The sequence below is a fragment of the Aeromonas sp. MTB genome (assembly GCF_056632455.1).
This window is the reverse complement of record NZ_CP147026.1, coordinates 3,351,657-3,582,342: the sequence shown is the minus strand read 5'-3', so window position 1 is coordinate 3,582,342 and position 230,686 is coordinate 3,351,657. Positions and strand designations below refer to the sequence as shown.

The window sequence follows — 230,686 nt, the reverse complement described above, 5'->3', positions numbered from 1 at the left end:
GGCGCGGGCCGCCTCGATGGCGGCGTTGAGGGCCAGCAGATTGGTCTGCTCCGTGATGCGCTCGATCAGGGCGAGGATGTCACCGATGCTGACGCTCAATGTCTGCACCTGCTCCACGCTGCGGCGCGACTCCGCCAACTCGTCAGCCAGTTGCTGCAGCCGTTGACCGGTCGCCGCCCCACGCAGGCTGGCGGCGTGGGCCGCCGCGGCTATGTTGCCGAGGGTCTGCTCGGTCTGGCCTATGCTGCCGGCGACCTCGCGCACCGAGTAGTCCATCTCCTCCATGGCGCTGCAGACCCCTGTGGTTTCGTTGCGCTGCTCGCCGATGGCAAGTTGGGCGTGATGCTGGGCGTGCTGGTTCTGGCCGGCCATGCGGCCGAGGGCATCGGCGGCCTGAACTATCTGACCGAGCATGCCGCTCATCTCGTCGGCCAGGGCGTTGATGCCGGTCGCAAGCTGGCCGAACTCGTCGTGACGCAGTAGCGGCACGCGTTGGCGCATATCTCCCTGACTCAGGGCCTTGAGGGTGGTGAGGATGTGGTGCAGTGGCTGGCGGATGGCGCGAACCAGGTGCCACAGCACCAGGGCGCCGAGACCGAGGGAGAGCAACAGGCCGGCGCACAGCCCGAGGCGCAGCCAGAGCAGGATGGCGCCGCTGCCGGCGGTGCTGTGGCGAAGCTGAGCGTCGATCGCGGCGTCAAGCTCGCTTAGATCGCCTAGCAGGCTGTCGATAAGGCGGCTGGCCTGCACACTCTGGTTGCGCAACATGATGCTCTGTTCGACCAGCGCCAGGTGGCGTGCCGGCAGGCTCTCGGGGCCGGCCAGCAGGGTGGCGAGGGTATCGAACCTGGCACCCGTGCCGCGTTCCAGGCTCAGGGGCACGCCGAAGGCATCCTCCTGGCCGGCGAGCTGGCGTGCCAGCTCCTGGCGCAGTGCCGCCGCCTGTTCGCTGGCGCGTGCATTGGCAGCCAGACGTGCGGCAACGGGGGCCGGATCCTGCTGCTTGAGGATCTCCTGTGTGGCGCTGACCTGTTGTTCCAGGTTTGCCAGCAGGCGGCTCTTGAGCAGCACGGCGGGGTGGCTGCCCAGAGGGGCGAGCAGCACATCGAGGGCGCTGGCAAGCTGGCGCGCCGTGTCGCCAAGGCGGGTGTCGGCCGCCAGCTTGCTCTGTTCGAGGCGGTTGTGGGCATAGTCATCGACCAGTTGCTGGGCCAGTTGCCAGTAGGCGGCCTGTTGCTCGCGCAGGCTCTCGACGCGCGCACTCTGTTGCGGCTCCCCCGCTATCTGTCGAGCCAAGGTGGCCAGACCCTGGTCGAAACGGGCCTGCCATTGCTGCATCTGCTCGCGGGCGGCGCCCAGCTCCTCCTCTCCGGTCTGCAGCAATGCGTTACCCAGATGTCGGTCGAGGGTGAAGAGATCGCGGGTCACGGCGCGGCTCTGCACCAGGGTCGGCGCGGTATGGCTGGCGAGCAGCCCCACCTGGTCGGCCAGCCGTTGGCCGGCGTAGAGAGAGAGGGCCACCGAGAGCAGCAGCAGCAACAGGATGACGGCAAAGCCCAGCGCCAGGCGCTGGATGATGGAAAGGTGACGAGTGCGCAAGTTCATGGTATCGGTTACATGTGGTTTTGAGTCAACCCAGCCTGATGATGCAAGTGATAAGTCATCTTTTATCAGTGCGTTATCTTGTTAAAAGATAAGGCTGCGATAATGGAGGGCACCTAATTCTGATTTTTAGTGTAACGTTTTCATTGTTTTGTGAATCTTTTACACTCTTTCTCGGCACCCTTGTACGGGATTTGTCCAGGGTTGAGAGCCCGCTCTCATTTTGTGTCCCGCGCCCGGGGATAAAAAAAGCCCCCGACTGGCGGGGGCAAAATGGATCGGGGCATGCAGTAGCCGCGTTCAGCGGCTGATCCTGAGCCCTTCGGCATTGAACACAAGGCAATTTTGCGGGGCAAAGAAGACATCCATCTTCTGGTACGGATGAAACTCCCCATCCCCTGCCAGCAGCAGCTTGAAGCCGTCGGTGCCGCAGCACTGACCGAACAGGTAGGTGCTGTTGCCAAGACGTTCCACCACCTCGCAGGTAAAGGCGAGGTGGATCCCCTCTGCGCCCGGCACCACATGCTCGGGACGCAGGCCAAGGGAGATCTCGCTGCCCGGCTCGAGTCGCTCGGTGAGGATGGGCAGGGTGAGCTCCTGCTGGCCGGCTACCTTGACCCGGATCTGCTCCGGGCTCCAGGCCAGTACGCGGGCCGGCAGGAAGTTCATCTTGGGTGAGCCGATGAAACCGGCCACGAAGCGGTTGCAGGGTTTGTAGTAGAGCTCCATCGGCGAGCCGACCTGTTCCACCTTGCCATAGTTCATCACCACTATCTTGTCGGCCAGGGTCATGGCCTCCACCTGATCGTGGGTCACGTAGATCATGGTGGTCTTGAGCTCCTGATGCAGCTTGGCGATGTGCAGGCGCATCTCGACACGCAGCTCGGCATCGAGGTTGGAGAGCGGCTCGTCAAACAGGAACACCTTGGGGTTGCGCACGATGGCACGGCCGATGGCTACCCGCTGGCGCTGGCCGCCGGAGAGTTGCTTGGGCTTGCGATCGAGCAGGTGGGAGAGCTGCAGCGTCTTGGCCACCATGCTGACCTGGTGGGTTATCTCCTCTTTCGGCACGCCATTGACACGCAGGCCATAGCCCATGTTCTCGGCCACCGTCATGTGGGGATAGAGGGCATAGGACTGGAACACCATGGCCACGCCGCGATGAGCCGGTGCGACATCGTTGACCACCTGCTCATCGATGGCAATCTGGCCTTCCGATATATCTTCCAGGCCGGCGATCATCCGCAGCAGGGTGGACTTGCCACAACCGGAAGGGCCGACGAAGACGGTGAACTCGCCGTCTTCCACGTCCAGGTTGACGTTATGCAAGGTCACGTTGCTGCCAAAACGCTTGACCACATTGTTCAATCTGATACTCGCCATGAGCTTTAACTCCTTGATAATGAATGCATTAGCTGCAGAACTCCGAGGTGGCCATACCCCTGCTGCGGCTTCTTTGCCCTGGGAGGGAGAAGGCGTTTCACACCGTTTCACTCTGTGGCTTTGGGAGGACTATATCAGTCAGGTGTAAGCGGTTGCACAAAATGCTGTTTCTTTTGTGCATGAGATCACAGCCTTGGTACGTGCTACTGGCAGGCTGGGCAAGCACCGCTTACCGTAGAGCCATTCGGTGTAATCGTTACCTTTTTTGCCGCATGAAAGCGCAGTGAAAGGCGTGGGTGGCAAGAAACAAGAGAGAGAGCGAATTGCTCCGGATCTGATGTATAGGATTAAACCAGTTATTTATCATGACATTAGGTGACGGTGAGTGCGCGTCATAGAGGCCAGACCAGTACAGTGTGCAATGTGGTTGTGCTCTGTTTTACACACTAATCGGTAACAAGCGTCATAAGTTACACCGGCTGGATGGCATCGTAACACCCACCTAACCGACGTGGTCGGCGAAGGCCTGTTTTTACCTGAGTTAGGGACAAGGAAATCATATGAAAATCAATAAATTGACCGCTGCAATGTTGTTTTCTCTTGGCGTGGTGGGGTTGGGGCAGGTAGCCCGGGCTGCCGACGGTGAACTGCTGGTGTGGGAAGACATCAAGAAATCAAACGGCATAGAGAAGGCCGTCAAGGCGTTCGAAGCCAAGCACAACGTCAAGGTGAAGATCCTCGAAACCCCCTATGCCCAGCAGATCGAGAAGCTGCGCCTGGATGGCCCGGCCGGCATAGGCCCGGATGTGTTGGTATTGCCCCATGATCAGGTGGGCACCGCCGTGGTGCAGGGGCTCATCAGCGAGATCAAGCCGGGTGCCGACTATCTGGCAGGCTTTACCAAGCCGGCGGTGGATGCCCAGACTTATGAAGGCAAGCTCTATGGCCTGCCCAAGGCGGTCGAGACCATCGTCATGGTCTACAACAAAGACCTGCTGCCCAAGGCGCCGGAGAGCTTCGACGAGCTGGTCAAGGCCTCCCAGACCCTGCGTGGGGAGAACAAATACGGCCTGCTCGCCAAGTTTGACGAGATCTATTACTCCTACGGCGTAGTGGCCGCCATGGGGGGCTACATCTTCGGCCAGAACCCCAACGGTTCGCTCAACGTCAAGGACGTGGGCCTGGCCAACCAGGGGGCGGTCGACGCGGTCAGCTTCCTCAAGCGCTTCTATAGCGAAGGGCTTTTCCCGGCCGGTATCGTCGGTGAGACCGGCGCCAACGCCATCGATTCCCTGTTCACCGAGAAGAAGGCCGCTGCCGTCATCACCGGGCCCTGGTCGTTCCAACCCTACAAGGATGCCGGTGTGAACTACGGTGTCGCCCCGCTGCCGACACTGCCCAATGGCGAACACATGCGCTCCTTCCTCGGCGTGAAGGGGTACAGCATCTCCACCTATTCCAAGCAGAAAGAGCTGGCGCAGCAGTTCATCGAGTTCATCAACCAGCCTGAGTACGCCAAGGTCCGCTTCCAGAAGACCGGCGAGATCCCGCCGCTCAAGGCGCTGATCGACGATCCGCTCATCAAGGACGACGAGAAATCCCGGGCCGTGGCCATTCAGGCTGGCTTCGCCACCCCGATGCCGAGCGTGCCCGAGATGCAAGAGGTGTGGACCCCTGCCAACAGTGCACTGCAGCTTGGCGTGACTGGCAAGCAGGGTGTGAAGGCGGCACTGGAAGGTGCAGTCAAGAACATCAACATGCAGATCGAAGTTAACCACGCGCAGCAATAACACAAGTTGGGCGCAGGCCCAATTCGGGCCGGGCGGCATTCGTGGCCGCCCGGGCTCTTAATGGAAAGGAGGTACATTGTGGTTGTCGATTCCGGATCGCTTACCCAGATCGGTACAAGAACCCATCATGCCAAGGTGGCCGCCCTGCTCTCGCTGATCCCGGGACTCGGTCAGTGGTATAACCGGCAATGGGTCAAGGGCACCCTGTTTTTCACCGTCATGGCCTGCTTCTTCGGCGTATTCCATGATTTTCTATCTCAAGGGTTCTGGGGGTTGTTTACCCTTGGCACCGAGTTGCCCCGGGACAACTCCGTCTTCCTCTTGGCCAAGGGGGTTATCAGCGTACTGGTGGCCATCTTTGGTTGTGCCATCTATTACTGGAGCGTCCGCGACGCCTATGTTAACGGCGATCGCCGGGATCGTGGCGTAGCGCTGACCAGTGTGCGCAAGCAATACCAGTTGCTGCTGAGCGAAGGTTTTCCGTACCTGATGATCACCCCGGGCTTCATCCTGCTGGTGTTCGTGGTGGTGTTCCCCATCATCTTTGGTTTCTCCATCGCCTTCACCAACTACGATCTCTACCACACGCCGCCGGCCAAGCTGGTGGACTGGGTGGGGATGAAGAACTTCATCAACATCTTCAAGCTCGATCTGTGGCGTTCGACCTTGCTCGACGTGCTGCAGTGGACCGTGATCTGGACGCTGATCGCCACCACGTTGCAATGCTCGGTCGGGGTGCTGCTGGCGATCCTGGTCAATCAGAAGGATCTGCGCTTCAAGCCGCTCATCCGCACCATCCTGATCCTGCCGTGGGCAGTGCCCGGTTTTGTCACCATTCTGGTGTTCGCCGGCATGTTCAACGAGACCTTTGGCGTCATCAACAACGGTATTCTGGCTTCTCTGGGTATCGACCCCAAGGCATGGATGACAGATCCCTTCTGGACCAAGACGGCCCTCATCCTGATGCAGACCTGGCTTGGCTTCCCATTCGTCTTCGCCATGACCACTGGGGTGTTGCAGGCTATCCCGGATGATCTCTACGAGGCGGCCACCATCGACGGTGCCAGCACATGGCACAAGCTGACCACCATTACGCTGCCCCTGGTGCTGTATTCGATCGCTCCGATCCTCATCACCCAGTACACCTTCAACTTCAACAACTTCAACATTATTTACCTGTTCAACAACGGGGGACCTGCGGTGGCTGGTTCCAATGCCGGCGGCACCGACATCCTGGTCTCCTGGATCTACAAGCTGACCATGTCGTCATCCCAGTATGCGATTGCAGCGAGCATCACCATTCTGCTCTCCATCTTCGTGGTCGGCATTGCCCTGTGGCAGTTCCGTGCGACCAATTCGTTCAAGCAAGACGACATGGTGTAAGGAGATCCAGCCATGAGTGCCAAACACAGTCTGAAAAAGAGTAATGCCATCCGCCTGACCCTAAGCTATTTGCTGCTGGCTATGGTTGCGGTGATCATCATCTACCCCCTCATCTGGACGGTGGGGGCATCCCTCAACCCGGGCAGCAGCCTGCTCAACACCTCGATCATCCCGGAAAACTTCTCCTTTATTCATTACCAGGAGCTGTTTGACGGGCGCATCGACTACGCCGCCTGGTACTGGAACTCGATGAAGATCAGTTTCCTGACCATGGTGTTGACCCTCATCAGCGTCAGCTTCACTGCCTATGCCTTCTCGCGCTTTCGTTTCCGTGGGCGGCAAAATGGCCTGATGTTGTTCCTGTTGTTGCAGATGGTGCCCCAGTTCTCGGCCCTCATCGCCATCTTCGTGTTGGCCCAGATGCTGGGTCTGGTCAACAGCCACCTGGCGCTGGTGCTGGTCTATGTGGGCGGCATGATCCCGATGAACACCTATCTGATGAAGGGTTATCTGGACGCCATCCCCAAGGATCTTGACGAGTCGGCGCGTATGGACGGAGCGGGCAACTTCCGCATCTTCATCGAGATCATCATGCCGCTCTCCAAGCCCATCATTGCGGTGGTTGCACTGTTCTCCTTCACCGGCCCGCTTGGCGACTTCATCCTGGCCAGCACCATATTGCGCACCCCGGATCAGTTCACCTTGCCCATTGGTCTCTACAACCTGGTCGCCCAGAAGATGGGGGCCAGCTACACCACCTATGCGGCGGGAGCTGTGCTCATCGCGGTGCCGGTGGCCATCTTGTACCTCTCCTTGCAGAAGTACTTCGTTTCCGGTCTTACCGCAGGTGGGACCAAGGGTTAATCCGTTAAACAGGACGTTCGACATGAAAATCAAGAAGACGCTGGTGATGGCGGCGCTGCTCGCCACCGGCATGTTGGGTATGCATGCCCCCGCCGTGGCTGCCGAAAATGTGGTGGTGCAACCAGTTGCGGTACCGCAGGAGTTCATCAAGGGGGCTGATGTCTCCATGCTGGCCGAAGTAGAGAAATTTGGTGGCAAGTTCTTTGATGCCAGTGGCAAGCAACAGGACGCCATGGCAATCCTCAAGGAGAACGGCTTTAACTACATTCGCCTGCGCCTGTGGGTAGACCCCAAGGATGCGGACGGCAAGCCTTACGGCGGTGGTAACAACGATCTGGCTGCAACGATAGCGCTTGCCAAGCGTGCCAAGGCCCTTGGTATGAAGTTCCTGCTCGATTTCCACTACAGCGACTTCTGGACCGATCCGGGCCGCCAGAACAAGCCCAAGGCGTGGCGTACGATGTCAGTCAAGCAGTTGGCGGATGCCGTTTACGCCCATACCAAGGAAAGCATGGATGCCCTGGCAAAGGCCGGTGTGATGCCTGACATGGTGCAGGTCGGCAACGAGATCAATGGTGGCATGTTATGGCCAGAGGGCAAGAGCTGGGGGCAAAACGGTGGGGAGTTTGATCGCCTGGCCACACTGCTCAAGGCTGGTGTACGTGCTGTGAAAGAGCACGGCAAAGATATCAAGGTGATGCTGCATCTGGCTGAGGGCACCAAAAACGACACCTTCGTCTGGTGGTTTGATGAAGTCGCCAAGCGCGAGGTGCCCTTCGATATCATCGGACTCTCCTTCTACACCTACTGGAATGGCCCCATCAATGCCCTCAAGGCCAACATGGATGACATCAGCAAGCGCTATGGCAAGGATGTGATCGTGGTCGAGGCCGCCTACGGCTACACCACGGAGAACTGCGACAACGCCGAGAACAACTTCACTGCCAAGGAGGCGAGCGACGGTGGTTACCCGGCCAGCGTACAGGGGCAGGCCGACTTCCTGCGCGATCTGATCAAGAGCGTGGTGGCGGTACCGGACGGGCGTGGCAAGGGAGTCTTCTACTGGGAGCCTGCGTGGCTGCCAACCCCTGGTGCCACTTGGGCTACCAAGGCTGGGATGAAGTACAACAACGACGACTGGAAAGAGGGCAATGCCCGGGAGAACCAGGCGCTGTTTGACTGCTCCGGCCATGTGCTTCCCTCGATCAAGGTATTCAACTGACCCAGTTCAACCGATAGGGCGACCGGCCATGGCCGGCGCCCCCTCGTTTTAGGAGATGTGTGATGTTCAAGTTTCCCCCGCTCAGTGAACGCGTGCCCGCCCTGCTGCATGGTGCTGATTACAACCCGGATCAGTGGCTGGATGATCCCCAGGTGTTCGAGCGCGATCTCGAGATGATGAAGCAAACCCGCTGCAACGTGATGTCGGTCGGCATCTTCAGTTGGTCTTCCCTGGAGCCACAAGAGGGGCACTATGAGTTCGGCTGGCTCGATACGGTGCTCGATCGCTTGCACGAAAACGGTGTGTCAGTTTTCCTCGCCACACCAAGTGGTGCTCGTCCGGCTTGGCTTTCCCAGCGTTATCCCGAGGTGCTGCGGGTCAGCAAGGAACGTGTGAAGGCACTGCACGGTGGCCGTCACAATCACTGTATGAGTTCGCCTGTCTATCGTGACAAGGTGCGCGCTATCAACGGTGCCCTGGCCGAACGCTACGGCCATCATCCCGGTGTCATCGCCTGGCACATCTCCAACGAGTACGGCGGCGAGTGCCACTGCGAGCTTTGTCAGGAGCGCTTTCGTGACTGGCTCAAGGCTCGTTATGGCAGCATAGAAGCGCTCAATCACGCCTGGTGGAGCAGCTTCTGGAGCCATACCTACACCGACTGGTCACAGATCGAATCTCCGTCTCCCATCGGCGAGAGCTCGATCCACGGCCTCAACCTAGACTGGAAGCGTTTCAATACCGCCCAGGTGAGCGATTTCTGTGCCGAGGAGATCAAGCCCTTGAAGGCGGCCAACCCGAGCCTGCCGGCCACCACCAACTTCATGGAGTACTTCTACGACTATGACTACTGGCAGTTGGCCAAGGAGATCGATTTCATCTCCTGGGACAGCTACCCCCTCTGGCACAACAGTGGCGATGACTCGACCCTGGCGGCGTACACCGCCATGTATCACGACCTGATGCGCACTCTCAAGGGAGGCAAACCTTTCTTCCTGATGGAGTCGACCCCGAGCCTGACCAACTGGCAGCCCATCAGCAAGCTCAAAAAGCCGGGAATGCATATCCTCTCCTCCTTGCAGGCGGTAGCCCACGGCTCCGACTCGGTGCAGTACTTCCAGTGGCGCAAGAGCCGTGGTTCGGTCGAGAAGTTCCACGGCGCCGTGGTCGATCACGTTGGTCACATCGATACCCGGGTGGGCCGCGAGGTGCAGGCGCTAGGCGAGATCCTGGCCAAGTTGCAAGAGGTCGCTGGCAGCCGCGTCGAGGCCAAAGTGGCCATCATTTTCGACTGGGAGAGCCGTTGGGCCATGGACAATGCCCAGGGGCCGCGCAATGCCGGCCTCTTCTACGAGAAGACGGTAGCCGAGCACTACCGCCCATTCTGGGAGGCCGGGGTGGCGGTGGATGTCATCAATGCCGACTGCGCGCTTGATGGCTATGACCTGGTTATCGCTCCGATGCTCTACATGGTGCGCGATGGCTTTGCCGAACGGGTTGACGCCTTTGTCAAACGAGGTGGGCAGTTTGTTACCACTTACTGGAGTGGCATCGTCAACGAGACCGATCTCTGTCACCTGGGGGGATTCCCAGGGCCGCTACGCCCGGTCCTTGGGATCTGGGCAGAGGAGATAGACGGTCTCTATGACGAGGAACGTAACGCCGTCTCGGGTCTTGCTGGCAACGAAGCCGGACTCTGCGGCCCTTACGAAGTCACTCACCTTTGCGATCTCATCCACCTAGAAGGCGCGAGGGCCCTGGCCAGCTATGACGGTGACTTTTATGCCGGACGTCCGGCGGTGACGGTCAACGAGCACGGGACAGGTCGCGCTTATTATGTCGCCTCGCGAAATGATCTGGCGTTCCAACACGACTTCTTTGGCCATCTCATCGAGACCCTGGCCCTGCCGCGTGCTTTGCCAGCCTTGCCGGAGGGGGTCACCGCCCAGTGCCGCAGCGATGGTAAGCAGGTGTTCGTGTTTGTGCAAAACTTCGCCAACGCCGAGCGCCTGGTCACTCTGCCGGGTGGTCACAGTGACATGGTGAGCGGTGAGGCGCTGAGCGATTCACTGGTGCTGCCTCCATTCGGCTGCCGGGTGCTGCGTCGCGCCCGTTGATTGCGGGGCGGAGCCAGTGGCTTCGCCCTCTTATTCACGTTTAGGAGGTTCAAATGGTCAAGATGCAGGACTTCAAGCGTCTGTTCGCCGCGGCCCTCGGCCACAAGGAGGAGAAATCGGCCGAGGCACCGCTCTCCAGGCTGGACGAAGCGGCCATCACCGCGCTCATCGCTGCCTTTGGCGGGCGCGACAACATCGTGGGCTTTGACGCCTGCCTGACCCGGCTGCGGGTCAGGGTCAATGCCTTGCAGCCGGTCGACAGCGAGGCGCTGCAGCGTCTCGGCGCCATAGGCGTCATCATCATCGGCGACGAGGTGCAGGCCATCTTCGGCAAGCGCTCGGACAACCTGCGTCGTGATCTCGGTCAGTGGTTCGAGCTGCACGAGCCGGAGCAGCACTAGGATGCGCCCCCCGCTGAGCTGGCCACTGTTGGTCATGCTGGGAGCCATCAGTGCAGGTGCTGGTGCCGCTCCTCATAACCTGGCTATCCGAGGGGCGGATGTCTCCACCCTAGCCGAACTCGAGCGCCTGGGCGTTCACTATCAAGACGGAACGCGGCAGGGGGATTTGCTAACCCTGATGCGCAAGCGTGGCCTCAACCTGGTACGCCTGCGGCTGTGGGTCGATCCCCGTTCGGCCAAGGGGGAACCCTTTGGTGGTGGCAACAATGACTTGGAAAAGGTGATTGCACTGGCGCAGCGAAGCCGGTCCCTCAACCTGCCCTGGTTGCTCGATCTTCATTACAGCGACTTCTGGGCCGACCCTGGCAAGCAGCACACGCCACGGACCTGGCGAGGCAAGTCGGATGCAGAGCTGGCGGCAATGCTGCACGATTACAGCGCCGCCGTGATACAACGCCTGCGCGAGGCCGGGGTGCAACCGCAAATGGTGCAGGTCGGCAACGAACTCAATAACGGCATGCTGTGGCCGCAGGGGCAACTACACCGGCAAGAAGAAGAGGAGGGGTTCGATCGATTAGCCCAGTTGCTCAAGGCGGCCATCGCCGGGATCCGTGCTGGCAGCGAGGGGGGTATCACCCCACGACTGATGCTACATCTTGCTGAAGGAGGGGATGAGGCTCAGTGCCTACGCTGGTTCAAGGCGATGCAGGTACGCGATGTGCCGTTCGATCTGGTGGGTATCTCCTTCTACCCATATTGGCACGGATCTCTGGGCGACCTCTCGCGCACCATGAACAGCCTTGCCACCCAAATCAGGCGTCCGCTGCTGGTCGTTGAGACCGCCTATGGGCATGACACCGTCAACCAGGACGAGGTTCGTAACGCCTTCGGTGAGCAGGAGGCCGTACGCGGCGGGTTTGCTGCGACGCCCGAGGGGCAACTAGCGTTTCTCGATGCACTGCGTGCTGCTATTGCCGCAGTGCCGGATCAGCTCGGGCTCGGGTTTGTCTATTGGGAGCCGGGCTGGATCCGGGTCCCCGGCGACAGTTGGGCCAGTCGCGCTGGCATGGCGTTCCTCGGGATAGATGAGCCCCTCGGCAATGGCTGGGAGAACCAGGCCCTGTTTGATCGGGAGGGCAGAGGACTGCCGGCGTTGGCCGCCTTTGTCCTGACCCGCTGACTATTTCATATTAAAGAGATGACAACAGCACCATGAAGATTGACATGAAAAAGACCAAAATTGTCTGCACCATCGGTCCGAAGACCGAATCCAAAGAAATGCTGGCCAAAATGCTGGACGCCGGCATGAACGTCATGCGCCTGAACTTCTCCCACGGTGACTACGCCGAGCACGGCAGCCGCATCAGCAACCTGCGCGCTGTGATGGCAGAGACCGGCAAGCACGCTGCTATCCTGCTGGACACCAAGGGTCCGGAAATCCGTACCATGAAGCTGGAAGGCGGCAACGACGTCGCGCTGGTCGCTGGCCAGACTTTCACCTTCACCACCGACCAGACCGTGGTTGGCAACAAAGACAAAGTGGCCGTGACCTATGCAGGTTTCGCCAACGATCTGCGCGTCGGCAACCGCATCCTGGTTGATGACGGCCTGATCGGTCTGGACGTTATCGAAATCACCGAGCGCGAAGTTATCTGTAAAGTGCTGAACAACGGTGACCTGGGCGAGAACAAAGGCGTTAACCTGCCGGGCGTCTCCATCAAGCTGCCGGCCCTGGCCGAGAAAGACAAGCGCGACCTGATCTTCGGTTGCGAGCAAGGCGTTGATTTCGTTGCTGCTTCTTTCATCCGTAAGAAAGAAGACGTTCTGGAAATCCGTGAGCACCTGAAAGCCCACGGTGGCGAGAACATCCAGATCATCTCCAAGATCGAAAACCAGGAAGGTCTGGACAACTTCGACGAGATCCTGGCTGTTTCCGACGGCATCATGGTTGCTCGTGGCGACATGGGTGTAGAGATCCCGGTTGAAGAGGTTATCTTCGCCCAGAAGATGATCATCGCCAAGTGCAACAAAGCCCGCAAAGTGGTTATCACTGCCACCCAGATGCTGGACTCCATGATCAAGAACCCGCGTCCGACCCGCGCCGAAGCTGGTGACGTGGCCAACGCCATCCTAGACGGTACCGACGCAGTGATGCTGTCCGGTGAATCCGCCAAGGGTAAGTACCCACTGGAAGCCGTGACCATCATGGCCACCATCTGCGAGCGTACCGATGCCGTGATGCCGTCCAACCTGTCTGCTGCCAACGACAGCAAGAAGCTGCGCATCACCGAAGCCGTATGTAAAGGCGCCGTAGAGACCTCCGAGAAGCTGGACGCCCCGCTGATCGTGGTTGCTACCGAAGGCGGCAAATCTGCCAGAACCATTCGCAAGTACTTCCCGAAAGCCTGGATCCTGGCTATCACCACCAACAAGAAAACTGCTGCCCAGCTGGTTCTGACCAAGGGTGTGGTTGCCCACGTGGTTGACAGCATCGCCTCTACCGACGATTTCTATCGCATCGGTAAAGAAGCCGCGCTGGAAATCGGCATGGGTCTGAAAGGTGACGTGGTTGTGATGGTCTCCGGTGCTCTGGTACCGAGCGGCACAACTAACACCGCCTCCGTGCATATACTCTGAGCGGGAGTCGAGTCTTTTTAGTCCCATACTAGACTTAAACATTCTTAGCTAACTTCTAACTACTCAGAACCCGTGATGCACCATATCACGGGTTCTGTATTTCAAGAGGGGGTACGCATATGTTATAAATATGCGCTATCTTACCGCCTTGATATCACTGCAGAAAACGTGGTTTACCACCTTTCCATCTTCTGCGGGGCACTTCCATTTTACCTATGCTTCTGAAGAGCTCATACATCACAGTCAGTAGCATTTCATCAAATTTGAGCAAATAGTTCAGCACATTATGCAATAGCAGATGACGTTCTTCTAAGTCATCGTGATACACCATGCTAATATCGTATATTCCCTACTCCTCAAACTTATTCCTATACGCATTACAGTTGTAATATGTTCTGGGTGCACTGCTCAGTGATTTCCAGCCTTGGCCTAATCGACGCCAAAGGTTAATATCAGTGACGGCGTATCGTTTGTGGGCACGGATGGCGCCAGATAACGGCAAGCATTAAACCTCAGGCCTAGGTTCCAATACGCCAGCGAAGGAGGCGATCCGGGTCGGTTTCGATTACTTCAAAGGCAACCTGAATCGGGTCAGCGCAACGGCCAAGTTCTCCGAGCATGAGTACCATTTGCATGTGGTCGAGCTACATAACTCCGGCCCCAGCACCAAAACCAGTCTGGCCGCGCTGGTGGCGTTTTGTTCCATTCTGATGGGCAAGGCGGTGCAGGAGCAGATGGTGGTGCTGGGTGACATGACGCTAGGCGGTGTGGTCAATCCGGTTGAGGATTTGGCTGGCAGTCTGCAACTGGCAATGGACAGTGGCGGAAAACGAGTATTACTGCCGATGGCGTCAGCCTCGGATATTCCAACCGTACCGGCGGAGATCTTCTCCAAGTTTCAAATCAGCTTTTATGCTGATCCGGTGGATGCCGTCTACAAGGCATTAGGGGTTCAGTAGTCAGCCAAAAAAAGAAGTCTCAGGTAGGGCGAGCTACATGCTCACCCTCTGCCTCAGATTTATCTTTTCGTGGCTTGAACATTACCGCATTCCTGCCGGTAGACATCCAGATAGAGATATCCGTAGCTGGCTTTGGGATTAGCCAGACATACCCATTCCCCTTGCTGCAACGTCACCAATTTATCTTGGTCACTCAGTAGTTCTCCTTGTTGAAAGAGCTTGCTAAGGCGCTCAATAAAACTCGGTATAACGGTATCAATGTCGGTGAGCCATTGCTCGTCAGCATCGCCATAGACGCCGCAGCGATCCCAAAGCAGGGAAACCCTGCTTCGTTCAACAATTGCACGTGCGCCAAAACGTGGTTGAACTTGGGTGTGTAATCCCCAACTCCCTATGGTTCCCATTTTCTGTGTACTCCTAATGATGGTAAGTCGTTGTAGAGCTCACTGCTGGCCATGCCTTCTTCCTCCATGGGCTACCTGACCGGCGTGGTAGTTACAAATTCCCTCGTTCTGCCAGCGACACCACACCCTCAGTACCGACGACCAGATGCTCCAAAATCCGGATATCCACCAGTGCCAGGGCATTCTGTAGGCGCAGGGTGATCTCGATATCTGCCCGGCTGGGTTCCGGGTATCCCGACGGGTGGTTATGCACCAGCATCAGGGCGGCAGCATTGTGGGGCAGTGCTCGCTTGACGACATCGCGGGGGTAGATGGTCGCAGCGGACAGGGTGCCAAGGAACAGTTCCTCGTAGGCCAGGATCCGGTGTTGGTTATCGAGGAACAGTGCCGCAAAAACTTCTCGATCCCGTGTTTGCAGCAGCCCTTGCAGGGCCTGATGGGCCAAGTGTTTATCGGTAATAGCTTCTCCCTTGGCCAGTTTCTGCCGGGCAACAGCTTGGGCGATGGTGAGCAGGTCATCGTCGGTGACAAGGTCAGTCACCCGGTAGGTGCCGGGTTGCTCCCCGGCGGTGAGTTTTTGATGCAACATGATTAGGCTCCATACGCCATCGCCCCACCGCATTGGACGCGGCAGGCTAGGCGAAGTAGTTGGTTAATGGGTTACTGAATGGGGTGTGACCGCAGGCTTGGCTGGCTGTGTTCAGGCCGCCAAGGTGTGCGGGGTGTAGTCGTGTAGCGGAATGTGGTAACTGGTGGCGAGCATGGTGCCTAACTGGGTTAGCCAGCGGTGATCCGGATGATCGCACAGCCATTGCGCCAGTCTGTCACCCCGTTCGTTTTCATAGCGTAGGTAGATAGCGTAACCGGCCACCGGCTGGCCTTGGTCATGCACTGCTTCAATCTGACCATTGTGCTCAAGATAAGCCTCCAGCTCGATGGCGATCACGGCGTTAATCATCTTCGCTCTCCTTGTCGGCGATGGGGTCACTCTCCAGGACATAGCCGCGATGGGTGCAGATGCGCTGCAGGTCAGCCAGGAAACTTGCCAGTACGCGAGGCCGCTCGGTGAGCGGCACGGGTCCAGCTTGGCAACGCCAGAAACAGCGACGTTTGGGGGCGATGCAGATCTCATCTCTCGGCTGGCTCATGGTGTGCCAGTCCTCGGCATTGCTGATGGTGAGCAGTTGCCACTGCACGCCTGACCAACGGACCTGCAGGGTGACTGTGCGGATGTGTGGACTATCCGGTGTCAGGTGCAGCAGCCATCGCTGACTACTGCGGGTGGGGGTTATCTTGGCGTTGGCGACAACTTGTCCCAACCACTGACGTGAGTAGTGGGAGAGCGCTAATTCTTGGCTCATCGTGTCCTCCTAATCTCCTGCGACCGTGACGCTGAAACACTCCAACCGGCAGTAGGCAATGAAGTTGCTCTGCCAGATATCGAACAGCTCCCGCGCTTCGGCCAGCCGCAGCGGTCCCCAGCCCAGCATGGTGTGTTCCCCATCAAGGAAGTTGAAATCGAGCTCCTTGCTGAGCTCGGCATCCGAGCCCAGCCCTTGATAACTGAAGTCGGTGACGTAATCGAACAGCCAGCCATCGAGCCCACGGATCAGCCGGATCTCGACTGGGTGCACGCCGCCTTGAGCGGCACTGTAGCCGGGGTTACGAAAGTTGAAGGTCAGTTGGGTTAAGCGCTCGATGTCGAGCTCGGTTTTAGCGACTTCTTGGTTGAGCAGAACCAGCAAAGCTTGGGCAACGGGCAGGGCAAAGCCCTCCCGGAAAAAGGGAATGGCCATGGTGTACTCCTTGTGGGGGTTAATCTTGGTCGAACAGCTCGCGCATTTTTTTGGCCACACGGGCACGGATCTGTTCATCAATAAAGGCGGCAATGCTGGCGAGAGCTGCACTCAGTACCGCTATGTCATCGGTGAGTCCCATCGGCAACACATCCGGGATCGCATCAATGGGCGATATAAAGTAGGCCAGCGCACTGTAAATCAGGAGCTTGGCCCAAAGCGGCAGATCATCCTTTTGGCTGGTGTAGTAGAGCAACAGGCAGGTCTCGATAAAGGGCCGACCGGCACGTTTGGCAAAGGCCCAGAGTTTGTGCCAAAAGCCTTGGTGATCGAACGGCTCGCATTCAGGGGGAATGCAGGGGGGCATAGTGCGTCTCCTTCAAGAGTGGGTGAATGGCAGAAATAAAAAGAGGAGGCAAATGCCTCCTCTTGGATGGGAATGGGTGTGACCTATTGGTCCCACATCAAGCAGTCAAACTCGGGGGTATTGGTGGCGGGCAGAACTGATGCCACCTCTTGGGTCGGCAGTGCGAGCTGCTTGCCGTCAGCCGTCAAAATTCTGATCGACTTGGCCTTGCGTAGTTTGCCCCACATGTCGAAGAAATTGTTCTCACCGACACGGGACTCGGTCTCATAGGGCGCATCGTATTGGCTGCCATCGACGACGATGGAGAAAGCCTGCCCAGCATAAGAGCCGTACTCCTTGCCTTGCACGGTGGCCGTCATGCTGACCTTGCGGGTGTCATTACAGGCGATATAGAGGTTGTTTTGCTCGTTGACCACCGCCGTGTATTCGCTGGTGCCCTGACCCCAGCCGCTGCTCCAGCGTCCGGCCTCGCCATACGCCATGGCGTTGCCGCACAGCAGCAGTGCTGTTGAGGTAATGAAGAGTTTTTTCATCCCTGTGACTCCTAAAGGCTCAAGGATTTAGATGAGCCATTAACGTGGTTATTTTTTGTAAAGCACGCTGAGTGAGTTATCCACCAAGTGCTTAACGATTTCATAGTCTGGATTGTAAGTGGCGAGATTATGTGCCGCGATGGTGACGGCAGATGCGATCCCGGCTAGACCGGTAATACCGCCAAAGACACTGGCCCCTGCTGCGGCGATCCGGCCCTTGGTATACACCCGGCATTTCAGCCCGGCAGGTTCGATGCTGTTTTCAAGTTTTGTCACAGCGGCGCTCATACGCCCAGATAGCCCCACGACTTCGAAAGATTTTCGTGCACGGATCAGTGAGGCCAGCTTGTCAGTACCTAGATCTTCATAAGTCAGTCTTTCCATGTTTTGTTTCCTTGGTCGTTTAGTAAAAGGGTCTTATGGAGCCCACCTGTTGCGAGTTGGTCACGCTGGTTTATTGGTTGAGGGCCTCGCATCTGTGTCAAATCAGCGCCAATTGCCGTTTGTGGACTCATTAAGTCTTTAGTCTACCTTTTGAGTCCTTGTCGTCAATGGGTCCATGGTCAACCATAGAGGTTGACTGGAGGACCCATGACAGATATCAACCTTGAGCTGTTAGCCAAGAGCGTTGGCAAGGCGATCAGCCACAAGCGTACTCAAGCCGGATTCACGCAAGAGCATGTGGCTGAACACCTCAATATCGGGATGGAAGCCGTCTCTCGAATGGAGCGGGGAATTGTGGTGCCGACCGTGGTGCGGCTGGCGGAGCTCGCTCAACTGTTTGGTTGTGAGCTAGCCGACTTTCTGCGTGAGACCAGTAACCGCCCGACCGAGCAGGGCATTGTGCTGAGCCAGCAACTGGCTCGGCTCGATGATGCTGACCGAACCCTGTTGCTGGAAACGGTAGAACGGTTGGTGGAGCGGTTGGCGCGTCCCCGCTGATCACCCGCCATTCACTGGGGAGGGGATGGGTTCCCTTTCCCCAATTTGTTGGTGAGTGGACTCCTTCTTGGTTGCGGCCTCTGCGGCGTTCTGGTTGCTTGGCTTTGCGGTGCGGCATGCGAAGTAGTCGCCTCCACACCAGCGTTACCATTCGCCGTCTCGTCGCTGTTGGTTTCGGGATAGAACTCCTCCAGCAGCATCGGTACCTCTTCATCAATATCCTCAAACTGGCCGTTACGCAGCAGCTCACGAGCGGCTTGCTCCATCTGGTCGATTGCAAGGCCTGCCTCCTGGTCACGCTGGGCCGCCTCCTGTGCGAGCCTGACAGCCTCGGTCAGGTTGGTTTCCTCCCGCAAGGTTAAATCCACGTAGTAGACCGGGGTGCGGTAGGACTGGGTGGTGCTCTTGGCCCGCAGCCGTAGAGTGAGCGGCAGATAGCGGGTATGGCCCCCGCTCACAGCCTCCAGGTACTTCAGTCGAGCCGCCAGAGTGCGCACCGAGTTGTAGCCGGTGGTGCGGAAGATAAAGCTACCCAGCTCATCCCCTTGCCCCTCCACAAACAGGTTCAGTCGACCGTACAGCTTGCAGCCCTGTTGCCCTGCAAAGGCGCAGCGCTCTGGTCCAGGGCAGCTGACTTCCTCCATGCCTTGCGCCCCCACTCGTCTCGCCACCTCCCCATTCCCGACACACAACGGCCTGCCGGTTTGACGGTCAAAGGCGCTATATTCCGCCCGCAGATTCAAGTCGCTATCGTTGAACAGCACCCGTACCGGAATGGCGCGGATCTTGGTCTGCTCCTGCCCTTGGCTACTTTTTTGCGATGAGTAGTGTTGATGCAGGGGATGGAGCAACCATCCCCCTTTTTGTTGTATCTGGGTGGTGAGGGTGAAACTGTCGTCCTTCTCCGGTACCCACTTATCTTGTTTTTGCACCAGCTTGCCGATGCAGACCCGCCCGATCACGGGCGGGGTTATCGCCAGTCCTTTGATCATGGTGTTTGCCTCAAGGGTTGAATGGTGAAACGGCGCACGCCGGGCACCGGTTTGACGTAACGGGTGAGCAGGTCGGGATGATCCTGACCGAGCTTATCGAGATCCGGCGCCAGCCGGTCTTTACTGCGTTTCCAGGTGATCTTGCCGTCGGCAAACAGCCCGGCTGTCGCTTCACCCAAAGTGGCTTGCAGCCGCTGTTTGAGTTGTGACTCCTGCAGCTCGACGGCTTCCTTTTGCTCGCGCAATCTCAATAGCTCGCCAAACAGCTGGTTGAACTCGGGGGAATCGGAGAGATCCACCGTCTGGCCATCGTCACGCGGAAACAGCCAGCTCAGGGCATTGGCGGCATCACTGGATCCATCAGGCTCAGGCTGTTGGTCTTGTTGCACCATTTGCCAGAACTGTGCTTCCCGCTCGGTGAGATCCTGGATCTTCTCCTCATCGCGCTCGATGCGGTAAATCCGGAAATCCTGGCCGCCGATGAGCACTGCCACCTCAGCCCAGGCATGGCCGGTGACGGCCAGTTGATGCAGCACCTGACACTGGTAAGCCACCGGCACCCCTTCCTCCCACTGTGGGGCGCTGTGATAGCTGGCGGTCTTGATCTCCAGAATGCCCGGCCCATCGGGATGGCCGATTACCTCCCGGTCGAGGTTGGCGAGCATGAAGGGTTGCTCGGGGTGCTGCAGTACCGCATTGACCCGGCGCACCTTATAGCCGGTGCGTTTGGCGTAGACCTGCGCCAGCACAGGTTCCAGTTCGATACCCCACAGCACAGCTTCCTTGTGAGAGATATCCTCCGGCTCCTTGCGGCCAGTCTTCTCCAACCACAGGCTGAGTGGACATTTGTAGGGGGAGAGCCCCACAGCCACGGCGGCATCGGAAGAACCAATGCCGAGCTTGCGGATAGCGAGCCACTGCTCGCGGGTTAATTGAGTAGTGGAGGCCAGTCGCAGGGCCTGGCCGTATTTGGCTTTTGCTTTCATGACGACTCCTGGTTGACGGCATAAATGGCTACGCCCGGATTGGCTTGCGCCAGTCCGGGTGAGGTCGTTATGCGGCTGAATTGGGAAAGAGGAATTACTGCAGCAGAGTGAGTGCCTGATTCAGGGCTTGGGATTTGAGTTGGGCGCCCTGACCAAACCAGGCGGAATCAAGCCGGTGATCCTGGCTGCGAGCACGGCGATGGTGATCCACGTATTCCGTTACCGCATTGACCAGCCCCCAGGCGGTATTGCGGGAGCTGACAAGTTCTGAGCCCATGCCTGCGCCCTGATAGAGCTCATGCAGCCGTTGTACCGGCTTGGTGAGGATGATGTTCTCCTCATCCAGCGGTTGCGCCAACAGGTCGCTGAAAAAGCGCAGTGCCTCTTCGGGGGCGACGGGCCGCTGTGCCAGCGCCTTGGTCTGTGCCTTGAACTCATCCCAATGGGAGAGCCCCAGCCCGAGCGACTCTTTGACGGTCGCAGCATCGAACTGAGTGGAGTGGGGCACCTTGATGGCTCCGGTAGCGCTGCGCAGTGCCATCTGCAGGGTGTTGTTGCAGACTACTCGCAGCGAGGTGAACTGCGCCGTAGTGCAGAGTGTGCCGTCGCAGCTGGTCGCCAGCAGCAGATAGGACTTTACCAAGTCATTGCCTTTGAGTTTTAGGTCCTGGCCGGTCTTAGCCAGTGCCCACAGCTTGCGGCCACCTTTGAGCGAGCCCGCGGTCTCCAGCTCAAAACCACCGGCTTCCACTAGGTCTTGATAGAAGTGCAGCACCTCGTGAGGCTGTACCACGTTATAGCGACGAGAGACGACGGATAGAGGCTCCAGATTATCAGAGCGGTACAAAACCTTGCTGTCTGAATAAGGGCGAATATGGAGTGCATCGGAGGCGACGTTAAACATTACGTCACTCTGCTCAATAGTCCAATTCATCCCGGCAGCCTGTAGCCATATATCGAGGGACTGTTGCGGGTGCAAAACATTGCCAAGGCCATGCCAAGGGGTTTGGCCGGTATAGGCCATGGTGTCGATCAGGTGAGCCATATCTCCTCCAAGAATTGCGAAATGCAGACATCAGCCTGCTAACTCATGGGGGTGATGTAGGTTTGAAAGATTATTGAATAGGATTCATTTGCCATTAAATGCTCATTATTTCAAGGGGCGTTACAGCATGATGATGTTGTGCAATGAACTGCGCTGGAGGGGTACGGAGAGGGGTACGAGGCCAAAAACGACCAAGGGGTTAGCACCATGATGATGCCAACCCCTTGTTTTATATGGCGCTCCCGACTGGAGTCGAACCAGTGGCCTGTCCCTTAGGAGGGGATGGTTATAAGAGCTTTTGAATAAAAAATATCGTTAAAAAACAATGGTTTAAGTGCATTTTTGGATTTGAATAGCGCTGAAATAGCGCAAAATAATACTTGCAACGCATGCGCAAATGCATTATTGGGGGTGAAATGAGGTTACGAGATGGCGTCCCAGGCAGGATTCGAACCTGCGACCTCGCCCTTAGGAGGGGCGCGCGCTATCCAGCTGTGCCACTGGGACGTGCGCGCATTATATAAAAATACTAATAAAAATAAACAGCTGAGTAGTTTTGCTGTCGGAAAGATTCTTTTTTAGCCTGATTGGGTGCTTGTTGTTCAGATTATTTGGTAGGGAGCCACTACACGGCTAAAAATGATTTTTAGTCCTCGATTGCTTACTCCAATCTGACCTCATCGAGACTTATCTATTGCCCTTTTTGCCATTCATGATATCGATAATTGGATCGCCAGCGGCCACCGAGACCGTTGTCAGCTAACAATCGTCGTCACTGGATGGGCGAGTTTCCATTTCACGATACCTGTAGCAGTTCCGGCCAGCGGGTTCTCTGGTGCAGATCAGCCCGTTGTCAGCCGACAATCGAGCTCGTTAGGGGCGGGATTCCATTTCACGCTACCTGTAGCAGTTGCGGCCAACGGGTTCTCTGGTGCAGATCACCCCTGTTGTCAGCCGACAATCGAGCTTGTTAGGGCGGGATTTCCATTTCACGATACCTGTAGCAGTTCCGGCCAGCGGGTTCTCTGGTGCAGTTCACCCCTGTTGTCAGCCGACAATCGAGCTTGTTAGGGCGGGATTTCCATTTCACGATACCTGTAGCAGTTCCGGCCAGCGGGTTCTCTGGTGCAGATACCCCGTTGTCAGCCGACAATCGAGCTTGTTAGGGCGGGATTTCCATTTCACGATACCTGTAGCAGTTCCGACCAACGGGTTCTCTGGTGCAGATCACCCCGTTGTCAGCCGACAATCGAGCTTGTTAGGGCGGGATTTCCATTTCACGATACCTGTAGCAGTTCCGGCCAGCGGGTTCTCTGGTGCAGTTCACCCCTGTTGTCAGCCGACAATCGAGCTTGTTAGGGCGGGATTTCCATTTCACGATACCTGTAGCAGTTCCGGCCAGCGGGTTCTCTGGTGCAGATACCCCGTTGTCAGCCGACAATCGAGCTTGTTAGGGCGGGATTTCCATTTCACGATACCTGTAGCAGTTCCGACCAACGGGTTCTCTGGTGCAGATCACCCCGTTGTCAGCCGACAATCGAGCTTGTTAGGGCGGGATTTCCATTTCACGATACCTGTAGCAGTTCCGGCCAGCGGGTTCTCTGGTGCAGTTCACCCCTGTTGTCAGCCGACAATCGAGCTTGTTAGGGCGGGATTTCCATTTCACGATACCTGTAGCAGTTCCGTCAGCGGGTTCTCTGGTGCAGTTCACCCCTGTTGTCAGCCGACAATCGAGCTTGTTAGGGCGGGATTTCCATTTCACGATACCTGTAGCAGTTCCGGCCAGCGGGTTCTCTGGTGCAGTTCACCCCTGTTGTCAGCCGACAATCACTGTTTGCCAGGGTCAAAATTCCATTTCACGATACCTGTAGCAGTTCCGAGCAACGGGTTCTCTGGTGCAGATCACCCCGTTGTCAGCCGACAATCGAGCTTGTTAGGGCGGGATTTCCATTTCACGATACCTGTAGCAGTTCCGGCCAGCGGGTTCTCTGGTGCAGTTCACCCCTGTTGTCAGCCGACAATCGAGCTTGTTAGGGCGGGATTTCCATTTCACGATACCTGTAGCAGTTCCGGCCAGCGGGTTCTCTGGTGCAGTTCACCCCTGTTGTCAGCCGACAATCACTGTTTGCCAGGGTCAAAATTCCATTTCACGATACCTGTAGCAGTTCCGAGCAACGGGTTCTCTGGTGCAGATCACCCCGTTGTCAGCCGACAATCGAGCTTGTTAGGGCGGGATTTCCATTTCACGATACCTGTAGCCGTTCCGACCAACGGGTTCTATGGTGCAGATATCCCGTTGTCAGCCGACAATCGCTGTTTGCCAGGGTCATAATTCCATTTCACGATACCTGTAGCAGTTCGGGCCAGCGGATGCTCTGGTGCAGATCACCCAGTTGTCAGCCGACAATCACTGTTTGCCAGGGTCAAAATTCCATTTCACGATACCTGTAGCAGTTCCGAGCAACGGGTTCTCTGGTGCAGATCACCCCGTTGTCAGCCGACAATCGAGCTTGTTAGGGCGGGATTTCCATTTCACGATACCTGTAGCAGTTCCGACCAACGGGTTCTCTGGTGCAGATCACCTCGTTGTCAGCCGACAATCGAGCTTGTTAGGGCGGGATTTCCATTTCACGATACCTGTAGCAGTTCCGGCCAGCGGGTTCTCTGGTGCAGATCAGCCCGTTGTCAGCCGACAATCGAGCTCGTTAGGGGCGGGATTCCATTTCACGCTACCTGTAGCAGTTGCGGCCTGCTGGCACTCCGGCGCAGATCACCTTGTTGTCAGCCGACAATCGAGCTTGTTGGGGCGGAATTTCCATTTCACGATACCTATAGCAGTTCGGGCCAACGGGTTCTCTGGTGCAGATCACCCCGTTGTCAGCCGACAATCGAGCTTGTTAGGGCGGGATTTCCATTTCACGATACCTGTAGCAGTTCCGACCAACGGGTTCTCTGGTGCAGATCACCTCGTTGTCAGCCGACAATCGAGCTTGTTGGGGCGGAATTTCCATTTCACGATACCTGTAGCAGTTCGGGCCAGCGGATGCTCTGGTGCAGATCACCCCGTTGTCAGCCGACAATCGAGCTTGTTGGGGCGGAATTTCTATTTCACGATACCTGTAGCAGTTCGGGCCAGCGGATGCTCTGGTGCAGATCACCTCGTTGTCAGCCGACAATCGAGCTTGTTAGGGCGGGATTTCCATTTCACGATACCTGTAGCAGTTCCGACCAACGGGTTCTCTGGTGCAGATCACCTCGTTGTCAGCCGACAATCGAGCTTGTTAGGGCGGGATTTCCATTTCACGATACCTGTAGCAGTTCCGGCCAGCGGGTTCTCTGGTGCAGATCAGCCCGTTGTCAGCCGACAATCGAGCTCGTTAGGGGCGGGATTCCATTTCACGATACCTATAGCAGTTCGGGCCAACGGGTTCTCTGGTGCAGATCACCCCGTTGTCAGCCGACAATCGAGCTTGTTAGGGCGGGATTTCCATTTCACGATACCTGTAGCAGTTCCGACCAACGGGTTCTCTGGTGCAGATCACCCCGTTGTCAGCCGACAATCGAGCTTGTTAGGGCGGGATTTCCATTTCACGATACCTGTAGCAGTTCCGAGCAACGGGTTCTCTGGTGCAGATCACCTCGTTGTCAGCCGACAATCGAGCTTGTTAGGGCGGGATTTCCATTTCACGATACCTGTAGCAGTTCGGGCCAGCGGATGCTCTGGTGCAGATCACCCAGTTGTCAGCCGACAATCACTGTTTGCCAGGGTCAAAATTCCATTTCACGATACCTGTAGCAGTTCCGGCCAGCGGATGCTCTGGTGCAGATCACCCCGTTGTCAGCCGACAATCGAGCTTGTTAGGGCGGAATTTCCATTTCACGATACCTGTAGCAGTTCGGGCCAGCGGATGCTCTGGTGCAGATCACCCCGTTGTCAGCTGACAATCGCCATCACTGGATGGGCTGGTTTCCATTTCACGATACCGATAATGCGAATTTGCTGGAAAGTGCTGACATCCGGCAGTAAATGAGCGACGTAATCTTGTCATTGAACACCTCAGGTCATGGTGGCGACTGTACCACCTAAAATGGTGTCCGGGATGATTAGACCACTACAAGGGCAAGGTTAAGCCTCTCGTCAACATTTAGCCCTTTTAGCCTATAGGTTTTCGGCACCCGCCAACGTAGTCGCAGTTGGCCAGGGTCAGAGTTCTATTTCACAATACCGATAATCTGATCCCTTGCTGCCACTGAGGTGAAGATCGACTCGTTGTCAGCTGACAATTGCTACGGTGTGCAGAGATGGATTTCTAGTTAAACGGCAAACGAGATCTGAGATCCGTTTGGCATTTCAACATTGAGCTGTAGTTTTCCCCCAGCAGCCTCGACCCAGCGTTTAAGATCCATCAGTGTAACGTCCTGTACTGATGGTGTTTGATCGCAAATCATGGGTTCGGTGCCAGCCTGGGTCAGCATTTCACGCAGTTGGGTGAGATTAATCTCCAGTCGCATTTGCTCTGCTTTTTCCCTGGCCTGAGTGACAACGTCGGGCATTTCTGTGGTCAATATTTCGTCAAGCGTGCGTGCCATGGCTACCTCAAAAGAACTTTCGATGGACTGGGTCCTGACAAAGTCATTTTGCGCTGAACGTAAGTGGCTAAGTTCCGAGCAATATGAATATGATCAGTATCACTTGTGTGGGCTGAGGTGTCTATGCACGGGCTCCAATGGAGCTTTTTTTGTGTTTGCTGCGGCTATGCCGCTAGCAGCTGTACCAGTAGTTGTGGGCTATGCATAAAACCGATAATTCGCTGCTTGATGGCGTGGGTCTGGGATTGTATGGCTACAGCGCTCCTGTTTTGCGAGCTCTATCTGACTATGGGTCAAATTTACTCTACTGCAAATGAGGTATGTGGCTGTTATTAATTACCAAATCCTATTGTGAGTTGCCTAGATACTTGGTATAGCATGACGTATTCACTAGGGTCTCTATGGGGTTGTTAAATGAACAATGTGAAAGATACCGAAGCCGAAAAGGAATGCGTAGATGGTCATGGCGCATTAATTCGAAGCGAAACATCTCTTCTATACAGTGAAAATATAAAGTTACAAGGTTCACAGGGGCATGGGTTTGCAGCAGAAAAAATAAATGACTTGGCTGACCATTTATTGATGAGGGATGCTCAGATTGTCGGTGATGATAACATGAAGGATGGGCCAGATCGGTTGGTTAATGGCACCTATTATCAAACTAAATACTACCAAACTCCCAGCGCAACGGTAAGTGCTGCTATCGAAAATAAACATTGGCGGTACAGAAATCCTGATGGGAAGCCAATGTCGATTGAAGTACCAAGTGATCAATACGATAAAGCCAAATTACTGCTTAATGAGCGAATTTTGAATGGTGAGATTGAGGGGATTCCTCCTGGCTATGATGCGGATAGTTTGATTAAAAAAGGCCACTTCAGCTATGAACAGGCCAAGAAGGTCGTGAAATTCGGCACATTGGAAAGTCTTGCCTTCGACTCGGTGAATGGAATTATTACTTCCAGTTCAACGATGGGTATATCGGCCACCATGGCGTTTGCCAAAGAAATATGGGATGGCAAAGATTACAAGGCGGCATTAAGTTCAGCCATTGACGTCAGTTTAAGCGTCGGCGCAGATACCTATGTGAATTCACTGCTTGTGTCCCAGTTACAAAAGGCTGGAGCTGATAAATTATTTAAAGCTGGTGCAAATGCGATCACCAAGCAACTTGGTTCTGAACTGTCAGCCAAACTAATTAATTCAGTCAGTGGCAGTAGCCTGAGCGGTGCGGCCGCCAAAAATGCTGCCAGTAAGTACCTCCGAGGGACTGCTCTTGGTATTGCGGTCGGCGTGGGTTGGTCATCTAGAAAGCATTTCTCAGACCTGTTCAATGACCGTATATCTGGTGGTCAATTCAGCAAAAAAATAATCACTTCAGCGGGCGAGGCTGTGGGTGGGACGGCTGGTTTTATGTCTGGTGCCTCTACTGGAGCATCATTAGGAAGCGTTATTCCAGTAGTTGGGACGGTAATAGGCGGCGTACTTGGCGGGGTTGTTGGCTCTAGCCTAGGTAGCGGCATTATGCGCTTCCTCGTTTCTGGTGCTATCGACGGAATTGTCGATGATGATTCCCTTGCGCTTAGGCACTACATTCATGATGCTTTCACAGAAATCTGTGATGAGCATGGTCTAACTGATAATGAGGCAGATCTTGTTTTTAAAAAATTCACTGAGTTAGATCAGAATATTGTGATCAAAGACCTCTATAAACGTCAGAAACAAAGTGAACGAGCGGCTATAAACTACGTCTATGAAATAATGCGGGTTAAAGTATTACAGCTGATACAGCAACGTGCTTTTATCCAAGATCCAATTTCTTTCGAACCCTCCGAATTGCCCACTTTGAATAATGAGCAGCCCTTATTAGTTAGCGGCAGCAAGGCTGTAGAAGAAAAAAACTATAATCAGCCCAAAAAAATCATCGACTTTGATGACATATTCTACCCCTATGTTGAATATCTCAGTGAAGGTAAGAGAATTGTCCATGGTATGGACCTCATCGGTACAAAACAAGGAGAAAAGATGGGTGACAAAACCGGTTACTATAACTGTCAGATGCTTTTTGATACCACTTTGTTCAAGAGTGGTAGCTCAGGTTTTGCTGTGCTAGATAATGGTCTTATCTCATATGGACATGCAGGAAGCGATACTGAGGTTTGCTTCCAAGAAATTAAAAAGATAGAGCTCTCCTCTGCAAACTATGTTGATGTAACAATTAACACAGGAGAGGTAATAAGCATGAAGTTTATTCATTCCGAATACCGGAGCAAAATGAAGGTTGTTGTCGATTGTGTTCAGCAATACATCGAGCAGCTTAAATAATGAAACGGACTAAGTGTGTGCTCTAATTGAGCTCAATCTTGCCGAGAGCCTAACTATATAGGACTTCCCGGTAATACCGTGGAAAATCATAGTGTCACTACGGTTGGCCTCAAGTGAGAGTCATTGCTTGGGGCTACCTTGTGGTTCAACATCTCTTTCGGTGCGTATTCCGGCGAAGTGGCACAGCCATTCTGGCCAACGTAAACGCCTTGCTCCTTATCGCACTCACCTCATCCCATTTCTAACATTACCGGGGAACGGGTTCGAGATGAGCTGCTGATACAGACCGTTGTCAGCTGACAATGACTGATGTTGGTCTGCTGAGTTTGATTTCATTTCACCGCAAATGCACTGTTCGAGACCTAGAGGATCTCGATTGTCGTGCCACAACAGCATCATACGAGGGATGATTAGATCGTGGTAGTATTACAGCAGTGTCTCTCGGCAAGCCAGATAATACGTGCTCCACAACTCGCTAGCGGGTCGTCCATGCATCTTGATGCCGATATCTAGCAACAACAGCTCCCACTGCCGTGTATCGCGAAAAGCCATTTCACGAGCCTGTTCGATGCTATGGGCAGAATAGGCACGGAGCAATTTGTCTGATGTCGTCGAAAACAACCTTTCAAAAAAAGCTAGATCTTTTGCAGCCATAACCTGTGAGCGCAGTGTTGTTAGATACATAGTGTCCATTTCTGAATACCGAACTGCATCATCAATAAATTCATCACAAACCTCATATGCAATCTCATGGGATCTCCCATGAGTACTGAGGGCAACGATTAGTAGAATGAGTTGAGTCATCACAAGATCTCTGCTGTCAGTATGAATAAACCAGTCTAGCAGTAACTAATGGAACCTGTGGGGTCTTAACTCAAGTTAGATCGATGTTGAGCGGTTACGCATAACCTCACTATGTGGCTATATAAAAATCAATTATTTTGATGATAAATATTGGCACCAAACTTCAGCTAGGTGATAATGCTAGGCGATAAACAAATAACTTTTTAGGCGTGATATCCATGAACGATTTTATCAAAACACTGTTGAACATTCGTAGTCTCCGGGCCGCTCTGCGTGAACTACCATTCGAACAACTGATCGAGATTAAGACAAAAATTGATGAGGTGTTTGCAGAGCGTGAAGCTGCTGAGCTTCGATATCAGGAAGAAAACGCCGAACGTCTGCGTAAGCTGGCAGAGTTCAGCGAGATGTTGAAAAACGCAGGGATTGACCCCAGCGAACTGGTTGGCAGTGCAGCTCCGTCGAAAGCTGAAGGAAAGGAAAAGGCCAAGCGTGCGCCGCGTCCCGCAAAGTACAAGTATCACGAAGATGGCCAGGAAAAAACCTGGACTGGCCAGGGCCGTATGCCGAAAGCCATCGCTGAGGGCGTTGCTAGCGGAAAGTCCTTAGAGGATTATCTGATCTAATCCACAATTATAGTGGTATTGAAAGCAGCCGTAAGGCTGCTTTTTTATTCATTCGACTATAATAAATTTTGTTTAGGGTGGCATGAGACATTTTTTTTCATGCTATCCGTCCATTACTCTACATGTATAGCGAGTTTTCGATGAAAATAATGACCACAAAAGAGGTTGAGGTTATAGCTGATATTCAGTGTGACGTATGCCATAAAAGCACAACCCCACATATGAACCCAAATTTGTATAATCCTCAGTTTGGAGCCCTGACTGCAAAATGGGGTTATGGTTCGAAACATGATGGTACGGCATATGAGGTGCATCTATGTGAGGAGTGCTTTTTTACTGTGCTGAGTCAGATAAAAAATATGCGTAGAAATGATCATGCGGGTTATGTTGATGATCAATCATTTGGTAGGCTTTTATCTCATAGCCCTGAGCTTATATGACATCATTGGTTCGACCAGTTCTAGAAAAGGTATGTCTGTCATAGGATGAGGGCATGCCTTTTTATATAACTTTAATCAGCCTATGTCATAGTTTTAATTTCACGGAAGAAAATTAAATTCACCATGTATGTCTAGTTAATTTCATATTTTAAATATTAACTTTCGCCAATGCCATTGATAACGTTAGTCGTTAAATTAATAATTTAGCTCAAAAAATTGTTGATATTATATTTAGTGTTTGCAATACTATAATTAGAGTGAGAATTAAATATCACCGAATAATTTAGCTCATTTCTGAATGTGACTTCGTATAAATTTATTGTATATTTTTTGAAAAAACGCTAAACCAGCTATGTTTTAATGTCTATTAAATAGGTTGGTTTGAAAAATAAAACGCATAACACTACTAATAATTATTATAAAGGTGCACGCAATGAACATAAAACCACGCTCAGGTAGACCCCAAAAATCAGCTGGCGAAAAACGCAGCTTAATACTCCGAATCTCATTTAATGAAGCTGAGCAACGTGTTTTAACTAAGCATAGTAAAACCTATGGCATTCCCAAAAAGTCTAGCCTGATTCGGTTTTTGGCTCTCAGGGAACCAGACAGTAATATCTCACCAGATTTTTCATATGATGATCGTGTGAGATTGCTCGAGGGGGTATACAATATATCATCGAATTTAAATCAAATCATTTTGTTGATTAGACAAGCTGAGGTCGGTAGTGACGTTTATAAATTTATTACTGACAGTAGTGATAACTCTCCAGTGATGCAGGCTTTCTCATCTATAAATTCTCTGTTTATAGGAATTGAAAAAGCTCTGATTGGAGTAAAGTTGAAATGAATTTTGAAAAACACAGGTTCGGCCAAAACTTCCAGTACAGACTGTCTTATATTTACCGAGCTATACATATTGGTAGGAAACGAAAATCCATGCCATCACAGGTTTATCATCTCGGTGGTGGTGTAATTAATAGACCAAATATTACATTGAATGAAAGAGGTGAGGTCTCTGATTATGACATCGGGCCACTACTCATGGAGTTGAATATGCAGGCATCATTGTATGCAGGCACAGGAAACCAACTATGTGCACATTATTCACTATCATTAAGCCCCGATGAATCATTAACGCCATATCAATGTCTAGTTGCAGCTAGGCTGCTAATGATTGAACTGGGATATGGTAGCGATACTCGATGGACATCTGTTATACACCGCGATACAAGGTCTCTACATGTACATGTTGTGGCATGTAGAGTAAAACTAGACAGAACCTTAGTTGATGATAGTAATGACTACGCTCGTGGAGTTGACGCTGCTCGAAAAATTGAAATGGAATTGGGATTGTCGATCTGTAAAAGCCCTGAAAAAAATTTCGGTCATGAGTATAGCATAGTAAATATTAAAAATGGCCGTGGTAGAGGGAGCTTTCATGCTATGCATGATCCCGCTTGTATTATCAGGGATGCAATGGACGTGGTTTTTAAAAAACAGCCGAACAACATGACTGAATTTGTCACTGGGTTGCGTGAGCATAATGTAATGGTCAGGGTGAGGAGAGCAGATAATTACGAGCCAAAAGGTATTTGTTATAGTATAGACGGTAAGAAATGGATATCAGGCTCTAAGGTTAAGAGATTGCGGGCTACCTGGTCTAAGCTGCTCGACCAGGGCATTGAATATTCACCTCGGCGAGATGATTTAAATTTGCAATTAGGTGAATCAAATCAATTAATCGAGCTTAAGGTTATACTATTTACTGCATGGATTCGTTGCACTAAAAAACAATATGCCAAGATTAAAAGAACAGTGCAGTCATTTGTGGATAAAAAAACATATGGTTCATCGTCATTCTTTTTCCGGCTTCTAAGATTGGATTTTGTTTTGCTATCAATCGAAGAACCATCGGATAGTTTTATATCAAATGCACGAGCACTGTTGGAAGGCGTTTTGGCTACAATTTTTAGGAAAGGGCTGGAGAGCGTTCATGTAGGATCAAACGCATTGATTCCTGATGGATATGTCCAGGATATCAACTCAGAAAAAGATACTATTGATAAGCCAAACATGTTTTTCTTAGACAGAGACAAACTAAAAAATGAAATTTTGACTAACAATGAATGGATTGCTGATTGGTATGGGGATCCCATATCACACGAACAAACCAAAGAAAAAAACATAAAATAACAATAATAATGAGAGGTGTGGCATGGCTAACATGAGGTTGAATGCAAATCTTAGAACAGTATCATTTAGCAAAACCGTGAGTGTACTGGAAGAGCTGGAGCTCAGTTCAGGTAAATGTGTTCGTAGGTATAGGGCTGTAAATGTTCACCTAGGTACAGTTGATGTGAATTCTGATTTTTCCCTTATAAAAGAGTTAACCGAGGCTGACGTAAAAAATGCAAGGCTTTGGGTCCAAGAGCAGCAACGACTGGTCCAGTATGCTTACATGGAAAATCAGAAAAAAGGACTAATTGGCGGGTGTCCTGTTATCAAACGTAATAAGAGCGACGATGATAAGTATCGAGATCATTATGGGTATATTCCAGATTGCAGGGTTGGTGAATTTATTGGTGTAATCATCAATCAAATCCCACTGTCGTCACCCATACAATCTGTTGAGTCTAACAACTCGTTATATGAAAATATTATTGAGTTGAGAAATAAAGGTCGTTTGTCTGACGTGTTTAAGGATATTTTTAATGCGCTAATTAAAATTCATAAAATAAATCCTTTCACAAAGAATGAATGGTTTTCTCTTTTCTTGGGGGAAAAAGATTGTTTTTACTTGATTACAGCGGCTTCTGGTTATAAACAAAGCATTTTTGAAAAAATGCTTCCACTTAATCATAGAGCAACAATATTGTCGCAGATAAATAAGGCTCTGAAAAATCGAGTTACCAGCAAAACGTGTTGATAGAGGCTGATCCAGGCTTTTACCTGCGGTAATGAAATCACGATAGATATGGGGTTCTATCTAATCTTGCTAGGTATTTATTGGCATTGGTTTGTCGTGTTTTCATTTCACTGGTAAAATGTATGGCCCGTTCTCATTATATTATAGATGATCGGGTTATCAACATCGCTCGCTGGCAGAGACAGCAATGTGTCGGTTCAAGCAGTTGATGGCGGGGAAAATCAGTCTGCGGAAATACAGCGATCAGGTAGGGGAAATGATGGCGTATGAGAGCGCGATAAACAAACTGAACAGCCTTGGTCTGACTGTCGGAAAGCCCCAAATGTAGCGACCATTTGGGGCTGGGGACGGCAGATTTGGGAAGCAACGGCCTCACCTCCTTGAAGGCGAGCACAGCAACATGTATTGCGGACACAGATTAGCCCTAACTGACAGAGACTTGCAGGGTGGGTTATTCAATAACCCACCCCTTAACCGAGCAACGATGCCTTTGCTGAACATCAAAAGCCGTTTCATGCCGCTTTATGTAATTGACATCAGAACGCCAGTGACACTCCGTCTTCCGGGATATCAACGCGGCTCTCGATACCATGCTTCTTGACGTAGGCCCGTAGTTCATCACGGGTCAAGGACATGTGATTAACTGCGTCCATGTGCACCGCAACAATTTTTGCATTCTTCGCAGCCAGTGATGCGCGAAGCACGTCTTCCTCACCCATGATGATTGCACCTTCGTACCCGATCAATTTTGCTTTCCCGGCATTGAGCACGATGACCTCGGGGTCATATGCCTCTATGGCCTTGTCTACTTCTTTGCGCCAGATGGTGTCACCGGCCAAATAGAGGGTCTTATAGCCTTTCGCTTGAAAAACGACGCCCATGGCTTCACCAAGCAGTTTTGCGGGAACGGGATCGGCATACATTTTGTCTGTGCCATGTTGACCACCAGTCTTGGAAATTTGAACGCCACCAAATTCAGCTTCGTCAGTCAGTACGCGAACGTTCTTGAAACCCTGAGCGCGGATCAGCTGTGCATCAGCCTCATGCTGCGCAAACAGCGGAATGTTTTTAGGCAATGCTCTTTGTGCTGCATCGTCCCAGTGGTCAAGGTGGGTATGAGTAACGATGACCGCATCCACTCCTGAGATGATGTTCTCTGCCGACTCGGGTAACTCCACAAGCGGATTGCGGAGGTTGCTGCGATAGGTACCTTCAAACCCAGGGTAAGCGCCCTTTTTAGCCAGCATAGGATCGATCAAGAAGGTAGTGCCTGCGTAAGTGATTTTCACTGTCGCATTACGAACCTGTTGCATTTCAACTTTATGAGTTGAAGTGGAAGCCTGAGTGTCGCTTTCTCCTGCAAACGCCGGGGCGGTGACTGCACCAAAAGCGATAGAGAGTACCAAAGGAAGTGCGTTGAATTTCATGTGATTGGTCCTGTTGATGTTTCGAGGAGGTGATTTTTGCTCAATCTCCATGCGCTAAAAAGTGGCCTAAATGACAACTTTCGATAGGATTGGGCCATCGATGTTCAACCACTGGCTTAATTAGCACTTTACTTAGCGGCTCTTAATGCTCATCGCTTGTGTCGTCGTGAGAGATTTCGGTGGAGGGCTCAAAAAGAGCATTCAGGACTTGCAACGAATTCCATGTCCGTCACCATTGTAATGGTGACTCATTTGACGTGGCATCATCCGGCAAAGAGTACCCCCACTTACCCATTGCCTCAAGAACTCGCAGGCCCTCACCAAGCGGTGTTAGTTCATACACGACCCTTGGAGGTGTCTCAGCATACGCTGTGCGTGTGACGATGCCATGCAGCTCGAACCTTTTGAGTCGGTGCGTTTGAATCGCCCCTGGTTTTCTAGACACTTTGTTGCTGAAAAATAAACTGCCTTTCAAACTCTACCGGCGACAGCCCATCATTGGAACCATGGCGCCTGATTGGGTTGTAAAATATCTCGATATAATCAAACACATCGCTGCGGGCTTCGTCTCTTGTCGCGTAAATCCTGCGCTTGATCCGCTCCCGTTTGAGCAACTGGAAGAAGCTCTCGGCGACCGCGTTGTCGTGACAGTTGCCACGTCGGCTCATGCTGCAACTCAGGTTGTGGGTCTTCAGAAAGTCCTGCCATTCACCACCGGTAAACTGGCTGCTCTGATCCGAATGCACCATTACCGGCTGCTTGGGCTTGCGTCGCCAGACGGCCATCAATAACGCATCAACCGCCAAGTCTGCCGTCATGCGTGACTTCATCGCCCAACCGACGTCTGGCGAGAGAACAGGTCGAGCACCACCGCCAGGTACAACCACCCTTCTTGAGTGCGGATGTAGGTAATGTCAGTCACCCAGGATATGTTGGGAGCTGGCATCTTAAACTGACGTGCCAGCGTGTTTGGGGCAACCTGTGGGCTTTTGCCTCCTCCATAATGCCCCTTGCGGCGTTGATAGCCCGTTTGCGAACGCAGCCCTTCCCGCCTCATTAATTTGGCCATACGGTGCTTGCCGCAGGCTTCCCCTGCGTCACGAAGGTCGCGATGGATTTTGCGATAACCGTAGACAGCACCACTTTCCAGCCAGGATTGCTTGACCAATCCGGTCAGTCGTTCGTCCTCCTGATGGCGTGGCGATGTGGGCTGTTTCAGCCACGCGTAAAAGCCACTTCGGTGAACCCCCAGGGTCTGGCACAGGGTAACGACGCTGTAGCGGTCGAGTCGGGAGGTTATGAATGCGTACCTTTCCTTGACTCGCTGGCAAAGTACGCGGCCTCCTTTAGGATATTGAGCTCCTCGGTGACCTGGCGCAGTTCGGCTTTCAGGCGGCGTATCTCGGCTTGCAAAGCAGACTCTTCGAGCTGCTGGTCAGCAGGCTTACCGTACTGCTTGAGCCAGGCATACAGACTGTGGCCGGATACCCCGAGGGCTCGTGCAACGTCAACCACCGGCCGTCCGCGCTCGGTGATTTGTTTAACGGCTTCGATTTTGAATGTTTCTGGATAACGCTGACGGGTCATAACACCTCCAATAGTTGCCTCATTTTAAGGCTGTGAGGTGTCTAGGGAACTGGGGGCGATTCAGTAGCACTATTGGGATCAGTTATTTAGGAAAGCCGCAAATCACAGGGGACAGAAAAAGCGGCAGCTCTAGAGCGTCCGGGGTTGGATGTGGGATGGCGAACATGGCGGCTCACTGGTTGCTGTTTTTATATACAGTATAGCCGTATTGCATAACGTGTGCATCCGGTGTCAGTTGACATACCGGGCCCATTAGCTATGTTCGGTTCACATGGTATCTGGCTTCATAGGACGCGTGATGGAATCAACAGTTTTTAAGTGTGGTCGTGGCCAGGGGGTTTACCTGCCCGAGGCCGTGGCCCTGCCAGATGAGGTCACGCATGTTGAGATCGTAGTGGTTGGTCGTACTCGCATAATCACACCTGTAGGTGAGTCCTGGGATAGGTGGTTTGATGAGCCTGGTATGAGCGCCGACGTCATGGCCGAACGTGAGCAGCCAACTGCCCAGGAGCGAGAGAAACTCTGAGGTCCAGCAGTGTAACTGAGTTGCATAGCTGAGAGGGATTGTTTTTATATATATAGATAAAGCGTATCCCTCTCACCTGAAAAGGTGAATAGCTATGGCTATCATTCTCGCGTAGCGAGGATTGTTCATAGATCTGTCGGTACTCGCCCCCCAGGCAGGATAGCTCAGTAGCCATTTTTTCTAGGTTGCACCACTGGTCGTGGTGCATGTGATCCAGTTCTGTATCTACAATGCTGGCGATTGGTCTCTCCTCTGTAGTGGTTTCAGCCGCTGCAATTTTGGACAGTATGCGACATGCCGAGAACTGCTCTAGCTGTGCGGCCATAACTACTGCGACGTTCGGAAATTTATCGATAACCTGGTAGTTTAAATAGCCATGTTTCGTCACTAGGAATTAGTGTTTATATATATTCGTTGTAATTCTAGGTGCAATTATTAGGCTTAATAAATAAATCCCACAAAATGTCAATTTATTTTTTTCGTCCTATTGATCTTTGATGGGAATAGTCATATCTTCATCGGCACATAGACAGGTTGGCCTATGTGGATATAACGTATTCTACTGGTTTTGTTGAAATGTTATCTCTGAATTCCTGTGCACTATACTCGTATGGTCGTTACAAGTGACATTGTACACGAAGCACAGTTTAAGCATGTCTGGTCTCATAGGAATAAACTAAAGGTAAAGCATCTTTTGATATTTCACACGCGATTTATAACAGGCTGATTTTGGTTATAATTAAAATTAAATCCAAGTGGTAATGCATATTATATATAAAAAACAGGCCTATAAGGCCGAGGATAATAACAATGAGACAAAGAAATGAAACAATATTTGAGTGTGAACTCCTGACGTACGACCAGCAAGATCAGAAAAATAATGAGCAGCAGGACAAAAATGTAGTTTTCGCGAAAGTCATGGACAAAAGCGAGCAATTGACGTTGCCGGACCTTTTGCCAAATAGCCGACCGATGAGGACCAGCCGTAATCTGCATGCTATTATTTTACACAATAACTGGATCCCGCGTTTCAACCAGATGACGGCTGAACCAGAGGTCGCTAATTCTGATAATCAGCGCCTAGGTCTCTCTGATGCAGGTCAGCGATCTGCGCTGGTTGATGCCTGCCAGCATGCACATCTGTCAGACAGGGCAATTGATGATCATTTGACCGCGATTTGTGAACAGCATAGTTATCATCCTGTACGTAGTTGGCTGGAGAACGGGATGCCGTGGGATGGTCAATTACGAGTGGATAAGGTGATAGCCACCCTAGGTGCGGTCAACCCAGGTTATGCCGCTCAGGTAATAAATCCATGGTTGATTGGATGTGTTGCTGCATTATATGAACCCAATTGGATATCAAAATTGGTTCCGGTCCTCGCGGGTGGCCAATCATTCAAAAAATCTGCATGGATACGCCATATTGCCACTGTGGTACCTGGGTCAACACTGGATTGCTCCATCAATCCCGATGTGCCTGATGATGTGAGACGCGCAGTTTCCGCGTGGGTGGTAGAATTGGCCGAACTTGAGAGTACCACCAGGCATGAGGCTGGCAGCCTGAAAGCGTTTTTAACGAGAGATCATGACCGTTTTCGAGTGCCGTATGGGCGTAATTTCACTGTTAAGCGGCGTCAAACTAGTTTTATTGGCACGGTTAACGGCACTGGTTTCCTGAAAGATGCTACTGGGAGTTCGCGGTTTGCGGTGATCGAGTTGGCGTCACCAGCAAATATGGATGTTCTTAATGAAATTCTTGGTTGGAGTTGGGATGAGGGGCGAGTGCGTCACACCGAACCCGAGAAATTACGTCAGTTTTGGTTGGAGGTAAAGGCAAAATATGATGATGGGGGCTCTTGGTATCTGGATGAAACGACAGTCATTCAAGCTGCGTCTGTAAACGATGCTCACACTGATAAGGGGGCTTGGTACGATATTATTTGCCATAATTATCTGTCAGGGGAATATAATGATACTAAATGGGTTGTTGCGAGTGAATTGTGCAAGCTACATGGAGAGAAGGTCAATATGGCAACATCTTGTGGTAAGGCACTCAGGATGCTTGCGAGCGAGGGGAAAATAAAGAGCAAGAAAGGCCGATCTAATCAAACTCTATACTGTTTGCCAGTGATTGGAACAAATAGGATAGATAAAGTAATAAAGTAATAAAGTAATAAAGTAATAAAGTAATAAAGTAATAAAGTAATAAAGTAATAAAGTAATAAAGTAATAAAGTAATAAAGTAATAAAGTAATAAAGTAAAAAAACACCCGCCACTGAGTCGGGTGTTTTTATCAAAAGATGCGACTAATGGTTAATGTATTATATTCTGGTTAAGTGAGCATTATGATGTTGCTAACCATCCGTAAGCCACATTATTACTGATTGAGTGATAGTTATGGTTAGGTGGTTAAGTAATTTCAATGAAAATAATATTGTGAGGTATGGATGAGTATAATTCAACGCTGTCAATATACTTATCGCTTTATAGCGAACCTAATTAACCATCTAACCATTAGCGAAAATAAACCTACGAATGTGGGGTTTAGGTTGATTAGGTGGCTTAAACAATGATTAACCAATTATTTTTAATTGCCGTTATTCAACGGCAAACGATCCACAGTCACACCGCTGGCATATTCTGGTTAACATGCAACACCTGAAGTGACAAGGCTCATCGACGATGTGTGCTCCATGTCACCTGTAGAAGCGGTACGAGTACAGTGATCTACTATTCGGAATAGCTATTTAGCCAGTTTAGTAGAAAAATTATTTTCCATGCATGAGTATGACCTTCTTACATATTCCTAATGCACCTTCCAGATCCAACCTAAGTGAGGAGAATGACTTACGCAAAATTCTATCAGGAAGTGCCCAATCCCACTTTTCTCGATTTAAGTTTCGGACTCCGTCCAGTAGGTCTGTCGATAGTACATGTGAGTCTTTAATGCTGACGATAACATTCAGCATTTTTTCTTTGCTGCAATTAATTAAGATATAAATGCCTTCATTAACAGCATCAATATCATTTTTTTGCATCAACAGAACAAACGCATCATGTGCAATATCACTGGACCACGGGAACAGCTGTACGGAATTATCGCCCAATTCAATCAATGTAGTCGAGTCAAGGTCAAAGCGTTTAAAGTTTTCTCTTGCTTCGGACAGTAGCTCTTTTGCTCTGGTATCAAGAAATGGAACATCAAAGCCACCAGCAAGCACATTGCGCATTTCAACCCTGACTATTTCGTGAACAGTGGCCAAGCAGTTATCGAAGACAGGAGGAGTCCCTCCTTTTGAGGGGGCCACAAGTATAAATTTCTTTTCTTCATTCACTTCGAGAACTTGCCAGCGGCGACCGGCAAAAATGATCTTCTGGCCTGTAATCAGAGGCCTGCTTATCGGGATCAACCCAACCTGAGTAGAGGCGCAGATCAGCCGGTATTCCTCATCACTGACAAATGATGCGTAGAATTCGTGATTGTTAACGAGTTTTTCGCCTACTTCACCGTGCAGCAGCAAACCTGATGAGTCCTGTTGTATCAATTTCAAGCGGCCCATCTGCTTGAGAAGCCCAATAAAGTCATCAGGTGTGAATCCTTCAAAAGGCGCACCAGGGGAGAGCAGACTATGCCAAAGGTCTCTGGCCATGATGCCGCCGCGCTCACTGATAACAGAAAGGATCTGTTGAACTAGAGTTGAGGCGTGCAAGCCACCAGCAAGGGGAGGCTCAAACCAACCACCGATCAGTAGCCTGACCATGGCGATAGTTTGGATCAGGTCCTCACGTAGTGAATCTGAGATACTTGTATTGGGGGAGAGTTCGCGCTCGATGATGTAGCCGCGAAGGATTGCGGACTCTCCCTTACGGCGTCCGGACCTACCAAGACGTTGCCGCAATGAAGACACCGCAGGTGGTCGACCGATTTGGCAAATACTTTTAACGGAGCCAATGTCGATCCCGAGCTCCAACGTACTGGTGCAAATCGCTGTCGCTGGCACATCACCCGACTTCAAAGCCTGTTCCGTTTCTTCACGATATGTTTTCGACAAACTGCCGTGGTGTGCCCAGAACTGGTTTGGGACCTTATCTTGTTCGCAAAGGCGACGTAAACGGTCTGTGTACTTTTCAACGTTCGATCTGGAGTTGGGAAATACCAGGTTGTTTGACCCGCGGAGTACACGATACAAGTCGTTACTGATGGCTACATAGGGAGATGTTGGGTCGTCTTCATCTCGTTCTTCGTCTGGTTCCGTTTTACCTTCGAGATAGCCTTTGATGAGGACCTTTAGCTCCTGGCCACCATCCTTTGACTCGATGAGCTGGACGCTATCAGGTAGGGAAGGGCGCAAGAATTTTGCCGCGAGCGACATATCCCCGAGAGTAGCAGAGAGCCCAACGCGGGGGACCTGACGACCGATGGCCAGCTCAACACGATGCATCAGGGATTGGATCTGTTTTCCTCGCTCAAAGCCGATGAAGGCATGCAGCTCATCAATCACGATGTACTTGATGTTGGCCATCATCCCAGGGATGGATGACCCCCGATTCACAAAGAGGGCCTCCAGGGATTCAGGGGTGATCAACAACACCCCATTGGGACTCTTCAAGAACTTCTGCTTCTTGCTGTAGGCGATATCACCATGCCAGCCAGTAACAGGGATCTCCAACGAGTCACAGAGCTCGTTGAGCCGTCCCCATTGATCATTGATCAGCGCTTTGAGAGGACTGATGTATAGAACCGTAGCGGGCTCGGGGCTGTTCAGTAGCACCGTGAATATCGGCAAGAAGGCAGCTTCAGTTTTACCCGCAGCAGTGGCAGCAGCGATGATCACGTCTGTATCTGCCCCCAATAATGCCGGTATCGCCCGCTCTTGCGCATCACGAAGAGAGGTCCACCCCTTTTGCCACACCCAGCGCCGGATCCGCTCATCCAGCCGTTCAAAATGTCGGGAGTCAGAGCTGGAACGAGGTGAATTCATCATCGGGCTCCACTGCCAATTCTAACTCCGCTCCCTGATCAGATTTGATGTCAGTAAAGCCAATGAGCTCTTTCCAGTTTGCATCAGGGTTCTGCTCTAGGACGGCCAGCAGGTTCACAAAGGCGGTGATCGTCGTTCTGGGGGTTCTGAAATAGCTTTCCCCCAACCGGCTCTCACAATGGGCCATAAATGCCGGTAACGCTTCGTCTGGCAATGTGTAACGGGTTTCATCACCACAGGCATAGACATGCCGCAACTTCTCAAGGAGAACGTAGAAATCCTCAGGGGTCAGGCTTGAGAGGCGCAGTACTGGCCCTGAGTAATCCACCAGCCCATCCTGAGCAAAGCTGTTCTCGGCCAAACGGGATTGCAGGGCTGAATAGCTGAAGAGGCCGCGTCGGGTGTCCATCAAAAACTCGGGAGTGCCGCCAAGGATGAACCCGAGCCCGACCGACGTCCCTTGCAAGGAGTCATTGAGGATCCGCAGGATTTGTTCGTAGTTGGAGTTGCGAGCCTGGGTGTTGGCAAGCTTATAGAGGTTCACCATCTCATCAAGGCATACCAGCAAGCCTGAATAGCCTGCCAGCTGAACGAAACGGGCCATCAGCTTGAGCTGATCATACATGGTGGCATCATCAACGATGGTCCGGACACCCAGCGCTATGCGGGCATCGGTCTTGGTTGAGAATTCGCCCCGAAGCCATCTGATGGCGTCATGCTTCAGCTGGTCATTTCCATCTTGGAACCCTTTGCAGTAGGCGGCAATCACCTCGGCAAAGTCATAGCCATTGACCATCTCGGCTAGATCTTCCAGCTTCTTCCGGATGACCGCTTCAGGTTGTGAGCCATTCGCCTTGGCTTCATTTTTCGCCTGAGCGATGAACTTCTCCACTACACCCGCAAGTGCACCGCCATCAGGTTTCGTGCGGGTGGACATATTCTTGGCGAGCTCAGAATAGAGGGAACGCGCTTGGCCGCCGCTGGCATGCAGTCGGCGATCGGGATTGAGATCGGCGTGAACGGTAACAAGCTGCTTCTCAAGCGCGATTGCTCGCACAAGGTTGAGAAGGAAGGTTTTACCGGCACCATACTCCCCGACAACGATCCTGAATGATGAACCTGTATCGGCAACGCGATTGATGTCTGTCATGAAGGCGTCAATTTCGTTTTTGCGGCCAACTTGGATGAGATGCTGACCCACCTTGGGCACGACACCCGCTCTTAAGGATTGGATGACGGCGTCACGCTCTTTTGGCCTGATTTTACTCATGAGGAATTTGCTCCAGAAGGTCAGTGTTCAATTCAATGGTGTCATCACCCTCGATCAGCATTTCATCAAAGTGATCGAGCATGGCTTCATTAATTTGTTCAAGTGCACCATCGAGCATCAGGCCCATGGTGTTGGCAAGTGCAGACAAATCATCACGAGCCCATTCCGGACGGGCAAGCAGAGCCCTGAGGAATTGGCTTAGGTCATCATCAAGGCCAAATAGAGAACGAGTGTCCCCAAGGGTTGTCGGCTCGTCCGCTTGATCTGATGACGCTTCTGTCTTGGCCTGTTGTGGCTGGTAGATATCATCATGTTCACCATCATTCTCTGTAAACACGGATGCAAGCATTGCAGTGACTTGAGAGGTCTCCTGTTTGAGCTGTGCCACCCGAGCCATATCCAAACTGGAGGCACTGCCAGTAGCCTTGGTCACGCTGCCAGATTTGCTCGTTGATACGATCCTGGCCTCATTTGAATGGAGGTCTGAGTAGACCTGTTTCACATCCAAAGAGATCAGCTTATACAGCTGCTCCAGTACCTTCACTTTGGCTGGGGTGATCGAGTTGTCAGCTTTCACAAAGGCGACGAGCAGCTTGCCGACTAATGCCTTTTGTTCACCATCCAAGGCATCGATGGCTTTCTTTACGATCGACAGGGTAGGAGGTGCCTGAGTGCCCAGTAGCGCTTTTGCGATCAGTCGAACTGATTGAGAGTGGGTCAGGAAGTTCATTGAACCGATCTGCTCCTTGAGGAAAGCGATCGTGACTTCCGATTTATCTTCGTCGGTATTCAGGACAACACAGGCCAGATCTACAAATGCGGACACAGTATCCACACTGCTCTGATTTTTGTTCAGCGTCTCTTGCGGATTTATCGGATAGATGACAACAGGCTCGTCTCCCTTCGGGCGCTTATTGCTTCCCTCTGGGTGAGGCTCGATGCTCATATGGTGGTGAGCCAAGATGTTAGCCAAACCTTCATACTGCGCTTTATTGAGGCCTCCCGTGCTGTTGATGTTGATACGCGCAGCAAGGTCAGACCAAGGCAGGAGCATGGCATCAACACCAACAACCTCTGCCAGCGTCACGAACGTTTGTTTCATGGCTGTTGGCCAATACTGATATGGCAGATGAAGCAAAGCTTCCAAGGTGTTTTCTGCCCCAACATTTCTCCCTAGATACCGGCTATATGGCTCAAGCAAGGAGGTGCAAAGGTCAACAACCTTACTCAGCTTTTTGATGTATGGCTGCGAGAAGGAGACATCAGATAGATTGGTGACGCAGCGCTCAATGAATTGGCTGACGGCATAAGAAGACGGCGCATAGGAAACCTCGACACGGGATTTGAGCTCTTTCAGTTTGATGCCATCGCCATACTCCCGTTTATAGGTGTCGATGAACATAGCCTTGAAGATATCAAAGCAGCGCTGCGCGGGGGTCCGTAAGGAAATTGTCGGGGTACAGGTCGCCCAGAGCAAAGCCCAATCGGCAGGAACCGGCTTGCCGTCTCTAACCAGTTGCCCGAGGCAGATTTTCAGCGAAATAGGGACGTGGTAGCTGAGCGGATCGGCCTCTTGTGCGGGGAAAAGGTAATATTCCTTGCTGATGTTCTTCGCCATCCCATATTCGAGAAAATTGGTGGCATATCTTGTGAAAGAGGGGTGCGCCGAATAGATGGTCACCAATCTGGCTATTTCGGCAAGAATAAATGGCATCTCTCTTTTGGCTAGCTCGTCTCTTTTGGCATCAATAAAATACCGGCGCTCAAGGCCATAGAAAAAGATGAAAACAAACCCAATTGCGACGTCGGGGTCTTTGCGCCCATTCGCAATCCATTGCAAATATCTTTTCTTGGCGTCGGCAGTGAGATTTTTATAGCTCGGATAATATCCATGCAGAGGAAGATCTGAGGGCGCATCTTTGATGGTAACAAGGGCTTGTGGATCGATAAGTGATGGCTCTTCAAAGAGGCCTCCATCCAGCCTGGTGTTGCCGACATAAAACATACCGCCGCTAATTTTGAGACCAGCAAGAGTGATCTCTTCACCTGGGGACATCCAGCGGCCAACCATGCAGGGCCCCGCAGGCATTAGCTCAGAAGAGGTGAAGAGTACGTTTTGCTCAGAAGGCACAACGGATGGGCTGCGTTCTCTGAATGAAAAAGATATGCTGAACTCGGGCGCGGGTAGTTCCGTATCGTTATCTGTCAGGGACAAAACAGTAAAAACATCGTCATCAAAATCAAGGGAGGCTGGTGGCGCATCAATAGCTGGATCTGGCTTTGTCTTGGCAAAAGAGTTTGCATCCAAGGTCGTGGGCTCAAAAGGGGTTGATACTCCAGAAATCATGAGGTCAGAGGCCGATACCTTGATCAGATCTTCAGTGTTTGGATTCGGTTGTTGGTGTGGTAACGCCTCTGGTTGCATCTTTGTATCCGCGTTGGCTATAGCTTTCGAATGACTGGGGGCATGTGATGGCGTGAAAGCTGCCCTCGGCGGCTCTCGATGCACTGGTGAAGTGTGCTTAGTTGGATGAGGTGTGGCTGTAACTGTTGGTTTTTCTGGTTTGTCGGTGGTTTTTTTGTAACGGTATGTGAAAAAAAGAAATAAAACGCAGAATGCACCCACCCAAAATTGCCAAGGAACCGCTTTAATAGCTTCAATTATCTTGATAGTAATAAAGATGACGATGGCAAGTATAATTAGATAAAAATCTCCAAGTTTCTTTGATGTCCGCCTTTTCCTTGCCATTTATTCTCTCCAAACAGTAATGCTTCAGCTAAGTAAAATCACTAAATTAAATAGCTACCTTAAAGTGTGATGTGCCTAATGATAAAGTTCACGTATACACGAGTAAAGGTTCTATCACCTGAAGATGTTCACTCTGTGAGGATAGATTAGTGATTTCTTACGGGACCCTTAGGATAGCTTGAACAGCAAAATGAGAAGTATTTTCATCATGTGCTCGAGTGATCTTGCAAAATAGAGCGAACTCTGCTTGCTCTTTCGGTGTGATGAATAAAGATGCGGGGCGTTCTTGCCCAAATCGATGCTTCGGGATGGAACTAACTGAGAAGGCGAGAATCCGATCGGCACTCCCCCCCTACAAGTTAGCATTCATGGACAAGGTGCAAGTGTCTGGCTCTATGGGGCAAATCCAGTAATCACCCACCTCATATTATAAATTGGCTTACTTTTCAGGTGTCAATTTGAGCCGATATCGTGTGTTTCTGCCTCCACCAGGCTCTTTTTCTAGGCAGTTTTTTTCCAGTAGATCAGTAAGATGGCGCGTGGCTGTAGATTTGCTCACCTGAGCAATAATTTGATACTGACTGGCACTAATGCTCTGCAAACAGCGATCATCATCACTGCCTATCAAATAGTTCAGGATCATTACCTGTTCAGGGCACAATTGGTCATTAGCGTGTTGCTGCCAGAAACGTTGCCGGGCCAGAGTTTGGGTGCATGATTGTTGTGCCTGTTCCAGCGTGACGTTGAGTGTGTCCAAAAACCAAACCAGCCAAGGGGTGATATCCAGACCACCTCTCTGGGTCTGCTCCAGAGCGCGATAGTAATCAGCTCGACGCTCAAAAATCACTGTCGAAATTGCATACAGACTGATGCTCTGGTTGTCGGCCTGAGAGAGTGCAAGATCGGTGAGGGCTCGGCTAATCCGTCCGTTACCGTCATCAAACGGATGTAACGTGACAAACCAGAGCTGACAGATGGCGGCTCGCAGTAATGGATCTAGGCAGGGATCATCGAAACTGGTATTGAACCAGTCGATGAAAGTGGCCAATGCCTGCCCTAGTCCCTCACGTGGTGGGGCTTCGAAATGCACGATGAGTCGATCACGTGCTCCGGATATCACCTGCATCGGCTCATCACCACGCAGCTGGCCAACGCGTATCTGATGCGATCTCCGGTCATCTGCGGGAAAAAGCCAGCGATGCCATTGCAGCAGGCGTTCAAGCGTCAACTGCTCATCGCTGCTAATTGCATCCACAATCATGGCGGCCAGCCCCTCGGATCTAACTGAGGTAGGGTAGGGTGACTGCTCCACTATCCCGAGGCGACATGCCAGAGATGCACGTAACGACTGCGCGTTCAGTTGCTGATTCTCGATGGCCGAGGACGCGACGATATTGGCCAGCAGCGTATCTAGGGCATGTGTCTGATGCGCCAGTGTTGTGCTGTGAGCTGACAAATGAAGGCCCTGGAGTAGTCCCAGATTGCGGTGTGCCAGACGTAGTCGTGGAAGTAATAGCCTCTCTTGCCAGCAAAAATGTGGCCAGTCCTCATGTTGCCAGATCCAGTCTACTGTCATCGATAATCTCGTTAATTCTGCGTCGCGGGCAAGCAGTGCAATGCCACAAATGAGCCGAATTGACACCTTATTCGGCTCACGGTATGAACCGATAATAGCCCTCATTCGGCTCATTCCACAACTCACAGCGCTGATTGACAACTGGCTGGGAACACTATTGATAGGCCAGGATTGCTTGACCAATTCCGTAAAACAGTTACCTCTGCGGTGACTGGTTTATGGCATCGGATCTCGGCTTGTAAAGACTTACTCTTCGTGCAGTTATTCAGCAGGGACAGCCTACTGCTTGATCCATGCATGCATGCAGGCTGTGGTTGGATACCCCGGTTTATCGTGCAACGGTAGTCACCGACCACACGTACTCTATGACTTGTTTAATCGCTTCGATTCTGATTGTTTCCGGATAAGGCTGGCAGATCATACATCACCAATAGTTGCCTCATTCAAGGCTGTGAGGTTTTTAAAGTACTGGGGGCGATTCAGGGATACCTCCACTGATACCGGTAAACTCCGCTAACATCGGTGCAATATGGTAGAGTGGTATCTCGAATTGCTAATGAAGTTTCTCGGATTTTCAATTAGATATGAATTATAGGTGAGAGTTTTTCCAGCCTTTACCAAGCTAGCTTTCTGTCTTCACTACCCACGGAAACTATGGCGTGACAAGAACGAACATCTGAGAACACAGCCAAGAGCGATTAGTTAACAGCAGGAGAAGATATGTCACTTAAGGCTATTGCTGCCGAACTCGGAATTTCTGTCACCACTGTCAGCCGAGCGCTTGGTGGGTTTTCTGATGTCTCGGCAGAGACCCGTATGCGTGTGGAGATGGAGGCACAACGTCGGGGTTACCGTCCAAACACCCAAGCAAGACGACTTAAAACTGGGAAAATTGATGCGGTTGGCTTTGTGTTTCCTGAACATGCCGTACCATTTAACAGCAGTGTGTTCATGGATATGGTCAGTTGTATAAGCCGTGAACTGGCCAAGCATGATATCGACTTACTGCTGATAGCTGATGATGAGGGGGCTGACAGTCACAGCTATATGCGTTTGGTCAAAAGCCGCCGGGTTGATGCTCTGATTGTGGCTCACACGTTGGACAACGATCCGCGCCTGATACACCTTCTTGAGGCTGGCATACCGTTTCTGGCTCTCGGAAAAGTGTTGTCCGGTCTTCCCTGTGCTTGGTTTGACTTTGATAACCATGCGGGCACGTGGCATGCCACGCAGCATCTCATTGCACTTGGGCATCAGCGAATTGCATTACTTAGTGAGGATAGTTCCCGGGCCTATGTCATGGCTCGACGCCAAGGTTGGCGAGATGCCCTAAGTCTACATAGCTTGCCTGAGACTTGGCTACGTTTAATTACCCCTACACGACGCGCTGGTTACCAAGCTGTGAACGAGCTAATGTCACTTCCACTTCCCCCTACCGCCATTATTACCGATAGCGACTTGAGTGGTGACGGTGCAGCCATATCGCTGTTGCTTTCTGACCATCTATATGGAGAGCATGCAGTCTCTCTAGTTGTCTACGACGGTTTGCCACAGGACAGTATCATAGAATTGGATGTGGCAGCCGTTCTTCAGTCAACAAGAGAGCGTGTCGGCCGTCAGGTTGCTGACATGATACGTAAACTCATCACAGATGTTTCTCCGGAAACGCTGCAAGTGCTCTGGCAGCCGGATTTTAATCCGGGTAAAACAGCCCTTCCCCCTTCGTCTTAGTTTTAACCAGATCACACATCCGAAACGTTTTGGTTGATGGCCGAAACGTTTCGGATCAACAGTAGGACATACTCGAAAACGGAGATGTCTTATGGAACCGACGTACCGCAGGCTGAGCAGCCCCCACTCAAACCTGATTATTAAAACTCACCCTTATGCCGAGATAGTTTGGTGGGGATCCGCTCTGCAACACTTTAATCCAGATGACTGTATTAGCCTCGAAAGACCGGTTGCGAATGGTCGTCTAGATATAGACACGCCGTTGACCTTAATGGCTGAGAACGGACTAGGACTTTTTGGCTCTCCAGGGCTGGAGGGACACCGAAATGGTCTCGATGCATCGCCAGTGTTCAGAACCGTCAGAGTCGAGCAGATCGGAGAAGTACTCACTCTGACGAGTGAGGATTCGGTGGCGGGCCTACGGATGGTGAGTGAGTTGATACTGACATCTTCAGGCGTACTGAAAATGCGGCATGCCCTAACGAACCTCCGTGAAGGGGATTGGCAGGTTAATCGTTTCGCGATCACTTTACCTGTGGCTGAGCGAGCGGGAGAAGTGATGGCCTTTCATGGACGCTGGACACGCGAGTTTCAACCGCACCGGGTCCGACTAACACATGATGGTTTTGTCTTAGAAAACCGCCGGGGCAGAACGTCCCATGAGCATTTTCCAGCGCTGATTGCAGGTACTCCTGGCTTTTCTGAACAGCAAGGTGAGGTGTGGGCTGCACATCTGGGCTGGAGCGGAAACCATCGCATGAAATGTGAGGTCAAAACTGACGGGCGACGTTACCTTCAGGCGGAAGCCTTATGGATGCCTGGAGAGAAAGCACTTAAGCAGGATGAAACCCTGTATACCCCTTGGTTGTACGCCTGCCATTCCCCTGATGGTCTCAACGGCATGAGCCAGCAATATCACCGTTTTTTGCGTGATGAAATCATTCACTTCCCTGATCAGAAACCTCGTCTGGTGCACCTCAACACTTGGGAAGGTATTTATTTTGACCACAACCCTGACTACATCGCGCAGATGGCTGAGCGCGCAGCAGCACTTGGTGTCGAGCGATTCATTATCGACGATGGCTGGTTCAAAGGGCGCAATGATGATCATGCAGCCCTAGGTGACTGGTATCTAGATGAACAGAAATATCCAGATGGGCTAATGCCAGTGATTAATCATGTGAAATCTCTTGGCATGGAGTTTGGAATTTGGCTAGAACCCGAAATGATCAATCCAGACTCTGACCTCTTTCGCCTGCATCCCGATTGGGTGCTATCAATGCCGGGCTATACACAACCAACCGGAAGACACCAGTACGTTCTCAACCTGAATATTCCCGAAGCTTTTACATACATTTATGAACGTTTTTTATGGCTACTGGGCGAACACCCTGTTGACTATGTGAAGTGGGACATGAACCGTGAACTTGTCCAAGCGGGGCATGAAGGTCGTGCAGCGGTGGACTCACAGACCAGACAGTTTTACCGGCTATTGGAGCTTTTGAGAAAACGTTTCCCTCGAGTTGAGTTTGAATCCTGTGCTTCTGGTGGCGGGCGTATCGACTTTGAGGTGCTTGCTCGCACACATCGTTTTTGGGCTTCTGATAACAATGATGCCTTAGAGAGATGCACCATACAGCGTGGGATGAGTTACTTCTTCCCTCCGGAGGTTATGGGAGCACACATTGGTAGCCATCGTTGCCATGCCACCTTCCGGCAACACAGCATTGCTTTTCGCGGCTTGACGGCTCTTTTTGGGCATATGGGCCTAGAGCTGGACCCGGTGACAGCAAGTGAAGACGAATCTGCTGGTTACTGTCGATATGCTGCGCTCTACAAAAAATGGCGTCAGCTTATTCACACCGGCACGTTGTGGCGGGTTGATATGCCAGACGTTGCAACTCAGGTTCAAGGCGTCGTGAGCTCAGATCAAACGCAGGCGCTTTTTCTCGTGAGTCAGCTCGCGATGCCTGATAACACCTTACCGGGAACCCTGCGTATCCCGGGGTTGGAAGCGCAGGCCCGTTATCGCCTCCACGTTGTTGATCATCCCGATCTTCAACTGGTTGGTGAGGGGGGGCATACCATGCGTAGGTTGCCAGAATGGATGTGCCAGAACACCGAGGTCTGCGGAGAATGGCTAGCACTGGCTGGTATTCAGCTTCCCATACTGGATCCGGAAAGCGCCATGCTAATAGCTCTTGAGCGTTTGGCATAATAAGACCTGGGCCGGTCTCGGCCCTTTCTATTCTATCCCGAGAGGATAAAAATAATGAATGCGCCTAGTACTCATAAGAAAAAGGATTTCTGGATTTTCGGCCTGTTCTTTTTTCTCTACTTTTTCATTATGGCAACCTGTTTTCCATTTCTACCTGTTTGGTTGTCTGACGTTGTTGGATTAAGTAAAACAGATACCGGAATTGTTTTTTCATGCTTGTCATTGTTTGCAATTAGTTTCCAGCCTCTGCTGGGGATTATCTCAGATCGTCTTGGCCTAAAAAAACATCTGATGTGGCTCATTAGCCTGCTTCTGGTACTGTTCGCCCCTTTCTTTCTGTACGTGTTTGCTCCGCTCTTGCGGTTTAGCATCTGGGCTGGAGCTCTGAGTGGTGGATTATATATCGGCTTTGTTTTTTCAGCTGGGGCCGGTGCCATTGAGGCGTATATTGAACGTGTCAGCCGCAGCAGCGGGTTTGAATACGGTAAGGCTAGGATGTTCGGTTGTCTAGGATGGGCTCTCTGTGCCACCACGGCAGGACTACTCTTCAACATTGATCCATCCCTGGTGTTCTGGATGGGTTCAGGCTGCGCGTTATTGCTGGTTCTTTTATTGGCGTTGGCGCGTCCAGGAACCAGTCAGACGGCGATGGTCATGAATGCGTTGGGCGCGAACTCCCCCGTGATTTCCGGAAAAATGGTATTTAGTTTATTTCGTATGCGTCAGATGTGGATGTTTATGCTCTACATGATTGGAGTTGCCTGCGTTTATGACGTTTTTGACCAGCAGTTTGCTACATTCTTCCGATCCTTTTTTGATACACCAGAGGAGGGGATTAGAGCATTTGGTTTTGCCACTACGGCTGGCGAGATTTGCAATGCCATCATTATGTTCTGTTCTCCTTGGGTGATTAACCGCATCGGTGCTAAAAACACGTTGATTGTTGCTGGACTGATTATGGCTATCCGCATCACTGGGTCGGCCTTTGCTACTACAGCAACTGAAGTAGTTATCCTGAAAATGCTACATGCTCTAGAAGTGCCATTCCTATTGGTCGGCGCGTTCAAGTATATCTCAGGTGTTTTTGATATCCGGCTATCAGCATCTATTTATCTGATCGGCTTTCAATTCTCAAAACAATTGGCAGCGATATTCCTCTCAATCTTTGCAGGTCACCTGTATGACAGTATTGGATTCCAGAGCACCTATCTGGTACTGGGTGGAATCGTCTTGGCTGTTACCGTCATATCTATATTCACCCTGAGTAATTCCCGCAAATCGGTAACTTCTTCAACAGAACCTACAATAGAACTTAAGGAGGTCCGCGTATGAAACAACGTATTGCGACTGCACACTCTGCACTTGATTCACTCCTTAGTCATCGCGGTGTTACTTGGTATCCATCATTTCATTTGGCTCCTCCAGCCGGGTGGATGAATGACCCGAACGGGCTTATATATTTTGGTGGACGCTATCATGCGTTTTATCAGCACCACCCTGCAAGCGAGCATCAAGGATCTATGCACTGGGGACATGCCACCAGTAAAGATATGCTGCACTGGCAACACGAACAGATTGCACTGGCTCCAAGTGAAGAATATGACAGAGATGGGTGTTTCTCTGGTTGTGCTGTGGACGATAATGGAGAGTTGTCGCTGGTCTACACTGGCCATGTCTGTCTGGAAGAGCGAGGGGATGACAGTCTTATCCGTGAGGTGCAGTGTTTAGCTACTAGTCGTGACGGAATTAATTTTGAAAAACAGGGATGTGTGCTGACCCCACCGGAAGGAATCATGCATTTTCGTGATCCGAAGGTCTGGCGGGAGAATGGATTTTGGTGGATGGTTATTGGCGCACGAGATGCTTCTGATACCGGTCAGGTACTTCTATATCGCGGTACGTCACTGCGGGACTGGCATCTGGAACGGGTACTAGCGCACTCGGCCTCTGGGTCAAGCTATATGTGGGAATGCCCGGACTTCTTCCACTGTGGCGACCACCACTGGCTAATGTTCTCTCCACAGGGGATGAAAGAGGAAAAATTCCGATTTCGCAACCGTTTTCAGAGTGGTGTGTTGCCTGGTCACTGGCAACCTGGAACTGCATTTGCCGTAACCGGTGAATTCGAAGAACTTGACCACGGGCATGATTTTTATGCTCCGCAATCTTTTGTCGCTGATGACGGCAGACGAATCATAATGGCTTGGATGAACATGTGGGAGTCCCCAATGCCTACCAAGCGCGAAGCGTGGGCGGGCTGTTTGACACTACCGAGAGAGCTTTATGAACGCAATGGGCGTTTGTGCCAGCGTCCTGTCAAAGAAGTTCAGTCTCTTCGTAAAGCCCGCCAGCCGCTACTATTTGAGAAGCTTAGCGGTACACATTTGCTCACTGAAGATGCGAATGCTGTAGAGCTTGAACTGACTTGGCATACCGGCGACAGTCAAGCAGAACACTATGGAATCCGTTTGGGGGAAGGGCTCCGGCTCTATGTAGATAACCAAGCTGGACGGTTGGTACTCTGGCGTTATTACCCGGATGAGGGACTGGATGGTTATCGCAGCATTGCTCTGCCTGATGGGGTTCATCTGACACTTCGTGTTTTCCTGGATCTCTCGTCTGTGGAGGTATTTGTTAACGATGGGGATGCGACCTTGTCCAGTCGTATTTACCCGCAGCCAGGAAAGCGCCAGTTGTCGCTGTATTCAGCGCATGGAGAAACTGTATTGATGGGCGGCTCTCTGTGGACGTTGGCTTGAAAAATGGTACTGCTGCTAAAAGCGGCAGTATATTTGGTTCAATAATGCTGAAATAGTTAGTTTGATGAGCCAAATATAAATGTCGTGAGCAGATTTATATCAAAATCGAGAGAAATATTCAGGTGCAGCAGTGGGTTACTGATTTGTGCCGTAGAGAGTGACTGTTTTTAAACATATAGATATGGCTCATTCCTTAAACCTAAAATGTAAACAATGGCCCATCATCTCATTCTCGTGGAGCAAGGACAGAATGATAGTTCTGTACAGGTCAACTATGTCTTATAGGTTGCACCACTGACTGTGGTGCATGTTTTCCATTTATCTATCAAGCATTTTTTATTAGGGAAGGTGCGAATAAGTCACCAAGTACAAAAATACGCCTTTGTAAGCATTTGAATTAAATCGACTAAAATTTTCAGTTTTGTTGTGGAGGGTACTTGTTCTCACCCTCCCTAGCCTAGGTTGGTGAGCTGACTCACCTTTGACGATGGTTATGGCTCGAGAATCGCTAAAGCGTGATTTTCTAGTGTACAACCTCCAGCATCTCAAGATACGAGATATATTTTATTATATGTCCCCCAGTTTTCCGGGGGATTATATTAGTAACTCCAACAATTACGGCCTTTTTCCTTGCTACGATATAGGGCTGCATCAGCAAGTGATATTGCCTCTATGTAATTACGTTGGCCTTTCGTTACACCAATACTAAGCGTAACGGTACAGTTTTTTTCTCGCCATTTTAGTTTACATACCTGCTTCTGAAGCCGATCTAAAAGTTTAGGAACTATCTCTGAATCAACCATTAGGATTGCTGCAAACTCATCACCTCCAATTCTGTACACATTTTCTAGACCAAGAACTGATACTAAAGTATCAACTACTCTGCATAAAACTAGATCACCAAGTTGATGGCCATAGTTGTCGTTTATTTTTTTAAAGTCATCAAGATCTATAAGTATGAGTGTATAATCTGATGAAGACATATCAATCGCTTCTAGGTCTTGGTTGAATGCTCTACGATTGAACACACCTGTAAGAGGATCTAATCGAAGTTCTTTTTGATGAATATGATACTTTTTCTCAAGAGCCTCTATCTCATCTAGATTTTTTCCAACAAACCAAGAGTAAAGTTTTTTATCATTCGATACTCTTTCAATTTCATTGTTGTCAATCTGCTGAATTCTATCTGATATCAATGTTTGTTCATGTTTGAATATACGAATTAATAGCATGATTCCAAACCCAGCCAACAGCGCAATAGCAGTTGTTGGGAAAAGTACTTTACTCATTTCTGATTTTAGTATGTCTGTAAAATGACTAGGTGGTAAATATAGCCCCAATTGCCATTCTGACCCGGGTAATTCATGTAAAATTAAATAGCCATTCCAAGTCTTTGCCAAAGAAAAATAATTTTTTGGTGATAAATTTGTATTTGCATCTAGCAAGTTAGGGTTTACAATTGAAATTAAGTTTTGTGATGGTTTATGTTCTAAATATAAAGATGCATTAAGCTCTCCGAGGGAATAACTAAGAGTTTGATGTAGTGATTCTAAAGGGGCATCAACTAATAATAAACCAACTGTTGTACCAGTGGAATCAATAACTTTCTTTCCAAAAATCAATACTGAGCTGTTATCTACTTTTTCATATATACCAACCCAAGATGGTTCATCAGTACTCTTATTAAGGAGGTCAGCCCATGGTCGATGCTGAGGCTTAAAGTAACCTATAGTTGTTTGTAGTGGATAACTTTCAATTGTATTTGAATTTAGATCGTAATAATGGATAGCGTGCTGATTTGGCATTTTAATACGATGTACAATTGGCCAGTATTGATTAATAGCAGATTCTCCACTTCTTAAAGCATCTAGATCTAAATGTGCAGACAGAACTTCCAGTTGAATCTTGTTGGTATTGAAAATCTTTTTTAAATACGATTTTTCAAGAACGGTTAACAGGTGATTGTAATTAACCAAGTGCAATCTAACAACATGCTTGTAATTAACTATAGCCATGTAAGTAGTCAGCATTAAAGTTAGCAGTATTATAAGTGACAACGCTTTGAAGAATAAATAATTTAATCTAGATTGAGATGCTCTCACTTTGTTTACCCCTCCTACGTTCAATTAGATGAACAAAGATAAATGATATTCCGCTAACGATAGCGATAAAATTTCCTGCGCTTTGTATACCATTATTCTTGGAATAAGGTGCGCCACTATTTCTACGTGTTTGATATGTTTTTATCTTAAAAAGACAAAAGTTATTTTTTAAAAAAATAGCGGCATTATATTCTATCCAAAAATTTTGCTAGTGGTTCTGGGCGGGAAATTTGATATCCCTGAATTCTTTTAACTCCGCAAGAAATAACAAAGTCTTTCTCCCATTCGGTTTCTACTCCTTCTGCGAGCACTTGGCATTTGGCCAGATTCCCTATCTGAACTAGTAGTTTATATAACTGCTGACCTTTATATGTAGAGCAATCTTTCAATAATGAACGGTCAAGCTTTACTTTATCAAATGGGTATTTCATTAAGTGTGGGAAAGACGCGAATCCAGCCCCAAAATCATCCATGGCAACATTAATCCCAAGCGACTGTAACTTCTTAATGGTATTAGATAATTCTACCGTGTTATCAAGTAAAGTTTCTTCAGTAATCTCAATCTCAATTTTATTCGGGTCAACCTCAAAAAATTCTATACGAGATGTTAAGTAGCAAACAAAATTACGTTGGCTAAATGTGGAAGCGGAAATGTTAAGCGCGACACGTTCTAATCTATTTAATGGCATTTTCTGCATGTCAGCTAATACTAGGTCAATAACAATATAATCGAGCATTGGCATAGCATCTAATTGTTGAAAATCAGATATAAAACTCGGACCACAGAGTTCTCCTGACTCATCAAGATAACGAATGAGAGCCTCTACACTTAACGGTGAGTTTGAGCTGGACTCTTGGCATTGGTAGTACATTAAGAATTTTCCTTTTTTTACCATACCTTCAACTCGTATTTGTGCTTTTGCTCGCTCTTGATTGTTACGTGCGGAGGACCTAATCTCTGCTAGCAGATGACCAAGAGTGATCCGTTTGATATCACAGCCATCATTCCGTTCATTTATACCCGTGCCTGCAAACGAAATATAAAATGGTTTATATATATATATGCCAATTGTTATTGTAAATAATTGCAATAGCGAACCATCGATACTATTACCCATCGCTATATACCCACTCAACAATGGTGGTGTCATCCAATCTATAGTTGTAATTATTGGGTTTACAAGGCCAATAGATATAGCAAAATAAGCAATGCCAAAACTAATTAATGGTACAAAAATAAATGGTATTATGAGTAGTGGGTTGAAAATTATAGGTAGCCCAAACAATAAGACTTCATTTATATTAAATACAACCATTGGCAAAGCTGCCAGAGCTAGCATTGTATGATTACGGTTCTGTGAAAATAATAGAATGCAGAATAGTAAACAAATGCTGTTGCCAGACCCCCCCATGGAGAGGAATGCATCGTAGAACCCTTGGCTAACAATATTTACAGGCACTATTCCAGCATGTGCATCAGCAAGGTTATGTTCTGTAGCTTGATAAAGCATTTGTTTTATTGGAAGTAGGAAGTTATGCCCATTAATACCAATTGAACCTAACAAGCCTAATATGGTCTGATATAGAAGTCCGCCTGACCAAGTTAATGGATTAAGTCTATATTCGCCGAAGTTCTCAACAGATAAATTAAATATATACTTACTAAGTGTAGATAGACCAAGTACTAGAATTGCAAAACAAGAAAACCGAGCAACATGCAAAGAGATGGCTAAGGGGAAATCGAGTGAATGTGGAACAAGATCTCGTAATGTAACCTTCTTGCAGTAGATTAAGGTTAAAATCGGGCTTACTAAAGCCAATATAGTGTTATTTGGGAGGTGAAAAACAGGGGAGTATAAGTTGTTTGCATGAGATAAACTATAGAATAGTATTATTGCGTATACAATAAAAGTACCACTATTTATAGATGTTTTGTGAGATAAATAGTAACTAGTTAACACACACAGTGCAAGAGGATAAAAATTAATTAAAGTGTGTGAAAGTTGAATTAGTAGATCTGATATAGTAGCATAATTTGCGTGAGCAAAGCCCTGCCCAAGCAAAACACACAATGAGTTTGTAAGTGTTAATGGTAATAGAAGTAGTGCAATTGCTGAAATGTCATATATATATGAGCTAAAAGCATGCTGAAGCTTATCTCTATTTTCTTTTAAACTGTTCTTAATAAACAATTTAACCTCTGCATTGAATTGTTTTATAATGTATTTAATCAGGTGAGAGTCGATGTGGCTTTTTAACAAGATTGGGTTGTTATAACTTTTGACTTTCCATTATGCAGTGTATAAGTCATTTACCCCTGACATTAATAGACATGGCTATATTTACGGTAACTACTATTGATTCATTGTTGTGTCTGGTTGAAATATAATAATAAGTTCAACCTGAAGTCATGCCAATCATGGACATTATAATAATAAATAGGACTGTATGAAGTACTGTCTTAATATAAGATGAGTTATTAGTTGTATGCATTTTATTGTTCAATTCTGTACATCTCTCTTGTTTTTTGTGTTTAATTGAGTATGAGTGGTCGGAAAGTATACATAGGAAATGCTGAACACCGACTGTATGAATGGGGGTTTACAGACTGTACAGATCTACTTATCACCTGAGACCAGCCTCAAACTGAGGTCTTGGTTACTAGATTGGCCCCTTAAAGATCCAGACACTTCGCCCCTCTTAACTTAAGAGGTAGTCTTGAAACTATGTGCAGTACTAGTCACAACGAGAAGATGGTCGAAGTATTAACAGGGGCAGAGCGCCGTCGACGCCGGACTCCGCAAGAGAAAATCGCTATCGTGCAGCAGACCTTTGAGCCTGGGATGACCGTCTCTCATGTCGCTCGCTTGCACGACGTCAACGCCAACCAGCTTTTCAAATGGCGCAAACAATTCCAAGAATGGTCGCTCACGGCGATCACCGCCGGTGAGGATGTTGTTCCTGCCTCCGAGTTGGCTGCTGCCATCAAGCAGGTCCGAGTGCTCCAGCGTCTGCTCGGGAAGAAGACCATGGAGAACGAGATCCTCAAAGAAGCCGTGGAGTATGGCCGAGCAAAAAATGGATTGCGCATGCGCCCTTGTTGCCGGGGGACGACGATTAAGTGGTGTGAGCCAAGCCCTTAATGTATCGCGTGCTCAGCTATCCGTTCGTGTTCATCGAAAACCAGGTTGGCAAGATGGTCGTCATCATCGCCTGCATGATGATGCTGCCTTACTTGGCCGGATCATGGAGGCGATGGCTGAGCTTCACTCCTATGGCTATCGTCGAGTCTGGGCGCTGTTACGGCGTCAGTCAGAGGCAACACGACAGCCTCTGGTAAACGCCAAACGGGTATATCGCGTCATACGCGATCATGGACTGCTGCTGGAAAGAATACCGGCTGCACCATTGACCCTGCGGGCACATAAGGGACGTGTTGCCGCCAAGGAGAGCAATCGACGTTGGTGCTCAGCGAGCTGTAGCTGACGCACAACTTTCTTATTGGTGGTCATGCGCTGATTCCAGATAACACGGTAAGGGTATGGTTTTATTATCCGGTGTGAAGTCGTATGACGACTCCCTTTGGTGGGCAACTGTCAGGTGAATACCGTATCCATACACGTTTCAGTCCATGCTATCCAATTGACCACCAAGCGCAATCAGTTTAGCTAATGATGGCTTAGTTTTAATAATTTGAGCTTATGGATAAGTTTATGCAATATACTGACTATTCAAAAACGTAAACCTCTCTGCAATCCTGTAGATAATAGATTGAGCATTCAAAATTTCATTACAGAAAAAATCAATGAATTGGAAGTGATTTACTCAAATCTTATTGATTTTAGTAATGCTAGGATGAGAATAATATGAGAGGATTGATGAAGATATGATAGATGGAGGCATTGCATGCCAGTTGCACCTTTGATTAGTCCAAAGATATTTGAGATTGCCCCTGGATTTCGCGCTATAAGTATTACGGTCTTGGCGTCAGAAATAATTGATTCTGATGTAGCGACTCAGGCACTTTTAGACTCATATAAGTGTGTGCATGAGGATAATCCTACTTGGGCCGAAGCACACCTTGCTGCATGGGGAGAGGTATTTAAGACGTTTGGTGCAAAACCGAAGAGAACGCCATGCTCTGCCGAGGCTTTACGTAATAGAGTCCTAAAGGATGGTGGGATCACAAGTGCAGATCCTATCGTTGATCTCTATAATGCCATCAGCATTAAATATGCAATTCCTGTCGGTGGTGAAAACTACGAAGCATATGTTGGGATACCACACCTAACAATTGCTGAAGGTACAGAAGCATTTGATACAGTCAAATCAGGCCAGCCAGCAAATGAACCACCAGAGAAAGGGGAAGTCATTTGGAGAGATGAAGCAGGAGTAACCTGCCGTAGATGGAATTGGCGTCAAGGTGTAAGAACTCGACTGGATGAGCATGCAAAAAAGATGTGGTTCATTTTAGAAAGTCTGCCAGAAATGCCGCGTGAGGCCCTACAGGCTGCTAGTGATGACCTTATTTCTGGTCTCAAGAAAATGATGCCAGAAGCGCAAATTGTATTTACATACGTTGAAGATAAAGAATAAATAAGTTTATTTATCGCGTTTCTCTATATCTCAACCTTCTTCTGCCAAAGAGAAGGTTGAATTTTGATTAATTTCATGGCTAGGGAACACAAGAGATGTTTTCAGGACTAAGTGCTTTTCCCCTGACGCCCGTCAACCATCACGGCATCGATGAAAGGGCCTATATCCACCTGATAGAGCGATTAGCTCTAGCCAATGTTGACTCGATTGGCGCACTGGGTTCTACAGGAAGCTATATCTACCTAAGCCGTGAGGAAAGGGCCAAAGCGGCGTCACTTGCTGTCAATCATGGGAAGGTGCGAACAAGTCCCTGATATGAGATCATGTTTGTCATCTGGAGCCATGGAACAGGGTTCATCATGAGTCATCAGCTCACCTTCGCCGACAGTGAATTCAGCAGTAAGCGCCGTCAGACCAGAAAAGAGATTTTCTTGTCCCGCATGGAGCAGATTCTACCATGGCAAAACATGGTGGAAGTCATCGAGCCGTTTTACCCCAAGGCTGGTAATGGCCGGCGACCTTATCCGCTGGAAACCATGCTACGCATTCACTGCATGCAGCATTGGTACAACCTGAGCGATGGCGCGATGGAAGATGCTCTGTACGAAATCGCCTCCATGCGTCTGTTTGCCCGGTTATCCCTGGATAGCGCCTTGCCGGACCGCACCACCATCATGAATTTCCGCCACCTGCTGGAGCAGCATCAACTGGCCCGCCAATTGTTCAAGACCATCAATCGCTGGCTGGCCGAAGCAGGCGTCATGATGACCCAAGGCACCTTGGTCGATGCCACCATCATTGAGGCACCCAGCTCGACCAAGAACAAAGAGCAGCAACGCGATCCGGAGATGCATCAGACCAAGAAAGGCAATCAGTGGCACTTTGGCATGAAGGCCCACATTGGTGTCGATGCCAAGAGTGGCATGACCCACAGCCTAGTCACCACCGCGGCCAACGAGCATGACCTCAATCAGCTGGGTAATCTGCTGCATGGAGAGGAGCAATTTGTCTCAGCCGATGCCGGCTACCAAGGGGCGCCACAGCGCAAGGAGCTGGCCGAGGTGGATGTGGACTGGCTGATCGCCGAGCGCCCCGGCAAGGTAAGAACCTTGAAACAGCATCCACGCAAGAACAAAACGGCCATCAACATCGAATACATGAAAGCCAGCATCCGGGCCAAGGTGGAGCACCCATTTCGCATCATCAAGCGACAGTTCGGCTTCGTGAAAGCCAGATACAAGGGGTTGCTGAAAAACGATAACCAACTGGCGATGTCATTCACGCTGGCCAACCTGTTTCGGGCGGACCAAATGATACGTCAGTGGGAGAGATCTCACTAAAAACTGGGAATAACGCCTTAAATGGCGAAGAAACGGTCTAAATAGGCTGATTCAAGGCATTTACGGGAGAAAAAATCGGCTCAAACATGAAGAAATGAAATGACTGCGTCAGCCGAGAAGAATTTCCCCGCTTATTCGCACCTTCCCTAACCCAAGACGCATGCGGGAAATCAATGACTATGTTTTCCACTGGGTTTTATCACTCATTACACCGACATCCTGTCTGAAAAAATCTGATGGGCTAACCATACCAGAAAGCTTTAAATGAGCCCATCATTGTGATCACCCTCCTCGAACCTGAACGAGCCCCCTCAGGACGACTTGCTCGATAACTACTTACTACCGTTCATACAATCTGAACGTTAAGGTTTGTCTACGATGAAGACGATGGCCTGAGCTTTAAAGCCATAAGTGTCTGAATATATTATATTTTCAATGGTATGTGTCACACTGCATCAAATTTATAGTAACAATAGCCAAAGCCCCGAACACATCTACAGAGACACCTTCAGGCACAGTGTTCAGATCTAATCGCCTGGCCTCCCCAAACAACCTAGTGGTGTGCTGTTCGAGAATCTCATCCAGCTCTAAAGATGAGATGGATCTTCTCCAGCGAGGGTGAGCCTTAAAGTCCTCTATAACGCAGTGTTGCAAGCATAAATGTGGGACTTCGACCCACCCGCCTGAATCAACGGAGGTATGTACCTTGGCTTGAAAAATGACTCTGACCATCGTGAAACATCCAGATGCAAAAACTGGGAGACTTGATGATATGAGGTTAGTTCATTAATGACAAACAAGTTAACTGCGGAATGGCTTTTTGCTAGGATGGTCGAATAAAACTAGGCTGTGTTCTCAAAATGCTGGTTTTCTGTCCACACATAACTCGCGCAAGTAGCGAAGGCAGAATGCCAGTTTGATAAAGGCTGCAAAACTCTTGGCTAGCTTTTCATATCTCGTTGAAAACCGGCGAAACTTCTTCAACCAACCGAAGCACCGCTCCACGACATTGCGCCTGCGGTAATGCACCTTGTCCAGTACCAATGGACGCCCCTTATGGCGCCGTTGCTGGTCGCTGCGTTGCGGAATGACCGCTTTTATCCTTCTCCGCCGTAGCTCGGCTCGAAAGGCTTTGCTGCTATAGGCCTTGTCTGCGGCAAGATGCGCTGGCCGTGTTCGGTAGCGACCTGATGACGTTGGTATCCTCGCCATGGCCAACGCGCTTGTTGCATAGCTGATTTCTGCTGATTGCCCCGGTGACAGGCAGAAGCTCAGTGGTAAGCCATGACCGTCCGTGACCAAGTGAATTTTGCTGCCGAAACCTCCCCGCGAACGGCCAAGGGCTTGATTCATTGAGGTGTTTTTTTACGTGCACCGGCAGCATCTTTGGATGCTCTGACATTGGAGCCGTCCAGGCACCACAGGTCGAAATCGATGAGCCCTTCTTCATTGAGCTTGAGTTGCAGCGCTTCCAGAATGGCATCAATCCGGCCTGCATCCTGCCAACGCCGGAAGGTGTTGTAGACCGAATTCCATGGTCCGAAACGTTCTGGAAGGTCTCGCCAAGGAGCTCCGGTGTGGAGTATCCAGAGAATGCCATCGAGCACTTGGCGCGTTTCACGGGTAGGGCGCCCGATCAGGCTTCGAGAAGGAAACAGGGCTCGATAAGCCCCCATTGTGCATCAGTCAGCTGATAACGGCGGGACACGGAATGGATCTTAAGCTGTTGAGAAGATGTGAGATTATATCTTCATCACTTTAAGAACACAGCCTAGGGGGATTCTAGGCGAGCTCTTGTTTGTCGAGCGAGCGACAACCACGCTACCAAGAGTGCAAACACTGCTCCTGTCATCAAAGATGAGATGGCTCGAAATCATAGGTCTACCTACTGTAATATACTGTCAGTACATCAGATCTACAGATGCACAGTATATGTTGGCAGCGTACAGTGCCCACACAACAAGGAGATGTTGATGCAAAGCCCTGTAGTACCGGATAACGAACGGCTTCGCTTAGACGCATTGCGCCGTTTAGCGATACTTGATAGCCCCGCAGAGGAGCGTTTTGACCGGATTACCAGGATGGCTCGCAACATGTTTGATGTGCCCATCGCATTGGTTTCATTGGTGGATGAAAACAGACAGTGGTTCAAGTCATGTTGTGGGTTGCCGGTATTGGAGACACCGCGAGACATTTCTTTTTGTGGTCATGCAATTCTCGGTGAAGAACTGTTTGTAGTTGAAGATGCGGCCCAAGATCCACGATTTTCTGACAACCCCTTAGTCACGGGGGAACCACACATTCGCTTCTATGCAGGCCATCCACTAGAAGTTGGGAACGGTTTGAAGCTGGGTACATTGTGCATCATAGACTCTAAACCCAGGGGTTTTAGCCCACGAGACCAAGCGCTGTTAGCTGATTTGGCATCCATGGTTGAGAGTGAGTTACAAGCCGTTCAGAGAGCAACCATAGATGAATTGACGGGGATAACTAACCGTAGAGGATTCATGCTGCTCGCCGAAAAAAGTTTGAAATATGCATTTCGTGTAAAACACACAGCGGCCTTACTTTTTTTAGATCTAAATCACTTCAAACTAATTAACGATAAGTTTGGTCATGACATTGGCGATGACGCGTTGCGACATATGGCCGAGTTGTTATGCCGAGTATTCCGCGATGCTGATATATTCGCTCGCCTTGGTGGGGATGAATTCGTTGTCCTTTTACCTGGCACTGGTAGTGAACATTGTCAGAGAATTAAAGAGCGGCTGAATCATGCAATAGATGACTTCAATAGTCATAGTGGTAAGCCATACCAGTTGTCATGCTCCTTAGGAATTGTGATTTACGATGCTAGTATGCCGCCTAATTTAGATCAACTACTGCGGCACGCAGATGAAGAGATGTATTCATGCAAAGTGAAACGATAAATAGCTGTCGCCAAAAATACAACTATCTGAGCATTTCTTAGAGAAATCATTTTTATACTGGTAAAGAAGTAATTGACCGTATGAAACAAGATACCCTAATCATGGGGATCTTGTTTATTTTATTCAGTGTCTGTGTATAATTTTAATTACTTGTCTATGAATATGCATTGATGGCTTGCTACTCGAATTCCTATACATTAGCTTTCAGCAGAGCAAACCATTTTGGAAGAAACACTATTTAAGTGGCGCGAGCCCATATCTCGTGAGAAATGTCACCAACAGTATTTTAATTTCATTTAGCATGGCGAATTTTTTAACGTGAGCTATATTAAAAGTGGGATGTGTCAATGTGGGGTATGTATGTTTTCACAATACAACATAAGAAACATATTGTTAATTTTCCTTGCGACACTTTCTTCATGCGCTATTGCTGTTGATACCAAAATTGTTCTAGTTAGTTCAGCGGACACTTATCATTCAAAGTATGGGTGCTGGTTATATAATATTTATAGCGAGGCATTTTCTAGATTGGGATATAAATTTCTATATCAGGGCGTTCCTGGTGGAAGAGCACCGATCCTCGCGGAGAATGGCAGTGTTGATGGTGAAATTCATCGGGCATTTGAATACCAACAGCAAACAACCAACTTGATCAGAGTGAATGAATCACATTTCAACGTGACTATTGAAGCTTATGTGTATGACAATAAATCAAAATATAATTCTTGGCATAGCCTAGATAAGGAAGGATTAAGAGTTGAATTCAGGCGAGGCTCAAAACGCGCCGAAGACGCACTTTCCAAGCTTATTACCTCCCCCCTGCCGACAGAGGTAAACACAACTGAGCAGGGATTGAAAAAACTGATAAAAGGACGCGTTGATGTATTTGTGGAGCAGACTCTGGTATTTGATAGGAGCAAGCAAGCATTGCTTGCGGAATCGACCGAGTATAATAAAATATATTCCGCAGGAATTGTTGATACCTTGGCAGGCTATGCGTATCTTAATAAAAAACACTCAAGGCTAGCGAAAGATTTGGCCTTAATGCTAAAAAAAATGAAAACCGAGGGTAGAGTAGAACAACTGCAAGAGCAGTTTTGCTATTATGATTAATTTAAAATCCAGTTCGTGCCATGGTGCTTTACAAGCGTCTGGGGTGCTCGATGATATCCTCGCCTTCATAGAACAACACGAATGAGTTTCGATTGCCCCCTAGTGATGGTCTCATTAGAAAACCAAATGTGTGTATTTTCGCATACCCGCGCTAAAAATCTGTCATCCGTAATCCAGCATTCTATTTAGTTATATCCAAATGAGTGTCATAATAGCATCGCTTCGGACACAACGTAAAAGGCCGCAAGGATGCAACCGTTCTCTGAAACCAGTGATCCCCACTTTCTTCGCTTAGATGCATTGCGCCGTCTCCAAGTGCTTGACTCCCCAACAGAGGAACGTTTCATTCGTATAACAAGAATGGCTCGCAACATGTTTGATGTGCCTATTGCCCTGATCTCATTCGAAGACAATGAACACGAGTGGGCCAAGCCTTGTTATGGCCTAAACATCCATGAACCTCTTCCTAATATCTCTTTTTGTAAAAATGGATTTCTCAAAGAACGCATGCTTGTTATTGAGGATGCAACCAAAGATCCTCTTTATTATAATAATCCAATGGTTCAAGGGGAGCCATACATCCGATTCTATGCTGGTCATTCATTAGTAATAACTGATGGATTGCATATCGGTTCGTTGTGCCTTATAGACCGTAAGGCTAGGGCTTTTGGAGAAAAGGATAGAGCTTTATTTACCGACTTGGCATTAACAGTTGAAAGCGAGTTACGTGCAGTTCAAATGGCGACAATAGATGAGTTGACGGGGATAACCAACAGGCGAGGTTTTATTCTTCTGGCTGAGAGGTACTTGCAACATGCATACAGAACGAAAAGGGGCCTTTCATTATTGTTTATAGATTTGAATCATTTCAAATCTATAAACGATCGATTTGGTCATGATGTTGGAGATGATGCATTGTGCCAAGCCGCCAGCTTGATCAACTTGATTTTTAGAAATGCTGATATCTGTGCTCGATTAGGTGGTGATGAATACGTGGTTTTACTCCCAGAAACAAACATTAACTATATTGAATCAATCAATAATCGAATAAATCAGATCTTTGATGAGTTCAATAAGCATAGCGGTAAGGTATATAACCTTTCTTGTTCTATAGGCTATGTGGAATATGATGCAACTACACCACCAGATCTAAACTTGTTACTCCGTTTGGCGGATGAGGCCATGTATCGTTGCAAGCAGAATTTATAAATCATATGCACCCTATGGGCATATGATTTAAGAGAGTCGTTAACTAGTATGGCAATAATCTGCAACAATAAAAATATCAAGTTAATTTTTATTTATGTACATTTTTAAATTATAGTTACTTAATAGTTCGGTTATGTGCCCATACAGTAACAGCAACTCTAGACTTTAATTTTAGTTTTCTTAGAATGTTTCTCACATGTATTTTTACCGTCCCATGAGATATATATAATAATTTTGAAATGACTTTGTTTGAGTGACCTTCAGCAAGAAGTTTTACTACATCAATTTCTCTATGGCTTAATGATTCAATAATGCCAACATTACTATCTGATAATGAGATTGACATTACTTTATTGTTTGACTGAGGACTTTCAATTGATGTATCAGCACATATGCTCTTAATGAAGCCAATTAAATCAAGCGGTTCAATATTTTTTGAAAGATATCCATTGGCTCCGAACCTAAACGCTTCTACAACATCAATTTCCAAATCTGACTCGGTGAAGATAACGACCTTGCTTTTTATTTTCTTTGCTCTGATTCTCTTCAGCGTTTCTAATCCATTAAGCACTGGCATTTGAAGGTCAAGCAATATTAAATCTGGTTCATATTCTACTGCCAGATCTAATCCTTCTTTACCATTGCCAGCCTCTGCAATCACCTTCATAAGGTGATCTGTTGAGAGTGTAGCTTTGACTCCTGCCCGCAATATAGCGTGGTCATCTACAAGCAATACTTTTAATGCTTGCATTTCTTCGATTGAAACTTTGTTATCCATAACTACATTCTCAATACCATGCTAGCGTCACATTACACCATACGTGCATAAAAAACACTATAAATCAACACGTTAACCAATATGCAGGATGCAACTCTATAATGGCCCATAGCTATGTATCTTTATCATTTTAACCCCAGTCGTTTGGCTAGGGAAGGTGCGAACAAGTCCCTGATATGAGATCATGTTTGTCATCTGGAGCCATGAAAAAGGGTTCATCATGAGTCATCAGCTCACCTTCGCCGACAGTGAATTCAGCAGTAAGCGCCGTCAGACCAGAAAAGAGATTTTCTTGTCCCGCATGGAGCAGATTCTGCCATGGCAAAACATGGTGGAAGTCATCGAGCCGTTTTACCCCAAGGCTGGTAATGGCCGGCGACCTTATCCGCTGGAAACCATGCTACGCATTCACTGCATGCAGCATTGGTACAACCTGAGCGATGGCGCGATGGAAGATGCTCTGTACGAAATCGCCTCCATGCGTCTGTTTGCCCGGTTATCCCTGGATAGCGCCTTGCCGGACCGCACCACCATCATGAATTTCCGCCACCTGCTGGAGCAGCATCAACTGGCCCGCCAATTGTTCAAGACCATCAATCGCTGTCTGGCCGAAGCAGGCGTCATGATGACTCAAGGCACCTTGGTCGATGCCACCATCATTGAGGCACCCAGCTCGACCAAGAACAAAGAGCAGCAACGCGATCCGGAGATGCATCAGACCAAGAAAGGCAATCAGTGGCACTTTGGCATGAAGGCCCACATTGGTGTCGATGCCAAGAGTGGCCTGACCCACAGCCTAGTCACCACCGCGGCCAACGCTTAATCATCCCCTCATATGAGCTAGGCGTGGCGCGGACTCCAAGAATGCCCTCTTCTTTTTGACCGGCAAATACAGTGAAGCGTAAAAAGAAAGGAAATCAGGTTTTATGCGGTCTGTAGCGTGGTTTGGCTTTTTCAGCAATGAGCAGATGTTTATATCTTCGATCAACGTGCCGCTATCATTCTAAAAAATGAGGGGATCTCTAAGCGGCCAACGAGCATGACCTCAATCAGCTGGGTAATCTGCTGCATGGAGAGGAGCAATTTGTCTCAGCCGATGCCGGCTACCAAGGGGCGCCACAGCGCAAGGAGCTGGCCGAGGTGGATGTGGACTGGCTGATCGCCGAGCGCCCCGGCAAGGTAAGAACCTTGAAACAGCATCCACGCAAGAACAAAACGGCCATCAACATCGAATACATGAAAGCCAGCATCCGGGCCAAGGTGGAGCACCCATTTCGCATCATCAAGCGACAGTTCGGCTTCGTGAAAGCCAGATACAAGGGGTTGCTGAAAAACGATAACCAACTGGCGATGTTATTCACGCTGGCCAACCTGTTTCGGGCGGACCAAATGATACGTCAGTGGGAGAGATCTCACTAAAAACTGGGAATAACGCCTTAAATGGCGAAGAAACGGTCTAAATAGGCTGATTCAAGGCATTTACGGGAGAAAAAATCGGCTCAAACATGAAGAAATGAAATGACTGCGTCAGCCGAGAAGAATTTCCCCGCTTATTCGCACCTTCCTTAACAACAACATAAGTCCCATCAAAACATTCATCTTCGCCCCAAATTGCAGACGAGATAATAAAAGGGTCATACGAGGTGGGCTCGTATGACCCGCATTTTCCGCAGGCAACAACATTGCACTATCCATTCTAATATCCATAACCTTTGCATGCTCAAAAATTGAGCGGCGAATATTCAATCACATGTAAGAACTATGGCAAACGTTTTTAACGTTACTTAATGTAAGCTATGGATATATCAGTTTCATATCAACAAGATAGAGATGTAATCGGATGTTTTTAGGACGGTGCGAATGGAGTAATGAAATTATAAACGTGAGTAGGCTGATTATGATGAAGGAGCAATCAACTTGTTCGCCTCTTCCTTAGTCGATAAGCATAAAAAATCCGAAACCAAATCAAAAGGTTTCGGATTTTTACACATCAGGGGAGCGGCCTCTGGAGCCTTAACTGAGTGGCATTTGGCATATACGCCCCCTTTACTCATACTCAAATGCGGAACATACCGACCTGATTACTCAGTTCATCCGAAATATTTTTAAGTTGTTCAGAGAGATGACGTGAACTGTCTGCATCCAACGCCAGTTCGTCCGAGACATCTTTGACCGCCTGAATGTTGCGGCTTACCTCGTCGGTGACGGCTCGTTGCTCTTCGGCTGCGCTGGAGATCTGGGTCGCCATGTCGGAGATCTGGTTGATCGAGGTGGTGATCTGCTCCAGCGCATGGGTGGCGTTGTTGGCGTCATCCACGCTGTTCTGGGCCAGCTGCTGGCCTTCGTGCATGGTGCTGACCGCTCCCTGGGTATTGCGTTGCAGGGTTTCGATCATGCTGCGGATCTCGACAGTCGAGCTGTGGGTACGCTGTGACAAAACGCGCACCTCGTCGGCCACTACCGCAAAGCCACGGCCCTGTTCACCGGCACGCGCCGCTTCAATGGCAGCGTTGAGCGCCAGCAGGTTGGTCTGCTCGGCGATGCCCTGAATGGTGGAGAGGATGGTGTTGATCTCCTGAGCGTTTTTCTCCAGTTCCTGAATGATGTTGGAGGCCTGTTCCACCTGGGTGGCCAGATCGGTGATGGAGCGCTGGTTGCGGGCGATCACCTGTTTGCCATGCTCGCAACTGCTGGAGGAGCTGCGGGCCGCTTCGGCAGTTTGCTCGGCGTTGCTGGCAACATCGACCGCAGTTGCCGACATCTCATGGACCGCAGTGGCGATCTGAGTGATCTCGTTTTGCTGGCGAGCCAGCCCCTCATTGGCCTTCTCCGCCATGCTGTGGGAGGACTTGGCCTGCTGGTTGAGTTGGCCGGAGGAGTTGGAAATGTCCTGCACCATAGCATGGAGCCGCTCAATGAAGGTATTGACGTGTTTGGCAACCGCGCTCACCTCATCTTCACGCTCGATCTTGAGGCGGCGGGTCAAATCGCCGTTGCCACGGGAGAGATCGGCAATTGCCTCGCCCAGGGTTTTCAGAGGCGCTAGCGAGCTGTTGATGGCGACATAGGAGAAGCCAGCCACGATCAATATGGTGATAAGTCCCTGAATAAGTGAGGAGGTGACCATGCGGCGTACCGACTGGTAAGCGGTTTCGTCATCCACCATCATGCCGTAATACCAATTGGTGTTGGGGATCGCGTTAAAGTCAAAGACCTCTTTCTTACCGCTGATCACCAGCTCGTTGATCGTACCGTCATGAGCGATCTGATTGATGTAAGACGCGGTCAACTCGGGGGCTAGCGTTGTGGCGGGTTTCAGACTCAGGGAGGCATCGGGGTGGGCGATGATGGTGCCGTTGCTGTCGACCAGAATGGCGTAAGTCCCCTCGGTAGTGACCGTCAGAATATCCGAGATAAGGGCGCTGATAGAGACATCTCCGGCGATAACCCCCTGGGTGTTGCCACGCTGGAATGGCTCGGCGATGGTGACGATCAAACTGCCGTTAGAGACATCGGCGTAGGGCGCAGTGATGACCAGTTTACCGGCGGCAACTGCATCCTTGTACCAGGTGCGTTGACGGGGGTCATAATCGGCTGGCAGGCCGGAGGGGGTACTCTCGAGCATCTTGCCGTCAGCAGTACCGGCATAGACCCCCTCAAAGCCACCGGCATTCATGGCTTGGGCCAGATGGCTGATGGGTTCATCTTCTTTGGTGAATGCTTCCTTGGTGGTACTGACCATGCTGATGCGGGCATCGACCCAGTTGGAGATACCCTTGACGTTGGCCATGGAGCTTTCGTCAATGATGCTCCAGACCAGTCTCTGGGTTTCAGTGCGCAGTTGTGAGGTGTTGTACCAGACTTGCAGGCCGGTGATCACCAGGATGATGATCCCGATAGCCAAGACCAGCTTGTTTTTAATGGATAAGTTCATAGTGACATCCCTGTGAGCGTTAGTCTGAGTGTAGGAAAAAATTTAATTATTGTGGAATTTTAGTGGGTTATTGACTAAATCCGAAATTTTCAGCGAATCCGGGGAGCTGATCCTCTGACTCAACCAACCTAGAGAGTCAGATGGGCAAGTCCCAACAGGAGATCCCCTGTCAGGCGACAAGTGAACTGAGCGGAGCTGTACAGATCTAGTTATCACCTGACACCGGCCTCAAACCGGTGTCTTGTTTACGCTACTTTAGTGCGCACTTCCTTCGGTATCAATTTCAGACCCTTTTTGAACATGCTGTAGGGAGTCTGTCCTTCCATCATCCTGCCCTGATGTGGCCGCTGGATGTTGTAGTGCTCCAGGTAGCTATCCAGGTCTGTCTGCATCTGCTCTACCGACTCATACCAGGTTGTCCTCCCCTTGATACGGAAGTGTTCATCCAGCAGGGTACGATGTAGCCGCTCGATAAAGCCGTTGCTCTGCGGTCTGCGTACCTTGGTGGTCCGGTGCTCAATCCCCTCCAGTTGCAGGAACAGCTCGTAGGGATGATGGTCAGGGCGCCCACAGAACTCGCGCCCGTTGTTCGACAAGATGGTATAGACCCGAGCCTCATGGGCTTCGAAGAACGGCAGGACCGTTTCGTTGAGCACATGAACCGAGGTCACCGGCAGCTTGCTGGTGTAGAGCCGTCCCCAGGCGTGGCGGCTGTAGCAGTCCAGCACGGTTTGCAGATACACCTTGCCAACCCCTTTGAGTGCGCCGACGAAGAAGGTGTCGACCGCCACCAGTTCCCCGGTGTAGTGAACCTCAATTTGGCGTTCGCGAAACTCGGGGCTGAAGCGCTCGAGCAGGCGGATCTGCTCGTCATTGAGCTCAATCGTCTGTTCCCTATGGGTTTTCTCGAGGCGCAACAAGCGGTCATGCTTGGAGAGCAAGTCGTGACGTTGCCACACGCCACGCACACCGCCCGCACTGACGTTGATGCCTTGCAGAGCCAGTTCTTGCGCGACCCGCAGCGGGCCATGGGTTGGTCTGGTGAGAGAGTAATCGAGGATGGCTTGCTCAATCTCGGGAGCGACCCGGTTGGGATGAGCGCCTTTACAGCCGGGGAGTTTGTCGAGCAAGCCCTCGGCGCCATAGGTCTGGTAGTTACGGCGAATCTCGTAGAACTGCTGGCGGCTGTAGCCGATGAGCTTGCAGGCTTTTCTGACGTTATTGAGCTCTTTGGCGAGCTCTAGCAGGCTGAGTTTATGACGTGCTACTTTCTCGTTGGTGGTCATATGGTGACTCCAGATAACACGGTAGGGGTACCGTTTTGTTATCCGGTTTGAAGCCGTATGACCACTCCCTTTTGTGGGCAACTGTCAGGTGAATACCATCTCCATACAGACTGTATTTAAAAAATTTTGAATTATCAAAGTTCAATAGGTTGCCTATACCAACCAACCAACCAACCAACCAACCAACCAACCAACCAACCAACCAACCAACCAACCATTCATTGACTGAAATTATATATAGTAAGTTATTGTGTAACCTGTTTTTAGGTTGTTGGAATTTGTAAAGTAATCACCAATGTTTCAATGGAGTAACATTATCTAAATGTAATAATCAGTTCAACCAGAGGTCGACCCAATAATAATCATTGCAAAAATATATAATGCTGTATGATATATGGTTATAGCTTTAGCGAATTTATTTGATACATGCGGATTTTTGTTCAAGTCTGTAGTTCTCACTGAGCTAACTATGTGGTACATCTAGTATAAAGTGGTCGGACATTTTATATCAAAATGCTGAACACGGACTGTATGAATGTATCTTACCCTACAATTGGGTAGATAATAATAGTTTATAGTGGTCATAGGCCATGTTATGCCCCAAGTGCTATCGTGGCCGCTGCGAGTTGTTCATCAAGGATGATGAGATGCTTTGGCGGTTTATGATCGATGACGATATTCCGCTGCTCAACAATGAGGCCGGGCGCTCGCTAGGCGTGGCTATGTGCTGAAGCACAAAGGGGGCTGCGGGGTATACTCACATCGTGGGGAGTTGTTTCGCCAGCGAATACTGTCATTGGTGGAGCTGGCCAAGCGAGTGGGGCGTTGTCCTCAGGAGATGCTGCGCGTTGTCGTCCGTGTCTGCATCGAGAAATGGATTACCCCATATCTGTCGAGTGTGTGCGTCAAGCCCCGGTCGGTGAACGATTAACATGAAGGTGGGTGTGGATTATACGAATGTTCAGCAAGACAAATAGTAGGAAGAGTAGTTCGGCATAAATAGGTAGTATGGACATCAGTGTTGTGTCCAAATAGCAGATTAATAATGAGTATTACACTTATGCATTGTGTTTGATGGCCACAGTTAATAAAAAAACCGCTCACCATAAGGGGGAGCGGTTCGGCTGGTACGATAGGCCTAATTATTTTAGGTTTTCAAATTGGCCGTTTGTCATGTCAATCTGGATATTCAGGTCTGGTACCGGATCATAGATAATCCCTTCACCGACGGTACCTAGTAGGCCATAAATTGGCGCCAGCATTTTATCGCCAAGGAGGTTGCTGAGATCCTTGCTAGGGTCCCACTCTTGGGAAAGCGTCAAAGTCTTGAGTTTGGTGACTTCGTCTGCCAATTCCTGTTTGCTAACATTATGTTTTTGGCCATATTCACGAGCCCAGTTTAAAACAAAGCGCATTTTATCATCGATTTGTTCTGAGTTCTCTTCATCACCATGGTAATGGGCTTTGAGCACCGCACCGATCAACTGGCTGAGGGTTGTCTTATACAGCTCATTCCAGGTAAGCCCTGAATCAGCTAACACATCTGCTTCAAACAGGGGTTGCCATTCCGAATCTTGACAGATAAATTTTTGGCAATTCTCACGCTTATAGACATCCAGCATGGTTTTGGCCACAGGTTTTTTTGTTAGTGAATTGTCAAGGATCTCCAGCAATGGTCCATCAATATCAACACCGAGTGCCGCGAAAATATTTTGGCTCAAACCATCGACCAAACCAACTAAATTTGCATCAGGAACTGATTCCATAACCGTTGTGTTGTCAACATCTGTGGTTATCAATTTGTTTTTAATATCGACCAATACCGAGCGATAAGGTGCGGGATAGCTCACTGAGGCACCTGTTTGAATATCATAGATCCAACTACCATCCTCATATTGACGTTTGGTAATATCATTAGCGTGGAAGTGACCAGTAAACACAATGTTCACACCTGCTTGCGCCAAGATTTTTGATATATACTCACTGGTGCTGGTATAGAGGGTTTTGCTCTTCTTACCAGTGTATGTGTTGGTAAATTCTTCTATATAGGTGGGTACATCGATACTATCATGAAATGAGGTTTTTTCACCATCGATGACATAACCAGGGATTAAAGCACTCTTGCTAGGGAAATGTTCAATAACACCAGCATGGTTCATTGCCAGCAATATCTTTCCTTGATCTTTGGCTTCCTGTGCCTGCTGTTTAATCCACTCCAGAGTGCTCAAACGCTCAGGCGTCAGCAGAGATCCGCCAGTTTTACTATAATCCGGACTATTAGCTTGCCAGTGCTGTTGCACATCTTTGATGGAGGAGGTAATGGAGTCTATTGCGAGGATTCGCACGCCCTCTGTTGGTTCGGCAACAAAGGAGAAAGAGTTAGGGTCTCGGGCAATGGCTTCATTAAAACCAAAATCTTGGTAGAAATTATCCCAGTTCTCCATAAACATAGGTTCGCCAGTGGTGTTAGTCATATGCGGCGCCATGCTGCCAGGGACAACATTCTGCTCATTTCCTTCCAGATAGACAGCTCCTTTGGCGGTCAGGGTTTGGGTCAGGGATTCTTTATAACCATAGGGGTTATTCATATCGTGGTTACCCGGCACCACATAGACTTTGATTCCTTGTTCTCTAGCACGCTGCAAGCTTGTACGTACTTTTTTATGGTTAATTCGTTCCCCATCCTTGGTCAAATCACCTGGTACTAAAATAACGTTGGTACCGTTTTTAATCATTTCTTGAATTGCATGATCAAGTAATTCTTGACTTTGCAAAAACGCCTTGCGGTCGCTACTAATAGCGGCTTGAAACATCTCGCCATTAATATCATCCCCCATACTACCATCATATAGATGTGTATCGGTAACAATCGAAATCTTTAATGTTTGAACATTTTCGCTGTCAATATATTGGTCAGTTTGACTGTGATTGTCATTACAGCCTGCTAATAAAATGGAGCTAACTACAACACTCAATGCTAGTTTTTTAAAATGCAACATAATTACTCATTGATGATTAATTTTGGTTTGGTGAGTGCGAGAATAAGACTGCAATCTTAAGTTTTTATTACACAGTGGAGTAGCGTGTTTATAACTGCCGATAAATATGAGTTACATTCAGCTCACAGTCAGCTTTGTAATTAGCGACGATGGAAAAAGTAACAATATTGGGAAGGCGGCGTATTCTGCTTGCAGATGGTCCCTCCCGTATTGCTTTCTGGCATGACCATAAAGCATCCGACACAGGCAGTTAACTCTCTGGCCCTCGAGCAGACCGACGAGTTCATAAATAAGCTGCCAGGCCGTATTACTGAGTTGGAGGATCGCTTCAACCAGCACAGCGGCAATTCTCCCGAGCCCCCTCCAGTGTCAGGACTGAAACTGCTCCGCCTGTTCGTGGTTTCTTACTATCCGCCTGTTGATTGCCCCTGCTGGGGTTGCAAGGAGTTGTCTCATGGTAAGCTTTAGCGGAGTGCATTAGGTGTTTGATACGCCCCAGCTTGCGCCGCCGCAGAGGGTTGAGCAAGGTGGGCAACACCTCGGCATCATGGACATTTTCCAACGAGACTTCCGCCGTCACGATATCGTGGGTCACCGGGTCTACTGCCAGATGCAACTTGCGCCAGACTCTCCACCATGTTTTCTGATCTTCTACTCGCCTTCACCAAACACCTTCAACCCGGTTGAGTCGATAACCAAGACGGTAATGCGGCTTGTCGATAAGCCACCGTCACCGTGCGTGCTAGCCTGCTGACATAGCTATACCCGTTGTGAACAGTGGCACATTCATCAGCTCTAACAGGGAGTCGTATAGTCCCTGAGTAGCCCGCATAGTGAGGTTGAAAATCCCCTTAACCATCAGGAAAGTGACGATGATCTGATCGGTGTAGAACTGGCTACGCCCGTAGTCCATGATTCTCTTGGACTGTTCTGTCAATTCGGATATGATTTGTCGCGGCTGACCAGCCAGACTTTCGCACGAGTCAAAATGGTTACTACTCTCAAGCCACATGATCTCAACCTCAAATCCTCACCTTGGATGGATTAAACGTGCGATGTATACCCCAGGGTAGGACTAGGAGATTGGATCATGACCATCAAAGCGTTCGTCCACACAACCCAACTTGAGCTCAAAGATGTACTAGGCATCTCCCTCAAACGTAGTCATATCTACGAGATGATTGCTGCGGCCTATGGCTACAGTACTTACGCGTCATTGCAAGCTGATGCGATTCTGCTCAGTAATACGAAATGGCAGGTTGCGTTGGATGTAAGTGCAATTGAGGCTAGAGCTAATATTCTGGGTATTAGTATTCCTGAGCTTATCGCTCAGAAGTTGGCCACATCGTTAGTGCAGGCGGGTATTATAAGCCTACGCGTAAAAGAGATTTTGAGGAATCGCCTAAACGACGATTACATTACTCAGCTTTATATTAAGAGTAATCAAATTCCTCCTAATTCGACTACTGCTAGCCGCTTTAGCTCCTCAGACCATTATGCTGGGGAATTAATGAGTATGTTTAAACAGAATGAATTTAACTCGCCATTAGTACACCAGGGGTTGGTCCAGTTAAGTGCATTTGCAGACCGAAATGCTTCATCGTTCCCACAATACGAGCTTCATCAAGAGTTTTATAAACTGGCTGGTGAGTTTAATGATACAGATGTAGGCGGATTAGTTGATAATGATAGAGAACGATACTCGCTTTGGCTCCAGCACTTGAAAAAATCAGCTATGAGATTTGACATAGAGGCTATAGAGTTATTGTCAACCTATCGGCTTGATGTTTCTTTATATGCAAATGAATTAAAAGACTACACGTATCATGAAAATGTAGCAGTCAAATGCGAAGATGCTGGGTATATGCAACATGCATATTACTGGTGGATTAGAGCTGCATTACAAGGGTCTATTAACGCAATGCACAAGTTGATTAGCAACTATGAAAAGGAAGACTTATATCGTTGTTGGATATGGGTACTTCTTGCAGAGAGTATTGGGTATGATCTCCTAAATGAGGTCGATACATCCACAACTTATGATATGCATGCGGGTAGTGACAAGCATACATTCACTATCCAAGGGCAGACTTTTCCTGCACTGACATTACCAGCTCTAGAGATGGTCTTGCATCACAAGGCTCAGCGAGTCGTAGATAAGCTATGTCAAGAACATTTTGATGATGGAATCGTATTTGAAGATCACGGCTCATATGACTAAGGCGGAATTAACTAGAAAAGATATTTTTTATCTTTTGTGTTGAGTTTTTATTTGTAATCGACAGCTGTCGACAGTGTGAGAGGCGTGTTAAAACGTGAAAATAATCATTGCCTCTCACGCACTACATTTAGATCTTGCTGAGTTAGGTGTGCTAATTACTTTAATAAAAGATAATTCACTCAAAAGATGAGTGTTGACACACTATATTCTAGTAATTTCTTATTGTAAGTGCAATTTTCTTCCTTTAAGGAAAGCTAGCTCGAAGGAATTAAAAATCTGGATTATCTTCGCTGCGAAGCAGCGGAATGTTGAAATTCTTAAATTTTTTAATTGTTCTCAATAATAGTAAATGGACAGTTTTTCGATTTTTTCAAGTGGGGTAAATGAAAAAAGTTCGAAAAAAGATGAGGTTGGTTATTTTTGAAGCGTTCTTAAGGGGGGGTTAGCCTATCAGCTACCTCGCTCTAGGTGCACACCCCATGTTGGATTCGTCCTACAAGTACTATTACTGCCTGAGCCCCTAAAGCTGTCGACAGCACCTCTGCTGGCCGTTTACCACCTAAGCCCCAAGCTGGGCGATGTAACCATGACAATGCTCTGGCGGTATTGTTTCTGTGGAGGAAGAGAACAGCTTCGAGCGCCTGTACAACGCCGTATACCCTGGCACCCTGCGAGATTGATAGGGGAGCCTCAATCCTCAGCTTGCGAGCAACAGTGCTCCGGCTAATGCCTGCTAAGCGGCATATCAAACCTGAGTCTGTGTTCATCAATTCAGCTAGTCGATGAATGATGCCAGGAGCTACGCCAGCTACGATCCAGAGATGTGCACTCAGTGGATCTTGAGGGATGTTGAGAGTCGTCATAAGGGTGTGGGCTGAACTAGCCTGCGTACTGGGTTGATAAACTGAAAGTGACATATTTTACTGTTCCAGTATTGACAATGATTTGTTCTCATCATCGTACTCCATGTTCAGATTTTCTGACAGTTACCTCACTGGTTATAATTGTTGATGTTGCTGATATGGAGGGCACCCGCCCCCTCCATTAGCAAATGAACGAACTGAATCATGTTCATGGCCTATACCTAGAAATATGGCCTCATTCAGCAAATCCATTTCAAGAAAGTAAAGGCTTTATATTCAAGCTACAGCATTTCTTTAAGCCAAAAAATTTGCTCTGCATTTAGTTGGTTTTGGTCACCCAAATCTTTCATTTCTTGTACGAAAGTAGAGAGTTCATCTTTTATATTCTTCTTTATACATCTCCTAACATAGCTTTCATATAAGCTATTAACAGATGGAGGGAAATTCGTTTCCTGTTGCACCTTTATAGCTGCATTAGAATTGGTTGCACTCCTTAACTTTTCTCTTGTAGCTTGGCTGATATTGTTGTCAATATAGTAATTCATCAACGTTTCGAGGCTGTGTCCAGTGATCTTAGATAAATCTTGAATAGGCACTCCGCTTTCTAGTGCTTTTTTGGCAAAAGTATGTCTGGCATCATATAGTCGGCCTATCTTAGGAAAATTAAACTCTTTTTTAACTGCCTGCCAAGTTTTCTGATAAAGGCTCGAAGTTACATGGGGGGCCTTTGCGTCGCGACAACAAGGAAACATTAACTCACCCTCTCGATCACTCAAGCTTTTTAGAATTTTGTATTTCGCTACATAATTCCAGTATGAGTCTGACTCAATAGCAACAATGCGTGCAGCCTTGTTTTTACTAATGTGCTCAGGAATACGTATGGTTCTATCATTAATATTAAAATTGTTGCTTGTGTTTCTATATATTTCAGAGTTTCTTGCCCCGCATAGGAACATGGTTGCAACTATGATCTTGGAATCCCCACCACCTGGAGTGTCTTCATTAAAAATAAATTCCACTACTTCATTTGTGGGGTCAGTATATGTTGTGACAGGCCTCTTAGGGTTTCTTGGGAACAGAAAAATATGCCTATCAATTTTATTCTTTGGTAAATAGGTGCACGTAACACACATATTAAACAAGCTGTTTAATAAGGAATAGTATTTCCTCATTGTTTCTGATGTTATTGGCGTTTCTTTGTTCTGCCAATACTTTTTGAATATTACTGGATGATCTTCATTAAATTCAGATAGCTTTAGGTCTAACCATGGTTCAAAGGCAGATGAGATTTCCCTTATTGTTTTGTCGGTAACAGGGCTTAATGAATTTCTCTTGTTTGATTTATTTTCACGGTCGTTTTTATAATGCTCTAAAAGATATGTTCTCAATGTAAAAGACTGATATTTCCACTTTTCTGGATTAATCTTTTCAGCATCACTAACTAATCTCTTAAACTCTTCCTTAGCCTGTGTAACGCTAAAAAAACCTTTTTGGTAATGTCCACTTTTAGTGCGAGGCGTCCAATTGCCAATTTTCTGCCTCCGATTTTTATCGTAAACAATATAGAATGTCTTAACACTGTTTCCGATTCTTAGTTTTAATCTTGGTTTGTTCTTTTCATTATATTTTTCATCGTCAGAACTATAGTGCGTTAATTCAACACATTTATTTTTATCATTAATAAATGGAAGACTATCTATGTACTGGTCTTTAAAGGTAAATGAGAATTTCCCTTTAATTATGGCCGCAGGGTGACCCTGGAGCAGCGTCTTAAGATCGAACTCTTCTTTGCGTATGGATGTAGCCGGATTTTTGGGAGCCATTGGGTACCACCGAAAAATGTTCTATTGAGACATTATAGCGGCAAAATAGCGCAAAAGTAGAGTTGAGTGGCGTGAATAGCTCTTAAATAGCGCAAAACAGGCATCGATTGCGCCGCTCACAAAACAAGCAGCTCGGTTGTTTATGAATGCTTTTTGAGCTATAAAGCTATGTTTTTAAAGGAAATATTTATAATTCCTAATATTTAAAAAATCTTATAACGGCCTGTTTAGATAGATTTTTAAGCAATAAAGATCCCTTAGGAGGGGACCGCTCTATCCTGCTGAGCTACGGGAGCTGTGTGGCGGGCATTATACAAGAAGCAACTCCCTTTTAAACCCTTGATTCTTATTCCAATACTGCCAAATCCCCGTTCTGGATGTTAAACGGCGAATATTTGTTCTGGCTGCTGATGATGGCGCCATCGTCGAATACCTGCACCACTTCGAACAGGCCGTCGGCCGGGTTGCGCATCATGCGCGATTTGCCGTAGGGGTCGATAAAGTCGGCGTTGTGCTGGATGCGGAACTGGTCGCCGAGCTTGACACCGTTGCGCCGTCCCAGATTGATGTAGGGGCCGCGTTCGTTCTGGCCGACCACTCTTGCGGTGACCGGGGCACAGGTGAGCTGGGCTACCAGATCCTGAGCCGCCTGTTGCAACTGGTAGTTGACCTCCTGGCCATAACTTGACTGCCAGAACTGGCCGCTGCTGCTGCCCACTTGCTCCCGCTTGCCAAAGGTCCAGGTGGCGCGCCCTTCGTAGACCTTGCGGTTGACCAGACTGCCGTTGATGCCATCGAACAGGTAGAGCTGCATGCGAAAGTTGCGTACGGGATCCTCATACCAGCTGGTCAGCTGGTTGCCCTGCGGCTCGATGGAGAGATCATCGATGCTGCCGAGCACCAGATACTGACTGTCGGTGCGCAGGCTGAGGGCCTTGATCTCTTCGAGGGTACTGCGATCTCCCTGTTGCAGATGGAGCGGATCGATGCGCAGGTTTTCATCCAGCCACTGGCGCACCGCGACCCCTTGCGGCGCGTTGGCGAGAGTCTCGAACAGTCGTCGCGAGAGGTTTTCCGGCATGTCGTCCATGGCGCCGTAGCTGGCTTGGTCCGGATAGCGCATCCGCAGCCTGACCAGTGTCAAATCCTTGGCGAAGTGCTGGGTCTGGCAGATCTGGCGCTCGGCCTGAATGTCGGCCACCAGGGTGATATACATGCGGCCGTTGCGCACCTCTTCCCGCTTGAGCCGATATTGGCGAATGTCGCCGCCGGAGCGGATCTGGATCTGCTCGGATCGCAGGCTGCCATTTTCCAGACGCTGGACGCTGGAAACGGCCGCGCCGCTGGCCAGCAGCGCCTGACGCAGGGCGTCGCGGGTCGCCTGCTCGCGGGCATAGACCTCATCGCCCCCCAGAATGGCGGCGCTGCCCTGCGCTTCGATAAGCTCGGCTCGGGCGCTCAGACTGGCCAGCAGCAGGGTCAACAGCAGCGGTAATTTCATAGCAGATACCTTGAGTTGGCGGGCAGCCGAGCCATGTTGAGGAAATGGCGCCTGCTGGCCGACATGGATCACAACACGTTCCAAGTGGCAGCGCACGTTGGCGCTGACGATGACCATTAAAAAGCAAGAATCATGCCTCATTCCCGGCTCAAGCTTTGTCCGGCGCGTCCGATAATAAGTCAGGTGCAGATACAGGAAAGGTATCCATGAACAAACTCATCACGGCGTTGGCGCTTGCTCTGGCATTGACCGGGTGTGGCTCCGACCCTATCAATCGGGATCAGGGCGACCCCCGCCAGGCGGCGCAGGGGATGGAGCTCAACTGGCTGGTGGCGCGTATGACCGACCAGCTGATGGAGCGCAAATCGCTGACCACCTTGACCGAACCCATCGCGGTGGCCTCTTTCGTCGATCTCGATACCCTGCAGGATACCAACTGGATGGGGCAACAGATTGAGGAGAGCTTTATCTACGAGCTCAACCGCCGCGGCGAGGTGGTGGTGGACTTCAAGCTGACCGGCAGTATCAAGGTAACGCCGCAGGGGGATTTTGTACTGAGCCGCAACTACAAGGAGCTCTCCTCCCGTTTGCCGATCTCCCGCATTCTGGTCGGCACCTTCAGCCGCAACAGCAAGGGGATCCTGGTCAACGCCCGCGTTATCGACATGCGCACCAAGATGGTGGAGACCACGGCCCAGAGCCTGATCCCGCAAAAATATCTGTTCGGTGCCAACAATTCGTTTGGTCGGGCATCGATCAATCGCGGTTATCTGATGCGTGACAGTCAGGCCCGGCCGGGCGGTCATCTGGTCAACCTGACCCCGTGAGGAGCGAGTCATGAAGATCCTGTTTGGTTGCCTGTTGGCACTCTTGCTCACCGGTTGCAGCTACAACCGGGTGGTGGATTACACCCAGGGTGGCAAGCCCGATGATTTTCCGGTGCTCAAGGCGGTGGGCTATGCGGTGATCGACATCCAGCCTGGCCCCTCCCAGTCGGAGAAGATGCTGCAAGCCATTCGCGCTTCCAAGATGGATGCTTATCGCGAGCTGGCAGAGCAGCTCAATGGTCAGCAGGTGCGCGGTCAGAGCAGCTATCGTGACCTGACCCAGACCTCCAACTCGCTGGATGTGTCGGTCGCCGGTGTGGTGCGTGGTGCCCGGGTGGTTGCCTCTTATCCGCGCGGCAATACCTATGCCACCGAGATGGAGCTCGATACCCGTGCCCTCTACAACATCAACCAGCTGATGGCCGGTCAGTTCTGAGTTGATGGGCTTGCCGTGAAAACCGGCATCAAAACAAAAGGCGAGCAGGGTGCTCGCCTTTTGTCGTTGTGGGCTGGTTAGCTCCCCATCAGCACCGGCGGCACTGCGGTGGGTTTCACATCCTCGCTCGGGTAGCAGCCAAGCACCTTGATATAGCGGGTGATCTTGGTCAGCTCCACCAGTGCGGCCTGCATCGCCGGGGTCTGCAGGTTGGCGGAGACATCGAGATAGAACATCTCTTCCCACGGGTTGCCCTGCACCGGACGGGACTCCAGTTTGGTCATGTTGATCTCGTGGCTGCGCAGTACCAGCAACGCCTCGACCAGCGAACCCGGCTTCTGGGAGGTGGACATTATGAGGGTGGTTTTGGCCGGGATCTGCGGTGCCACGTCGATTGGCTTGCGCGCCACCACGATGAAGCGGCTGTAGTTCTCTTTCTGGTTGGCAAGCTGCTCGGCCAGCACATCCAGACCATACAGTTCGCCACCGGCGGCGCTGCCGATGGCGGCGGCCTCCGGGCTGGCCAGTTCTTTCACCTTCATCATGGCACTGGAGGAGGAGTCGCAGATCTCGTGGCGCGCCCCTTCCAATTTGCTCAGATAGTGGGAGCACTGCTGGAACACCTGCGGGTGGGCATAGAAGGTTTTGATGCGACTCAGCTCGGTCGGCACGGCGGTGAGGATGCAGTGCTCGATGGGGTAGGTGAGCTCGCCGACGATGGAGAGGCTGGTGTGCTGCATCACATCATAGACTTCGTTGATGGAGCCAGAGCTGGTGTTCTCGATGGGCAGCACGCCGAAGGCGGCGCGGCCTGACTCCACCGCATCCAGCACTTCGCGGAAGTTCTGGCAGTTCACCTCGATCACCTGATCCTTGTAGCGCGCCAGATATTTGCGGGCGGCCAGGCTGGAATAGGAACCGCGCGGCCCAAGATAGGCGACGCTGGTCATCGGCTCCTGCTGCTCCGGGTTGAGCAGGCTCTGCAGATAGGCCTGCTGGGAGAGCACAGAGTCTTCGATGATGGTGTGATAGATGCGGGTGATGTACTGGGCATCCAGCCCAAGCACGCGCCCTTTCTGGATCAGGGCGACCAGCAGCTCCTGCTCCCGCTGGTGGTCACGGATGGGGCGCGGGTTGGCTTGCTTGGCACGGGCGACCTCTATGCTGAGGGTCTTGCGTTTTGCCAGCAGGGCAAGCAGCTCCTGATCCAACCGGGTGATGTCTTGTCTGATCTCGTCGAGCGTTGCCATGATTGTTCCCTATCCAAGTAATCGATTGATATTAATGCAAAAAAAAGCCTCCGCTAGGGGAGGCTCGATTCGTCTTTGCTTTCTGTTCACACGACGACAGGCCTTCCCTCAAGCGGGCCGGATAAACGAGAAAGCAAAGAAGAATGGTGCGTGCATAGGTGTGTCCTTGAAGTAACGTCATAACCATTAAGGGATTTGCCGGTCTGATGCAAGTAAAACTTGCCCGCGGGCGGGGATGGGGGCAGGGTATCCGGTTAAGAAAATGGCGTATGAATGATGTTCTATTGACTCTGTTTTTATGACTGAAACCCAGTGGGGAGGTAAAGACGATGGCGATTATTTTCGATCTGGGACGGGTGGTGGTGAGCTGGGATCCGGTAGGCATAGTGCGTTCCGTGCGTGGTCCGCAAGGGGCCGAACAGTTGGCCGAGCAGCTCTTTAACCACCCGGATTGGCTGGAGGTAGACAGAGGCACCATGTCGCTCCACACCATGGCCCGGGAAGCGCAAGCGCGCACTGGCCTTTCGGCGGCACAGAATCTGGCCATTTTACAGGCAGTTCCCGCCTCCCTGCAGCCAGATCCCGCTATGCTAACCCTGATAGCCGAGCTTCACGGGGCGGGGTACACCCTGTATGCCCTCTCCAACATGGGTCATGCCAGCATCGACTGGCTGGAGCAGCATCAGGATTTTTGGCGCTTCTTTAGCGGCAAGGTGGTCTCGGCGCGGGTGCGGATGATGAAGCCGGAGCCGGATATCTATCGCTATCTGCTGGTGTCGTTCGATCTGAAACCGGCAGAGTGTCTCTTCATCGATGACAGTCCCGCCAACATTGCGGCCGCCGAGGCCCTCGGTATCAGGGGGATCGTCTTTACCGACGCGGCGAGTTGCCGCCAGCAACTGGGTGAGCTGGGCTGTTTGCCCGCCACCGGCAGGGGGTGATGCCCCTCTAGGAGCACTATGGAGCATGGCCGGTTTCGCAATTGGCTCAGTCATTATCCCGAGGCGACCCTGATCATCGCCTGCAAGGATGGCAGCGGTTATCAGCTCTGTGTTGAGGCAGAAGGGGAGTGCCTCTGCCTGACCGACAGCGAGGGAGGGCGCCTGACTTTCACCTCGCTGGATCAGGCGCAGGGTTTCTTGCGAGCCCATCGGGTTCACCAAGCAAGATTACGAATTTATGACGCCCAAAATGAAGATTTAGCAGCAGAATCACAGGAAATAATCATCAAGTTTTAATTTTAACCAGACTCTTTAAGGGTCTATTCAGTTTGTTTGCCGCACAATACTGCACCTGTTCATCATCCGGAGCTGTTTAATGGGTGCCAATGTAGTTGTACTGAATCAGGGATATGATCACTCTTTTCAAGCCAGGGAACAGCTGCTGATTGAGCGACTGGCAAGTTTTGACGAGCTGGTTGTCTCTTTTTCGGGACGGTTGGAATCCTGCTACAGCATCGAGCTGTGCCGCGCTGCCGGTGTGAAAATCCATGCAATTACCCTCGATAATCCGACCCGCAGCCGCAGTGAAGTGGCCCGAGCCCGCCGTTATTGCCAGCGTTATGGCATCGATCACTGGGTCATCAAGAGTGACGAGATCGTCTTTTGCGATCGCCTGCCAAATATTGAAGGGCTGATCGACCCGGTTCGCCGCATTGGTGAGTATGTGCAGACTCGTTCTGAGTGGGCTCATCTGCCGTTGCTGGTTCCGGCAGCGGTGGAGGAGCGTGATGATTATCTTGCCCAGTTCGGGTCTCTGCCTGCCAACTCAATCTGGTTTTTTGCCGACAACGGATTGATGCGCCGCGATTATCGTTACGGCTTCAACAAGCGTCAGCTCGGTCGCTGGGGAAAGGGGAGCAACGGTTGCCTTAGCAATCGCTTCACCAATCCACGGCAGCTTGAGCAGCGTTATTTGCGAATGGTGGATCAGGCCGAGCAGATGCTGGCCGACATGGGGCTGGACGAGGCACAGGTCTTTTTCCATACCCTGTGTGACTGCTCCACCACCCTAGCCCGGGTGCGTCTGCCAGAACATCAGCGTGCGCAGGCATTTGATATGCAATCGGATATTTTGTCTGCCCTCAAGGGGAGTAAGTTCGATCTGGTGACCCTGGATATGGCACAGAAAGAGCGGCACGATCTCGCCATCTAGCCTGCGGGCAAGCGATGCGGGTGCCAGAACGTGAGTGCCGTCATAGGCAAGGGGCGACGGGACTGTTTATACTGTCGCCCTTTCACCCGTTACCGAGCTTCGCCCAATGAAACCCTTCTCCCGTCTGCTGATTGCCCTGTGCCTCTCCCCCGTATTGGCGCAGGCTGCCCCTCTTTCTCAGGTGACGTTGCCCGATGGTCGGCAGGTTCAGCTCAACGACGACTTCACCTGGGAGTATCTGGTGGTTAAACCGGCCGAGTCCGTACAGGGCATGGCTGCTGATGGGAAGGCTGGGGCCGTGGTAGCCGTCGCTGCTCCGGTGCTGACCGATCAGGCCAAGGCCAATCCGGAACTGCTTGCCCAGATGGCGCGTGACGGTGTGGTGGTCAAGCTGGACAAGATCGAGGGATCTGACCCGCTGGTGCTGACCTTTATGGTGAGCAATACCGGCACCCGCAATGTAGTCGGGGTGCGTGGCATGGTGACCCTGTTCAGTGCTGACGGGGTGCAGCTGAGCCGTCAGGAGGCCCGCTTCTGGGTTGCCGAGAATCGCCTGCCGGAGACCTATCTGCGCAAGGGGCAAGCCCGTCCGTCACTGGCACTCGAGATCCCCCGTCCTGCCGGATTGACTGGTCAGCCGCTGGTGCGGGTCGAAATTGACGAGGTGGTCTTCCGCTGATTTGGCGTTGTTCCGGCCCATGCAAACCGTGTGGGCCGGCAACTTGTTGCCGCTGACACCCCCTGCAATATCTGCTTACATCTGACATGGTTCTGCAATAGCTTGCAGCTCGGCAAGCCGGGAACCTGATCGCACAATGACTCCATACCAGCTCGCTAGCAACGGGCCCAATCACATGGAGTTATCATCATGAAAAAAGCAACTGTCTCTCTTCTGGTTCTGGCCGGGTTTGCCTCTACTTCCGTCATGGCGCAGGATGCCTTCAGCTACGCCAAGGGTTCCGCCACCTGGGCGCACACCAAATCCGACTATCTCAACGGTACCTTCAGCAATGACAGCAAAGGAACCCGTGATTTTGGCGGTCTGAGCCTGGATCTCTCCAAGAGCTTTGGCTCCAATTTCTATGGTCGCGGCAGCACTGAATACACCTCTCGCAGCAACGGCAACGACAGCATGTCGATCTCCAGCATCGGTGTCGGTGTATTTACCCCGCTCAGCACAGGTCTGAACCTCTACGGTGAAACCGGTTTGACCGGCTACATGCTGGAGCGTGAACTTGCCAGCGATATCGCTAACAAAGGGTGGGATGCTGTTGCTCGCAAAGATAGCGGTAGCATGTACGGTGAAGTGGGTCTGCGCTATGACATCGGTAATGTCGAGCTCTCCACTGCCTACCGCTACGCCAACATGACCGACGATATGCACGACTTCAAGGTGGGCGGTGCCTACAAGCTCAACCAGAACTGGGCGCTGACTGCCGATTACACCTATCGCAACTGGGATCTGCAAAAAGGTTCCATCTCCAGCCTGGGTGTGAAGTACAGCTTCTAATCCCCCTTCCCGTAGTCCGTAGTGTCTTGATTTTTACCCATGGCGTTCGCCATGGGTTTTTTCTTTTTCCGGTGATCCCTTTTTTCTCCTTGTGTCGTATCAGTCGCAAATAGTTATACAACTTTCATTTTTTTGTATAACTGCTATAACTGAATCAATGCTTATACAAGGAGCGTCATCATGTACAAGATTAAAGTCGGTATCAGTGCCTGCCTGCTGGGACAAGAGGTACGTTTCGATGGGGGCCACAAGCGCTCCAGCTTCTGCGAACGGGATCTTGGCGCTCACTTTGACTATCACCCCGTCTGTCCCGAGATGGCTATTGGTCTGGGGGCGCCTCGCGCCGCCATCCGGCTGGTCAAGCGCAACGGCGAGATCCGTGCCGAGGCGAGCAACGGTAGTTTCGATGTCACCGAAAAGCTGATTGCCTTCAGCGAGCAGAAGGCACGCCAGCTCGACTTCATCTCCGGTTATATCCTCTGTGCCAAATCACCCAGCTGCGGTATGGAGCGGGTCAAGGTCTATGGCGCCAACAACGAGGGGAGCGCCAAGGAGGGGATCGGCCTCTTTGCCAAGGCGTTGATGGAGGCCAACCCCCTGCTGCCGGTTGAAGAGGATGGCCGCCTGTGCGACCCCATCCTGCGGGAGAACTTCGTGCTGCGGGTCTTCGCCTACCATGACTGGCAGCAACTCTGCGCCCGCGGCATTACCGCCTCTGCGCTAATCCGCTTCCACTCCCGCTACAAGTATCTGGTGCTCTCCCACGCCACCACCCACTACCGGGCGCTTGGCAAGCTGCTCGGCAATCTGGGCAAGTCCACCAATTTGCAGGAGGTGGCCGACAACTACATCAAGGGATTGATGACGGCGCTGACCCTGCGGGCCAACCGTCGCAGCCACACCAATGTGCTGATGCACCTGCAGGGCTACTTCAAGCGGGTGCTGACCCCGGCCCAGAAGCAGGAGCTTGCCGATACCATCGACAAGTACCGCACCGGTATCTTCCCCTTGCTGGTGCCGCTCACCCTGATCCGTCACTACCTGCGCGAGTACCCCAATCCCTATCTCGCCGAGCAGGTTTATCTCAATCCGCACCCCGATACGCTGAAATTGCGTTACGGGCTCTGAATCCGTTCTGTTGCCCCGGCGTATGGTTTGCGCCGGGTAGCCTTACCCCTCTGTTTGATGGACGTTGTCATGTCTGATTTATCGCAAGAAGTTGCTCCTCTCGCTGATGAGGGGATCTACCCCATTCGCGAGGTCTCCCGTCTCACCGGCGTCAACGCCGTGACCCTGCGTGCCTGGCAGCGCCGCTACGGTCTGGTGCAACCGGCCCGCACCGAAAAGGGCCACCGCCTCTACAGCGAGCAGGATATTCGCCAGATCGGCGAGATCCTGAGTTGGCTGGAGCGGGGAGTGAATATCGGGCAGGTGAAGGGGCTCTTGAGCGAACCCCATTCCGAGCCGGTGAGCGATCACTGGCAGCAAACCCTGGAGCAGTTCAGTCAGGCGCTGCTTGCCTTCAACCAGCGCAAGGCGGAGTCCGAGCTTAACGACCTGCTGGCGAGCTACCCGTTCGAGCTGGTGCGCAGCCGGGTACTGCAACCGCTGGTGGAGCGGCTGCTGGGGCTGTGGCGCGAGCGGCCCGATGGCGAGCTGCTGCAACAGGTGTGGCTGGGCTGGCTCCATACCCGCTTCGCCCGCCACCTGATCGAGCAGGAGAAGGGCGTGCCGATCACGCTGGCGAGCTGGGGACAGGTTGGCCCCCTCGAGCTGGTCTGGGCCGCCTACGAGTTGATCGGTCAGGGTTATGAGGTGCAACTGCTGGGTGCGGTCGAGCCGCGCCATGCCAGCCTGCTGGAGGGGCGTGCCGTTACCTCCTGGCTGGTATTGCTGGGGGCAGGGCTTGGCAAACAGGAGCTGGCCGCCGGGTGGCCCGCAGGCACGCGCCTGTTTGGCAAACTGGGTCGCCTCTACGACGATGAGTGGCTTACAGCCCATGGCTGGCAGGCAAGCCTTGCCGAGCTGATGGCGGATGCCCCAGATGCTGCTGGCACCAGCGGACGCGGGAGGAAAAAATCATGAAGCTGGTCTGGTTGCGCAACGATCTGCGCCTTGCCGACAACCCGGCATTGCGGCATGCCTGCGCCGGTGATGAACCGGTCGCCGCGCTCTTTATCATCTCCCCCACCCAGTGGCGGCAGCACAAAATGGCCCCCATTCGTCAGCGCTTTATGTTGGCGCAGGTAGATGAATTGGGCCGCGAGCTGGCGGCGCTTGGCATCCCGCTCCATCTGTTGCGAGTGGAGACCTTTGCCGAGGCGCCCGCTGCGTTGTCAGACCTCTGCCGCGAGCTGGGGGTGACCCAGCTCTATGCCAATCAGGCTATCGAGATCGATGAGCAGCGCCGCGATCACGCCGTCAGCGCCGCACTGGCAGAGCAGGCAGTGAGCTGTCACTGGCTCAATGGCTGTTGCGTATTGCCACCGGGGCGGGTGCTGACCGGCTCGGGGGAGATGTTCAAGGTGTTCACCCCCTTCAGCCGAGCCTGGCTCAAGGCCCTCGATGAAGAGGGGTTTGTCATTCATCGCGCCCCAGCGCCCCGTGGCGAGTCGTTGCCGTGGCAGCCGCTGGCCGAGCGGGCGTGGGTTGATGAGGCGCTCGGCGAGCTGACGGCGGACCCCCGCTGGCCTGTGGGTGAGGTGGAAGCTCTGCGTCGTTTGAACATTTTTCTGGAGCAGGCGGTGCTCGACTATGGCGAGACCCGGGATTTTCCTGCCATCGCGGGCACGTCCGTGCTCTCCCCCTATCTGGCGGCGGGCATCATCAGCCCGCGCCAGTGCGTGGCGGCGCTCCAGCAGCGGCTCGGCTATCGGCCCCAGTCAAAGGCCCAGCCCGGCTTTGTCTGGCTCAATGAGCTGGTCTGGCGCGAGTTCTATCGCCACCTGCTGGTGCTGATCCCGACCCTCTCCATGAATCGCCCATTCAAGGCGGAGACTGCCGCCTTGCCGTGGAGCTGGGATCCGGATGCCTTCGCCACCTGGTGCGAGGGCCGTACCGGCTACCCCATCGTCGATGCGGCGATGCGCTGTCTCAACACCACCGGCTGGATGCACAACCGGCTGCGAATGATAGTGGCGAGCTTTCTCACCAAGGATCTCCATATCCACTGGCGGCTCGGGGAGGATTACTTCATGAGCCGGCTCATCGATGGGGATCTGGCGGCCAACAACGGCGGCTGGCAGTGGGCGGCGGGTACCGGCGCCGATGCGGCGCCCTATTTTCGGGTATTCAACCCCACCACTCAGGGGCAACGATTTGATCCACAAGGGGAGTTTATCCGTACTTGGGTAACTGAACTGGCCGATATTCCCGCCGCTTATGTGCATCAGCCCCACGATTGGCTGCGACTCAAGGGGCGACAGGATTATCCGGCACCCATGGTGGATCACGCCGTTGCCCGGGTGAGAGCCATCGAGATGTTTCGCTCTCTGGAGAAATAGGATGAACGAGCCGCTGGCCCGCTTTATTGGCCTCTATCAGCAACTGGACAAACAGCAGTTGCACCGCTTGCCCGAGGTCTATGCCGAACAGGTGGTCTTTACCGATCCGGCCCACTGTATCGAGGGGCTGGCGGCCCTTGGCGACTATTTTGCCGCCCTCTATCAGCGCCTCGCTTACTGTCGCTTCGTCATCACCAGTCAGCAGCAGCAAGGGCCGCAGGCCTGGCTCGGCTGGACCATGACCTTCTCTCACCCCAGATTGCGTGGTGGTGAGCCGGTGACGGTGGAGGGGGCCACCCGCCTCGAATTCGACGAGGCGGGCAAGGTGTGCCAGCACCGGGACTATTTTGACCTGGGTGCCATGCTCTACGAGCAGTTGCCGCTGCTTGGGCCCGTGGTGCGCACTATCAAGATGAGGCTTGGCGCATGAGCGGCCGGGTGCTTATTACAGGCGCGACCTCCGGCATCGGTCGTCAACTGGCACTGGATTACCGGCGGGCAGGCTGGCAGGTGTGGGGCTGTGGCCGCGATGGCGAACGGCTGCAGGCGCTGGGGCTGGATGGCGTCACGCCGCTGCAGTTCGATGCCCGGGATCTGGCCGCAATGAGCGGGGTGGCTGCTACGCTGCCATCCCTCGATCTGCTGATCCTCAACGCAGGCAACTGCGAGTACATGGATGTGGCGGAGGGGTTTGACAGCGAGCTGTTTGCCCGTGTCATCGACACCAATCTGACCGCCACCGGCCATGCGCTGGCCGCCTTCTTGCCGTTGCTCGGTGCGGGCTCTCGGCTGGCCATCGTCAGCTCGTCGGTGAGCTGGCTGCCGCTGCCGCGAGCCGAGGCCTATGGCGCCTCCAAGGCGGCCCTCGACTATCTGGCGGATACCTTGCGCCTCGATTTGGCCAGCAAAGGGATCGGGGTGACCCTGATCCGCCCCGGCTTTGTCCAGACGCCGCTCACCGCCAAAAATGATTTTCCCATGCCCTGCCTGGTGACGGTGGAGCAGGCCTCCCGCGCCATCATGGACGGGCTGACCTCTGGTCGTCACCAAATCCACTTTCCCCGCCGTTTCATCTGGCTGCTGCGCCTGCTTGGTGCGCTGCCGGTGGGGCTCTGGCTGCGCCTTGGCCGCGCACTCGTATCGAAAGGAAGCCATTCATGAAGAAAAAGATCGCCATCGTCGGTTCAGGGATCTCGGGGCTTACCGCCGGTTTTCTGCTCCACAAACTCCATGACATAACCCTGTTCGAGGCAGCGCCGACCCTGGGCGGCCACACCGCCACCGTCGATGTGCATCAGGCTGGCCGCAGCTATGCCATCGACACCGGCTTTATTGTCTTCAACGATCGCACCTACCCCAACTTCTTGAAGTTGCTGGCGCGGATCGGCATGGCGCGGCAACCGGCCGAGATGAGCTTCTCGGTGAAGAGCCCGGAGGGGCTGGAGTATAACGGCCACAACCTCGACACCCTGTTTGCCCAGCGCAGCAATCTGTTGAGCCACCGTTTCTACGGCTTTGTCGCCGAGATTTTGCGGTTCAACCGGGAGGCTCGGGCTTGGCTGGCAGATGGTCAACATCAGGGGGCTGGCCCCGAGCTGACCCTGGGGGATTTTTTGCTGGCGGGGGAGTTTAGCGACTACTTCGCCCGCCACTACATCTTGCCGATGGGGGCGGCAATCTGGTCATCGACCCTGGCCGATATGCGTGCCTTCCCCCTTGGCTTCTTCCTGCGCTTTTTTGCCAACCACGGCCTGCTGGATGTGGCCAATCGCCCCCAGTGGTACGTGATCCCGGGCGGCTCGCGGGAATATATCGGCCCCCTTACCGCGGGTTGGCAGTCGCAGATCCGCCTCGCCTGTCCGGTGCAGAGCGTACGGCGGGACGCAGATGGCGTGGTGATCCAGAGCAGTTACGGCGAGGAGCGGTTTGATGAGGTGATCTTCGCCTGCCACAGCGATCAGGCGCTGGCGCTGCTGGCGGATCCCAGCGAGCGGGAGCAGGCCATCCTCGGCGACATGCCCTATCAGGCCAACGATGTCTGGCTCCATACCGATGCGCGCTGCCTGCCCACCCGCCGCAAGGCATGGGCCAGCTGGAACTATCAGCTCGATGGCAATGACGAGGCGCGGCCGCTGGTGAGCTACAACATGAACATCCTGCAGGGGGTGAACTCGCCAGAGCCCTTCTGCGTCAGCCTCAATCCCAAGGGCAAGGTGGATGAGAGCAAGGTGTTGCGCCGCTTCATCTACCACCATCCGGTGTTCAATCAGGCCTCTATTGCCGCCCAGCAGCGGCGCGCGGAGATCTGCGGCCAGCAACACACCCACTTCTGTGGTGCCTACTGGTACAACGGCTTCCATGAGGATGGGGTGCGCAGCGCGCTGGATGTCGCCAGGCGCTTCGGAGCCGAGCTATGAACGGCGCCACCGTGGCCACCGAACATGAGGGTGCCGACGAACTGTCTGGCGTCACCAGCGCCATCTGGCTGGGCTCGGTGCGCCACCGCCGTTTTGCACCGCGGGCTCACGCCTTCTCCTACAGCCTTTTTATGCTGGGACTGGATCTCGACGAACTGCCGCAGCTCGATCAGGGGCGCTGGTTCGGGGTGGAGCGGGCTGGGTTGCTCTCGTTTCACCGCCATGACTATCTCAAGGGGAGTGAGGGAAGCCTCAAGCAGGCGGTGTGGCAGAAGGTGAGCGAGCTGGGTGGCGATGCCGAGCCCGAGGGGCGGGTACTGCTGCTCGGCAATGTGCGCTGTCTGGGGTTCTACTTCAGCCCGGTCAACTTCTACTTCTGCTACCGGCAGGGCGAGGCACGCTATCTGCTGGCAGAGGTGTCGAACACCCCCTGGAACGAGCGTCACTACTACCTGCTCGATCTGGCGGCGCTGGCGCCCCATGACAAGGATTTTCACGTCTCCCCCTTTATGGGGCTGGCGATGCGTTATCACTGGCGGATCAGGCCGCCCGCACAGGAGACACTGATCCACATCGAGAGTCATCCCGTATCCGGTGAAGCCAAGCTGTTTGACGCAACCCTGGCGCTCACTCGCGAACCCTTGTCGCGCAAGGGGCTGGTAGCCCTACTGGCCCGCTGGCCATGGATGACCATGAAGGTGCTGCTCGGGATCTACTGGCAGGCCCTGCGTCTATTTATCAAACGAACCCCGATTTTTACCCATCCGGAGAGCCGCTAATGGAACTTGCTCAATCAACCCTCTCTGCCTCTTTCATCGACAAGGGGGCAAGACAACTGCTGCTCAATCTGCTGGGTCGCCTCGAACATGGCCAACTGCTGCTGCGGGATGGCGGTGAGCGCCACAGTTTTGGCGTCGCGGGCACCGATCTGCATGCCGAACTGGTGGTGCAGGATCCGGCCTTCTATCGTCGCCTGCTGCTGGGGGGCAGTATTGCCGCCGGAGAAACCTGGGTGGAGGGGCTCTGGACCAGCCCGGATCCGGTGGCGCTGGTGCGGTTGCTGGCCCGCAACCTGACCCTGCTCGACTCCCTCGAGCGGCGCTTAGGCTGGCTCAGTTTCCCCTTCAACAAGGTGCGCCACTGGCTTAATCGCAATACCCTGACCGGCTCGCGTTCCAACATCGCCGCCCACTACGATCTCGGCAATACCCTCTATCAGGGTTTTCTCGACAGCCATATGCAGTACTCGAGCGCCATCTATCCGAGCGCCGAGGCCACTCTGGAAGAGGGACAGCAGGCCAAGCTGCGCACCATCTGCGAGCGACTGGCGCTGGGGCCTGACGATCATCTGCTGGAGATCGGCACTGGCTGGGGCGGCCTAGCCGTCTATGCCGCCCGCCACTATGGCTGCCGGGTGACCACCACGACCATCTCCCGGGCCCAGCATGACTACGCCAAGGAGTGGATTGCGCGGGAGGGGCTGGGGGATCGCATCACCTTGCTGCTGGAGGATTACCGCAAGCTGGAGGGCACCTATGACAAGTTGGTCTCCATCGAGATGATCGAGGCGGTAGGGCACGCTTTCCTGCCCGACTATTTCCGCCAGCTGTCGCGGCTGCTCAAGCCCGGTGGCCGTCTGCTCATCCAGGCCATCACCATCGCCGATCAGCGCCATGCCCAGTATCTGCGCGGGGTTGATTTCATCCAGCGCTACATCTTCCCCGGTGGCTGCCTGCCGAGTGTCTCCCAGATGGCGGGGCTGCTGGCGCGGGAGACCGACATGCAGCTGGTGCGGTTGCACGATCACGGCCATCACTATGCCCGCACCCTGGCTCACTGGTGCGATCGCTTTCTGGCGTTGGCGCCCGAGCTGCCCAAGCTCGGTTACAGCCAGGATTTCATCCGGCTGTGGCACTTCTACTTCGCCTATTGCGAGGGGGGATTCTGGGAGCGCACCATCAGTCTGGTGCAGTTGGAGGCCGCCAAGCCGGGGCCTGCTGGCTGGTCGGGTGATGTGCCAGTAAGCGGTCACTGACCATGTGGCAGTGGGCTCACCTGCTGGGGTTCAACCTCTACTGGTTGCTGGCGGTGAAGTGGCAGCAGCCGGGCCCGCTGCTGGCAATGTTGCTGCTGCACTTTCTCTTCTCACCCAGCCGCCTGCGTGACTGGCGTCTGATCCCCATCGCGGTTGCTGGCTGTCTGCTGGATGTCCTGCTCTGGCAGCTCGGCCTGTTCCGGTTCCCGTCCGGTTTTCCCCTCTGGTTGGTGCTGCTCTGGCTCGGTTTTGCCCTGACGCTGGCCCACGGTATGCGCTGGCTGCTGCGCTTGCCTCGCTGGCAGCAGGCGCTGTTTGGCGTATTTGGCTGTGCCTCCTCCTATGTGGCGGGGGCTGCCATGGGGGCAGTAAACTTACCCTGGGGCATCTGGATCAGTACGGCGCTGCTGGCAGTGATCTGGATGTGGTGGTTACCCGTACTCCTGTGGGTAATGGTCAAGCTGGAGGGTGAGTCATGACAAACACCTTTTCGACCGACTCGTTGCTTTTTTCTAAATGGACCAAAGAGAGCCAGCATGAGCTGACTGATCGATTCTATCTGGTGGTTGCCTGCCAGCGGGATGCGCAGGGGCGGCTGGTGCAGGTGGTGATGCAGGATATCAACACCCTGCAAGAACAGGAGATGGACTGGCATGAACTGGAAGACCCCAACCACTGGCATATGGGGTGGAATTAACCCGCTACTGCTGGCGTTTACGCTCTTGGCTGCAACCGCAGTGCAGGCTTCTGCCGCCCCCTGGCAGCAGCTGCGCCCGGTCGGGCAGGGGGAGATGAACTGGCTCTGGTTCAAGCTCTACGATGCCACCCTCTACAGTGAAAGCGGGCGCTATCAGCCCGGTCACTATCCGCAGGCACTGACACTCATCTATGCCAGAGCCATCGAGCGGCAAGATCTGCTGAGCGCTACCGCCGCCGAGTGGCAGCGGCTCGGTCTTGGCTCTGACGCCGAGCGTCAGCGCTGGCTCGGCCAGCTCGCAGCACTCTGGCCCGATGTGCAGGCAGGCGACAAGCTCACCTTCTATGTCGACAAGGGCGGGGCAGGCCACTTCTGGTGGCAGGAAAAACCCCTCGGCACTCTGGCCGATCCGCAATTCTCGGACGCTTTTCTCGCCATCTGGCTGGCTGACAACAGCCGCGATCCCGCCCTGACCCGCCGCCTGCGTGGCCAACCCTGAACATGGAGTCTTTGATGTCCTTCTATCGTGCATACCGCTGGTTGCTGTTGCTCCCCTTTTTGCTGCTGAGCGGCTGTGGTGCCAGTCTCGATGACTATCGGGGGCAGGGGCCAAACTGGGATCTCGCCCGTTTCTTCAACGGCAAATTGGTGGCTCACGGCCTGGTGACCGACCGCAGCGGCGAAGTGACCAGTCGCTTTCGGGTCGAGATGATGGGTCGTTGGAAGGATGGCAAGGGAGAGCTGTTCGAGCAGTTCTACTTTGACGATGGCCGCCAGCAGACCCGTACCTGGTATCTGAGCAAGGGGGTTGACGGTCACTGGCGAGGTACTGCTTCCGATGTGGTGGGAGAGGCGGTGGGTAAAAGCCAAGGGTTCGCCCTCAACTGGCGTTATCAGCTCGATCTGGCGCTACCGGATGGCGAGGTGGTGCGGGTGAGCTTCGATGACTGGATGTACCTGCTGGACGAAGAGCGTCTGATCAATCGTGCCGAGATCAGCAAGTTCGGTATCCATCTGGGTGAGGTGATCCTCTATATCGAACGTCAGCCCTGACCGTTAACGCAAGATAACGGCCAGTAAAAAGCGCGCCGATGACGCGCTTTTGTTTACCGAAAAACCAGAGTCATCAGATGATGCGGTTCTCTTCCAGCATCTTGCGACGGGCCTCTTCCTGGGCCATCTTCTTCTTGCGGTTGTCGCAGGGTTCCGGGCAATCGCACTCTTTCTCGATGCCGACACTACCCAGACCGCCACAGGAGCCGGAGATGGTCTTCTTCTGGAAGATGTAACCGATAGCCATGGCGGCTATCACCAGCATGAATACCCCAAAGGTGATCAGAAATATCTGCATCTCTACCTCTTACTTCTTGACCAGATAGGGCTTGAAGGCATCGGAGTAAGCCTCTTCAAAGCCGTTGTCGGTCTTGGTGATCACGAAGATCGCCAGGCCGCGCTCGTTGGCATAGGCCAGGCTCTTCTCGGTCCCCATCACCATAAACACGGTGGCCAGCCCGTCTGCGGTCATGCAGGAGGGGTGGATCACGGTGACCGATACCAGACGGTGCTGGATCGGCTTGCCGCTGCGCGGATCTATGGTGTGGGAGAAGCGCTGACCATCCAGTTCATAGTAGTTGCGGTAATCGCCGGAGGTGGCCACCCCGTTGTCACCGGGCACGATCACCTCTTGCACCGTGCCGGTGCCTGCGGTGGGCTTCTCGATGGCCACGCGCCAGGGGTGACCCTTGCCGTTGACGCCATTGATCCGCAGCTCGCCGCCAATCTCCACCAGATAGTTGCGCGCACCCAGTGACTCCAGATACTCGGCTACCTTGTCCACACCAAAGCCCTTGGCGATGGCGGAGAGATCGACGTAGAGATCCGGAATGTCTTTTTGCAGGGTGTCGGCATCCACCGAGGTGATGACGTGCAGGTTGCCCAGACCGGTCTTCTGGCGAGTCTGGGTGATCAGCTCATCGGAAGGGACCTTGGTCGGCTTCTTGTCCGGGCCAAAGCCCCACAGATTGACCAAGGGGCCAACGGTGACGTCCAGCGCCCCCTGGCTCTCACGGCCAATGTGAATGGCCTCTGTGACGACCCGTGCGGTATCGCGGGAGACCACTACCGGTTTGTTGTCACGGCTCTGGTTGAAGCGCGACAGTTCGGAATCGGGGCGATAGGTCGACATCTGGTCGTTGACCCGCTCCAGCAACACATCCACCTCAGCTTGAAGCTTGGCCGGATCGCTGATGGCGCTGTCCGCCACCTTGATGGAGTAGTAAGTGCCCATGGTGCTGCCGGTGATGTGGATCTCCGGTTTGGATTGGACCGTCTCCTGACCGCACCCAGTCAAGAAAAAGGCTAGCCCGAAGGCTAGCCAGGTCTTTACAACACTGTGCATGGATTAACCACCAAAGTCATCCAACAGGATGTTTTCGTCTTCAACGCCCAAGTCTTTGAGCATGTTGATGACGGCAGCGTTCATCACCGGAGGTCCACACATGTAGAACTCGCAATCTTCCGGTGCTTCGTGGTTCTTGAGATAGTTCTCGTAGAGCACGTTGTGGATGAAGCCGGTGTAGCCGTCCCAGTTGTCTTCCGGTTGCGGATCAGACAGGGCGACGTTCCAGGTGAAGTTCTCGTTCTCGGCGGCGAGCATGTCAAAGTCTTCGACATAGAACATTTCGCGCTTGGAACGGGCACCGTACCAGAAGCTCATCTTGCGCTTGGACTTCAGGCGACGCAGCTGGTCGAAGATATGGGAACGCATCGGCGCCATACCTGCACCACCACCGATGAATACCATTTCGGCATCGGTGTCTTTGGCGAAGAACTCACCGAACGGACCGGAGATAGTCACCTTGTCGCCAGCCTTCAGGCTGAAGATGTAGGAGGACATCTGTCCCGGAGGGGCAGTCCAGTTGCTGGGCGGCGGGGTCGCGATACGCACGTTCAGCATGATGATGCCGAACTCTTCCGGATAGTTGGCCATGGAGTAGGCACGGATGATTGGCTCATCGACCTTGGACTCCAGCTCAAAAATCTTGAAGCGATCCCAGTCACCGCGATACTCCTCGGGAATATCGAAGTTCTTGTAGTGCACGTGGTGAGCCGGGGCTTCAATCTGGATATAACCACCGGCGCGGAACGGCACGCTCTCGCCATCGGGGATCTGCAGCTTGAGCTCCTTGATGAAGGTGGCCTTGTTATCGTTGGAGATAACAGTACATTCCCACTTCTTCACCCCGAAGATCTCTTCCGGCAGTTCGATATCCATGTCGGAGCGAACGGTAACCTGACAGGCCAGACGCTCGCCATGACGGGCTTCGCCCTTGCTGATGTGATCCAGTTCGGTCGGCAGAATGTCGCCGCCACCGGATTTCACCCGTACCTTGCACTGGCCGCAGGAGCCACCGCCGCCACAGGCGGAGGAGACGAAGATACCGCTGCCAGCCAGCACGCCGAGCAGCTTGCCACCGGCCGGGCTGGTCACAGCCTTGGCCGGGTCACCATTGATGCTGATTGTCACGTCGCCCGCGGTCACCAGCTTGGACTTGGCGAACAGAATGACTGCCACCAGTGCCAGCAGGATCACGGTAAACATGACCACACCCAAAATAATTTCCATCTATCGTTCCTTTCTGATTGCAGGAAAGCCGATTACAGGGAGATACCAGAGAAGGACATGAAGCCCAGCGCCATCAGACCGGCGGTGATGAAGGTGATGCCCAGACCGCGCAGGCCTTCCGGAACATCGGAATACTTCATCTTCTCGCGGATACCAGCCAGCGCAACGATCGCCAGCATCCAGCCTGCCCCTGAACCCACACCGTAGACCACAGACTCCATGAAGTTGTAGTCACGCTGCACCATGAAGGAGACGCCACCGAAGATGGCGCAGTTCACGGTGATGAGCGGCAGGAAGATACCCAGCGCGTTGTAGAGTGCCGGGAAGTACTTGTCCAGCGCCATCTCCAGGATCTGTACCAGTGCTGCAATCACACCGATGAAGGTGATGAAGCTCAGGAAGCTCAGATCCAGGCCGGATACCAGAGCGCCATCTTTAAGCACGTAGTTGTAGATCAGGTTGTTGGCAGGAACCGCGATGGTCTGCACCACAATAACGGCAATACCCAGACCCATGGAGGTCTTTACCTTCTTGGACACCGCCAGGAAGGTACACATCCCCAGGAAGAAGGAGAGTGCCAGGTTTTCGATGAAGATCGATTTAATCAACAGACTCAGATAGTGTTCCATACCTTAATCCTTCGCCTCCACCTGCTTGGGATCCTTGGTGCGCACGCCCCAAATGATCAGACCAATGATGAAGAATGCACTCGGCGGCAGCAGCAGCAGGCCGTTGGGCACATACCAGCCACCGTTGTTCACCAGTGGCAGCAGCTCGATGCCGAACCAGGTGCCGGAGCCCAGCAGTTCACGCACGGTCGCAACGCTCAGCAGAATGGCGCCATAGCCCAGACCGTTGCCGATACCATCCAAGAAGGAGGGCAGCGGGGCACTCTTCATGGCGTACGCTTCAGCGCGGCCCATTACGATACAGTTGGTGATGATCAGACCCACGAAGACCGACAGTTGCTTGGAGATGTCATAGGCGTACGCCTTGAGCACCTGGTCAACCACGATAACCAGTGAGGCGATGATCGCCATCTGTACGATAATCCGGACGCTGTTCGGGATCTGGTTGCGGATCAGGGAGATGAACAGGTTTGAGAAGGCGGTGACCGCCATGACCGCGAGGGTCATTACAAACGCAGTTTTCATCTGGCTGGTAACCGCCAGTGCAGAACAGACACCCAGCACCTGCAAGGCGATGGGGTTGTTACCCAGCACAGGCGTCAACAGCAACTTCTTCATTTCGCTCTTGTCAGCCATTGTTGATTTCTCCTGCACGAACCTTGGCCAGGAAAGGACCAAAGCCCTTGGGACCCATCCAGAAGTCGAAGGTATGCTGTACACCGTTACCGGTCAGAGTGGCACCGGAGAGACCATCGATCTCGTGCTCGGAGCCCGCCGGAGCATGGCCCTTGATGACGCGCAGCGCCGGCATGCCATTCTGGTCGAACAGTTTCTTGTCCTTGAACAGCGCCTGCCAGGCCGGGTTTTCGATCTCGCCACCCAGACCCGGGGTTTCACCGTGGTCATAGTAGGTGATGCCCTTGATGGTCTGGCCATCAGCGGCAACGGCGACGAAGGCATACATGGTCGACCACAGACCCTGACCGTAGATGGGCAGGATGATGCTGTCGATCTTGCCTTCGGCATCCTTGGCGAAGAATACCGGGATCTGCTTGGAGATCTGACGCAGGCTGGCCTTGTCGTCAGCGGCGGCAAGACGGATGCTGCGGGCCGGATCTTTGGCTGCTTGCTTGGTGTCGAAGTTGTCGGCATCGCCGTCAACAAAGTCACCGGTCGCCAGATCCACCAGACGCGCTTCGATCTTCTCGCCATACAGTTTGGCCAGGTCGCGCTTGGCCACTTCGCTCACATCCACACCGGCTACGGCGAGAATGTTGCTCTGCTTGTCCAGCGCCTTGTTTTCCTGCTGGGTAGAACGCAGGCCCACAGCGGCAACGGATACCACGATGGAACAGGCCAGACAGAGGCCGGTGACCACGCTGACGGTGCCGAGGGTTGAATCTTTATTAAACGCCACGAGCAATCCTCCGCTTGATGTTTGCCTGAGCGACGAAGTGGTCAAACAGGGGAGCAAACAGGTTCGCAAACAGAATGGCCAGCATCATGCCTTCCGGGAACGCAGGGTTGACCACGCGAACCAGCACGACCATTACGCCGATCAGGGCGCCGTACCACCACTTGCCTTTGTTGGTAAAGGCTGCGGAGACAGGGTCGGTTGCCATGAAGGCCATACCGAAGGCGAAGCCACCCAGTACCAGATGCCAGTGCCACGGCATGTTGAACATGGGGTTGGTATCGGAACCGATGACGTTGAACAGCAGGGAGGTGGCGATCATACCGATCATCACGCCGGCGATGATACGCCAGGAGGCGATGCGCATGTAGACGATCATGGCGGCACCCAGCAGGATCATCAGGGTAGAGACTTCACCGATGGAACCCGGCAGGTTACCCAGGAAAGCGTCCATCCAGCTGATAGCCTGGCCGGTTGCACCGTTGATCAGCGCCATCTGGCCGCCTTGGGCCCACTGGCTCAGGGCAGTCGCGCCGGAGAAGCCGTCAACGGCAACCCACACGGCGTCACCGGAGATCTGGCCAGGGTAGGCGAAGAACAGGAACGCACGACCAGCAAGCGCCGGGTTCAGGAAGTTCTTGCCGGTACCACCGAACACCTCTTTGGCCATCACCACACCGAAGGTGATACCCAGCGCAGCTTGCCACAGGGGCAGCTCGGGCGGCACGATCAGGGCAAACAGAATGGAGGTCACGAAGAAGCCTTCGTTGATCTCGTGTTTGCGCACCATGGCGAACAGCACTTCCCAGAAACCACCGACAAAGAAGACGGTGATGTAGATCGGGAAGAAGTGGGTGGCGCCGATCAGCATCTTGCTGCCGATACCGGCTACAGCCGGATCGAGGGAGGCGCCCAGCATGGTAGCCAGGGCATATTGCCAGCTGCTGGCACCAGCAGCCGAGCCCATGTGGGCAATGGCGGCAATCGCCTGGTTACCAACGTTGTACATGCCCCAGAACATGGCCGGGAACACGGCCAGCCACACCATGATCATCATGCGCTTCAGATCGAGCGCATCACGAACGTGGGAGGCGTTGCGGGTAACGCTACCCGGGGTGTAGAACAGGGTGTACGCCGCTTCGAACAGGGCATAGTACTTGGCGTACTTTCCACCCGGTTCGAAGTGGTGTTCCATATTTTCAAGAAGTTGCTTGAAACTCATCGCTTAACCTTCCAGTTCAATCTTGGTCAGGCACTCACGCAAGATCGGGCCGTACTCTGTCTTGCCGGGGCAGACAAAGGTACAGAGCGCCAAATCTTCCTCATCCAGCTCCAGGCAGCCCAGTGCTTGCGCACCGTCGGTATCGCCGGAGACCATGTCCCGCAGCAGCAGGGTCGGCAGGATGTCGAGTGGCATCACCCGCTCATAGTTGCCGATAGGCACCATGGAACGGTCACTACCGTTGGTAGTGGTGGTGAAGTTGATCAGCTTGCCCTTCATCAGATGAGAGAGGGTGGTACGGGTGATAGAGAACTTGTTGGCGCTGGGGTTGATCCAGCCCAGGAACTCTTTCTCGCGACCTTCACCCAGCACGCAAACCTGATTGTGGTAGCGCCCCAGGTAGTCGTGAACACCTTCGGCTTTGGCACCACTCAGGATAGAACCGGAGATGATACGGTTTTCGTCGGCACGCAGCTCATTGTTGGTGAGCTGACTGATGCAGGCGCCCAGACGGGTACGCAGCAGACGCGGCTTGAGCACGTTCGGGCCAGCCAGCGCGATCACCTTGTCAGTGAAGATCTGACCGGTGGTGAACAGCTTGCCGAATGCAATCACATCCTGATAGTTGATGTGCCACTGCACCTTGGTGCTGCTGACCGGATCCAGGAAGTGGATATGGGTACCCGGCAGACCGGCAGGGTGCGGACCAACGAAGATCTCTTCCTTGACCTGAGCCAGCGGAGAGTGGGGCAGACTGCCTTCGCCTTTACAGACGTAGACGGCGCCGTCGGTCAGGCGGGTCAATACGGCCAGACCATCGAGGAAGGCCTGCGGCTGTTCCTTGATAATCAGCTCGGCATCGGCTGCCAGCGGGTTGGTGTCCATTGCAGTTACAAAGATGGCGCGCGGGGCAGACGCTACCGCGGGGACTTTGCTGAACGGACGGGTACGCAACGCAGTCCACTGACCTGATGCGACCAGGATCTCTTGCACCTTGCTGCGCTCGAGCTTGGCCAGCTCGGCAGAGGCAAAATGCTCAAACGTCACCTGTTCATCGGAACCGTCGAGGTCGATGACCACAGACTGGAGAACACGTTTGGCACCACGGTTGATCTCTGAAACCACACCGGTGGCAGGAGCTGTGAATTTAACGCCCGGATTCTTCTTGTCTTCAAAAAGATCCTGACCTTTGATGACGCGATCACCTACTTTGACGAACATAGTAGGTCGCATCCCCACAAACTCCTCGCCCAGTGTCGCAACACGGGTGATGGCGGGGCCATCGTAGATTACTTGCTCTGGCGCACCCAGCACGGGGATGTCCAGTCCTCTTTTGATTGTAATCATACTTACTTGCACTACCGTTACGGGAGAGGTTGGTTAGCGCCGAGAAATACATCACGACGGGTGGTTGAATGAGTCGGTGTTGTGGTTGCGCCAGGTGGGCAGGCTCAACAATTATTCAACATGCAGGCTCACTCAAAAGCGCTTGAGTTTACCACTTAAGGTGCATTTTCTGCCATGCCAAATGGGCAAAATCCCCGTGCCATCACAAAATTAACCTGCAATGAATAAGCCCCTGACACCTTGTAAGTAGTGGTTTTAAAGGTTTTTTTATTTCGATACCTCGATGGGGGTATTTGCCGTTGTCTCCACTATCAGCAAAAAGCCTTGATGCCGAAATATACCCCCTTGGATGTAGCCTTTTCGGGGCCAATGGGGGAAATTTGTTTAATTTTTGTTGGCAGGTTCTCGAGGGGAATCCTATGGTACAACCGGTTTCAGGAGAGTGACGGTTTGCCAACGCAGCTCGGGGTGCGCGGGGCGTGGCCTTTTTCCTGCCACTCGCTCTCTGTGTAGGTATGCAGTGCCAGTGCATGAACGGCACCGGCCAGCTCATCGGCCAGCACCGCATTGACCTGACGATGACGGGCCAGCAGCCGCAGCCCTGCAAATTGCTCGCTGACGATCACCACCTTGAAGTGGCTTTCAGATCCCGGTTCCACACGGTGCATGTGGCTCTCGTTGATCACCTCCAGCACGGAGGGGGAGAGGGCGGCGGTCAGCTTGGCTTCAATCAGTTGTTGGATGGTCATCGGATTGGCTTCCAGAGTGAATGTCTGGCCATTCTATCGGCAGTCGCGGGATGGAATAAGCCCCCGTAAGAGGGAAATCACCCGTCAGTTGCCCCCTTGATGCGCATCGAACTGGTGAAATTCCTGCTCCTCGCTAGAATAGCGCCACTTTGCGTCGCCCCTGGCGCCTGTATACACGAATCAAGCCGAGGTTGGACTCTTCCTATGCAAACCCTTCTCGACACTCCCCATTGCCAGCTCACGCTCTACCGCTATCCGCGCCAGAGTCAGGAGACTCTGCAAGCCTGGGATGCGGCTGACGAATACCTGATCAACACCCTGGCGGAGTCTCCCCTCGAGCAGGCGGGCCCCGTCATCATCATGAATGACGGTTTTGGCGCGCTGGCCGCCTATCTGCATCCGCACTCCCCCTGCTGCGTCACCGACTCCTACATCAGTGAGCGGGCGACCCTGGCCAATCTGGCCGAAAACGGACTGGATGCAGGCGGGATCCGCTTGCAGGATGCGCTGGCGCCGCTGCCCGATGCCCCTGCGCTGGTGGTGATCAAGGTCTCCAAATATCAGGCACTGCTGGAGCAGCAACTGCTGGCATTGCGTGCGGTGGTGACACCGGCAACCCGCGTTATCGCTGCCGGCAAGGCGAAGGATATTCATACCTCCACCCTCAAGTTGTTCGAGAAGTATCTGGGGCCTACCCGTACCTCGCTGGCCTGGAAGAAGGCGCGCCTCATTCACTGCGAGCCGCAGGCAGAACGTCCCGCGCTGGCCAACCCCTTCCCGACTGTCTGGCCGCTGGAGGGGAGTGGCATGCTCATCCACAACCATGCCAACGTCTTCTCGCGCACCAGTCTCGATATTGGTGCCCGCTTTATGCTGGACAACCTGCCCATCCACAGTGCCCGCAAGGTGATCGATCTGGGCTGTGGCAACGGGGTGCTGGGTCTGTCGCTGCTCGCCAAAGACAGCGAGGTGGAGGTGACCTTTATCGATGAATCCTATATGGCGGTCGCCTCGGCACAGCTCAACGTCGAGCACAATCTGCCCGATGCACTGCCGCGCGCCCGTTTTATGGTCAATAACTGTCTCGACGGGGTGGCGGTCGGCTCGGCGGATCGGATCCTCTGCAACCCTCCTTTCCATCAGCTGCAGGCGATCACCGATCATATCGCCTGGCAGATGTTCAGCGATGCGCACCGGGTGTTGCCTCAAGGGGGTGAACTCTGGATAGTAGGCAACCGTCATCTGGACTATCACAACAAACTCAAGCGCTTGTTTGCCAACGCACAAGTCGTTGCGTCGAACAGCAAATTCGTTATTTTGAAAGCCATCAAACGCTAAAGCCAAAGGAAACCATGATGAAAAAGTCACTCTTGCTGCTGGCCGCCCTGATGCTGGGAGGGTGTGCCACTCATTGGCCGGAGACAGCGCTGCTCAATCCGCAGGTGATCCCCGCCAACCAGCAATACTACTCTGGCAATCGCATCACCATGGAAGGGGTAGACAAGCGTGAGGCTGCCTACGTCTTCTCCATCAAACATAAAGAGAAAGCACCCGTGTTGGTCAACAGCGAGCGTCCACTCAACCTGCTGATGGCCGAGCGGCTGGCCGAAGGGCTGCGCAGCCAGGGTCTGGAAGTGGGCAACAGTGGCACCACCAACCTGACGCTGGTGATCTCCAACGCCGCAGTCAATGTGGAAGAGAAGACCTTTACCTATGTCACCAAATCCCGCGTCAGCCTGCAGGTGATCGCCGATTTCCAGGGCAACCGTCTGACCAAGCAGTTCAACATGTCCTCCAGCAAGGAGAGCCCGAGCGAGCCAAGCATGGCCGACCTGGAGTCTACACTGAACCTGCAACTGGGTAGCGTGCTGCAGCAGATCATGGCGGATGATGCGCTGCGCGGTTACCTGAAAGGTCAACCGAACGGTGCAGGGGTCTGATGATGAAAAAACTCTGGTTGCTGGCCATGCTGATCGCTCCGCTGGCGTTCGCGGGCCCGAAAGTCAGAATGGAGACCAACCACGGCAATATCGTGGTGGAGTTGGCGTCCAAGCAGGCGCCCCAGACGGTGAAGAACTTCCTGCGCTACGTGGCTGATGGCAGCTATGACGGCAGTATCTTCCACCGGGTGATCCAGGATTTCGTGGTGCAGGGTGGGGGTTACAACCAGCAGTTCCAGCAGTTGCCGACTTATGAGCCTGTGGTCAACGAGTCGCGTGGCGGTCTGCCCAACAAGCGTGGCTCCATCGCCATGGCTCGCACCCAGGCGGTCGACAGCGCTACTCGCCAGTTCTACTTCAATCTGGTCGACAACAATAACCTCAACGCCGGTGGCTCTGCGGGTTATACCGTGTTCGGTCAGGTGGTTCAGGGGATGGAGGTGCTGGACAAACTGGCTCAGGTACAGACCGGTTACAGCCCCATTCTGCGCGCCAACGATGTGCCGACCAGTCCCATCATTCTGAAGAAGGTGGTCTTGCTGGCAGAAACTCCGGCAGACAAGAAAGTCGACAAGAAAGCGGGCAAGTAACTCTCGCCGGACGCGGTTCGTCACCTCGCCCTCGTCAGGCCACAATACAAGGCTCATCCCGTTCAGGATGGGCCTTTTCTCTATCCGGACTTCTTTTGCCTATCTCTTTGCTCGCCTTGGCTATCTGCCATCAACCTGCCAAAATGACGCACTTTTCCAAAGTCGTCAGGTAGTTGAACATGATCCGCAAACCAAGCTGGAGAGAGTCCCTCGCCGTCTATCTCGAATTTCGGGTGTTTATTCTCTTTGCCATGGGTTTTTCATCGGGTCTGCCGCTGCTGCTGGTGTTCGGTACCCTCTCATTCTGGTTGCGCGAGGCCGATGTCAGCCTGACCGATATCGGCTATATGAGCTGGGTGGCGCTCGCCTATGGCTTTAAATGGTTGTGGTCGCCGCTGGTAGATCGCATGCCGCTGCCGTTGCTCTCCACGCTGCTGGGGCGTCGCCGCAGCTGGATGTTCTTCTCCCAGCTGTTGATTGCCGCCGCGCTGGTCGGCATGGCGTTCTGCGATCCCAAGACCGAGCTGGCCCAGCTGGCGATGTTTGCCCTGCTGGTGGCCTTTGCCTCGGCGACTCAGGATATCGTTATCGACGCCTATCGCATCGAATCTGCTCCCGAGCGGCTACAGGCGGCGATGGCGGCCTCCTACATGACCGGCTACCGACTGGCGATGATCATGGCGGGCGCCGGTGCGCTGGCGCTGGCAGCCTGGTTTGGCAGCAATAGTGGCTATGACTATCGTGGCTGGCAGATTACCTATCTGGTGATGGCGGGTCTGATGTCACTCGGGGTCATCACCACGCTGTTTTGCCATGAGCCGGATATCGATCTGGCCGAGCAGGGTAAACAACAGGCCGAACGCAAGGCGCAGCTCCTGGAAAAAGGGTGGCCTGCTTTGCTGGCGAGTGCGGGGGCCTGGGGCTATGAGGCGGTCTGGTGTCCGTTCGCCGACTTCTTTCGTCGCTATGGTAGCTCGGCGCTGCTGATCCTGGCTCTGATCGCCTGCTATCGGGTTGCCGATGTGGTGATGGGGGTGATGTCCAACAGCTTCTATGTGGATATGCAGTTCAGCAAGACTGAGGTTGCGACCATTACCAAGGTGTTTGGCGTCATCATGACGCTGGTGGGCGCTGCGCTGGGGGGCGTGCTGGTGATGCGCTTCGGCACGCTGCGCATCCTGTTCTTGGGGGCGCTGCTCACCGCCAGCACCAACCTGTTGTTTGCCCTGCTCAATCAGGTTGGTCACAACCTGGAGCTGCTGACCCTGATCATTTCCCTCGACAACCTCAGTGCCGGTATCGCGACCGCGGCCTTCGTGACCTATCTCTCCAGCCTGACCAATGTGGCATTTTCGGCCACTCAGTACGCCCTGTTCAGCTCGGTAATGTTACTGCTACCCAAGTTGCTGGCCGGTTTTTCCGGACAGGTTGTGGAGCAGATTGGCTACAGTGCCTTCTTTGTCGGAACCAGTTTATTGGGCTTGCCCGTGTTGTTGTTGATTGTGCTTGTCGCCAGAAAAGGGAGTGAGTTGCTCTCAACGGCTGACAAATAGCAAGCGTTTGCGTAGAATCGGGGGTGATTAGATTCACACTTCCGGATAAAGTTCCCGAGAAGTTGTTTCACCCCCAATTTTATTTGATTAGAATCCCTCTCGCTCCTTGTGGGCAGGCTACGGAAAACCTCAACTAACGCACAAGAGACCAATAAAATGGCCAAATTTACCAAGACTCTGATCGCTGCCGGTCTGCTGGCTGCTGCCGCTACCCCGGCCTTCGCTGCTGACTACAGCGGTGATATCCACAAGAATGACTACAAGTGGATGCAGTTCAACGTAATGCACACCATCGACCAGCGCCCTTTCACCACCGGTGAAGAGGACTACAACGATACCTATTTTGAAATGGAATTCGGTGGTCGCTCCGGCCTGTTTGATCTGTACGGCTATGTCGACGTATTCGATATTTTCGACTCCCGCCACAGCAACAAACACCATGGTCAGAATCTGTTCATGAAGTTTGCGCCGCGCATGTCTCTGGATGCTCTGACCGGTAAAGATCTCTCCTTTGGTCCTGTGCAAGAGCTCTACATTGCCAACCTGAACAACGTCGGCGACAAGCAGATGGAAAATCAGATTGGTCTGGGCGCCGATGTGATGGTTCCTTGGTTTGGCAAGGTAGGTATGAACCTGTATGCCCGTCATTCCACTGAGAACCAGTTCTTTACTGAAGAAGAAGGCGACTGGAACGGTTATCAGTTCTCCATGAACTGGTTCAAGCCCTTCTACACCTTCGGCAATGGCAGCTTTGTCTCCTACCAAGGCTATCTGGATTATCAGTTCGGTCTGGATACCCATGACCGTGCTGACCGTACCAGCGACAACCTGGCTACCTTCCACGGTATCTACTGGCACTCCGATCGCTACGCCGTCGGTTACGGCCTGAAGTACTTTATGGACGCTTATGGCACCAAAGACGGTTCCACTGCATACGATGGTACTCCTTGGAAGAGCACTGGCTTCAGCCACTACTTCTCTGTTACCTACAAGTTCTAATCAAACTTGCGGTACAAAAAACCGGAGCATTTGCTCCGGTTTTTTTATGGCCGCAATTTAGATAGCGTGGCGCGAGTCATCAAGTGCGCCACGGCTGAGTGGATAAATCAGTCGCGGAAGTTCTGGAACTGCATCGGTTGACCCAGTTCGGCGCCACGGACCAGTGCCATGGTCTCTTGCAGATCGTCACGCTTCTTGCCGGTGACACGTACTTCATCACCCTGGATGGCGACCTGTACCTTGATCTTGGAGTCCTTGATCAGCTTGACCAGCTTCTTGGCGATCTCTTTCTCGATCCCCTGTTTGAACTTGACGGTCAGGTGGAAGCGTTTGCCGGAATGAACGGAGTCACCCACTTCCATGGAGCTGTTTTCGATGTTGCGCTTGAGCAGGGCACCGCGCAGGATTTCGACCATCTGCTTGAGCTGGAAATCGGCATCGGCTTCCAGTTTTACCTCTTCCTTGTTCAACTCGAAGCTGGCTTCTACCCCACGAAAATCGAAACGGGTGGCCAGTTCACGATTGGCGTTGTCGACTGCGTTCAACACCTCGTTCATTTTGACTTCAGAGACAATATCGAATGACGGCATAGCCAAAGCTCCTCATGTTGCGTTATCGGGGGGCAAATCTACCAGAAAACGGGCAAATTTGCTGATTTTGATGAGGTTGCTCTGCTAGAATCCCCTGCGCACAGGACGGGTGGACCCGTTAGTGTCCACCAGCGACATCTTCACTTATCCCCGGTAACAGGTTGAGAGGATTGCAACCCTTACCCTGACAGAGTCACACCATGCCAAGCGGATTAAAAAATTCCCGACAGCCCGTTATTCCACCCGTTACTCCGAAGTGGTCACTGTTGGGTTGTGGCGCCCTCGGCGGCGTTTTTGCCTCCCTGCTGACCCAGAGTGGTCAATCCACCCGTGTCTTGTTGCGCGAACATCATAAGTCCACGCTCCATCCGGGGATCGATTTCACCTCGCTGGAGGGGCATGTCCAGCTGCTCAATATCGAGCGCGGATTTGTCAGCAAACCCGGCAAGATCCAGCGTCTGCTGGTGATGACCAAGGCCAGTCAGGTGATTGCCGCACTGACACCGCTTGTGAGCAATCTGGATGCCGGCGTGCCAATCGTGCTGCTGCACAACGGGATGGGCATTGCCGAGCAGGTGGTCGAGATGTTCCCGCACAATCCGGTGATTGCCGGTGTCACCAGCCATGGCGCCATGCAGTGCGGCCATTTTGTCTTCCGTCATACTGGCAAGGGGGAAACCTGGCTTGGCCCGATCAACGATGCCGCCAAGGCCCATGCCGCGCTCGCGGACGAGCTGGCGCTGGCACTGGGTCAGGCTGGTTGGGATGAGCAGGTATTGACGCGCCAGTGGCAAAAGCTTGCCATCAACTGTGCCATCAATCCCCTGACGGCCCTCTACAAGTTGAAAAATGGCGAGCTGGCTGGCCCCCGTTTTGCCGATGCCCTGCAGCAGATCTGCGTGGAAGTGGCGGATGTGATGTGTGCCGAAGGAGTTGCGACCACGGCAGAGGAGTTGCAACGTCGGGTGATGACAGTGGTGGAACTGACCGCTGACAATTACTCCTCCATGCATCAGGATATGGAGCTGGGACGCGAGACCGAGATTGAGGCCATCACCGGCTTCCTGCTGGCCAAGGCAGCCCGGCATGGCATCGCCGTACCGGTCAATCAGGGTCTCTATCAGGCAATCAAAGAGAAGAGTCAGGCCGTCTGATCTTCTACATGGCAGAGCAAGCTGCAAGGAGGCGAACATGAGTGTACTGGTGCTGGTGGCCCCCGGGTCGGAAGAGATAGAGACGGTCGCCATTGTCGATACCCTGGTGCGCGCCAGCATCGAGGTGGTGCTGGCCTCTTGCTGCCCTGCCGGATCCCGGCAGGTAAAAGCGTCGCGCGGGGTACAGCTGGTGGCCGATTGTCATATCGACGAGCTGACCCGTCGGGACTTTGAAGCCATCGTGGTACCCGGTGGTCTGCCCGGCAGCGAAGTGATCCGCGATACCCCGCTGGCCATCGATCTGCTCAAAGAGCAGGCCGCTCTTGGCCGCTGGCGCGCTGCCATATGCGCCGCCCCTGTGGTGCTCTTGCAACATCACGCGCTGCTGGATGGTGCCATCGTCACCTGTCATCCAGGCTTTCAGTCCCGACTACCGACATCGCAGCTGTCACATGAGCGGGTCGTCAGAGATGAGGCTCATCGCCTGATCACCAGCCAGGGGCCGGGCAGCGCCATCGAGTTTGCGCTGGAACTGGTGCGGGTGCTGCGCGGGGATGATGTGGCTACCGCCGTGGCTGGCCCTATGGTGCTGCCTTGAGCGCACTCTGCTGCAGAATCAAGCTGGCCATGCTTTGAAAAACGGGCTCCGGTCATATTGATCGGGGCCCGTTTGTTATCTGCTGTTGTCGGTCACGCCATCTTGTCCGGCTCAGTAGTCGTACTGTGAGCACTGTTTTTTGTTGTACTCAGTTTTCCAGCGTGCCAATTCTTGCTCTGTGCCGAGCTTGTCCCCTTTCTTGATGGCCTGTTCCAGTATCTCAATCCGGTCGTACAGCCAGCGGCACTCTGCCGTCGGGTTGTTCTTGCCGATGCCGGTCAACGGCAGCAAACAGAGTCCCAGCCAAAGATATTTCATCCCGAACGCTCCTTGTCATCGTGGTAGTAAAGGTCTCCTTGGAGTCTACTATTTTAGCCGCAACGAGAGAGATAGAGCTGCGGTTATCCTTGGGGTAAGATGATGCCATGTCTGTTTATTTATACAGTGGTATGCGCAAGGTCATCCATATCGACATGGACTGTTTTTTTGCCGCGGTGGAGATGCGGGACAATCCGGCCTTGCGGGAGGTGCCGCTCGCCATCGGTGGGGCCTCCGAGCGGCGTGGTGTCATCTCGACCTGCAACTATGTGGCGCGCCGGTTCGGGGTGCGCTCCGCCATGCCGAGCGCGTTGGCGAAAAAACTCTGCCCGCCGCTGGTACTGATCCCTGGGCGAATGGCGGTGTACAAGGATATCTCCCGTCAGCTCAGGGCCATTTTCCTCCGCTATACCGATCAGGTTGAACCGCTGTCGCTGGACGAGGCTTACCTCGATGTGACCCACAGTCGTTGCTGTGGCGGTAGCGCCACCCTGATGGCGCAAGAGATCCGGCAAGCCATCGTCACCGAACTGGGATTGACCGCCTCGGCCGGAGTGGCCCCCAACAAGTTTCTCGCCAAGCTCGCCTCGGAGCAGCGCAAGCCTGATGGTCTGTTTGTCATTCGTCCCGATGAAGTGGCCGAATTTGTCTGTCAGCTGCCACTCGGCAAACTGCCCGGGGTGGGGCGCAAGACCGCCGAGCGGCTGGAGGCGCAGGGGCTCTACACCTGTGAGGATGCGCGGGCCTTGTCGGCACAAGAGCTGTGCAGCCGTTTTGGCAAGCTGGGGGAGATGCTGACGACCCGGATCTGGGGACTGGATGAACAGCCGGTGCAGGCGCACCGGATCCGCAAAACCATCGGGGTGGAGACCACCCTTGCGAGCGATCTCTGTGACGAAGCCGCCTGCCTGACGGTATTGCAGCAACTGCTGCCGGAGTTGGAGCGGCGATTTCAGCTGGCGTGTCCTGCCGAGCAGGTGATGGGGCAGGGGATTAAACTCAAGTTTGCCGACTTCCACCAGACCACCGTCTATCGCAGTCAGGGTGGCTATCAGCCAGCCTTGTTCGTTCCCCTGCTCAAAGAGGGATTACAGCGGGCGCAAGGGCGTTCGGTTCGCCTGCTGGGCTTGGTGGTGGGTTTGCCAAAAGAGGGTGAAGTTAATCAACTCTCGCTGGATTTGCTGTGAGAGAGTTAAGTTTTTGTTTATAAAGTCGATAATCTATCCATATCTGTATGACGTAGGAATATTGGCATGAGCGCTCTTTCTGTCCAGGGTCGGATTACCCTGATCGCCGGTTGCTGTCTGTTGGTGACAGCCGCCGCTCTGGTTGCCTCTTCGATTTACAACGCGAACAAGATGCAACAGCAGGTGCGGCAAGCCACCATGCACGAGGCGCAGCAGTCTGCCGAAAACTGGATGAAGGCGATGGGCTCGGAGCAGGCGGCCAAGGTGACCAGCTATCTCGATGAGGCCTATTTCCGCGCCAGTTTGCTGGCGGAGAGCGTGTTGTTTCAGCGCAAGAATGCGGCTGAGAACTTTGTCCATTCGGAGGCGCTGCGCAGCGCCGTCAATCAGCAACTGCACGATGCCGTTGCCTCATCGACCAATCTGCTTGGTGTCTATGCGGTGTTCGAGCCTGATCAGCTGGATGGGGAAGACAGCAACTATCAGGGCTCAACGGCGCTGGGTTCCAACGACAAGGGGCGTTTTTCCAGTTACTGGGCATACGACAACGGCAAGATAGAGCCGGAAGTGCAGAATGAGGATGTACTGGCCGATGAGAGCCCGACCGAGGCTGGTGGCATCGAAAACGAGTGGTATCGCTGCAGTATTCGCACCCGTTCCCTCTGCCTGCTGGAGCCCTATCTGGACGATGTGGGCGATAAACAGATATTGATGACCTCGGTGACGGTCCCGCTGCTGGAGCATGAGACCTTGCTGGGGATGGTCGGGGTTGATATCTCGCTGGCCACTTTGCAGAGTCTGGTCAGTACCATGGACAAGGAGCTCTATGACGGCAAGGGCAGAATCTTGCTGGTCAGTCACGAGGGGCGTGTGGCGGGAGCCGATGAGTTCGATGTGACCATGGGGCGCGGGCTGGATCAGAAGTATCAGGGGCTGGCCAGCGAGCTGAAAGGCTGGCTCAGTCAGGGGCAGGAGCTGACTCGCTGGAGTAGCGATGGCACCTTGTTGCAGACCTTTGTCCCGGTATCCATGCGTGGCACCGACCGTAAATGGGGCATCTACATTGAATTGCCACGGGCCGTAGTACTGGCCTCGGCCCAGCAACTGCAAGATGAGCTGGCCAGTGAGGCCAATCGCAGCGTGGTCTCGCAGCTGTCGATCGGAGTGCTGATCTCGCTGGTGGCCCTGAGTTTTATCTGGTTGATGGCGCGCCAGATTGTGGCACCCATCCGCGCCGTAGTTGCCCGTCTCAAGGATATCGCCAGTGGTGAGGGGGATTTGACCCAGCGTATCGAGATCCAGCGGCAAGACGAGATCGGCGAGCTGGCCAAGTGGTTCAACAGCTTCCTCAACAAGTTGCAATCCACCATCAGTCAGGTGATTGATACCGTCTCCGGTACACGTAACAGTGCCGAGCGAGCCGCGCAGGTGGCCGAGCGCACCAGCAGCGGCATGCAGGCCCAGTATCAGGAGATCGATCTGGTGGCGACGGCATTTGAAGAGCTGAGCGCCACGGCGTTGCAGGTCTCCGGTAATGCCGGCTCGGCGGTGGCAGCCGCCAACACCACTGATGCCGCGGCGCAAGAGGGCAAATATGTCGTTGCCGACACCCAGGAGGCGATGCGCAAGCTGATGACCATCATCAACGATGCCCAGCCGGTGGTGGAGCGACTCTCCGCCAACAGCGACAACATCAACGATATTCTCACCGTGATTCAGGGAATTGCCGAGCAGACCAACTTACTGGCGCTGAATGCGGCTATTGAAGCGGCGCGGGCCGGTGAGCAGGGCCGTGGCTTTGCAGTGGTGGCCGATGAGGTGCGCAATCTGGCCGGTCGCACCCAGAATGCCATCGTCGAGATACAGACCCTGATCAGCCAACTGCAATCCGGTACCGGCGCCGTGGTCAAGGCGATCCGCGATGGTCATGGTCAGGCTGACGAGACCCTCGCCAAGGTGGATCTCTCGGTGCAGGTGCTGGAGCAGATTATCCAGTCGGTCTCCACCATCCATCAGATGAACGAGCAGATTGCCCGGGCGGCACAGGAGCAGAGCCGGGTGGCGGACGAGATCAACCGCAACGTCAGCAACATTCGCGATGTGAGCCACACCATTCGGGCCGAGGCGGCGACCTCCGCCGAAAATGGTCGCGAGCTCTCTGCGCTGGCGGACAAGCAGCAGCAGCTGGTGGGGCAGTTCAAGGTATAGAAGGGATGAAAAAAGGCGCCATCCAGCTGGAGGCGCCAAACACATTCAGATGACAGACTGGGTCAAACCGGTGAGATTTGAGCCCCTCTTCCCGCAGAGGAAGAAACACAACACCACAATCGCAGTCGAAAGACTCACTAAAAACACATGTAAACCAACACGTAGTAGAAAATGTGAGCCATATGACGACTGATTGCTGGGCGAATTATGTTTATTCACTGGTCGACCCGCAACCGACAAATTATAATGCGCCCCATTAGAAAAACTCATCGTCGGCTGGTGTCATGTCTCGTCGTTTACCCCCGCTCAATGCCCTCAAGGCGTTTGAAGCTGCGGCTCGTCACTTAAGCTTTACCCGCGCAGCAGAAGAGTTGTTTGTGACTCAGGCTGCCATCAGTCACCAGATCAAGGCGCTGGAGGAGTATCTTGGCATCAAGCTGTTCCGCCGCAAAAACCGCTCCTTGTTGCTGACCGAAGAGGGACAGGGCTATTTCCTGGATATCAAGGACATCTTTGCCTCCATCTCAGAGGCGACCGACAAGCTGCTGGCCCGCAGTGCCAAGGGGGCGTTGACTGTCAGTTTGCAGCCGAGTTTTGCCATCCAGTGGCTGGTGCCGCGGCTGGTCAAGTTCAGCGAGCGTCACCCCGATATCGATGTGCGGATCAAGGCGGTCGATCTCGATGAAGGGTCGCTCACCGATGATGTGGATGTGGCCATCTACTACGGGCGCGGCAACTGGCCTGGTCTGCGTAGTGACAAGCTGCATACCGAATACCTGATCCCCGTCTGTTCCCCCTTGCTGCTGACGGGATCCAAGCCACTGCGTACACCGCAAGATTTGACTCTTCATACCCTGCTGCACGATACCTCTCGCCGCGACTGGAAGGCCTGGTTCCGCCAGCTCGATATCGATGCCCCCAACGTCAATCAGGGGCCCATCTTCAGTCACTCCACCATGGTGATCCAGGCTGCGATCCACGGCCAGGGGGTGGCGCTTGGCCACAGCGTGCTGGCACAACCCGAGATTGAGGCCGGCCGCCTTATCTGCCCGTTCGAGCAGGTGCTGGTGAGCAAAAATGCTTTCTATCTGGTGTGCCAGGAGCAACAGTCGGATCAGGGCAAGATCGTTGCCTTCCGCGACTGGATGCTGGAGCTGGTGGAGCAGGAAGAGGCTCGTCGCAGGGCAAGGCTCGCCGATGCCTGATGTGATCCGCGAGGGGGCAATTGATGCCCCCGTTCGCATTTTGCTGGCCCACGGGGCAGGTGCAGGGATGGATCACCCCTTTCTTGTCGAGTTGTCACGCCTGCTGGCTGGGCCGGATATCGAAGTGGTGCGCTTCAACTTTCCCTACATGACCAGGCGAGCACAGGATGGCAAGCGCCGTCCGCCGGACAGAGCACATGTGCTGCTCGCCCATTGGCGCGACATGATCCGCGAGTTTGCCCATCCACGGCTGTTTCTGGCGGGCAAGTCGATGGGCGGGCGGATGGCGGCGGAACTGTATAGCGAAGGCGAGGGTGAGATGAATGCTGCAGGATTGCTCATTCTCGGGTATCCTTTCCACCCTCCGGCCAAGCCCGACAGCTGGCGAGGCGAGGTACTCAAACATATTGCAGTGCCAACCCTGCTGTTGCAGGGTGAGCGCGACACCTTCGGTAGTCGCGCCGAACTGGCCGATTTCCCCTTCTCACCCGCCGTATCGGTCCATTGGTTGACCGATGGTGATCATGGTTTCAAACCGCGTAAAGCCAGTGGCGTGAGTGAGCAGGAGAATATGCAGCATGCAGCGGCGGCCATCAGCCATTTTGTGGCCCGGCATGGATAGCACGAGAGGGTTGGCTTTATTGCCAGCCTCGATGAGAGAGGGAGAGTGAGGATGCAGATCCATCGACATTGGCTGATACTGGCCGGTCTCTTCGGGTTGACGGCCACCATGCTGGGGGCTTATGGCGCCCATGGATTGGCGGCGACCGGCATTACGCCCGAGCGTCTGGCGGCATTCAATACCGCCGTGCAATATCAGTTTTTTCACGCATTGGCCCTGCTGGTTCTGGGCTGGTGTGGTGTGCGCAGCAGGGTGATCCACCTGGCTGGCACCGCTTTTGTGCTGGGGATCATCGGATTCTCCGGCAGTATTTACGCCATGGTGCTGCTTGGCAGCAAGGGGTTGGGGTTGATTACCCCGGCCGGTGGCCTCTGTTTTATGTTGGGATGGACGGCCCTGATCTGGGCCGGCTGTCGTCTTGGAGGAAAAAATGAATAATCTGCTGCTTTATTGCCGCCCCGGTTTTGAGAAAGAGGCGGCTGCAGAGATCACCGAGCGTGCCGGTAACATGCAGTGCTACGGTTTCGCCCGGGTCAAGGACGACAGCGGTTATGTGATCTTCGAACTGTATGACGAGGAGCAGGCGGACCTGCTGGCTCGCAAGTTGCCATTCCGGGAGCTCATCTTCATCCGCCAGATGCTGGTGGTCACCCATGAGCTGAAGGAGCTGGATATCGCGGACAGGATCTCCCCGATCCTTGAGGCGGTGAGTGACTACACCATTTGCGGTGATCTGCGGGTCGAAACCGCGGACACCAACGAAGCGAAAGAGCTGTCGGCCTTCTGCCGCAAGTTCACCGTGCCGCTGCGTCAGGCGCTGCGCAGCAACGAGATCCTGACCAAGAAGGAGACGCCGAACCGTCCGGTGTTCCACGCCTTCTTCATGGCCAATGATCATGTCTTGCTGGGTTACTCCTACTCGTTCAACAACTCCGGATTCCACATGGGGATCCCGCGCCTGCGCTTCCCGGCCGATGCACCGAGCCGCTCCAGCCTCAAGCTGGAGGAGGCGTTTTACGTGTTCGTGCCGCGGGAAGAGTGGGATGTGCGTCTCTGCTCAGGCATGAAGGCGGTGGATCTGGGCGCCTGCCCGGGTGGCTGGACCTATCAGCTGGTGCGTCGTGGCATGATGGTGACGGCGGTCGACAACGGCATGATGGCCCAATCCCTGATGGATACCGGTCAGGTCAAGCATATCCGGGATGACGGTTTCGTCTGGCGTCCGAGCAAGAAGAACACCTACTGGCTGGTGTGCGACATGGTCGATAAACCGGCGCGGGTCGTTCACATGATTGCAGACTGGTTCCGTGAGGGCGACTGCCAGGAGGCGATGTTCAACCTCAAGCTGCCGATGAAGAAGCGTTATGCTGAATCGGTACACAATATCGAAGTGCTGCGCGAGATGCTCAAGGAGATCGACAACGCGTTCGTGATCCAGGCCAAGCAGCTCTATCACGATCGAGAAGAGATCACCGTGCATGTTTACAACAAGTACTGGGTCTCCAAACTCGAGCCCAAGGCGTGATGTAGCAGTTCTGCCCGTACGATAAATACCAGAGTCGACAGGGAAACCTGTCGGCCTTTTGCTATTCGGCTGCCGGAAAATATCAGAAACGGTAATCGAGGCGCAGGGAGGATTCGTCGTCGGTCACCTTGATCTCTATCTGCAGCGGGATGGTTTTGTCGACAGGATTGAATTGCATCTTTATCCCGTCTCCTCTCAGCCTGAGGGCGGTGTTCATTCCGCCCGCCTTGAACTTGACCTTGGGTCTGAAGCGTTCAACCGACAGACTGACGCTCTTTTCCGGGGTCAGATTGAGCTGCGGGTAGGAGGTGATCTTTTGATTACCAAAGTTGTCGGTGGAGACTTCAATACCAAACGACAGGGGTTTGGGTGCCTTGAGCAGGTCGTTGGTATCCAGGCTTGAACGCCATACCTCGGTGGCAGTCCGTTTTTCCTGCTGCGGCAGTTTGGCGGTTTGGGTCTGTTGATCCTGCTCGAAAGCACTGGCAGTGCCACACACCAGCAGCAGACCCGAAACCAGATAGCACCCGCATCCCTTCATGAAAAACACTCCCTGTTCTTCTTCTCTATTGAACATAGTTGCTGTTTGGAGAGTGGCAAAGGATTCGGAAATATAAAAAAGGGAGCCGAAGCTCCCTTTTAAAATCAATGAATTAACTCACAGGCGATCGATGATGGCCTGGGTGAATTCGCTGGTGGAAGCCGTTCCACCCAGATCGCGAGTGACCCGATCACCGGATTCGATGGTGGCTCGTACTGCTTCGCGTATCCGCTCTGCTTTATCCTGCATGCCGAGGTACTCCAGCATCTGGATGGAGGCGAGGATCACCGAGGTCGGGTTGGCAATGTTCTTGCCTGCAATGTCGGGGGCAGAGCCGTGGACCGCTTCGAAGATGGCCGCGCCATCGCCGATGTTGGCGCCGGGCGCCATGCCAAGGCCGCCGACCAGACCGGCGCAGAGGTCCGAGAGGATATCGCCGAACAGGTTGGTGGTGACCATGACATCGAAACGCTCCGGGTACATCACCAGATTCATGCAGGCGGCATCGACGATCATCTCTTCGCTCTGGATATCCGGGTAGTGGCTGGCGATTTCACGTGCCACTTCGAGGAACAGGCCGGAGGTCGACTTAAGGATGTTCGCCTTGTGGATGATGGTGACCTTCTTGCGCCCTTCCTGACGGGCCAGCTCGAAGGCGAACTTGACGATGCGTTCGGCCCCTTCTCGGGTGATGATGCTCATCGCCTCAGCACTCTTGTTGTCATCGCTGCGCTTCTGACCTGCACCCGAGTACATCCCTTCGGTGTTTTCACGCACCGTGATGATGTCGATGTTGTCGTAACGGCTTCTGGTGCCCTTGAAGGAGATGACCGGTCGCACGTTGGCGTAGAGGTTGAACTTCTTGCGCAGGGAGACGTTGATGGAGGTAAAACCGCCGCCGACCGGCGTGGTCAATGGCCCTTTCAGGCTCACCTTGTTCTTCTCAATCAGCTCCAGTGTAGCCTGGGGCAGCAGCTCGCCATGCTTCTCGAGGGCAACCAGACCCGCATCAGCGTATTCGTACTCAAAGTCACAGCCCGCATGGGTCAGGATCTGGATGGCTGATTCTATGATGCTGGGGCCGATGCCGTCGCCGGGGATCACGGTAATTTTTCTTTTGGACATGAGAGGGTTCCACTTCCAGGGTATAGGGGAGGATGGGGCTGCTTTATAGCATTTACTCAGCAAACCAACCACATTCCTTTACATTCTACTCACTTTTATCAACAGCGAGGGTGAGTCTCGTCATGGTTCACGCCCTTGCCTGTATTTTTGTTCGGCACTTTAGTCTGGCTGGGGCGGGTAGCGGATGTCCCGCAGGTTGAATCCCAGCGGAATATCCCGCTGCAAGCGCACCAGCCGCTGGGCCAGCAGGGCCTCATCCTGATGTTGGCGCAGCTTGAGCAGTGGCTTGGCGGCGTCCTCTTGCTGACAGGCTTCGAGCATGGCTGCCAGATTGCCATATTGCTGCAACAGCTGGGTGGCGGTCTTGGGGCCAATCCCCGGAACCCCCTTGATATTGGAACCGCTGACACCGGTCAGGGCCCAGAAGTCGACCAGCTGAGCAGGGGCTACCCCATATTGCTGCTGGACGAAGGCCGCATCCAGCCAGCGCTTGTTGAAGTAGTCGCGCACCCGGATCTGCTGGCAGATCAGTTGGCAGAAGCCCTTGTCGGTGGAGATGATGGTCGCCTGATGGCCATGGCTGGCGATGCCGCAGGCGAGAGTGGCGATAAGGTCATCTGCTTCATCGGTCTCGGAGAGCAGGGCATCGACCCCGCACTCCCAAAAGGCATCCTGCAGGGTCGCCAGCCCTTCACGCAGTTCGGGGGGCATGGGAGTTCGCCCTTCCTTGTAGGCCGGATAGACCTCCTTGCGCCAGCTATGCACCTCGCCATCAAACACGGCAATGACATGGGTCGGCTCGCTATTGGCCAGCAGCTTGCGGCAGGTATTGATAAGGTTGGCGCGGGTGGCAACCAGCGCCTGGGCAGGGGTCAGTGCCTGCTGGGCCTGTACCGCGTGCAGACGGCGAATGAGGTTGAGGGCATCGATGATGAGCAGGTGTGGCCGGATAGTTGACATGGGGCACTCTTGGCGGTCGGGACGCCCCATTGTAACAAACCACTCGCCTTATGGGGGATTGATGGCGGTCGGGAAGGCATAGCGCCAATAAAGAGGGGCGCCGATGCGCCCCTCTGTCGATGATGTATCTGTACCCTAGCGGACGATTTCGTAGCAGGGCACATATTGGCTGCCCGGCAGCTTCATCCGCTGCTGCTTGACGAAGCTCTCCAGCAGTTTGTCCATCAGGTGCATCAGCTCCTTGTCGCCGTGCAACTTGAAGGGGCCTTTCTTCTCGATGGCGCGAATGCCCCCTTCCTTGACGTTGCCGGCGACGATGCCGGAGAAGGCACGACGCAGGTTGGCGGCCAGCAGCTGGGGGGGCTGGTTGCGGTGCAGATCCAGACTGGCCATGCTGGCGTGATCCGGCTCGAAGGGGAGCTGGAACTCCGGTTCAATCTTGAGGGACCAGTTGAAGGAGTAGGCATCGCCGACCGATTTGCGGTATTCGCGGATTTTTGGCATCGCCTCCTTCATCACCCGGGCTACTTCCGGCGCATCGCCGACAATGATCCGGTAGAGCTTGGTCGCCGGTTCACCGAGGGTCGCCTTGATGAAGTCGTCGATGGCACGGAAGTAGTCGGCACTCTCTTTCGGGCCGGTCAGGATGATGGGCATCGGCTGCCGCTCGTTGGCCGGATGCATCATGATGCCGAGCAGATAGAGCAGCTCTTCGGCGGTGCCGACCCCCCCCGGGAAGATGATGATGCCGTGGCCGAGGCGTACGAAGGCTTCCAGCCGTTTCTCGATATCCGGCAGGATCACCAGCTCGTTGACGATGGGGTTGGGCGGTTCGGCCGCGATGATGGAGGGCTCGGTCAGGCCGATGTAGCGCCCGTTGCGCACCCGCTGTTTGGCATGGCCGACGGCGGCTCCCTTCATCGGGCCCTCCATGGCGCCAGGGCCACAGCCGGTACAGATGTTCAGCTCACGCAAGCCCAGCTCGCTACCCACGGCACGGGTGTACTGGTATTCGATCTCGTTGATGGAGTGGCCACCCCAGCAGACGATCAGGTTGGGATCGGCGCCGGGCAGGATCACCTTGGCGTTGCGCAGAATGGCGAACACCACGTTGGAGATGTGAGTGGAGTTGGTCAGATTGACCTGGCGGTTGGACTCGAGCTGATTGGAGACATAGAGAATGTCGCGCAGCACCGAGAAGAGGTGCTCCTGAATGCCGCGAATGATCTCGCCATCGACAAAGGCGTGCTCGGGGGCATTGAACAGTTCCAGCTTGACCCCGCGCTCGCGCCGGATCACATGAATATCGAACGATTTGAAGCGCTCCAGGATCTCCTTGGAGCTGTCGGTATGGCTACCTGAATTGAGCACTGCCAGCGAGCAGTTGCGAAACAGTTGATAGATATCGCTGGAGGCAGTCTGCTTGAGGCGATCCACCTCGAGCTGTGACAGCAAATCCATGCTGCCGACGGGATTGATGTGCGTAATCATAGGTTCCCCTTTACTCACTTGTTATCGTTGTGTTTTTCCCTGGGGAGAAAAGGGGACGCTATGTTGCATCCCCTGAGATCGATAGTAGTGGTAACAGAGGGTGGAGGGAAATAGGGCGACGACTGTTCGCTGTTTTTTTGACCGTTTGTCAGGCCAGTGTCACTTGATCCCGACCGGTGTGCTTGGAGTGGTAGAGCGCCTTGTCCGCCCGTTCAAACACATCTGATGGGTTGTCCCCATCCTTGAACAGGGTTGCGCCGATGGAGATGGTGATCTCCACCTTGGCATCGCGAAAACGGAACGGGATGCTCTTGATGGTCTGGCGCAGGGTCTCCAGCGGCTTCTGGAACTTGTCCGGATTGATGTTGGGCAGCAACACCACGAACTCTTCCCCACCAAAGCGTGCGATGAAGTCGGTGTCACGCAGCGCACTCTGCAGCGCCTTGGCGACCACTTTCAACGCCTTGTCACCCGCCATATGACCGTAGTTGTCATTGATATTCTTGAAGTGATCGATGTCGATGATCGCCATGCAGAGCGGAGTGCGGTAACGAAGCCAACGTTTGTACTCCTGCTCCAGCCGTTCATCGAGGGCGGCCCGGTTGTGTACCTGGGTCAGGCTGTCGAGGAACAGCTTGTGTTTTTGAATGGTCAGACGCTTCTTGTACTCGGCGGTCTCCTCCTTCATCAAGCGCAGCTTGGACTCCATGGTGGAGAGGCGGGTAAGCAGGTGACGTTCCCGGGCTGCGGTACTTTCCCGTTCTTGAAGCAGCAGGTTGATGGCGCCCATATGGCCGGAGATGGCGCGCTTGAGCGCATCGATGGAGTTATGGCTGGCCAGGGAGTGATCGATCGCCTGCAACTCGTTGACCAGCGCCTCACGGGTCTCTCGGGTTTCGTTTTGCAGCGCACGCCCCTCATCGAGGGATTCGGTAAACCCGACATGTACCGCAGACAGGCTCTCGTTGAGAGAGCTGAGGAAGGCGCGGGAGGCTTTACGCTCCTCACGGGTGCCTTCGATGATGAGCTCGATCACCTGCAGGCAGGTTTCCGCCAGCAGGGCAGGGTTGATCCCGATCAGCAGCTGACGGCGAATGTCGCTCAGGCTCTCGCCGATGGCGCCGGCAAAGTCGAGTTCGGTGATAAGCCGCTGCAGCTCATCGGCGATACGGGCGTGATCCTTGAGATCAAACGGGTCGACATCGGGCTGGCCATCGTTGCTGGCAGTATCGCTTTCTTGTTGAGTTGCACCTGACGGTGCCAACAGGGGTTGGCTTGGCAGCAGCTGGATCTTGATCGCCTGCTGGTAGAACTCCAGCAGCTTGATCACCTTTTTCTGGTGATCGGCAATGCTGTAACCGGCGGGACTTGCCAGAAATTCCTTGAGGGACTTGCGGGTCTCTTCCGGGAAGCCCTTGATGTTTTTCAGCTGTTTGGAACCAAGTTCAATAGCGGTCTGGGTCAGAGTGATCGACTCTTCCAGCGCATTGCTGTGCTGCTGCAGCAGTTTTTCAATGGCCAGCAGATCCTCGTCTAGCGCGGTAAATGCGGGGTTGTTATCCAGTTTCTGCTTGAGCTTGGCGAAGCGATTGTCCAGCTCGCGGTCGAAGCCACGGCAGGAGAGCATCAACTTGTTGATAAACTGAATACCGCGAGCACGCTCTGCATCGGAAAACGACAGTACGCCGTCGAGTTCCAGCTGTTTCTGCTGAAGGGATTCCCTGAGTCTTGCCAATTGTCCTGCTACGGCAGCGATGTCATTCATTATCAGGTCGCCCTGTTGTCATTATTGTTTTTGGTGTTGGATAGCAACAGTGGTCGGACTTGGTTTCGATCCTCGCCTGTTATCTACATTATTTCCTGGTGGTTATCGGCTGCCGGCTTCCTTGCAAGGCTGGGCCAATTAACCCATTGCTTTTCATGAGAAGAATTGACTTTTACCAGTCCCTTGTCAATTGCCATCAGGCCGCATTGCCACACATCTCCATTAAAAAATGCCGCTTGTTGGCAATCGATCGCCGCGAGCTCCAACCAGGCGTTTTGCTGGCATTTTTCACTGAGCTGAATGGCTCCCGACAGGGCGAGATAGCAGAGGTCAAACAGGCCATTGTGATCGAGCGCGGTCGCCGCTTTCGGCAGGAAGGGGTGACTGACAATCCCGAGGCTGATCCGGCGATCCAGCGGATAGTTGCAAGGGAAGGCGGCGATGGCGGTCAGCAGGTCTCCCGCCAGTTGATGCAGGTTGGTGACGTGGCGCTGTGGCACCACATAGAGCATGTGTCCTTCACGCAAGTCATAGATACGGCCATCTTGTGGGGTCAGGGTGTCCATATAGGCACCAAAGGCCTGCTCGATTTCTCTGCTGGCCTGATAGCCGTGGCGCTCCAGCGTGTTGACCAGGAAAGGCACCCGGAACAGCAGATAGTGCAGCTTGTCATCGAACTCGCTGGAGGGCTGTTCACTGAGGTACCAGCGATCCGATTTGAGCTGGCGCTTTGCCATCTCCCGGGGCCAGCGGTTCATCAGCCGCTGCCAGTTGGCCAGCCCCGAGCGTGGCTCGATCAGCAGGGCCTCATTGGTCCGTTTCAGTTGCAGGCGGGCAGTACGCAGCTTGAGCCAGAGGGTGAAGAAGAGGTAGATAAAGAGCGCCAGCAGCAGGCTGGTGGTGATGCTCGACCAGAGATAGCGCTCCTGCTGATGCTGGCTGTTGTTAAGCCGCTGCTCCAGCTCCTTGATATGTTGTACCCGCTCGACCTGAACATAGTTGTCGCGGATCGCCGCCTGCTCCATGGCTTGCTCCTGCTGGCGCACCTCTTCGCCAAGACGGTGGAAGCGCTTGTAGCTGTCGAGAGCCTGACGCAGATACCCCTTCTGCTCATAGGCCAGCGACAACAGGCGGAATACCTCGTACTGGCGGCGGGTATCGCCGAGCTGATTGGCCAGTGCGCGGGCGTTCTCCAACTGCAGGATGGCGATGGCGGCCTCCTGCTTCTTCAGATAGAGCTCGCCGAGCAGCAGCAGAGTATCGATCAGCGGCTCTTTGGCATCGCTCAGCTCATGGGACTGACGGGCCGCATTGAGGTAGTTGCTGGCCAGCGAGAGGTTGCCGCTTTGCAGGTAGGTCTTGCCGATTTCGTATTTGAGCAGGGAGGCTTGCGGTCGGTTGCTCCCTTCATCGAGCAGATCCAGCGCATTGAAGAAGTAGACCAGCGCCATATTGAGGTCGCCCTGCTCGCGATTGAGCCGCGCCAGCACCATCAGGGAGTCACACAGCAGGGAGGGGTTGCCGATGGAGTGGAAGTAGTTGGCCGCCTCATTGGCATACTGCAGCGCTTTTTGGGGCTCCTGCTCCTGCTGGTAGAGTTTGACTATCTGGTTCGACAGCAGGCCGAGAAAGAGCGGGTCATTGAGGCTTTTGGCCTGTTGCTGGGCATCGATATATTCCCCCAGCGCCAGCTGTGGCTGCTGCAGCGCGCGATAAAGATCGCCGCTGATGGCGCTGACCCAGGCACTGGCGAGAGGATTGGGGGTCTTGGCGGCCCAGATCCGCGCATCTGCCAAGTGGGCCTTGGCATCATCGAAGTGCTGGTTCTCGATGTCGTAGCTGGTGCGTTGCAGGCGGCCATAGATCTGCAACTGGCTCTGCTTGAGCGTGGGGATGGCCAGCTGTTCGTCCAGTTGATCCATCAGGGCGCGGCTGGTGCTCTGGTTATCCGGTTTGAGGGCCTGACTGCGGATCTTGAGATAGAGGCCGTGGGCCTTGAGTTCAGGTTGCCGCTCTTTGTCTGCCAGCGCCATCGCCTTGTCGAGCGCTTGCTGGGTGGCCTGATATTGGCCCAGTTGCAGCAGACACTCCCCTTTGAGCAGGTGGGCGCCTATGGTCTGGGCCGCCGTGCTGTAGCTCAGGATGGGTTCGCGATAACCGAACTCCTGGCGATTGCTGATGATTTGCTGGGGATTATTGGCTGCGCGCGTCAGGAAGGCGGTGGTGATCTGGACGCATCTGGCAGGATCGGTCAGTACCATCGATTGCGCTTGTTGCAGATCGATGGAGAGTTGCTCCTTGTCCAGATCCAGATTCGGAGCTGACAGGGAGGACATCATCATGGCCAGAAAAAACAGTTGATTCATTGGATTAAGGACGGCGCAGAGGTGTTGGCATGTTATCCAAGCCCCCCCCTGCGAGTCCAGCGTTTACTGTGGTTTGCTGGTGGCCGGCAAGTGGGTTTCGTCTGGATTTTATTATCCAGCCCCCTTATCCCAGCTGCGTAAAGCATCGATCGAAACCTTTTTGCCAGTCATGGAGGGCAGTGCGACTGCCCTCTCTGTCGCAACTCGACTTTATTGGCGGATTAGACGCAGGTTGGCGGGCACGGCTTCGAAATCGGAGCGGAACGGGTTGATGTCGAGGCCGCCGCGGCGGGTATAGCGGGCATAGACGGTCAACTGCTCAGGCTGGCAATAGTGCTTGAGGTCGATAAAGATCCGCTCGATGCACTGCTCGTGGAACTCATTGTGCTGGCGGAACGAGATGAGATAGCGCAGCAGCTTCTCCCGATCGAGTTCCGGCCCCTTGTAGCGGATCACTACAGAGCCCCAGTCGGGCTGGCTGGTGACCAGACAGTTGGATTTGAGCAGGTGGCTGTGCAGGGTCTCTTCTACCTGTTCGCTACCGGCCACCCCTTGCAGCAGGGACGCATCAAACTCGTAATTGTCTACCTCGATATCCTGCTCGTCGATGCACTCGCCGGGCAGCTGGGCAATCTGGTGCGGCGCCTTGTCGAGGGGGAACAGGGTCACCTTGACGGTCTCGCCGGCACAGGCGCTCAGATCCTTGGTCAGCATGGCGGCGACTGCCTCGATAGAGTCGCAACGGGTCTGGTTGAAGGAGTTGAGGTAGAGCTTGAAGGATTTGGATTCGATCAGGTTCGCACTGGTGGCCGGAATGGCCACTTCACCCACCGCCACCATCGGCTTGCCCTTGGCATTGAGCCAGGAGAGCTCATAGAGGGTCCAGACATCGCAACCGCTAAAGGGCAGGTCATCGCCCAGTTGGAGATCATCCCGGTTCAGGCTACGTGGAACCGGCTGCAGCAGGGAGGGGGTGTACTGGCTGATGTAATCGGATTGCTGGCCCAGACTCAGGCCGGTCAGGGCGCTGGCCCCGGCGTATCTATCTTGTTTGCTCACAGGGTTGCTCACGTAATGTGCTCATGATGAGTGGAATGAAACGGGCCATTGCAGGGCCGGATGGTTGCTGCCGTTTGGCTTGGGCGTCGGCTTCTCTGTATCCCGGGTTCTGTTTCCCGGGTCACTAGGTCGGCTGGCAACCTTGTCTGTTACCGGGTTTGGTGGTGCAATAGCGGACTTTGCCAGCAATTGTGGGGATTTTCGATGTCGGATCAAGTTTTGTCTGCCCTGGAGCACTTTTTTGCCCGCTGGCAACGGGATGGCGAGGCCAGACGAGGCCTGCCCCTGTGCGAGTGGGAGGCGGACTGGCGTTCCCCCTGCCAGCTTGGTGAGCCCGCCGATGGTCGGGTGGCCTGGCGTCCTCATCATCGCCCCGAACCCGCCGATTTTACGGCCATGGCCGATGCCCTCGAGCTGACAATTCATCCCAGCGCTATCGCCCTGTTCGGGCACTGGTTCAGCCGCCCCATCCCCTGCCTTTTCAAGGGGCTGCGTCTTGAACTGATCCTGCCGTGGAACGAGGCGGATCTCGACCTGCTCAAGGAGAACCTCATCGGTCACCTGCTGATGCTGCGCAAGTTAAAACGAACCCCCTCCATCTTTATTGCCACCACCCGCAACGAGATGACGCTCATCTCCCTTGATAACGAGAGTGGTCAGGTGTGGCTGGAGTGGCTCGATTCTGGTCGCCGTCTGACGTTGGCGCCCTCCTTGCCAGCGTTTTTGGAACGGCTGGAGACGTTACCGCAATAGCACCTGTTCGAGCCAAGGTTACTCATCGGAGCGAAAAGAGCCTTGCCATGCGGCAAGGCTCTTTTTTATGGCATCGTGTACAGGGAACGCGCTTAATCCTTGAAATCCCAGGAGAGGTTGGAGACCAGACGGCAGCTGTCGCACTTGAAGTCGAAGATCTCGTGCAGTGGCTCTGCCAGCGCCCACTCACCGCCACAGCTGGGGCAGGGGCGCGCCTTCTCCTCGGCAGCGCTCAGCCCGCCCACCCGATAGAGGTAGTAGTAGGTGGGGATGCCGCTCAGCACTTCCAGCCGCTTGGCCAGATCGGTGCCGCGCCGGTAGAGGCGGCTGCCCACTTCGCCGATTTCGTGCAGCGCCGCATGTTCGGCAATGGAGCCGTTCATCTGTAACTGATCACACGCCTCCCAATCCTCCTGCCACTTGATGATCTGTTTCTGATCGCCGTTGGCGACCGCGGGCAGTTGGTAGAGCGGAATGGGGGCGAAGTGGTCGCCACAGCGCAGCGGCGAGCAGGTATGCAGGAAGCTGGTGTAGAGCATCATCCAGCTCGGCCGCTCGCCCTGCTGGCCGCAAGGATCTGTGCTGTCGGAGAGCAGATCCGCCCCCTGCAGCTGGAGTTTGGGCGCCAGCAGCCCGGCCTGATTGAGCTGCTGTTCGGCCAGCTTGACCTGATCGCTCTGGTTGTCGGGGTGCAGGCTATCCTGCTCCGGGCAGACCACCCGACTGACGAAATAGCCGTCATGCATGCTGGTGGGGAACTCCCGCCCGAGGATCTGGCCCTGATAACGCAGCATGTCGAGGTAGTTGACGATGGCCCGCTCGGCGTCGCCAAGGGAGGTATCGCGGTAACACTCAAAGCAGAGTTCGACGATATACATGGTTCAGCCTTGCCCCTGCTGGAGGAGCAGGTCGGTCAGGCGATCCACCTTCTGTTCGATGCGTGCGAGCTGTTCGGCGAGTTGCTGCAGGGTGAGCTCCGGCGCTGGCTGGGGCACGGCCTCTGGCAGGAGCTCGCTCTCGGCGGTCGCGACGGGTTGCTGCTTCCACTGGCTCAGCACTTTCAGCAGCTCGGCCATCGGTACGGGCTGGGTAAGGCGGGCCTTGATCATGGCGGTGGTGGGTGTCAGGCCCTTGGCGGCCAGCTCGTTGGCAATTCGGATGATCTCGTGGGCGGACATAAGCATGCTCTGGGTGAGAAGGAGGGATCGATATCGGGGCGGGATCTTAACCAAAGCCAGCTGGGGAGGAAAGGGGCGGGCGGCTTAGCGGGGCTGGCGCAGCATCACATCTAGCTGGTCGATCGCCTCGCACCAGTCGGAGTCGTTCCACAGGGCATCGCGCAGAAAGCTGGCCTGGGCGGCGTTCCAGAAACCGGCCTCCGGCAACAGGGTTTCATTGTCGAGGTGATGGTCGTGCACAAAGCGGTGCAGGCTCAGCTCGTCGTTGGCCATCCCGAGTTGGGCAAACAGGGCTGGCAGATCGTGGACAAGGGGTTCCATCTCGTCTCTCCCTTTGTTTAATCCCTGAGATTATAGACAGGCACAGCCATCGGGCGCAGAGACGAGATTGGGGATCAGGCAGAGGGGATGCGATGGGGTGGCAGATCAACGCCCACGACGTGCAGCCCCTGCATCTTGAGGGTGCCCTGATAGTGGCTCTCGCCATCGCTGGAGAATTCAAACTGATAGTGGGTCAGCAGCCGTAGGGGATTATGTGCCAGCTCCCGCCGATGGCGAGCCAGTGACAGCAGTTGCAGATCATGGTGCTGGCAGTAGCGGCGCATGTATTGCCAGGCCACTTCTGCCTGTTGGCGTTGCAGCCAGAACAGGCCGGCTACGGCAATCAGCAACAAAATTCCGAGCATCTCTCCCATAGGCGGGCTTCCTTATCGTGATGTCGATAACCGGGAGTCCTGCTCGGCACTCCCGATCTCCTTTTCTATTTCCCGCCGTGTTGCCTCGTGGCGTGAGGGGGAGGCGAGGGATCAGGCCGAGGCAAACAGACGGCCGATGGCCTTGCCCAGCGCATCGCTGCGGTCGGGGTCTCGCAGTCTGGCCAGCATATCATTGCGCAGGGCCGGTAAAGTGACCAACTCGGCAAAAACCTGATTGAAGAACTGGGTCGGTTGCAGTGCCAGCTGTTCCAGATAGTGGCTGAGCAGATTGGCATCTTTCAGATCGGGCCAGAGCCGGCCGGCGATGGCGAGCAGCAGCGCAGGGCTCGGCTGGGTTTGCAGCAGGGTCAGCAGCTTGTTGGTGCGCAGCGTGCTGCCAGGGCTGGAGGCCATCGCGCGGCAGAGGTAGGCCAGGGTCTCCGGGTTGGGGGCGGCGCACTCCTGCTCCTTGCCGATCCGCTCAAGCAGGGCGCCTTGTACTGCTGGCGGCAGCGTGGCGTTTTCAAGGCTCTGGCAGAGGGCATAGAGCGGCTCTTGCGGCAGTTTGGGCAGCGCCTTGCAGATCAGCGCCAGATTGCGCTCATCATGCAGCCGCTCCGCAAGGTCGGCAAAGCCCTGCAGCCCCAGCGTCTGCCAACCGGTATCGTTGGGGGCGGCCAGATAGTGGCAGAGGGCATCGTAATAGGCAGAAGGGGCCTGTTCCAGCTGGCGCGCCAGTTTGGCGTGCAGACTGGCCATTTTTGCCTCCGCCGGGCGGAAGGTGTAGGGATTGTCGGCCAAGCGCTGGGCTTTTTCCTCGTCCAGATCGCCGGTGAGCTTGTAGCCCAGGGTCTCCACCACCTGATCCATGAACAGCTTGGGGCCATTTGACATCAGCAGGCCGCGCTCATCGAGGGCAAACTTGAGGAACCAGAGGTAGTGGCGAGACTCGCTCGGCTGGAAGAAGTGCACACCCAGCCAAGCGTGCTGTTGCAGCGGCCAGGGATAGGGCTCTTGCTGCTGTTCGATGCGCACAAAAGTATCGCTTGCCAGTGGCCGCACCTGGCGGCCCATGTCAAACAGCTGGAACTGGGTGCCAGCCTGAGTCAGAAATTCGGTCAAGGTATTGATGGCAGTAGGCGTCGCAGACATGGTGAGATCCGGCTAATGGTGATGCGGGCCGATTATAAGGCCCTTGCCGAGGATAGCCAGTGGCAGCAGACGCGCGTTGCGGCAGATATCAACATGGCAGCCATGCGGGGGGAGGTGTATAGTATCGCCCTTTTTTAACGGCGGCAGGCCGCGCTGGCTGCCGTGTATGTCGATGACCCGGCTGAACTGCCGGTGCTGTGCGACCGAATTTATTTGCATCCTGGCTGACCCTGTCGGGTCAGCGGATCAATCTGTGGTTATGAGGAAGAGAGCGAGATGAATCAATATTTGCTGGTAGCTGGCCTGTTGGGGGAACTCACCGCCGAGTTGCAGCGCCTTGAGCGCTGGCAAGCTGACCATCCCGGTGACGAAGCCCTGGCAAGCACCCTGCCTTTTTGTGTCGATACCCTGAGCTTTGATCAGTGGCTGCAGTTCGTGCTGATCCCGCGCATGGAGCAGTTGGTGATGTTGCAGGCGCCGTTGCCCACCAGCGTCTCCCTCTATCCCATGGCCAGCGAAGTCTACAAAGAGGATCTGGCCGAAGCAGAAGCGCTGCTGCGCCTGATCGCCCGCTTCGATCTGCTGCTTTCCGGCAAAGTGATCGAACAATGATGCCTGCGCAAACTCGAGAAGAGAGTGACCTGAAGCTGACTCTGCTCTATCAGGATGAGTGGCTGGTGGCGGTCAACAAGCCGTCCGGTCTGCTGGTGCATCGCAGTTGGCTCGACAAGGGCGAGACCCGTTTTGCCATGCAGATGACTCGGGATCTCATCGGCGGTCGCCATGTCTATCCGGTGCATCGCCTCGATCGGCCCACCTCAGGCGTGCTGCTGTTTGCGCTCGATCCGGTGATTGCCCGCGCGCTGACCGAAGCCTTTACCCAGCGTCAGGTGCACAAGGAGTATCTGGCATTGGTGCGCGGTTGGGCACCCGAGCAGGGGGTGATCGACTATCCCCTCAAGGAGCAGCTGGACAAGATTGCCGATGCCATGAGCAACCCGGATCGCCCGGCGCAAGATGCCGTCACCACCTTCCGGCGCTTGCATCAGGTCGAGCTGCCCCACGCAGTCTCCAAAAAGCACCCCACCAGTCGCTACAGTCTGGTCAGATTGTTCCCGAAGACCGGCCGCAAGCATCAGCTGCGCCGTCATATGGATCACCTGTTCCACCCCATCGTCGGGGATACCACCCATGGTGATGGCCGCCACAACCGTTTCTTTCGCGAGCACTTTGGCTGTGAACGGCTGCTGCTGGTGGCCCGCACCCTGAGCTTTACCCATCCGGTGCTCAAGGTGCCGATGCGGATCCAGGCGCCACTCGGTCAGGATGTGCTGCGCCTGTTTGCCGAGCTGGGCTGGCCCGCCAGCGAGAGCGACTACTAAGCGCCTTATCCTCAGCCTTGAACCGGTGGCATCTGACGCCAGCTTGCTGATAGAGTTGCTCAAAAGAGTGACTCAAGCAGGGAGAGGAGAATGGCGCAGATCGATATCGTGGTAGGAACTGTCTACGGCGCAGCCATGCTGGTGGCCGAGACCTTGGCAGATGAGCTGGAACGCAAGGGGCATCACTGTTCTCTGCACGAAGAAGCACGGCTGGCGGACATTGACCCCGGCCGTTTTTTATTGCTGGTAAGTGCCACTACAGGACAGGGGGACATTCCTCCCAATCTGCAGCCCTTTGCCAGCGAGCTGGCTGACAAGGCGCCCTGGCTCAAGGGGCTGCGGTATGCCCTGATTGCCATGGGCGACAGCAGCTATGACCATTTTTGTGGTGCGGGCCGTCGGCTGGACGGATTGCTGCAAGAGCTGGGCGCCACGCGAGTGATTCCCCCGCTGGAGCTAGATGCTACCGTGCACGATGAACCCGAACAGGTGGCACTCAGCTGGCTGAAAAAGTGGGATATTCAGCCCTGAATATTCTCTGAAAAAGAGCCATATCAATCCCCTGATCCTTAACCGGCAGGGGATTGTTATTTGCACAAATGTCATCTCACTCAGCAAGCATATTTCCCACTCTTATTGTCGATAGTGGCGGAGGGATATTTTCCCCTTTTGGCATTCCATCGGCGTAATGGTTTCAAGCGCACCGCAGACCCGTTCTCCAAATAAAAGTTCAATCTTGAAAGCGATCTCAGTCATGTTTTTGTCATTCGATCGTAAAATAACGACTTTGGTTCAGTCGCGAATTAATTGCTGGTAACGCTTTCAGGTTTGGTGTGATTGCTTGTTTTGCGGTTTTATTGGTTAACTGTTGCCTTGTTGGCCGTTTTTTTGCTGGCAGGTGTTGTGGCTATCGTTTGCCGAGCGATTTGTCGCCATTTTGTGAGTCGCTTCATATTTGTCGTGAAATACGCTCCCTATAATCAACCTCGGTTATCACCAACAGGATTACATGGTGATAAGAAGTTGAATATTCAGGATCACACTCCTCACTGCGGGAAATAAGGAATATGACAATGAAAATGAAGTGGCTCCCGATTGCAACAGCTGTTACTGCCGCCCTGGCTTCCCAAGCCGCCTTTGCCGTAGATTTCCACGGTTACTTCCGTTCCGGCGTCGGTGTTTCCGGCGACGGCGACATGGTTAAATACAACGTCAATAAAGTTGGCCGTCTGGGTAACGAAAATGATACCTACGGTGAAGTGCAACTGGGTCAGGAAGTATTCAACAAAGATGGCAAGACTTTCTATGTTGATTCCATGTTTGCCATGGCTTCCAACGGTTCAAACGACTGGGAAGGTACCGGTACGGTTTGTAACTTCGATGCCAAGCAGTGCAATGGTGATTCTGACTTCGCTCTGCGTCAGTTCAACGTACAAGCCAAAGGCTTGCTGAACTTTGCTCCTGAAGCAACCCTGTGGGCTGGTAAGCGTTACTATCAACGCCATGACATCCACATCTCCGACTTCTACTACTGGAACATCTCCGGTGCTGGTGCTGGTATCGAAGGCATCCAGGCTGGTCCGGGTAAAGTTTCTTTCGCATGGGTACGCAACGATCGCAGCGCTGCCGATGTGTTTGGCCAATACACCAAAACAGGTGTAACTAAGAAACCCGTTTTGGATGCCAATGGTAATCCGACCGGTAATTACATCGAAGAGCCTACTTACACCAAGAACGAAGACCTGAACGTCAATACTCTGGATCTGCGTTATGCCGGCATCCCGCTGTGGACCGATGCTTCTCTGGAGCTGGGCGTGGATTACGCTCTGGTCAATGAGACCAACGATCAGAAAGCACTGAAAAAAGACCCGAAAGACGGCGTCATGCTGACTGCTGAACTGACCGCAGGCATCCTCGGTGGTTTCAACAAAACCGTGCTGCAATACGGTACCGAAGGTTACTCCAAGACCATGGCTTTCTATGGCGATGGTTCCTGGTACGGTGCTGAAGCCAAAGACGGTGCCGATGGTTTCCGTATCATCAACTGGGGCGTTGTTCCGATGGGCAACTCCTGGGAGATGGGTCACCAGCTGGTTTACGGTGTAGGCAACGAAATGTGGGATGGCAACGACAAGTACGAAACCATGTCCGCTGTTATCCGCCCGATGTACAAGTGGGATGACTTCAACAAGACCATCTTTGAAGGCGGCTACTTCAAGGACAACAACAAGTCTACCAATGGTAGCGAAGACAAAGATGCTGGCTACAAGCTGACCCTGGCACAAGCCTGGTCTGCCGGTTCCAGCTTCTGGGCCCGTCCGGAAATCCGTGTGTTCGCCTCCTATCTGGCTAACGACGAAGACAAGAAAGTCTTCGAAGGCAATACCTCCAAAGACACCTACCAATTTGGTGTTCAAGCAGAAGCTTGGTGGTAAGCAAAAGTTTAAGTTAAGTTAGTGACTGCCCCCTTATGGGGGCAGTTTTGTTTCGCCGGATCACGGCCACCGGATTATGGAGATAAGAAAAATGAAACGGGTAAAGATGTCTATTGCAGCCGTAATCACTGCGCTATTAACCGGTTGTGCCGGAAACATGGTTGTTCCTCTGCAAGAACATGGCTCGATCTTGAGCGATGCAGATCAAGCCAAGCAAGCGTTGGCCAAAGCCTCAAGCTGCTGTGTGGCGTTTAAAGATTTCAGTTATGCCCCCTTGCCTGAAGGTGAGACCTTGCTGGCCATTGATGGCAAGCAACCCACTTTTCAGTTTGATGAGGGGATGAGTTACTTTGCTGCCTATCGCTTGCCGACCAACACCGGCAATCTGGCGATCAGCCTGGCATCACAGGTGAGTAAAACCGTGATGGTGCCCAAGGTCATTATGCTGGATGCCGAGTTCAAGGTGACTCGGGTCCTAGGTGAGTCAGTATTCAGCTATCAGCCTGCTCACTTGCTCGATAACGACCGTATTGAAGGGCGTGTTTTTGTTGACCGCAGCATGCCTGGCAACCCGGCCAGCGAAACATACATGATCGTTTATGCGCCCGCGGATAAGCTCTCTGGCAGCACAACAATCCTGCATCCATCAAAAGCGTTTGCTCGCGCTAATGGTACCGTTGAGCCTGATATCAAGGATCCGGTGATCCCGCACTCCCCGTGGGGTTTGGTGCAGATCAAAGTCAAAGATATGGCCCGTGGAAGTGGCCTTGAAGCGGTATTCAAACCCGAATATGCCGACAAGGTGGCCATGAGCCAGGGTCAGCAGGTTGCCGCGATAGCGACTACCGCAGCCGTTACCACAACTGCAACAGCTGCGGTCGCAGCCAAACCTGCTCCTGCCATGTTGAGTGAAACTGAAGCCTTCTACCAGAGCCAGATCGAAAAAGCGGTCAAGGCGGGGGATATCGACAAGGCGATGAAGCTGGTGAACGAGGCCGAGCGGGCCGGTTCAACCAAGGCAAAAAGCGTGTTTATTGATGCGGTCAAGCGCTCGCAAAAATAGAATAATACGACCATTTACTGGTCAGATATATTTATTGAGGCCTCCCTTGTTGGAGGCCTTTTTAATCGGTAGACTGTAATAAATAAAAGCTACGCCGTTACACTTGGTTACAATGGGTTGCCGTTTGATATAAACGGCATTATTAAAATACAAAGTGAAACTGCTATTTATATGTCTTTGTAATAGAGTGATAATGCAGATTATTAACTTATATTAGATGCGTTTTTTAGCCGCTAAACAAGTTGTGATCTTCCCTCCAAATTCAATATTCCCCCGCCTTCGAAAGCAGCAATTTATGACCCGCTGGGTTATATTCTGATGGTCAAAATAAACAAGCCCGACTCGAAGATATCTGAATGAATCAGTCCTTATTTCATCCAGATAGATCGTTCAGGGACGACAATCCATTCAGGAGCGCACACAATGTTCAAAAATGCTTTCTCTAATCTGCAAAAGGTTGGTAAGGCGCTGATGCTGCCAGTATCAGTCTTGCCAGTCGCAGGTATTCTGCTGGGGGTGGGTGCTGCCCACTTCAGCTGGATGCCGGAAATTGTCTCCCAGTTGATGGAGCAAGCCGGTGGTTCCGTATTTGGCCAGATGGCCCTGCTGTTCGCAGTGGGTGTTGCTCTGGGCTTTACCAATAACGACGGTGTATCCGGTCTGTCAGCCATCGTTGGCTACGGCATCATGGTCGCAACCCTGAAGGTCATGGCACCTGTGATGGGTGTTGAAACCATCGAAACCGGCGTGCTGGGTGGTATCCTGGCTGGTGGTATTGCTGCCTGGGCCTTCAACCGTTTCTACAAGATCCAGCTGCCAGAGTACCTGGGCTTCTTCGCGGGCAAACGTGCCGTACCCATCATCACCGGTTTCCTCTCCATCGGTCTGGGTGTGATCCTGTCTGTGATTTGGCCGCCAGTGGGTGGTGCCATCGGTGCCTTCTCTGACTGGGCTGCCAACCAGAACCCGGTACTGGCCTTCGGTATCTACGGCGTGGTTGAGCGCTCCCTGATCCCGTTCGGTCTGCACCACATCTGGAACGTACCGTTCTTCTATCAGGCGGGTACCTGCGTCAACGGTGCCGGTGAAACTGTTCACGGTATCATGACCTGCTTCCTGACTGCTGATGACGCTTCCCGCGCTGCCGGTAACGGCTTCGGTCAGCTGGCTGGTGGCTACCTGTTCAAAATGTTCGGTCTGCCTGCTGCTGCGTTCGCCATCGCTCACGCTGCCAAGCCGGAAAACCGCGCCAAGATCGTTGGTATCATGGCCTCTGCAGCCCTGACCTCTTTCCTGACCGGTATCACCGAGCCGATTGAATTCTCCTTCCTGTTCATCGCTCCGGTTCTGTACGCAATCCACGCTGTACTGGCTGGTCTGGCTTATGTGCTGACCAACTCTCTGGGTATCGTACACGGTCACACCTTCTCCAACGGCTTCATCGACTTCGTGGTGCAATCACCGCGTGCCGACAACATGCTGCTGCTGGTTGGTCTGGGTCTGGTTTACGCGGCCATCTACTACGTGGTATTCAGCTTCGTTATCCGTGCCATGAACCTGAAAACCCCGGGTCGTGAAGACGAGACTGCTGAAGAGGCCGTTGGCCAAGGCAAAGACGAGATGTCTGCTGCTCTGGTTGCCGCCTTCGGTGGTAAAGAGAACATCGCTTCTCTGGATGCCTGCATCACCCGTCTGCGTGTTGGTGTGAAAGATGTTGCCAAGGTTGACCAGGCTGGTCTGAAGAAACTGGGTGCTGCCGGTGTGGTAGTAGCTGGTTCCGGCGTTCAAGCCATCTTCGGTACCAAGTCCGACAACCTGAAAACCGACATGGACATCTGGATGAAGAGCAACTAATTCTGGTGCCTGAATATCAGCGTGTTTGAAGAGGGAGGCGAAAGCCTCCCTCTTGCTATTTCTGGTTATGGATCGTGCGAGTCGCTGTAGGTCTTATCGTGGCAGGAGCTGGGTTGCCCAAGGGGCGATATGTAACGGGTTGCCCAATGGCGGCCCAACAGCACAAGGTGGTGTGCTCCGCTCACCTTATCGCACGCTATTGCCAGGTAACACCATCGCCCCATAAAGTCAGCCAATAAAAAGAGCGCCACCTGGGCGCTCTTTTGTCGAGTCGAGGGGATTAGAGTTTCTCCAGATCCCGCTCGATTTCGCTGATCTTGTTCTGCACCACTTTTTCCAGATGGCGCAGGTCGCGCAGGATCTTCTGCTTGATGTCCGGGTCGGCCTGCTGATGGACGCCCTGGGTCAGGTTATCCAGCTCATCCACCACATATTTGAGGTTGGCGTTGATCTCGGTAACATCCTTGTACTCATGGGTACCGGAGTCGACCAGCATGGTCTTGCGCTGGCGGGGATACTTGAATTTGACACTCTTGGCGAAGAACTCGCCCTTCTGCTTCTTGAAGTAGATCTTGAGGATGTCGTGGTTGGCCTCCTGGCGCAGGGTGTAGCTGTCGACGGAGGCGGGATCCTGGATCCCCAGGCTCTTCAGATTCTCGTACATCAGGCTTCCTCGGTTTGAAACGATCCTGTCCCATCCATCTTAACCGATGCCTCATGGCTTGCCTGTGACAGGGACGCCAAAATCAAAAGGGCGCCATCAGGCGCCCTTTTGATCACAGCAATGCTGATTACTCGTCGATGGAGCGCAGCAGGGCGTTGATGCCGACTTTGGCGCGGGTTTTGGCATCGACCTTCTTGACGATCACCGCTGCGTAGAGGCTGTACTTGCCGCACTTGGAGGGCAGGGAGCCGGAGACGACCACGGAGCCAGCCGGTACGCGGCCGTAGTGGATCTCGCCGGTTTCGCGGTCATAGATGCGGGTGGACTGGCCGATGAAGACGCCCATGGAGATGACGGAACCTTCCTCGACGATCACCCCTTCAACCACTTCGGAGCGGGCACCGATAAAGCAGTTGTCTTCGATGATGGTCGGGTTGGCCTGCAGCGGTTCCAGTACGCCGCCGATGCCGACGCCGCCGGAGAGGTGGACGTTCTTACCGATCTGGGCGCAAGAGCCGACAGTGGCCCAGGTATCGACCATGGTACCTTCGTCAACGAAGGCGCCGATGTTGACGTAGGAGGGCATCAGCACGGTATTGGGGGCGATAAAGGAGCCTTTGCGGGCTGTTGCCGGCGGCACCACGCGCACACCCGCTTCCTTGAACTGCTCGGCAGTGTAGTTGGAGAATTTGAGGGGAACCTTGTCGTAGTACTGGGCATCGTCGCCCTTGATGATGCCGTTGTCGTTGATACGGAAGTAGAGCAGTACCGCTTTCTTCAACCACTGATGGACAACCCACTCACCGGCGATCTTCTCGGCAACCCGCGCCTTGCCGGAGTCCAGCAGGTCGATGGCTTGCAGGATGGCGGACTTGGTGGCGCTATCCACGGAGCCCGGAGTAATGGTGTCGCGGCGCTCGAAGGCCGCTTCAATGATCTGTTGCAACTCGGTCATGACAGGTTTCCTTTAAAAAATTCTGTTTGTTGTATCACACTTTTCCGACTGTTTTTAAGGGGTTGACCGGAATTCTTCCGGCCAGTGGCCATTTCTTCATCCGGTGTGCGCCAACCAGTTGTTTGGCATGGCAAAAAACGTCCGACAATCAGCCTCTTTCGAATCACTCTTCGCTTAATCCAGTACCGACTGCTGGGGATTGAGCTGGTGTACCAGTCGCTCTTCCAGCTGTTTTTGCTGCTCGGCGGTCAATGGCTCGCCATCGAGGCTGGTCAGGCTGAAAAAGTCTTCGACCCTCTCACCGAAAGTGGCAATTTTGGCGGCGTGCAGCGACAGTCCACACTGCTGGAAAACCGCACCGATCCGCGCCAGCAGGCCGGGGGTATCGAGGGCAGTCAGTTCCATCAGGGTGTGACGGCTTTCCCCTTTATGGGGCAGAAAGACTACCCGGGTCGGTACGCTGAACTGGCGGTGGCGCCGCGACAGCGGCTTGTTGCGCAGCACCAGCTTGCCCGGCTCCTGCAGCGCCTTCTCCAGCGCTTTCTTGATGGTGGCGGTGCGGTTGGGGCTGATGGGTTCGCCGCTTGGCTCCAGAACCACGAAGGTATCGAGCACATAGTTGCTGCGCGAGTTCATGATCTGGGCGTCGTGGATGTTGAGGTTCTTCTGATCCAGCGCCGAGGCCACGGTGGCAAACAGATTCGGGGTATCGCGGCAGTAGATAAATACCTCGCTGCCGCCGCGGGTCGGATGTTTGCCGATGATCACCAGCGGTGCCGGATTGTCGCCATGCTCGATGATATGGCGGCAGTGCCAGGCGATCTGCTCCGGGCTGTGACGCAGGAAGTAGTCGGCCTTGAAATCGGCCCAGAGCAGGTTGATTGCCTCTTCCGATACATCCCGTTGCGCCAGCAGTTGCTTGGCCTGACGCTGGTTTTCGCGAATGCGCAGCCGCATGTCGGGCGGGTTCTCCAATCCTTGGCGCAGCGCCTTCTGGGTCGCGAAGTAGAGCTCCCGCAGCAGGGTGCCCTTCCAGTCGTTCCACAGGGTGTCGTTGGTGGCGCAGATATCAGCCACGGTAAGGCAGTAGAGCAGGTCGAGATGCTGCTCGTCGCGCACCTTCTGGGCAAAGTCGGTGACCACGTCGGGATCGTAGATATCGCGGCGCTGGGCGGTAACCGACATCAGCAGATGGTGGCGCACCAGCCAGGCGACCAGTCGGCTCTCGTAGCGATCCAGACCGTGCAGCTGGCAGAACTCCAGCGCATCGACGGCGCCCAGTTCCGAGTGATCGCCACGCCGTCCCTTGGCTATATCGTGGAACAGGGCGGCGATGCTGAGCAGCTCCGGTTTGCGCAGCCGTGTGAAGACCTCGTGGCAGAGCGGGTGGCTCTGGCGACTGGCCGGATTGGGGAACTGGTGGATGTTCTTGAGCAGCCGGTGGGTGTGCTCATCCACCGTGTAGGCGTGGAACATGTCGAACTGCATCTGGCCGACGATGAGGTTCCATTGCGGCAGATAGGCGGCGAGGATGCCGTATTTGTGCATCAGGGTGAGCGGCAGGCCGATGCCGTTGGGGTGGCGCAGCAGCGCCATAAAGAGGCGACGGCAGTCAGGCAAGTCCTGCAACCAGCAGTTGAGTTTGCGGCGCGCCTCGCGCAGTTGGCGCAAGGTGGCCGAGTGGATGCCCGCAATCTCGGGATGCTGGGCCATCTGATAGAAGAGGCGCAGGATAGCGGCCGGTTCACGGCTAAACAGCTCCGCATCCACCGCATCGATGAGGCGGCCACGAAGCTGGAACTCGTCGGAGAGGCGGCGCACATCCATGGCGGTGTTGCCGAGGATCGCCTCGTCAAACAGCTGCAGCAGCATCTCGTTAAGCTCCGAGACACGCCGCACAGTCTGGTAGAAGCGCTTCATCATCTGCTCGACCGGGGTGTTGCCTTCTCCCTCGAACCCCAGCATCTGGGCCACGGTGCGCTGGCGATCGAACAGCAGGCGGTTATCTCCCTTGTTGATGGCCATATGCAGGGCAAAGCGCACCTTCCAGAGAAAATTCTGGCAGTCGAGCAGCTCACGATACTCGGCGCGGTTGAGAAAGCCGTGGCTGGTCATCTCGAACAAGGTGGTGGCGCCAAAGTGGCGGCGGGCGACCCAGGCGAGGGTTTGAATATCCCGCAGGCCGCCTGGATTGCTCTTGAGATCCGGCTCCAGCTTGTAGGCGGTGCCGAGAAACTGCTGATGGCGCTCCGCCTGCTCCTGGCGCTTGGCACGAAAGAAGGCTTCGCTCGGCCAGAAGTGCTGGGGGCCGGTGGCCTCTTTCAGTTGCCGGAAGCCCTCCTGGCGACCTGTGATGTAGCGGGCCTCAATGAGGTTGGTTGCGACCGTAATATCGGCGCGCCCCTGCTCGAGGCACTCCGCCACGTTGCGCACCGCCTGACCCACCTCAAGCTTGAGATCCCACAGCAAGGTGATGAACTCGCCGATCCGCAGCCCCAGCACCTCGTCCAGCTCGTCGCCGTCATAGAGGATCAGCAGGTCGATATCGGAGTGGGGGTGCAGCTCGCCGCGACCATACCCCCCCACCGCGATGAGGGTGAGGTCGCTCTTGTCGAAGCCAAACTTCTGCCACAGGCGGCAGAGCAGTTGATCCATATATTCGGAGCGGGTGGCAACCAGCTCGATGATGTTGTCACCGGCATCGAAGCGGGCGTGCAGCCAGCCGAGAAAGCGGCTCAGGTACTCTTTGCAGTTGTCGCGGGTGAGCTGGTCGTCGGGTAACAGGTGGGGGGAAAGCAGGCTGGCGTCCATGGCATCTCACACACAAGTGGCAGGCATATGGCTGAAACGGGCAGTAAAAACCCCGGCGCTTTTCGCTAAGGGCCGGGGTTCGATGTTAGCTGTGTTTGATGAGGCGGTCGATAGTGTCATCGGGGCGCAGGGTGAGCACCTCGCAGCCGTCCTCGGTTACCAGTAGGGTGTGCTCCCACTGGGCGGAGTCGCCGCCATCCTTGGTGGTCACGGTCCAGCCATCCTTCGGATTGACCTTGCAGTGATACTTCTTGCTGTTGACCATGGGCTCAATGGTGAAGCACATGCCCGCTTTCAGCTCCAGCTTGCCACTGTTGCGGTAGTGGAGGATCTGCGGCTCTTCGTGGAACTCGGCACCGATACCGTGACCACAGTAGTCACGCACCACGGAGAAACCGGCCTTCTCGACGATGGGTTGAATGACGGCGCCAATCTCGGTAATGCAGGCCCCCGGACGTACCTTCTTGATGGCGGCGTAGAGGCTCTCTTGCGCAACCTTGCAGAGCTGGCGGCGCAGCGGGGTGGTCTCACCCACGATGAACATGGCCGAGGTATCGCCGTGGTAACCATCCTTGATGACGGTGATATCCAGGTTGATGATGTCGCCATCGCGCAGCTTCTTGTGGTTCGGGATACCGTGGCAGATCACATCGTTAACCGAGGTACAGATGGATTTGGGAAAGCCGTGGTAGTTGAGCGGAGCTGGAACCGCCTGTTGTACGTCGACAATATAGTCGTGGCAGAGGGTGTTCAGTTCGTCAGTGGTGACGCCAGCTTTGACATGGGGCGCAATCATGACCAGCACATCGGCGGCCAATTGGCCGGCAACGCGCATCTTTTCAATCTCTTCCGGTGTCTTGATTTTAATGGACATGGGATCTCTCTTGCGGCCTGCCGCTGGGCCTGCGAGGGCAGACAGGACAGGTAATGAAAAATAGATGCGTTTGCAATCAGGGCAAAATTTTATCCGCAACCCCCGCGTACTTCCAGTGTGATTGTCATCACAACGTCAAATCGGCGTCGCAGCATCCTCTGGCGGGATCCATATTTACACCTGTTTAGGGTGTCGGCCGGTGGTGTCCTGGACAAAGTTATGATATAAAGCGCGCCGGAATGGGGAACTTGCGTCCCGATTTCATCACCCTTACTTAAACAACACACACACATCGACACATATGCCGGGGTGCCTTAACGGGTCGGTTATATGGGATGTGTGGAGGCCTAACCCCAATACAGAGGTATAAAATGGCTAAAGTTTCTATGCGCGACATGCTGCAAGCCGGCGTTCACTTCGGTCACCAGACTCGTTACTGGAACCCGAAAATGAAATCCTACATCTTCGGTGCCCGCAGCAAAGTTCACATCATCAACCTGGAAAAAACCGTTCCGATGTTTGACGATGCCATGAACTTCATCAGCTCCGTAGCTGCCAAGAAAGGCAAGGTACTGTTCGTTGGTACCAAGCGTGCCGCGTCTGAAGCCGTAAAAGAAGCCGCTGAGCGTTGCGACCAGTTCTATGTAAACCACCGCTGGCTGGGCGGTATGCTGACCAACTGGAAAACCGTTCGTCAGTCTATCAAGCGCCTGAAAGATCTGGAAACCCAGAGCCAGGACGGTACCTTCGACAAGCTGACCAAGAAAGAGGCGCTGATGCGTACTCGCGAAATGGAAAAGCTGGAGAAGAGCCTGGGTGGTATCAAGAACATGGGCGGCCTGCCTGACGTTCTGTTCGTTGTCGATGCCGACCACGAGCACATCGCTATCAAAGAAGCCAACAACCTGGGTATCCCGGTAGTTTCCATCGTTGATACCAACTCCAACCCGGACGGCGTTGATTACGTCATCCCGGGTAACGACGACGCTATCCGTGCCGTACAGCTGTACCTGAATGCTGCTGCTGACACCGTACTGGAAGCTCGCGCTCAGGACATCGTTGTTCAAGCCGAACAAGATGGCTTCGTTGAAGCTGAGTAATTGATAAGGACTGTAAAGCCCTTATTAACCAAGCTGATGTAATTGGTTAGCAGGGGCCCTTGTGGCCCCTGTTTCTTGTCAATTCAAGACCGAGGATACTGGACATGGCTAACGTTACTGCCGCCCTGGTAAAAGAACTGCGCGAGCGCACTGCCGCTGGCATGATGGATTGCAAAAAAGCACTGGAAGAAGCTGCTGGTGATATCGAGCTGGCAATTGAGAACATGCGCAAATCCGGTCAGGCCAAAGCCGCCAAGAAAGCTGGCCGTATCGCCGCTGAAGGCGTTATCTTTGCTCGCACCGAAGGCAACGTTGCCGTCATGATCGAGCTGAACAGCGAAACCGACTTCGTCGCCAAAGATGCCAGCTTCATGGCAATGGGCCAGAAGATCGCTGACATCGCTGCGACCCAGAAAATTGCTGACGTTGACGCGCTGAAAGCCGCTGACTTCGGTAACGGCGAATCCGTCGAGCTGACCATCACCAACCTGATCGCCAAGATCGGTGAGAACATGAACCTGCGTCGCGTGATGCTGGTTGAAGGTGACAACCTGGGTACCTACGTTCACGGTTCCCGCATTGGTGTTATCACCAAGCTGACCGGTGGTTCTGCCGAGCTGGCCAAAGATCTGGCCATGCACGTTGCTGCCAACAGCCCGCAATTCGTCAAGCCTGAAGACGTGTCTGCTGAAGTCGTTGCCAAAGAGCGCGAAATCCAGATCGACATCGCCATCAACTCCGGCAAGCCGAAAGAGATCGCCGAGAAGATGGTTGAAGGCCGCATGAAGAAGTTCACCGGTGAGGTTTCCCTGACTGGTCAACCGTTCGTGAAAGATCCTTCCATGACCGTTGCCGAGCTGCTGAAGAAAGAAGGCGCTGACGTTGTCTCCTTCACCCGTTTCGAAGTGGGCGAAGGCATCGAGAAGCAAGAGACCGATTTCGCTGCTGAAGTTGCAGCCCAAATCGCGGCCGCTCAAAAGGCCTAATCGAACCGGTTTTTCCGTTTCCCCAGACCGCGACTTATGTCGCGGTCTTTATATGACCAGGAATCAGTGACATGAGTACCAATCCCAAACCTGCATACAGACGTGTTCTTCTGAAGTTGAGTGGTGAAGCCCTGCAAGGATCCGAGGGTTTCGGCATTGATCCGGCGGTGCTGGAGCGGATGGCCCAAGAGATCAAAGAACTGGTTGAGTTGGGTGTTCAGGTCGGTCTGGTCATCGGTGGCGGCAACCTGTTCCGTGGTGCCGGTCTTGCCAAAGCGGGCATGAACCGCGTGGTGGGCGACCACATGGGTATGCTGGCAACCGTGATGAACGGTCTGGCCATGCGTGATGCCCTGCATCGTGCTTATGTGAATGCCCGTCTGATGTCTGCCATCTCCCTGCAGGGCGTCTGCGACTCCTACAGCTGGGCCGAGGCAATCAGCCAGCTGCGTGCTGGCAAAGTCGTTATCTTCTCTGCCGGTACCGGCAACCCCTTCTTCACTACCGATTCTGCGGCTTGCCTGCGCGGGATCGAGATCGAAGCTGATGTGGTGCTCAAAGCCACCAAGGTTGATGGTGTATACAACGAAGATCCGGTCAAGAATCCGGATGCCGTGCTGTATCATGAACTGAGTTATGATGAAGTTCTTGAAAAAGAGCTCAAGGTGATGGATCTTGCTGCCTTTACCCTGGCACGTGACCATGATCTGCCGATCCGCGTGTTCAACATGAACAAACCGGGTGCCCTGCGCCGGGTTGTCATGGGTGAACCGGAAGGCACTCTGATCCACCACGTTGGTAAATAAGATAAAAGTGAGCCACCTGGCGCTCTTATCCTATCCATCACGTCAGTAAATAAGATAGACACGGGCCGTGTAGCGGCTCGTTCGCCAAAAGGAAAACCACTGTGATCAACGAGATTAAAAACGACGCCAAGGACCGTATGGGCAAGAGCGTAGAAGCGCTCAAGACTCAAATGTCCAAGATCCGTACCGGCCGCGCTCACCCGAGCCTGCTCGACGGCATCCAGGTTGAGTATTACGGTGCTGCCACTCCGCTGAAACAGTTGGCCAACGTCGTGGCAGAAGATGCTCGCACCCTCTCCATCTCCATTTTTGACCGCTCCATGATCCAGGCGGTAGAGAAGGCGATCCTGACCTCCGATCTGGGCCTGAACCCGTCCAGCAATGGCCAGACCCTGCGCGTGCCACTGCCGCCGCTGACCGAAGAGCGTCGTCGCGACCTGACCAAGATCGTCCGTGCCGAAGCGGAAAATGCCCGTGTTGCCGTGCGCAACATCCGTCGTGACGCCAACGCCGATCTGAAAGCGCTGCTGAAGGACAAAGAGATCTCCGAAGACGACGACCGTCGCGCCCAGGAAGAGATCCAGAAACTGACCGACTCCTACATCAAGCTGGTCGATGAGGCCCTTGCCGTAAAGGAGAAGGAGCTAATGGAAATCTAACCGTCTGAAAGGTATATTACGAGCGCCGTGTAGTGCCCCTGCACGGCGCTTTTGTCTTTGTGGGAGAATTACATGTCGCTTTTGGCTGCGTTGGGTGATTGTGCCAACTCGTCTTTACCCCGTCACGTCGCCATCATCATGGATGGTAACGGTCGCTGGGCCCAGAACCGAGGCAAGATGCGGGTTTATGGCCACAAGGCGGGCGTCAAGTCAGTGCGCGAGGCCGTTACCTTTGCTGCGCGTGCCAAGATCGAGGCATTGACCCTGTTTGCATTCTCCAGCGAGAACTGGCGCCGCCCGGAAGGGGAGGTCAGTGCCTTGATGGAACTGTTCATCACAGTGCTGGGTCGTGAGGTGCAGAAACTGCACAACAACGGGATCCGGCTCAAGGTGATTGGCGATACTGCTCGCTTTAGTGAGCGGTTGCAGGCCAAAATCGCCAAGGCGGAAGCCTTGACCGCCAATAACAAGGGGTTGACCCTGAACATTGCAGCCAACTATGGCGGCCAGTGGGATATCGCCCAGGCGGCCCGCAAGCTGGCTAAAGCAGTGGCGGCCGGTGAACTGGCCGCTGACGACATTGATGAATCCATGTTGACCCGCGAGGTTTGCATGGCCGATCTGCCACCTGTGGACCTGTTGATCCGCACCGGTGGCGATCATCGCATCAGCAACTTTGTGTTATGGCAGCTCGCCTATGCCGAGCTCTATTTTACCCCGGTATTGTGGCCCGATTTCAACGAGGCCGAGTTCAGTGAGGCGGTCGCCTCTTTCGTTGCCCGCGAGCGTCGCTTCGGTTGCACGGGTGAACAGATACGGGAATTGATCGCCGAGCAGCAGACCGGCTAAACCCCGCTCCCAAGAGAGAGGTTTCTTTTGCTAAAACAACGAATTATTACTGCTTTGATGTTGATCCCCCTGGTGTTGGGGGCGCTCTTCTTTCTGCCATTGAAATTTTTTGCCCTGTTGGCTGCGCTGGTGTTTTTGTTGGCCAGTCGCGAATGGAGTGGGTTTGTCTCTGCTGCTCCGCAGCAATGGTTGCCCATCGTATTTTGTCTGTTGCTCGGTGCCAGCCTCTTTTGGTTGCCGGTGGAGCAACTCTGGACGCCCCACCTGCACCCCCTCGTGATGGGCGTGCTCTGGACAGCGGTAAGCTGGTGGCTGCTGGGTCTGCTGCTGGTGCTGCGCTATCCCCAAAGCGCCAAGCTGTGGAAAGAGTCTATCTGGCTCAAGTCGCTGTTTGGTCTGGTGACCCTGGTTCCTTTCTTCTGGTCGCTGGTCGCCATCCGTGGTTACAACTTTTACCATGACCCCATGATGGGCGCCTGGATCCTGTTGTTCGTGATGGGACTGGTCTGGGCGGCAGATTCTGGCGCGTATTTTTTCGGCAAGGCGTTCGGTAAGCACAAGCTGGCACCGGCTGTGAGTCCGGGCAAAACCATCGAAGGAATGTGTGGCGGCCTCTTTACCGCCAGCCTGCTGGCCATCGGCGTTACCTGGTCGATGGGATTTGTTCCTGCCAAGATGATCACCGTGCTGTTTTGCTCTCTGCTGGCGGTGCTTGCTTCCGTACTCGGTGATCTGACCGAGAGCATGTTCAAGCGCGAAGCGGGCATCAAGGACTCCGGCACCCTGCTGCCGGGTCATGGCGGCATTCTCGACCGGATCGACAGCCTGACCGCCGCCCTGCCGGTGTTTCTGCTCAGTTATCTGCTACTCAGTCAGGAGTTTTGATGCACAAGTCACTGGTTATTCTGGGGGCCTCCGGCTCCATCGGTCAGAGTACCTTGAAAGTGCTGCGCCATAACCCGGGCAGTTGGCAAGTGTTGGCGTTGACCGCCGCCCGCAACGTGGATGCCATGTTGCGGGACTGCCTCGAATTCTCCCCCCGTTTTGCCGTGATGGTCGATGAGGATGCCGCCCGTGAACTGGCTGCCCGTCTGAAAGCGCACGGTAGTACAACCCGGGTCATGTCTGGTGCAGCAGCCCTCTGCGAGGTTGCCGCTCACCCCGACACCCATAGTGTGATGGCCGCCATTGTCGGTGCGGCCGGACTGGCCCCGACCATGGCCGCGGTACGTGCCGGCAAGCGTATTTTGCTGGCCAACAAGGAGGCGCTGGTGATGTCCGGTGCTTTCTTCATGGAAGCCGTGCGCGAACATGGCGCCGAGCTGCTGCCCATCGACAGTGAACACAATGCCATCTTCCAGTGTCTGCCGACTGCCGTGCAGCGCCAGCCCGGTTTTTGCGATCTGGCTGCGGCGGGGATCAGCAAGATTTTGCTGACCGGTTCCGGCGGCCCGTTCCGTTACACCGAGATCTGCGAGCTTGCGAAGGTGACGCCGGCGCAGGCCATCGCTCATCCCAACTGGTCGATGGGGGCCAAGATTTCGGTCGACTCCGCCACCATGATCAACAAGGGGCTGGAGTACATCGAGGCGCGCTGGCTGTTCAATGCGGCGCCCGAGCAGATCCAGGTGGTGATCCACCCGCAGTCGGTGATCCACTCCATGGTGCAGTACAAGGATGGCTCCGTGCTGGCCCAGCTAGGCAATCCGGATATGTGTACCCCCATCGCCCATGCGCTGGCTTATCCCAATCGCATCCCCTCCAGTGTGGAACCTTTGGATTTCTTCAGTGTCGGAGAGTTCAGCTTTATTCGGCCTGATTATGATCGCTACCCCTGTCTGGCGCTGGCCATCAATGCCTGCCAGAAGGGGCAAGCGGCGACCACTGCGCTCAATGCAGCCAACGAGGAGGCGGTTGCCGCCTTCCTGGCCGGGCGCATCGGTTTTATGGATATTGCCCGGATCAACGAGGCAGTGATGCTGGCGCTGGAGAGCAGCGCCGTCGGCTCGCTCGATGATCTGTTTGCCCTGGACGGTGCGGCAAGAGCCCGTGCTCACACTTTGATTGAGGAGCTTGGCTAATGGGCGGTGTGTTGTGGAATATCGGTGCTTTTGTTGTTGCGCTGGGCCTGCTGGTTGCGGTGCACGAGTTTGGTCACTTCTGGGTGGCCCGTCGCTGTGGCGTCAAGGTTGAGCGTTTCTCCATCGGTTTTGGCAAGGCGATCTGGCGCCGGATGGGTAAGGATGGCACCGAATATGTGCTGGCGCTGATCCCCCTCGGTGGTTACGTCAAGATGCTCGATGGCCGGGTCGATGAACTCAAGCCCGGTGACGAGCAGTATGCCTTCAACCACAAGAGTGTCTGGGCGCGGATGGCGATTGTTGCCGCAGGTCCCATGGCCAACTTCGTGTTTGCCCTGTTTGCCCTCTGGCTGATGTTTATCATCGGGGTGCCGAGCGTCAAGCCGGTGATCGGTGAAGTGCGTCCGGCATCCATCGTAGCCGAGGCGGGTGTGCTGCCGGGGATGGAGATTGTCGGGGTCGGCGATGAGCAGACCGGTGACTGGGAGAGCGTCACTTACGCCCTTATCAGCCATCTGGGTGACGATGCTGTGACTCTCAAGGTGCAGGCACCCAATACCAGCTATGCCACCGATAAAACCTTGTCGCTGACCGGCTGGACCTTCGATCCGGATAAAGAGTCGCCCATCGGCAGCTTGGGGATCGTCCCCCTGAGTGGCAAAGTGCTGCCCGTCGTGGCTGCCGTGGTGGCCAAGAGTGCCAGTGAAAAGGCGGGGCTGCAGGTTGGTGACCGTATCAAACAGGTCGGCGATCAGCCTATTACCGCGTGGTCCCAGTTTGTCGAGCTGGTGCAGCAGGCACCGGGTGAACCCCTGCAAGTGGTGGTTGAGCGCAACAACAGTGATCTCAACGTGACTCTGACCCCGGATAGCCGCAAGGTGCAGGGCAAGCTGGTAGGATTCGTCGGTCTCTCGCCGCAACTGGTTCCATTACCGGATGAATATCGAATTCTGTTACAGTATGGGCCTTTGCAGGCGCTGTGGCATGGCGCGGACAAGACCTGGAGCCTGATCACGCTCACCTTTGACATGATTGGCAAGTTGATCGGTGGCATCGTGTCGCTGGACAACCTGAGCGGCCCCATCTCCATTGCCAAGGGCGCCGGCAGCAGTGCCGACTATGGTCTGGTCTATTTCTTGAGTTTTCTGGCGCTGATCAGCGTCAACCTGGGGATTATCAATCTGTTCCCCCTGCCGGTGCTCGATGGTGGCCATCTGGTCTATTTCCTTATCGAAGCGGTCACCGGCAAGCCGGTATCAGAGAAAATACAGGAAGTGGGTTTCAGGATCGGTGCCGCCATTCTGATGTTATTGATGGGCATTGCGCTGTTTAACGATTTCGCTCGCCTCTGAGGCCAGAGCATCAACAAGGACACATAAGAACAAAATGGCTGTTAAAAAAGCATTGGTGTTGAGTTGCCTGCTGGGTGCCAGTTTCCTGGCCCAGGCGGCCCCTGCCTCTTTTGTGGTGCAAGATATCCAGGTCGAAGGTCTGCAACGGGTGACCCTGGGTGCCGCACTGTTGAACCTGCCGATCCGGGTCGGTGATACCGTCGACTCCGTGGCTCTGGCCAGCGCCATCAAAAAGCTCTATGCCTCGGGTAACTTCGAGGATGTGAAGGTTTACCGTGACGGCCAGGTGCTGCAGGTGATGGTCAAGGAGCGTCCGACCATCTCCAGTATCGAGTTTGCCGGCAACAAGGATATCAAAGAGGAGCAACTGACCCAGAGTCTGGAGTCCTCCGGCATCCGTGTGGGCGATCCGCTGGATCGCACCGTGCTCACCTCCCTCGAGAAGGGACTGGAAGATTTCTACTATGGCGTGGGTAAATACTCCGCCAAGGTCAAGGCCATCGTCACCCCGTTGCCGCGCAACCGGGTCGACCTCAAGTTCACCTTCGTGGAAGGGGAAGCGGCCAAGATCCAGCAGATCAACATCGTCGGCAACAGCGTCTTCCCGGAAGAGAAACTGATTGCCCAGCTCTCCCTGCGCGACGAAGTGCCCTGGTGGAACTTCACCGCCGATCAGCGCTATCAGAAACAGAAGCTGGCGGGTGATATCGAGACCCTGCGCTCCTACTACATGGATCGTGGCTATATCCGCTTCCAGCAGGAGTCTACCCAGGTCTCCATGACCCCCGACAAGAAGGGCGTTTACGTCACCCTCAACATCAAGGAAGGGGATCAGTACAAGGTCTCCGGTGTCCAGCTCAAGGGGGACCTGATCGATCGCGGTGGCGAGATGAAGGGATTGATCCCGATCGCTGCCGGCAGCACTTACTCTGCCAGTCAGGTGACTCATACCGAAGAGGTGCTCTCCAAGTTCCTCGGCCGTTACGGCTACGCCTATCCGAAAGTGGTCACCTTCCCGCAGATCAATGACAAGACCAAGGAAGTGGAGCTGATAGTCAACGTTGAGCCGGGCCCCCGTGTCTATGTGCGCAATATCAACTTCAGCGGTAACGCCACCACCGAAGATCAGGTACTGCGTCGCGAGATGCGCCAGATGGAGGGCACCTGGCTCTCCTCCGACAACATCGAGCAGTCCAAGAGTCGTCTCAACCGTCTTGGCTACTTCGAGAGCGTCGAAGTGGACACCAAGCGGGTGCCGGGCAACGATGACCTGGTTGACCTCGACTTCAAGGTCAAGGAGCAGCCAGCAGGCTCCATCAACGCCGGTATCGGTTACGGTACCGAATCGGGTCTGAGCCTGCAGGCGGGGATCTCCCAGGACAACTTTATGGGTACCGGTAAAAAGGTCTCCATCAACGCCAGCACCAACGACTACTCCAAGAACGTTGACCTGAGCTACAACGACCCCTACTTCACAGTGGATGGTGTCAGCCTGGGTGGTCGGGTCTATTACAACCAGTTCCGCGCCGATGATGCCGATATCGTTGATTACGAGAATGAAACCATCGGTTTCCGTCTCTCCAGCGGCTTCCCGGTCAACGAGTTCAACCGTCTCGACTTCAGTACCGGTATCGAGAGCACCAAGCTGAGCCGTCCGTCATTCAATGCCCAGAACTATCAGGAGTGTCTGAAGGACAATCCGGATACTGATGGCAATACCTACTGCTGGGATCAGTGGAATGATAACCGCCAGTCGGTACAGATGGATCAGTTCTGGAATGCTTACTCACAGGATGGTTCCAACCTCGACTTTGTGACCGTTGATGTCACCGCTGGCTGGACCCGCTCTACCCTGAACAAGGGGATGTTCCCGACTTCTGGCGATCGTCAGCGTATCAACGCCAAGGTGACCGTGCCGGGCATGGAGCTGCAGTACTACAAGCTCTCTGCCGAAGATGCCCACTACTTCCCGCTCGATGCGGATCATAGCTGGGTTATGATCGGCAAGGGTCGTGTCTCCTACGGTAACGGCTATGGCGATGACTCCATGCTGCCGTTCTTCGAGAACTACTATGCCGGTGGTTTCGATACGGTACGTGGCTTCAAGAGCAATACCATTGGTCCCAAGGCGATCTACAAGACCTACAACAAGCCGGGTGCTGGCAGTTGCACTGGTTCTCAGCCGTGTGAAACTGGCTACTATGAAGGTTCCGACACCTCGGTGGGGGGTAACGCTCTGGCCGTCGCCTCACTGGAGCTGGTCTTCCCGACCCCGTTCGTCTCCGAGACCTATCGTCCGCAGATCCGTTCAACCGTCTTTATGGACGCAGGTACCGTCTGGAGCACTGATTTTGCCAACGGGGCATATCCTTGCGCCGCCGGTTCTGATTGCAACTATCTGAGCCAGGACTACTCCAACCCGGGCAATATCCGGGTCTCTGCCGGTGTCTCCCTGCAGTGGCTCTCGCCGATGGGCCCGCTGGTGTTTGCCTTGGCCAAGCCGATCAAGAAATACGAAGGGGATCGCACCGAAGTCTTCTCCTTCAACATCGGTCGTACTTTCTAAGCAGAGTTTCGCCCCCACCCATGCGGTGGGGGTCTTCAATGATGGGACGCGCGGTATGCGTGCCTCACCAGGTAACAAGACGGTCCTAACGCCGCTTGCATAATCGGGTAAATCAGGTAGCCCTCGCCATGAGGGAACAAGGAGTAAGTGTGAATAAAGCGTTGAAAGTAGCTGGTTTGAGCTTTGCACTGATGGCTGCCGGCATGGGTTCTGCCTTCGCTGAGACCAAGATCGCCGTGGTTGATATGGGCGAAGTCTTCCAAAAGCTGCCCCAGCGTGAAGCCGTTGCAGCCAAGCTGAAAGGCGAATTCGAGCCGCGCATGCGTGAGCTGCAGAAGCTGGAACAGGAAGGCCAGAAGCTGGTCGAAAAGTTCCGCAAGGATGAAGCCTTCATGAGCGCCGAGCAGAAGAAGCAGAACCAGGAGAAGCTGGCCAAGCTGCAGATGGAGTTCAACCAGAAGCGTCAAGCCTTTGAGCAGGACAACGGCCGCCGTCAGTCCGAAGAGCGCAACAAGATCCTGACCAAGGTGCAGGCTGCCATCGATTCCATCGCCAAGAGCAATGGTTACGATCTGGTGTTGGAGCGCAATGCCGCCCCGTATGCCGCCAGCAAGCTGGACATCTCCGGCCAGGTTATTTCTCAGGTAAGCAAGAGCAACTAATTGATGGCATTCACTCTCGCACAGCTGGCCCAGCAACTGGGGGCCCAGGTCCATGGCGACGGAACCCTGGAAATCCGCAAGGTAGCGACACTGGAAAAGGCCGGGGAGGGGGATATCACCTTCCTGTCCAACAAGAAGTACCGACACTATCTGGAGCAGAGCAAGGCGACCGCCGTGCTCATTACAGAAGCGGATCTGCCATTTTGTCCCACCAATGCCCTGGTGCTCAAAGACCCCTATGTGGGCTTTGCCCGGGTAGCCCAACTGCTGGACACCACCCCGCAGCCGGCCACGGATATTCATCCGAGTGCCGTTATCGCGGCTGACGTGCAACTGGGCGAGAGAGTGGCCATCGGCGCCAATGCAGTGATCGAATCCGGCGTCGTGCTGGGTGACGATGTACGCATTGGCCCGGGCTGTTTTGTTGGCAAAAATACCCGGCTGGGAGCCCGCTCCCGGCTGTGGGCCAACGTCACCCTCTATCACAATGTGACCATGGGTACCGACTGTCTGGTTCAATCCGGCACAGTGATCGGCGCCGATGGTTTCGGTTATGCCAACGAGCGTGGCGAGTGGATCAAGATCCCCCAGCTCGGCGGTGTGACCATTGGCAACCGGGTCGAGATCGGTGCCTGTACCACCATTGACCGCGGTGCCCTGGAAGATACCCGCATCGCTGACAACGTCATCATCGACAACCAGTGCCAGATCGCCCACAACGTGGAGATCGGTTACGGCACCGCCGTGGCGGGCTCCACCGTGATGGCTGGTAGTCTCAAGGTCGGCAAATACTGTATCATTGGCGGCGCTTCCGTCTTTAACGGGCATATGGAGATCTGCGACCAGGCCACCGTCACCGGTATGGCCATGGTTATGCGACCCATTACCGAGCCCGGTGTCTACTCTTCCGGCATCCCTCTGCAAACCAATAAAGAGTGGCGCAAGACCGCCGCCCGGGTGATGCGTATCGAAGAGATGCACAAGCGGTTAAGCAAGCTTGAGAAGAAGCTGGATCAAGAATAATCACGATTGGTATAGGGTACTGTTTTGACTACTGAAAAGAAGAGCCTGGGTATCCAGGAAATCATGGATCTGCTGCCCCACCGTTATCCGTTTCTGATGGTGGATCGTGTAGACGACTACGAGATCAGCGATGAGCGCAAAACCCTGCGCGCCATCAAGAACGTCTCGTTCAACGAGCCGATCTTCCAGGGGCACTTCCCGGCCAAGCCGGTGTTCCCGGGCGTACTGATCCTGGAAGCGATGGCACAGGCCACCGGTATCCTGGCCTTTACAATGGTGGGCAAGCCGTCTCCCAACGAACTCTATTATTTTGCCTCAATCGACAACGCTCGCTTCAAGCGCCCGGTCGGCCCCGGTGACCAACTGGTGCTGGACGTGGAGTTCCTGAAGGAGCGTCGCGGTATTGCCAAGTTCACCGGTGTCGCCACCGTCGACGGTGAAGTGGTCTGTACCGCCGAGCTGATGTGCGCCAAACGCGAGGTTTAACACACGTGATCGACCAGACTGCCATCATTCACGATACAGCCATCGTCCATGAGTCTGCCGTGATCGGTAAAGGGGTTGAAATCGGCCCCTTTTCTGTCATCGGCGCCGAGGTGGAAATCGGTGACAACACCTGGGTAGGTTCCCATGTGGTGATCAAGGGCCCGACCAAGATTGGTCGTGGCAACAAGATCTTCCAGCACACCTCCATCGGTGAGGATTGCCAGGACAAGAAGTACGCCGGTGAGCGCACCTTCCTCGAGATTGGCGACAACAACGTCATTCGCGAGAACTGCACCTTCCACCGCGGCACCATTCAGGATCAGAGCCTGACCAAGGTGGGCAGCGGCAACCTGTTCATGGTCAACGTTCACGTTGCCCACGACTGCATCATCGGTGACAACTGCATCTTCGCCAACAACGCGACCCTGGCGGGCCACGTGGTGATCGGTGACTTCGTGATCTTTGGTGGCCTCTCCGCCATTCATCAGTTTGGTCGCGTCGGCTCCCACGCCTTCGTCGGTGGCTGCGCCGCCCTGAACAAGGACGTGCCGCCTTACGTGATGGCCGCCGGCAACTACGCCAAGCCGTTCGGGGTCAACTCCGAAGGTCTGCGTCGCCGCGGTTTCAGCGCCGAGGCCATCTCTGCCGTCAAGCGTGCCTACAAAGAGATCTTCCGCTCCGGCAAGACCATCGAAGAGGTGCTGCCTGTGCTGATCGAGATGGCGCAAGCCGAACCGGCCGTCCAGCTCTATGTGGACTTCCTCAAAGATAACGAGCGCGGGATCATCCGTGCCTGATCCGGTTCGTATCGGTATCGTCGCCGGAGAGGTCTCCGGCGACATTCTGGCTGCCGGTCTGGTGCGCGAGCTGCAAGCCCGCTACCCGGATGCGCAGTTCGAAGGGATCGCCGGGCCGCGGATGCAGGCCCTCGGCGTCAAGGCCCTGTTCGAGATGGAAGAGCTCTCCGTCATGGGGATCACCGAGGTGCTTGGCCGTCTGCCGCGCATCCTCAAGGTTCGTCGCGAACTGCTGCGCCACTTTATTGCCAATCCGCCCGATATCTTCATCGGCGTGGATGCGCCGGATTTCAATATCGGAGTGGAGCTGAAACTGCGCCGCGCCGGTATCAAGACGGTTCACTATGTCAGCCCCTCTGTGTGGGCCTGGCGTCAGAACCGCATTCACAAGATCAAGGCCGCTACCGACATGGTGCTCGCCTTCCTGCCGTTCGAGAAAGCCTTCTACGACCGCTTCGACGCCCCTTGCCGTTTTGTCGGTCACACCATGGCGGACGATATTCCGCTGGTGCCGGATCAGGCTGCCGTGCGTCGCAATCTCGGTATCGATGCCAATCGCCGCTGGCTGGCGGTGCTACCGGGCAGCCGCACCGCAGAAGTGGGCTTTATGTCACCGCTGTTTCTCGAGGCGTGCAAACACCTGACGGTGCGCTATCCGGATCTCGGCTTCATTGTGCCGCTGGTCAACCAGAAACGGCGCGAGCAGTTTATGGCCATCAAGGCCGAGGTTGCGCCGGGTCTTGACATGGTGCTGCTGGAAGGGCAGGGCCGCGAGGCGATGATCGCCGCCGACGTGGTGATGCTGGCCTCCGGCACCGCGGCGCTCGAAGCCATGCTGGTGAAAAAGCCGATGGTGGTGGGCTACAAGCTCAAGCCCTTCAGCTACTGGCTGGCCCAGCGACTGGTGAAGACCGAATTTGTCTCTCTGCCCAACCTGCTGGCCGGTCGCATGCTGGTGCCGGAACTCATCCAGCACGAGTGCACCCCGGAGAATCTGGTGGAAGAGGTGAGCAAGTACTTCGAGCACGACAACAGTGCGCTGGTCAACACCTTCACCGAGCTGCACCAGCTGATCCGCTGTAATGCCGACTCGCAGGCCGCCGATGCGGTGGCGGATCTGCTCGGCAGATAACGCTATTTCGGACCGTCGATTGCGCCGCGCTACCCGTTCATTCGTTTTCGAGCGGTAATGCCGCGCCAGTCGACCCCTGTCAGGCCCCACGGGGCCTGTTTTGATTCAAGGCTACAAGATGATGATCGATATTCCTGACGACAAGCTGGTTGCCGGTGTGGACGAAGTGGGCCGTGGCCCCCTGGTGGGTGATGTGGTCACCGCTGCGGTCATTCTCGATCCCGCCAATCCCATTGTCGGGCTGGCTGACTCCAAGAAGCTCTCCGAGAAGAAGCGCCTCGCCCTGTTTGACGAGATCAAAGAGAAAGCGCTCGCTTGGGCCATTGGTCGCGCCACTCCGGAGGAGATCGACGAGCTCAACATCCTGCATGCCACCATGCTGGCGATGCAGCGCGCCGTGGCGGGGTTGAAGGTCACCCCCGAGCTGGTCTTTATCGATGGCAACCGTTGCCCTGCATTGCCGATGGAAGCGCGTGCCGTGGTCAAGGGCGATAGCCTGGTGGCCGCCATCAGCGCCGCTTCTATCCTCGCCAAGGTGACCCGAGATGCGGAGATGACCGAGCTGGACAGCCGTCATCCCGAATATGGTTTTGCCCGTCACAAGGGTTATCCGACTGCGGAGCACCTCGCCATTCTGGCCGAGCGTGGCCCGCTGCCCGAATATCGCAAGAGCTTCAAACCGGTGCGCCGCGCACTGGGGATCGAGTAGACCATGCCATTTAGTTTGAGCAGCGAGAGGAGATGACGATGGCTGACCCCCGTTTTATCCACCTGCGAGTCCACTCCGACTTCTCCATGGTCGATGGCCTGCAGAAGATCAACCCCATCGTCGGGGCGGCTGCGGCCAACAACATGCCGGCGCTGGCGCTGACCGATCAGATGAACATGTGCGGTCTGGTGCGCTTCTATGGCGCGGCCCACGGCAAGGGGATCAAGCCCATCGTCGGTGCCGACTTCTGGGTGCAGAGCGATGAGCTCGGCGACGAGCAGTTCCGTCTCACCCTGCTAGCCATGGATAACGACGGCTACCAGAACATCACCCTGCTTATTTCCCGCGGTTACCAGCGCGGCCACGTGCAAGGGAGGCCGGTTATCGACAAGAGCTGGCTCGCCGAGCATGCTAAGGGGGTGATCGTCCTCTCCGGCGGCCGCGAGGGGGATGTGGGCAAGTTCCTGCTCAAGGGCAACCGGCAGATGACCGAGCAGTGCGTCGCCTTCTATCAGACCCACTTCCCCGATGCCTACTACCTCGAACTGCTGCGTACCGGTCGACCCGACGAAGAGGTCTACTTGCACATGGCGGTGGCCATCGCCACCGAGTTCGAGCTGCCAGTGGTCGCCACCAACGAGGTGGTGTTCCTCAACGCCGATGACTTCGATGCCCACGAGATCCGGGTTGCCATCCACGATGGCTATACCCTGATGGACAAACGCCGTCCCCGTCGCTACAGCCCCCAGCAGTACCTGCGCAGTCAGGAGGAGATGGCGGAGCTGTTTGCCGATATCCCCGAAGCGCTGGAAAACACGGTGGAGATCGCCAAGCGCTGCAACGTGACGGTGCGTCTTGGCGAATACTTCCTGCCCAACTTCCCGACCGGTGACATGACTACCGAAGATTTTCTGGTGGCCAAATCGAAAGAGGGTCTGGAGGAGCGTCTCGAGTTTCTGTTCCCGGATCCGGCGGTGCGGGCCGAGCGCCGTCCCGAGTATGACGAGCGCCTCGATGTCGAGCTGAAAGTGATCAACCAGATGGGCTTCCCGGGTTACTTCCTCATCGTGATGGAGTTTATCCAGTGGTCCAAGGACAACGGCATTCCCGTTGGCCCGGGTCGGGGCTCGGGGGCGGGTTCTCTGGTGGCCTACGCCCTCAAGATCACTGACCTCGACCCGCTGGAATTTGACCTGCTGTTCGAACGTTTCTTGAACCCTGAGCGGGTATCCATGCCCGACTTCGACGTCGACTTCTGTATGGACCGGCGCGACGAGGTGATTGAGCACGTCTCCGACATGTATGGTCGGGATGCGGTCTCCCAGATCATCACCTTCGGTAGCATGGCGGCCAAGGCAGTAGTGCGGGACGTGGGCCGGGTGCTGGGCCACGCTTACGGCTTTGTGGATCGTATCTCCAAGCTGATCCCGCCGGATCCGGGCATGACGCTGGCCAAGGCGTTCGAGGCCGAGCCCAAGCTGCCCGAGCTCTACGAGCAGGATGAGGAGGTCAAAGACCTCATCGACATGGCTCGCCGTCTCGAAGGGGTGGTGCGCAACGCCGGTAAACACGCCGGTGGCGTGGTGATCGCGCCCACCAAGATCACCGACTTTGCGCCGCTCTATTGCGATGATGAGGGCCATCACCCGGTCACCCAGTTCGACAAGAACGACGTGGAGTACGCCGGTCTGGTGAAGTTCGACTTCCTGGGTCTGCGCACCCTCACCATCATCGACTGGGCGCTCGGCATGATAAACCCGCGTCTTGCCAAAGAGGGCAAGCCGCCGGTGGACATCGCCGCCATCCCCATCGATGACAAGAAGTCGTTCGACCTGCTGCAGCGCTACGAGACCACCGCGGTATTCCAGCTGGAATCCCGCGGTATGAAGGATCTCATCAAGCGGCTGCGCCCCGACTGCTTCGAAGACATGATCGCTCTGGTGGCCCTGTTCCGACCGGGCCCGCTCCAGTCAGGCATGGTGGATAACTTCATCGACCGCAAACACGGTAATGAAGCGATCTCCTATCCGGACGAGAAGTGGCAGCACGAGAGCCTGAAACCGATTCTGGAGCCCACCTACGGCATCATCCTCTATCAGGAGCAGGTGATGCAGATCGCCCAGACCCTGGCGGGTTATACCCTGGGGGGCGCAGATATGCTGCGCCGGGCTATGGGTAAGAAGAAGCCCGAGGAGATGGCCAAGCAGCGAGCCGGTTTCGAGGAGGGCGCCGTCAGGAATGGCGTCGACGGCGAACTGGCGATGAAGATCTTCGATCTGGTGGAGAAGTTTGCGGGCTACGGCTTTAACAAATCCCACTCCGCCGCCTACGCGCTGGTCTCCTACCAGACCCTCTGGCTCAAGACCCACTTCCCGGCCGAGTTCATGGCGGCGGTGATGACCGCCGATATGGACAACACCGACAAGATCGTGACCCTGGTGGATGAGTGTCAGCGGATGGGGCTTACCGTGATCCCGCCGGATGTGAACACCGGTCGCTATCGCTTCTCGGTCAACGAAGATGGTCATATCGTCTACGGGATCGGGGCGGTGAAAGGGGTGGGTGAAGGCCCTATCGACGCTATCCTCAGCGCCCGGGATCAGGACGGCCCGTTCCGCGATCTGTTCGACTTCTGCAACCGGGTCGATATCAAGAAGCTAAACAAGCGGGTGATGGAGAAGCTCATCCTCTCCGGCGCCATGGATCGGCTCGGCCCCCACCGCGCCGCCCTGATGGCAACGCTGGAGGAGGCGATGCGTGCCGCCGAGCAGCACGCCAAGGCGCAGGCGGTGGGGCAGGTCGACATGTTCGGCGTGCTCACCGAAGAGATTGACGACGTCAAGAAGGCGTTTGCCAACGTGCCGCACTGGCCTGACAAGGTATGGCTGGAAGGGGAGCGCGAGACCCTCGGACTCTATCTCACCGGCCACCCCATCAACCAGTACAGCAGCGAATTGCGTCGTTATACCTCGGGTCGCCTGTGCGATCTGCATCCCACCTCCCGCGATACCGTGACCACGGCGGCGGGGCTGGTGATTGCGGCCCGCAGCATGGTGACCAAGCGTGGTAACAAGATGGGGATCTTCACCCTGGACGACCGTTCCGGTCGCCTCGATGTGACCCTGTTCAGTGAAGCGCTGGAAAAATATGAAGAATTGATGCAAAAGGACCGCATTTTGGTGGTTTCTGGACAGGTCAGCTTTGATGACTTCTCCGGTGGCCTTAAAATGTCGGCTCGAGAATTACTGGATATCAACGATGCGAGGGAGCGTTTTGCCAGAGCAATCCGCATCTCCCTCGATGAACAGCGGATTGATGATCGCTTTTTCCCGCGTTTGTGCGAGATTTTGGAGCCCGCCCGTGCCGGAGTCTGTCCGGTTCAGGTAAACTATCGTCGCCCCGGCTCCCGGGTGCGATTGACGCTCGGTACCGAGTGGCGGGTGACGCCCACCGATCAACTGATAGATGACTTGCGAGTCCTGCTTGGACGAGAGCGGGTTGAATTGGTTTTTGATTAGAGGTTCTAAGGCCCTATGAGTCTTTTTCTGGATTTTGAACAGCCGATTGCCGAGTTGCAGGCGCAGATTGATGAACTCAAACATGTGAGTGAAGGCAATCACGCCGTGGATCTGAAAGACGAGATCCGCCGGCTGGAGAAGAAAAACGAAGAGCTGACCAAGAAGATCTTCGGTGATCTGGGTGCCTGGCAGGTATCCCAGATGGCGCGTCATCCCCAGCGCCCCTACACCTTTGACTATATCGAGCATATCTTCACCGATTTCGACGAGTTGGCTGGCGATCGCGCCTATGCCGATGACAAGGCTATCGTCGGCGGCATCGCCCGTCTCGACGGTGAGCCGGTGATGGTGATTGGTCACCAGAAGGGTCGCGAGACCAAAGAGAAGATCAAGCGTAACTTCGGCATGCCGCGTCCGGAAGGATACCGCAAGGCCCTGCGTCTGATGGAGATGGCCGAGCGCTTCAAGATGCCGATCATCACCTTTATCGATACCCCGGGCGCTTACCCCGGCGTCGGTGCCGAAGAGCGTGGCCAGTCCGAAGCGATTGCCCGCAACCTGAAAGTGATGGCCGGTTTGACCGTGCCGGTTGTCTGCACCGTGATTGGTGAGGGTGGCTCCGGTGGTGCGCTGGCAATCGGCGTGGGTGACCGGGTCAACATGCTGCAATACTCCACCTACTCCGTCATCTCGCCGGAAGGGTGTGCCTCCATCCTGTGGAAGAGCGCTGACAAAGCTTCTGTGGCTGCCGAAGCGATGGGTATCACTGCCCAGCGTCTGAAAGAGCTCAAGCTGATCGACCATGTGATCGACGAGCCCCTCGGCGGTGCCCACCGCGATGTGGAGAAGATGGCCAAAAACCTCAAGGCCCGCATCAAGCAGGATCTGGACGCCCTGCGTCCGCTCGATACCGAGCAACTGCTGGAGCAGCGCTACCAGCGTCTGCTGGGCTACGGGTACTGCTAAGCGCAGCCGTCACCCCCGAGTATTCAGGCCCCCGTCATCGACGGGGGCTTTTTATTGCGGTTGATCTGTCATTCAGGTGAGTGCCCCAACGTGCCCTGAAACGGCGCCGCTCACTCTTCGCGGGTGAGGGGTAGGGTTGGTATGCCATGCCGTTGGTGAGGGCTGTCAGGGACTGCGGCAACGCGTTGTCTGTCGCCTGCCCGCTGCATCCTGTGGCATCGTTAGCGGTGGCATGACAAGCAGCTTGATCATCCGATAGCGGCATAAAAAAGCGCCCCGGCTGTGCGGAGCGCTTTTACAAGTGTCTGGCGGTATTACAGTTCAATCTCGTCTGTAAGACCTTCATAGGCGATATCGATGGATTGCAGCTCCTTCTGCAGGCGATGTTTGTCTTTCAACGCCTCGATTTCACGCCATTTACGTTTTTTTCCCGTTGTCCCGCGGCTACGCGAACCGAGTTCAACCACCTCGTCATAATCGAAGTTGAACATTTCCATGGCTCCCTCCTTGGTTTTTATCGTTTTCACCACCCGTATAACATAACGAATCTGAAATTAAAACGTTTTCGTGACGACTCTATGACAGCGCTAAAAAAGCCCATGAAAAAAAACCGGGCCCCTTGGTGGGGGCCCGGTTTTTATCAGAAAAAAGAACCGATTACAGGCGGCTTGCCAGCATGGTTTCCAGCTTGCCCTGGTCGATGGCGAACATGCGGATGCCTTCGCCCAGCTTCTCGTGAGCCATGGCATCCTGGTTCAGTTCCCAGCGGAATTCGGCTTCGGTCATCGGAGTCGGTTTGGCCTTGCGCTCACCGGTGTAGTCCAGTTTGCGTACCACGGCGCCTTCGGTCTTGCTCAGCTCTTCCAGCAGGGCTGGGCCAATGGTCAGGCGGTCGCAACCGGCCAGTTCCAGGATCTCGCCGGTATTGCGGAAGCTGGCGCCCATCACCACGGTCGGGTAGTCGTGCTGCTTGTAGTAGTTGTAGATGGAGGTGACGGAGACCACGCCCGGATCTTCGCTGGCGGTGTAGTCACGGTTGTGCTTGGCCTTGTACCAGTCGAGGATGCGGCCTACGAACGGGGAGATCAGGAAGGCACCGGCTTCGGCACAGGCACGGGCCTGGGCGAAGGAGAACAGCAGGGTCAGGTTGCACTGGATACCCTCTTTCTCCAGTACTTCAGCGGCACGGATCCCTTCCCAGGTGGAGGCCAGCTTGATCAGAATGCGGTCGTTGCTGATGCCGGCTTCGTTGTAGAGACGGATCAGTTTGCGGGCCTTGGCGATGCTGGCTTCGGTATCGAAGGAGAGACGGGCATCCACTTCGGTAGATATGCGGCCCGGAACGATCTTCAGCACTTCCAGACCGATGTTGACGGCCAGCTTGTCGCCCGCGTCGATGATTTGCTGTGCCTTGTCCTGGCTCTGGGCTTTGGCCCAGTTGATGGCGTCTTCGATCAGCGGAGCGTACTCGGGGATCTCGGAGGCCTTCAGAACCAGAGAGGGGTTGGTGGTGGCATCGATGGGCTGATAGCGTTTGATGGCTTCGATATCACCGGTGTCGGCAACAACAGTGGTCAGGGCTTTCAGCTGGGTTAATTTATCGGCCATAGCGAATATCATCTCTTAATGAGGGAGTAATCCCTGGGTTGCGGGCTTGAGACGGTGGTTCTGAAATAAAATTACAGGATCTTGGTGCCTCAGGCTCAGAAAAGCGCGATGGGGGCGGCCCATCGTCATTGCCTGCCTAATTAATACTGATGTGCTGCATCCTGCAATAGGGGCGCTTGGTTGTTAAACATTCAGGCTGTTGAGTCATCCCGTTTTATGGCTTGAAACTATATGATTAGTAAGGTTTTTTACATTTCCTCCCGACCTCGCTCCGGTTTGCTTTCAGCTGAACTTTTTTAGCCAATATCTATATTTGTGTCGTCGATCACATAAATTATCTCGCTACGTACTTGAAATTTAATTACAGCGAAAACGTTTGGCGAAATGTCTCCGTTTGAAAGCCATTTCATGCAAGCGTTTGCGTTTTCGCATAGCTCATCAGGGATATATCAAAAAGGTTCTCTTATGGGGCTTAATGGTGGCCTGTCTGATTGAATTATTGAGTTTGTTGAAAGTTTGCGATTTAAATGGAGCTTTATGGGCTTTTACCGTTCGTTTTTTGTGTCTCGCGTGACCGGGATCACTATTCCGGGCTCTCCCGCTGTGCTAGATTCCGCCCCTTTAGCGAAACGCTAATTAAACGACAGACAGAAAACGGTCAGCGCAGACTGACCATGGATGTGAATAACAACGAGAGAATTATGGACACCTTGATTGCGATGCTAAACGACCTGATGTGGGGAGCCGTGCTCATCTACCTGCTCATCGGGGTCGGTATCTTTTTCACCTTCCGCCTGGGTTTTATCCAGATCCGTCACTTTGGCCACATGTTTTCCGTGCTGAAAAACAGCCGTAAATCGGACAACGCGGGCATCTCCTCCTTCCAGGCCCTCTGTACCAGCCTTGCCGCCCGTGTCGGCACCGGCAACCTGGCCGGTGTGGCTGTCGCCATCTATCTGGGTGGCCCCGGCGCCATCTTCTGGATGTGGCTGATTGCCTTTATCGGCATGGCGACCGCCTTCGTCGAAAGCACCCTGGCCCAGCTCTACAAGGTCAAGGATGAGGATGGCAACTACCGTGGTGGCCCGGCCTACTACATGGAGAAAGGCCTTGGCATGCGCTGGATGGGGGTGGTGTTTTCGCTCTGCCTGATCCTGGCATTTGGTCTGGTGTTCAACGCGGTGCAGGCCAACTCCATCAGTCTGGCGATGAAGGTGGCGTTTGGCATTCCTGACTGGGTCAGCGGTCTGGCGCTGGTGGCGCTCTCCGGCCTGATTATCTTCGGCGGCATTCGTGGCATCGCCCGTTTTGCCGAGCTGGTGGTGCCCTTTATGGCACTGGCTTATATCCTGCTGGCGCTGGTGATCGTGGCGATGAACATCACCGAGTTGCCTCATGTTTTCATGCTGATCATCAAGTCCGCCTTCGGGATTGAGCAGGCAGGCTCAGGTGCGCTCGGTTATGCCATCTCCCAGGCGATGATCAACGGTATCAAGCGCGGTCTCTTCTCCAACGAAGCAGGGATGGGCTCTGCGCCCAACGCTGCGGCGACTGCCACTCCCTATCCGCCGCACCCGGCCTCCCAGGGTTATGTGCAGATGCTGGGGGTCTTTATGGACACCATCGTTATCTGCAGCTGTACCGCCGCCATCATCCTGATGTCCGGTCAGTTTGAGCCGGGCTCCGGCGTGACAGGTGTCGAGCTGACCCAGCGGGCGCTCTCCTCCCAGATTGGCAGCGGTGGCAACATCTTCATTGCTGCGGCCATCTTCTTCTTCGCCTTCACCTCTATCGTGGCGAACTACTCCTATGCCGAGACCAATCTGGTGTTCCTCGAGCACAACCACAAGGGTGGCCTGATGCTGTTCCGGGTGTTCGTGCTGGGGATGGTGATGTTCGGTGCCGTGGGTGAGTTGCCGATCGTGTGGGCGATGGCGGATGTCTCCATGGGACTGATGGCCATCGTCAACCTGGTGGCGATCCTGCTGCTCTCCAGCGTCGCCATCAAGCTGGCCAAGGATTACAACGACCAGCTCCGGCTGGGCAAGGTGCCCACCTTCGATGCCAACAAATACCCCGAGATCCGTTCCCAGCTGGAAGAGGGGATCTGGGACAATCCGACCAAAAAGTAACAAGCGGTGAGTCAGACCTCTTGATTAAAACCTGAAGGGGGAGCCGGTGGCTCCCCCTTCTTTTATGAGCCGCTCTTCGGCGGCTGATCCCAGCGCTGGGCGAGCTGTCTGACACGCCGTCGTAACTGGCGCCCGCAGCGCCCTTGTTGCCGTTCGCTGAGGGGGGCATAACGCCAGAGTCGATAGAGCCACGCACTCTTTAGCAGGGGGTGGGCAAGGTCGGGACGCAGCCGCGCCAGCCGCTCGCACCATGCCCCCATGCTCTCGGCTGGCTCTGGTGGGTAGCCGCTGTGTTTACCCCGTTTGAGCAGGGGCTGCCAGATGCGCCGCTCTGGCGGCAGGCGGGCGGGCAACAGCAGGGGTAGGCTCACCAGCAGGGCGACCAGCATCAGGCTGGCGAGGATCAACCAGGGAGTGTGCCCCGTCAGTGCAGGCCAGCACAGGCCAATTTGCTGCCATAGCTGACCCGCATCGTAACCAATCACCCAGCGACTCCACTGGTAGTCGATATTGTTGCCCCACCAGCGCAGTTGATTGAGCAGGGCCCAGTTGCGATAACGCTGCAAAGCAAGCGGGTCGGCGGCGGTAAACTCGTCGCTCAGCGCTTCCCTCACGCCGCCTTCAATACGCTCCGGCGCCACTGCAGCCGTGGGGTCGATTCGCCGCCATGTTCCTCCTTTATCGAGATACTCCACCCAGGCGTGGGCATCGAACTGGTGTACCGCCAGATATTTGCCCGTGGGATTCCACTCGCCGCCGAGATAACCGGTGACCAGCCGTGCCGGAATACCGGCAGCGCGTAGCACGAAGGCAGTCGCCATGGCGTAGTGGCCGCAAAAGCCGCGCCGAGTATCGAACAGGAACTCATCCACCCCGTCACTGCCAAGCCGTGGCGGGGTCAGAGTGTAGTAATAGGATTGGCTGCGAAACTGTTCGAGCAGGGCGGCGACCAGCTCTGCGCGATCCGGGTGGCGTGCGGCCAGCCCTTGGCCGTGAGCGCGCGCTCTCAGGTTGCCTCCGGCTGGCAGTTGCAGGTTGCGCTGGGCGGCTTGGCTATCATCCTCGATCTGTTCTTCGCCGCGGCCAATGCGATAACGGATCGCCACCTCGCCGCTCCCCTGCCGATAGAGGGTGTCGAGAGGGGTGAGCAGAACCGGGCCCGCCAGCAGACGCGGTTCACTCAGGGCAAAGGCCCAGCGGTGGCGCTGAGGCTCGGCGATCACCTCGTAGCTCCCGGCTGGCAACGGGCTATCTGCCAGTTGAGTGTTGGCCTGAGAAGATGCCAGAAGGGTGAGCCCGGTCTGCACCGGCACTGTCTGCTGCCATGCTTTGACCTCGGGGCTCAGCAACCAGCGCTGGCCATCTAAAACTTCTTGGCGCATCACCGGAAAGTAGCGCTCGCGGGCAGGGGGCGGGCCATCGGCAAAAGTGACCCGAAACGCCAGTTCCGAGGAGTTGACCAGTTCGCTGATATCGCCGGGGGTCAGCTCTTCCGAGAGCCCCGACAGGGCGCGGCTGGTGGTGGTCATCTGCCAGAGGGGCGGGAGTCTTGGCAGCAGCAAAAACAGGGTGATAAGCAGGGGAAGCGCCAGCAGCAGGGCGCCGCCCGCGCTGCGCCAAGGCCGTTTCTGCTCGGGGGCGATGGCGGCCACCAGCGCGGTCACTGCCAGCCAGAGCGCCACTCCCATCCCGGCCGTCCAGCCGATGCTCTGTCGCTGCACCAGCGCCAGCGCGATCAGAAAGAAGGCGAGCAGCAGCACCTGCTCGATATCCCGCTCGCGCCGTACCTCGATCATCTTGAGGCTATAGCCGAGCCAGAGCAGATTGATCAGGGCTGGCAGGGTTCCTAGCCCACGCCACTGCAGCCCCAGCAACAGTACAGTGGTGATGGCCAGCAGCGCCAACCCGCGGGCAGGCAGGGGCGGCCAGCCGCGCCACAGCATCATGGCCCGGACGCCGAGGGTGATGGCGCCCACTGTTACTACCCAGAGTTGCAACTGGGGCCAGAGCGCAGCGACCAACAGCAGCTGTTGCAGGGCGATGAGTGGCAGCAGGCGGCGGTTATCGAGCAGCATCGGGCGTGCTCTTCGGTGGTGTGGCATCGAATCGGGCCAGTGCCAGCAGGCAGCGCAGCACAAAGGCGGCGCCGCTATCGGGCCCCAGCGTCTGGTTTGCCAGCGTCAGGGTGAAGGGGATGCCCCGCTTGCCGTAATCGACGCACCACCAGGCCAGCACCGCCAGCCGCTGCTCCAGATCCCCACCCGCGACCCGCTGCAAGGTGAGGTGAGTGTCATCCTGCTGCGGTTCATTGAACTGCTTGGTCAGCAGGCCGCGCCCCTGGGCAAGTTGCTTCCAGGCGACCCGGCTCAGTGGTTCACCGGCCTGATGTGTCCGCAGGGTATCGAAGTCACCGAGAGTAGCTGGCGCTGGCTGGCCCTGATGCCCCTCGCTTTCGGTCGCATGTTCCCCTCTTAGCGCCCCGAACGCCGGTTTGGGGGCGAGCCAGCCCTCCAGCTGCAAGTCCAGCAGGGACCAGCAGCGAAACAGACCGAGGGGGTAGCGGCTCTCGACCCGCAATCGACCAAGGAGCAGTGGCCCGCGGTGCGAGCCCGATACTGGCAGGATAACTGAGCTGGGCACAGCGTCGGCCTGTGCGAGCCAGAGAATCCCTTCGTTGAGGCTAAAACGCAGTGCCTGCACCGGGCGCGGGCTCTGCACCAAGATACGGATAGGAAGCTGGTTTCCCGCTTCCCCCAGTACCAGCGGGCCTCCCAGTAGCTCCAGCCCCAGCAGGTTGCGGTGGGTGAGCCACATGGCTGCCATAAACAGGCTGCCGAGGCAGTAGGCCACCAGCAGTACCAGATTGTTCTGGTAGTTGGTGCCTAGCAGATAGATGGCGAGCAGCACCAGCAGATAGAGCAGCCCCATGCGGGTGGGGAGGATAAAGAGGCTGCGGGTACCCAGCGTGATCTGGCGGGCCGGGGGAATGCGGCGGTCGAGCCAGCGTCGCTGCCAGCGGGCTCGCCACTGCTGCCAACGGTTTAGCAATTTGCTCATCAGGGATTGTCCGGATCGACCCTGGCCAGCAGCCGCTGGCTCAGGGGACAGGCTTCGCCGTGCTGTACGCCAAAGCTGCCCCGCAGCCGATGCTCGGCCACATAGGGGAAGACTGCCTGCACATCCTCCACCGTGACAAAGCGCCGCCCGGCTACCAGCGCCCAGGCCCGGCTCACCGCCAGCAAGCTCTGGGCTGCACGGGGGGAGAGGGGCTGTGGCAGATCCCCAGCAAAGCGGCTCTGGTGCACCAGCGCCAGCAGGTAGTCGAGGGTGGCATCGGAAACATGGATAGCATCCCCTTCGCTTTGCAAGGTGGCGAGTCCGGCAGCATTCAGCATGGCGGGCAACGGGCCAGTCGGCTGGTTGCCGCGCAGCAACTGGCGCTCCGCCTCTCGCGGCGGAAAACCCAGCGAGAGTCGCACGGCGAAGCGGTCGAGTTGGGACTCCGGCAGTGGATAGGTGCCCGCCTGATCCGCCGGGTTCTGGGTGGCGATGACGAAAAACGGATCGGGGAGGGGATGCGTATTCCCCTCAATGCTCACCTTGCCCTCTGCCATCGCCTCCAGCAGGGCGCTTTGTACTTTGGGGCTGGCGCGGTTGATCTCGTCCGCCAGCAGTACCTGGGTGAAGATGGGGCCGGGGTGAAAGCGAAATGTTTGCTGCTGGGGGTCAAAGATCTGCAACCCCAGCAGGTCGGCGGGGAGCAGATCGGCGGTGAACTGCATCCGCCGGCATGCCAGCCCCAGTACCTGTGCCAGCGCGTGGGCCAGGGTGGTTTTGCCCATACCGGGCAGATCCTCGATCAGCAGATGACCGCGCGCCAGCAGGGTCACCAGCGCGATTTTCAGTTGCAGCGGCTTGCCCAGAATGACTTGCTCCAGTGCTGACAGCAGCCCGGCAATCTGCTCTTCTCTCTCCATTCCCTTCATACACATTCCCTGTATTGCGTCGCACCTACAGCTTATACGCCCGCAAGGGTAAAGGCGGATAACTGACGGGCGGTAAAAGTGCTGCGCAGGGATGGCTATGAGCGGGAGGTGACCCGGTTTCTTACGGCCTCTGGTCGATTAAATATGGCCGTCCAGGCACGCAGCTCAATACAATATTTCCTGCTTGGAATGTACCGATCGCCATCTCTTCACTAGGTGAGGGCGCTGGGCGCCCATATAGTTGCCCCCATTGCGACGCGCTGTGTTGCTACCTTTGTCACCACCTTGGCCCCGCCACTGTTCGCCTGTCGCTGTGATCTGGCTGGCATCGGCCCGCCACTCTGTAATGGAGCATCCATGCCTGTTTTCCTGTTGTGCACTTTTCTGATGATCATTCTCTATCCGGTCGGGATCGATCTCTATCTGGTCGCCGTGCCCCAGATTGCCGATACCCTGCAGGCTAGCGAGGCGCAGATCCACACCGCCTTCTCTATCTATCTGTTCGGTATGGCGGCGACCGTGCTGCTGGGGGGAATGATTGCCGATCGCTACGGGCGGCGCTGGGTGGTGCTCGGGGGGGCGCTGATTTTTGTCCTCGCCTCGCTGGTGGCGGGTCATGCCGAAGGGATCACCCAGTTCTACCTCGGCCGTTTCTGGCAGGGGGTCGGGGCCGGTGCGCTCTATATCATGACCTTTACCGTGCTGCGGGACGTGCTGTGTCAGGAGCGGCTGGCGATGGCGCTCTCGATGATCAACGGGGTCATCTGCGTGATCCCTGTGCTGGCGCCGGTGCTCGGTTACCTCATCCTGTCCCATTTTGACTGGCGCGGGATCTTCGTGGCGATGGCGCAGGTGGCTGCCATCAGCGGTCTGGTGAACTTGTTGCTGCTTAAGGAGACCCGCCCGACCCGGCAACCGGGCAGTGGTGCGGCGATGCCATTTGCCCTGCTGCGCTCGCCGCGCTTTATGTTGCTCTCCTTGCTGACCAGTGCCAGCGTGACCTCTATTTTGGTCTATGTCAGCGTCTCACCGCTGATCCTGATGAAGGAGTTTGGCTTCACCACAGAGCAGTATTCCATCGTGATGATGGTGATGGCTGGCGTGAGTATGTCCACCTCCTTCCTGACGCCGTTGCTGTTGCGCTGGCTGGGCAAACAGAAGGTGCTGGCGGTGTCTCATCTCTCCTATCTGCTGGCGGCGTGCTCACTGATCGGCAGCTGGCAGGCGGGGGGAGATATCCATCTGTTGCTGCCGGGGTTTGCGCTGGTCTGTGTCGGGTTCTCCTGTGGCTTCGGGGTGGCGATGGGGGAGGCGCTCGACGGTTGTCAGCACAATGTGGCCTTTGCCAGCGCCGTGCTCTGCATCATGCAGATCAGCCTCTCCGGCCTCTATATCTGGCTGCTGGGCCAACTTGGCTTTACTCCGTCCGAGATGCTGATCTATGCCCTGATGCTGGCTCTGCTCAGTTACCTGGCTGTCAAAGGGCTGTTACCATGGCTCGCGCTTCGTGAAGCGCGGTCGCAGGGCTGATGGAAGATGAGAGGGGATATGCGCAATCTGGGTGAACTCGATTTGAACCTGCTGGTGTTGTTCAAGTACCTGATGCAGGAGCGCAGTGTGGCAGGGGCGGCCAAAAAGCTCTGTGTCACTCCGTCGGCGGTGAGCAAGTCTCTGGCCAAATTGCGGGAGTGGTTTGATGATCCCCTGTTTGTGCGGGTACGGCAGGGATTGCAGCCCACCAACCTCTCCCTGACCCTGGAGGAGGAGCTGAAAGTCTGGTTCCAGCTCACCGACAGCATCACCTCGCTCAATAGCGAGGCGATCCCCGACGGTGCCCGTTTCACGCTGGTGATGGAGTCCCCCTTCTACATCAGCTTCCTGAGCGATCTGCCCATGACCATCTACCAGAAGTACCCCAACTCGGTGGTCAGGATGCTGGGGTGGGATCACCACTCCCTCAACGACATCGTCAATGGCGATGCAGATCTCGGCTTCTGCGCCCGCGAGACCCATGGCCGCTCTCAGGCCAAGGTCAATCGGTTGCCCTACTACATCGATCACGAGGTGCTGTTCACTGATCGCCCGGTGGTTTTTCTGCGCAAGGATCACCCCTTGCTTCAGCAGAAGTGGTCGCTGGAGAACTTTCTGGCCTGCCCCCAGATCAGCATGATGTGGGAGGCGAACGATACCTGGGCCCTCGACAGTCTGCTGGAGGACGAGGGGCTGAAGCGGGAGGTGCCCATCATGGTCTCAAGCTTCGAGCAGGCGCTGCATATTGCCTCCCAGTCGAGCCACGAACTGATTGCGGTGGCCCCTTCCTACTGCGGTGGTTATGCCAGTCGGCATCACGGCAATCTGATCGCCATGCCGCTGCCGCTCCCCGAGAAGCTCTACGCCCAGCTGGAGATCGCCTTCATCTTGCTGTGGCACAAGCGGCACAATCAGGATGCCAAGGTGATGTGGCTGCGCAACGAGATCCGGCGGCTCTACAACGATGAATCGCCACGCTAATGTGAGCGTGACGGTGCACATCTATCAGCCGGAGCCATCTGCTCCGGCTTTTTGTTCTCGTATCGCCCGGATGAGTGGGCTTTTGCACGACTTAAGTGCCGAGATCGGGTTCAAGCTGTGTTCCATTCAACTCTCTTTATGCACATATTGGCCTTGGTTGCACGTCTCGAGTGAAGCTCTTTTCACGAAAAAAATTCATGTGGTTTCATTAGAAAACTTCACTAATGGTCAATTTTAAAGTGTGATCGACCATTAAGTTCCTGTATTTGCAGTGATATAGCATGACACCCCTTGGAATGGCGGGGTCAGATAGCGCCTGCGTAGGTGACTGCCAGTAGAGCGCGGCGTGAGCCAGCCCCACAGGTCGTCTGTGGCCGTGTCATGCCCCGGCTATCTAACCACCAGCCATGAGTGACGGAGCAGAGGGGAATAAGCATCAAGGTTGATAAACCGGCTTGAGTGAAGGGATGCAGCAAAGGTAGAACCCGGAGCTGGTAACTGTACTGGGAGACGCCACTCACCATCCCCCGATAACCCGTAATTGAAACCGGCTAGATGAAAACACCTTTCATCGAACGGGGCGCGTGCACCCGAAAATAGCCAGATTGGCAGGCTGACTGTGCTCTCCGTTATAGCAATGGCGGGTAAAAAATAGTGCGGCAGCCACCACCAGATTAATAAAAATAAATCTCAGAAAAGGCAGGTTGATATGCGTCCAGCAACAGCACCCACAGGGTTGTTACAACAACCCAAACCCTTCTTTATGATATTTTTCGTCGAACTCTGGGAGCGCTTCGGTTATTACGGCGTGCAGGGGATCCTGGCGGTCTTCTTTGTGCAGCAACTGGGATTTTCCCAAGAGCAATCCTTTATTACTTTCGGTGCCTTCTCGGCGCTGGTATATGGCCTGATCTCGGTCGGTGGCTATGTCGGTGACCATATTCTCGGCACCAAGCGCACCATGGTGCTGGGGGCCGTGGTGCTGGTGATAGGCTACTTTATGACCGGCCTCTCTATCTACAATCCCGACCTGATTTTCTATGCGTTGGGCACCATTGCAGTCGGTAACTGCCTGTTCAAGGCCAATCCGGCCAGCCTGCTGTCAAAATGCTACCAGCCAAAAGATCCGCGGCTGGATGGGGCGTTTACCCTGTTCTATATGTCGATCAATATTGGCTCGCTTATCTCCCTCTCGCTCGCGCCGGTGATTGCCGATCACTACGGCTATACCGTGACCTATAACCTGTGCGGGGTGGGGCTGATTATTGCGCTGCTCACCTTCTTTGCCTGCCGCAATATGGTCAAGGATATTGGCTCCGAGCCGGATCACCTGCCGCTCGATTACAGCAAACTGCTGCTGGTTATATTGGGTTCGGTAGCCATGGTCTTCTTCTGCGCCTGGCTGATGCACCACGTGGTGATCGCCAACATGGTGCTGATGACGGTAACCATCGCCGTGGTGATCTTCTTCTTTCGCGAGGCATTCAGGCTCGACACAGTGGGCCGCAACAAGATGTATGTGGCCTTCGTGCTGATGCTGGAGGCAGTGCTCTTCTACGTGCTGTATGCCCAGATGCCGACGTCTCTGAACTTCTTTGCCATCAACAACATGCACCACGAGATGCTGGGCATGAGCGTCAACCCCATCAGCTTCCAGGCGCTCAACCCCTTTTGGGTGGTGGTGGGTAGCCCGGTACTCGCGATGATCTATACCCGGATGGGCAGCAAGGGGCGGGATCTCACTATGCCGCTCAAGTTCACCCTCGGGATGTTCTTCTGCTCGCTGGGCTTTCTGACGGCGGCGGCATCCGGCTGGTGGTTTGCCGATGAGCAGGGGCTGACCTCCCCCTGGTTTATGGTGCTTATCTACCTGTTCCAGAGTCTGGGCGAGCTGATGATCAGTGCCCTGGGACTGGCGATGGTCGCCGCGCTGGTGCCACAACGCCTGATGGGCTTCATTCTCGGAATGTGGTTCCTGACCCAGGCGATGGCGTCCCTGCTGGGTGGTTATGTGGCGACTTTTACCGCCGTGCCGCAAGGGATGACGGATCCGCTGCAAACTTTGCCCATTTACACCGGCGTGTTTGGCAAGATCGGGATGGCGACCCTGCTGATTGCGGTAGTGATGGGGCTGATGGTGCCCTGGCTGAACCGGATGATGAATGCGAACCCGACAGAGGCCGAAGGGCTGGTAGCGGGACAATCACAGGCGTAATGAGGGGATTGTGCGAGACAAGGCAAGGGCGGCGACCCTTGCCTTGCTGTTGATGGCTTAGTTGTACTGCTCTTCCATCCAGGCTTCGACGATCAGCTGCGCCGATACCCCGTCCACACTGCCTTTTTCCAGTGCGCGATAGCCGCCTCGCTCAAACAGGCGGGCGCGGGCATCTGTGGTGGTGAGTCGCTCATCCTTGAATTCCACCGGCTTGCCGAAACGGCCATGCAGCCGGTTACCGAATTTGCGGGCCCGTACCGTGATCTCCTGATCTGTGCCATCCATGTTCAGCGGCAGACCGACCACGAGCAGGTCCGGTTGCCACTCCTTGAGCAGCTTCTCAATCTCGTCCCAGTTAGGGATGCCGTCGTTGGCCTTGAGGGCGCGCAGAGGCTGGGCAGTGCCAGTCAGCTCCTGACCGATGGCGACGCCAATGCTCTTGGTGCCATAGTCAAAGCCCATGATGCTGCGTGATGACATAACTGATAAATCCTCGAAATAGAGAGCGGAGCGGGCCAGCCGATCAGCTGTGGCCGACGTCGCTGGAGAGGTGAACCGGGTTCACCCCTATGCTGGCGGCAGCTTGCTGCCAACGTTTGTGAATGGGGGTCTTGAACACCAGAGCCGGATTGGGGGGGATCACCAGCCAAGCGCCATCCACCAGCTCCTGCTCCAGCTGCCCGGCGCTCCAGCCGGCATAGCCAAGGGCCACCAGCCAATAGTCAGGAGCCTCGCTCGTACCCAGAGTTTCCAGAATATCCTTGGAGGTGGTGACCATCATCTCATCTCCCACCTGCAGGGTGGAGTTGAAACCGGGGCGGAAGCTGTGCAGCACGAAGCCGCGATCGGCGTGAACCGGTCCCCCTTGCAGCACCGGCTGCTTGAGCTCCGGGTTGTTGGGCGGATTGAGCTGGAGCTGGGTCAGCATGGTTTCCAGCGACATCTCGACCGGAATGTTGACGACCAGTCCCATGGCGCCCTCTTCGTTGTGCTCGCACAGATAGACCAGCGAGCGCTCGAAGTAGGGATCCGTCAGGCTTGGCATGGCAAGCAGGAAGTGATTTTGCAGTGTTTGCATAGAGGCCAAATAGTGCAAAGGTATTTGAGGTCAATTATGGCAGTTGATTCCCATGGGAAAAACCGCTTTTTGGGCTGAGCGAGGTCCTGCCCCTTTCCGGATCGCCTTGAAACAGAGAGGGTAGCGCTGGGCCACCCTCTCTGTTTCAAGGCTTGTCGGGGGGCGGTTACCCCTGAACAGGCCGGTTTAGCCTGCCAGGCGATTATTTGCCCAGCCGACGCTCGATGGCATCCATCAGCATGCCGGTGATGTGCACATCGAAGGCGGCTTCAATCTCGCGAATGCAGGTCGGGCTGGTGACGTTAATCTCGGTCAGGCGGTCGCCGATGATATCGAGGCCAACGAAGATAAGCCCCTTCTCTTTTAACGTCGGGCCCACTGCACGGGCGATGGCCCAGTCCGCTTCGCTCAGGGGACGCGCTTCACCACGGCCACCGGCCGCCAGATTGCCACGGGTCTCGCCCTGCGCCGGAATACGGGCGAGGCAGTAGGGAACCGGTTCACCGTCCACCACCAACACCCGCTTGTCGCCATCCTTGATGGCGGGCAGATAGGTCTGCGCCATGCAGTACTGGCTGCCGTGGGCGGTCAGGGTCTCGATAATCACACCGACGTTGGTGTCATCCTCCTTCATGCGGAAGATGGAGGCGCCACCCATGCCGTCCAAGGGCTTCAAGATCACGTCTTTGTGTTGAGCGTGGAAGGCGCGCAGCTTGTCGGCGCGGCGGGTCACCAGCGTGGTCGGGGTGTGCTCGGCAAACCAGGCGGTGTAGAGCTTCTCGTTGGCGTCGCGCAGGCTCTGGGGCTTGTTGACGATGAGGCAGCCCTCATCCTCGGCCCGCTCCAGCATGTAGGTGGCGTAGATGAACTCGGTGTCGAACGGCGGATCCTTGCGCATCAGGATCACATCGAGGTTGGAGAGGGGCTGATCGACCACTTCGCCCAGGGTGTACCAGTCGGCATAGTCATATTTGACGGTGAGCGGGCGCATGGTGCCAAAGGCGCGACCGGCTTCCATGTAGAGATCCTTCATCTCCAGATAGAAGAGCTCATAGCCGCGCTTTTGCGCCTCTTCGAGCATGGCAAAGCTGGAATCTTTCTTGATGTTGATGGCCGAGATGGGGTCCATCACGATGCCGAGTTTAATGGTCATCCGCTGTTCCTTTTTAATGGCTCGATAGGGTTGTAGGGTCGATTAGCGCAGCGTAATCGGCCGCTTGCGGCTGCGTCGATGCAGCCATGGGGCTGATTGATGCGGCCGATAGTATCAAGCGAGATCGCCAAAGCGGCACTGCAGCGCAGTGATCGCAGTCAGGGCGGCGGTTTCGGTGCGCAGCACCCGCGGCCCCAGCAGCATCTCTTTGAAATCTTCCTGCACGGTACGGGCGATCTCGTCGCTCGACAATCCCCCTTCCGGGCCAATCAGCAGGCGCACGCCATGCTCGGGAACGGGCAGGGTGTTGATGCTGTACTCGGCGCGCGGGTGCAGGTTGAGCTTGAGCTCCTTGGTCTCTTCCGCCAGCCAGGCGTCCAGCTCCATTGGCATACGCACTTCGGGCACCACGTTGCGGCCGCACTGTTCGCAGGCGCTGATCACCACCTTCTGCCACTGCTCGCGCTTTTTCTCCAGTCGATCGGCCGGCAGCTTGACGCCGCAGCGCTCGGAGAAGAGCGGGGTGATGCAGGTGACGCCCAGCTCCACCGATTTCTGGATGGTGAAGTCCATCTTGTCGCCACGGCTGATCACCTGGCCCAGATGAATGGCCAGCGGTGACTCCACCGATTGGGCGTCACAACTGTCGATGGTCACGTCTACCGACTTCTTGCCGACGCTGGCGATGGTGGCGGGATATTGATTGCCATCGCCATTGAACAGCTCGAGCTGCTGGCCCGGCTGCATGCGCAGTACCCGGCCGATATGGTTGGCGCCGTCTTCCGACAGGGCGATGGTCTGGCCAACTTGCAGGGTGGCCGGTTCATAGATACGTGGAATGCGCATGGCTGCTTGTCAGTCTCTTGCTTGGAAACCCTTCATATCCTGCGGCGAGCAAGGCTCACGCGGCAGTGGGGAAGGGCTTCATAATTAGGAGGGGTGATCCCCTCCCTGGTCAAATGGGGTTATTGGCACTGCTTTTCAATAAAGGGATTGGTATTGCCCTGCAGCTTGCCGATGCGGCGATTGCGCTCGCACTCCCAGCCTTCTGCCGGGTACTGGCGATCCCAGGCTTCAAACAGTTTACGCTGTTGCGCTGCCAGACGCAGCCCATACTGCTGGCTCATGTAGAGGTAGGCGCGGGCAATCTGGCCCCGTACCGGCCCCTTGGGCGGCTGCACCCGACGATCCTTGAAATCCACCAGCATCTGGCACTGGCCGTACTGATCCGGTTTGCCGTTCCAGTCGGAGAAGCGGTAGTTGGCCCGATCGCCGTTCACCTCGCCGATGGCGGGGAAAAGGTTGTGCATGTCCCCCTCCATCTTGTTGAACTCGGGGCTCGCTTTTTCGCAGTTTTTGCGGCCGCCATCCTGCCAGCACTGCAGCTGGTGGCCGAACTCCCAGGCCGGTACCACGTGTTCCCACTCGATGCGGGCGGCGCGTTTGGCCTGCTTGCGCGGCTCGTAACCGCAGCTGGCGAGATCCGGGCTCATTTTCTTGCCCTGATAGTCGATGTCACAGCCGCAGTAGAAGGTGGTGACTGCAGGCTGACTGCGATAGAGCTTCACCAGATCCTGCTTGGCTTCGCGAAAGGTCTGGGCGTGCAGGGGGGCGCTGAGCAGCGGCAAACCGGCCAGCAGGGTCAGGGCGAGGGAGGAGATGAAACGCATGAGATTCCTTGCAAACGGGGTGATTGACGAACGATGGCGGGCACCCTACCACAGGGGCGCGACACAAGCTGGCTTACTGCTCTGGCTCCGGCCGTTCCCGCTCCAGCGGTTGCTTGCAGCGGCGGCAATGGTAGCGGGCCTCGCCGCGCACCACCTTGTTGTGGCGGCGTATCGACAGTTGATGCTGCTGGCAGAGGCAGCGATAGGGCACGGTGCGCTGGGCCAATACTGCCAGATCGAAGCTGTGGGTGGTTCTGGGCTCAAGGCCGAATACCTCCCGCATCACCGATTGCCACTGACGGCCGTGGGGTAGCACCCGGTTTTTGCCGCGTCCTTCACCCCACAGGGCATAGACCAGCAGATGGGCCACCTCGTGGGGCACCACCTCATCCAGAAACGCCTGCTGGTTGGCCTGATAGAGGGCGGGATTGAAGCGCAGCTCCCAGGTTTGCAGCCGCGCCGATCCCGCCGCTCGGCCCCGCATATTGCAGTAGATCCGCGGGCGGGGGAAGGTGCGGCCAAGGCGCGCCTCGGCCTGCACAAAACAGGCTTCTACGCGTTGTTGCAGCAGGGCGACAAGCTGGGCAGGAGTGGCAGACATCAACATCTCGTCAGATAGCGGATAAGCAAAAGGGGAGCCAGGCTCCCCTTTTATCACAACAGCGAGCCTTACAGGCCAGCGGCGGAACGCAGCAGTTCGGCCTTGTCGGTCTGCTCCCACGGGAACTCGTCACGACCGAAGTGACCGTAGGCAGCGGTAGCCTGGTAGATCGGGCGCTTCAGATCCAGCATTTCGATCAGGCCATACGGGCGCAGTTCGAAGTGCTCGCGCACCAGTTTGACCAGCAGCTCTTCGGCGACCTTGGCAGTACCGAAGGTTTCGACGCTGATGGAGGTCGGCTCGGCCACGCCGATGGCGTAGGAGATCTGGATTTCACAGCGATCTGCCAGACCGGCGGCAACGATGTTTTTGGCAACGTAGCGGGCGGCGTAGGCAGCGGAGCGGTCAACCTTGGACGGATCCTTACCGGAGAAGGCGCCACCACCGTGACGGGCCATGCCGCCGTAGGTGTCGACGATGATCTTGCGACCGGTCAGACCGCAGTCACCCATCGGGCCGCCGATAACGAAACGGCCGGTCGGGTTGATGAAGTATTTGGTGTCCTTGTTGACCCACTCGGCCGGCAGCACCGGCTTGATGATCTCTTCGCGTACCGCTTCAACCAGATCTTTGTGGCTGATGGATTCGGCGTGCTGGGTAGACAGCACCACGGCATCGACACCGATGATCTTGCCTGCGTCGTCGTAGGCGAAGGTCAGCTGGCTCTTGGCATCCGGACGCAGCCACGGCAGGGTGCCGTTCTTGCGCACTTCAGCCTGACGCTTTACCAGCAGGTGAGAGTAGGTGATGGGGGCCGGCATCAGCACGTCGGTTTCGTTGGTGGCGTAGCCGAACATCAGGCCCTGGTCGCCAGCGCCCTGCTCCAGCGGATCGCTGCGGTCAACGCCCTGGTTGATGTCCGGGGACTGCTTGCCGATGGCGTTCAGCACGGCGCAGGAGTCAGCATCGAAGCCCATGTCGGAGTGGGTGTAGCCGATTTCACGTACGGTATCACGCACGATCTCTTCGATATCAACCCAGGCAGAGGTGGTTACTTCGCCGGCCACCATGACCATACCGGTCTTGACCAGGGTCTCGCAGGCGACACGGGCCTTGGTATCTTGCTTGAGGATGGCGTCCAGTACCGCATCGGAGATCTGGTCCGCAATCTTGTCGGGATGGCCTTCGGAGACCGACTCGGAAGTAAACAGCTTTGCCATGATAAGAGTCTCAGCTTGTCTGGGTTATCGCCACAGCAATAACCGGATGAATAGGATGGTGTAGAGGTATCTACATCTGGACGTCTATTTTAATTAGCGCCCCCCGTGATTGCCAGCACTATTTTGTCGCGCAGTGTCCAATGGGTCACAAGCGGTGCTCTCCTATCCCAAAAGGGATGGAAATCAAACGTTTTTCTCTGGTGGCTTTGGCCAATGGAGGGCAAGAAAAGCGATTGTCCTCCCAAAGCCACTTTATTCATCCAGATAATATTTGCACGCCGCGCGCCCTGCTGGGACAATAACGCGCCTTAATCTTGGCCATCAAATGAAGCAATCGCAGGAGATTCAGATGCCTTCTCGTAAAGAGCTTGCCAATGCCATTCGTGCATTGAGTATGGATGCCGTTCAAAAAGCCAACTCCGGTCACCCGGGCGCCCCCATGGGAATGGCGGATATCGCCGAAGTGCTGTGGCGTAGCCACCTCAGACATAACCCGAACAACCCCAAGTGGGCCGACCGCGACCGTTTCATTCTCTCCAACGGCCACGGCTCCATGCTGCTGTACTCCCTGCTGCACCTCTCCGGTTATGACCTCTCCATCGACGATCTGAAAAACTTCCGCCAACTGCACTCTCGCACCCCGGGTCACCCGGAGTACGGCTATGCACCGGGCGTTGAAACCACCACTGGCCCGCTGGGTCAGGGCATCACCAATGCCGTGGGTATGGCGATCGCCGAAAAAGCCATGGCTGAGCAGTTCAACCAGCCGGGCCACGACATCGTTGACCACTACACCTACGCCTTTATGGGCGACGGCTGCCTGATGGAAGGTATCTCCCACGAAGCGTGTTCCCTGGCAGGTACCCTGCAACTGGGCAAACTGATCGCGTTCTGGGATGACAACGGTATCTCCATCGACGGTCACGTAGAAGGTTGGTTCACCGACGACACCGTCAAGCGTTTCGAAGCCTACGGCTGGCACGTTATCCCGGCTGTTGACGGTCACAGCCCGGAAGCCATCAATGCCGCCATCGAAGCCGCCAAGGCCGAGACCGGCAAGCCGACTCTGATCTGCTGCCGCACCATCATCGGTTACGGTTCTCCGAACAAATCCGGTTCTCACGACTGCCACGGTTCACCGCTCGGCAACGACGAGATCGCCGCTGCTCGCGCATTCCTGAAGTGGGATCACGCGCCGTTCGTTATCCCGGCCGATATCGCTGCCGAGTGGAACGCTCAGGAGAAGGGTGCTGCACTGGAAGCCGACTGGGCTGCCAAGTTCGCCGCCTATGAAGCCGCTCACCCGACGCTGGCTGCCGAATTCAAGCGCCGTACCGCTGGCGAACTGCCAGCCAACTGGGCTGCTGAATCCGCCAAGATCATCGAAACCCTGCAAGCCAACCCGGCCAAGATCGCAACCCGTAAAGCGTCCCAGAACTCTCTGGAAGCGTTCGGCAAGCTGCTGCCGGAGTTCATGGGTGGCTCTGCGGATCTCGCGCCGTCCAACCTGACCATGTGGTCCGGCTCCAAGTCTCTGACCAACGACGATGCCTCCGGCAACTACATCCACTACGGTGTACGCGAGTTCGGCATGTCCGCCATCATGAACGGTATCGCCCTGCACGGTGGTTTCATCCCCTACGGCGCCACCTTCCTGATGTTCATGGAGTACGCTCGCAACGCCCTGCGCATGGCCGCCCTGATGAAGCAGCGCGCCATCTTCGTTTACACCCACGACTCCATCGGTCTGGGTGAAGATGGCCCGACTCACCAGCCGGTTGAGCAGATCGCCTCCCTGCGTCTGACCCCGAACATGAGCACCTGGCGTCCGTGTGACCAGGTTGAATCTGCCATCGCCTGGAAGCACGCCATCGAGCGTACCGACGGCCCGACCTCTCTGATCTTCTCTCGTCAGAACCTGGCCCAGATGGACCGTACTGCCCAGCAGCTGGCTGATACCGCCAAGGGTGGCTACGTGCTGAAGGATTGCGCCGGTACTCCGGAGCTGATCCTGATCGCCACCGGTTCCGAAGTGGAGCTGGCCGTTGCCGCCTATGAGCAGCTGACTGCCAAGGGCCGTGCCGTGCGCGTGGTCTCTCTGCCGTCTACCGACGTGTTCGACGCCCAGTCTGCCGAGTACAAAGAGTCCGTCCTGCCGTCCTCCGTCACCAAGCGTGTGGCCATCGAAGCCGGTATCGCCGACTACTGGTACAAGTACGTCGGTTTCGGCGGCAAGATCATCGGTATGACCACCTTTGGTGAGTCCGCACCGGCCGAGCTGCTGTTCAAGGAATTCGGCTTTACCGTGGAAAACGTGGTTGCGACCGCTGAATCCCTGTAATTCCTGAAGATTGGGCCAGCTTGACCCAATAGCTGGAAAATAAACGCCCTCCATCGCAAGATGGGGGGCGTTTTTTTAGCTATTAATGTTAAAAATGTTTATCTGATTCAAAAGTTAATACCAAGGATGTTTTATGCAGACGGAAACAGAAATCATTGAGCTATCTGAGTTTCTGTTGGAGTTCAATAAAGAGAGTGACCGAGGGGCAGTGCTTAATGCAGCAGCAGTGTTGGATGACTGGTTGAAAAATATTCTTGAGTCATTTTTTGTTAAAAACAAATCAGGTAGTGAACTTGTTAGTGGTTTCAACGCACCACTTGGAACGTTTGCTGCTAAGGTAACCGCTGCTCATGCGCTCGGTCTTATCGAAGAAAGTGAGTATCATGAAATAACTATAATCCGTAAGATTAGAAATGAGTTCGGTCATAGTTGGAGATGTGTTGATTTTGGTTCTGGTAAGGTACTGAATCTGGTGAACCAGTTACCTTGGTGTGGCCCAGAAGAGTTAGAGTCAGATTCAACACCAAGAATGCGCTTTAATTTTGCTATAGCAATCTTATTGTCAGATTTAATGTGGCGTTCAAGATTGGTTGAAAAAGAACTTAGAAATGTTAAGTCGTGGTCAAATAAGTCCAGAAAGTCTGTAGGTTCGATTAGCGAAGCGTAATCGGACGTTCGCGTTCTTTTAGATGGTGCCATAAAAATAATGCCCTTCCTGTTACCTAAAAAAGAGACCGGCCATCGCCGGTCTCTTTTTATTATTCAACGTAAACCTTACGCCTGCGGCGGGGTACTTTCCGCGTTGGACATCACCGCATCCATTTGCACCAGTGCACCGGCGGGCAGTTCGCTGACTCCGAATACGGTGCGGGCAGGCAGATAACCCGGGAAGTATTTGGTATAGATGGCATCCACCTCGGCCAGATCCGCGATATTGGCGAGCTGGATATTGACCTTGACGATATCGTCCATCACATGGCCGATGCTCTCCACAATCGCCTTGATATTGCTCAGGCACTGGGCGGTCTGTTCCTTGATGCAGCCAGCCAGGATCTTGCCGGTGGCGGGGTCAATCGGCAGCTGCGCAGAGAGATGGTTGTAGTGGGAGAAGGCGACGGTCTGGCAATGGAGCGGGCTGCGTGGTGCCTTGTCGGTATTACGGGCACGGATCACCAGATTGTGACGGTCTTCCACCAGTTGTGGCGGGGTGCCGTCACCGTGGGAGATGACCGCATCCATCTGCACCTGCGCCCCCATGGGCAGAGCGGCGGCACTGACTACCGAGCGGGCGGGCAGATAGGCGACGGCGCGGGCGATGGCGGAGTCGGGGAAGAAGGTGGTGTAGACCTCGTTGACGGCCTCCAGATCGGCCAGATTGGTCAGATAGACGGTCACCTTGACGATATCGTCAAACGGCACGTCGATACTCTCCAGCACCGCCTTGATATTGCGCAGGCACTGGCCCGCCTGTTCCTTGATGCCACCGGCAACCAGTTGGCCAGAGGCCGCATCGACCGGCAGCTGGGCGCCGATATTGTTGTAGTGGGAGAAGGCCACGGTATGGGTGGAGAGCGGGTTGTGCGGCGCCTTGTCGCTATTGCGGGCGAGTTTAACCAGCGGGCAAGGATCTTGCGGGAAGGTACCTTCGCCGTTGGAGATGATGGCATCGATCTGCACCAGCGCGCCCAGCGGCAGGGCGGCGACGGCGAGGGTGGTGCGGGTCGGCAGATAGCCCGGGAAGAATTCGCGATAGACGGCGTTGACCGCCTCCAGATCCGCCATCTCTTTCAGGAAGATGGTCGCTTTGACCATATCGTCCATCACATGGCCGATGCTCTCGATGATCGCCTTGAGGTTGCTCAGGCACTGTCTGGCCTGCGCGGTGACATCGCCACTCACCATCTTGCCGGTGGCGGGATCGACCGGCAACTGGGCCGAGATATTGTTGTAATGAGAAAACGCCACCGTTTGGGTGCAGGGGCCCAGATCCTGGGGTGCATGGGGGGTATTTCTTGCCGACTTGATGATGGTGCCACTCATAGATATGCCTCTTTTTAATATTTGTTGTTCATTCAGGTACAGGTTTACCCTATCTTGTTGTGCGCCACGGCCACTGCGCCAGCGACGGCATCCCCGGTTATTATTTGTGATCCACTCAATTACTGAGAGGAATAAGGGATAAGAGGACAGGGTAGATATTTCAGACGCTGCGATTCTATGAGTGGCTATCAGGGGTTGCAAACCGCTGATTGCATTTCTATGAGATGGCTCAATGGGTGCAAATTTAATCATATTGCTATTCAATTCACCCGAAATCGCAGCCAATTCGTATGCAAATGGTGCCGAACCGGCGGACAGCCTTGCCCTAACTGGGTTTGCTCTCCCCCTCTTCGGGATATTGGCGTGTGAATAAAGGGTTAATATTATGCGCCGATGTGCAAATAATGCATATTATGGTGCATGGATATCTGTTTTCAGCTCTTTTAAGGGGCTATGAAAATTCCCGTGAATATGCATATCCACCTTATTAAAGATACCTCTGGAATATAATTCACGGCTTTTGCATTCCTCTCTGTTAATGATTATTCCGGCATACTCGGTGACGCCTTGCTGGCAGCCGGGATCTGTTATTAGCGCCATAAAAATCTATGCCATGAATTTGCACGGCGGATCTGCTCCTGCTGCACAGGAGTGGGGAGCATGGCGTTGGCGTTGGCGTTGGCGTGACGGTGTGCGGGAGCTGTGGTGCTGGATGAGAGGTGGCGTTGGATGAGGGGCTGTGGTGGAAATCCGCTTCTCTTCACTCCTGTTGCATCACCCGATGGGTGGGGTTGCCCCCCGTCGTCGCTTTTTCCACTTTTTGTGGCTTTGTCTGATCTCCCTCTTATCTGTGGCTGGTTGTGATGATTGGGATGGTTTTCAGGGCTCGGGAACAGTTCAGATGATTTCGCAGGAATAAAGTTCAATATACTGTTTTTAAAGGGAAATGTGTCAAAAAATGGATTTATCGACCGCTTTTTATGGTTTCTTGATGAAACTGTTAATTAGTGGCGTGATTGCGAGTCAGGTCGCTTTTTTCACTCGCTATTGATCGTATGATTAATAAGGTAATCAAGGAGCCCTGACGGAGAGCATCGATGCACCGGCAGGCCATTGCCCAGGATTGGCAAGCGAGATCGCATTGCGATCATCATTACCTGACTGTGGAGGATTTATGCTGGGTTTCGTTCTGGGCGATATGTATTGTCAAACATCTGGGCAGCGGTTACCTCCTCGCCTGGGAAAGAGCTTTCCCATTCCTGCCGATTACCGACTGCGCGGCCGGGTATCCGCCGCCATCATGACCATCGAGAGCCTGCTCGATACCCCTTATCCGCAAAAGCAGTTTCGTGATCTGGTCTTTGGCGCCTTTATCGAGCGCCAGCGTCGGCTGTTTGGCGAACATGTGATTGTGGCCCGCATGGAAGGGGAGGAGGGGCTGGAGCTGTCGATTGATCTCTCGTTTGTCAGCACCGCCGTACCTGTGGGCCTGCTGGCTATCTCTGAAGAGCTGGCTCTCGCCACGGCGCCGCGTCCCAAGAAGAGTCATCCCCATTACGAGGCGCTGTGCAAGGCGATCGACTGCATGGTGATGCTGATGTTTTATGGCAAGGTGATCCGCCAGCGGAATACGGTGTTGGAAAATATCAGCCATCAGTTTGGTTATCAGCCCGCGGCGACCCTGACGACGCGCGTTGGCAAGGGTGGGGAGGATGATTACGACGCCTTCATGGTCAATATCATGACCTGTATTGCCCACTCCAACTCGCTCAAGGAGGCGCTGGAGAACGCCAGCCGGATGGGAATTCAGGAGCCCGCTTTCTTCTGCATCGTCGGGGCGATTGCCAGCACTCTGTGGGGCGTGCCCAGACAGTGGGCGTATCAGGCTTCACAGCTGATCCATCGCTCCCACCACCACTACATCCAGAATCTGCTTCGCTGTGAAACCCGTGCCGGGCGGCGCCATATCAATCTGGAGCCGCCAAAGCCCCCGCTGTTTGCACCGATCCGGCAACAGGTTGTGCGTCTGTTCAAGGGGGCACACTGATCCGCAGTCCCTTGTCATCACTCAGGCAGGATAAAGCGCCCCCAGCACAGCCGGACGGCTGGCGCCGGTGACGGCGGGCAGGTTACCCGGCTTGAGGTGGACAAAGCACATGGCCAGCCAGGCAAAGGCAGCGCCTTCCACCCAGTCGGGGGCAAGGCCCAGCTCGGCAGTGCTGGCGATGCGCCATGCAGGCAGCAGGCTGGCCAGCTCCTTCAGCAAGGGGGCGTTATGGGCGCCGCCGCCGCAGACAAACAGCTCGGCTTTCGGCTGGCTGGCACCGACTGACTCGGGCCGGGCGGGCAGTTGGCGGGCGATGGTGTGGCTGGTGAGCGCCTGCAGGGTGCGCTGCACATCCACGGGGGCGTATGAAGTGCCTGCCAGCTCCCCATCGAGCCAATCGAGGGTGAACATCTCCCGTCCGGTGCTCTTGGGGGAGGGGGCGGCGAAGTAGGGGTGAGCCAGCAGTTTCTCCAGCAAGGCAGGGATGGGCTTGCCACTGGCGGCCCATTTGCCACCGGCGTCATAGCTGCCGCCGTGGGGCTGATGGCGGCGATACCAGCCATCGAGCAGGGTGTTGGCCGGGCCGGTATCAAAACCATATACCCCGCCCGGATTGCCTGGCAGCACCGAGATATTGGCGATGCCGCCGAGGTTCAGTACCACTCGCAGGGCGCCGGGTTTGGCAAACAGCGCCTGATGGAAGGCGGGCACCAGCGGCGCCCCCTGACCACCGAGGGCCATATCCATGGTGCGAAAATCGGCGATAACGTCGATGCCGGTCAGGGCGGCCAGCAGGGCGGCGTTGCCGATCTGCAGGGTAAAGCCGAGCTGGGGGCGATGGCGGATGGTCTGGCCGTGGCTGCCGATAGCGCGAATATCTTTGGGCTCAAGCTTCGCCTTGGCCAGCAGCGCGTGGGTAGCGGCGGCAAACTCTCGCGCCACCAGATTATCGGCCACCCCCATGCGGTCGATTTCGTTGTCGCCCGGGGTGCAGAGGGCATGCAGCGTGTGTGCGGTCTCTTGCGGCCAGGGGTGACAAAGCGCCGCTTCGACACGCAGTTCATCCCCGGCGATCATCACCAGCACGGCATCAATGCCGTCCATGCTGGTTCCCGACATCAGACCGATATAGCGCTCAGCCATGGTGTCTCCTTACATTGCTGTTCGAAAATACGGTGTGCAGAGAGGGTGAAGAGGGGAACGGCTTTCATCCCATGCCACATGGCGTGGTCTTTGACATCAGACCGATATAAAGCTCAACCATGTTGCATCCTCAATGCGGACCGGAAAAAGAGTGAGAGAGACAGGATAGATAAGCCCTTGCTTCCGTGCCACATGCCGCTCCCGGTGTTCCATCTCATCTTATGTCTGACAGCGGACTCATTTCAATCTGATTGCCTGGCGTGAGCTCAATAAAAGGGGCTGGCGGGGCATTCACCCTGCCAGCCCTGATGGCTTAGTTGCCGCGACTATCCCGCTTGTTCTGGGCCAGCTGCAGCTCGGGGTTGTCGAGCTTGGCCAGTTGCGGCATCGCCAGCTTTTTGAAGTTGGCCAGCTCGCGTCCGCTCAGGGTCTCTGCCTGCGGCAGGGTGAGGGTGCGCGGGTTCTTGTGAATGCCGCCCACCACGAATTCGTAGTGCAGGTGCGGGCCGGTGACGCGACCGGTGCCACCCAGAGTGCCGATGGTCTGTCCCTGCTTCACCCGCTGTCCCTTGTTGACGGTGCGCTTGGAGAGGTGCAGGTACTTGGTCACATAGTTACCGGCATGCTTGATAAAGACGTAGTTGCCGTTGAACTGGTTGTAACCGGCGGCCACCACGCTGCCGGAGCCCGCCGCCATGATGGGGGTACCCACCGGCGCCACATAGTCGATGCCGTTGTGGGGGCGGATCTTGCCGGTCACCGGATGGAGGCGGCGCGGGTTGAAGTTGGAGCTGATGTATTTGAAGTTGACCGGCGCACGCAGGAAGCTCTTGCGCATCGCCTTCCCTTCCGGGGTGTAGTAGTTGCCATCTTCATTGAGCACGGCGCGGTAGGCGGTGCCCTGGTTGACGAACTCCGCCGCCAGAATATCGCCGGAGGCGACCCGCTCGTCGTCGCGGAACTTGTCTTCATAGACCACCCGGAAGCTGTCCCCCGGTTGCAAATCCTGGGCAAAGTCGATATCCCAGCCGAAGATGGCGGCCAAGTCCATGATCTGATCTTCGGTCATCCCCGCATCCACCGCGGCGCCCCAGAAGCTGGAGCGGATCTCGCCCTTGCTCACCTGTTCGCGGGTGTCGAGGGCGATCTTGACGTTGCGGGCGACAAAGGTCTCCTCCTTGCGGCTCACCTTGAGCGCCTGCTCCAGACTGTGGGGGTAATAGAGGCTGTGCAGCTCGCCGTTCTCGGTGAGCTTGAAGGTGAGCTCCTGCCCCGGTTGCAGCATCCGCAGGGGATCGCTGCCCTCGAGCTGATCGATCAGGTGCAGATCCGTGGTGCTCAGGCCAATGCGCTGGAAGATGACTCCCATGTTGTCGCCACGGCGTACCTTCACCTGCTTGGTGATATAGCGTGGCTTGGGCGGGGTAACGGGCTGGGCGGCCTCGGCCGGCAGCTCGTCGTTCAGCGCGTTATCGTTGGCCGGTTCCCGCAGGGCAATTTCGTTGCCGTTTTCATCGACCCGTGTTGCTACTGCCTGTTCGCTTGGCCAGGCAGCCAGCATCATGATCATGATGCTCAAGATCAGCACCATCTTGCGGTGCCAGTGGGGGAGTGCGTTGAAGGCGTGCCAAATAACCATGAGAAGCAGATGAAGTCGGGCAGAATGGACGGATTTTACAGCCTTTCCAATTGGCCCGCCATTCCAGTAATATGTTTGGCCCTGTGGAATCGTGATGGAGAGTCAAAAAATGTCCCAGCTCGAGGTGGCGCTAGCCGAGATCAAGCGCGGAGCGGAAGAAATTCTGGTTGAAGAAGAACTTGTCGCCAAGTTGAAGGAAGGGCGCCCGCTGCGCATCAAGTTGGGCATGGACCCGACCGCCCCCGACATTCACCTGGGTCATACCGTGATCCTCAACAAGCTGAAGACCTTCCAGGATCTGGGCCATGAAGTGATCCTGCTGATCGGTGACTTCACTGCCATGGTGGGTGACCCCTCCGGCAAGAACGCCACCCGTCCGCCGCTCTCCGAAGAGGCCATCAAGCACAACGCCCTCACCTATGCCGAGCAGGCGTTCAAGATCCTCGACCCGGCCAAGACTCGCATCGAGTACAACTCGACCTGGCTGAGCGAGCTGGGTGCGACCGGCATGATCAAGCTGGCGGCCAAGCAGACCGTGGCCCGCATGATGGAGCGCGACGACTTCAAAAAGCGCTACACCGGCGGCCAATCCATCGCGATTCACGAATTCCTCTATCCGCTGCTGCAAGGCTATGACTCGGTCGCGCTGAAGGCGGACGTTGAGCTGGGTGGTACCGACCAGAAGTTCAACCTGCTGATGGGCCGCGAGCTGCAAAAAGATGCCGGCATGGCGACCCAGTGCGTGCTGATGATGCCGCTGCTGGTGGGTCTGGATGGCGTCAAGAAGATGTCCAAGTCCGCAGGCAACTACATCGGCGTCCACGACGCTCCGGGCGAGATGTTCGGCAAGATCATGTCCATCACCGACGATCTGATGTGGAACTACTACGAGCTGCTCTCCTTCCGTCCGCTGGCCGAAATCGAAGAGTTCAAGGCAGGCATCGCTGCCGGTACTCTCAACCCGCGCGACGTGAAGATCTGGCTGGCCAAAGAGATCATCGCCCGTTATCACGACGAAGCGGCGGCCGAAGCGGCCCACGAAGATTTCACCCAGCGCTTCTCCAAGAACGCCATCCCGGACGAGATGCCGGAAATCGAGCTGGCACTGGAAGGCGAAGGTCTGGCCATTGCCAATCTGCTGAAAGAGGCCGATCTGGTGGCCACCACCTCCGAAGCGCTGCGGATGATCAAGCAGGGCGCAGTCAAGGTGGATGGCGAGAAGCTGGAAGATGGCAAGGCACTCATCGGTGCCGGTACCGCTGTCTATCAGGTCGGCAAGCGCAAGTTTGCCCGCGTGACTGTCAAATAAGCAGTACCGTCAAATAAGCCGTCGCATCAGGCAAGCTGGTCATCAAACCGGTTCAAGCTTGTTCAACAGGGCCTCCTTCGGGAGGCCTTGTCGTATCTGGGCGGCACGGATCTGGGCGATAAAGTGCCGCAGCACGGCACTGCTTGGATGCGGCCGTGTCGCCAGACTGATGCTGGTCATCATGCCGTTGCCCTCAATGGGGTGATAACTGACCCCGAGTGGGCGCAGCGCCGCCACCGAGCTGGGCACCAGGGTCACGCCAAAGCCCGCCTGCACCATGCCGACGGTGGAGATCACCTGCGGGCATTCGGGCCCCAGTATCGGCTCGAAGCCCGCCTCCCGACAGAGGCCCACGATGCCGTCATAGAGCCCGGGTCCGATGGCGTGGGGAAACAGAATAAAACTCTCGTCCTTCAGGCTGGCCAGTGGCAAGGGGCCCGGCTTGGCTTTGGGGTGGCTGGTGGGCAGGGCGATCAGCAGCGGCTCCTGCTCGATAAGGTGATGGGCAAAGCCCTCGCTACCGCGACAGGGGAGCCGCAAGATGGCGGCATCCAGCCGATCGTTGCGCAGCGCCTCCACCAGTGCCGGCATGGTGCCCTCCTGCGGGCTGAGAGCCACCTCGGGGTAGCGCTCCCGATAGTCGTGCAGCAGGGTCAGCACTGCGGGGTGGAGCACGGTGGAACCGGCAAAGCCGATCCGCAGTGCCCCCTGCTCGCCCCGGGCAATCCGCTTTACCTTCAGTTTTGCCGCATCGGCCAGCGCCAGGATCTGCGCCGCATCTCGATAGAGGCTCTCGCCCGCTTCGGTCAGCTCGACACTGCGGGTCAAACGGCGCAGCAGCGGGGTGCCCAGGGTCTCCTCCAGCTTGCGGATCTGCTGGCTCAGCGGCGGTTGGGCCATGTTGAGTGATTCGGCTGCGCGGGTGAAATTCTGCTTTTCAACAACGGCCATGAAGTAGCGGAGCGTACGAAGTTCCATATCGATTGAGTCTCAAAGTCATGGGATCAGCGTATTGGTGTTGAAATGTGAACCAAGTCACCATTGGATCCGAACGCTAACAGGATTCACGGTGGAGGTGAAACCCGAATGGAACATATTGCAACATCTGACAGTGCCGGGTGCAGCTGTGCCCTCGAAGTGAGCCAGCAGTTTTCCCGCTGGCGCAGGCAGCATGACGGTGGCGAGATCTACCAGAGTTCCCTGATGAGCGCCCTGCTGGCGGGGGTCTACGAAGGGGAGACCACCATGAGCGAGCTGCTGCGCCACGGCGACTTTGGCCTCGGTACCTTCAATCACCTAGATGGCGAGCTGATCGCCTTCGAGCGCCAGATCCACCAGTTGCGCTCCGATGGCTCGGCCCGGCCCGCCCGCGCCGATCAGAAGACCCCCTTCGCGGTGATGACCCATTTTCGTCCCTGTCTGGAGCGTCGCTTCGATCACCCCCTGAGCCGTGACGAGATCCACCAGTGGGTGGATCGGCTGGTGGGCTCCGACAACGTCTTCGTCGCCCTGCGCCTCGACGGCCAGTTTGAAACAGCCAAGGTACGAACCGTGCCGCGTCAGGAGCCCCCTTATCGCCCCATGCTGGAAGCAATCGAACAGCAGCCGCTGTTCCGCTTTGCCGCGGTGGCGGGAACTCTGGTGGGCTTTCGCTGCCCGCCGTTCGTGCAGGGAGTTAATGTAGCGGGCTTTCACGAGCACATGATCACCGCCGATCGGAAGGGGGGTGGCCATCTGCTCGACTACACCATGGCCCACGGTACCCTGCGGCTTTCTGTGGTGCGTCACCTCAATCTGGCCCTGCCATCGGATCCCGCTTTCCGGCAGGCCGACCTCAACCCCGCCGATCTCGATCGCGCCATTCAGGCCGCCGAAGGCTGATAGACAAGGAGCAATATCATGGAAAACAGACAGTGGAAGTGCGGTGCCGAGTTGGTGGTTCGTCATCTGGAGGCGCAAGGGGTCAAGCAGGTGTTCGGTATTCCCGGTGCCAAGATTGATCGGGTGTTCGATGCGCTGGAGGACTCCCCCATCGAGACCATAGTGGTGCGCCACGAGGCGAACGCCGCCTTTATGGCGGCCGCCGTGGGGCGTCTCACCGGCAAGGCGGGGGTGGCGCTGGTCACCTCGGGCCCCGGCTGCTCCAACCTTATTACCGGGCTGGCGACCGCCACCTCGGAAGGGGACCCCATGGTGGCGCTGGGCGGTGCGGTGCGCCGTGCCGACGGCCTCAAACTCACTCATCAGAGCATGGATACGGTCAACCTCTGCCGTCCGGTCACCAAGTTCAGCGCTCAGGTCAACAGCGGGGCGGCAATTTCGGAAGTGATGGCCAACGCCTTTCGCGCTGCCGAGCTGGGGCGGCCGGGGGCGGCCTTTGTCAGCCTGCCGATGGATATCATCAACAAGCCGGTGCAGGGCAATGTGCTGGTACCCCGCGAGGTGCCGGAGCCGGGCTGCGCCGATGAACAGAATATGGAGCAGGCATTGACCCTGCTGCGCAACGCCCAGAATCCGGTGGTGCTGCTCGGCCTGATGGCGAGCCGGCCGGAAAATGCCGAAGCGGTACGCGCCTTCCTCGACAAGGCGCGGCTGCCGGTGACCGGTACCTATCAGGCTGCCGGGGTGGTGGACAGCTGCCACTTCGATGACTTTGCAGGACGGGTCGGGCTCTTTAACAACCAGCCGGGGGATCAGCTGCTGGCTGGGGCTGATCTGGTGATCTGCATCGGCTACAGCCCCATCGAGTACGACCCCGTGTTGTGGAATGGCGACAGGGAGCGGCGCATCCTCCATATCGACGTGCTGCCTGCCGATATCGACAGCAGCTACTGCCCGACCGCCGAGCTGGTGGGGTCGATCCGCGCCAACCTGTTGCAGCTGACCCGCATCATGGGCAATCCGAAAATCCGTCCCCCCGAGGTGGATCGGCTGCTGCAAGGTGTTCGCCAGCAGCGGCTGCGACTGGCGATGCGGGCCGACGATCTGCACGGCAATCCGGTTCACCCCTTGCGTATCGTGCGCGAGCTGCAGGATCTGGTGCGCGACGACATGACCCTCTGCGTCGACATGGGCAGCTTCCATATCTGGATTGCCCGCTACCTCTACAGCTTCCGCGCTCGTCAGGTGTTGATCTCCAATGGTCAGCAGACCATGGGGGTGGCACTGCCGTGGGCTATCGGCGCGGCGCTGGTACGGCCGGGTGAGAAGGTGATCTCGGTATCGGGGGATGGCAGCTTTATGCAGTCGAGCATGGAGCTGGAGACGGCGGTGCGCCTCAAAAGCAATATCGTTCACATCATCTGGGTCGATAACGGCTACAACATGGTTGCGATGCAGGAGCAGCAGAAGTATTGCCGCACCTCCGGCGTCTCTTTTGGCCCCATCGATTTCAAACGCTATGCCGAATCGTTCGGGGCGGCCGGGTTTGCGGTGCGTTCGGCCGACGAGCTGCGTGCCACCCTGCGGGCCGCGCTGGCGGTGGAGGGGCCTGCGGTGGTGGCCATTCCGGTCGATTACTCCGACAACCCGGGGCTGATGGCCCAGCTCAGGCCAGAAGTATTGGCATAAGTGTGGGCAGCAGTGCTGGCCTGAATCCTTGTGTAAGGGCAGGCAGACCCGTCCATATAGCAAAAACCGGCATCAGGGGATGCCGGTTTTTTATTGTTTTGCCGTATTGATGGCCTTAACGGGCCAGCTGGACGGCGGCGCGTGCGCGGGCCGGTTGTGGGCGCTGTTTGGCTTTTGGCGCGCAGGCCATCTTCAGGCGCAGCCACTCGCGCCACAGCAGCCAGCAGAGCGGCAGGGTGAGCAGCAGCACGGTCGCGGGCTGGGCCATCAGTACCCCATCACGCCCCCACAGTTGCGGCAGCAGGAAGATGAGCGGCAGCAGCAACACGGTTTTGGCGATGGAGATGACCAGCGCCTGACGGGTACGCGCCATGGATTGCAGTAGCACGATGCCGAACATGATGATCCCCTCCAGCGGAATGGCGCCGAGGTTGAGGGTCAGGCTGCTGATGGCGGCGGCCAGCAGTTCGGGATCCTTGTCGCCGGTATAGAGCATGGCGACCTGTCCCGGCAGCAGCTGGATGGTGAGCCACACCAGCATGCCGTAGATAAAGGTGAACTTGAGCCCCATCTCCATCAGGTACTTGAGGTTGCGGTGGCGCTTGGCCCCCGCCGCCTTGCTGATGAGCGGCTGAATGCCGAACGCCAGCCCCTGCAGAATGACGATAAAGACCGCCTCGGTGTAACCGGCCACGGTAAAGCCCGCCAGATCCTTCACATTGCCATACACCATCAGCTGGCTGTTGTGTAGCATCAGCAGCAGGCCGAGGTTGAACTGGGCAATCAGGCTCGGCAGACCGGTAAAGAGCAGGTGCGGCATGGCGGGGAGGTTGGGCACCAGATCCCGCCAGCTGAGGCGCAGCCGCGCCCAGGGGGTAAAAAAGTAGCCAAGACCGATCAGGCTCACCGCACCCTCTGCCATCAGGGTGGCTTGCGCGGTACCGATCAATCCCAGCCCCAGCCGACCCACCATGATGTAGTTGAGGATGATATTGAGCACGGCGCCGCTGCTCACCAACACCATGGCCAGTTTCGGGCGACCATCGTTGCGCAGCAGATAGGGGACCGCAAGATTGCTGGCCAGCAGCAGGGTACCGCCGCCAATCCAGGTGAGGTAGTCACTCGCCTGTTTCCAGGTCTCGGTGCCCTGTTCAATCCCCAGCCCCAGCAGGATATCGGTGTGGGTGTAGTAGAGCAGCACCGGCGCAATGCCCCCGAGTCCGGCCAGCAGCCAGAGGGCGTTGACCAGCGCCTGACGGGCCAGTGTGTCGTTTTTCGCCCCTTGCTGGAAGGAGATGGCGGTGGCCGCCCCCATGCTGATCATGGCGGCCAGACCGATCAGAACCATGATGACCGGATAGACCAGGTTGATCCCGGCGAGGCCAGCGGCACCGACATAGTGGCCGACGAAGATGCCGTCGATGAGGTAGTAGGCCCCCGAGACCAGCATGGCAAGAATGGAGGGGAGGGCGTAAGCCCAGAAGCGACGGGTCATGGCCCGTTGCCGCAGTGTTAAATAGGCAGACATATCTGTTCTCTCGGGGAGTTCGATTATCGAACAGCTAGTCTAGATTAATACTTATTTGGTGATAATCAGGGTTTCACTTGATGAATTGCTGAGTATTACTCACTAATCCGGGGTTTTGGTAGTGGGCCTTGAGCATGTCGATCAGGATGCGCAGGCCGCTGCCCAGCTGATGCCGACTGGGATAGAAGAGGTAGAAGCCGGCAAAGGTGGGGCACCAGGGCTCCAGCACGGTGAGCAGTTTCCCCTCCGCGACCTTTTGGCTCACCTCCTCTTCCAGACAGTAGGCGAGTCCCAGCCCCGCCTCGGCGGCGCCCAGATAGAGGGCCGGGGTGCTGGTGGTGAGCGGCCCGGTCACTTCGATCTCCAGCATGGTGCCATCGGCGGCAAAGGCCCAGCGATAGTGATGGTGCGGAGTGAGGCGATAGCCGATGCAGGCGTGGCGGCTCAGCTCGCTCGGGTGCTCCGGCGTACCGTGCTCCGCCAGATAGGCCGGGGAGCCCACCACCAGATAGCGTTGGGGCGGGCCGAGGGGGATGCCGATCATCTCCTTGGGCAGCAGATCGCCATAAAAGAGCGCGGCATCGTAACCATCCTCAATCAGCCGGGGCATCAGCTCCTGCTCCACCACCTCCACCTGCATCCGCGGATAACGGGCCAGATAGTCGATCAGCACAGGTGCCAGCAGGCTGTCGATGGCGCCGCGGGGGGCGCAGAGCTTGAGCCTTCCCACCGGTTCATCGCTGTTGCGGGCCAGCTCGCAAAGCGCCTCTTCCAGGGTATTGAGGGTGGGGAGCAGCTGCTTGAGCAGCCGCTGGCCCGCTTCGGTCGGCACCACGGCGCGGGTGCTGCGGTTGAGCAGCCGCACCCCCAGACGGGCTTCCAGCCCCTTCAGGCTATGGCTGAGTGCGGAGGCGGAGACCCCGAGTTCGAGGGCGGCCTTGCTGAAACTGCGGTGACGGGCGACGGCGGCAAACACCGCCAGTTCGGCGAGATCGGTACGGGTAATGGTCATCATCAATCAACAAAAAGGCGTGAGTCACAAGGGTACGCCAAGGCCGTGCTGCACACAATCCGCGCTAAACTGGTGGCTTGTTGCAAATATGTAGCTGCTCGCAGGCCATTGATTCCAGTGAAACTAAGTTGAATTGTTAAAAAAAACTCACAATAAGGCGCTTTGAGTGTGATCTTGGTCGTCTGAAAGGCGACCAAAATCAAACTTTGGTTGATTAATTCAAAAAAACGCTGTGATTAATAAGGGCATTTAATTAAAGTCAGCCCATCAAGAGTGGCGCACGTTAATCGGTTGTTAAGTGAGACGGGCGCCGACCCTCAGGGTCAAAATCTCGCACTGTTGTTTGTTGCAATCCTGTTGTCACAAGGAGTGATGGCCAGGTTGCCGGGGGGCGAGAGGTTAATTTCAAGGACGGACAGCAGGCGTTCCAGGGAGATGGAACCGGGCCAAAGCCCGACCAAACAAGAATCCCATTTTCCTAGATGACAGGAACAACGTATGTCTGACATGAATATTGCAGCTGATGGTCGTTTAGCCAGCAACACCTCCCGCGGCGTCAACAAGGCCGATGTGGTCTGGATGCTGGGTCTGTACGGTACCGCGATCGGTGCCGGTGTGCTCTTCCTGCCAATCAACGCCGGTGTAGGTGGCCTGTGGCCGCTGGTTGCCATGTTGATCCTGGCGCTGCCGCTGACTTTCTTTGCTCACCGTGGTCTGACCCGCTTCGTGCTGTCCGGCTCTACCCGTGATGGCGACATCACTGAAGTAGTAGAAGAGCACTTCGGCAAGACCGCAGGCAAATTCATCACCCTGCTCTACTTCTTTGCCATCTACCCGATCGTGCTGATGTATTCAGTCGCCATCACCAACACCGTCGAGAGCGTGATTGTTCACCAGCTGGGCATGTCTGCACCTCCCCGTGCCGTTCTGTCACTGGCCCTGATCCTCGGTCTGATGGCGGTTGTTCGTCTGGGCGGCCAGGTTATCGTCAAAGCGATGAGCGTGCTGGTATTCCCGTTCGTGCTCACCCTGATGGGTCTGGCGTTCTACCTGATCCCGCACTGGAACGGTGCCATCATCACTGAAGCTCCGGCCCTGTCCGACGCCTTCAACGGTGACTTCATCAAGACCCTGTGGTTGGCTATCCCAGTAATGGTGTTCTCCTTCAACCACTCCCCGATCATCTCCTCCTTCGCGGTGGACAACAAAGGTCGTTACGGTGAAGGTGCCGAGAAGAAGTGCAGCAACATCCTGCTGGGCGCCCACGTCATGATGGTAATGACCGTTATGTTCTTCGTATTCAGCTGCGTACTGAGCCTCTCCCCGGCTGACCTGGCTGCTGCCAAAGAACAGAACATCTCCATCCTGTCCTACCTGGCCAACCACTTCGATAACCCGGTTATCGGTACTGTGGCTCCGCTGATCGCCATGGTTGCCATCAGCAAATCCTTCCTGGGTCACTACCTGGGTGCGCAAGAAGGCATGAACGGCCTGATGGCCAAGGCGCTGCGCGAGAAGGGTAAAAACGTTGACACCAAGCAGCTGAACAAAGTCACTGCCGTGTTCATGATCCTGACCACCTGGGCCATCGCTACCATCAACCCGAGCATCCTCGGCATGATTGAAGACCTGGGCGGCCCGATCATCGCAATGCTGCTGTTCCTGATGCCGATGTACGCCATCACCAAGGTTCCGGCCATGCGCAAATACGCTGGCAACATCAGCAACGGCTTCGTGACCATCATCGGCCTGATCGCCATGTCCGGTATCATCTACAAGCTGATTGCCTGATAACGCCGGTTACCAAGTTGAATGAAGAAGCCGCCTCGCAAGAGGCGGCTTTTTTTATGGCTGTTTGGGGTGGTGAGCGGATGCGGTATCGCTACTTCATCAGCTTCTTCACCTCGTCGCTGGCCAGCGCCTTGTTGAATTTGTCCCGCGCCTCTTTCCCCTTGGCGGAGTTGGTAAAGCAGACGTGGAGGGACTTGTCCTCGAGGATCTTGCCGTTGAAGCCGAGGTTGGCGGCAACGTCCTTGAGCTGGGGATCGCTCTCCAGCAGATAGGTCATCACATTCTGGTCGATAACCGCCAGATCGAGCCGACCGTTGCCGAGCTTGAGCAGGTTCTGGCTGTCCGAGCTGGTGGCATCAGCCGAGAGTGCCTTGCTGGCCACTTTTTCGTCGAACTCGGTGGTATTCACATAGCCGGTGACGACACCAATTTTCTTGCCCTTGAGGTCATCAAGGCTCTGCCAGGTGACCGGCTGATCGGCTCGCTGGGCAAAGCCGAGAGGGCCGTTACCTATGGGGTCGGAGAAGAGGCAACTGCTCTTGGGGTCGAGATACTCGGGGAAATAACCCAGTACCTCGGGGTTGTTGGTCGCCTCGTCCACGGCCCGTTGCCAGGGATAGAACTTGATAGTCAGCGGGTCGCCAGCCAGGGCAAAGGCTGCGGTCACCACCCGGCTGCTCTTGCCCTGTTCAGGGAGGCTGGCGCTGGTGTAAGGGGGCCATTCAAGGCTGGTCAACACCGCCGCCTGAGCGGCCGACATGCCGAACAAGGGAAGAGTGGCCAGGGCGAGGTGCTTCCATTTCAGGCTCATAGAGATAACTCCTTGTGGTCAAACACCCCTTAAAGATAGCCCCCGGTGTCGATTGCGGATGCCGGCCATGGCTGACCGGCATCCGTGCCAGCTATTTATTGTCGATATTTTCCGACTGCCAGAGGGCATAGCCCTTGCCGAAGGCCGTGGTGGGCAGATCAATCTGCATCAGGTCGTTGCCGATGACGAAGGGGCCCGAGTAGCGGGCGCGCAGATCCTGCGCCAGATCTTTGACCCTGATCTTGCCGTTGAGGCCGATATGGCTGAACACGGTCAGCACCGGTTTGGCTTCGTTCATTACCCGGGCCGCCTGCTCGGGGGAGGCGAGGTGACCTGCGATCGCCTTGTAGCCGGGGTTGGCCTTCATCTGCTCGGCAGAGGTCATGGAGACGCAGTGCACCAGCAGATCGGCCCCTTTGGCCTGCTTCACCACTTCGGGGCTGTAGCGGGTATCGCCGGAGAGCACCACGCTATGGCCGTGGTAGTCGATGCGATAGCCGAATGACGGCTTGATGTTGACTCCGTGGTCGTTGTCAAAGGCGGTTACCTTTACCCCGTCATGGTTGTAGACCACCCCGGCGGTGACCTCGTGGCTGTTGATCTCCACCCCGTCCAGCGGCGTTCCCTCATCCTTGACCCGGGTGGCGATGTCGGTGGCGTAGGCCTGCTGCAAGCCACGGGCGAGAGCTGTGGTGCCTTTGGGGCCGTAGAGTTCCATCGGCGCGTGGCGCTGGCCATAGGCCGGTTGCAGCCAGCCGGTCAGCCAGAGATCCGCCAGCCCGTTGGTGTGGTCTGAGTGAAAGTGGGTGAGGAAGAAGGCGTTGACCCGGCCGATGGGGATATGCAGCTGCCATAGGCGAGTAGCGGAGTTGCGGCCAAAATCGAACACCAGCTTCTGGTTGCCCGCCTCGACCAGGGTGCTGTAACCGCCCCGGCTGATCTGGGGCACCGGAGTGCCGGTGCCGAGCAGGCTGACCCGAAAGATATCGGGCCGGGCTTGAGTTGCTGAGACTGGGGTCTGATCGTGGTTGCTGATAAAGCTGCTCTCGGCGGCCTGATTGGCGCCGCTGGCCAGCAGACCGACCAGTAATGCGGCCAGATAGGTACTTTTCATGGGAATTTATCCTGTGGGGGAGGGATGGCATCACTGTATTGGCAACTAAAAGTTGAATAAATTGGCTAAAATCCATTTCTTACTGAACTTTTGGTTGTGAATTGGGGCCCTAGTCGCGGGCCAAACGGCCTTGAAACGGGCAAAAAGGAGGGGTTGTGGACCGATTGACCAGCATGCGTATCTTCACCCGGGTGGTGGATCTCGGCTCCTACAGCGCGGTGGCGAGCGAAGAGGGGATCAGCGCCCAGATGGTGGGCAAGCATGTGTTTGGGCTGGAGCAGTGGTTGGGGGGCAAGCTGTTTCACAAAACCACCCGCCAGCAGACTCTCACCGAGCTGGGCCAGCTTTTTCTCGCTCGCTGCCAGCGGGTACTGGAGGAGCTGGCATTGACCGAGTCGCTGACCCAGAACCTGCTGGCCGAGCCGGCCGGACGGCTGCGCATCGCCGCCCCCCTCAGCTTTGGCCACCACCGGCTGGTGCCGCTGCTGCCCGCTTTTATCGACCGCTACCCCAAGCTGGATCTGGATCTGCAGCTCACCCCCCGCTGGGTCGATCTGGTGGAGGAGGGGTTCGACGCCGCTATCCGCACCCTGCGCCCGCAGGATGAGGCGCTGATTGCCCGTCCGCTGCTGACCCAGCACTACCGGCTCTGCGCGGCCCCTGACTACCTCAATCGCCACGGCGTACCCCGTCATCCGGCCGATCTCGCTCGCCACCAGTGCCTGCACGGCAACTGGGGGGAGCACGAGCGCTGGCAGTTTGTTGGCGAGGATGGCCAGAGCGAGGAGGTGCGGGTCGCCTCGCGCCTGCGCATCAATCACTGGCCAGCCTTGTTGACGGCTGCGCTCTCGGGGGCTGGCATCACCTTGCAGCCCTCCGAACAGGTGCGTGAGCATATCGCTGCGGGGCGTCTGCTGCAGCTGCTTGGTCGCTATCTGAGCCCGGCCAAGACCCTCTACTTCATCTATCCGGCGGCGCGGCGGCAGGTGCTCAAAATCACCCTGCTGGGGGATTTTCTGGCCGAGTCCCTGCAAGCTGAGCCCGAGCCTGAATAAAAGGCTGCATATTCTCGCCACCGCGCTTAACCATCGTGCTTAACAAAGGGGCGGAGCAGGCCTAACATGGCGGAATGTTTTTCTAGTCGGGACAAAAGGATATGTCTGGGTTGAAAAAGGATCTCGGGCTCTGGCAGGGGATGGGGCTGCTCGCCACCTCGCTGCTCGGCACCGGGATCTTCGTGGTACCGGCGACCGCCGCCTCGCTGGCGGGTGAGGCCTCGCTCTGGGCCTGGTTGCTGCTGATTGCGCTGGTGCTGCCCATCGCCTTTACCTTCGCTCGCCTCGGCCGTCGCTATCCCCATGCGGGCGGCGCGCCGCACCTGATTGGCCTCGCCTTTGGCAACGGCGCCGAGCGCTTCTCCGCCTTCCTGTTTCTGGCGGTGCTGCCGGTGGGGCTGCCTGCCGCCCTGATGATTGCCGCCGGTTTCTGGCATGCCCTGTTCGAGATGGGGGAGTGGACCCTCTGGGCCATCCAGCTGCTCACCCTGCTCGGGGTCTTTCTGCTGGGGCTGCGCGGGGCGCGATCTTCCGGCAACCTGCAACTGCTGATTGCGCTCGCCATTCTGGGGCTCACCCTGCTGATCTGGTTCAAGGGGGAGGTGAGCTGGCGCGATGCGGCCCGGCCGCTGCCGAGCGCGGACGAGTGGCCCCCTATGGCTACCGCGCTGGCGGTGATGTTCTGGTGTTTCGTCGGGCTGGAAGCCTTCGCTCACATGGGGGAGGAGTTCAAGCGACCGGAGCGGGACTACCCCATTGCCCTGCTCGGCGGTGTGCTGCTGGCGGGGCTCATCTACTGGGTGCACTCGCTGGTGGTGCTCAAATACGGTCTCTACGGCGATGAGGCGAAAAACGCCACCGCCATCCCCTCCCTGCTGGCGCTGTTGTTCGGCCCCACCGCCAAGTGGCTGGTGGCGGTGCTCGGCTACCTCTCCTGCTTTGCCAGCATCAACATCTACATTCAGGGCTTTGCCCGGCTGATCTGGAGCATGGCGCGGGAAGGCAAGTTGTCCCCCTCGCTGGCCGTGCTCACCGCGCGCGGCGCGCCGCTGCGGGCGCTCACTCTGGTGCTCGCCATCTGCCTGCTCTGCATCACCCTCATCATCTGGCTGCGACTGCCCCTTGATGAGCTGATCCGCTACGCCAACGGCAACTTCGTGCTGGTCTACCTGCTCTGCATGGCGGCGGGCTGGCGCCTGCTTGGCGGGGTTGGCAAGGGGCTGGCTGGGGTGAGCGTGCTGCTCTGCGCTCTGGTGCTGGTGGCGCTCGCCTCCCAGGTGCTCTATGCGGTAGTGCTCACTCTTGGCTACGGCGGCTTCTCGTTGTGGCGGCGTCATCTGCGCCGCAGTCGTCAGCAGGATGCGCTCCCGGTAGCGAAGTAACGTCTCCCCGATGGTCGAAGAAATGAGAAAGCCCTGATGTTCAGGGCTTTTTGATTCCGGCATATGGGATGTTCATATGAATACTAGTTGGCACGCTATTTGCCGAAAAGTGCGGTGTCGGATCAACTCAACGGCGATTTATAGCCAAAAAAAGTGGGATCCAGCTCGCGTTTTGCTTAAAGTGATCCCTTCCGATCCCGGTGGTCGGAATGCCCGCAAGGATGCCCTTCAGACGTAAACAGGATGGCCTGGCCAGACTGACTCTCAGAGATGTGATTGCTTCGGTTCTCTTTTTATCTGTCACCTGTGGTGATAGCGCCTTGTTCCGTTCAGTCAGCCCGGGTTTTGCGTCTCTCTCATCGTGCATTGTCACCATCTGCAGCGAGTGAATCATGAGCGAATCGGTTTTTGAGATCCACGACTGGACCCTGAGCGTTGACGACAACATGTTGTGTCGCCCCGACCGCGAGGTCTACCTCGAACCCAGACTGGTCAATCTGTTGCGGTTTCTGGCCCATAATGCCGGCACCGTGTTTGGCCGCGATGCCCTGATCAACGAGGTGTGGGATGGCGCCGAGGTGACCGATCAGGTGGTGACCCAGTCCATCTTCGAACTGCGCAAGATCCTCAAAGATGGTCGCACCGATGCGACCGACTATATCGTCACCGTACCCAAGCGCGGCTACAAGCTGGTGGCACCGGTGCGGCCGCTGCAGGTGGTTTCCGTGGTGATGGCGGACGAGCAGCCTGCTCCTGCGGTCAATACCGCTCTCTCAGACAACCCGACGCTCTCCGATCTGAGCCCGCCCGTGGCTGAGCAGGATGATGATGCACAGCCCAATGTCGCGCCTTTTCCCGCCGGGCCCCTGACCCGCGCCATCTCCACCCATGCCAAGGATGCCCGTAGCCGCTGGAAGATGGTGAGTTTCGATATCTTCGTTGCCATCGTGCTGATCGCCATTGTCAGCATGCTCAGCTACCAGCACACCAGCCCCCAGGTGCATGCCATGCTGGATCCCAATCTGCTGGTGTTCCGCTTTCACTCCGGTATGGATGACAACAACGAGAACGTTCGCCTCGCCGATGGCATTACCCGCGCCCTGATGGGGGAGGTGGCCGTGGCTACGCCGCTGCGGGTGCAGTACGGCGCCACCACTCTGATGGGGGGCATCATGCCCGGCAAGGAGCTGAGTGTGCGGGTCACCCGCCAGCCGCGCGGCACCTATCTCGATCTGGAGTATCGCAATATCAACACCAACCGGGTGCTGTTCAGCCATCAGTACCAGCTCAGTCGCCACAGTGTGCACGGCGTGTTGCAGGCCAGCAGCCAGGATCTGCTGCGCGCCCTCGACCAACCCGATGCCGAGCCGGGGATGGGCTGGCCGACCGATGATGCCTCCCTGATGGCGATGATGGAGGCGCAGTACTACATCAACAGCCGGGATCCGGTCGCCCTCAAGCGCGGCATCGATCTGCTGGAGCAGGCGCTGATTGCCCATCCGGATCAGCCGCTGCTGTTGGCGGAGCGCTATCTGGCGGGCGAGGCGCTGGCCACCCTGGCGGGCAAATCCGAGAGCGAGCGACTGCAGGGGATTGGCACCCATCTCGCCAGCGTGGTGCAAAACAGCGGCGCCCTGCCAGCCCGGGTGTGGGAGGCGTTGACCCTGCAGGCGATCCTCAACGGCCAGCAACAGCAGGCCAACTATCTGCTGGAGAAGGCGGCGAGTCGCGGCCGCTCGGTGCTCTATTACATACTGCAGGGCAAGCTGGCGGAGCTGGATGGTCGCCCCGAGGCGGCGGGTGATGCCTACAGTCAGGCCTTCCTGATGGAGGCGACCGAGCAGACCTATCTGCTCTGCCAGCAGCTCGGTTTCTACAGCAATATGGAGAGCCTCACCCCGGCTCTGTTCAATGCGCTGGGCCAGAGCAAGGTGAAGCTCTTCTAACACCGCAGTGTTGGTTCTCCCCCGGTCGGTGCGGTTGCCGACCCCATCCACAGGCTGCCTTCGGGCGGCCTGTGCTGTTTCTGCTTGTTTCAATCCTGCTTGTTTGCCACCGGGGATAGTCGCTCTGGTACGGCCGGATTTATCCCTCGCAGCTCCCCACTATCCCCATTTGCCTTTGTCTTGCACGCAGCATTTGCGGCACTCGCGTTTGTTCGGCTTTACGCCGTATGCAGCTTGTGACATCTGCTCATTGTTGGCGGCGGGATAAGCTGTCCGTCACGACCCATTTCTCATTGCTGACCGGTTATCGCCGTTGTGCTTTACCTCTGAGTTTGGATTGTGATGAGCCGAGCGAAGGGGAAAGCAGGAGGTGAGCGGCCACTCAGGGTGATGGTCAGCTGGGCGTTCGGATGGTTACAAGGGGAGGGGGCGCAATGGGAGCTGCTTTATCCCGGGTTTATCTGGCCAAAAATATCAAGACGGCGAGATAAGGGGGTTATCAAGGGGAAAAATTGGGCGGAAGGATATCAAGGTTTTATCAAGACGGCTGTGTGATGTGATGTCAATTGACTGTTTTTAAATGGTTTTTATCAAAAGTGACTAGGCAGCGAAAAAAGTTGGCTCATATTTTTATCCGTTAGCTGGTCTTTATGTTTTCCGGGGATGAGAGGCCTAGTCTGTGCCCATTCTTTGGCGGGGCGTTCCGCCAAATGTGTATGTGACGACCCGACCTTTTATAGAACCGGAGATCTTATGTCCCTAGATACGAGCAAGAAGATTGGCCTTATCGCCTGTACAGGTGTGGTGGCCGGCAACATGATGGGGAGTGGCATCGCGCTGCTGCCTTCGGCACTGGCCACCATCGGCTCCATCTCTGTCTTTAGCTGGGCAATCTGTCTGGTAGGCGCCATGGGCCTCGCCTTTGTCTTCGCCCGCCTTGCTACCAAGAACCCGCAAGAGGGTGGCCCCATTGCTTACGCTGGCGAGATCTCTCCGGTGTTCGGTTTCCAGACCGGTGTGCTTTATTACCACGCCAACTGGATCGGTAACCTGGCCATCGCCATTACCGGTGTCTCCTACCTCTCGGTCTTCTTCCCCATTCTCAACAGCCCGATCCCGGCCGCCGCAGCCACTATCGCTGCCGTCTGGATCTTCACCTTCGTCAACCTGCTTGGCGGTAGCTGGGTGAGCCGACTCTGTACCCTGGGTCTGGTGCTGATCCTGCTGCCGGTTGTCGGTACTGCGGTGATGGGTTGGGGTCATTTTGATGCCACCGTCTACAGCCAGAACTGGAACACCACCAGCGGCAGCGACCTGCATGCGGTTATCAGCGCCGTGCTGATCTGCCTCTGGTCCTTCGTCGGTGTTGAATCTGCCGCCGTCTCTTCCGGCATGGTGAAGAATCCCAAGCGTACCGTACCGCTCGCCACCATGCTGGGTACCGGTATCGCGGGTGTTATCTACATCCTCTCTACCCAGGTGATCAGCGGCATGTTCCCGGCCGGTGAAGTGGCTGCCTCCGGCGCCCCGTTTGCCATGGCCTCTTCCGCCATCTTCGGTAGCTGGTCTGCACCCTTCGTCTCTGCCTTCACCGCCCTGGCCTGCTTCACCTCGCTCGGTTCCTGGATGATGCTGGTAGGCGAGGCGGGCAAGCGTGCCGCCAACGACGGCAACTTCCCGAAAATCTACGGCGAAGTGGACAAGAACGGCGTAGCCAAGAAGGGTCTGATCCTGGGCTCCCTGAAGATGACTGCCCTGATGGTTGGCCTGACCGCCTTCACTTCCCAGTCCGCTCACGCAGCCGATCTCTTCAACGTGCTGACCACAGATGCGGTGCTGCTGACCATGCTGCCCTACTTCTACTCCAGCATTAACCTGATCCGCTTCGAGGGCATGACCTCCCGCAGCATCGGCGCCATGATCTTCTCCGGTGTGGCCTGCGTCTTCTGTCTGGTAGCCCTGATGGGTGCCAAGGGTTCCAACCTCACCGCTACCTTCGTGGTGTCGCTCATCATCCTGATGTTCTACGCCAAAAAACAGGGTCTGCGTCAGCACGACGCCCTGCTGAAAGAACAACCCAGCAACTGATTCCCCCTTTTATCTTCCGAGCGCTCTTCACTCACCATCCCTGATGGAGAGCGCCCCTTTACGTGTGGAGCATTACGATGAATATCATTGCCATCCTCAACCACCTCGGCGTTTTCTTTAAAGAAGAACCCATTCGCCAGCTGCAAGCCTCCCTCGAGCGCAAGGGTTTCGAGGTTGTTTATCCGGTCGACGTAGCCGACCTGCTGAAACTGATCGAGAAGAACCCCCGCGTTTGCGGCGCCATCTTCGACTGGGACAAATACTCCCTGGGTCTGTGCAAGGAGATCCACGATCGCAACGAGAAGCTGCCGATCTTCGCCTTCGCCAACGACCAGTCCACCCTGGACATTCACCTGACCGACCTGCGTCTGAACGTGCACTTCTTCGAGTACCGTCTCGGCATGGCCGACGACATCGCCCTCAAGATGGGTCAAGCCACTCAGGAGTATCAGGACGCCATCCTGCCGCCGTTCACCAAGGCGCTGTTCAAGTACGTGGAAGAGGGTAAATACACCTTCTGTACTCCGGGTCACATGGGCGGTACCGCCTTCCAGATGAGCCCGGCCGGCAGCATCTTCTATGACTTCTATGGCCCGAACGCGTTCAAGGCTGACGTCTCCATCTCCATGCCGGAGCTGGGCTCCCTGCTGGATCACTCCGGTCCGCACAAGGAAGCCGAAGAGTACATCGCCCGTACCTTCAACGCCGATCGCTCCTATATCGTTACCAACGGCACCTCCACCGCCAACAAGATCGTCGGCATGTACTCCGCGCCGGCCGGCAGCACCGTGCTGGTTGACCGCAACTGCCACAAGTCGCTCACTCACCTGATGATGATGAACGACGTGACCCCGATCTACTTCCGTCCGACCCGCAACGCCTACGGCATTCTGGGTGGTATCCCGCAGAGCGAATTCAGCCGCGACACCATCGCTGCCAAGGTTGCCGCGACACCGGGTGCCCAGGCTCCCCGTTACGCCGTCGTCACCAACTCCACCTATGATGGCCTGCTCTACAACACCGGCTTCATCAAGGAGAGTCTGGATACCCCTTACATCCACTTCGACAGTGCCTGGGTGCCTTACACCAACTTCAGCCCGATCTATGAAGGCAAGTGCGGCATGAGTGGCGAAGCGATGCCGGGCAAGGTGTTCTACGAAACCCAGTCCACCCACAAGCTGCTGGCGGCCTTCTCCCAGGCGTCGATGATCCACATCAAGGGTGACGTGGAGGAAGAGACCTTCAACGAAGCCTTCATGATGCACACCTCCACCTCGCCGCAGTACGGCATCGTGGCATCGACCGAGATCTCCGCTGCCATGATGCGTGGCAACACCGGCAAGCGTCTGATCAAAGACTCCATCGAGCGCGCCATCTCCTTCCGCAAAGAGATCAAGCGTCTGCGTGATCAGAGCGAAGGCTGGTTCTTCGACGTATGGCAGCCGGACAACATCGACACCGTCGAGTGCTGGAAGCTGGATCCGAAAGATGACTGGCACGGCTTCAAGGACATCGATGACAACCACATGTACCTGGATCCGATCAAGGTCACCCTGCTGACTCCGGGTATGGGTCGTGACGGCAAGCTGCTGGAGAAGGGTATCCCTGCCTCTCTGGTCTCCAAGTTCCTGGACGAGCGCGGCATCGTGGTCGAGAAGACCGGCCCCTACAACATGCTGTTCCTCTTCTCCATCGGTATCGATCAGTCCAAGGCGATGCAGCTGCTGCGCGCCCTGACCGAGTTCAAACGTGGTTATGACCTGAACCTGACCATCAAGAACATCCTGCCGAGCCTCTATCGTGAAGACCCGAGCTTCTACGAAGGGATGCGTATCCAGGAGCTGGCGCAGCGCATTCACGAGCTGACCAGCAAGTACCGTCTGCCGGAGCTGATGTTCAAGGCGTTCGACGTACTGCCGGAGATGAAGATGACCCCGCACGCTGCATGGCAGCAAGAGCTGGCCGGCAACGTGGTGGAAGTGCCGCTGCGTGACATGGTTGACCGCATCAGCGCCAACATGATCCTGCCGTACCCGCCGGGAGTTCCGTTGGTACTGCCGGGCGAGATGGTGACCCAGGATTCTCTGCCGGTGCTCGAGTTCCTCGAGATGCTGTGCGAGATCGGTGCCCACTACCCGGGCTTCGAGACCGACATCCACGGCCTCTATCGTCAGGCCGATGGCAGCTATACCGTCAAGGTGCTGCGTTAATCGACAGTGACAACAGTCGAAAGTGACAACAACGGGCCGCAAGGCCCGTTTTTCCCTCCGGAATTCCTGTTCTTATTGCGTGAGTCGCCAACCATGAAGCGAGTGCTCTCCATTCAATCCCACGTAGTCTTTGGCTGTGCCGGCAACAGCGCCGCCGTTTTTCCCATGCGTCGCCTCGGGATCGAGGTGTGGCCGATGAACACGGTGCAGTTCTCCAACCACACCCAATACCGCGAAGGCTGGCAGGGGATGGTGATGCCCGGCGGCCATATCCGTCAGCTGGTAAACGGCCTGGCGGAGATCGGTGTGCTGGCCGAGTGCGATGCGCTGCTGAGCGGCTACCTCGGCTCGGCCGAACAGGGGGAGGAGATCCTGGCTGCGGTGGCCCGGCTCAAGGCGATCAATCCGGCCGCCCTCTATTTTTGTGACCCCGTGATGGGTCACCCCGACAAGGGGTGCATAGTGGCACCCGGCGTCGCCGATTTTCTGAAACATCGGGCACTGGCCTGCGCCGATATGCTGGCCCCCAATCTGCTGGAGCTGGAACAGCTCACCGGCCGCGATATCCGCAATGTGCCGGAGGCCATCGAGGCGTGCCAGCAGCTGCGCGCGCAAGGGGTCAAGCTGGTGATGGTCAAGCATCTGGGCAAGGCCGGTTTTGCCATGGACCGCTTCGAGATGCTGCTGGTGTGCGATGAGGGGACCTTTCACCTCTCCCGCCCGCTCTACCCTTTTGCTCGCCACCCCATCGGGGTGGGGGATCTGCTGAGCGCCACCATGCTGGCCAATCTGCTGGCCGGTTGTACCCCGGTAGCGGCGTTCGAACTTACCAACGCCAGCGTGGATGCCGTGCTGGCTCGCACCTGGCTGGCGGGGGCCTACGAGCTTCAACTTGTGGCGGCCCAGCACGAGATGGCGCTGCCGCAGGTCTCCATCCGGGCGACCCGCCTCTGAGTTGGTTACGCCAACAGCAGAAACAACAAAGCCCTGATCATCAGGGCTTTTTATATTTCAGATGTCGGGAGAGGGCTTAGTCTTGCGGGCTTTTGAGCGCCTTGACCACATCCTCTTTGGGCTCCAGCTCCTTGACCTGATTGAAGATCTCCAGCTCCCCTTGCGGGCTGACGGTGTAGGCATCGGCATCCTGATAGCTGCCGCTGCCAGCGCTCTCGATGATGACCACCAGCTCGGGCTGCTTGTCGCCATTCAAATCGACCAGTTTCAGCTCCCGGATAAAGCCGTTACGGGCCATCACCTTGCCATCCTGAAACTCATCCAGTGGAAACTGGGCGTTCTGGCCCGAATAGAGCCGCACGTCATAGCTGCCGATGGAGGCGGGCTCACCGGCCCCCTGCGCCACCCGGATCACCTGCCCGGAGGGGAGGGTCAGTTGCTTGCTAAATCCCTCTTCGGCTTGTGCCGCCAGCGGCAGGGTCAGCAGCCCTGCCATGATCAATGCTCTGTTCATCTTGCAACCTCTTGCAGTCTGTTGAGTGCGGGCTCCCGGGGAGCCCGCCGTGATGCTGTTACCAGATCTTCACCCGCTTCTGGGGCGGCAGATAGAGTTTGTCCCCCGGCTGGATGTTGAATGCCTCATAGAAGGCGGGAATGTTCGGCACCACGCCATTGACCCGGTACTCGGGGGGCGAGTGGGGGTCGGAGCGCAGCAGCATCTGCATCAGCTCGGGGCGATACATCCCCTTCCACACCTGCGCCCAGCCGAGGAAGAAGCGCTGTTCGCCGGTAAAGCCATCCAGCACCGGTGCCTCCTTGCCATCCAGTGACAGCTCGTAGGCCTTGTGGGCGATGGTGAGGCCACCCAGATCACCGATGTTCTCCCCCAGGGTAAACTGGCCGTTGACGAACTGGCCGTTGATGGGCTCGAAGCGGTTGTACTGGGCCACCAGACGGCTGGTGCGGAAGCGGAACTCCTTGAGATCCTGCGGTGTCCACCAGTCGCGCATCATGCCGTCGCCGTCGGATTTGGCCCCCTGATCATCAAAACCGTGGCCCATCTCGTGGCCAATGACCCCGCCGATGGCGCCGTAGTTGACCGCATCATCCGCCGTCATGTCGAAGAAGGGGGGCTGCAAGATGGCCGCCGGGAAGACGATCTCGTTGTTGCTCGGGTTGTAGTAGGCGTTCACCGTCTGCGGCGACATGTGCCACTCGTCCCGATCGACCGGTTTGCCGAGGCGCGCCAGACTGTCTGCGTATTCAAAGGCTTGCGAGCGTTGCAGGTTGCCCACCAGATCATCCGGTTTGATGGCGATGGCGCTGTAATCCTTCCACTTGTCGGGGTAGCCGATCTTGGGGCGGAACTTGGCCAGCTTCTCGAGTGCCTGCGCCTTGGTCTCGGGCGACATCCAGTCGAGCTCCTTGATGCTCTGGCCGTAGGCGGTGCGCAGGTTCTCCACCAGCTGCTCCATCCGCTCCTTGGCCGCTGGCGGGAAGTAGCGGGCCACATAGAGCTGGCCGACCGCTTCACCCAGATGATCGTTCAGCACCCCGAGCGCCCGCTCCCAGCTGGCGCGCTGCTTGGGCGTGCCGCTCAGGGTGGTGCCGTAGAAGGCGAAGTTGGCGCGGTCGGTCTCGCTGTCGAGATAGGGGGCGTAGTCGGTCAGCAGTTGCCACTTGAGGTAGGCCTGCCAGTCGGCGATGGGGGTCTGGGCCATCACCTGATCCAGCGCGCTCAGATAGGTCGGCTGACCGATGATGAGCTCCGGCTGGCCAGCAATGCCCGCGGCATTGAGATAAGCCTGCCAGTCGAGATGGGGGGCTAGCCGTGCCAGTTCACTGGCGGGGCGCTTGTTGTAGTTCTTCTCCCGATCCCGCAGGGCGACGTTGTCCCACTGGATGGTGGCGAGCCGGGTTTCGAGGGCCAGAATCCGTTTGGCCTTGCCGCTCGGGTCAGATTCCCCGAGGCGGCTCAGCATGGCGGCGATATGCTGCTGGTACTTCTGGCGCAGGGCCTGACTGTCGGTATCCTGCTTGAGGTAGTAGTCCCGATCCGGCAGCCCCAGTCCACCTTGATAGAGGTAGACCGCATAGCGGTCGGGGGATTTGGCATCGGCGTCGATCCAGATGCCGAACGGCGCGCCGCCGCCCATGCGGCCACTTTGGGCAAAGGCGCGGGCCAGCGCGGCCTGATCACCGATCCGATCGATGTCGGCCAGCGCCGGTGCCAGCGGGGTGAGCCCCTTGGCGTCACGGCTAGCCTGATCCAGATAGCTGGCGTAGAGATCGCGGATCTGCTGGGTCGGCGTGCCGGTGGCGGCCTCCTGCTTGGCCAACCCCTCGACCAGCACCCGCACATCGGCGAGGGATTTGTCCCGCAGCATGTAGAAGGCGCCATCGGCGGGGCGATCGTCGGGGATCTTGGCGGTGGCTAGCCACTTGCCATTGACGTAACGGAAGAAGTCATCGCCGGGTTTGACCTGGGTGTCCATATTGGCCAGCGCCAGCCCGGAGTGTTTGGGGGAGTCTTGCGGTGCCTGACTACAGCCAGCCAGCAGGGCCAGTCCAATCAGGCCGGCCAGTAAGCTTTTCTTATTGTTCATCTTGTTTGATTCCAATTCCGATTGTTTGCTTCCCTGCCCATCTTCCTTGCTCCAACCGGTTGTGCGACCGCCTTGCGGCCAGCCTGGTGGAGAGGGCGGGCGAGCCTCACTCTAGCAGCAGGGTTGCAGCTTGATAAGCCCGACTCTGCTAAGATCGGCCGGTCCGTTTTGGGGAAGCCTATGATTTCTCATCTTTATTGTCGCTTTTGTCTGACTATGCCAGCGCCGGAAGGTTCCACCGGTCTGCTGGTGGCCTTCAGTGGCGGCCTCGACTCCACCCTGCTGCTGGTGCTGGCGGCGCAGTATGCCCGCGAGCACAGCCTGCCACTTCGCGCCCTGCACGTGCACCACGGCCTCAGTCCCCATGCCGATGAGTGGGTCGCTCATTGTGAAGCCGTGTGTCAGCAATTGGCGGTGGAGCTGCTGGTCGAGCGGGTGACTCTGGCCCGTGGCAATGGCGAGAGTCTGGAGGCGCAGGCTCGCACCGCCCGTTACCAGCGGCTGACCGCCCGGATGCGGGAGGGGGAGTGGCTGCTCACCGCCCACCATCAGGACGATCAGCTGGAGACCCTGCTGCTGGCCCTCAAGCGCGGCGCCGGTCTGCGCGGCCTGGCGGGGATCCTGCCAAGCCAGCCCTTTGCTGGCGGCCTGTTGCTGCGTCCGCTGCTCGATATGAGTCGCGCCGAGCTGGCTGAGGCGGCGGCCACTCTTCCCTTTGGCTGGGTGGAGGATGAGAGCAATCAGGATGTGAGCTATGACCGCAACTTTTTGCGCCAGACGCTTATCCCCCAGCTCAAGGCGCGTTGGCCCGCCATGGCCCAGACCGCGGCGCGCAGCATGGCCCTGTGCGCCGAGCAGGAGGCGCTGCTGGATGAGTTGGCCGAGAGCGACTGGCAGCTGGCGGGCGAGGGGGAGGCGCTCCATATCGGCCCGCTGCACGCCCTTTCACCCACCCGGCGCAACAACCTGCTGCGCTACTGGATCCGCCGTCAGGGGGGCGAGATGCCATCCCGTGAGCAGCTTGCCCGGTTGTGGCAGGAGGTAGCGCGGGCGCGCGGCGATGCCAATCCCCAGCTCAACTGGGGGCGCCAGAGCTGCCGCCGTTTTCAGGAGCGACTCTATCTGGTGAGCCCTGATTTGCAACCCTGTCATCAGGTGTTGCCGGTCACAGTGGGTGAGCCGCTGACCCTGCCGGACGGGGTGGGCGAGCTGGTGGTGCGTATGGCGGAGTGCGGCGAGGGGCTGCTGCGTGCCCCCCGGCCGGACGAGCCGCTCTCGGTGCGTTTTCAGGTAGCGCCCGGGATCCCCCTCAAACCGGTGGGGCGAAGCGGTAGTCGGCGGATGAAGAAGCTGCTGCAAGAGTATGGTGTTCCCTCGTGGCAGCGGGGGCGCATCCCCATCCTCTACTATGGCGAGCAGGTGGCGGCGGTGGTGGGGCTCTTTGTCTGCGACGGTTTTATGGCACAGGGTGCCGGGCTGGTCTGTCACTGGCTGGAGGGCGGTGCAGCTCCGGTTTTGCCCGAGCAGGATCTTGCCTGAGGTGATCGGTGTGAGCGGGGACCCCCAAAAAAGAAGCTCCGGTCACATGGCGCGCATGTGCCGGAGCAAAGAAGAGTTCGGGATTATTCGTTAGGGCTGGCCTTGCCTGCTTTCTTGCGGGCGTAGAGGTGACTGTCGGCCGCCTCGTAGAGGCTCGGCACATCGACCCCGGATTGCCAGCTGGCGGCGCCAAGGCTGCATCCGACCGAGAAGGTGCTGAGCTCCTTGTTGGTCATCAACATATGCTGCAGTCGCAGCCAGACCGGGCGCCACGCCTCGGGTTCGGCCGGTTGCAGCAGCAGGGCAAATTCATCTCCCCCGAGCCGGAAGGCTTGATCCGTGCTGCGGATACACCCCTTGAGCAGCTGGGCGAAGCGACTCAGCACCAGATCCCCCACCGGATGGCCCCAGGTGTCATTGATCTGCTTGAAGCGATCGAGATCCAGCAGCACCAGCACCAGACCATGTGGCTCGCGGCTGTGCTGCTCGATGGCGCGACCGATAGCCTCGTCAAAGTAGGAGCGGTTGCCAAGGCCGGTCAGGTGATCGAGCCGGACCAGCTGATCCAGTTTTTCCAGCCGCAGATAGAGGGGCAGCAGCAGGCAGAGCAGCTGATGGTATTGCATCAGTACCCGTTGCTGGCTGCCGCTCAGCGGATGTTCCAGCTCGTAGTGGAGCTGGCCGAGCAGCTGGCCATGCTGACCGCGCAGCTCGAACGGATAGTTGTGCAGGTTGAGGGTGGCCAGCGGCGGGTGCTGGATCAGCACATGGGGCTGGCCACAATCGAGGTAGAGACCGTGGATCCTGACAATTCTTGCCGCACGATCGGCAAAAGTTGTCAGCAGACCGCCGAGATCGCTCTGCCCCAACAACTGCTCGAGCAACTGGTTGCGTTCAATGCTGGGCAACGGCGTGAGCCGCTCCATCTGGCGAACCCACTGCTCGATGCCATGGCTAAAGCCATTAAGTGACGACGTATTTTCCATGGTCTTCCACCTGTAACACCTGACTACTGTCTCCTCCCTGCAATTGGCATGCCCAATATATCTTTCCTGCCCGCCAGATCGGCTGACTAAGCTTAAGTCGATAAAAGGAGAGGAAAATTTGTACACCGACCTGTTGATCCTGCTGTTCGCCGCCGTCCTGCTGGTGGCAACTTTCCGGCGCCTCGGCTTGCCGGTGATCCTCGCCTACCTGATTGCCGGCGTCTTGCTCGGCCCCCACGGGCTGGCGGTGATCACCGGCCAGTCGATCATGCAGACCATTGCCGAGCTGGGGATCGTCTTTCTGATGTTCTCGCTGGGGCTGGAGTTCTCCCTGCCGAAACTACTGGCGATGCGCCGGTTGGTGCTGGGGGTCGGGATGTTGCAGGTGCTGCTCACCTCGTTGCTCTTTTTCGCCATCGGCTGGTGGTGGGGGCTGGGTCTGGCCCAGTCGCTGGTGGTGGCGGGGACGCTGGCGCTCTCCTCGACGGCGGTGGTGATCAAGCAGCTCGGCGAGCAGAAGCAGCTCCATACCCGCCGCGCCCAGCTGGGGGTGAGCGTGCTGCTGTTTCAGGATCTGGCGGTGGTGCCCCTGCTGGTGATGATCCCGATCCTCGCCCAGCCGGAAGTGCAGGGGAGTGCGCTGGCCGCCGAGATCGCCTGGGCCACCCTCAAGGGGCTGTTTGCCCTCTTCACTCTGCTGGCGGTGGGCAAGTGGTTGCTGCCGCTGCTGTTTCACGAGGTGGCGCGGGCCCGCTCCGACGAGCTTTTTGTGCTGAGCGCCCTGCTGGTGGCGCTGCTGGCCGCCTACATGACCCATTCGCTGGGGCTGTCGATGGCGCTGGGGGCGTTTCTGGCGGGGATGATGCTGGGGGAGTCCCACTACCGTCATCAGCTTGAGGTAGACATCAAGCCCTTTCGCGATGTGCTGATGGGGCTCTTCTTTATCACCATCGGCATGGCCATGGAGTGGGAGCTGGTGGCGCGGGCTTGGTGGCAGGTACTGATCTGCGTGGTGTTGCTGGTGCTGTGCAAATCCCTACTGGTGCTGCTGGCCGGGCGGCTGATGGGGGAGCGAAAGCGCGACAGCATGGCCGCCGGCATCATGCTCAGTCAGGTGGGGGAGTTCGGCTTCGTGCTGCTGGCGCTGGCGCTCCACCACGGCTTGCTGGATCAGCAACTAGTCTCCCTGCTGATCGGCATCGGCATCATTTCCATCGCCATGACCCCCTGGCTGGTGACCCAGGCCCATTCGCTGGCCCGCAGCCTGACCGATCCGGCGCTGCTGACCCGCTCCGAGGTGGCCCAGTCGGGCCTGAGCAAAAACCAGCATGTCATCATCGCCGGGTTTGGCCGGGCCGGGCAGACCTGTGCCCGTTTCCTCAAAATCGAAGAGATCCCCTTTCTGGCCCTCGATCTCGACCCCGAGCGGGTGAGCGAGGCCAAGCTGGCGGGGGAGCAGGTGGCCTTCGGCGATGCCAGCCGCCGCGATATTCTGCTGGCTGCCGGGCTGCTGCGGGCACGGCTGGTGATCATCACCTTCGATGATCGCAAGCGGGTGGAGGCGATGCTGGCACTGATCCGCGAACTGGCGGGGGATCTCAAGGTGCTGGTGCGTACCCGGGATGACAGTTTTCTGGAGCAGTACAAGCAGGCGGGGGCGTTTGAGGTGATCCCTGAATCCCAGGAGGGGGCCCTGATGCTGGTCTCCCACCTGCTGCTCAACTGCGATATCCCCATCGGTCGGGTGATCCGCCGGATGGAGCTGGAGCGCAGCAGCCAGTATCGCTTCCTGCACGGCTTCTACTGGGGGGATCAGAGTGCCAGCAATCTGGAGGCGGATCAGCTGCTTGAGCGCCTCCATCCCCTGTTGCTGCACGATCAGGCGTGGGCAGTAGGTCGTGAAGTGCGCGAGCTGCTGCTCGATGAGGTGCGGATCAAGGAGGTGCAGCGCGGGGATCAGAGTCTGGAGCCCAGACCCGAGCTGGTGCTGGCGGCCGGTGACCGACTGATCCTGTTTGGAACCGTGGTGGCGATGGAGCAGGCGGAGCAGCGTTTGCTGGAGGGGCGCTGAGTCCCCTTGCTCTCATCGGCAGCCTCCCTTACTCACGCTCTTTTGGTAGCCCTTCGATATCGAGGAAGGCGACGACTCTCTCCCGCTCCCTCAGGGTGTCCTGATAGCCCAGCTTGATCAGCTGCTGGCAATAACCCGGATAGAACATCAAAAAGCTCGCCAGACTGCTGGTCTCATCCCCCTTCACGCCCAGCACCCGCAACAGGCGGCGCAACTTTAGCGGCAGTTTGCGCAGGTAGGCCAGTGCGATGGTGTCGAGATCCTGACTCGGTTTCAGCACGCAGGTCTCCACCCGTTTCAGCTTGAGGCGATTGCGCTCCCGCTCAGGGATAAGATCCAGAGTCTGGTTGATGCGCCACAGCCGCTCCAGATCGGAGTTGAGGGTGTCGGTAAAGACCGTATCGAGCAGATGGCTGGCGATATTGGAGCTGGTGAGATGGCCGTGGTGATGGGTCGGCGCCGAGTGCGCCGGCGGATCCAGGGTGATCAGCAGGATCCGCTCCGCACCCAGATGGATGGCGGGGCTGAGCGGGCTCAGCTGGTGGATGGATCCGTCGCCGTAGAACTTCTCGCCGATCCGGGTGGCCGGAAAGACGAAGGGCAACGCCGAGGAGGCGAGCAGATGATCAGATGTAAGCACGGTGCGTACCCCGCGCCGTCTGGCTCGCTCCCAAGGATGGTGGTCGGCCCGCCCCTGAAAGAAGGTGGTGGAGAGGCCGTCATCGTAATCCGATGCCGTGATGGCCAGCGCCTCCAGACTGCCGTAGAGGATGTTGTCATCGATGCGGTGATAGTCGATGAGCTGATCCAGCAGGCGGTGCAGTGGCGCGTTGTCAAAGAGGTGAAAGGCGTGGTTGGTGTGGGGGTTGATCAGCCCTGCCGACCCTTCGTACATCAACCGCCACAGCAGGCGCCCGGGGTGAAAATCGAAGATGTGGTGGGTCTCGAAGCGGCGCCAGACCCACTCCAGCTTGCGCACCCCCAGATGGAAGCAGGAGGCGTAGCAGGCCAGTGCGGTGACGTTGATGGCCCCCGCCGAGGTGCCGCAAAGGATGGGAAAAGGGATGCCGAGATTGCGCGGGTAGAGCTCCGCAATCGCTTTGAGGGCGCCGACCTGATAGGCGGCGCGAGCACCGCCACCGGTGAGCAACAACGCTGTATTGGGTCTGGCCATATGCTGGCGCCTTATCGTGTTCTGACAAGAATGTTCCCACTGACAAGTTAACTATAAGGCGCTGTATCAAATATAAAAACGGGCGCTTGCCCGTTTTTTTCATGGCCCCATGTCAAAGGGCGCGGTGAGGATTTTCCGGTCGCGCCAGCTGATCGAAGGCGGCGAATACCGGGGCGCTGGCGAGGATGCGACCGTGGCCCAGACCCCGGGTGCTCACCAGCCGGGTATGACCATCCTGACTGGCCCGCAAGGAATCGCCGTGCGGGGCAAATCTGTCCTCCTCGTCGTGCACTATCATCGCCGCGCCGCTGCGACTGGCGAGCCGCCCCAGCGGATCGACCGTGCTCAAGGGGTGCTGGTACTCCTGCTCAATCTCCTTGACCACCGCATCAAACAACCGGATGGAGTAGCCGGAGCGCGCCACCATGCCGTAGAGCTGGGGCACATAGTCGAGCACCGGTGAAATCAACAGCAGCGGCAGGGTATCGATACCCGGCTGACGGCTGGAGAGAGTGACGGCGCCTCCCATGCTATGGGCGATGACCCCGTGCAGCGGGCCTACTTCGCTGGCCAGCTTGGTCGCCAGCTCGTCGAAGGCGCGCACGAAACGGGGCAGGTGGCCAGTGTTGCCTGCGCTCTGGCCGTGGGCCGGATGATCGTAGGCAATGGCGGTGAAACCCTGCGCGGCGATATGGCTCATCAGCGGATAGAACTGGCTGGCGCTGCCGGACCAGCCGTGCATCAGCAGCCACAGTGGTCCCTGACCGAGCCGATAGCTCATTAATACCCCTTCGCTGGTATGGACGGCCTGCTTCACCAGACCGGCAGGTTCGTGGCCATTCCGCTGGTTGCGCTGGGGGGTGAGCAGCCACTTGCTGGCGGTACGTTTGGCATGGGTGGGGGCGAGTCTGTGGTGCAACCGGGTGCCGATCCCCAGCAGCCATTTGCTCGGGCTGAAGCGGCGGGTGTTGAAGTAGATCTTGCTGCTCATGGTCATCCTGTGGTTTTTATGTGCGAACGGTCGTGCTTTTTTGTTGGTTTTTAAAAATTAGTGTTGAACGGATGCCAAAACATCAGCGCCAGCTGCTCAGCAGAGCGTCCACTTCGGGCCAGAAGTGGCGGGCCTGATCCTGACACAGTTCGAGATCGTTGAACACCTGATCCGCCAGATAGAGGCCATAGAGGCGATAAACGGCGCGCCAGGGATCCATCTCCTGTCGCCACTCGCCTGCGGCCTGACCCTGCACCACCTGACGGGCCAGATAGTCGAGCCAGAAGCGCACCAGTTGCCGAGCGGCTTGTTGTACAGGGCTCTCTTGCTCATGGCCATCCTGCACCGAGGTCCAGGCGTCGAGGAACATGCAGCGTCCGGCGAAGCAGTGGTTCCAAGCCTGCCAGGCCCGCAGAAGGGCGATCAGCTTGTCGTGCTGGCTCTGGTGCTCCTGCTGGCGTACCGGCTGGATCACCCGCAGCCGGAAGACCTCGGCGGCGTACTCCAGCACGGCGATCTGCAGATTGTCGCGGGATTGAAAGTGGGCAAACAGGCCGCTTTTGGACATTTCGCAGGCGCTGGCCAGCGAGCCGATGGTCAGGCTCTCCAGCCCTTGCTGGCTCGCCTGCTCAAAGGCAGTCTGCAAAATGTTTTCCCGGGTCAGGCGCCCCTTGCTCATCACTCTCTCCTCGTTGGCGCTGGCAGCATAAAGTACGATCGTGCTAATTGTCGAGCAACAAATAGCCAGCATGGCTGGCTATGTCGTCTCGCGCGTGTCACTGCGCGCGGGGTTCAGCTCTCCTTGATATCGAGCTGTTGCAGGGCGATAACCGCCTGAGTGCGGTTCTTGACCCCGAGCTTGCGGAAAATGGCGGTGATATGCGCCTTGATGGTGGCTTCGGAGACGTTGAGCTCCCAGGCGATCTGTTTGTTGAGGCTGCCGTCGCGCAGCATGATCAGCACCTTGTACTGCTGGGGGGTGAGGCTGGCCAGCTTGCTGGCGAAATCGGGGCCGTCTTCCGATTCAGGATGGAGCGAGATGCCTTCCGGCACCCAGTTATCCCCCCCGATCACCGTATTGAGGGCGTTGACCAGCTCCTTCATCGGCACCGATTTGGGAATGAAGCCGAGCGCCCCGAGCCGCAGCACCTGCTGGATGATGGCCGCATCTTCCGAGGCGGAGACCACCACGATGGGCAGGTCGGGATACTGGCCGCGCAGGTGGGCCAGCCCCTCGAAGCCGTTGGCCCCCGGCATCTTGAGATCGAGCAGCAACAGGTCAACTTCGGGGTGCTCGCCGAGCAGGCTGGTCAGGCTGTCGATGGAGTCCGCTTCCAGCAATTGAGCGTCGTTGATGGCCATGTGCACCGCTTGGTAAAGGGCGCCCCGAAACAGGGGGTGGTCATCTGCGATGACGATGGTAAATTGGCTGTCCATATTTCGGTTAATGGCTCACATTGTTGCTAACTGATTGTTTTGAAAAATCAAACTAGCATCGCTCACCAAGAGGGTCAAACCCGCCGGTGCGCAAATGTGAAGCGACCATCGGATGTTTTGCCATCAGGGCAGATCGGCCGGTCGCAGGCAACTCATGCAGGAGGCAACAGATGGGATCCTTGGTATTGGCGGTGGGCACTGGCTCCACCTGGGCGATGCGGGCGGCACTGGTGCTCGCCATGAGCGGGTTGACGTGGCAGGAGCAGATGTTCGATCTGGAGGATGCCAAGTCGCTGGCGCGGCTCAAGCGGCTGGCACCGGCCGGTCTGGTGCCCTGGCTCGAACACGATAGCGTGCGGGTTCACGACTCGCTGGCCATCGCCGAATATGTTCACGAGCTCTGTCCCGACCGTCAGCTCTATCCGGTTTCGCTGGCCGAGCGGGCACTGGCTCGCAGCCTCTGCGCCGAGTTGCACGCGGGATTTCGGCAGATCCGTTCTCTGCTCCCCTTCTTTCTTGGGGCGCCAACCCGTATCGATCCCCCGGTGGAGGCGGTAGGTGAGCTGGCCCGTTTGCAGGAGATCTGGTCGCAGGCGCGGGGCCCCTTCTACTTTGGCGAGGCGGGCATTGTCGATGCCTTCTATGCCGTGATGGCCTATCGGCTGGCCAGCTACGGCATCCTGTTGCCCGGTCAGGCCGGAGCCTATCAGCAGGCGCTGCTCTCTTGGCCTCTGTGGCAGGAGACCCTGCTCAAGGCGCGGTTGCAGTGGCCGGTGGCAGCGCGCCAGTCACAGTGAACCGTGGCAGATAGATAAACGAGAGAGGGGAGCCAGTGGCTCCCCTCTCTGCTGCTGGTCAATGTGGCTTAAGGGTTACTTCTGCCGGCCGGCAAAGACCACCACCACCTTGTCATCCCCCTTCTCCCGCACAAAGGCGTAGGGGGCATCCGAGAGTTTCTGGTGGCTGCCTGCCGCAATGGCCGGATGGGCGGCGCGGAACTGGCCCAGTTGCTGCCAGTGCTTGACCAGCTCAGCCTTGTCTCCGCTGGCCAGCTCCTGCCAGTTCATGTCCGAGCGCAAGCCTTGATCGAAGACTCCGCCATCCTTGGCGAGCCCCCGGCCTGACTCGTCGCCATAGTAGAGCTGGATGCCGCCCGGCAGCAGCATAAAGCTGCTGGCAACCCGGCGCTGCAGCGGTACGTCCTGATAGTCGCCGAAGAACAGTTTGGTGTCGTGGGAGCTGATGTAGCTCAACACGTTGAACTCGGGATCCTGATTGATGCGGCTGGCGTAGCTGGTATAGGTGGGCTCGGCGCTGGCCATGCACTGGGCCTGTGACAGTGCGAACTCGCGCTGATAGTCGAAGTTGATCAGGGAATCGAAACCGTTCTGATACCAGAAATCCTTGGCTACCCCGTGATCCCACACCTCACCCACCATGTAGAAGGGCAGATTGTCGAGGGCCTTGCCCGGGTTGTTGGTCTTCCACTCCTTGAGCGCAGCGGTGCCCGCCTGTTTGAGCTTGGCCCACACCTCGGGCTCCAGATGCTTGACGGTGTCGGCGCGGAAGCCGTCGATGCCAAAGCGGCGCACCCAGTCGGTGTGCCAGGCGATCAGGTAGTCGCTCACGGTAGCGTCGGGTAGCGCCTTGGCGAGGGTATCCTTTTTCGCGGCCAGCAACGGCGGCAGCCCTACCGGTTTGGTCGATTCGGTGAGAAAGTCCGGCAGCCCCGCCACCGAGCCGGTGACATCGTCGGTGCCTGGCTGCGGGTAGCCGGGCAGACCGGCGCGCACCCAGTCACCGCTCCACCATTTGCTCCACGCGGGTGATTGATAGTCGATGAACTGGTTGTAGCCATGCCAGTTGAGGCCGCCGCTCGGGCGCCACTGGTTCCAGACTGTTGGCAGTTTGCTGCTTTTCTGGGTCAGTTCGGTGAGCCCGAGATCTTGCAGATCGGCGAGGGTGGCGTAACCGGCGTGGTTCATCACCACGTCGAGGATGATCCGCATGCCGCGCTTGTGGGCCTCGTCCACCAGGGTTTTCAGGCTCTCTTCATTGCCGTAGTTGGGGTCAATCTTGGTGAAGTCGAGCGCCCAGTAGCCGTGGTAGGCGTAGAAGGGGAAATTGCCCTGCTCGCCACCGCCGATAAAGCCGTGCACCTGCTCCACCATGGGGGTGATCCAGATGGCGTTCATGCCGAGGCTCTTGATGTAGTCGAGCTTCTCGGTCAGCCCCTTGAAGTCACCGCCGTGCCAGGTGGCTACCTCATCCTGACCATCCTTCTGGCGGCCGAAGCTGTGGTCGTTGGCGGGGTCGCCGTTGTGGAAGCGATCGGTCAGCAGGAAATAGACGCTCGCCTGATCCCAGCTGAACGGTGCTGGCTTGGCCGCCTTGACCGGTTCGAGCAGCAGCAGGCCACCGCTCTCTTTGCTCGGGGTCAGGGTCAGCTTGCCCTGTTTGACCACCGCCTCCTGTTTTGAGTAGGCATCCCTCAGTCGGGTGCCGTCGGGCCAGACCCCTTTGAGCGACACAGTGACCGGGCCGCCATCCCAGCTGATGCAGGGCTCTTCTGGTGGCTGGCGCTTGAACTCGCTCTTCTTGGTCGCCCGCAGCACCTTGAGGCTGGGGGTATCCGGGTTGAAGGTGAACTGATACTCCCCGGCCAGCATCACCCGCAGGGTAAAGCTCTGATCCTTGCTGCATTTGTCCATGGGCTGGGCGGTGCCGAAGGGGAGCGGCTTGCTCTCGCTCGGGCCAAAGCTGGTACCGCAACTGTTGTCTGCGTCGCTGATGCGGATCTGGTGGCTCCCCTTGGCAAGGGTGTGGGTCAGCTCCACCGTGCCCTTGTCCAGCGCGATCGGGGTCGCGACCGGTTGACCATCCACATAGAGGTGAACCTCGGGGGCGGCCATCGCCTGTGGGGTGAACAGAGGGGCGGCCAGCAGGGCGAGCCAGAGAGGGGATAAGTGATGAGCACGACGCATAAGCCATTCCTTGAGCAGGGCAGTTCGGACAAGGGCCCATTCTAGGAGCAGCAAAGCGCGCCTTGGATCGGCAAAATGCCGATTTGTGACTTCAGTTCAAATGGTTACGTTTTCAAGCCGAGGAAAGTGTGACGGAGAGGAGATGGGACGCTCTGTCGATAAAAATAGCGGCCATAAAAAATGCCGGTCAGGTGACCGGCATTTGGTGTGTCAGGCATCGTCGTCACATCAGACGGTGAAGAACTTGAAGTTGACGAAGGCCACCGCGATGAAGGAGGCAACCATGCCGCTGATGCAGAGCACAGCAGGGCGGATGGCTGGCCAGCGATGGGTCAGCAGAATGATGGCCAGCAGGGTCGGGTAGAGCCCGAACATGTAGCGCGGCATGGCGTTGAGGCCGGTCATCAGCGGGATGGTGCAGCAGATGAACATCAGGGTCGCTTCCGCCCAGCGCTTCTGACTGAACAGGTAACCGTTCAGGCACCAGCCGAAGATCACCATGATGGAGAGGTAAGCCTTGCGGCCGCCCAGCTCGAAACCGCTCAGCCACCAGTCCAGCGGGCTGTCCATGTAGCGACCCCAGGCCACCTGAATGTGCTTGAAGGCAAAGGCATCGCCGGTCAGATGATAGAGGTAGACCATGTAGGCGAACAGGCCAAACGGGATCATCCAGAGGGTGAACACCACCTTGAAGGCGCGCTCGGTAAAGCGGAAAAATTCCCGCCAGCCGTAGGCCTGCAGCGCCAGGATCAGCACCGGGAAGACCATCATCACCCCCAGGTTGCGGGTGGCGGAGATACAGACCCCCAGCACGGCCACCATCAGCCACTGCTCCCGATAGGCGAACAGGAACATCCCCAGCATCAGCGCCATAAAGGTCGACTCGGTATAACCGGAGACGAAGTAGGCGGAGAAGGGGGAGAAGGCGAGCAGCCAGACGCCGAAGCGGGCGGTATCGTCACCCAGCTTGAGCTGACGCAGCACCAGCAGCATCAGCGGCAAGCTGGCGAAGAAGGAGATATTGGTAACAATGATGAGGCCGATCAGGCTCTCGACATTGAACAGGTTGGAGATGGCACCGGAGACCATCGGATAGAGCGGCATAAAGGCCCAGTTGGCCGCATTGCCCTTGCTCAGCCAGCGCGGGTAGAGGTCGTAGCCGTTCTCGATGATGCGCTGGAACCAGACGCAGTCGAACTGACAATAGGCCTGCAGCGGGCCTATGTCGGGGGAACCATAGAGCTGGACACCGAAGTAGCCCATGCCATACAGCGCCACCCGGCTCAGCATGAAGGCGGCGATGATCATCAGCCAGTCACGGCCGCTGATGCGCAGTGAGGGGCGATAGGGGAGTGCAGCCCCGGTTAGCGGGGCAGTATTGGTCATATCATTCATCAGGCAAAAACCCAGACGCGAGAGAGAACGTAAGTGAGGACGGTAACGGTCAGGGTGGCGATGACCACCGGCAGCAGACCGGAGAGCCCCGCAAACAGCAGGCCGCTCAGGATCAGGTTACGCACCGCCAGCGAGAAGAGGGCAACCAGCAGAAACTTGCTGGCGGCTCCCTGCTTCTGGAAGGTGATGTAGCGGTGACCAAAGAAGGAGAACCAGAACGCGATGGCAAAAGCCAGCGTGGTAACCAGGTGCTCCGAGATGGTGGGCCAGGTATGAAACAGTGCGATGGAGGTGCCAAGGTCGACGAGGGTAGCCCCCCCGCCGACAAAACCGAAACGTACCAGCCGCCAGAATTCCTCGCGGGAGATCATTGAGGCGCTTGCTCCTGCTGCTCTTGCGGGTTGCTGTCAGCGCTCTGCGGTTTGGCCGCATCCTGCCTGGCATACTGGCCATAGACCCCTTCAATGAGGTAGACCGGGCGCTGTTTCACTTCCACGAACATGCGGCCGATGTACTCGCCGATGATGCCGAGCGACAGCAACTGGATACCGCCGAGGAACAGCACTACGGACATCAGGGAGGCGTAACCGGGCACGTCGATGCCGAAGAAGATCACCTGGGTGATGATTTTCAGGATATAGAGGAAGGCAACCAGCGAGACGCTGACACCCACATAGCTCCAGACCCGCAGCGGCCAGCTGGAGAAGCTGAGCAGACCGTCGAGCGCGAAGTTCCACAGTTTCCAGTAGTTGAATTTGGTTTCACCGGCGTGACGGGCCGGGCGCTCGTAGGGGACGCCAACGGCACGGAAACCGGCCCAGGCAAACAGCCCCTTCATAAAGCGGTTGCGCTCGGGCAGCAGCTTGATCGCCTCGACCACGCGACGGTCGATCAGGCGGAAGTCACCGGCGTTCTCCGGCAGCTTGGTGCTGGTGGAGAGGGCGTTGAAGAAGCGGTAGAAGCCACCGGCAGTCAGGCGCTTCATCGGGGTATCGGCGCTGCGATCGACGCGGATGCCGTAGACGGTGTCATAGTCACCGGTCTGCCACAGTTTTACGAACTCCAGGATCAGGGCGGGCGGGTCTTGCAGATCCACGTCCATCGGCACGATGGCATCCCCTTTGGCTTGATGCAGACCGGCGGTCAAGGCGGCTTCTTTACCGAAGTTGCGTGCCAGGTTGACCAGGGTCACGCGCGGATCGCGGGCGATGGCCTGCTCGACCACTTCACGGGTGCGGTCACGGCTGCCATCGTTGACGAATACAATTTCAAGCTGGTCTTTCAGCGGGGCCAGTTCGTTGTCTATCGCGTTGATGAAGGCATCGATGCTCTCTTCCTCGTTGTAAACGGGAACGACCAGAGAGAGTCGAAAATCTGGATGCGACATAAGAACGTCCTTATTTGGGATAGTTGTTTTTATAAAATGGTATTCGGGGCAAGGATCACTGGGCTACGGTCAAACGTACCGACTGCACATTGATGGGAGTTGGTGCCGAGAGCGCCAGAAAATTGGGGCGCTTGGGATCTGCCGTGAGTGAGTCGCCGGGCAGACTGAGGCGAATTTCGTTG

At 55.6% G+C, this 230,686-nt stretch carries 195 protein-coding genes, 1 tRNA gene, 8 pseudogenes and 1 other annotated feature (2 of these 205 only partly in view); of the genes and pseudogenes, 110 read left to right on the top strand and 94 right to left on the bottom strand.

Going from position 1 to position 230,686, the window contains the following annotated elements; translation table 11 throughout:
- Together WBR25_RS16265 and WBR25_RS16260 are read right to left on the bottom strand one after the other, a co-directional pair.
- A protein-coding gene (locus tag WBR25_RS16265) for a methyl-accepting chemotaxis protein (protein WP_100654390.1) crosses the window boundary here: on the bottom strand, window positions 1-1,605 show its 5' portion. 438 nt of this gene lie to the left of the window's left edge; the window shows 1,605 of its 2,043 coding nt (coding positions 1-1,605); it begins with the start codon at window positions 1,603-1,605; its stop codon lies off the left edge, out of view.
- A 297-nt stretch (window positions 1,606-1,902) separates the two neighbouring features.
- Window positions 1,903-2,985, bottom strand: coding sequence for an ABC transporter ATP-binding protein (locus tag WBR25_RS16260; protein WP_100654389.1), 1,083 nt, complete (start codon window positions 2,983-2,985; stop codon window positions 1,903-1,905).
- Window positions 2,986-3,545: 560 nt separating this feature from the next.
- Here WBR25_RS16260 and WBR25_RS16255 point away from each other — a divergent pair.
- The 9 genes from WBR25_RS16255 (at window position 3,546) to WBR25_RS16215 (ending at window position 14,358) form a co-directional block, all read left to right on the top strand.
- Window positions 3,546-4,775 (top strand): extracellular solute-binding protein, encoded by a 1,230-nt coding sequence (locus WBR25_RS16255; RefSeq protein ID WP_100654388.1) that lies wholly within the window; start codon window positions 3,546-3,548, stop codon window positions 4,773-4,775.
- 78 nt (window positions 4,776-4,853) lie between these two features.
- Window positions 4,854-6,158, top strand: a complete 1,305-nt coding sequence (locus WBR25_RS16250) for a carbohydrate ABC transporter permease (protein ID WP_041212958.1) — start codon at window positions 4,854-4,856, stop codon at window positions 6,156-6,158.
- Window positions 6,159-6,170: 12 nt separating this feature from the next.
- Window positions 6,171-7,022 (top strand): sugar ABC transporter permease, encoded by an 852-nt coding sequence (locus WBR25_RS16245; protein ID WP_041212959.1) that lies wholly within the window; start codon window positions 6,171-6,173, stop codon window positions 7,020-7,022.
- 22 nt (window positions 7,023-7,044) lie between these two features.
- Window positions 7,045-8,244, top strand: a complete 1,200-nt coding sequence (locus WBR25_RS16240; RefSeq protein WP_100654387.1) for a glycoside hydrolase family 53 protein — start codon at window positions 7,045-7,047, stop codon at window positions 8,242-8,244.
- Window positions 8,245-8,306: 62 nt separating this feature from the next.
- Window positions 8,307-10,361 (top strand): beta-galactosidase, encoded by a 2,055-nt coding sequence (locus WBR25_RS16235; RefSeq protein ID WP_100654386.1) that lies wholly within the window; start codon window positions 8,307-8,309, stop codon window positions 10,359-10,361.
- A 53-nt stretch (window positions 10,362-10,414) separates the two neighbouring features.
- The gene (locus WBR25_RS16230) at window positions 10,415-10,762 is read left to right on the top strand and encodes a glucose PTS transporter subunit EIIB (RefSeq protein ID WP_100654385.1); all 348 of its coding nucleotides are present in this window, start codon (window positions 10,415-10,417) and stop codon (window positions 10,760-10,762) included.
- Between the two features lies 1 nt (window position 10,763).
- On the top strand, window positions 10,764-11,942 hold the full coding sequence (locus WBR25_RS16225; RefSeq protein WP_100654384.1) for a glycoside hydrolase family 53 protein: 1,179 nt from the start codon (window positions 10,764-10,766) through the stop codon (window positions 11,940-11,942).
- Window positions 11,943-11,986: 44 nt separating this feature from the next.
- Complete coding sequence (gene pykF, locus WBR25_RS16220) at window positions 11,987-13,399, top strand: pyruvate kinase PykF (RefSeq protein WP_479748619.1); 1,413 nt, start codon at window positions 11,987-11,989, stop codon at window positions 13,397-13,399.
- Between the two features lie 548 nt (window positions 13,400-13,947).
- On the top strand, window positions 13,948-14,358 hold the full coding sequence (locus WBR25_RS16215; protein WP_257726137.1) for a S16 family serine protease: 411 nt from the start codon (window positions 13,948-13,950) through the stop codon (window positions 14,356-14,358).
- 59 nt (window positions 14,359-14,417) lie between these two features.
- Here WBR25_RS16215 and WBR25_RS16210 read toward each other — a convergent pair whose 3' ends face one another.
- From WBR25_RS16210 to WBR25_RS16175, 8 genes are all read right to left on the bottom strand, one after another.
- Window positions 14,418-14,762 (bottom strand): type IV toxin-antitoxin system YeeU family antitoxin, encoded by a 345-nt coding sequence (locus WBR25_RS16210; protein ID WP_082177875.1) that lies wholly within the window; start codon window positions 14,760-14,762, stop codon window positions 14,418-14,420.
- 91 nt (window positions 14,763-14,853) lie between these two features.
- The gene (gene radC, locus WBR25_RS16205; protein WP_168176951.1) at window positions 14,854-15,351 is read right to left on the bottom strand and encodes a RadC family protein; all 498 of its coding nucleotides are present in this window, start codon (window positions 15,349-15,351) and stop codon (window positions 14,854-14,856) included.
- Between the two features lie 111 nt (window positions 15,352-15,462).
- Window positions 15,463-15,720 carry a hypothetical protein gene (locus WBR25_RS16200; protein ID WP_100654382.1) on the bottom strand — a complete coding sequence of 86 codons (258 nt, stop codon included), beginning with the start codon at window positions 15,718-15,720 and terminating at the stop codon, window positions 15,463-15,465.
- Window positions 15,713-16,123, bottom strand: a complete 411-nt coding sequence (locus tag WBR25_RS16195; RefSeq protein WP_100654381.1) for a hypothetical protein — start codon at window positions 16,121-16,123, stop codon at window positions 15,713-15,715. Before WBR25_RS16195 ends, WBR25_RS16200 begins: the two co-directional genes overlap by 8 nt.
- 9 nt (window positions 16,124-16,132) lie before the next feature.
- Window positions 16,133-16,558 carry a DUF2787 domain-containing protein gene (locus tag WBR25_RS16190; protein WP_100654380.1) on the bottom strand — a complete coding sequence of 142 codons (426 nt, stop codon included), beginning with the start codon at window positions 16,556-16,558 and terminating at the stop codon, window positions 16,133-16,135.
- A gap of 19 nt (window positions 16,559-16,577) precedes the next feature.
- Window positions 16,578-16,925: a YkvA family protein gene (locus WBR25_RS16185; RefSeq protein ID WP_100654379.1), complete on the bottom strand. Its 348-nt coding sequence runs from the start codon at window positions 16,923-16,925 to the stop codon at window positions 16,578-16,580.
- An 83-nt stretch (window positions 16,926-17,008) separates the two neighbouring features.
- Window positions 17,009-17,458, bottom strand: coding sequence for a hypothetical protein (locus tag WBR25_RS16180; protein WP_100654378.1), 450 nt, complete (start codon window positions 17,456-17,458; stop codon window positions 17,009-17,011).
- 48 nt (window positions 17,459-17,506) lie between these two features.
- Window positions 17,507-17,842 carry a hypothetical protein gene (locus tag WBR25_RS16175; protein WP_042658366.1) on the bottom strand — a complete coding sequence of 112 codons (336 nt, stop codon included), beginning with the start codon at window positions 17,840-17,842 and terminating at the stop codon, window positions 17,507-17,509.
- A gap of 207 nt (window positions 17,843-18,049) precedes the next feature.
- Between WBR25_RS16175 and WBR25_RS16170 the strand changes: the two genes are divergently transcribed.
- Window positions 18,050-18,400, top strand: a complete 351-nt coding sequence (locus WBR25_RS16170; protein WP_101530889.1) for a helix-turn-helix domain-containing protein — start codon at window positions 18,050-18,052, stop codon at window positions 18,398-18,400.
- An 11-nt stretch (window positions 18,401-18,411) separates the two neighbouring features.
- Here WBR25_RS16170 and WBR25_RS16165 read toward each other — a convergent pair whose 3' ends face one another.
- The 5 genes from WBR25_RS16165 to WBR25_RS16145 all read right to left on the bottom strand — a co-directional run bounded on the left by WBR25_RS16165 (window position 18,412) and on the right by WBR25_RS16145 (window position 26,013).
- Window positions 18,412-19,392 (bottom strand): recombination directionality factor, encoded by a 981-nt coding sequence (locus WBR25_RS16165; protein ID WP_100654376.1) that lies wholly within the window; start codon window positions 19,390-19,392, stop codon window positions 18,412-18,414.
- Window positions 19,389-20,378, bottom strand: a complete 990-nt coding sequence (locus WBR25_RS16160) for a YqaJ viral recombinase family nuclease (protein ID WP_100654375.1) — start codon at window positions 20,376-20,378, stop codon at window positions 19,389-19,391. The genes WBR25_RS16165 and WBR25_RS16160 overlap by 4 nt, the downstream gene beginning before the upstream one ends.
- Before the next feature lie 94 nt (window positions 20,379-20,472).
- Complete coding sequence (locus WBR25_RS16155) at window positions 20,473-21,423, bottom strand: DUF932 domain-containing protein (RefSeq protein WP_144716201.1); 951 nt, start codon at window positions 21,421-21,423, stop codon at window positions 20,473-20,475.
- Between the two features lie 430 nt (window positions 21,424-21,853).
- Window positions 21,854-21,930 (bottom strand) — tRNA-Arg (locus tag WBR25_RS16150).
- Window positions 21,931-25,737: 3,807 nt separating this feature from the next.
- Window positions 25,738-26,013, bottom strand: coding sequence for a hypothetical protein (locus tag WBR25_RS16145; RefSeq protein ID WP_479748615.1), 276 nt, complete (start codon window positions 26,011-26,013; stop codon window positions 25,738-25,740).
- Window positions 26,014-26,427: 414 nt separating this feature from the next.
- Here WBR25_RS16145 and WBR25_RS16140 point away from each other — a divergent pair, with 414 nt between their 5' ends.
- On the top strand, window positions 26,428-28,338 hold the full coding sequence (locus WBR25_RS16140; RefSeq protein ID WP_257701322.1) for a hypothetical protein: 1,911 nt from the start codon (window positions 26,428-26,430) through the stop codon (window positions 28,336-28,338).
- A 426-nt stretch (window positions 28,339-28,764) separates the two neighbouring features.
- Here WBR25_RS16140 and WBR25_RS16135 read toward each other — a convergent pair whose 3' ends face one another.
- Window positions 28,765-29,142, bottom strand: coding sequence for a hypothetical protein (locus WBR25_RS16135; RefSeq protein ID WP_144716192.1), 378 nt, complete (start codon window positions 29,140-29,142; stop codon window positions 28,765-28,767).
- Window positions 29,143-29,360: 218 nt separating this feature from the next.
- Between WBR25_RS16135 and WBR25_RS16130 the strand changes: the two genes are divergently transcribed.
- The 6 genes and pseudogenes from WBR25_RS16130 to WBR25_RS16105 all read left to right on the top strand — a co-directional run.
- Complete coding sequence (locus WBR25_RS16130) at window positions 29,361-29,768, top strand: H-NS family histone-like protein (RefSeq protein ID WP_040096571.1); 408 nt, start codon at window positions 29,361-29,363, stop codon at window positions 29,766-29,768.
- Window positions 29,769-29,908: 140 nt separating this feature from the next.
- Complete coding sequence (locus WBR25_RS16125) at window positions 29,909-30,208, top strand: hypothetical protein (protein WP_247824040.1); 300 nt, start codon at window positions 29,909-29,911, stop codon at window positions 30,206-30,208.
- Between the two features lie 433 nt (window positions 30,209-30,641).
- Window positions 30,642-31,058 (top strand): hypothetical protein, encoded by a 417-nt coding sequence (locus WBR25_RS16120; protein WP_139474405.1) that lies wholly within the window; start codon window positions 30,642-30,644, stop codon window positions 31,056-31,058.
- A gap of 89 nt (window positions 31,059-31,147) precedes the next feature.
- The gene (locus WBR25_RS16115) at window positions 31,148-32,404 is read left to right on the top strand and encodes a relaxase/mobilization nuclease domain-containing protein (RefSeq protein WP_247824041.1); all 1,257 of its coding nucleotides are present in this window, start codon (window positions 31,148-31,150) and stop codon (window positions 32,402-32,404) included.
- A gap of 22 nt (window positions 32,405-32,426) precedes the next feature.
- Window positions 32,427-33,137: a hypothetical protein gene (locus tag WBR25_RS16110; RefSeq protein ID WP_247824042.1), complete on the top strand. Its 711-nt coding sequence runs from the start codon at window positions 32,427-32,429 to the stop codon at window positions 33,135-33,137.
- A gap of 151 nt (window positions 33,138-33,288) precedes the next feature.
- Window positions 33,289-33,465 (top strand): annotated as a pseudogene (locus WBR25_RS16105) (IS5/IS1182 family transposase); the annotation flags it as partial.
- Window positions 33,466-33,673: 208 nt separating this feature from the next.
- Here the strand turns inward: WBR25_RS16105 and WBR25_RS16100 are convergent.
- From WBR25_RS16100 to WBR25_RS16090, 3 genes and pseudogenes are all read right to left on the bottom strand, one after another.
- A complete protein-coding gene (locus WBR25_RS16100) occupies window positions 33,674-34,564 on the bottom strand; it encodes an MBL fold metallo-hydrolase (protein ID WP_341276192.1) in 891 nt (296 codons plus the stop codon).
- 229 nt (window positions 34,565-34,793) lie between these two features.
- Window positions 34,794-35,009 (bottom strand): winged helix-turn-helix transcriptional regulator, encoded by a 216-nt coding sequence (locus WBR25_RS16095; RefSeq protein ID WP_345774167.1) that lies wholly within the window; start codon window positions 35,007-35,009, stop codon window positions 34,794-34,796.
- Window positions 35,002-36,151, bottom strand: a pseudogene (locus tag WBR25_RS16090) (IS3 family transposase). The gene WBR25_RS16095 and the pseudogene WBR25_RS16090 overlap by 8 nt, the downstream one beginning before the upstream one ends.
- 271 nt (window positions 36,152-36,422) lie before the next feature.
- Here WBR25_RS16090 and vapB point away from each other — a divergent pair.
- Together vapB and WBR25_RS16080 are read left to right on the top strand one after the other, a co-directional pair.
- A complete protein-coding gene (gene vapB / locus WBR25_RS16085) occupies window positions 36,423-36,677 on the top strand; it encodes a type II toxin-antitoxin system VapB family antitoxin (RefSeq protein ID WP_307773673.1) in 255 nt (84 codons plus the stop codon).
- A gap of 810 nt (window positions 36,678-37,487) precedes the next feature.
- Window positions 37,488-38,846 (top strand): VapE domain-containing protein, encoded by a 1,359-nt coding sequence (locus WBR25_RS16080; RefSeq protein WP_479748609.1) that lies wholly within the window; start codon window positions 37,488-37,490, stop codon window positions 38,844-38,846.
- A 603-nt stretch (window positions 38,847-39,449) separates the two neighbouring features.
- On the opposite strand, the gene WBR25_RS16075 is transcribed toward WBR25_RS16080, so the two are convergent.
- The 4 genes from WBR25_RS16075 to WBR25_RS16060 form a co-directional block, all read right to left on the bottom strand.
- Window positions 39,450-41,666, bottom strand: a complete 2,217-nt coding sequence (locus WBR25_RS16075) for a DEAD/DEAH box helicase (RefSeq protein ID WP_247824043.1) — start codon at window positions 41,664-41,666, stop codon at window positions 39,450-39,452.
- Window positions 41,638-42,933: an ATP-binding protein gene (locus tag WBR25_RS16070; protein ID WP_075114266.1), complete on the bottom strand. Its 1,296-nt coding sequence runs from the start codon at window positions 42,931-42,933 to the stop codon at window positions 41,638-41,640. The genes WBR25_RS16075 and WBR25_RS16070 overlap by 29 nt, the downstream gene beginning before the upstream one ends.
- Window positions 42,926-45,682, bottom strand: a complete 2,757-nt coding sequence (locus tag WBR25_RS16065; protein WP_247824044.1) for a tellurite resistance TerB family protein — start codon at window positions 45,680-45,682, stop codon at window positions 42,926-42,928. The genes WBR25_RS16070 and WBR25_RS16065 overlap by 8 nt, the downstream gene beginning before the upstream one ends.
- 439 nt (window positions 45,683-46,121) lie before the next feature.
- Window positions 46,122-47,258, bottom strand: a complete 1,137-nt coding sequence (locus WBR25_RS16060; RefSeq protein WP_201952326.1) for a Fic family protein — start codon at window positions 47,256-47,258, stop codon at window positions 46,122-46,124.
- A gap of 720 nt (window positions 47,259-47,978) precedes the next feature.
- Between WBR25_RS16060 and WBR25_RS16055 the strand changes: the two genes are divergently transcribed.
- The 4 genes from WBR25_RS16055 (at window position 47,979) to WBR25_RS16040 (ending at window position 53,966) form a co-directional block, all read left to right on the top strand.
- On the top strand, window positions 47,979-48,989 hold the full coding sequence (locus WBR25_RS16055; protein WP_201952323.1) for a substrate-binding domain-containing protein: 1,011 nt from the start codon (window positions 47,979-47,981) through the stop codon (window positions 48,987-48,989).
- 91 nt (window positions 48,990-49,080) lie between these two features.
- Entirely contained in the window at window positions 49,081-51,207 is a 2,127-nt protein-coding gene (locus WBR25_RS16050; protein ID WP_201952320.1) for an alpha-galactosidase, read from the top strand.
- Between the two features lie 54 nt (window positions 51,208-51,261).
- Window positions 51,262-52,539: an MFS transporter gene (locus WBR25_RS16045; RefSeq protein WP_201952317.1), complete on the top strand. Its 1,278-nt coding sequence runs from the start codon at window positions 51,262-51,264 to the stop codon at window positions 52,537-52,539.
- A complete protein-coding gene (locus tag WBR25_RS16040) occupies window positions 52,536-53,966 on the top strand; it encodes a glycoside hydrolase family 32 protein (protein WP_201952314.1) in 1,431 nt (476 codons plus the stop codon). The genes WBR25_RS16045 and WBR25_RS16040 overlap by 4 nt, the downstream gene beginning before the upstream one ends.
- Before the next feature lie 599 nt (window positions 53,967-54,565).
- Here the strand turns inward: WBR25_RS16040 and WBR25_RS16035 are convergent.
- Window positions 54,566-55,981, bottom strand: a complete 1,416-nt coding sequence (locus tag WBR25_RS16035; RefSeq protein WP_186301952.1) for a GGDEF domain-containing protein — start codon at window positions 55,979-55,981, stop codon at window positions 54,566-54,568.
- Between the two features lie 272 nt (window positions 55,982-56,253).
- Entirely contained in the window at window positions 56,254-58,260 is a 2,007-nt protein-coding gene (locus WBR25_RS16030; RefSeq protein ID WP_479748606.1) for an EAL domain-containing protein, read from the bottom strand.
- 561 nt (window positions 58,261-58,821) lie between these two features.
- On the opposite strand from WBR25_RS16030, the pseudogene WBR25_RS16025 reads away from it, so the two are divergent.
- The 4 genes and pseudogenes from WBR25_RS16025 to WBR25_RS16010 form a co-directional block, all read left to right on the top strand.
- Window positions 58,822-59,539, top strand: a pseudogene (locus WBR25_RS16025) (transposase); the annotation flags it as partial.
- A 435-nt stretch (window positions 59,540-59,974) separates the two neighbouring features.
- Window positions 59,975-60,664, top strand: coding sequence for a B3/B4 domain-containing protein (locus tag WBR25_RS16020; RefSeq protein ID WP_100652441.1), 690 nt, complete (start codon window positions 59,975-59,977; stop codon window positions 60,662-60,664).
- A gap of 95 nt (window positions 60,665-60,759) precedes the next feature.
- A complete protein-coding gene (locus WBR25_RS16015; RefSeq protein ID WP_235634715.1) occupies window positions 60,760-60,978 on the top strand; it encodes a dihydrodipicolinate synthase family protein in 219 nt (72 codons plus the stop codon).
- Window positions 60,979-61,023: 45 nt separating this feature from the next.
- Window positions 61,024-62,004 (top strand): IS5-like element IS5 family transposase, encoded by a 981-nt coding sequence (locus tag WBR25_RS16010; RefSeq protein WP_247824038.1) that lies wholly within the window; start codon window positions 61,024-61,026, stop codon window positions 62,002-62,004.
- Window positions 62,005-62,859: 855 nt separating this feature from the next.
- Here WBR25_RS16010 and WBR25_RS16005 read toward each other — a convergent pair.
- Window positions 62,860-63,712, bottom strand: a pseudogene (locus tag WBR25_RS16005) (IS5 family transposase).
- 265 nt (window positions 63,713-63,977) lie between these two features.
- Here WBR25_RS16005 and WBR25_RS16000 point away from each other — a divergent pair.
- From WBR25_RS16000 to WBR25_RS15990, 3 genes are all read left to right on the top strand, one after another.
- Window positions 63,978-64,934 (top strand): sensor domain-containing diguanylate cyclase, encoded by a 957-nt coding sequence (locus WBR25_RS16000; protein ID WP_151286328.1) that lies wholly within the window; start codon window positions 63,978-63,980, stop codon window positions 64,932-64,934.
- Window positions 64,935-65,294: 360 nt separating this feature from the next.
- On the top strand, window positions 65,295-66,047 hold the full coding sequence (locus WBR25_RS15995) for a type 2 periplasmic-binding domain-containing protein (protein ID WP_186301956.1): 753 nt from the start codon (window positions 65,295-65,297) through the stop codon (window positions 66,045-66,047).
- Between the two features lie 249 nt (window positions 66,048-66,296).
- Window positions 66,297-67,256, top strand: coding sequence for a sensor domain-containing diguanylate cyclase (locus WBR25_RS15990; protein ID WP_080602637.1), 960 nt, complete (start codon window positions 66,297-66,299; stop codon window positions 67,254-67,256).
- Between the two features lie 115 nt (window positions 67,257-67,371).
- Here the strand turns inward: WBR25_RS15990 and WBR25_RS15985 are convergent, their stop codons facing one another.
- A complete protein-coding gene (locus WBR25_RS15985) occupies window positions 67,372-68,034 on the bottom strand; it encodes a response regulator (protein WP_144716203.1) in 663 nt (220 codons plus the stop codon).
- Window positions 68,035-68,254: 220 nt separating this feature from the next.
- Between WBR25_RS15985 and WBR25_RS15980 the strand changes: the two are divergent.
- Window positions 68,255-68,842, top strand: a pseudogene (locus WBR25_RS15980) (IS5-like element IS5B family transposase); the annotation flags it as partial.
- 218 nt (window positions 68,843-69,060) lie between these two features.
- Window positions 69,061-69,453, top strand: a pseudogene (locus WBR25_RS15975) (transposase); the annotation flags it as partial.
- A gap of 637 nt (window positions 69,454-70,090) precedes the next feature.
- Here WBR25_RS15975 and WBR25_RS15970 read toward each other — a convergent pair.
- Entirely contained in the window at window positions 70,091-71,968 is a 1,878-nt protein-coding gene (locus WBR25_RS15970; protein WP_100654373.1) for a methyl-accepting chemotaxis protein, read from the bottom strand.
- A 245-nt stretch (window positions 71,969-72,213) separates the two neighbouring features.
- Window positions 72,214-73,254: an IS481-like element ISAs19 family transposase gene (locus WBR25_RS15965; RefSeq protein ID WP_100654372.1), complete on the bottom strand. Its 1,041-nt coding sequence runs from the start codon at window positions 73,252-73,254 to the stop codon at window positions 72,214-72,216.
- A gap of 587 nt (window positions 73,255-73,841) precedes the next feature.
- Between WBR25_RS15965 and WBR25_RS15960 the strand changes: the two are divergent.
- Window positions 73,842-74,190 (top strand): annotated as a pseudogene (locus WBR25_RS15960) (IS66 family transposase); the annotation flags it as partial.
- A gap of 206 nt (window positions 74,191-74,396) precedes the next feature.
- On the opposite strand, the gene WBR25_RS15955 reads toward WBR25_RS15960, so the two are convergent.
- Together WBR25_RS15955 and WBR25_RS15950 are read right to left on the bottom strand one after the other, a co-directional pair.
- A complete protein-coding gene (locus WBR25_RS15955; RefSeq protein ID WP_100654370.1) occupies window positions 74,397-76,253 on the bottom strand; it encodes a metallophosphoesterase family protein in 1,857 nt (618 codons plus the stop codon).
- 358 nt (window positions 76,254-76,611) lie between these two features.
- A pseudogene (locus tag WBR25_RS15950) lies at window positions 76,612-77,157 on the bottom strand (transposase); the annotation flags it as partial.
- Between the two features lie 186 nt (window positions 77,158-77,343).
- On the opposite strand from WBR25_RS15950, the gene WBR25_RS15945 reads away from it, so the two are divergent.
- Window positions 77,344-78,474 (top strand): hypothetical protein, encoded by a 1,131-nt coding sequence (locus WBR25_RS15945; RefSeq protein WP_100654368.1) that lies wholly within the window; start codon window positions 77,344-77,346, stop codon window positions 78,472-78,474.
- Window positions 78,475-78,938: 464 nt separating this feature from the next.
- Here WBR25_RS15945 and WBR25_RS15940 read toward each other — a convergent pair whose 3' ends face one another.
- From WBR25_RS15940 to WBR25_RS15930, 3 genes are all read right to left on the bottom strand, one after another.
- Complete coding sequence (locus tag WBR25_RS15940; RefSeq protein WP_075114273.1) at window positions 78,939-79,337, bottom strand: antitoxin Xre/MbcA/ParS toxin-binding domain-containing protein; 399 nt, start codon at window positions 79,335-79,337, stop codon at window positions 78,939-78,941.
- A 281-nt stretch (window positions 79,338-79,618) separates the two neighbouring features.
- Complete coding sequence (locus WBR25_RS15935) at window positions 79,619-81,160, bottom strand: tyrosine-type recombinase/integrase (protein ID WP_139473999.1); 1,542 nt, start codon at window positions 81,158-81,160, stop codon at window positions 79,619-79,621.
- A 346-nt stretch (window positions 81,161-81,506) separates the two neighbouring features.
- Window positions 81,507-82,661 (bottom strand): flagellar assembly protein FlgT, encoded by a 1,155-nt coding sequence (locus tag WBR25_RS15930; protein ID WP_479748604.1) that lies wholly within the window; start codon window positions 82,659-82,661, stop codon window positions 81,507-81,509.
- Window positions 82,662-82,867: 206 nt separating this feature from the next.
- On the opposite strand from WBR25_RS15930, the gene WBR25_RS15925 reads away from it, so the two are divergent.
- Together WBR25_RS15925 and WBR25_RS15920 are read left to right on the top strand one after the other, a co-directional pair.
- Window positions 82,868-83,488 carry a FlgO family outer membrane protein gene (locus WBR25_RS15925; protein ID WP_005338718.1) on the top strand — a complete coding sequence of 207 codons (621 nt, stop codon included), beginning with the start codon at window positions 82,868-82,870 and terminating at the stop codon, window positions 83,486-83,488.
- Between the two features lie 10 nt (window positions 83,489-83,498).
- Complete coding sequence (locus tag WBR25_RS15920) at window positions 83,499-83,924, top strand: LPP20 family lipoprotein (RefSeq protein WP_005349622.1); 426 nt, start codon at window positions 83,499-83,501, stop codon at window positions 83,922-83,924.
- 77 nt (window positions 83,925-84,001) lie between these two features.
- Here the strand turns inward: WBR25_RS15920 and pheA are convergent, their stop codons facing one another.
- Complete coding sequence (gene pheA / locus WBR25_RS15915) at window positions 84,002-85,174, bottom strand: prephenate dehydratase (RefSeq protein WP_005343631.1); 1,173 nt, start codon at window positions 85,172-85,174, stop codon at window positions 84,002-84,004.
- A gap of 38 nt (window positions 85,175-85,212) precedes the next feature.
- Window positions 85,213-85,334: a sequence feature (Phe leader region), on the bottom strand.
- Between the two features lie 169 nt (window positions 85,335-85,503).
- On the opposite strand from pheA, the gene WBR25_RS15910 reads away from it, so the two are divergent.
- The 17 genes from WBR25_RS15910 to WBR25_RS15830 all read left to right on the top strand — a co-directional run bounded on the left by WBR25_RS15910 (window position 85,504) and on the right by WBR25_RS15830 (window position 98,543).
- Window positions 85,504-86,115, top strand: coding sequence for an HAD family hydrolase (locus tag WBR25_RS15910; RefSeq protein WP_201932775.1), 612 nt, complete (start codon window positions 85,504-85,506; stop codon window positions 86,113-86,115).
- An 18-nt stretch (window positions 86,116-86,133) separates the two neighbouring features.
- Window positions 86,134-86,412, top strand: coding sequence for a DUF6482 family protein (locus tag WBR25_RS15905; protein ID WP_005338699.1), 279 nt, complete (start codon window positions 86,134-86,136; stop codon window positions 86,410-86,412).
- Window positions 86,413-86,491: 79 nt separating this feature from the next.
- Window positions 86,492-87,328: an adenine nucleotide alpha hydrolase family protein gene (locus tag WBR25_RS15900; protein WP_042054408.1), complete on the top strand. Its 837-nt coding sequence runs from the start codon at window positions 86,492-86,494 to the stop codon at window positions 87,326-87,328.
- 106 nt (window positions 87,329-87,434) lie between these two features.
- On the top strand, window positions 87,435-88,007 hold the full coding sequence (locus WBR25_RS15895; RefSeq protein WP_058058236.1) for a DUF3157 family protein: 573 nt from the start codon (window positions 87,435-87,437) through the stop codon (window positions 88,005-88,007).
- 189 nt (window positions 88,008-88,196) lie between these two features.
- Entirely contained in the window at window positions 88,197-88,838 is a 642-nt protein-coding gene (locus tag WBR25_RS15890) for an outer membrane beta-barrel protein (RefSeq protein WP_139433737.1), read from the top strand.
- A 180-nt stretch (window positions 88,839-89,018) separates the two neighbouring features.
- Window positions 89,019-89,966 carry a YbgA family protein gene (locus tag WBR25_RS15885; RefSeq protein WP_005343644.1) on the top strand — a complete coding sequence of 316 codons (948 nt, stop codon included), beginning with the start codon at window positions 89,019-89,021 and terminating at the stop codon, window positions 89,964-89,966.
- Between the two features lie 69 nt (window positions 89,967-90,035).
- Window positions 90,036-90,923 carry a MerR family transcriptional regulator gene (locus WBR25_RS15880; protein ID WP_479748602.1) on the top strand — a complete coding sequence of 296 codons (888 nt, stop codon included), beginning with the start codon at window positions 90,036-90,038 and terminating at the stop codon, window positions 90,921-90,923.
- Window positions 90,920-92,341 carry a deoxyribodipyrimidine photo-lyase gene (phrB, locus tag WBR25_RS15875; RefSeq protein ID WP_479748600.1) on the top strand — a complete coding sequence of 474 codons (1,422 nt, stop codon included), beginning with the start codon at window positions 90,920-90,922 and terminating at the stop codon, window positions 92,339-92,341. The genes WBR25_RS15880 and phrB overlap by 4 nt, the downstream gene beginning before the upstream one ends.
- Before the next feature lies 1 nt (window position 92,342).
- Window positions 92,343-92,771, top strand: a complete 429-nt coding sequence (locus WBR25_RS15870; protein WP_040096496.1) for a nuclear transport factor 2 family protein — start codon at window positions 92,343-92,345, stop codon at window positions 92,769-92,771.
- Window positions 92,768-93,502 (top strand): SDR family NAD(P)-dependent oxidoreductase, encoded by a 735-nt coding sequence (locus WBR25_RS15865; RefSeq protein ID WP_479748598.1) that lies wholly within the window; start codon window positions 92,768-92,770, stop codon window positions 93,500-93,502. The genes WBR25_RS15870 and WBR25_RS15865 overlap by 4 nt, the downstream gene beginning before the upstream one ends.
- A complete protein-coding gene (locus WBR25_RS15860) occupies window positions 93,499-94,758 on the top strand; it encodes an NAD(P)/FAD-dependent oxidoreductase (protein ID WP_456690653.1) in 1,260 nt (419 codons plus the stop codon). The genes WBR25_RS15865 and WBR25_RS15860 overlap by 4 nt, the downstream gene beginning before the upstream one ends.
- A complete protein-coding gene (locus WBR25_RS15855; protein WP_479748595.1) occupies window positions 94,755-95,537 on the top strand; it encodes a DUF1365 domain-containing protein in 783 nt (260 codons plus the stop codon). Before WBR25_RS15860 ends, WBR25_RS15855 begins: the two co-directional genes overlap by 4 nt.
- Complete coding sequence (locus tag WBR25_RS15850; RefSeq protein ID WP_021230329.1) at window positions 95,537-96,793, top strand: SAM-dependent methyltransferase; 1,257 nt, start codon at window positions 95,537-95,539, stop codon at window positions 96,791-96,793. Before WBR25_RS15855 ends, WBR25_RS15850 begins: the two co-directional genes overlap by 1 nt.
- A gap of 2 nt (window positions 96,794-96,795) precedes the next feature.
- Window positions 96,796-97,272, top strand: a complete 477-nt coding sequence (locus WBR25_RS15845) for a DUF2878 domain-containing protein (protein WP_479748594.1) — start codon at window positions 96,796-96,798, stop codon at window positions 97,270-97,272.
- Window positions 97,269-97,490 (top strand): TIGR02450 family Trp-rich protein, encoded by a 222-nt coding sequence (locus WBR25_RS15840; protein ID WP_019445887.1) that lies wholly within the window; start codon window positions 97,269-97,271, stop codon window positions 97,488-97,490. Before WBR25_RS15845 ends, WBR25_RS15840 begins: the two co-directional genes overlap by 4 nt.
- Window positions 97,447-97,989 (top strand): chalcone isomerase family protein, encoded by a 543-nt coding sequence (locus tag WBR25_RS15835; protein ID WP_479748593.1) that lies wholly within the window; start codon window positions 97,447-97,449, stop codon window positions 97,987-97,989. The genes WBR25_RS15840 and WBR25_RS15835 overlap by 44 nt, the downstream gene beginning before the upstream one ends.
- 14 nt (window positions 97,990-98,003) lie before the next feature.
- Window positions 98,004-98,543, top strand: coding sequence for a DUF3833 domain-containing protein (locus tag WBR25_RS15830; RefSeq protein ID WP_479748591.1), 540 nt, complete (start codon window positions 98,004-98,006; stop codon window positions 98,541-98,543).
- A 73-nt stretch (window positions 98,544-98,616) separates the two neighbouring features.
- Here WBR25_RS15830 and nqrM read toward each other — a convergent pair whose 3' ends face one another.
- The 9 genes from nqrM to WBR25_RS15785 all read right to left on the bottom strand — a co-directional run bounded on the left by nqrM (window position 98,617) and on the right by WBR25_RS15785 (window position 106,476).
- Window positions 98,617-98,841, bottom strand: coding sequence for a (Na+)-NQR maturation NqrM (gene nqrM / locus WBR25_RS15825; protein ID WP_479748589.1), 225 nt, complete (start codon window positions 98,839-98,841; stop codon window positions 98,617-98,619).
- 9 nt (window positions 98,842-98,850) lie between these two features.
- On the bottom strand, window positions 98,851-99,888 hold the full coding sequence (locus tag WBR25_RS15820) for an FAD:protein FMN transferase ApbE (RefSeq protein WP_005338666.1): 1,038 nt from the start codon (window positions 99,886-99,888) through the stop codon (window positions 98,851-98,853).
- A gap of 3 nt (window positions 99,889-99,891) precedes the next feature.
- A complete protein-coding gene (gene nqrF / locus WBR25_RS15815; RefSeq protein ID WP_005338656.1) occupies window positions 99,892-101,115 on the bottom strand; it encodes an NADH:ubiquinone reductase (Na(+)-transporting) subunit F in 1,224 nt (407 codons plus the stop codon).
- 32 nt (window positions 101,116-101,147) lie between these two features.
- Window positions 101,148-101,744, bottom strand: coding sequence for an NADH:ubiquinone reductase (Na(+)-transporting) subunit E (gene nqrE / locus WBR25_RS15810; protein WP_005338645.1), 597 nt, complete (start codon window positions 101,742-101,744; stop codon window positions 101,148-101,150).
- 3 nt (window positions 101,745-101,747) lie between these two features.
- Complete coding sequence (locus WBR25_RS15805; RefSeq protein ID WP_005338644.1) at window positions 101,748-102,380, bottom strand: NADH:ubiquinone reductase (Na(+)-transporting) subunit D; 633 nt, start codon at window positions 102,378-102,380, stop codon at window positions 101,748-101,750.
- Complete coding sequence (locus WBR25_RS15800) at window positions 102,373-103,161, bottom strand: Na(+)-translocating NADH-quinone reductase subunit C (protein ID WP_005338643.1); 789 nt, start codon at window positions 103,159-103,161, stop codon at window positions 102,373-102,375. The genes WBR25_RS15805 and WBR25_RS15800 overlap by 8 nt, the downstream gene beginning before the upstream one ends.
- On the bottom strand, window positions 103,151-104,380 hold the full coding sequence (locus WBR25_RS15795) for an NADH:ubiquinone reductase (Na(+)-transporting) subunit B (protein WP_005338642.1): 1,230 nt from the start codon (window positions 104,378-104,380) through the stop codon (window positions 103,151-103,153). Before WBR25_RS15795 ends, WBR25_RS15800 begins: the two co-directional genes overlap by 11 nt.
- A gap of 3 nt (window positions 104,381-104,383) precedes the next feature.
- A complete protein-coding gene (locus WBR25_RS15790; protein ID WP_005349684.1) occupies window positions 104,384-105,727 on the bottom strand; it encodes a Na(+)-translocating NADH-quinone reductase subunit A in 1,344 nt (447 codons plus the stop codon).
- A gap of 434 nt (window positions 105,728-106,161) precedes the next feature.
- The gene (locus WBR25_RS15785; RefSeq protein WP_479748585.1) at window positions 106,162-106,476 is read right to left on the bottom strand and encodes a BolA family protein; all 315 of its coding nucleotides are present in this window, start codon (window positions 106,474-106,476) and stop codon (window positions 106,162-106,164) included.
- Window positions 106,477-106,680: 204 nt separating this feature from the next.
- On the opposite strand from WBR25_RS15785, the gene WBR25_RS15780 reads away from it, so the two are divergent.
- From WBR25_RS15780 to WBR25_RS15760, 5 genes are all read left to right on the top strand, one after another.
- A complete protein-coding gene (locus WBR25_RS15780) occupies window positions 106,681-107,814 on the top strand; it encodes a methyltransferase (RefSeq protein ID WP_216948125.1) in 1,134 nt (377 codons plus the stop codon).
- 17 nt (window positions 107,815-107,831) lie between these two features.
- Window positions 107,832-108,416: a YajG family lipoprotein gene (locus WBR25_RS15775; protein WP_005349692.1), complete on the top strand. Its 585-nt coding sequence runs from the start codon at window positions 107,832-107,834 to the stop codon at window positions 108,414-108,416.
- Between the two features lie 2 nt (window positions 108,417-108,418).
- A complete protein-coding gene (locus WBR25_RS15770; protein WP_042053243.1) occupies window positions 108,419-109,006 on the top strand; it encodes a peptidylprolyl isomerase in 588 nt (195 codons plus the stop codon).
- 173 nt (window positions 109,007-109,179) lie between these two features.
- The gene (locus tag WBR25_RS15765; protein ID WP_041202292.1) at window positions 109,180-110,559 is read left to right on the top strand and encodes an AmpG family muropeptide MFS transporter; all 1,380 of its coding nucleotides are present in this window, start codon (window positions 109,180-109,182) and stop codon (window positions 110,557-110,559) included.
- 156 nt (window positions 110,560-110,715) lie between these two features.
- Window positions 110,716-111,558 (top strand): nucleoside-specific channel-forming Tsx family protein, encoded by an 843-nt coding sequence (locus WBR25_RS15760; RefSeq protein WP_069554294.1) that lies wholly within the window; start codon window positions 110,716-110,718, stop codon window positions 111,556-111,558.
- 107 nt (window positions 111,559-111,665) lie between these two features.
- On the opposite strand, the gene WBR25_RS15755 is transcribed toward WBR25_RS15760, so the two are convergent.
- Window positions 111,666-112,148, bottom strand: coding sequence for a YajQ family cyclic di-GMP-binding protein (locus WBR25_RS15755; protein WP_005338634.1), 483 nt, complete (start codon window positions 112,146-112,148; stop codon window positions 111,666-111,668).
- Window positions 112,149-112,348: 200 nt separating this feature from the next.
- On the opposite strand from WBR25_RS15755, the gene WBR25_RS15750 reads away from it, so the two are divergent.
- Both WBR25_RS15750 and WBR25_RS15745 read left to right on the top strand, forming a co-directional pair.
- The gene (locus tag WBR25_RS15750) at window positions 112,349-113,302 is read left to right on the top strand and encodes a ketopantoate reductase family protein (protein ID WP_421324561.1); all 954 of its coding nucleotides are present in this window, start codon (window positions 112,349-112,351) and stop codon (window positions 113,300-113,302) included.
- Window positions 113,303-113,339: 37 nt separating this feature from the next.
- Entirely contained in the window at window positions 113,340-113,900 is a 561-nt protein-coding gene (locus WBR25_RS15745) for a DJ-1 family glyoxalase III (protein ID WP_019445897.1), read from the top strand.
- Between the two features lie 111 nt (window positions 113,901-114,011).
- On the opposite strand, the gene WBR25_RS15740 is transcribed toward WBR25_RS15745, so the two are convergent.
- Complete coding sequence (locus tag WBR25_RS15740; RefSeq protein ID WP_005338629.1) at window positions 114,012-114,218, bottom strand: hypothetical protein; 207 nt, start codon at window positions 114,216-114,218, stop codon at window positions 114,012-114,014.
- Between the two features lie 131 nt (window positions 114,219-114,349).
- Between WBR25_RS15740 and dinB the strand changes: the two genes are divergently transcribed.
- From dinB to rlmM, 6 genes are all read left to right on the top strand, one after another.
- Complete coding sequence (gene dinB / locus WBR25_RS15735; RefSeq protein WP_479749914.1) at window positions 114,350-115,405, top strand: DNA polymerase IV; 1,056 nt, start codon at window positions 114,350-114,352, stop codon at window positions 115,403-115,405.
- A 66-nt stretch (window positions 115,406-115,471) separates the two neighbouring features.
- Window positions 115,472-117,613 carry a methyl-accepting chemotaxis protein gene (locus WBR25_RS15730; protein ID WP_479748582.1) on the top strand — a complete coding sequence of 714 codons (2,142 nt, stop codon included), beginning with the start codon at window positions 115,472-115,474 and terminating at the stop codon, window positions 117,611-117,613.
- A gap of 284 nt (window positions 117,614-117,897) precedes the next feature.
- Window positions 117,898-118,818 carry a transcriptional regulator GcvA gene (locus WBR25_RS15725; protein WP_185227590.1) on the top strand — a complete coding sequence of 307 codons (921 nt, stop codon included), beginning with the start codon at window positions 117,898-117,900 and terminating at the stop codon, window positions 118,816-118,818.
- Window positions 118,811-119,440 (top strand): alpha/beta family hydrolase, encoded by a 630-nt coding sequence (locus WBR25_RS15720; RefSeq protein ID WP_479748580.1) that lies wholly within the window; start codon window positions 118,811-118,813, stop codon window positions 119,438-119,440. Before WBR25_RS15725 ends, WBR25_RS15720 begins: the two co-directional genes overlap by 8 nt.
- A 51-nt stretch (window positions 119,441-119,491) precedes the next feature.
- Complete coding sequence (locus WBR25_RS15715; RefSeq protein ID WP_100654345.1) at window positions 119,492-119,878, top strand: DUF423 domain-containing protein; 387 nt, start codon at window positions 119,492-119,494, stop codon at window positions 119,876-119,878.
- Complete coding sequence (gene rlmM, locus WBR25_RS15710; protein WP_124930037.1) at window positions 119,871-120,965, top strand: 23S rRNA (cytidine(2498)-2'-O)-methyltransferase RlmM; 1,095 nt, start codon at window positions 119,871-119,873, stop codon at window positions 120,963-120,965. Before WBR25_RS15715 ends, rlmM begins: the two co-directional genes overlap by 8 nt.
- 82 nt (window positions 120,966-121,047) lie before the next feature.
- Here rlmM and WBR25_RS15705 read toward each other — a convergent pair whose 3' ends face one another.
- From WBR25_RS15705 to queF, 7 genes are all read right to left on the bottom strand, one after another.
- Window positions 121,048-121,506: a hypothetical protein gene (locus WBR25_RS15705; protein ID WP_479748578.1), complete on the bottom strand. Its 459-nt coding sequence runs from the start codon at window positions 121,504-121,506 to the stop codon at window positions 121,048-121,050.
- 117 nt (window positions 121,507-121,623) lie between these two features.
- Window positions 121,624-122,631 carry an isocitrate dehydrogenase gene (locus WBR25_RS15700; RefSeq protein WP_103251874.1) on the bottom strand — a complete coding sequence of 336 codons (1,008 nt, stop codon included), beginning with the start codon at window positions 122,629-122,631 and terminating at the stop codon, window positions 121,624-121,626.
- 159 nt (window positions 122,632-122,790) lie between these two features.
- Window positions 122,791-123,591, bottom strand: a complete 801-nt coding sequence (xni, locus tag WBR25_RS15695; RefSeq protein ID WP_103251875.1) for a flap endonuclease Xni — start codon at window positions 123,589-123,591, stop codon at window positions 122,791-122,793.
- Window positions 123,592-123,726: 135 nt separating this feature from the next.
- On the bottom strand, window positions 123,727-125,082 hold the full coding sequence (gene ppnN, locus WBR25_RS15690; RefSeq protein ID WP_005338611.1) for a nucleotide 5'-monophosphate nucleosidase PpnN: 1,356 nt from the start codon (window positions 125,080-125,082) through the stop codon (window positions 123,727-123,729).
- A gap of 148 nt (window positions 125,083-125,230) precedes the next feature.
- Window positions 125,231-126,847 (bottom strand): GGDEF domain-containing protein, encoded by a 1,617-nt coding sequence (locus WBR25_RS15685; protein WP_479748577.1) that lies wholly within the window; start codon window positions 126,845-126,847, stop codon window positions 125,231-125,233.
- 83 nt (window positions 126,848-126,930) lie between these two features.
- Window positions 126,931-129,213 (bottom strand): tetratricopeptide repeat protein, encoded by a 2,283-nt coding sequence (locus tag WBR25_RS15680; protein WP_470246792.1) that lies wholly within the window; start codon window positions 129,211-129,213, stop codon window positions 126,931-126,933.
- Between the two features lie 210 nt (window positions 129,214-129,423).
- Window positions 129,424-130,272, bottom strand: a complete 849-nt coding sequence (gene queF, locus WBR25_RS15675; RefSeq protein ID WP_479748576.1) for an NADPH-dependent 7-cyano-7-deazaguanine reductase QueF — start codon at window positions 130,270-130,272, stop codon at window positions 129,424-129,426.
- A 204-nt stretch (window positions 130,273-130,476) separates the two neighbouring features.
- On the opposite strand from queF, the gene syd reads away from it, so the two are divergent.
- Window positions 130,477-131,025 carry a SecY-interacting protein gene (syd, locus tag WBR25_RS15670; RefSeq protein ID WP_429194393.1) on the top strand — a complete coding sequence of 183 codons (549 nt, stop codon included), beginning with the start codon at window positions 130,477-130,479 and terminating at the stop codon, window positions 131,023-131,025.
- Between the two features lie 92 nt (window positions 131,026-131,117).
- Here syd and WBR25_RS15665 read toward each other — a convergent pair whose 3' ends face one another.
- The 5 genes from WBR25_RS15665 to WBR25_RS15645 form a co-directional block, all read right to left on the bottom strand.
- Window positions 131,118-131,903, bottom strand: coding sequence for a Zn-ribbon-containing protein (locus WBR25_RS15665; protein WP_042081119.1), 786 nt, complete (start codon window positions 131,901-131,903; stop codon window positions 131,118-131,120).
- 3 nt (window positions 131,904-131,906) lie between these two features.
- A complete protein-coding gene (locus WBR25_RS15660; protein WP_042081118.1) occupies window positions 131,907-132,203 on the bottom strand; it encodes a DNA-binding protein in 297 nt (98 codons plus the stop codon).
- An 84-nt stretch (window positions 132,204-132,287) separates the two neighbouring features.
- Complete coding sequence (locus WBR25_RS15655) at window positions 132,288-132,524, bottom strand: DUF2789 family protein (RefSeq protein ID WP_005338602.1); 237 nt, start codon at window positions 132,522-132,524, stop codon at window positions 132,288-132,290.
- A gap of 74 nt (window positions 132,525-132,598) precedes the next feature.
- Window positions 132,599-132,898 (bottom strand): DUF3301 domain-containing protein, encoded by a 300-nt coding sequence (locus tag WBR25_RS15650; RefSeq protein WP_005338600.1) that lies wholly within the window; start codon window positions 132,896-132,898, stop codon window positions 132,599-132,601.
- A gap of 111 nt (window positions 132,899-133,009) precedes the next feature.
- Window positions 133,010-134,050, bottom strand: coding sequence for a DUF3549 family protein (locus tag WBR25_RS15645; RefSeq protein ID WP_479748574.1), 1,041 nt, complete (start codon window positions 134,048-134,050; stop codon window positions 133,010-133,012).
- Between the two features lie 276 nt (window positions 134,051-134,326).
- Between WBR25_RS15645 and WBR25_RS15640 the strand changes: the two genes are divergently transcribed.
- From WBR25_RS15640 to ptsG, 6 genes are all read left to right on the top strand, one after another.
- Window positions 134,327-134,662, top strand: coding sequence for a YqcC family protein (locus WBR25_RS15640; protein WP_005338596.1), 336 nt, complete (start codon window positions 134,327-134,329; stop codon window positions 134,660-134,662).
- The gene (gene truC / locus WBR25_RS15635; protein WP_019445213.1) at window positions 134,659-135,432 is read left to right on the top strand and encodes a tRNA pseudouridine(65) synthase TruC; all 774 of its coding nucleotides are present in this window, start codon (window positions 134,659-134,661) and stop codon (window positions 135,430-135,432) included. Before WBR25_RS15640 ends, truC begins: the two co-directional genes overlap by 4 nt.
- 90 nt (window positions 135,433-135,522) lie before the next feature.
- Window positions 135,523-135,963 (top strand): flavodoxin, encoded by a 441-nt coding sequence (locus WBR25_RS15630; protein ID WP_042055099.1) that lies wholly within the window; start codon window positions 135,523-135,525, stop codon window positions 135,961-135,963.
- Between the two features lie 542 nt (window positions 135,964-136,505).
- Window positions 136,506-137,867 (top strand): maltoporin, encoded by a 1,362-nt coding sequence (locus tag WBR25_RS15625; RefSeq protein ID WP_479748571.1) that lies wholly within the window; start codon window positions 136,506-136,508, stop codon window positions 137,865-137,867.
- Between the two features lie 91 nt (window positions 137,868-137,958).
- Complete coding sequence (locus WBR25_RS15620; protein ID WP_005358661.1) at window positions 137,959-138,930, top strand: MalM family protein; 972 nt, start codon at window positions 137,959-137,961, stop codon at window positions 138,928-138,930.
- 423 nt (window positions 138,931-139,353) lie between these two features.
- Entirely contained in the window at window positions 139,354-140,784 is a 1,431-nt protein-coding gene (gene ptsG, locus WBR25_RS15615; protein WP_005338586.1) for a PTS glucose transporter subunit IIBC, read from the top strand.
- A gap of 280 nt (window positions 140,785-141,064) precedes the next feature.
- On the opposite strand, the gene WBR25_RS15610 is transcribed toward ptsG, so the two are convergent.
- The 4 genes from WBR25_RS15610 to map all read right to left on the bottom strand — a co-directional run bounded on the left by WBR25_RS15610 (window position 141,065) and on the right by map (window position 146,088).
- Complete coding sequence (locus tag WBR25_RS15610) at window positions 141,065-141,448, bottom strand: DUF3461 family protein (RefSeq protein WP_005338583.1); 384 nt, start codon at window positions 141,446-141,448, stop codon at window positions 141,065-141,067.
- A gap of 127 nt (window positions 141,449-141,575) precedes the next feature.
- Window positions 141,576-142,403 (bottom strand): 2,3,4,5-tetrahydropyridine-2,6-dicarboxylate N-succinyltransferase, encoded by an 828-nt coding sequence (gene dapD / locus WBR25_RS15605; RefSeq protein ID WP_005338581.1) that lies wholly within the window; start codon window positions 142,401-142,403, stop codon window positions 141,576-141,578.
- Between the two features lie 174 nt (window positions 142,404-142,577).
- On the bottom strand, window positions 142,578-145,214 hold the full coding sequence (gene glnD / locus WBR25_RS15600) for a bifunctional uridylyltransferase/uridylyl-removing protein GlnD (RefSeq protein WP_106842373.1): 2,637 nt from the start codon (window positions 145,212-145,214) through the stop codon (window positions 142,578-142,580).
- 85 nt (window positions 145,215-145,299) lie between these two features.
- The gene (gene map, locus WBR25_RS15595) at window positions 145,300-146,088 is read right to left on the bottom strand and encodes a type I methionyl aminopeptidase (RefSeq protein WP_479748568.1); all 789 of its coding nucleotides are present in this window, start codon (window positions 146,086-146,088) and stop codon (window positions 145,300-145,302) included.
- A gap of 371 nt (window positions 146,089-146,459) precedes the next feature.
- On the opposite strand from map, the gene rpsB reads away from it, so the two are divergent.
- The 17 genes from rpsB (at window position 146,460) to accA (ending at window position 165,780) form a co-directional block, all read left to right on the top strand.
- Window positions 146,460-147,188, top strand: coding sequence for a 30S ribosomal protein S2 (gene rpsB, locus WBR25_RS15590; protein ID WP_005303470.1), 729 nt, complete (start codon window positions 146,460-146,462; stop codon window positions 147,186-147,188).
- A gap of 104 nt (window positions 147,189-147,292) precedes the next feature.
- Window positions 147,293-148,174 (top strand): translation elongation factor Ts, encoded by an 882-nt coding sequence (gene tsf / locus WBR25_RS15585; protein WP_005338578.1) that lies wholly within the window; start codon window positions 147,293-147,295, stop codon window positions 148,172-148,174.
- A gap of 71 nt (window positions 148,175-148,245) precedes the next feature.
- Window positions 148,246-148,980, top strand: a complete 735-nt coding sequence (gene pyrH / locus WBR25_RS15580) for a UMP kinase (RefSeq protein ID WP_005338577.1) — start codon at window positions 148,246-148,248, stop codon at window positions 148,978-148,980.
- A gap of 101 nt (window positions 148,981-149,081) precedes the next feature.
- Window positions 149,082-149,639: a ribosome recycling factor gene (gene frr / locus WBR25_RS15575; RefSeq protein ID WP_005338576.1), complete on the top strand. Its 558-nt coding sequence runs from the start codon at window positions 149,082-149,084 to the stop codon at window positions 149,637-149,639.
- A gap of 72 nt (window positions 149,640-149,711) precedes the next feature.
- Window positions 149,712-150,488: a polyprenyl diphosphate synthase gene (uppS, locus tag WBR25_RS15570; protein ID WP_005338574.1), complete on the top strand. Its 777-nt coding sequence runs from the start codon at window positions 149,712-149,714 to the stop codon at window positions 150,486-150,488.
- A 27-nt stretch (window positions 150,489-150,515) separates the two neighbouring features.
- Window positions 150,516-151,373, top strand: coding sequence for a phosphatidate cytidylyltransferase (locus WBR25_RS15565; protein WP_026034918.1), 858 nt, complete (start codon window positions 150,516-150,518; stop codon window positions 151,371-151,373).
- Window positions 151,373-152,569, top strand: a complete 1,197-nt coding sequence (ispC, locus tag WBR25_RS15560) for a 1-deoxy-D-xylulose-5-phosphate reductoisomerase (RefSeq protein ID WP_479748565.1) — start codon at window positions 151,373-151,375, stop codon at window positions 152,567-152,569. The genes WBR25_RS15565 and ispC overlap by 1 nt, the downstream gene beginning before the upstream one ends.
- A complete protein-coding gene (gene rseP, locus WBR25_RS15555; protein WP_479748563.1) occupies window positions 152,569-153,921 on the top strand; it encodes a sigma E protease regulator RseP in 1,353 nt (450 codons plus the stop codon). The genes ispC and rseP overlap by 1 nt, the downstream gene beginning before the upstream one ends.
- A gap of 34 nt (window positions 153,922-153,955) precedes the next feature.
- Window positions 153,956-156,487 carry an outer membrane protein assembly factor BamA gene (gene bamA, locus WBR25_RS15550; protein ID WP_021229212.1) on the top strand — a complete coding sequence of 844 codons (2,532 nt, stop codon included), beginning with the start codon at window positions 153,956-153,958 and terminating at the stop codon, window positions 156,485-156,487.
- 149 nt (window positions 156,488-156,636) lie between these two features.
- Entirely contained in the window at window positions 156,637-157,149 is a 513-nt protein-coding gene (locus tag WBR25_RS15545) for an OmpH/Skp family outer membrane protein (protein WP_005338563.1), read from the top strand.
- A 3-nt stretch (window positions 157,150-157,152) separates the two neighbouring features.
- Window positions 157,153-158,172, top strand: a complete 1,020-nt coding sequence (lpxD, locus tag WBR25_RS15540) for a UDP-3-O-(3-hydroxymyristoyl)glucosamine N-acyltransferase (protein ID WP_005338561.1) — start codon at window positions 157,153-157,155, stop codon at window positions 158,170-158,172.
- Between the two features lie 24 nt (window positions 158,173-158,196).
- Complete coding sequence (fabZ, locus tag WBR25_RS15535) at window positions 158,197-158,658, top strand: 3-hydroxyacyl-ACP dehydratase FabZ (protein WP_005338559.1); 462 nt, start codon at window positions 158,197-158,199, stop codon at window positions 158,656-158,658.
- 5 nt (window positions 158,659-158,663) lie between these two features.
- On the top strand, window positions 158,664-159,455 hold the full coding sequence (gene lpxA, locus WBR25_RS15530; RefSeq protein WP_005338557.1) for an acyl-ACP--UDP-N-acetylglucosamine O-acyltransferase: 792 nt from the start codon (window positions 158,664-158,666) through the stop codon (window positions 159,453-159,455).
- Entirely contained in the window at window positions 159,448-160,587 is a 1,140-nt protein-coding gene (gene lpxB, locus WBR25_RS15525) for a lipid-A-disaccharide synthase (RefSeq protein ID WP_040098041.1), read from the top strand. Before lpxA ends, lpxB begins: the two co-directional genes overlap by 8 nt.
- Before the next feature lie 118 nt (window positions 160,588-160,705).
- Window positions 160,706-161,296 carry a ribonuclease HII gene (gene rnhB, locus WBR25_RS15520; RefSeq protein WP_005343795.1) on the top strand — a complete coding sequence of 197 codons (591 nt, stop codon included), beginning with the start codon at window positions 160,706-160,708 and terminating at the stop codon, window positions 161,294-161,296.
- A 38-nt stretch (window positions 161,297-161,334) separates the two neighbouring features.
- Window positions 161,335-164,814 carry a DNA polymerase III subunit alpha gene (dnaE, locus tag WBR25_RS15515; RefSeq protein WP_335864623.1) on the top strand — a complete coding sequence of 1,160 codons (3,480 nt, stop codon included), beginning with the start codon at window positions 161,335-161,337 and terminating at the stop codon, window positions 164,812-164,814.
- 15 nt (window positions 164,815-164,829) lie between these two features.
- Window positions 164,830-165,780 (top strand): acetyl-CoA carboxylase carboxyl transferase subunit alpha, encoded by a 951-nt coding sequence (gene accA / locus WBR25_RS15510; protein ID WP_005338549.1) that lies wholly within the window; start codon window positions 164,830-164,832, stop codon window positions 165,778-165,780.
- Window positions 165,781-166,094: 314 nt separating this feature from the next.
- On the opposite strand, the gene WBR25_RS15505 is transcribed toward accA, so the two are convergent.
- Complete coding sequence (locus tag WBR25_RS15505) at window positions 166,095-166,277, bottom strand: DUF3545 family protein (RefSeq protein WP_005338547.1); 183 nt, start codon at window positions 166,275-166,277, stop codon at window positions 166,095-166,097.
- Window positions 166,278-166,437: 160 nt separating this feature from the next.
- Window positions 166,438-167,388 carry a transaldolase gene (gene tal, locus WBR25_RS15500; RefSeq protein WP_139409993.1) on the bottom strand — a complete coding sequence of 317 codons (951 nt, stop codon included), beginning with the start codon at window positions 167,386-167,388 and terminating at the stop codon, window positions 166,438-166,440.
- A gap of 701 nt (window positions 167,389-168,089) precedes the next feature.
- On the opposite strand from tal, the gene WBR25_RS15495 reads away from it, so the two are divergent.
- Window positions 168,090-169,520 carry an alanine/glycine:cation symporter family protein gene (locus WBR25_RS15495; RefSeq protein WP_013724018.1) on the top strand — a complete coding sequence of 477 codons (1,431 nt, stop codon included), beginning with the start codon at window positions 168,090-168,092 and terminating at the stop codon, window positions 169,518-169,520.
- Between the two features lie 62 nt (window positions 169,521-169,582).
- On the opposite strand, the gene WBR25_RS15490 is transcribed toward WBR25_RS15495, so the two are convergent.
- The 3 genes from WBR25_RS15490 to WBR25_RS15480 are packed head-to-tail and all read right to left on the bottom strand — an operon-like array spanning window position 169,583 to window position 173,506.
- Window positions 169,583-171,595 (bottom strand): transglutaminase TgpA family protein, encoded by a 2,013-nt coding sequence (locus WBR25_RS15490; protein WP_479748560.1) that lies wholly within the window; start codon window positions 171,593-171,595, stop codon window positions 169,583-169,585.
- Window positions 171,582-172,577, bottom strand: coding sequence for a DUF58 domain-containing protein (locus WBR25_RS15485; protein ID WP_479748558.1), 996 nt, complete (start codon window positions 172,575-172,577; stop codon window positions 171,582-171,584). Before WBR25_RS15485 ends, WBR25_RS15490 begins: the two co-directional genes overlap by 14 nt.
- Window positions 172,577-173,506: an AAA family ATPase gene (locus WBR25_RS15480; RefSeq protein WP_479748556.1), complete on the bottom strand. Its 930-nt coding sequence runs from the start codon at window positions 173,504-173,506 to the stop codon at window positions 172,577-172,579. The genes WBR25_RS15485 and WBR25_RS15480 overlap by 1 nt, the downstream gene beginning before the upstream one ends.
- Window positions 173,507-173,863: 357 nt before the next feature.
- On the opposite strand from WBR25_RS15480, the gene WBR25_RS15475 reads away from it, so the two are divergent.
- From WBR25_RS15475 to dtpB, 3 genes are all read left to right on the top strand, one after another.
- Window positions 173,864-175,036: an MFS transporter gene (locus WBR25_RS15475; RefSeq protein WP_257123518.1), complete on the top strand. Its 1,173-nt coding sequence runs from the start codon at window positions 173,864-173,866 to the stop codon at window positions 175,034-175,036.
- A gap of 18 nt (window positions 175,037-175,054) precedes the next feature.
- Window positions 175,055-176,017: an HTH-type transcriptional regulator YidZ gene (gene yidZ / locus WBR25_RS15470; RefSeq protein ID WP_479749913.1), complete on the top strand. Its 963-nt coding sequence runs from the start codon at window positions 175,055-175,057 to the stop codon at window positions 176,015-176,017.
- 709 nt (window positions 176,018-176,726) lie between these two features.
- Window positions 176,727-178,232, top strand: a complete 1,506-nt coding sequence (gene dtpB / locus WBR25_RS15465; RefSeq protein ID WP_479748554.1) for a dipeptide/tripeptide permease DtpB — start codon at window positions 176,727-176,729, stop codon at window positions 178,230-178,232.
- Window positions 178,233-178,289: 57 nt separating this feature from the next.
- Here dtpB and ruvX read toward each other — a convergent pair whose 3' ends face one another.
- The 7 genes from ruvX to metK all read right to left on the bottom strand — a co-directional run bounded on the left by ruvX (window position 178,290) and on the right by metK (window position 183,954).
- Window positions 178,290-178,712: a Holliday junction resolvase RuvX gene (gene ruvX / locus WBR25_RS15460; protein WP_005343821.1), complete on the bottom strand. Its 423-nt coding sequence runs from the start codon at window positions 178,710-178,712 to the stop codon at window positions 178,290-178,292.
- Between the two features lie 43 nt (window positions 178,713-178,755).
- Window positions 178,756-179,310 (bottom strand): YqgE/AlgH family protein, encoded by a 555-nt coding sequence (locus WBR25_RS15455; RefSeq protein WP_128815665.1) that lies wholly within the window; start codon window positions 179,308-179,310, stop codon window positions 178,756-178,758.
- A gap of 202 nt (window positions 179,311-179,512) precedes the next feature.
- Window positions 179,513-180,463 (bottom strand): glutathione synthase, encoded by a 951-nt coding sequence (gshB, locus tag WBR25_RS15450; protein ID WP_479748551.1) that lies wholly within the window; start codon window positions 180,461-180,463, stop codon window positions 179,513-179,515.
- A gap of 114 nt (window positions 180,464-180,577) precedes the next feature.
- Window positions 180,578-181,309: a 16S rRNA (uracil(1498)-N(3))-methyltransferase gene (gene rsmE, locus WBR25_RS15445; protein ID WP_128815663.1), complete on the bottom strand. Its 732-nt coding sequence runs from the start codon at window positions 181,307-181,309 to the stop codon at window positions 180,578-180,580.
- Between the two features lie 119 nt (window positions 181,310-181,428).
- Window positions 181,429-182,133 (bottom strand): endonuclease, encoded by a 705-nt coding sequence (locus tag WBR25_RS15440; protein WP_021229195.1) that lies wholly within the window; start codon window positions 182,131-182,133, stop codon window positions 181,429-181,431.
- A gap of 73 nt (window positions 182,134-182,206) precedes the next feature.
- Window positions 182,207-182,734, bottom strand: a complete 528-nt coding sequence (locus WBR25_RS15435; protein ID WP_139443203.1) for a SprT family zinc-dependent metalloprotease — start codon at window positions 182,732-182,734, stop codon at window positions 182,207-182,209.
- Window positions 182,735-182,802: 68 nt separating this feature from the next.
- The gene (metK, locus tag WBR25_RS15430) at window positions 182,803-183,954 is read right to left on the bottom strand and encodes a methionine adenosyltransferase (RefSeq protein ID WP_005338519.1); all 1,152 of its coding nucleotides are present in this window, start codon (window positions 183,952-183,954) and stop codon (window positions 182,803-182,805) included.
- 349 nt (window positions 183,955-184,303) lie between these two features.
- Between metK and tkt the strand changes: the two genes are divergently transcribed.
- Both tkt and WBR25_RS15420 read left to right on the top strand, forming a co-directional pair.
- A complete protein-coding gene (gene tkt, locus WBR25_RS15425; RefSeq protein WP_005338517.1) occupies window positions 184,304-186,295 on the top strand; it encodes a transketolase in 1,992 nt (663 codons plus the stop codon).
- A gap of 133 nt (window positions 186,296-186,428) precedes the next feature.
- Window positions 186,429-186,962 carry a hypothetical protein gene (locus tag WBR25_RS15420; RefSeq protein ID WP_479748549.1) on the top strand — a complete coding sequence of 178 codons (534 nt, stop codon included), beginning with the start codon at window positions 186,429-186,431 and terminating at the stop codon, window positions 186,960-186,962.
- 107 nt (window positions 186,963-187,069) lie between these two features.
- On the opposite strand, the gene WBR25_RS15415 is transcribed toward WBR25_RS15420, so the two are convergent.
- Window positions 187,070-188,335, bottom strand: coding sequence for a RidA family protein (locus WBR25_RS15415; RefSeq protein WP_335828070.1), 1,266 nt, complete (start codon window positions 188,333-188,335; stop codon window positions 187,070-187,072).
- Between the two features lie 1,174 nt (window positions 188,336-189,509).
- Between WBR25_RS15415 and WBR25_RS15410 the strand changes: the two genes are divergently transcribed.
- Entirely contained in the window at window positions 189,510-190,382 is an 873-nt protein-coding gene (locus tag WBR25_RS15410; RefSeq protein ID WP_479748547.1) for a hypothetical protein, read from the top strand.
- A gap of 21 nt (window positions 190,383-190,403) precedes the next feature.
- Here the strand turns inward: WBR25_RS15410 and WBR25_RS15405 are convergent, their stop codons facing one another.
- The gene (locus tag WBR25_RS15405) at window positions 190,404-191,525 is read right to left on the bottom strand and encodes an anhydro-N-acetylmuramic acid kinase (protein WP_479748545.1); all 1,122 of its coding nucleotides are present in this window, start codon (window positions 191,523-191,525) and stop codon (window positions 190,404-190,406) included.
- 313 nt (window positions 191,526-191,838) lie between these two features.
- Window positions 191,839-193,164 carry a peptidoglycan DD-metalloendopeptidase family protein gene (locus WBR25_RS15400; RefSeq protein ID WP_013724009.1) on the bottom strand — a complete coding sequence of 442 codons (1,326 nt, stop codon included), beginning with the start codon at window positions 193,162-193,164 and terminating at the stop codon, window positions 191,839-191,841.
- Between the two features lie 109 nt (window positions 193,165-193,273).
- Here WBR25_RS15400 and tyrS point away from each other — a divergent pair, with 109 nt between their 5' ends.
- Window positions 193,274-194,473, top strand: coding sequence for a tyrosine--tRNA ligase (tyrS, locus tag WBR25_RS15395; protein ID WP_005347884.1), 1,200 nt, complete (start codon window positions 193,274-193,276; stop codon window positions 194,471-194,473).
- Window positions 194,474-194,515: 42 nt separating this feature from the next.
- On the opposite strand, the gene WBR25_RS15390 is transcribed toward tyrS, so the two are convergent.
- A complete protein-coding gene (locus WBR25_RS15390; RefSeq protein WP_043818935.1) occupies window positions 194,516-195,451 on the bottom strand; it encodes a LysR family transcriptional regulator in 936 nt (311 codons plus the stop codon).
- 108 nt (window positions 195,452-195,559) lie between these two features.
- Between WBR25_RS15390 and budA the strand changes: the two genes are divergently transcribed.
- Both budA and alsS read left to right on the top strand, forming a co-directional pair.
- Entirely contained in the window at window positions 195,560-196,354 is a 795-nt protein-coding gene (gene budA, locus WBR25_RS15385; protein ID WP_005338506.1) for an acetolactate decarboxylase, read from the top strand.
- 18 nt (window positions 196,355-196,372) lie between these two features.
- Window positions 196,373-198,043: an acetolactate synthase AlsS gene (gene alsS, locus WBR25_RS15380; RefSeq protein WP_005338504.1), complete on the top strand. Its 1,671-nt coding sequence runs from the start codon at window positions 196,373-196,375 to the stop codon at window positions 198,041-198,043.
- Window positions 198,044-198,158: 115 nt separating this feature from the next.
- Here alsS and WBR25_RS15375 read toward each other — a convergent pair whose 3' ends face one another.
- Together WBR25_RS15375 and WBR25_RS15370 are read right to left on the bottom strand one after the other, a co-directional pair.
- Complete coding sequence (locus WBR25_RS15375; RefSeq protein WP_005338502.1) at window positions 198,159-199,571, bottom strand: MATE family efflux transporter; 1,413 nt, start codon at window positions 199,569-199,571, stop codon at window positions 198,159-198,161.
- 73 nt (window positions 199,572-199,644) lie between these two features.
- A complete protein-coding gene (locus tag WBR25_RS15370) occupies window positions 199,645-200,583 on the bottom strand; it encodes a LysR family transcriptional regulator (RefSeq protein ID WP_042055187.1) in 939 nt (312 codons plus the stop codon).
- Window positions 200,584-201,081: 498 nt separating this feature from the next.
- Here WBR25_RS15370 and WBR25_RS15365 point away from each other — a divergent pair, with 498 nt between their 5' ends.
- The gene (locus WBR25_RS15365) at window positions 201,082-202,374 is read left to right on the top strand and encodes an HAAAP family serine/threonine permease (protein ID WP_005338498.1); all 1,293 of its coding nucleotides are present in this window, start codon (window positions 201,082-201,084) and stop codon (window positions 202,372-202,374) included.
- A gap of 91 nt (window positions 202,375-202,465) precedes the next feature.
- Here WBR25_RS15365 and WBR25_RS15360 read toward each other — a convergent pair whose 3' ends face one another.
- Entirely contained in the window at window positions 202,466-203,185 is a 720-nt protein-coding gene (locus WBR25_RS15360) for a substrate-binding periplasmic protein (RefSeq protein WP_064338522.1), read from the bottom strand.
- Between the two features lie 91 nt (window positions 203,186-203,276).
- The gene (locus WBR25_RS15355; RefSeq protein ID WP_479748542.1) at window positions 203,277-204,299 is read right to left on the bottom strand and encodes an MBL fold metallo-hydrolase; all 1,023 of its coding nucleotides are present in this window, start codon (window positions 204,297-204,299) and stop codon (window positions 203,277-203,279) included.
- Between the two features lie 155 nt (window positions 204,300-204,454).
- On the opposite strand from WBR25_RS15355, the gene WBR25_RS15350 reads away from it, so the two are divergent.
- From WBR25_RS15350 to pdxY, 6 genes are all read left to right on the top strand, one after another.
- Entirely contained in the window at window positions 204,455-205,354 is a 900-nt protein-coding gene (locus WBR25_RS15350) for a LysR family transcriptional regulator (protein WP_479748540.1), read from the top strand.
- 101 nt (window positions 205,355-205,455) lie between these two features.
- Window positions 205,456-206,736, top strand: coding sequence for an L-methionine/branched-chain amino acid transporter (gene yjeH, locus WBR25_RS15345; RefSeq protein WP_479748538.1), 1,281 nt, complete (start codon window positions 205,456-205,458; stop codon window positions 206,734-206,736).
- Window positions 206,737-207,128: 392 nt separating this feature from the next.
- Window positions 207,129-208,682 carry a lysine decarboxylation/transport transcriptional activator CadC gene (gene cadC, locus WBR25_RS15340; RefSeq protein WP_021229174.1) on the top strand — a complete coding sequence of 518 codons (1,554 nt, stop codon included), beginning with the start codon at window positions 207,129-207,131 and terminating at the stop codon, window positions 208,680-208,682.
- A 753-nt stretch (window positions 208,683-209,435) separates the two neighbouring features.
- A complete protein-coding gene (gene cadB, locus WBR25_RS15335; protein WP_216948159.1) occupies window positions 209,436-210,770 on the top strand; it encodes a cadaverine/lysine antiporter in 1,335 nt (444 codons plus the stop codon).
- 77 nt (window positions 210,771-210,847) lie between these two features.
- Window positions 210,848-212,980: a lysine decarboxylase CadA gene (locus WBR25_RS15330; protein WP_479748535.1), complete on the top strand. Its 2,133-nt coding sequence runs from the start codon at window positions 210,848-210,850 to the stop codon at window positions 212,978-212,980.
- A gap of 93 nt (window positions 212,981-213,073) precedes the next feature.
- Entirely contained in the window at window positions 213,074-213,934 is an 861-nt protein-coding gene (gene pdxY / locus WBR25_RS15325) for a pyridoxal kinase PdxY (protein ID WP_346201022.1), read from the top strand.
- 76 nt (window positions 213,935-214,010) lie between these two features.
- Here pdxY and WBR25_RS15320 read toward each other — a convergent pair whose 3' ends face one another.
- The gene (locus WBR25_RS15320) at window positions 214,011-214,448 is read right to left on the bottom strand and encodes a PliI family lysozyme inhibitor of I-type lysozyme (protein WP_236381403.1); all 438 of its coding nucleotides are present in this window, start codon (window positions 214,446-214,448) and stop codon (window positions 214,011-214,013) included.
- A 58-nt stretch (window positions 214,449-214,506) separates the two neighbouring features.
- Entirely contained in the window at window positions 214,507-216,540 is a 2,034-nt protein-coding gene (locus WBR25_RS15315) for a M13 family metallopeptidase (protein WP_479748533.1), read from the bottom strand.
- Between the two features lie 180 nt (window positions 216,541-216,720).
- Between WBR25_RS15315 and tilS the strand changes: the two genes are divergently transcribed.
- Entirely contained in the window at window positions 216,721-218,079 is a 1,359-nt protein-coding gene (tilS, locus tag WBR25_RS15310; RefSeq protein ID WP_479748532.1) for a tRNA lysidine(34) synthetase TilS, read from the top strand.
- An 83-nt stretch (window positions 218,080-218,162) separates the two neighbouring features.
- Here tilS and WBR25_RS15305 read toward each other — a convergent pair whose 3' ends face one another.
- The gene (locus WBR25_RS15305) at window positions 218,163-219,065 is read right to left on the bottom strand and encodes a GGDEF domain-containing protein (RefSeq protein ID WP_150997080.1); all 903 of its coding nucleotides are present in this window, start codon (window positions 219,063-219,065) and stop codon (window positions 218,163-218,165) included.
- Between the two features lie 118 nt (window positions 219,066-219,183).
- On the opposite strand from WBR25_RS15305, the gene WBR25_RS15300 reads away from it, so the two are divergent.
- Complete coding sequence (locus WBR25_RS15300) at window positions 219,184-221,136, top strand: cation:proton antiporter domain-containing protein (RefSeq protein WP_479748530.1); 1,953 nt, start codon at window positions 219,184-219,186, stop codon at window positions 221,134-221,136.
- A gap of 28 nt (window positions 221,137-221,164) precedes the next feature.
- On the opposite strand, the gene WBR25_RS15295 is transcribed toward WBR25_RS15300, so the two are convergent.
- The 4 genes from WBR25_RS15295 to WBR25_RS15280 all read right to left on the bottom strand — a co-directional run bounded on the left by WBR25_RS15295 (window position 221,165) and on the right by WBR25_RS15280 (window position 224,738).
- Complete coding sequence (locus WBR25_RS15295; RefSeq protein ID WP_362774865.1) at window positions 221,165-222,310, bottom strand: patatin-like phospholipase family protein; 1,146 nt, start codon at window positions 222,308-222,310, stop codon at window positions 221,165-221,167.
- Window positions 222,311-222,422: 112 nt separating this feature from the next.
- Window positions 222,423-223,301, bottom strand: coding sequence for an alpha/beta hydrolase (locus WBR25_RS15290; protein WP_479748529.1), 879 nt, complete (start codon window positions 223,299-223,301; stop codon window positions 222,423-222,425).
- An 82-nt stretch (window positions 223,302-223,383) separates the two neighbouring features.
- Complete coding sequence (locus WBR25_RS15285; protein ID WP_479748527.1) at window positions 223,384-223,980, bottom strand: TetR/AcrR family transcriptional regulator; 597 nt, start codon at window positions 223,978-223,980, stop codon at window positions 223,384-223,386.
- A 113-nt stretch (window positions 223,981-224,093) separates the two neighbouring features.
- Window positions 224,094-224,738, bottom strand: coding sequence for a response regulator (locus WBR25_RS15280; protein WP_005338467.1), 645 nt, complete (start codon window positions 224,736-224,738; stop codon window positions 224,094-224,096).
- 170 nt (window positions 224,739-224,908) lie between these two features.
- Between WBR25_RS15280 and WBR25_RS15275 the strand changes: the two genes are divergently transcribed.
- Window positions 224,909-225,535, top strand: coding sequence for a glutathione S-transferase (locus WBR25_RS15275; protein ID WP_193859562.1), 627 nt, complete (start codon window positions 224,909-224,911; stop codon window positions 225,533-225,535).
- 75 nt (window positions 225,536-225,610) lie between these two features.
- Here WBR25_RS15275 and WBR25_RS15270 read toward each other — a convergent pair whose 3' ends face one another.
- The 5 genes from WBR25_RS15270 to WBR25_RS15250 all read right to left on the bottom strand — a co-directional run.
- Window positions 225,611-227,722, bottom strand: a complete 2,112-nt coding sequence (locus WBR25_RS15270) for an alpha-amylase (protein ID WP_479748525.1) — start codon at window positions 227,720-227,722, stop codon at window positions 225,611-225,613.
- A 228-nt stretch (window positions 227,723-227,950) separates the two neighbouring features.
- Window positions 227,951-229,117: a hypothetical protein gene (locus tag WBR25_RS15265; protein ID WP_005338464.1), complete on the bottom strand. Its 1,167-nt coding sequence runs from the start codon at window positions 229,115-229,117 to the stop codon at window positions 227,951-227,953.
- Window positions 229,117-229,488 carry a GtrA family protein gene (locus tag WBR25_RS15260; RefSeq protein ID WP_005338463.1) on the bottom strand — a complete coding sequence of 124 codons (372 nt, stop codon included), beginning with the start codon at window positions 229,486-229,488 and terminating at the stop codon, window positions 229,117-229,119. Before WBR25_RS15260 ends, WBR25_RS15265 begins: the two co-directional genes overlap by 1 nt.
- The gene (locus tag WBR25_RS15255) at window positions 229,485-230,504 is read right to left on the bottom strand and encodes a glycosyltransferase family 2 protein (protein ID WP_274160680.1); all 1,020 of its coding nucleotides are present in this window, start codon (window positions 230,502-230,504) and stop codon (window positions 229,485-229,487) included. The genes WBR25_RS15260 and WBR25_RS15255 overlap by 4 nt, the downstream gene beginning before the upstream one ends.
- Before the next feature lie 55 nt (window positions 230,505-230,559).
- Window positions 230,560-230,686: the 3' end of a hypothetical protein gene (locus tag WBR25_RS15250; RefSeq protein ID WP_041202288.1), read on the bottom strand. Its footprint extends 419 nt past the window's final position; the window shows 127 of its 546 coding nt (coding positions 420-546); the start codon falls outside the window, past its right edge — the gene reads right to left on this strand; it ends in the stop codon at window positions 230,560-230,562.

Bases quoted from the DNA above. Each gene is read 5' to 3' on its own strand.
- pheA (WP_005343631.1), bottom strand. From the start codon at position 85,174: ATGGCAACGCTCGACGAGATCAGACAAGACATCACCCGGTTGGATCAG.
- WBR25_RS15680 (WP_470246792.1), bottom strand. From the start codon at position 129,213: ATGAATCAACTGTTTTTTCTGGCCATGATGATGTCCTCCCTGTCAGCT.
- WBR25_RS15435 (WP_139443203.1), bottom strand. From the start codon at position 182,734: ATGTCTGCCACTCCTGCCCAGCTTGTCGCCCTGCTGCAACAACGCGTA.
- WBR25_RS15920 (WP_005349622.1), top strand. From the start codon at position 83,499: ATGAAGATCCTGTTTGGTTGCCTGTTGGCACTCTTGCTCACCGGTTGC.
- WBR25_RS15905 (WP_005338699.1), top strand. From the start codon at position 86,134: ATGGAGCATGGCCGGTTTCGCAATTGGCTCAGTCATTATCCCGAGGCG.
- WBR25_RS15890 (WP_139433737.1), top strand. From the start codon at position 88,197: ATGAAAAAAGCAACTGTCTCTCTTCTGGTTCTGGCCGGGTTTGCCTCT.
- WBR25_RS16225 (WP_100654384.1), top strand. From the start codon at position 10,764: ATGCGCCCCCCGCTGAGCTGGCCACTGTTGGTCATGCTGGGAGCCATC.
- rlmM (WP_124930037.1), top strand. From the start codon at position 119,871: ATGAATAATCTGCTGCTTTATTGCCGCCCCGGTTTTGAGAAAGAGGCG.
- WBR25_RS15620 (WP_005358661.1), top strand. From the start codon at position 137,959: ATGAAACGGGTAAAGATGTCTATTGCAGCCGTAATCACTGCGCTATTA.
- map (WP_479748568.1), bottom strand. From the start codon at position 146,088: ATGTCCATTAAAATCAAGACACCGGAAGAGATTGAAAAGATGCGCGTT.
- WBR25_RS16160 (WP_100654375.1), bottom strand. From the start codon at position 20,378: ATGAAAGCAAAAGCCAAATACGGCCAGGCCCTGCGACTGGCCTCCACT.
- tsf (WP_005338578.1), top strand. From the start codon at position 147,293: ATGGCTAACGTTACTGCCGCCCTGGTAAAAGAACTGCGCGAGCGCACT.
- WBR25_RS15270 (WP_479748525.1), bottom strand. From the start codon at position 227,722: ATGCGTCGTGCTCATCACTTATCCCCTCTCTGGCTCGCCCTGCTGGCC.
- WBR25_RS16260 (WP_100654389.1), bottom strand. From the start codon at position 2,985: ATGGCGAGTATCAGATTGAACAATGTGGTCAAGCGTTTTGGCAGCAAC.
- uppS (WP_005338574.1), top strand. From the start codon at position 149,712: ATGTCGCTTTTGGCTGCGTTGGGTGATTGTGCCAACTCGTCTTTACCC.
- WBR25_RS16155 (WP_144716201.1), bottom strand. From the start codon at position 21,423: ATGGCTCACCTGATCGACACCATGGCCTATACCGGCCAAACCCCTTGG.
- nqrM (WP_479748589.1), bottom strand. From the start codon at position 98,841: ATGCAGATATTTCTGATCACCTTTGGGGTATTCATGCTGGTGATAGCC.
- WBR25_RS15900 (WP_042054408.1), top strand. From the start codon at position 86,492: ATGGGTGCCAATGTAGTTGTACTGAATCAGGGATATGATCACTCTTTT.
- WBR25_RS16125 (WP_247824040.1), top strand. From the start codon at position 29,909: ATGAAAATAATGACCACAAAAGAGGTTGAGGTTATAGCTGATATTCAG.
- WBR25_RS15990 (WP_080602637.1), top strand. From the start codon at position 66,297: ATGCAACCGTTCTCTGAAACCAGTGATCCCCACTTTCTTCGCTTAGAT.
- WBR25_RS16175 (WP_042658366.1), bottom strand. From the start codon at position 17,842: ATGGAAAGACTGACTTATGAAGATCTAGGTACTGACAAGCTGGCCTCA.
- WBR25_RS15790 (WP_005349684.1), bottom strand. From the start codon at position 105,727: ATGATTACAATCAAAAGAGGACTGGACATCCCCGTGCTGGGTGCGCCA.
- syd (WP_429194393.1), top strand. From the start codon at position 130,477: ATGTCGGATCAAGTTTTGTCTGCCCTGGAGCACTTTTTTGCCCGCTGG.
- gshB (WP_479748551.1), bottom strand. From the start codon at position 180,463: ATGACCATTAAACTCGGCATCGTGATGGACCCCATCTCGGCCATCAAC.
- WBR25_RS15410 (WP_479748547.1), top strand. From the start codon at position 189,510: ATGCTGGGTTTCGTTCTGGGCGATATGTATTGTCAAACATCTGGGCAG.
- bamA (WP_021229212.1), top strand. From the start codon at position 153,956: ATGGCTGTTAAAAAAGCATTGGTGTTGAGTTGCCTGCTGGGTGCCAGT.
- tilS (WP_479748532.1), top strand. From the start codon at position 216,721: ATGATTTCTCATCTTTATTGTCGCTTTTGTCTGACTATGCCAGCGCCG.
- accA (WP_005338549.1), top strand. From the start codon at position 164,830: ATGAGTCTTTTTCTGGATTTTGAACAGCCGATTGCCGAGTTGCAGGCG.
- WBR25_RS16020 (WP_100652441.1), top strand. From the start codon at position 59,975: ATGCCAGTTGCACCTTTGATTAGTCCAAAGATATTTGAGATTGCCCCT.
- rpsB (WP_005303470.1), top strand. From the start codon at position 146,460: ATGGCTAAAGTTTCTATGCGCGACATGCTGCAAGCCGGCGTTCACTTC.
- WBR25_RS15860 (WP_456690653.1), top strand. From the start codon at position 93,499: ATGAAGAAAAAGATCGCCATCGTCGGTTCAGGGATCTCGGGGCTTACC.
- WBR25_RS15720 (WP_479748580.1), top strand. From the start codon at position 118,811: ATGCCTGATGTGATCCGCGAGGGGGCAATTGATGCCCCCGTTCGCATT.
- WBR25_RS15865 (WP_479748598.1), top strand. From the start codon at position 92,768: ATGAGCGGCCGGGTGCTTATTACAGGCGCGACCTCCGGCATCGGTCGT.
- WBR25_RS15625 (WP_479748571.1), top strand. From the start codon at position 136,506: ATGAAAATGAAGTGGCTCCCGATTGCAACAGCTGTTACTGCCGCCCTG.
- WBR25_RS15995 (WP_186301956.1), top strand. From the start codon at position 65,295: ATGTTTTCACAATACAACATAAGAAACATATTGTTAATTTTCCTTGCG.
- cadC (WP_021229174.1), top strand. From the start codon at position 207,129: ATGAGCGAATCGGTTTTTGAGATCCACGACTGGACCCTGAGCGTTGAC.
- WBR25_RS15660 (WP_042081118.1), bottom strand. From the start codon at position 132,203: ATGTCCGCCCACGAGATCATCCGAATTGCCAACGAGCTGGCCGCCAAG.
- WBR25_RS16110 (WP_247824042.1), top strand. From the start codon at position 32,427: ATGGCTAACATGAGGTTGAATGCAAATCTTAGAACAGTATCATTTAGC.
- WBR25_RS16120 (WP_139474405.1), top strand. From the start codon at position 30,642: ATGAACATAAAACCACGCTCAGGTAGACCCCAAAAATCAGCTGGCGAA.
- WBR25_RS15285 (WP_479748527.1), bottom strand. From the start codon at position 223,980: ATGAGCAAGGGGCGCCTGACCCGGGAAAACATTTTGCAGACTGCCTTT.
- WBR25_RS15495 (WP_013724018.1), top strand. From the start codon at position 168,090: ATGGACACCTTGATTGCGATGCTAAACGACCTGATGTGGGGAGCCGTG.
- WBR25_RS15650 (WP_005338600.1), bottom strand. From the start codon at position 132,898: ATGGGAGAGATGCTCGGAATTTTGTTGCTGATTGCCGTAGCCGGCCTG.
- WBR25_RS15655 (WP_005338602.1), bottom strand. From the start codon at position 132,524: ATGGAACCCCTTGTCCACGATCTGCCAGCCCTGTTTGCCCAACTCGGG.
- WBR25_RS16050 (WP_201952320.1), top strand. From the start codon at position 49,081: ATGGAACCGACGTACCGCAGGCTGAGCAGCCCCCACTCAAACCTGATT.
- WBR25_RS15700 (WP_103251874.1), bottom strand. From the start codon at position 122,631: ATGTCCAAAAGAAAAATTACCGTGATCCCCGGCGACGGCATCGGCCCC.
- ppnN (WP_005338611.1), bottom strand. From the start codon at position 125,082: ATGATTACGCACATCAATCCCGTCGGCAGCATGGATTTGCTGTCACAG.
- WBR25_RS15420 (WP_479748549.1), top strand. From the start codon at position 186,429: ATGCAGACGGAAACAGAAATCATTGAGCTATCTGAGTTTCTGTTGGAG.
- WBR25_RS15440 (WP_021229195.1), bottom strand. From the start codon at position 182,133: ATGCGTTTCATCTCCTCCCTCGCCCTGACCCTGCTGGCCGGTTTGCCG.
- tal (WP_139409993.1), bottom strand. From the start codon at position 167,388: ATGGCCGATAAATTAACCCAGCTGAAAGCCCTGACCACTGTTGTTGCC.
- WBR25_RS15705 (WP_479748578.1), bottom strand. From the start codon at position 121,506: ATGAAGGGATGCGGGTGCTATCTGGTTTCGGGTCTGCTGCTGGTGTGT.
- WBR25_RS15925 (WP_005338718.1), top strand. From the start codon at position 82,868: ATGAACAAACTCATCACGGCGTTGGCGCTTGCTCTGGCATTGACCGGG.
- WBR25_RS15610 (WP_005338583.1), bottom strand. From the start codon at position 141,448: ATGTACGAGAATCTGAAGAGCCTGGGGATCCAGGATCCCGCCTCCGTC.
- WBR25_RS15885 (WP_005343644.1), top strand. From the start codon at position 89,019: ATGTACAAGATTAAAGTCGGTATCAGTGCCTGCCTGCTGGGACAAGAG.
- WBR25_RS15390 (WP_043818935.1), bottom strand. From the start codon at position 195,451: ATGGAACTTCGTACGCTCCGCTACTTCATGGCCGTTGTTGAAAAGCAG.
- WBR25_RS16000 (WP_151286328.1), top strand. From the start codon at position 63,978: ATGCAAAGCCCTGTAGTACCGGATAACGAACGGCTTCGCTTAGACGCA.
- WBR25_RS16100 (WP_341276192.1), bottom strand. From the start codon at position 34,564: ATGAAATTCAACGCACTTCCTTTGGTACTCTCTATCGCTTTTGGTGCA.
- WBR25_RS15760 (WP_069554294.1), top strand. From the start codon at position 110,716: ATGGCCAAATTTACCAAGACTCTGATCGCTGCCGGTCTGCTGGCTGCT.
- WBR25_RS16045 (WP_201952317.1), top strand. From the start codon at position 51,262: ATGAATGCGCCTAGTACTCATAAGAAAAAGGATTTCTGGATTTTCGGC.
- WBR25_RS16060 (WP_201952326.1), bottom strand. From the start codon at position 47,258: ATGACAGTAGACTGGATCTGGCAACATGAGGACTGGCCACATTTTTGC.
- WBR25_RS15685 (WP_479748577.1), bottom strand. From the start codon at position 126,847: ATGAATGACATCGCTGCCGTAGCAGGACAATTGGCAAGACTCAGGGAA.
- WBR25_RS15880 (WP_479748602.1), top strand. From the start codon at position 90,036: ATGTCTGATTTATCGCAAGAAGTTGCTCCTCTCGCTGATGAGGGGATC.
- ispC (WP_479748565.1), top strand. From the start codon at position 151,373: ATGCACAAGTCACTGGTTATTCTGGGGGCCTCCGGCTCCATCGGTCAG.
- WBR25_RS16245 (WP_041212959.1), top strand. From the start codon at position 6,171: ATGAGTGCCAAACACAGTCTGAAAAAGAGTAATGCCATCCGCCTGACC.
- WBR25_RS15795 (WP_005338642.1), bottom strand. From the start codon at position 104,380: ATGAGTTTCAAGCAACTTCTTGAAAATATGGAACACCACTTCGAACCG.
- WBR25_RS15360 (WP_064338522.1), bottom strand. From the start codon at position 203,185: ATGAGCCTGAAATGGAAGCACCTCGCCCTGGCCACTCTTCCCTTGTTC.
- WBR25_RS15740 (WP_005338629.1), bottom strand. From the start codon at position 114,218: ATGAAATATCTTTGGCTGGGACTCTGTTTGCTGCCGTTGACCGGCATC.
- WBR25_RS16135 (WP_144716192.1), bottom strand. From the start codon at position 29,142: ATGACTCAACTCATTCTACTAATCGTTGCCCTCAGTACTCATGGGAGA.
- WBR25_RS15645 (WP_479748574.1), bottom strand. From the start codon at position 134,050: ATGTCTGCGACGCCTACTGCCATCAATACCTTGACCGAATTTCTGACT.
- WBR25_RS15640 (WP_005338596.1), top strand. From the start codon at position 134,327: ATGAATCAATATTTGCTGGTAGCTGGCCTGTTGGGGGAACTCACCGCC.
- WBR25_RS15855 (WP_479748595.1), top strand. From the start codon at position 94,755: ATGAACGGCGCCACCGTGGCCACCGAACATGAGGGTGCCGACGAACTG.
- budA (WP_005338506.1), top strand. From the start codon at position 195,560: ATGGAACATATTGCAACATCTGACAGTGCCGGGTGCAGCTGTGCCCTC.
- WBR25_RS16195 (WP_100654381.1), bottom strand. From the start codon at position 16,123: ATGAGCCAAGAATTAGCGCTCTCCCACTACTCACGTCAGTGGTTGGGA.
- WBR25_RS16035 (WP_186301952.1), bottom strand. From the start codon at position 55,981: ATGGCTATAGTTAATTACAAGCATGTTGTTAGATTGCACTTGGTTAAT.
- WBR25_RS15455 (WP_128815665.1), bottom strand. From the start codon at position 179,310: ATGCAAACACTGCAAAATCACTTCCTGCTTGCCATGCCAAGCCTGACG.
- truC (WP_019445213.1), top strand. From the start codon at position 134,659: ATGATGCCTGCGCAAACTCGAGAAGAGAGTGACCTGAAGCTGACTCTG.
- yjeH (WP_479748538.1), top strand. From the start codon at position 205,456: ATGTCTGGGTTGAAAAAGGATCTCGGGCTCTGGCAGGGGATGGGGCTG.
- WBR25_RS16235 (WP_100654386.1), top strand. From the start codon at position 8,307: ATGTTCAAGTTTCCCCCGCTCAGTGAACGCGTGCCCGCCCTGCTGCAT.
- WBR25_RS15370 (WP_042055187.1), bottom strand. From the start codon at position 200,583: ATGACCATTACCCGTACCGATCTCGCCGAACTGGCGGTGTTTGCCGCC.
- WBR25_RS16180 (WP_100654378.1), bottom strand. From the start codon at position 17,458: ATGAAAAAACTCTTCATTACCTCAACAGCACTGCTGCTGTGCGGCAAC.
- WBR25_RS15375 (WP_005338502.1), bottom strand. From the start codon at position 199,571: ATGTCTGCCTATTTAACACTGCGGCAACGGGCCATGACCCGTCGCTTC.
- rnhB (WP_005343795.1), top strand. From the start codon at position 160,706: ATGATGATCGATATTCCTGACGACAAGCTGGTTGCCGGTGTGGACGAA.
- WBR25_RS15275 (WP_193859562.1), top strand. From the start codon at position 224,909: ATGGGATCCTTGGTATTGGCGGTGGGCACTGGCTCCACCTGGGCGATG.
- tkt (WP_005338517.1), top strand. From the start codon at position 184,304: ATGCCTTCTCGTAAAGAGCTTGCCAATGCCATTCGTGCATTGAGTATG.
- WBR25_RS15415 (WP_335828070.1), bottom strand. From the start codon at position 188,335: ATGAGTGGCACCATCATCAAGTCGGCAAGAAATACCCCCCATGCACCC.
- radC (WP_168176951.1), bottom strand. From the start codon at position 15,351: ATGTTGCATCAAAAACTCACCGCCGGGGAGCAACCCGGCACCTACCGG.
- WBR25_RS15745 (WP_019445897.1), top strand. From the start codon at position 113,340: ATGAGTGTACTGGTGCTGGTGGCCCCCGGGTCGGAAGAGATAGAGACG.
- WBR25_RS16065 (WP_247824044.1), bottom strand. From the start codon at position 45,682: ATGGCAAGGAAAAGGCGGACATCAAAGAAACTTGGAGATTTTTATCTA.
- WBR25_RS16255 (WP_100654388.1), top strand. From the start codon at position 3,546: ATGAAAATCAATAAATTGACCGCTGCAATGTTGTTTTCTCTTGGCGTG.
- WBR25_RS15775 (WP_005349692.1), top strand. From the start codon at position 107,832: ATGAAAAAGTCACTCTTGCTGCTGGCCGCCCTGATGCTGGGAGGGTGT.
- WBR25_RS16140 (WP_257701322.1), top strand. From the start codon at position 26,428: ATGAACAATGTGAAAGATACCGAAGCCGAAAAGGAATGCGTAGATGGT.
- WBR25_RS16165 (WP_100654376.1), bottom strand. From the start codon at position 19,392: ATGATCAAAGGACTGGCGATAACCCCGCCCGTGATCGGGCGGGTCTGC.
- WBR25_RS15265 (WP_005338464.1), bottom strand. From the start codon at position 229,117: ATGAATGATATGACCAATACTGCCCCGCTAACCGGGGCTGCACTCCCC.
- xni (WP_103251875.1), bottom strand. From the start codon at position 123,591: ATGTCAACTATCCGGCCACACCTGCTCATCATCGATGCCCTCAACCTC.
- WBR25_RS15820 (WP_005338666.1), bottom strand. From the start codon at position 99,888: ATGCACAGTGTTGTAAAGACCTGGCTAGCCTTCGGGCTAGCCTTTTTC.
- WBR25_RS15835 (WP_479748593.1), top strand. From the start codon at position 97,447: ATGAACTGGAAGACCCCAACCACTGGCATATGGGGTGGAATTAACCCG.
- WBR25_RS15965 (WP_100654372.1), bottom strand. From the start codon at position 73,254: ATGACCACCAACGAGAAAGTAGCACGTCATAAACTCAGCCTGCTAGAG.
- WBR25_RS15255 (WP_274160680.1), bottom strand. From the start codon at position 230,504: ATGTCGCATCCAGATTTTCGACTCTCTCTGGTCGTTCCCGTTTACAAC.
- cadB (WP_216948159.1), top strand. From the start codon at position 209,436: ATGTCCCTAGATACGAGCAAGAAGATTGGCCTTATCGCCTGTACAGGT.
- WBR25_RS15485 (WP_479748558.1), bottom strand. From the start codon at position 172,577: ATGAGCAAATTGCTAAACCGTTGGCAGCAGTGGCGAGCCCGCTGGCAG.
- WBR25_RS15290 (WP_479748529.1), bottom strand. From the start codon at position 223,301: ATGAGCAGCAAGATCTACTTCAACACCCGCCGCTTCAGCCCGAGCAAA.
- WBR25_RS16170 (WP_101530889.1), top strand. From the start codon at position 18,050: ATGACAGATATCAACCTTGAGCTGTTAGCCAAGAGCGTTGGCAAGGCG.
- WBR25_RS15490 (WP_479748560.1), bottom strand. From the start codon at position 171,595: ATGCTGCTCGATAACCGCCGCCTGCTGCCACTCATCGCCCTGCAACAG.
- WBR25_RS15945 (WP_100654368.1), top strand. From the start codon at position 77,344: ATGACCATCAAAGCGTTCGTCCACACAACCCAACTTGAGCTCAAAGAT.
- tyrS (WP_005347884.1), top strand. From the start codon at position 193,274: ATGTCCCAGCTCGAGGTGGCGCTAGCCGAGATCAAGCGCGGAGCGGAA.
- WBR25_RS15770 (WP_042053243.1), top strand. From the start codon at position 108,419: ATGAAAAAACTCTGGTTGCTGGCCATGCTGATCGCTCCGCTGGCGTTC.
- WBR25_RS15305 (WP_150997080.1), bottom strand. From the start codon at position 219,065: ATGGAAAATACGTCGTCACTTAATGGCTTTAGCCATGGCATCGAGCAG.
- WBR25_RS15755 (WP_005338634.1), bottom strand. From the start codon at position 112,148: ATGCCGTCATTCGATATTGTCTCTGAAGTCAAAATGAACGAGGTGTTG.
- WBR25_RS15930 (WP_479748604.1), bottom strand. From the start codon at position 82,661: ATGAAATTACCGCTGCTGTTGACCCTGCTGCTGGCCAGTCTGAGCGCC.
- dapD (WP_005338581.1), bottom strand. From the start codon at position 142,403: ATGACCGAGTTGCAACAGATCATTGAAGCGGCCTTCGAGCGCCGCGAC.
- WBR25_RS16230 (WP_100654385.1), top strand. From the start codon at position 10,415: ATGGTCAAGATGCAGGACTTCAAGCGTCTGTTCGCCGCGGCCCTCGGC.
- WBR25_RS15910 (WP_201932775.1), top strand. From the start codon at position 85,504: ATGGCGATTATTTTCGATCTGGGACGGGTGGTGGTGAGCTGGGATCCG.
- WBR25_RS15260 (WP_005338463.1), bottom strand. From the start codon at position 229,488: ATGATCTCCCGCGAGGAATTCTGGCGGCTGGTACGTTTCGGTTTTGTC.
- WBR25_RS16075 (WP_247824043.1), bottom strand. From the start codon at position 41,666: ATGATGAATTCACCTCGTTCCAGCTCTGACTCCCGACATTTTGAACGG.
- WBR25_RS15895 (WP_058058236.1), top strand. From the start codon at position 87,435: ATGAAACCCTTCTCCCGTCTGCTGATTGCCCTGTGCCTCTCCCCCGTA.
- WBR25_RS15400 (WP_013724009.1), bottom strand. From the start codon at position 193,164: ATGGTTATTTGGCACGCCTTCAACGCACTCCCCCACTGGCACCGCAAG.
- WBR25_RS15355 (WP_479748542.1), bottom strand. From the start codon at position 204,299: ATGAAAAGTACCTATCTGGCCGCATTACTGGTCGGTCTGCTGGCCAGC.
- glnD (WP_106842373.1), bottom strand. From the start codon at position 145,214: ATGGACGCCAGCCTGCTTTCCCCCCACCTGTTACCCGACGACCAGCTC.
- vapB (WP_307773673.1), top strand. From the start codon at position 36,423: ATGGTATCTGGCTTCATAGGACGCGTGATGGAATCAACAGTTTTTAAG.
- pyrH (WP_005338577.1), top strand. From the start codon at position 148,246: ATGAGTACCAATCCCAAACCTGCATACAGACGTGTTCTTCTGAAGTTG.
- WBR25_RS16080 (WP_479748609.1), top strand. From the start codon at position 37,488: ATGAGACAAAGAAATGAAACAATATTTGAGTGTGAACTCCTGACGTAC.
- nqrF (WP_005338656.1), bottom strand. From the start codon at position 101,115: ATGGAAATTATTTTGGGTGTGGTCATGTTTACCGTGATCCTGCTGGCA.
- dnaE (WP_335864623.1), top strand. From the start codon at position 161,335: ATGGCTGACCCCCGTTTTATCCACCTGCGAGTCCACTCCGACTTCTCC.
- WBR25_RS15365 (WP_005338498.1), top strand. From the start codon at position 201,082: ATGTCTGACATGAATATTGCAGCTGATGGTCGTTTAGCCAGCAACACC.
- WBR25_RS15850 (WP_021230329.1), top strand. From the start codon at position 95,537: ATGGAACTTGCTCAATCAACCCTCTCTGCCTCTTTCATCGACAAGGGG.
- WBR25_RS15475 (WP_257123518.1), top strand. From the start codon at position 173,864: ATGCCTGTTTTCCTGTTGTGCACTTTTCTGATGATCATTCTCTATCCG.
- WBR25_RS16040 (WP_201952314.1), top strand. From the start codon at position 52,536: ATGAAACAACGTATTGCGACTGCACACTCTGCACTTGATTCACTCCTT.
- WBR25_RS16130 (WP_040096571.1), top strand. From the start codon at position 29,361: ATGAACGATTTTATCAAAACACTGTTGAACATTCGTAGTCTCCGGGCC.
- WBR25_RS16190 (WP_100654380.1), bottom strand. From the start codon at position 16,558: ATGGCCATTCCCTTTTTCCGGGAGGGCTTTGCCCTGCCCGTTGCCCAA.
- WBR25_RS15830 (WP_479748591.1), top strand. From the start codon at position 98,004: ATGTCCTTCTATCGTGCATACCGCTGGTTGCTGTTGCTCCCCTTTTTG.
- nqrE (WP_005338645.1), bottom strand. From the start codon at position 101,744: ATGGAACACTATCTGAGTCTGTTGATTAAATCGATCTTCATCGAAAAC.
- WBR25_RS15985 (WP_144716203.1), bottom strand. From the start codon at position 68,034: ATGGATAACAAAGTTTCAATCGAAGAAATGCAAGCATTAAAAGTATTG.
- WBR25_RS15280 (WP_005338467.1), bottom strand. From the start codon at position 224,738: ATGGACAGCCAATTTACCATCGTCATCGCAGATGACCACCCCCTGTTT.
- pykF (WP_479748619.1), top strand. From the start codon at position 11,987: ATGAAAAAGACCAAAATTGTCTGCACCATCGGTCCGAAGACCGAATCC.
- WBR25_RS15715 (WP_100654345.1), top strand. From the start codon at position 119,492: ATGCAGATCCATCGACATTGGCTGATACTGGCCGGTCTCTTCGGGTTG.
- WBR25_RS15970 (WP_100654373.1), bottom strand. From the start codon at position 71,968: ATGAACTTATCCATTAAAAACAAGCTGGTCTTGGCTATCGGGATCATC.
- WBR25_RS15785 (WP_479748585.1), bottom strand. From the start codon at position 106,476: ATGACCATCCAACAACTGATTGAAGCCAAGCTGACCGCCGCCCTCTCC.
- WBR25_RS15505 (WP_005338547.1), bottom strand. From the start codon at position 166,277: ATGGAAATGTTCAACTTCGATTATGACGAGGTGGTTGAACTCGGTTCG.
- WBR25_RS15805 (WP_005338644.1), bottom strand. From the start codon at position 102,380: ATGGCTGACAAGAGCGAAATGAAGAAGTTGCTGTTGACGCCTGTGCTG.
- WBR25_RS15870 (WP_040096496.1), top strand. From the start codon at position 92,343: ATGAACGAGCCGCTGGCCCGCTTTATTGGCCTCTATCAGCAACTGGAC.
- WBR25_RS16240 (WP_100654387.1), top strand. From the start codon at position 7,045: ATGAAAATCAAGAAGACGCTGGTGATGGCGGCGCTGCTCGCCACCGGC.
- WBR25_RS15315 (WP_479748533.1), bottom strand. From the start codon at position 216,540: ATGAACAATAAGAAAAGCTTACTGGCCGGCCTGATTGGACTGGCCCTG.
- pdxY (WP_346201022.1), top strand. From the start codon at position 213,074: ATGAAGCGAGTGCTCTCCATTCAATCCCACGTAGTCTTTGGCTGTGCC.
- WBR25_RS15480 (WP_479748556.1), bottom strand. From the start codon at position 173,506: ATGAAGGGAATGGAGAGAGAAGAGCAGATTGCCGGGCTGCTGTCAGCA.
- alsS (WP_005338504.1), top strand. From the start codon at position 196,373: ATGGAAAACAGACAGTGGAAGTGCGGTGCCGAGTTGGTGGTTCGTCAT.
- WBR25_RS15725 (WP_185227590.1), top strand. From the start codon at position 117,898: ATGTCTCGTCGTTTACCCCCGCTCAATGCCCTCAAGGCGTTTGAAGCT.
- lpxD (WP_005338561.1), top strand. From the start codon at position 157,153: ATGGCATTCACTCTCGCACAGCTGGCCCAGCAACTGGGGGCCCAGGTC.
- WBR25_RS16015 (WP_235634715.1), top strand. From the start codon at position 60,760: ATGTTTTCAGGACTAAGTGCTTTTCCCCTGACGCCCGTCAACCATCAC.
- dinB (WP_479749914.1), top strand. From the start codon at position 114,350: ATGCGCAAGGTCATCCATATCGACATGGACTGTTTTTTTGCCGCGGTG.
- rsmE (WP_128815663.1), bottom strand. From the start codon at position 181,309: ATGCGCATTCCACGTATCTATGAACCGGCCACCCTGCAAGTTGGCCAG.
- WBR25_RS15320 (WP_236381403.1), bottom strand. From the start codon at position 214,448: ATGAACAGAGCATTGATCATGGCAGGGCTGCTGACCCTGCCGCTGGCG.
- WBR25_RS15935 (WP_139473999.1), bottom strand. From the start codon at position 81,160: ATGGCTCCCAAAAATCCGGCTACATCCATACGCAAAGAAGAGTTCGAT.
- WBR25_RS15840 (WP_019445887.1), top strand. From the start codon at position 97,269: ATGACAAACACCTTTTCGACCGACTCGTTGCTTTTTTCTAAATGGACC.
- WBR25_RS15955 (WP_100654370.1), bottom strand. From the start codon at position 76,253: ATGTTGCATTTTAAAAAACTAGCATTGAGTGTTGTAGTTAGCTCCATT.
- WBR25_RS16145 (WP_479748615.1), bottom strand. From the start codon at position 26,013: ATGGCACGCACGCTTGACGAAATATTGACCACAGAAATGCCCGACGTT.
- WBR25_RS16070 (WP_075114266.1), bottom strand. From the start codon at position 42,933: ATGAGTAAAATCAGGCCAAAAGAGCGTGACGCCGTCATCCAATCCTTA.
- WBR25_RS15750 (WP_421324561.1), top strand. From the start codon at position 112,349: ATGCCAAGCGGATTAAAAAATTCCCGACAGCCCGTTATTCCACCCGTT.
- yidZ (WP_479749913.1), top strand. From the start codon at position 175,055: ATGCGCAATCTGGGTGAACTCGATTTGAACCTGCTGGTGTTGTTCAAG.
- ruvX (WP_005343821.1), bottom strand. From the start codon at position 178,712: ATGTCATCACGCAGCATCATGGGCTTTGACTATGGCACCAAGAGCATT.
- WBR25_RS16115 (WP_247824041.1), top strand. From the start codon at position 31,148: ATGCCATCACAGGTTTATCATCTCGGTGGTGGTGTAATTAATAGACCA.
- WBR25_RS16185 (WP_100654379.1), bottom strand. From the start codon at position 16,925: ATGCCCCCCTGCATTCCCCCTGAATGCGAGCCGTTCGATCACCAAGGC.
- ptsG (WP_005338586.1), top strand. From the start codon at position 139,354: ATGTTCAAAAATGCTTTCTCTAATCTGCAAAAGGTTGGTAAGGCGCTG.
- WBR25_RS16055 (WP_201952323.1), top strand. From the start codon at position 47,979: ATGTCACTTAAGGCTATTGCTGCCGAACTCGGAATTTCTGTCACCACT.
- WBR25_RS15940 (WP_075114273.1), bottom strand. From the start codon at position 79,337: ATGACGACTCTCAACATCCCTCAAGATCCACTGAGTGCACATCTCTGG.
- WBR25_RS16200 (WP_100654382.1), bottom strand. From the start codon at position 15,720: ATGATTAACGCCGTGATCGCCATCGAGCTGGAGGCTTATCTTGAGCAC.
- WBR25_RS16210 (WP_082177875.1), bottom strand. From the start codon at position 14,762: ATGGGAACCATAGGGAGTTGGGGATTACACACCCAAGTTCAACCACGT.
- phrB (WP_479748600.1), top strand. From the start codon at position 90,920: ATGAAGCTGGTCTGGTTGCGCAACGATCTGCGCCTTGCCGACAACCCG.
- WBR25_RS15780 (WP_216948125.1), top strand. From the start codon at position 106,681: ATGCAAACCCTTCTCGACACTCCCCATTGCCAGCTCACGCTCTACCGC.
- WBR25_RS15295 (WP_362774865.1), bottom strand. From the start codon at position 222,310: ATGGCCAGACCCAATACAGCGTTGTTGCTCACCGGTGGCGGTGCTCGC.
- WBR25_RS15845 (WP_479748594.1), top strand. From the start codon at position 96,796: ATGTGGCAGTGGGCTCACCTGCTGGGGTTCAACCTCTACTGGTTGCTG.
- metK (WP_005338519.1), bottom strand. From the start codon at position 183,954: ATGGCAAAGCTGTTTACTTCCGAGTCGGTCTCCGAAGGCCATCCCGAC.
- WBR25_RS15665 (WP_042081119.1), bottom strand. From the start codon at position 131,903: ATGTATATCGTCGAACTCTGCTTTGAGTGTTACCGCGATACCTCCCTT.
- WBR25_RS15330 (WP_479748535.1), top strand. From the start codon at position 210,848: ATGAATATCATTGCCATCCTCAACCACCTCGGCGTTTTCTTTAAAGAA.
- dtpB (WP_479748554.1), top strand. From the start codon at position 176,727: ATGCGTCCAGCAACAGCACCCACAGGGTTGTTACAACAACCCAAACCC.
- WBR25_RS15405 (WP_479748545.1), bottom strand. From the start codon at position 191,525: ATGGCTGAGCGCTATATCGGTCTGATGTCGGGAACCAGCATGGACGGC.
- WBR25_RS15630 (WP_042055099.1), top strand. From the start codon at position 135,523: ATGGCGCAGATCGATATCGTGGTAGGAACTGTCTACGGCGCAGCCATG.
- rseP (WP_479748563.1), top strand. From the start codon at position 152,569: ATGGGCGGTGTGTTGTGGAATATCGGTGCTTTTGTTGTTGCGCTGGGC.
- WBR25_RS16010 (WP_247824038.1), top strand. From the start codon at position 61,024: ATGAGTCATCAGCTCACCTTCGCCGACAGTGAATTCAGCAGTAAGCGC.
- WBR25_RS15730 (WP_479748582.1), top strand. From the start codon at position 115,472: ATGAGCGCTCTTTCTGTCCAGGGTCGGATTACCCTGATCGCCGGTTGC.